Origin of the sequence: Halorubrum sp. C191 (genome assembly GCF_002727095.1) — an archaeon.
GTDB lineage: Archaea > Halobacteriota > Halobacteria > Halobacteriales > Haloferacaceae > Halorubrum > Halorubrum ezzemoulense.
On record NZ_NHNZ01000051.1, the window covers coordinates 1 to 180,182 of the forward strand.

The following is a 180,182-nucleotide window of genomic DNA, read 5'->3' on the forward strand; positions in this document are numbered from 1 at the left end:
CGGAGACGACGAGCGACGAGACCGTGCGCTGTCCGGAGTGTGGCAAGGATACCGACCCGACCGTCGACTTCTGTCAGTGGTGCGCCGAGCCGCTCGGCGACGACGCTACGTGAGTGGATGAAAGAAAAAAGACCGGGCCGCGACCGACCTCAGAAGAGGTAGAACAGCGGGAAGACGAACACCCAGACGATGTCCACGAAGTGCCAGTAGAGGCCGAAGTACTCGATCGGCCGCTCGTCGTCGAGGTAGTGACCCTGGTAGGCCCTGACGAACAGGAAGATGGCTACCACCAACCCGAGTAGCACGTGGATCCCGTGGAGCCCGGTCGTGACGTAGTAGATCGACGCCTGGATCGGGTCACCATGAGCGTTCGCCGAGATGGTGACGCCCTTGTCGAAGACCTCGTGGTTCCACTCCCACATCTTGATCGCCATGAAGACGAACCCGAGCAGGATGGTCGACCCCAGCGACGCTAGCAGGCCCTGCCGGCTCTTCCGGCGGGCCGCGACCAGCGCTAAGATTACGGTGAACGAGGACGTGAGCAGCACGAAGGTGTTGATCAGTCCGGGTAGCGGGTCGGTCAGCGGCTCCCACGTCATCCAGCCCGCGTTGTAGCGGATGAAGATGGCCGCAGACAGCAGCGCGCCGAAGACGAGAACGTCGGACGCCAGAAAGAACCACATTCCCAACTTGACCTTCTCGACGCCGTTGAACGGCCACCGCTCGGCGAACTCGGTCGGCGGGGCGTAGAAGTCCTCAGTGCCCCACTTCACGCCGGTGTAGATGAGCCCGCCGATCCCGGCTAGGATCGCGGTCGGGTAGAGCAGGTTGGAGATGATGACATCGCTCTGGAGCGCTGTCTCGCCAAGCTCGACGGTGACGGAGTTGGCGAAGCCGGAGAGGCCGAACAGCAGGACTCCAAGGGCGAGCGACAGCGCGAACGGCCAGATGCTCGCGTGACTCGGATGTTTGTCCCAGTGAGCATATCTCGAGATGTGCGACGAGTGGGTGTTACCGCCGTCCGTGGCGACATCGCCGTCGTCGTCCGTCTTCATCGCGGGACCACCGTCGGGCACGTAATCCTTCACGAACTCCAGTTTTCCGGAAGCGTACGACGGTCGGTTCGGCCAGTTCTCAAGCGGTGGCGGCGAGGAGATCGCCCACTCCGCGGTCCGCGAGTAGTCCCACGGGTTGGCGCCGGCCGACTCGCCGGAGACGTAGGACTTCCCTAGGTTGTAGAACATGATGAAGAATGAGAACCCGAGCACGAACGCCCCGATCGTCCCGAACTGGTGGTAGATCTGGAACTCGGGATTGTACTCGAACACCCGGCGTGGGGTCTCCCAAGCGAGGAACATCGAGAAGTAGACGGCGTTGAAGCCGAGGAAGAACGTGGCGAAGTGGAGCTTTCCGAGGAACTCGTCGTACATCTTCCCGGTCACCTTCGGGAACCAGTAGTAGATTGCGCCGACGAGCGCCGTCGCCCCGCCGAACATCACGTAGTGGAAGTGCGCGACCACCCAGTAGGTGCCGCGGAACTCGTAGTCGAGTACGATAGCGCCGAGGAAGACGCCAGTAATCCCACCGAGGATGAACAACAGTAGCGCGCCGAACGCGAACAGGAACGGCGTCGTGAACTGGATCCGCCCCTTAATCAGCGTGTAGATCAGCGAGAAGACAATCAGGTCGAAGGGAAGCGAGATACCGATTGTCGTCGCCATCATCAGCGTCTTGATCTCCAGGTTGATCGTCGTCAAGAACATGTGGTGCATCCACACGAGGAACGACTGAACGGCGATCAAGCAGATGGAGATGATGACCCACTTGCGACCGACGAGGCGTCGGCCGGAGAACGTCTGGAACAGCTCCAGCATGACCCCGAGCGCCGGGAAGAAGACGATATACACCTCCGGATGGCCGAAGAACCACCAGAGATGGCTCCACAGCAGGGCCCCGCCCTCAGTTGCGGAGAAGTAGACGCTCCCAAGCACCCGGTCGGAGCCGAGGATCAACAGCGCACCGAGCAGCGCCGCGAACGCGAACAGCATCATCCACACGGTCGCGAGGATCGACCACGAGAACAGCGGCATGTCCATAATTCCCATCCCCTCAGCGCGGGAGTGATGGATGGACGTGAGGAAGTTCACCGTCGACGCGGTGACGCCGATAATGAACATTGTGAGCGCGAGGATCGCGCCGGTCGACCCGATACCGGGCGTGTACATCGGCACGTTGAGCGGCGCGTACATCGTCCAACCTGCGGTCAGCGTACCGCCTTGGAAGAAGCTGATCCCGAGCAGCGCGCCAGAGAACAGGTACATCCAGTAAGACAGCGCGTTCAGCCGCGGGAATGCAAGGTCGTCCGCGCCGATCTGAAGCGGGACGAAGTAGTTCGCGAACCCGAACGCGAACGGCGAAAGGAACCAGAACACCATTATCAACCCGTGCGCGGTGACGGCCTCGTTGTACGCCAGCCCAGAGAGGATCTGGCTCGTCGGATCCCACAGCTGGAGGCGGATGAGCAGCGCCATCACGCCGCCGAACAGCAGGAAGAACAGCGCTGTGATCGTGTATAGGATACCGATGTCTTTGTGATTGGTCGTGACTAGCCAGCGCTTGACGGAGGTCGTCGGCGGTAGTTCGCTCATGCGCTCACCCCGCTCTGTGTCACAGCTCCGAGCCCGGAGGCCTCGATACTGGCGCTTTCGGAGCCGTTTCCGGTATTATCGTACCACTCTTCCCACTCGTCTTCCGGAATGACGGTTATCTGTCCTTCCATTGCGGAGTGACCCGGACCGCACAGTTCGAAGCACTCGACGGGGTACGTCGCCTCACCGCCTTGCGCTGCGACGTCCTCGGAGCTCACTGAGAACCAGTTCTCGTTGTAGTCCCCGGGAATAGCGTCGGTCTTTATCCGCAAATCCGACGAGCCGAAGTTGTGCCAGACATCCCTTGAGGTCACATTAATATCGATTCGCTGGTCAGCGGGCACGATCAGCTCACCCCGTTCCGTGTGTCCGTTCGGGTACTCGTACGCCCACCCGTACTGGTAGCCTTCGACCATGATCTCGATGTCGCCCTCGTCGCCGGTGTCCGGTCCGTCCTCGACGTAGAGGAGTAGCCCGTACGAGTACACGACGAGGCTGATGACGACGATCGCGCTCAACCCGAACGAGAGGAAGAGCTTCTTCGCTTTCGGACCGCCCTGTCCCGTGGGGAGCTCGCCGACGACCGGCGCGTCGAACTCTTCGTCCGACCGGTTCCCGTCGTCGCGGTACTTGTACACGTTCCACAGCGTGTACGCCACGACGATGGTGCCGACGAGGGTGCCGAGCGCGAGGAAGACGAAGAAGATCTCGTCGAAGACCTCCGCCTGTGCGCGCCAGTCACTCCCCTGTTGTAGGATAACTGGATCTATCATGTTCGTCTGTCTGCCCTTGTACCTCCCTTGGCGATGGTACACTTATCTCTTGTGTAGCGGGCCGGGCGATCGGACGAGAGAGGCAGCGATTCAGGCACCCGAGCGGAGCCGGAGCCGCTCCGCCGACGAACCCGGCGACGGTCGAGCGGGACGCGCAGCGAACGGCACGGGCGCACGTGTCGGAACGCCGGGAACTCGCGCGTCGAAGGGTATTTGTACGCGCGAACGGAGGCCCTAACAACGGATATCCATGACATCACTAACCCTCTTGAGTACGGGGCTGATGGGCCTCCTCGTCGTCGCCACCTTCGTCGCGGTCGCCGAGATCGGCGCGAAGCGAGCGGCGCCCGGTCGCGACGGCGACGGCGGTAGCTACGAGGCGATCGTCGAGACGCTCGGCGACATCGCCCGGACGCCAGTCGTGTGGGCGATCTCGTTCGTGGGCGTCACCGTCCTCTTCGGCGGCAGCATCATCCTCGGCGTCGGGAGCTTCGGTATCCCAGAGGGGCTCGCCGGCACCCTAGTGAACGTCGCGTACCTGATCGTCGGGCTGCTCCTCGTTGGCTTCGTCTTCCTCGGCGCGTACTTCGCGACGCGGAGCCGCGGACTCGGAAACGCGCACGGCGTCGCCGCCGGCACCCTCGCGACCGGCGCCGCGTTCCTCGTCCTCGTCACGGTCCAGCTTCTCGTCGGCGTCGTCGGCTGATCGACGGGAAACGCGTTCTCTCCCCGGCGAAACCCTTCGACCGTCAGCGCCCGCTCTCGGCGCCGGAACCGCGGAGCCCGTCGTCGAGCCCGAGCCCGACGCGCGAGCCGTACCGGTCCCACACGACGACGAGGGACGGCACGAGCAGGATCGAACAGAGGTAGGCGTAGAACACGCCCAGCGCGAGCAGGACGCCGAAGTCGCGAAGCAGGGGGATCACCGCGAGCCACAGGACGCCAAGCCCGGAGACCGTGGTGAGCATGCTGCCTGTGAGCGCGCCGCCGGTCCCGGCGATGGTGACGTCGAGCGCCTCGTCGATCGGGAGCCCCTCTTGATACTCGTCGACGAACCGGTGGACGAAGTGGACGGTGTAGTCCACCCCGAGCCCGATCGACACCGAGAGGATGGGGGCGTTGATCGGCGTCAGCGGGATGTCGAACAGCCGCATCGACCCGATGAGCAGCCCGACGGTGACGAGGACGGGAACGAGGTTCAGGAAGCCGTAGACGGCCTTCCCCTCCAAGTACGCGTACGACAGCGCCAAGAACAGCGCCGTGAGCCCGAAGGCGGCGAACAGGCTCCGGATCGCCGACTCGGTCAGCAGGTCGATCACGGCCTCGTTGACCACGAGGGAGCCGGTCGGCACCGCTTCGAGCGGCGTGCGCTCGGCGAGGTCGCGCACGTCGGCGACCGCCTCGGAGTCGTCGACGCCAGGTTTGATCGTGAAGTCGACGCGCGCGCTGCCGCGGTCGGCCGCCACGTATCCTCGGGCGCGGCTCTCCGCGGAGGAGTCCAAGAGCGCGTCGTACACCTCGTCGACGTTGCGGTCGGGCACGCCGTTCCCGAGGCGGTCGTTGCGCTCTACCAACGCCGCGAACTCGGGGTCACGCGACGCGCGGTCGTCGATCACGGTGACGACGCTCGTCGCCTGCGCGCGGCGCTCGTCGGTCGTCGCGAAGGTCTCCGGCGGGTTCCGCGCGGTCCGGTCGATCAGTTCCAGGGCGTCGTCGTCTCTCACCGACTGGTCGATGTACAGCGTCACCGACCCCACAAAGTCCTGTTCGAACTCCTCCTCGAACAGCGTCAGCACGTCGAGGAACGTGTAGTCGGTCGGCGCGAACGGCTCTGGCAGCTCCGCGTACGTCTCCAACCGGTCTTGATCCGGGAAGAAGGCCTCCTGCGAGAACTCCGTGTCCACGCCGGAGCCGTAGGCGCCGCCGGCGGCGCCGCCGAGGAGGAGGAGCACGACGACCGCGACCGGAGCGATCCGCGAGAGGTCGACGCCGACGCGGAGGACGCGCGCGATCCGCGAGCCGCCGGTGCCGAGCGCGCTCGTGCCGAACTCCGGGATCGGGAGCCCCTCGCGCCACCGGTCAGAGAACACCTTCGCGGCCGGGAGGAAGACGCCGAAGATGATCAGCGTGAATGTGATCCCGGCGGCCGCGACGATCCCGAAGTCGCGGTTGGGGTCGAACGGGCTCGCGACGTTGGAGACGAGCCCGAACACGGTGGTGATCGTCACCAGCAGGAAGGCGATGAGCAGCTGGTCGGTCGTGGTCCGCATCGACCGCTCGATCCCAGCCCCGGTCGCCCGCTCCTCGCGGTAGCGGTTGACGATGTGGATGCCGAAGTCGATCCCGACCGCGAGCAGGAGCGGAAACACCGTCACGAGCGAGTTGGAGAAGGGGATCCCGGCGTACCCCATGAACCCGAACGTCCACAGGAGCGACATGAGCAGTGCTGACAGCCCGATCGCCATGTCGAACGGGTCGCGGTACGAGAAGATCAGGAATCCGACGATCAGGATGAGCGCCGCCGGGAAGACGATGATCGCGGTGTCGGTCAACAGCGCGGTTATCTCGGACTGGAGGACGCCGTCGCCGAAGAGGATCGCGTTCTCGCCGGCGACGTTGCCCGGGACGGAGTCGACGACGTCGACGCTGCGGGTCTGGAGCTCCGTCACCCGCGCCGTCGTCGCCGACGCCGGAAGGTCGTACGTGATCCCCACGATCGCGGTGTCGGCCGCCTGCGCGGTGGGGTTGTAGTCGACGGACACCTGCGCCGCGATCGCGCCCGTCGCGTCGGCGTCGGCGATGGCGGCCCGCAGTTCGGCGGGCGTCGCCTCGGCCACGGCGTCGCGTCGCTCGGCAGCGCTCGCGGCGGTCGAGTCCAGCTGTCGGGCGACCGCGTCGGCGTGGCTCGACGTCGACGCGACCCGGAGCGTCGACCGCGACTCCAGCCGGTGTTGGGTCTCCAAGGTTCGTAGCAGCGCGTCGCGAGAGAGGACGTTGTCGTCGGAGACGATCACCTGCGCGGAGGTGGCGGAGCCGCCGATCGACGTCTCGAACTCCTCGTCGATGTCGTCGAGCGCCCGCTGTGCGGGGATGTCCTGCGTGAACTGGTCCGTGCCGGCGTTCGTCTCGATGCCGGTCAGACCGCCCGCGAACGCGGCGGTCACGAGGATGAAAACCGCGATGACCGCCAGCGGCCGCTCCGTGACGACGCGGTCGATCTCCTCGATCAGCCGGTCGACGGCGGTCACGGTCGCCCCGCTGTCCGACGTTCACTCGTCGGCGACGGAAGGCTGGCCGACGGGGAGCGAAGGCGGTGGCGCTCCGTCGCGCGAACGGTGGCGTGTCCCCTCATCGGATCACCGCCGTCGGTACCAGACGGCGCCGCCGGCCGCGGCGACGACGAGCAGGGCGGCGACGGCGATCAGGCCGACGGGGCGCCCGCCGTCGTCGACGGCGGCGGTCACCGTGACCGGGACCTGCGTGATGTCGGAGATGCGGTCGTTGCCCCGCTCGTCCTCGTACCGGAAGTCGAGCTCGATCGGGTGGTCCTCGACGCTCGCCCCCGAAGCGGCGGACACCTCGAACCAGGTCTCAGCGGACTCGCCGGGTTCGAGCTCGTCGACGAACGCCTCGTCGTTGACCGCCGTCAGCGGGCTGTCGGCGTAGAGTCCGGCGTTGATCGAGGAGAGCGTCTCCGGCCGCCGGTTCGTGATCGTGGCGTTGATTCGCCGGGTCTCGCCCGCCGTGACGGTGGCGTTCTCGACGGCCAGTTCGAACTCGGGCTGCCGGGGCGCCACCTCGACGCGGCGGGTCTTCTCGACCGAGAGCGTCGCGTCGCCGCTGTCGTACTCGGTGGTGAACCGGAACTGTCGGGGGCCGGGGTCGGCGCTCCCGCTCACGTCGGCGTCGAAGGTGAAGGTCGCCGACTCGCCGGCCGGGATCGTCGGGAGCGCGTACCGGCTCTCGCCGAGGCTCACGCGGTTACTCCCGGAGTCCGCGACGAGGACGGCGTTCTCGACGTCGAGCGGGCCCTCGTTCGTGATCGTGCCGGAGACCGTGCCGGAGTACCCGACTTCGAGCGTGCCGGAGACGTTGCGCAGCGCGAACGACTGCTCACGGATCGGAACGACGCCGGCGCGGGCGGCCGCCGCGGTCGCGTCGATTCCGTTCGGGTCGCGGTAGTCGACGGTCGAGGAGAGCGCGTAGGCGCCGCCGGGGAACGACTCCGCCACGGAGGAGTCGAACGTCACCGTCCGGTTCTCGCCGGGCGCCCAGTCGCCGACGAACGCCTGCCCGCCGCCCTGCCCGAGGGTGACGCCGGGCGCGGTCGTGGTGCCGGAGACGACCGCGTCGCGCGCGGTCTCGTCGCCGACGTTCGACAGCGTGACGGCCACGTCGCCGCTGCCGCCGACCTGCGCGTCGGTGTCGGTCTCGATGACCGCGAAGCGGGCGCCGTCGTCGACGACGATGGTCAGGTCGAAGTCCTCGATCCCGCGGCGGTCCTTGTGGTCGTTGAACTCGGGGATGATCTCGAAGGTGTACCGGTAGCGGGCCGTCGCCTCGACCTCGTACCGGCCGTCGGGCACGTCGTCGGGCACCGTCACGTCGAGCGGCACGGAGACCGGGCTCGCGGCGGTCCGAACGTCTCCGACCGGGATCTTGCCGTCCTCTACGTCGATCGGCACGCCGCCGTCGTCGATCTCGAGGGTGAGCCCGCGAGCGGTGGTGACGCGGGAGTCAAGCTGGTTGCCGATCGACATCTCGCCGGTGTTGACGATGTCGATCGTGAGGGTCGACTCGGCGCCGCTCGGAACCGTCCGCTGGGTGGCGAACAGTTCCAGCACGGGCGACCCGCGGACCTGTCTAGGGGTCGGATTCGACTCCGTCTGCGCGACGGTGCCGTCGGCGGTCGGACCGTCGACTCCCGACAACGCGGCGACGTCGCCGCCGGACGGCGCGCCCGCGCTCGGCGCCGCGGCGCCGGCGAGCGAGACGCCGACGAGCAGTGCGCTCGCCGCGACGACGGCGAGCGCGGCCGTCGCGAGCCGCGTCGGCCGGCTCATCGGTCACCTCCGCCGTCGCTTGGGGTGCGTTTGGTCGCGAACGGCGACCGGTCGTACCGCGGCGGAGCGTGACGAGTCATAGGTTCCTGTCAGTCGCCATCGACATAAGCGTGTTGAATGAACGTTCAATCAGGGCCGATATATAGTCGGCGCCAGTATCCAGAACATGGACGGACCGTTCGCGGAGCCGACGAACACGCGGGAAGCGATCCTCGGCGCGGCGTTCCGCGCGCTCCGGAAGCACGGGTACGCGAGCGTCACGATCCAGCGGATCGGCGACGAGTTCGACAAGAGCCCGTCGCTGGTGTACCACCACTACGACGGCAAAGACGACCTGCTCGTCGACCTCATGGGGTTCCTGCTCGACGAGTTCGAGGCCTCGATTTCCGACAGCGGCGACCCCCCGCCCGTCAGCGGCGGCGACTCGCAGCCGGTCGACGAGTCGGCTCCGAGCGCGAACAGCGACGGCGCCGAGGCGCCTCCGGAGCGCTCGGCCCGGGACGAGCTCGACATCTACCTCACGGCAGCGGTCGATCCCGCGTCCCTCGACGGCGCCTACGCACCGGACGCGCAGTTCGTCACGGTGATGACGGAGCTCCGCGCGCAGGCCGCGAACGACGAGGCGTACCGCGAGCACTTCGACCGCAGCGACCGGGTCTTCGGCGAGTACCTAGAGCGGCTCGTCCGCGAGGCCGCGGCCGAGACGGAGGCGCCCGACGGGCACGCAGCGGGAGCCAGCCCACCATCGGTACCTGTTGAGGAGGTCGTCGCGACCCTCCAGACGTTCGCGACCGGGGGGATGTTCCGCTGGACGACGACCAACGGGGGAGCCTGGGTCGACGACTCCCGCGCCGGGATCGACGGGTACCTCGAACGGGTCCTGCCGCTGGTGGAGACGGACGAAGCGGACTGAGTTCGCTCTCGGCGGCGACTGGCCTCGTTTCCGGCGGCTGCCGGGAGGAAGGGGACCGGTTCAGCGGTCGGTGACGCCGTCGGCGTCCATCCTGGAGACCTCCTCTTCGAGCCACTCGCGGAGCCACTTCACGCGTTTGATCCGCTGGTGGGCGATGCTCTCGGCGGTGTCGGAGACGACGCGGTCGGTATGGTCGTGCGCTCGCTGGAGCACCCGGTCGACCATCTTCGCGGAGTCCATGTGCGTGCGCGACTCGTACCCCATGCGCAACAGCATGAGGACCGCGCCGTTGGCGCCGACCTTGTCGAGCACGTCGGCCTCGATCAGACACCGGCTCTCGAGGGGCACGTCGTCGAGGTCGCCGGTGTACGAGTGGTCGACGACCGCCCCGCACACCTCCTCGATGAACGACTCGGGGTAGTTGCCGCGGCTCTGGAGGTACTCGCGGGTGACGCGCGCGCCGGCCTCCGCGTGGACGTCCTGCTCCGCCTCCAGCTTGGCGACGTCGTGAAAGACGGCCGCGACGCGGACCACGTCCACGTCGGCGCCCTCCGCCTCGGCGATCTCTGTCGCGAGGTCGACGACGTTGAGGATGTGGTTGAACCGGTACGACGCCGAGTGCCAGGGGTACCAGCGCATGCGCCCGCCGTCGTCCTCGCTCTCGACGCTGGCCGCGAGGTAGTCGCGGACGAAGCCTTTCATCTCCTCGAAATCCTCGTCGCTCACCTCCGTTTCCTTAATTTCGACGCCCACCGGGACCACCTCGGGCGAAAAGATCGTGATTCATTACCGTAGGCGAGGAGCGTTTCGGTCTTAGGCGTTACGACGGAGTCTTCGGGCGCGAGACGGCCGTCGCTAGCGGCCGCCTTCCGGCGATGCGGCGAGCGTTGACGCGACGCGAGACGCTTAACAGGGTCGCGGGCGCACCGACTGCTATGTTGAGTCCCTTCGGGAACGACGACCGCGCTCGGTTTCAGCGGGCCGCGGCGGTGAACGTCGCGGGCAACGCGGCGAAGATAGCCGTCGTGGGCGCGACGGGGCTCGCGTTCAACAGCGTGGCGCTGCTGGCCGACGCCGCACACTCCGTCGCCGACCTCGTCGCCAGCGCGGTCGTGTTCGTCTGGGGGGGATCGCGGTACGAGAGCGCGGACGAGACGCACCCGCACGGCCACCAGCGGATCGAGCCGCTGACGGCGCTGTTCGTCGGCGCGACGGTGGCGGTCCTCGGGCTGCTCCTGTTGCGCGAGTCCGTGCTCGGGTTCGTCGGCCCGGTGGAGGTGCGGGCGAGCCTCCTCCTCGTCGGGGCGCTGCTGTTCGCGATGGCGGACATGTACCTGCTGTATCGGTACACGGAACTGGTGAACGCCGACCTGGGCTCGACGGCGCTCGCCGCCCTCGCGGTCGACTGTCTCAACGACATCTACACCACGATCGCCGCCCTGGTCGGCGTGTTCGGCGTGTTCCTGAACGTGCCCGTTCTCGATCCCGTCGCCGGCGCGCTCGTCAGCCTCCTCGTCGTCTACCAGGGGATCGAGATCGGCCGCGAGAACGTCACGTACCTCGTCGGGGGCGCGCCGCCGCCGGGCGACCGCGAGCGCGTGGTCGCCGCCCTCCGCGACAACCCCGCCGTCGAGGGCGTCCACGACCTGACCGTGTTCTACGACGGAACCGACCTGGAGGTCGAGGTCCACGTCGAGGTCGACGGGGAGATGACGCTCCGAGAGGCCCACAGCGTGGAGACGGAGCTCGTCACGACCCTGCGCGGACTGGAGGACGTCGGCGACGTCCACGTCCACCTCGATCCGTCCGGCCTCGGCGAGTGGAAGGACGCGCCGGAGGCGCCCGACTCCGCGGCCGATCGCGGGGACGACGCCGGCCCGCGAGAGTGACCGTCGGCGGGGGTCCGAAACCGCCGGTGTCGTGCGGGTTTTGCCCCCTCGTCACGTACAGATCGGTATGCTTGGTCGCCGCTGGCTGGAGATGACGTGGCGGGACGGACTGTTCGCACACTGGCCCGTCGACCCGTCGACCGTCGCCGCGGCGCTGCCCGACGGGCTCTCGGTCGCGACTCACGACGGCGACGCGTACCTCGGCGTCGTCCCGTTCGTGATGGAGGACATCCGTCCGCGCGGGGTCCCGCGAGGGCTGTCGTTCCCCGAACTCAACCTCCGGACCTACGTCGAGGGGCCGAACGGTCCCGGCGTCTACTTCCACAGCCTCGACGCCGACGATCGTCTCGGCGTCGCGGTCGCCCGCGGGCTGTTCCGGCTCCCGTACTACCGCGCCGAGACCGACGTTCGGGGCACCGCGGCGAGCGGCGGCGCGGGGCAGGGAGGCGTCGACGCGGACGCGCGCGACGCCGTCCGCTTCGCGAGCCGTCGCGTCCACGAGGGCGTCCCGCACGCGCGGTTCGACGCGACCTACGCGCCGGCCGGCGAGGCGTTCACCCCGGATATCGGGTCGCTGCCGGCGTTTTTACTGGAGAACTACCGGTTCTACACCGCGGGAGAGAGCGGGCGGCTGTACGTGGGCAAGATCGAACACGACCCGTGGACGCTGCGGCCGGCCGAGGCGGATATCCGGGCGAACACGCTGTTCGCGGCGAACGGCTTCGAGGCCCCCGACGGCGACCCGATCCTCCACTACGCCGAGCCGATCGCGGTCACCGCCGACCGGATCAGGCGGGCCTGACGCCGAGCGGAGCGTCCGCGGCCGGAAGCGACCGCGACCAGCCGGCTACGGGAACAGCCCGCGGTACTCGTGGGCCTTCGCGGTGCGCTCCAAGGCGAGCGTGTAGGCGGCGGTCCGCAGGTCGGGGAGCTCCTTCGTGTCGTACTGTTCGACGGTCTTGTCGAAGGCGCTCCCGATGCGCCGCTCAAGCTCGGCGTTAACCGTCTCCAGCGGCCACGAGAACTCCTGCGCGTTCTGGACCCATTCCAGGTAGGAGACGATGACGCCGCCCGCGTTCGCGAGGATGTCCGGCACGACTTGGATGTCGCGCTCGGTGAGCGCCTTGTCGGCCGCGACGGTCGTCGGGCCGTTCGCCGCCTCGACGACCGCCGACGCACGGAGGTCGTCGACGTTGTCGGCGGTGATCACGCCCTCGACGGCGGCCGGGATGAGCACGTCGACGTCGAGCGTGAGCAGCTCCGCGTTGGTGATCTGGTCGGGGTCGTCCCAGCGGGAGTCGGCGGTGCTCGCGCCGCCGCGGATCTCGCCCGCGACATACTCCTCGACCAGTCCGCCGGCGTCGACGTGCGCGCCGAGCGCGGCCACGTCGAGCCCGTCGGGGTCGTAGGCCGCGCCCGACACGTCCGAGGTGGCGACCACGTTGGCGCCCCCCTCGTCGAGGAGTCGGGCCGCGTTCGACCCGACGTTCCCGAACCCCTGAATCGCGATCGTCGCGTCCGACAGGTCGCGGTCGAGGTACTCGAAGAGCCGCTCCGTGACGAGCGAGACGCCGCGACCGGTCGCCTCCACGCGACCCGGCGTTCCGCCGATCTCAAGCGGCTTCCCGGTGACGACCTGCGGGACGGAGTACCCCTCGTACATCGAGTAGGTGTCCATCATCCACGCCATCGTCTGCGGGTTCGTGTTCATGTCCGGCGCGGGCACGTCGATCTCGGGACCGATCATCCGACGGATCCCCTCGGTGTACCGCCGGGTGAGCCGTTCGAGGTCGCGTTCGGTGAGGTCTTTCGGTTCGCAGATCACGCCGCCTTTGGCGCCTCCGTACGGGAGGTCGACCAGGGCAGTCTTCCACGTCATCCACCCGGCGAGCGCCTCGACCTCTCGCTGCGTGACCGTCGGGTGGAACCGAACGCCGCCCTTGAACGGCCCGCGGGCGCTGTCGAACTGACAGCGGTACCCCTCGAACACCTCGACCTCCCCGGACTCCAGCTCCACCGGGAGCGTCACCTTCAGCGTGCGTTCCGGGTGCTTGAGCCGCTCGAACACCCCGTGGTCCACGTCTGCGTACTCCTCGGCGCGGTCCATCTGGGCGAGCATGTTCTCGAACGGATCGTCGGCCATGGCGACCACGACTCGATCGTTCGTGATATTGGTTTCGGCAAGTTTCTCCTTTGATAGATGATAACAATCACGGCAATCGACGCCCGCGGATCGGCGCTCGCACGTCGAAGCCTTCCGGCCACGTCCGACCGGACTTATACGTCGGGGGGAACAAGCCGCGGACATGACACACGGACACGCGACGGGGGACCGTCGATGACGGCACAGACGCTCCATCCCCGAGTCCAGGTCGTGTGGGTCCTCCGCGCGGTGCTGCTGTCTGCGCTCGTCACCGCTCCCTTCGTCGGCGGCGCGTACTTCGAGTACCTCCCGCGGTGGGCACCGGTCGCCGTCGGGGGGGTCGTCCTGACGCTCACCGTCGCCCACGCGCTGTTGCGGTACCGACGCTGGAGCTACGAGATCCGCGAGGACGCGATCTACCTCGACCGCGGGGTGGTCACGCAGGTCCGGACGACGGTGCCGCTGGTGCGGATCCAACACGTCGACTCCCGCCGCGGCCCGGTCGAACGGACGGTCGGGCTCGCCTCCTGCGTGGTGTACACCGCCGGATCGCGGGGCGCGGACGTGCGGATCCCGGGACTCACGCCGGACGGCGCGAGCGACCTCCGCGAGGAGTTGAAGCGGCTGGCGATCCGCGCCGACGGGGAGGACGCGGTGTGAAGCTGGCGCCGCAGTCGGTCCCGTACCGCGCGCTCCAGAAGGCGGCCGGGACCGCCGTCGCGCTGTTCGTGATCGTGAACAGCGGCGGCTTCGGGCTCCCGTTGGCGGTCGGCGGGGGCGCCGCCATCCTCCTCGTCACGTTCGCCTACGAGGTCGCGTACTACCGCCGGTTCGAGTACGTCCTCACCGAGGACACGCTCGACATTTCCTCCGGCGTCATCTCGCGACGCGAGCGAGAGATCCCGTACCGGCGGATCCAGAACGTCGACGTGAGCCGCGGCGTGATTCAGCGGGCGATCGGCGTCGCCGCGGTCGACTTAGAGACCGCCGGCGGCTCCAGCACCGAGGGGTCGATCCGCTTCGTCACGCCCGACGAGGCGACGCGGCTCCAGCGCGAAGTCCAGCGCCGGAAGTCCGGACGCGCCAGCCGAGACGACGACGCCGAGGCGTCGGGGACCGACGCCGACGCGGTCGACCCCGGTGGAGACGACGCGTTCGGCCCCGACGAGGAAGTGTTGTTCGCCATCTCGCCCGGCGAGCTCGCCATGGTCGGCGCGCTGTCGTTCGACGGGCGCCTGATCGGGCTGCTGGCGTTCCTCAGCTCCGGGTCGTTCCCGGTGCTGTCGAGCTTCCTGCCGGAGACCTCGGCCGCCGCGCTGACCGCGACCGCGATCGTCGGGGTCGCGGCCCTCTTCATCGCGTCGTGGCTCATCGGCGCGGGCGTCGCCTTCTCGAACTACTACGGGTTCCGGCTCTCGCGGGCCGGCGACGAGCTGCGCTACGAACGCGGGCTGTTCCGGCGATACAGCGGGTCGATCCCGACGGAGAAGATCCAGGCGCTGCGGATCACCGACAACCCCGCCAAGCGCGCGCTCGGCTACGCGAGCCTCTCTATCGAGACGGCGGGATACGCCCCCGGACAGGGGAGCGAGTCGGGCAACCAGTCCGCCGTCCCGATCGCCGCCACCGACCGCGTCTACCGGCTCGCACACGAGGTCGAGTCGTTCGGGACGCCGGAGTTCAACCGCCCGCCGAAGCGGATCCGCTGGCGGTACGTCATCCGGTACACGCTGATCGTCGGCGTCCTCACCGGGATCGCGTACGGCGTGAACTGGTACGTGTCGCCGTCGATCCCCTGGTACGGGGCGGCCGCCCTCCTCCTCGCCGTCCCGCCCGCGGCGCACCTGAAGTGGAAACACCGCGGCTACTGGGTCGGCGAGGACCACCTGCTCACGCGGAACGGGTTCTGGAGCCGGACCGTCGCCGTCGTCCCGTACTACCGGATCCAGAACGTGATCGACAGCCGGACCGTGTTCCAGCGCCGGTGGGGCGTGGCGACGATCGTCGCCGACACGGCGGGCACCGGTTCGCTGACCGGCAGCGACGCGGCCGCCGTCGACTTCGAGGTCGGCGAGGCCGAGGCGCTGAAGCAGACCCTCACCGAGCGCCTCGCGACCGCCGTCGCGGCCCGCCGAAGCGACGGGGCCGACTCCTTCGAATGGCTCGACGGCGACGACGGGGGAGAGGACGGAGTCGACGAGACGGACGGAAGCGTCGGGAGTCGCACAGAGGAGGGGAAGCCCGCCGAAGACGAGGAGCCCCCTGGAGGCGAGAAGCCCGCGGGAGACGAGAGGGGCGGCGTCGACGAGGGTGGCGTAGGGAGCGAGGACGCCGGCGACGAACCCGACGACGACGTGGTCGCCGACGCCGAGGCGGACGACGTTGCGAGCGAGGCGTCGTCCGAGGAGGACCTCGATATCCCCGAGGACGGCGTCGTCCGGCCCGACTTCTCGCCGAGCGATCGCGATTACTCGGAGCCCGCGGAGCGGATCGACACCGGAGAGTACGCGGTCGACCAGAACCCGTCGGACGCCGACGTGGCGCACGGGCCGGGATCCGGCGAGGAGCGCGAGGCAGACGGAGACGCGGCGGACGGCGATCGCGACATCGCGGACGGCGACCGCGACGGGGAGGGCGAGACTCCAGACGACCGCTGAGGGGCGTGGCCCGCGCGGCCCCGCCCGCTCACTCGTCGAGGAGCTGTTGTGCGATCGTGTTGCGGAGCACTTCGCTCGTTCCCTCGTATATCTCCGAGAGCTTGGCGTCGCGGTAGAACCGCTCCGCGGGGAAGTCCTTGGTGTAGCCGTAGCCGCCGTGGATCTGGATGCCCTCGTTGGCGACCTCCCGGGCGATCTCCGAGGCGTACAGCTTCGCCTGCGCGGCCTCCTTGATGTAGTCCTCGTCGCGCATCTTCAGGTCAGCCGCCTCGTGCATCAGCAGCTCCGCCGCGCGCGCCTTCGTGTCCATGTCGGCGAGCTTGTGCTGGATCGCCTGGAAGTCAGAAATGGGGCGGTCGAACTGTTCGCGCTGTTGGGCGTAGGATTTCGCCTCGTTAAGTGCCGCGCGCGCGATCCCGACCGACCGGGCCGCGATGGTGATGCGCCCGCCGTTGAGCGTCTTCAGCGCGTGGACGAACCCGTCGCCCTCCTCGCCGAGCAGCCGGTCCTCGGGGATCCACATGTCGTCGAACCGGAGCTCCGCGGTCGGACATCCCTTGTCGCCGAGCTTGTCCTCCGTCCCCTCGACGATGAACCCGTCGTCCTCCTCGGGGCGCACGACGAACGAGGAGATGCCGTTCCGGCCGGCGTCGGGGTCGGTCTTGGCGAACAGGGTGACCGTGTCAGCGACGGAGCCGTTCGAGATCCAGAGCTTGCCGCCGTTCACGACGTAGCCGTCGCCGTCGCGTTCCGCGGTGGTCGACATCGCCGGCACGTCGGAGCCGGCCTCCGCCTCCGAGAGGGCGAACGCGCCGATGTCCTCGGCGGTGTTTAACGCGGTGAGGTACTCCTGCTTCTGGGCCTCGTCGCCGAACTCGTAGAGCATGTTGCCGGCCAGCGAGGTGTGGGCGGCGACGACCGTCCCGAGCCCGCCGGAGCCGCGGGAGATCTCTTCGAGCCCGATCGCGTAGCTGTGGTAGTCGAGGCCCGCGCCCTCGTACTCCACCGGGAACGGCATGCCCATGAGACCGAGGTCGGCCATCTTCTCGACCAGGTCGGCGGGGAACTCATCGGTCTCGTCGATCTCGGCCGCGCGCGGAACGACCTCCTCGTCGACGAACTCCGCGACGGTGTCGCGTATCTGACGCTGCTCTTCGGTGAGCGTGAACTCCATACCCGAGCCTTTGGCCGGGCGGACTTAGCCGTTTCCACACGATTGTACACGGGTCGTCGGTTCGTCGGAGCTGACGGGAGTCGAGTCGTGCGATTTCGGCCGCCCGTCCCGCGGTCGACGCCCGGCGGACGTTCCACGAGGGTTTTTATGCGTTGTGCCGTAAATACCGGCAACTGAATGAGCGGACGAGAACACGGCCCCGGCGAGGCCGACCTCGAGTGGTGTCACGAGGCGGTCCAGGGGGTCTCGCGGACCTTCGCGCTGACTGTCGACGTGTTAGAGGAGCCGATGGCGTCGCAGATCTGCGTCGGCTACCTCCTCTGCCGCGTCGCCGACACGGTCGAGGACGCGGGTCATATCCCGCCGGACGCCCAGAGCGACGTGTTGCGGACGTACCGGCGATCGATCGATCCGGACGACGAGACGGACATCGCGGCGTTCCGCGCGTCGGTCGACGAGTGGCTGCCCGCGGAGCGCGACGACGACTGGACCGTCGTCGCCGAGGCGCCCACGATCGCTGCGACGTTCGAAGAGCTCGACCCGGAGGCCCAGGATGCCATCGTCCCGCCGGTGTTGGAGATGGTCGACGGGATGGCGATGTTCGTCGAGCGTCACGCGACCGAAGGCGGACTCCGCATCGACGACCGCGACGAGTTGGAACAGTACTGCTACTACGCGGCCGGCACCGTCGGCAACCTCATCACGAACCTGCTCACCCGCGGCGACCTCACCGAGGAGCGCGCGACGCGACTGCGGGAGACCGCCGAGGAGTTCGGCCTCCTCCTCCAGCTCGTCAACGTCTCGAAGGACGTCTACGACGACTACACCGAGGAGAACAACGTCTACCTCCCTGCCGAGTGGCTCGAGGCCGAGGGCGTCGAGCAGGAGCGCGTTGTCCACCCCGAGAACCGCGAGTCGTCCGCGCGGGTCGTCGGCCGGACCGCGGACTACGCCCGCTCGTTCCTCGACGACGCGCAGGCGTACCTGGAGACGATGCCGCTGTCGAACGGGAACACGATGGAGGCGTGGACGGTCCCGTACCTGCTCGCGGTCGGTACCCTCCGAGAGCTCGGGAGCCGCCCGGAAGACGCGCTCACCGAGACCGGCGTGAAGGTGTCCAGACAGGAGGTGTTCGCGGTGATGTCCGCGGCGAGCGACGTCGGCCGCGACTCGCTCGCGGAACTGCGCCAGACCATCGCCCGGACGCCGTTCCACCGCGCGGTCGGCTCGGCGGACTGAGCCGCCGCGCGTCGCCGCCGCTTTCGTTTTTCCCCGGCATCCCTCGTCGCTCACAGCCGCGACCGCGCCCGGGACACCGCGGGAACGCGCACGCCCGTCGTCTCCCCGAGCGCCTCGGCCGCGCTCAGCAGCCACTCCGCGCGCTCGACACGGGAGTCGAGGTCTCCCGGACCGATCCGGTACCGCTCGACCAGCTCCTCGACGGTCGCGCCCCCGATCCACTCGTCTAGGATGCGGGCGGTCTTCACCGACTCCAGCCACCCCTCGAAGTCGTCCGGGTCGGTCATGTCCGTCGTCAGCTGTGCGGCGTTGCTCCGGGCGAACTGGTAGATGTCGGCCCGCTCTGCGTTGCCGAGGTAGGTGTCCTGCATGTCCGGCGTGTCGCAGATCACCTCGAAGGCGGTGAGCGTCGTCGCCTCGGACAGGTCGGCCGCCGCGCGGAGGCCGGCGACGATCCGCTCGCCGGTCTCCGGGCGGACGTACTGCTTCGAGGTCGTCTCGCCGACCGCCGTCGCGACGAGGCGATAGTCCTCGACCCCGCCCGTCTCCCGCGCGACCATCTCGGCCGCAACGAGGTCGTCGACCGCGACGGCGACGGCGTCGGCGAGCCCGCCCGCCCCCGTCTCTCGCGCGTAGAACGTCCCCTCGAACACGTCGAGGATCTCCGACTCGGTCGCGGCGAACCCCGTCGCGACCGCCGCGAGCACGTGCGTCCGGAGCGCGCCCGGCTCGGCGAGCTGCGACTCGACGGCCTCGGGCTCGCCCTCGACGTAGCGCTCGCGAACCTCCCCTCGAGTGTCTGCGTCGGCGACGAGGACCGCCTCCCCGTGCGGGTCGAGGCCGGGCCGACCGGCGCGGCCGCACATCTGGTGGACCTCGAGCGTCGGGATCCACGCCATGCCGCCCTCCCCGTACCGGCGCTGGTCGCGGACGACGACGCGGCGCGCGGGCACGTTGACGCCGGCCGCCAACGTGGGCGTGGCGCAGATACAGGCCACGTCGCGCTCGCGAAACGCCGACTCGACGACGGCGCGGTGACCCGACCGGAGCCCGGCGTGGTGGAACGCGACGCCCGTCCGCAGGCAGTCGGCGAGCTGTCGGCCGGTGAGCGTGCCGTCCACGTCGGTCGCCTCCTCGGCCGCCGCGGCGGCCGCCTCGTCGATCCCCAACTCCGCGGCGAGGCCGTCCTCGGCGAGCCGCTCGGCGAGGTCGACCGCCTCGCGGCGAGAGCGGACGAAGGCGAGGCACTGGCCGCCGTCCGCGACCGCGTCGGCGACCAGCGCGGCCGTGACCTCGGTCGGATCGTTCTCGTCGTCAGCGTCCCCGTCGCCGTCGATTTCGGTCTCGTCGAGGTCGACCGAGAGGCTCGTGCCGTCGTCGAAGTCGACCTCGCCGCCGACGGCGACGCCGGTCCGGAGGTCGACCGGCCGCCACTCGGACTCGACGAGCGCGGCGTCGAGCCAGTCGGCGATCGCCTCGGGGTTGTCGACCGTCGCCGACAGCGCGACCGTCTGGAGGTCCGGATTCCGGCGTCGGAGCGTCGCCAGCGTCACTTCGAGGGTCGGTCCGCGCCCCGTCGCGCCGAGCAGGTGGACCTCGTCGACGACGACGCAGGCCAGCGCGTCGACCCACGAGGCGCCGTTGCGGATCGCCGAGTCGACCTTCTCGCTCGTGGCGACGACCACGTCGTTGCCGGCGAGCGCCTCGCCCGTCGCGTCGAAGTCGCCGGTGGAGATGCCGACGTCGACGCCGGGGAGCGCCGCGAACGTCTCGTACTTCTCGCGGGCGAGCGCGCGGAGCGGGCAGACGTAGAGCCCGGGGCCGTCGGCGGTCAGGAGCGCAAGTTGTGCGACGAGTGTCTTGCCCGAGGCGGTCGGCACCGCCGCGACGACATCGGCGCCGTCGCAGACGCCCGCGTCGACCGCCGCGCGCTGCGGCGGGTACAGTTCGCGCACGCCGCGCTCGGCGAAGTGGTCGACGACGCGTGACGAAAGCGGCAGGTCCCGGACGCGCATACGAACACGCCTTCGGCCGGATCGCTGATAAAGAGTCCGCGGCGCCCCCTCTCGAACCCGTTCGGTCGCCGACTACCCGTCGGCGTCGAAGTCTTGGAACAGCTTCTCGTAGTCCTCGTCGTCGGTCGCGACCGCGTCGCGCGACTCGTCGGCCCGCTCGCGGAGCTCGTCGATCCGACCGGTGAGCCGCTGGTACTCCTCGTTGTCCGCGAGGTCGCTGGCGCTCTTCTCGGACTCCAGCATCGCCTTCTTGGAGGTCAGCGAGAACAGCTCTTGGACCTCCGAGTCGTACTCGCCGCGCCGTAACAGCCCTTCGACGGTCTCTCGGAGCGTCTCGCTCGTGACGGGCTTGACGAGGTAGTCGTCGAACCCCATCTCGAGGATGTCGAAGTCTGGCTCGACGGCGGTGACCATCGCGACCCGACAGTCGATGCCCCGTTCGCGGACGGCCGTGAGGACCTCGTCGCCGGAGAGACCCGGCATGCGTCGGTCGAGGAGGATCGCGTCGACCTCGTCGTCGACCTCGTCGAGTTGGTCGAGCGCCTCGCGGCCGCCGTACGCGGTCCGGACGCGGTACTCGTCGCCGAGCCAAGCGGCGTACAGGTCGGCCAGATCGGGTTCGTCCTCGACCACGAGGACCAGCGGCGGTTGCTCACTCATGGATGACGGGAGCGAGGGGGTGTTCGCTCACACGTTTCGTCTCTCCGCTGGCTATATTAAAATACCTCTTCGAAGCGCCACGCTGATCGGTCGCCCGGCCGGACGCGATCGGACGAGACGCGACCGGAGTCGACGAGGCGCAGCGCGACGCGGTGGGGCGCGACCCGACAGGGACCGCGCTCGGTCGGCGGTCGGTTCCGGTTACTCGTCCGGGCTGTAGTTGGGCGCCTCGTCCGTGATCATCACGTCGTGCGGGTGGCTCTCGCTCTGGCCCGCGGTCGAGACGCGGACGAACTCCGCGCGCTCGTGGAGGTCGGGGACGGTCTCCGCGCCGACGTACCCCATCCCGGAGCGCATCCCGCCCGTGAGCTGGTGGAGCTCGGAGGCGAGGCTCCCCTTGTACGGGGTCGCCGCCTCGACGCCCTCGGGGACGAACTCCTCGTCTTCGTCCTCCTCTTTGAGGTAGCGGTCGCCGCCGCCGGACTTCATCGCGCCGACCGACCCCATCCCGCGGTACTGCTTGTACTTCTTCCCCTGCATCGTGATGACGCGGCCGGGGGCCTCGTCGGTGCCGGCGAAGTACGAGCCGAGCATCACGGCGTCCGCGCCCGCCGCGATCGCCTTGATCGCGTCGCCGGAGTACCGGATCCCGCCGTCGGCGATCACGGGCACGTCGTGCTCGGCGGCGACGTCCGCGACCTCCGCGACCGCGGTCATCTGGGGCATGCCCGCGCCGCTGACGACGCGCGTGGTACAGATAGAGCCCGGTCCGATGCCGACCTTCAGCCCGTCGGCGAAGTCGACCGCGGCCTCGGCGGCCTCGCGCGTGCCGACGTTGCCGACGACCACGTCGGCGTCGACGGTCGCTTTGATCGCCTCCGCCGAGTCGAGCACGTTGAGGTTGTGGGCGTGCGCGCAGTCGATGAAGATGACGTCTACGCCGGCCTGATCCGCCGCGACGGCGCGCTCCTCCTCGAAGGGGCCGACGGCGACCCCGGCGAGCAGGCGCCCCCGGTCGTCGCGGGCGGCGTCCTCGTGTTCGCGGCGCTGGAGGATCCCCTGCATCGTCACCAGCCCGACGAGCCGCTCGTCGCCGTCGACGATGGGGACGCGCTCGATCTTATGATCGTACATCAGTTCGAGCGCCTCGCGCGCATCGACGTCGTCCGGGGCGGTGATCACCTCGTCGGTCATCGCCTCGCGGACGGCGTCGTCCTCGCCGACTTCGAGGTAGGGCCGGATGTCGGTTCCGGAGATGATACCGAGGACCGTGTCGTCGTCGGCGACGACCGGCGCGCCGGAGACGCCCTGCCGCTCCATCACCTCGTCGGCCTCGCGGACGGTGTCGTCGGGCGAGACTGTGACGACGTTCTCGCGGCGGATGACGAGCTCGTGCGCGCGCTTGACGCGCTCGACCTCGGCGGCCGTCTCCTCGGCGGTCATGTTGCGGTGCAGGACGCCGAGGCCGCCTTCGCGGGCCATCGCGATCGCGAGGTCGCTCTCGGTGACGGTGTCCATCGCCGCCGACAGCACGGGGACGGTGAGTTCGACGTGCTTCGACACGCGCGTCGTCAGGTCCGCGTCGTCGGGCTCGACCCGACTCTCTTTCGGACGGAGGAGCACGTCGTCGAACGTCAGCGCTTCCGGGACATCGAGCTTCGCCGAGAATCGGCCAGAATCTGTCGCCATATAATCCGTCATGAACGGCCGATGAAAAGCGTTGCGAGACGGCACGGACGTGGTTGTTGCTCACATTCGAATACCTATTATATACATGATCATGGCTATCAATCGGCCGAGACGCGATCGGTTCGAGAACGATTGAGTCCGTTCGGCCCGTCGAAGCCGCTCTGCGTCCGGAGTGAGAGCCGGCGCCGAGAGATGATCGGAGAAGCCCCGAAAGCGGCGACGGTTCCTCGTCGGAGCCACGCGTTCACCGTGGATACGTCGTGTCATGCGGACGCGTCTCACACAACCTTTAACGCGACCGAAACACGTATATCTGGTATGGACTCCGACAGTCCCGTGAACGCGCGTATCGCCGGCCAGTCGAACGCCGACCTCGGCGTCCGCTTCACAGCCGGCAATCCGCGCAAACCCTTTACATGGGCTCGTCGGACCTCCCGCGGCGTGGACTCCGCGTGCTGGTCCCCGGACCACTGCGAGTCGCACGCGTCCCACCGCCACCCCGACGGTCAGGGCTATCGTCCCTAAATGAGCACGTCACGTCACCCGGTCGCCCTGCGATTAGAACAGCAGGTCGGGAGCGCGACGAAGTTGCTCGCGACCGTGATGGTCCTGCCGCTCATCGACGGCATCTTCCCCGCCCTCGTCGTCGCCGGCGTCCTCGGATCGGCCACCGGCGTCGTCGAGACCGGTATCCTGATCTTCGGCGGCTCCGCGACCGCTGCGGTGATCCTCGCGGAGATGGACGGGACCCGTCGGGAGATGGTCGCGTCCGTGCTACTGATCGGCGCGGTGATCATCCCGGTCGCCGCCGTCGAGGCGGCCCTCGCGCCAACTCTCCAGGAGCTGCTCAACCTGCCCGTCTTCGAGCGGTTCGCCGGGCTTGTCATCCTGACGATCGCCGCGAAGACCGCTAGCTCGGAAATCGGCGAATACCTGCCGAGCCCGGGCGTGATCATCGGACTCGGCCTCGTCGCGAGCTTCGAGCCGTCGGGGTTCGCCCTGCGGACTTCGACCGAGTACGTCGTCAACGGCACCGCGGCCGCCGCCGTGGGCGTGGCGTTCGCGCTGTCGATCGCGCTGCTGTCGCCGCACCTCCGCGGCCGCGTCGACATCGATCGGTTCCGGTTCGGCTCCGCGGTCGCGCTGGGCGTGCTCGCGCTGCCGATCCTGCTCGGCCCGTTCGACCTCATGCAGACGGAGGCGCCCGTCGCGCTCGCGGTGCTCGCGGTGACGACCCTGTTCGCGTACGACCCGAACTCGGAGGGAGAGGAGGGCGCCGCCGGGGACGACGAGGCGCCCGACGACGACGCGCCGGACGGTCGCGTCGACGGCGCGGACAAGTCGGACGCCGACCCCGCCGACGCCGACGAAGAGTCTGAGGAAGCGCCGAGCGAACCGCCGCTCGACGCGCCGCCTGAGGGGCCCTCCCCGATCGTCGACGACGACGTCGCCGTCCTCGCGAACGGCGGCGAGAGCCGGGACGCCGACGACGACGGGGCGGACCCGTTCACCGACGACGACTCCCGCGCGCCGTGGCTGTAAGCCCGGCGTAGCCGGCGACCGACATATCCGATTTCTGCCCCGGATCGCACGGCTCCGTGATCGCCCCGCGTGTCGCCGGGGTTTAGGTACTCGACCCCGAACGGACGGTATGTCGAACCGCGTCGTTCAGGGGCGGATGGTGACGCCCGAGAAGCTCGCAGAGCTGATCGAAGGAGAGTCCGTGCTGGAGGCCGAATCGATCGCGGACGCCGACCGCGACTGCCCGGAGTGCGGCGGGGACGTCATCTCGGTCGGGTACATGCCGAGCGTGACCGAGTTCGTCACCGGGTACAAGTGCCAAGACTGCGACTGGAGCGACGACGACCGAGAGTAACGCCGGTCGGATCGCCGCCGTGTCGCGCGCGTTCGCTCGCCGCCGCCGCGTCGTCGGATCGTCCGTGATCGAAACCCCTTTATCCGCGTTTCGGCAACGGTCGAATGCGAGATCACGCGGGGCTGTGGCCAAGCCAGGCATGGCGACTGACTCCAGAGGCTTGCGCCCGGGACGACACTCCAGACTGATATACCGAGCGGCCGACTGATCATCGGTCGCGTTGACGACCCTCTGGAGTTCCGAGGCGCACCGGAGATATCAGTCGATCGGGGGTTCAAATCCCTCCGGCCCCATACCCTTGCTTCAGAGGTCCCAGTCGGCGGACTACAGTAGCTCGCTGAGTCCGTGCTTGGGAGCCGGCGTATACACGATACATATAGGAGCAGATGTTGGCAATATAGCTCATGGACGATGTCACCGTTGTCGTTCCGGCCTACGACGAGGCGGGTCGGATAGGGCCGGTCGTTCGTGATCTCGTCGACGAGTATGCCGTGCTGGTCGTGGACGACGGCTCGACGGACGCCACGGCGGCGGAGGCCGAGGACGCGGGAGCGGACGTCGTTCGACAGCCGGAGAACGCGGGCTATATCCGCGCGCTGAAACGCGGGTTCCGAGAGGCGACGTCCGAGATCGTCGTCACGTTCGACGCCGACGGCGAACACCGTCCCGAAGACGTCGACCGTCTCGTTCGACCGGTCAGAGACGGCAAGTTGGATCTGGTTCTCGGTGCCAGATCGACCATTCCGCGCCCCTCGGAACGGCTACTCAACGAACTGGCGCGGTTGAAGATCGACGTGCGGGACTCGGGTACGGGGTTCCGCGCGCTCCGTCGCGAACTGGCCGTGTCGCTCGATCTCGACACGGCCTGTACCTGTGGGACGTTCGTGTTAGAGGCGGCCGCCAACGGGGCGAGGATCGGAGAGGTTCCCGCAGAGACGCGCTCGATTCAGAAACCGCGCGGGATCGCTTGGAAACACGGCAGACAGCTCTTCCACGTGCTGCGGTACCTGATGCTTGCCCCACGTCGGTCGTAGGCGCTGGACGCAGTCGCGATACGTATCGGGGACGTTGTGTCTGGATCCCTACGCGTCGACGAACGGGTTCGAGAGCTTCTCGCCCCCCCTTGTGGGCGCCGTGGTGCCTGTCCCCGACGGCGGATCGCGCTCACCGAGGCCGACGGGAGTGATCGGTCGAGACGGCTTCGACGGGTATCGACCGCGTCTCGCGAAGCGGCGGCAAAGTTCCGGTCAGCGGCGAGCCACGATCCGCCCGGCGAGCAAGCCGACGAGCGCGATCATGCCCGCCATCGCGAGGTAGATCGCCAGTCCGATCGCCTCGCCGTTCGCCCCGTTCAGGCCCGCCAGTCCTAGGAATACGACGGCGATGACGGCGTGAAGCGTGAACACGCCAGACGGGACGTTCGCGCCGAGATCGAATCCGAGGTCCATACCCTCGCTTCGGCCACCGTCGGAAAAAGTCGTCCGGTCGGTCGCGCGCCATCGACGCGCTCGCCGCTGACGGGGCCGCCACACTAAACCGACACCGACCCGAGGGCTAGCCCGATGACCGACGCCCGCTCCCGACGCGAGTGGCTCGCCGCGGTCGGCGCAGCGACGACCACCGCCGCGGCCGGCTGTGCCTCGCTCGACAACCCGCCCGTGGACGAGCCCCGCGAGGCCCCGGACGTAGACCCCGGCGCGGGGGACGCGACGCGACAGACGATACCTCCGGGCGTGGCGCAGTTCCGCGGCTCGCTGGAGCGGTGGGGGTACTACCCGGACGAGACGGTGCCCGACGCGGTCGAAGAGGCGTGGCGGATCCCGGCGGTCAACACCGGCGACCACAGCGCGGCGAAGGCGAGCGCGGTGCCGACCCCGGACGGCGGCGTCGTCCTCCCGGGCGACACGGGGGACCTCCTCGCGATAACGACCGACGGGGACGTTCGCTGGCGCGGCGAGACCGACGCGGGAGGGCGCGGGATCCACGGGACGCCCGCGGTCGCGGACGGTCACGCCTACGTAGGCGCGTACGACGGCGTCCTCTACGCGTTCGCGCTCGACTCCGGCGACCTGGAGTGGTCGACCGACCTCGGCGGCTCGATCGGGTCGAGCCCGCTGTACCTCGACGGGGAGCTGTACGTCTCGGTGGAGTTTCCAAACCCCGAAGGGCGGCTGTTCGCGGTCGACGCGGCGACGGGCGACGTGACGTGGGAGGAACCCGACCACCGTCCCACCGACCATCCCCACTCCTCGCCCGCGATCTCGCTCGCCGCCGGCCGGATGGTGTGCGGGTCGAACGACGGCTACTGCTACTGTTGGAGCTTCCCGGAGCTGGAGTTCCAGTGGCGCTTCGCGACCGACCCGCCCGCGTCCAACGACGGCGAGATCAAGGGCCCGATCGCGACGTACGACGGCGCCGCCTTCTTCGGCTCGTGGGACTTCAACGTGTACCGCGTGGACCTGGAGACGGGCGAGGAGGACTGGCGCTTCGAGACGGGCGACCTCTCGATGACGGGGCCCGCGATCGACCCCGAGCGCGACGTGGTGTACATGGGCAGTCACGACGACCACCTGTACGCGCTCGACGCAGCGACGGGGGACGTGGAGTGGCGCTTCCGGACCGGCCGCCCGCTCACCGGCTGCGCGACGGTCGCCGGCGACCGCGTGCTGACGGGGTCGAAGGACGGCACGCTCTACGCGCTGGAGGCCGACTCCGGTGACGAGGTGTGGCGCGTCGACCACGAGGGCTGGATCACCAGCGCCCCCCGCGTCGTCGACGGGGAGATTTACTACGCCGAGCGCGCGCCCGACCCGGAGGGGGGAGACACCGACGGCGGCGGGTACAAGCTCGTCGCCGCGGAGTGAGCGGCGTGGCTGCGGTGGAGGACCGCCGAGACCGCTCACGGCCGCGGTCGATCGGGTAGCTCGAACACCTCCTCGATTCGGGCGTCGAACTCTCGCGCGATCCGCCACGCGAGCTCCAGGGAGGGGTTGTACTCACCCTTCTCGACGTAGAGGACCGTCTGCCGGGTCACGTCGACGCGGTTGGCGAGTTCGGCCTGCGTCAACCCCGCTTCTTCGCGGAGCTCCCGGATACGCGTCTCGAACTCCACGGTCACGCCTCCACGCCCCGCCGTCGGACCCAAGCCCGCGTGCCGTGGGCGACGGAGGAGACGCAGATCGCGACGGCGGCCCACACCACCACGACGCGGGCCTGCGCGTAGGCGGTCGCCGCGACGCCGGCGAGTCCGCCCGTCGCCTCCAGAGCGGACCCGAGGAGGAAGACGGCGAGCGCGGCCCCGAACAGCAGCATCACGGCGCGGCTCGCGGCGGTCCGCGTGATCTCGCGGGTGCGCTCGTCGATCGGCGTGTGACCGACGCGGTCGGCGAGCGTCCGGCTGACCGGGAAGAACGCGACGAACAGCACCGCGCCGCCCGCGATGAGCGGGGCCGATTCGCGGGCCAGTCCGAGGTTGAGGGTCAGTACCGTCACGAGCATGTGAACGGCTCGTCCGATGCGGTATCGCGTCTGAGGTCGCATGGAGTGGTCACCTCTGGACGTAAATTCGATCTAACGTTATATATTTCTTACTCTGCTAACCGGCGCGAGACCCGTTCCTCGCGAGGATTGCGTCAAATATCGGGCAGCGGGCCGTCGGTAAGGAGATCACGAGCCCGCTATCGACGGCGGGGGCTGTCGTGGCCCAGCCCGCAAGGCAGGTCGTACTCGAAGGAACCAGCGGTGAGATGGAACCTGCGAACTCCCGAAGACGTGGACCTACCCCTCAGTGATGAAAGCCCACGAGTGTAGTCGTGGGAGAAGTCACAACACGTCGCCGATCCGGACCGGTTCGCCGTCGAGTTCCGGGTCCTCGGCGACGATCGTCAGGACCTCGTGGTCGGTGACGTCCCGGTACGACTTCCCGGTGGCCTCCTCGATCAGCGTCTTCTCCAGTTCGAACTCGGTCCCCTCGTAGACGACGTCGACCCCGCGGTCGGTGAACGTCAGTTCGGTACGCATGCGCTCAGATACTCGACGAGAGGGGATAAGCGGCACGAACACAGGGAGTCGGCGGTTTCGAGGTGTATCACGAGACCTGCCCGCGGCGGGTCGGCCGTGGGTCCGGGTCAGATCGCGTTACAGGCGGTGTCGTGGCCGGACTCGCAGAGTCGTTCGAGCGTCTCGCAGGCCTGTTCGTTCCCGTTCGCGCAGAGGCGGCGAGCGAGCGCGACCGTCGCGGCCGAAGTGGAATCGGCGCTCGCGTCCTCGCCGTCGCTATCTTCCGAGTCGGCGGCGGCGAGCCGATCGGGACCGCGCGTCCGTTTCCGGCGGTTGCTCCGCGTCGAACGGCTAGATCGGTTCGATAGTTTGTGCCTCCGTAGCATAGATTAACACACGCCGCGGAAACAGATAAATCCGAATCGGGTGTGCGAACTGTACGCACATGGGCCACGGCCGGTCGGCGCCGAGTCGCGTCGAAGCGTGACAGGAGAGGGGCAGTTCAGTCGTCGTCCTCGTCGCGCATCTCGGAGAGGCGGCCGACGAGGTCGTCGGTGTCGGCGTCGCCCTCGATGGAGACCTCACCGTCGTGGTCGTTCTCGTGGACGTTCACCGCGTCGTCCTCGTCGGTATCGACGTCCTGGTCCTTCTGTTCGCTCTCGTCGTACGATCCGAATCCCATACCTGTCCGTTTGGCGGCGCACTGAAAAGCACCGCGACCGCGATCCCGTGCGAGAGCGATTCACTCGCGTCCGACGTTCGTCCGACGCCCCGTACCGTTTATACGCGCGGGGCGACTGCTCCCGGTGTGTCGCTGCGAGGAGGCGGCCCGATAGAGGAGCTCGCGATCCCCTCGGGGACGACCGTCGAGGAGCACGACGTCGTCGTCGACGGCGACGTGCTCGTGGGCGGCCAGTCGACCGTCGAGCTCGGCGTCCGCGGCCGCAACGTCGCGATCGGCGAGCGCGTCAGCGTCGGCGACGACATCGAGGCCGAGGGAGACTGCCGGCTCGACACCTGGTGTTCCGTCGACGGCAACGTGTTGGTCGGCGAGGACGCGTACCTCGGCGAGCGGGTCACCGTCACCGGGCGCCTGATGGTGTCGGGCGACCTCGACATCGGTGACGACGTGACGATCGAGGAGGGGTTCGAGGCCAACGGCTGGATCGTCATCCGCAACCCGGTGCCGACGATCGTCTTCTACTTCATCGTCCTCTCGCAGCTGCTGCGCGTCGGCGAGACCGACGCGGCCGACGAACTTGCTGAGGCGCTCGCCGACGGCGACGACGTCCGCGACCCACTCTTGATCCCGCGGAGCGCCGAGATCGCCGACGACGCGTGGCGCGTGTCGACGCCGGCGACCGTGGGCGACGACTGCCGGCTCCACGGCAACCTCCGCGCGGCGTCGATCCGCGTCGGGGAGCGCAACGAGGTGTTCGGCTCGCTGCGCGCCCGCGAGGACATCACCGTGGGCGCGGAGACGGTCATTCACGGCGACGTGACGACCCGGGGCGGAACCGTGACCGTCGAGGCCGGCGCGCGCGTCCTCGGCGACGTCTCCGCCGGCGAACTCGTGGTGTACGACGGCGCGGAGATACAGGGCACGCTCCGGGCGCGCGGCGAGATGAAGTTGGTACAGCGGACGGGCCCCGAGACCGAGGCGGACGAAGTCGAGGAAGGGGGAGGAGCCGAAGCCGGAGGGTCAGACGGAGTCGACAGCGAGGAGCCGGACGGAGTCGGAGATGACGACGCCGATCCGGGCGACGGGACCGAGAACGAGACGACGGAGTCCGCGCGCGAGGATGACGCCCCCGAGACAGACGGCGAGTCCGACGCCGAGGGGACCGCAGCGGTGACCGCCGACGCCGGGGCGGCGACGGAGGGGGTCGAGTCAGAGAACGACTCCTGACCGGGAGAGAACGTCTTCGGCCAGTACCCGCCGATCCCAGAACAGCTGTATCGAAGCCTGAAGAGACACATTAACGCAGATGAGCCGCCAGTTCGGCGGACGTTTAACCCGATTTTAGCCGTTTTAATTTCACAAATTATCTGAACGGACACAAGGCACTTACAACGGCCGCCGAAACGGCCGAGTGCGACATGAGCCGATCACTGACGGCGACCCGCCGCGCGACGCTGGCGGGGCTGGGCGCGATCGTCGCATCGGGAAGCGTGACAAGCGTAGCCGCGGCCGCGGAGAGGGACTGGACCGTCGAGGCGACCGAGACGGACAGCACGCTTCACGACGTGGTGTCGGCGAACGCCGGTCGCTTCGCGGTCGGGGGCGGCGGCGTGCTCACCGCGCCCGCCGAGGAGGGTTGGCTGACGCTCCGCGACGGCGGCCCGACCGGAAACGGGAACAACCTCTACGGCGCGTCGGTCACCGACGACGGCGAGCGCGTCTGGTTCGTCGGCGCGAGCGGCGCCATCGGCGAGTACATCCCCGCGACGGACACGCTCGTTGACCGCTCCGCGCCGATGGACAACACGAACAACTACAACGACGTCGCGGTCACCGGCGCCGCCGGCGAGGCGAACGTGTACGTCGCCGGCGACTCGGGGAAGATCTACTACAGCTTCGAGAACGGCGCGACGGGGACGTGGGACTACGTCACGCCCGGGAGCGGCTCGGCGCTCCCCGCGATCGACTTCCACGCCCCCCGAAGCGGACACGCGATCGATACGAACGGGCGCGTGTTCGCCACCGACGACGGCGTCACGTGGAACGCGATCGGCATCGAGGACGCGAACGTGACGTTCTACGGCCTCGACAGCGACGCCCCCGACGACGTCGCCGTCTCCGGCGGCAACGGGACGCTCCTGACGTACGACGGCGCGAACTGGACGCCCGACGCCCTCGGCGACGCCGACCTCGTCGACGTCGAGACCGACGGCGAGGCCGGCTACGTCGTCGGCAGCGGCGGGGTGGTTCAGGAGTCGACCGCCGACGACCGGATCGTCCTCGACACGCCGACCGGCGAGAACCTGAACGCGGTCGACGTCGACGGCGACGCGGTCGTCGTCGGATCCAGCGGCACCGTCCTGCGTCGGTAACGGCCTCGGCGACGGCCACTCGATCGGTCCATACCCGCCGAGCTATCGGATCCCCCTCAGTCGCCGTCTCCGTCCGGGGCGGCGACGAACACTTCATCGTCGAGGGCCTCGCAGACCGCGTCTGCGAGCGCCCGGAGGTTCACGGTGTCCTCGCGGTTGTACGAGACGAGCGTCTCCAGCGCTTCCTCGTCGCCGCGCTCGTACTCACGCCAGAGGCGCACCGCGTCGCGGCCGGAGATGTCCGGGCGGTCGCGGTCGATCCCGAGTTCCTTCTCGATCGGTTTCAACCCGCCCGAGAGGCCGATCCGCTTGGCCGGGTACATCAGGTCGAGGTGGGGCGTGTCGATTTCGACGTCGAAGGATGTTTCGAGGAAGGGGACGTCGAAGCGCGCGCCGTTGAACGTCGCGAGCAGGCTCGCGTCCGCGAACTGCTCCCGGAGCCGGCGCGCGGTGAGGTCCTCGCCCGCGACGAGCGTCGTCGTCTCGCCGCCCTGATGGAAGCTGACCGTCGTCACGCGGTCGCGGCGCTCGTCGAGGCCGGTGGTCTCGATGTCGAAGAAGCAGGTCTCCTCGCGGAAGTTCTCGTAGAGCCGCCAGCGCTCGCCGGAGGGGAACTCGCGGTCGAAGTAGGCCGCGTCGCCGTCGTCGAGCCGCGTCAGCGCCTCCGCGATGAACGACTCGATCCGGTCCGCGGTCGTCGTCCCGACGCCCGCGACGTCGACCCCGGGGTCGAACGCCTCCCACGTGGTGACGCCCCGCCCCCAGAGGCGTCGTTCGGTCGTCTCGCCCACCCCCTCGACGGGGATGAAGCTGTTCTCGATGCGCATGTCCGTTCCGGCGCGACGCGTAGCTAAAAAGCCGACGGGAGCGGGCGGGCGGCCCCGACCGACGAAGAGCTAACACGGTCCGGGCCCGAGGGCCGTGCGTGATCGAGCGAGCGAACCGACGGGAGGGCGAGGCGCGAGCGCCGCGATGACACGGACAGACCCAGACGATGTCACGCTGATCGGGCATCGCGCCTGCGCCGACCAGTACCCGGAGAACACGGTCGGAGCGATCGAGCGCGCGTCACCGCGCGTCGACGCCGTCGAGCTCGACGTGCGACGGTGTGCGAGCGGCGAACTCGTCGTCGTCCACGACGCGGATCTCGGCCGACTGACCGACGCGTCCGGACCCGTCGCGGATGCCGACTGGAGCGAACTCCGCGAACTGACGGTCCTCGGCTCCGAGGAGTCGATCCCGCGGCTCGACGGCGCGCTCGACGCCGCGCCCGACGACCTCACCGTCAACGTCGAGGTCAAGGAGCCGGCCGTCGCGGGCGACGCGCTCGACGCGGCCCGGCGGGCGGCGAACGAAGTACTGTTCTCGTCGTTTCACCCTCGGGCGCTCGCGGCGCTGCGGGACCGCGACCCCGAGACTGCGCGCGCGCTGCTCGTCGCGGGCGGGGACGCCGAGCGCGCGGTCGAGGCGGCGACCGACCTCGGCTGCGTCGCGGTCCACCCCCCGATCGACGTCGCGACCGAGCCGGGGTTCGTCGATGCGGTACACGAGGCCGGGCTGCGGGTGAACGCGTGGACCGCGACAGACCGCGACGAGGTCGAGCGGCTCCTCGGAGCCGGCGTCGACGGGATCATCGCCGACCGGTGGGACCTGCTCCCGGAGCCGGGGCGGTCGTCGCGGGACTAAGTAGCTCCCGCTCCAACGCGACGATATGTGCGGCCGCTACACCCTCTTCACCCCCACCGCCGACCTCGAAGCGCGGTTCGACGCCGACTTCGGCGACCGTGAGCCGAGCTACAACTGCGCGCCCGGGCAGTCGCTACCGGTGATCGCGGACCGGGATCCCGGCAAGACGACCCGGATGGAGTGGGGGCTGACCCCGTCGTGGGCGGACGAGTCGTTCGACCTCATCAACGCCCGCGCGGAGACCGTGCGGGAGAAGCGGAGCTTCGCCGACGCCTTCGAGCGCCGGCGCTGTCTCGTCCCCGCCGACGGCTTCTACGAGTGGGTCGGCGGCGACCGCGGCGGCGGGAAGACCCCCTACCGCGTCGCGTTCGACGACGACCGCCCGTTCGCGATGGCGGGGATCTACGAGCGGTGGGAGCCGCCGACGCCGGAGACGACCCAAACGGGGCTCGGCGCGTTCGGCGGCGGGGGCGAGGGCGGCGAGACGGGCGACGAACCGGACGCGGTCGAGACGTTCTCGATCGTCACCACCGAGCCGAACGACCTCGTGGCTGACCTCCACCACCGGATGGCGGTGATACTCGACCCCGACGCGGGCGAGGAGGAGACGTGGCTCCACGGGGGCCCCGACGAGGCCGCAGCGCTGCTCGACCCGTACCCGAGCGACGACCTCACCGCGCACCCGGTGTCGACGCGGGTGAACTCGCCGAGCGTCGACGCGCCCGACCTGATCGAACCGGTGGCCAGCGACTGAACCGTACGCCAACGGCTGAGCCGGAGCGGTCCGGCTCGTCGGACCCGGCGCCCGCGACCGCTCAGGGCGCGACGAGGTCGACCACCGTCTCGTCGTCGACGACGACGTTGTACGCGCCCTCGTCCTCGTTCCAGAGGACGAGCCCGTTCTCGACGAAGACCACCGACCCGTAGTCGGCCTCGCGGAGGTCGCGGTTCAGCGCGGTCTCGCGGGTACAGACGAGGTAGTGGTCGGTCGCCTGCGAGCCGTCGCCGACGCGGTAGAGCGCGTTGTCCCCCTCGCTCAGGTCGTGGCTCAGCTTCACCGCAAGCAGGTTCACCCGGTCGGTGACATGGCGCTCGGACTCGGCCATGCGCGCGCACCGCTCCGCGCTCGCCTCGATGTCGACCCGTCGCCGCCCGTCGGGGCGGAGTATCGAGTAAGCGAACTGGACATCGACGTTGACGAACTCGCCCGGCTCGTCGGTCTCGCCGCGCGCCGTCGCCTCGTCGAGCCGGCGCTGGAAGGGCGGGACCGCGAGGTCCGGGGCCACGCCGAACGACCACCCCGGATCGCTCGGGACCGCGTCGGGCCACAGTCGGAGCGCCGGCGAGTACATTTCGGCGTCGCGTCCCGGTCCGGCGCCGTCCCCGTCGCCCGCGACGAGCGCGCGTTCGACCCGCCGGAGCCCGACCGCGGTGTTCCGGTCGGCGGGCGCGAACGCCACGAGGCTCCCGTCGGGCGCGAGCGCGTCGAGGGCGGCGTCGGCGACCGTGACCGGGTCGGCGAGCTCCGAGAGCACGTTACCGAATATCACGATGTCGAAGGGGTCGTCGGTCGCTGCGGCGGGCGATTCGCCCTCGTCGAGACCGAGGAACGCCTCGGCCGTCGCCTCGTGGAGCGTCGTCCGGAAGTTGCGGCCGGTCTCCTCCAAGAGCCGGTCGAGCACGTCGGTCGCGGCGCTCGGCTCGACGGCGTGGTACTCGACGATCGCGTCGTCGGGGAGGTAGTCGTGGAGGCCGAGCGCGGGGCCGCCCACGCCGGCTCCCACGTCGAGGACGCGGAGCGTCCGGTCGAGCAGGCCGTTCTCGGTGAGGTCGTCGAGGACGTGGCCGACCGTGGCGTAGTACGCGGGGAGGTGGTAGATCGCGTAGCCGAGCGCCGCGACGCGGTCGTACTCGACCTCGTTCTCGTAGAGGTAGTCCGTCTTCAGCTGGCGGACCCGCTCGCGGAGCTCGTCGCCGGACTCGCCGCGGTGCCAGTTGGCGCCGTACTCGCGGACGAGCAGGTCCTCAACCGCGAACGCGTACGCCTCCGGAAGCGCCTCCGGGGCCCAGCCCGGTGGGTCGACGGGCGACTCGTCGACGGGGACGAACGCCCCGTCTTCGCGCTCGCGGAGCCGGAGGTCGAACGCCTCCTCGCGGAGCGTCTCGCGGACGACCGCCGGGTGCGGCGTCCCCTCGATGTACTCGGCGATCTCCTCGGGGTCGATCGGTCTGACGTTGCGCAGGTAGTTCGCGTTGTTCCGGACCGCGGTTCTGTCGATCATGGTTTCTCGTCTGGTTCGCGTCGGCTCACTCCAGCCGGTCTCGCCCCTCGCGGTCGCCGCGGGCGCGCTCGTAGAGGGCGGCGAACGCCTCGTCGTCGGCCGCCGCGATCTCTGCCGCGGCGTCGGCCACCCCGTCCGCGCCGTCGAAGGCGCGCTGAATCTCCGCGTACACCGCGGGCGAGCCCTCGGTGACCGTGTCGGCGACCTCCTCCAGCGCGGCCGACACCGGCGTGTGGAACTCCTCGCGGACCGGGTCCGCGGCGAGCCGCCACGCGAGCACCGCGGCGTGCGCGCCCGCTTGGACCGTCTCCATCGCCGCATCGTGTTCGTCCGCGGTCGTCTCGAACACGTCGTTGCCCCCCGCCTGGACCGAGTCGGTGAGCCCGTCGACCGTCGGGCCGCCCTCGTCGACGACGACCGCGACGTTCCCCGGAACGCGCGGCGGGGCAAACAGCGGGTGGTAGCTCGCGCGTTCGAGGCCGGGGGCGTGCTCGCGCATCGCCGCGAGCGCGTCGGTCATCTCGCCGGAGACGTCGACGATCGCCCGCTCCGCGCGGGGCGCGTACGCCTCGACCGCCGCGGGGACCGCCGACATCGGCACCGCGAGGCAGACGGCGTCGTGGGCGGTGTCCCCGTCGGCGTCGACCGCTCTCGCGTCGCGGTCCGCGGCGGCGTCGGCCGCGACGGCCGGGTCGCGGTCGGCGAACGCGACGGTCGCGTCGACCGGCGCGGCGTCGGCCGAGACGGTGTCGGCGACCCAGCGACCGATCTCGCCGGCGCCGACCACGAGGAGGTCCATCGGTTACGCGAACGGAGGTGACGCGCCGGTTAAAAGGACTCGCCTCGAAGCGGGCGAGGGATCGGACGCGCCGGAGGCTTAGACGCGACGGAAGCTCGGACGCGACGGAGATTGGGGCGCGGTGGGATCCGACTCGGCAGGACTCCCGACGCGACGCTCCGGGCCGGGGGGGTCGGTCGGTCTCACCCCTCCGCGCCGAGTCGACCGATCACGCCCGCGCCGGGCGAGAGAGACCGGACCGCCGGGAGCAGCGCGAGCGCGATGGCCAGTTCCAGTCCGCCGACCGCGAGGAACGCGGGCGTGTACCCGAACGCGCCCGTGGCGCTCCCGCCGACGAGGAAACCGGCGAGGAAGCCGAGCGAGCCGAACACGTTGAACAACCCCATCGCCGCGCCCCGCACCTCCGGTTCGACGAGGTCGGTGACGAGGGCCATCGTCGCGGGGGCCATCAGGGCGCCGCAGACGCCGACGAGGACCATCAGCGCCGCGGCGATTGGGTACGCAGGCGCGACGCCGACGCCGACCGTTGCGACGCCGTACGCGAGCGACCCGGCCACCACGGGGAGGAAGCGGCCGATCCGGTCCGAGAGCGCGCCGAACGGCGACTGGAGGAGCGCGAACGGGACGAAGAAGAGCGCGAGGGTCGCGCCCGCGCCGGCCGCTGACAGCCTGAACGTCGCCGGGTCCTGGAAGTAGTAGACGCCGACCAAAGCGAAGAAGCCCGCCGTCAGTCGGTCGACGAAGCCGAACGCGAGCGGGACGAGGAGGCCGGGCGTCGTCCGGGCGCGGGCGAGCACGCCCCGGAAGCCGCCCCCGTCGGTCTCACTCGCCGAGTCGCTCGCCCCCGAGTCGCTCGCCTCCGAGTTGTTCGCGGCCGCGGTCCGCCTTCGGTCGTCAACCGTCGCCGCCAACAGCCCCGCCGCCGCCAGCACGACCGCCCCGGCGTACACCGGGTACAGCGCGCCGAGGCCAGCGAGCGAACCGCCGACGACGGAGCCGACCGCGGCACCGAGGCCGATGGCGAACCCGGCGGTCCCCATGTTCCGGCCGTTGCCGCCGCGAAGATCCATCAACAGCGTGATCGACAGCGAGAACGCGCCGATAGTGAGGGCGCCCCCGACGACCCTGACGAGGAGCGCGGCCCCGAAGCCGAGCCCGAGTCCCGGCAGCGACGCGAGCGCGACGTAGGAGGCCGCGCCGCCGAGCGCGCCGGTGACGATCAGCGGAACTCGCGTCCCGAGCGCGTCAGAGAGCGCGCCCCAGACGACCGCGAACGTCACGAACGCGCCGAACTCCGCGACGAGGAACCACATCCCGGCGTCGATGCCGGCCGGGGCGCCGAGCGCGACCACGAGGTCCGGCACGCCCGGGTAGAGGAGGACCTGCGAGATCAGCACCGCGAGGACGACCGCGCCGAGCCGGCGGCGGTCGGTCGCGTCGGCCGCGGCTCCGGCGGTGTCGATCTCGGCCGCGCGGTCGCCGCCGGCCGCGGTCGCGGCGGAGGAATCGCCGTCGCTCATCTGCGGGTACGACGGGACGAACGGGCAAAAGACCGACGCTCCGCAGAGTATCGGCCGGAGAATCCCCTCACGACTCGGGTCCGGTCGGGGCCGTCACGCGCCTCAGAGTTCGGCGTCGATCGCCGCGGCGACCGTCTCGGCGGCGTACCCGCCCTCTACCGGCTCGCCGTTCACGAAGATCGTCGGCGTCCCCTCGACGCCCATCGACGAGCCCTCCGACCTGTCGTCCTGCGTAGCCGCCTCGTACGTGGAGAACTCCGCGTCGGACAACACCGCACAAGGGTCCGCGCCGGCGGTCTCGGCGGCGGCCCCGAGCGCCTCGCCGCTGTAGTTCCCCTGCGACTCGTAGGCCGCCTTCGCGAACTCGAAAAACGCCTCGTCGTCGTGACGGATCCCGACCCCGCGGGCCGCGCTGGCGACCGGGACAGCCCACCGCTCGTTGACCGGGATCGGGAAATCCCAGTGCTCGTAGCGGACCCGTCCGGGGTCGACGTACTCCTCTCGGATCGTCGGGAAGTGGTCGAGGTTGTACGTCGCGCAGTGCCCGCAGGTGAAGTCCTCGAACGCCCGGACGACCACGTCCGCGTCCGGGTCCCCGAGCGTCGGCCGGTAGTCGAGGTTGGGGTCCGTCGGCTCAGAGAGCGAGCAATCGTACGACCCCGTGTCGAGGCTGAGTTCGCCGCCGTTTCCGTCGCCGCCTCCGCCGCCGAGACAGCCGGCGACACCGACGACGCCGGCCGTGGCCCCGGCCGCGAGCAGGGACCGCCGCGTACGTTCCATGCCTATCGCTGGGGTCGGTGCGTACTTAACCACTCCGCGACCGGACGGCGGCTCGGAGCGGAGACGCGGCGCGCGTCCGAACGTTTTTGCCGCCGCCTGTCGACGACCACGTATGAGCGACTGGGACCTCGACCTGCGGGACGCCGAGGAGAAGATGGACGAGGCGTTCGCGGCGGCCGGCGACGTCGTCCTCGGCGTGCTGGACGGCACGACCGACCCGGAGGAGTGGGTCCGCAGCGTCGACTACGGGAACACGCTGGTGCTGTCGATCGAGGGCGACCTCAACGAGCTCGCCGCCCCCTTCGCGCGCGACGTGAAGGAGATGGACGGCGAGCTGATGCACTTCCGCGGCTTCCTCGTGGTGACTCCTCCGGGCGTCAGCATCGACACGGACCGACTGGGCGACTCCGGCGGCGCCGAGGCGGAGACCGGCGAAGCGGACGACGCCGACGAAGCAGAGCCGAAAGGCGTCGAAGAGGTCTGAACGGTTTCTTTTCTCGTACGACCGCGGGAGAGGCGCCGGTTATCCCTCGCCGACCATCCGGTCCTCCTCGTCCCACTCGCGCTCGCGCAGTTCGTACTTCTGGATCTTGCCGGTCGCGGTGGTCGGGAGTTCGGCGACGAACTCCACCTCGCCCGGCGTCTTGTAGTCCGCGACGCGCTCGCGGACGAACGTCTTCAGCTCCTCGGGCGTCGCGCCCGCGTCGTCGGGGTCACCGCCCTCGGGGACGACGAAGGCCTTCGGGGTCTCGCCCCACCGCTCGTCGGGCGCGGGGATCACGGCCACGTCGGAGACGACGTCGTGCTCGAAGAGTGTGTCCTCCAGTTCGATCGAGGAGATGTTCTCCCCGCCGGAGATGATGATGTCCTTCTTGCGGTCCTGTATCGAGACGAACCCGTCCTCGTCGACGACGGCCAGATCGCCCATGTGGTAGTACCCCTCCAACCGCTCGGAGAACGCCTCATCGGTGGCCTCGGGCTTGTTCCAGTAGCGGTCCATCACTTGATTACCGCGGACGACGATCTCGCCGATCGTCTCGCCGTCCGCGGCCACGTCCTCACCGTTCTCGTCGACGACGCGTACGTCGGTGCCGAGGTAGCCGATCCCCTGCGTCTTCTTCACGGCGAAGCGGTCGTCCGAGTCCGCCTCGAAGTGGCGCTTCGCGTCGGAGGTGGTGATCAGCGGCCCCGTCTCGGTCGCGCCGTACACGTGTTTGAGATCCCAGCCGAACTCCTCCTCGACGGTGCGGATCGTCGCCTCCGGCGGCGCCGCGCCCGCGGTGGCGACCCGCACGTCGTTGTCGCCGGCCGTCGCGCCGCCGTGTTCGGCGTGGTGGTCGCCGAGCATGTTGAGGACGGTCGGCGCCGCACAGAAGTACGACACGTCCTCGCTCCGGATCCGGTCGAACGTCTCGGCGACGTCGACCCCGCGGGTACAGACGTGGCGAGCGCCGGCCCCGGTGATCGCGTAGATGTGGCCCCAGCCGTTGACGTGGAACATCGGTAGCGTCCAGAGGTACACGTCGTCGTCCGTTATTTCCTGATGGATGGAGATGAGGTACGCGTGGAGCGTCTCGGCCCGGTGGGTCCGACACACGCCCTTCGGGTCGCCGGTGGTGCCGGAGGTGTAGTTGATCGTGATCACGTCGTCCTCGTCCATTGCCGGCCGTTCGTAGGCGTCCGGGTCCGCGTCGTCGAGCGCCGCGTCGAACGACTCCCAGTCGCCTTCGACCGCGTCGGCGTCGTTCGTGAGGAACGTCTCCGTGGGCACCTCGTCGCGGATCGCCTCGACGTTCGGGGCGTACTCGGCGTCGGCGTAGATGGCGTCGACTCCGGCGTCGGAGAGCATGTACGAGAAGTCGTCCGGCGTAAGCCGGTAGTTCAGCGGGGCGTGGATCGCCCCGACCTGCATCGCGCCGTAGGCGGCCTCCAAGTGGTAGTGCGTGTTCGGGTCCAACACCGCGACCCGGTCGCCCTTCTCGATCCCGCGCGCCTGAAGCGCGGCGGAGAAGCGGTCGGCGCGGTCGCCGAGTTCGGCGTACGTGTACCGCGTCCCGTCGACCGCGAGGACGGCCTCCTCGTCGGCGTAGTGGCGTCGCGCCCGGTCCAGAAAGTCCGTCGTCAACAGCGGCTTGTACATCGTCTATCACTATCTATGATGTGTGAAATTGTTTGCGGCCGACGCAATGGAGGGGCGGTCCCGGGATCATTTTTACGCTCGGCCGCGGACCGTCGGGAAGTGATCGACGGGTCCGTCGGATCGGTGTTCAGCGATGGATATGCGGTTCTCGCGCTGCGAGTACGGATCAGGGTCATCGCGGCGCGAGCGGAGGACGGCGAAGCCGCGAGCGAGGAGTGATCGAACGTCCCCGCGGCACCGATTCGGGGGAACGCAAACGGCGCAGACGCGTGGACGAATCGCACACCGGCGGCGGGATCAGAACCCTTAACAGTCACACGCGATTGTGCTACGATAGCGGGATGGGATAGCCAGGAGATTCCGCCGGGCTCATAACCCGGAGATCGGTAGTTCAAATCTACCTCCCGCTACTTCTGGCCGACTGCCACTCTCCTAGTACCGGGTCCATTCCGGGCCGCCGCTTCGAACCCGGAAGCGATTTCCGTCGCGCTGTCGTTCCATCGCGTATGGATTACGAATCGAGCCTCGACCGCGCGATGGAGGAGGTGCCGGACCTCGGCGGCTCCGACGAGCGGCTGTCGGTACCCGACCCCGAAACGCAGAAGGACGGGGCGTTCACGCGACTGACGAACCTCTCCGCGATCGCCGACGCGCTGAGCCGCGACCCCGAACACGTCCACTCGAAGATACAGCAGGAGCTCGGGACGGCCGGGCAGTACGAGGACGGCCGCGCGCGCTACAGCGGGAACTTCCGCGAGCGCGACTTCCAGGCCGCGATCGACTCGTACATCGAGTCGTTCGTCACCTGCTCGGAGTGCGGCCTCCCCGACACGCGACTGGAGACCGAGAACCGGACGCCGATGCTCCGCTGTGAGGCCTGCGGGGCCTTCCGACCGGTGGCGAAGCAGAACACCTCCGACACCCAGCGGCAGGAGGACGCCGTCGAGTCGGGCAACACCTACGAACTCGAGATCGTCGGCACCGGCCGCAAGGGCGACGGGGTCGCCGAGCGCGGCGAGTACACCATCTTCGTCCCCGGCGCGCAGGAGGGCGAGACCGTGACCGCCTACATCAAGAACGTCTCCGGCAACCTCGCCTTCGCTCGCCGCGAGAGCTGAGCCGGCGCCGAAGACGCCCGTACTTCGCGTTCCGCTACCCGACTTTTTATGCGCGCGTTCGCACATCCCTGAGCCATGGCCACGCGACTTCCCGAGTCGGCCTTCGACGACCGGCTCGCCGCCGTCCGAGACCGGCTCGCCGACACCGACGCCGACGCCGCGACGTGGGTCGGCGCGACGGCAATAGAGTACCTCACCGGCTTCCACCACATCCAGACGGAGCGGCCGGTCGTCCTCGCGGTCACCGACGACCGCGTCGAGATAACCGTTCCGAGGCTGGAGGTCGAGCGCGTCGAGCCCAACCCGCGGATCGACGCCGTCCACCACTACTTCGACTATCCCGGTGGCGAGCCCGTCTCGGTCGCCGTCGAGATGCTGCGCGACCTCGGCGCCGAGACGATAGCCGCCGACGCCGACGGCCCGCCGGGCGTGATGGGGTACGAGGGGCCCGCGTTTTCCGACTCGGTCGACGTCAGGACCCAAGCGTGGGTCGACCGGATGCGCTGGGCGAAGTCCGACGCGGAGGTCGACCTGATTCGCGAGTCCGCGAAGTGGGCGAACCTCGGCCACCGCTACCTCGCCGACTTCTCCGGACCGGGCGCGCACCCGGCGACCGTCTCGCAGCGCGCGTCCACGGAGGCGTCGCGCGCTATGCTCGACGCGCTCGGCGACGCCTACAGCGTCCGCGTCCGCGGCGACGGGCCGGTCCACGCGGGCTACATCTCCGGCGAGGAGACCGCGCTCCCGCACGGGCACACCCCGAACGAGCGGCTCTCCGAGGGCGACGTGCTCGTTACGGGCGCGACCGCGAACGTCGACGGCTACCGCTCGGAGTTAGAACGGACGATGTTCGTCGGCGATTACACCGACGAACAGGAGCACTACTTCGAGCTCATGCTGGAAGCGCAGACGCTCGCGATCGACGCCTTGGGTCCCGGCGTGCCGGTCGCCGAGGTCGACGAGGTCGTCTGGGAGTACCTCGAGGAGCAGGGCGTGACGGACCTGGCGCAACACCACGTCGGCCACAACATCGGGCTCGGCGCCCACGAGCCGCCGTACATCGACCGCGGCTGGGGCGAGCGCTACGACGGCGACGACGCCGTGATGCGGCCCGGACACGTGTACACGATCGAGCCCGGGCTGTACACCGACGAGTACGGCTACCGACACTCCGACACGGTGGCGATCACCGAGTCGGGGACCGAGCGGCTCACGAACTTCCCGCGCGACATCGACTCGAACGTCGTCTGAGGGTCGTTCAAACGCCTTGGCCGGGGTGACCGGGCCCGCTCGAGACCGTCGGGCCGGGCGAGCCGAGACTCACTCGACCCGGTCGATCACCACTCGATGACCGGTGTCTGCGGCGTGGTTGCGGCCGTAGTCGTCCGCGTCTCCCGCGATTCCGATCAGCCGTTCGAAGTGGCACTCGCGACAGACGACGTGGTACAGTTCGCCGGGAGAGGGTGGTTCCATACGTTGACACACGTTCCCCGAAGACGTAGTTACGCGCTGCCTACTCGCATTGAACGCGCTGTTAGTCACCGGCTACCGGCGCGACTCGAACCGGTCGAGCGCGACATCCAGCATGTCCGGACTCACCGGCTGGTACTCCTCCCGCTCGTGATCGGGCAGGTACTCCCTGACCGCGTTCCACGAGTCGCGGGCGTACCGGGCGTCGAGGAGGACGCGGACGCCTCGCTCGTCCGGTCCGCGGATGACGCGGCCGACCGCCTGCCGCGCCTTTCTGACGGCGGGCACCGTCAGGGCCGTCTCGAAGCCGGACTCGAACCGGCGGTCGTAGGCGGTGATTACCGCCCGCGTCTGCGGTCGCGCCGTGTTGATGATCGGGACGCCGCAGACGACGGCCGCCGAGAGCCGGTCCCCGCGGTAGTCGACGCCCTCCGTGAGGGTGCCGCGGAGGCTCGTCACCAGCACCTTGCCGTCGCCGGCGAAGAAGTCGTCCTTCAGCGACTCCGTCTCTCGGTCGCCGGAGGACTCGTCTAAGAGGACAGGCTTGTCGAGCCGCGCCGAGAGCGACTCCGCCATCCACGTCGCCTCTGCGTAGCTCGGGGTGCCGACGAGGACGTTCCCGTCGCGGCGCGCGACCGCGGCCGTCGCGTCGAGGTGCGCGAGCCGCGTCGGGTTCTCCTCCCCCGGCGCGCCGCGGTTCTGGTGGGTGAACTTCGGCGCGTCGACCGCGAGGCTCGCGCGGTTCTCCTCGGGGAACGAGAGGCCGTACGTCCGCTCGATGACCGGGCGGCCGCGCTCGGCCAGGTGATCGAGTCCGGTCACCTCGCGGAAGAGGTCCATCGGCTCCAGCGTCGCGCTCATGAGGACGCCGCCGCCGAACTCGGCGAGCCGGTCGCCGATCGGTTCGCTCGGAAGGCAGTTGTGGAGCGCGAGGCGGGCGTTGTACGCGCGCCGCCACGAGTCCGGCGGCTCCGTCTCGTCGAACGTGCGTTCGAGCTCGATCGCGCGGAAGAAGTCGGTGTGTCCCTGGCGATACCAGGCGTTGAGGGTGCGGCCGACCCCGGGCGCGGCGCGCTGCTTGTCCTCGTCTTCGAGCGAGTCGAGGACGCGCTTGACGACCGCGCCGACCTGCTCGGCGCGCGCCCAGACGCGCTCGCCGTACCCCTCGCCGTCGGCCCACTCGGTGATCGCGTCTTCGCCCGGCTCCTCGGGGTCGCGGAGCGGGATCTCCTCGTCGTCGAGGTCGCGCATCGACGCCCGCCAGTCGGGGCGCTCGCGGTCGAGGTGCGCGGTCACGCGGCGGTCGAGCTCGCCGCGGAGGTCGGCGTAGAACTCTCGGACCGCCTCGATCTCCTCGACGGTCACGTCCGCGTCCTCCAGCTCGCCACGGACGAGGGCGGCGTCGTCCGACTCGGCGCCCGCGCTCTCGAACGAGAGGGGCTGAACGACGCGCGTGAGCTCGTTCTCGGCGTCGCGGAGGCTCGCGTCCGCGACGGCGTCGCTCACGAGGTCCCGGACGCGCGGTTCGAGCATGTGCGCCTCGTCGCAGACGACGAACGTCGAGTCGTCGAGGAGCGCGCCGGTGAACGTCCCCGTCGTCACCGGATCGAACGCGTGATAGTAGTTGCCGATGACGACCTCGACCTCGGGGACGAGCGCGCCCATGATCGAGTGCGGACACGAGCCGTGGCCCGCCGCGAGCCGGACGAGTTCGTCGGCGTCGACGTGGCCGAGCTCGGTCACGTCGAACGGGACCGCCTCGGCGGGCTCGCCGTCCTCCGGCAGGTCGTCGAGGAAGCCGGCGTAGAACGGGCAGAACTCCACGTCGTCGTACTCCTCCGTGTCGGGGCGATACGGCGTCGGCTCGCCGTCGACGGAGAGGTAGTCGGCGTCGGGCGCGCCCGAGTCGGCGGCGGCAGTCCCGCCGGCGGGTCCCGCCGACCCCGAGTCCATGAGTCCCACCTGCTGGCTCCGCGCCTCGCTCACGAGGTTCGCGGTCGTCGTCGCGCCGCCGTCGCCGACGAGGTTCCGGGTCCGCTCGCGGAGCCCCTCGCAGCGCTCGTACACGTTCTCGCGGTCGATCCCGCCCCGGTTCTCGCGGGCGTACGGACAGACGTCGGCCTTCCCGACGAGGGTGAGACCAGAGACGGGGTCGTAGTCGCTCGGCAGGTTCTCGTTCACCGCCCCCAGATCCGTCTCGAACTGGCGCAGCTGCTGTTTGACGCTGGTGAGGACGAAGACCCGCTCGAAGTCGGAGTCGGGGTCGCGGACGCGGTCGAGCCCGGCGGTGAGCGCGAGCATCGTCTTCCCCGTCCCGCAGGCGCCTTCGAGGGCGAGGAAACCGCCGTCCGCGGCGGCGTCGACGGCGGCGTCGATGCCGTCGGCCTGCTCGGGGTACGGTTCGGGATGGCCGAAGAGGTCGGCCCACGGGGGCGAGTCGGTCACGGAGGCGAGTTACGCACCATGCGATTTAAACGCTTCATCGCCGGACGCGGCCCGCGGTCGTCGTCGACGCGTCGCTGCCGGAAAGCGGACGCTCGGAAGGGGCTCGGCCTCACTCCACGATGTCGTGGAGGTCGGAGAGCCGGTCGATCTCCCACGTCGGCCAGACGTTCAGTTCCCAGTCGCGGCGGTGGGGACGGCGGATAAACGCGGAGTCGATCCCGGCGTTCTCGGCGGCGCGCACGTCGGACTCGTTGTCGCCGACGAACAGGGCGTTGTCCGCGTCGAGGTCGCCGAGCGCCTGCTCGATGTAGTGGGGGTTCGGCTTGCGGAGCTGGAGCGAGTGGATCGTCGGCTCGCGACCGTACGCGGCGCCGATCCGGTCGAACCCGTCGAAGTGATCGACGAGGAAGTCGACGGTTGCCTGCTGGTTCGACGAGACGATCCCCATCTGTACGTCGAGGTCCTGGAGCTCGTCGAGGTCGTCGTACGGCGTCTTGCGTCCCTGACGGGCCTCCTGCTGTTGGGCCCGCGACACCACGTCGTCGCGCGTCCGCCAGAACGACCCCGGGTCGAGGTCGTACGTCTGACAGACGGTGCCGACGCTACCGGGGGTCGCACCGATGGTCATCTGCTCTACGTCGTCCGGATCGGGCTCCTCGACGCCGCACTCCTCGAACGCGTTCCGGGTCGCATCCCGGAGCACGTCGAAGCGCGTGCGGCCCACGAGGACACCGTCGTTGTCGAACACGACGGTATCGTACGTCATAGCCCTCATTCACGGCCGGCAGGGATAAGGGTTTCAGTGGGCGTCTCGACGACGAGAATCGGCGGGGAGCCCGTCTCGACGCCCCTCGCGGCCGCGACCGACCGATTTTACCCGGCGCGGACCCACCGACGGGCCATGCGCGTCAGCGTCATCGGCGGGAGTACGATCGGTCCGGAGACGGCGGCGGTCGCGGAGGCCCTCGGCGAGCGGCTCGCCGAGCGGGGCCACGCCGTGGTCTGCGGGGGCCTCGGCGGCGTCATGGCGGCTGTCTGTCGCGGGGCCCGGGCGGCCGACGGCGAGACGATCGGGATCCTCCCGACCGACGACCGGAGAGACGCCAACCCCCACGTCACGACGCCGATCGCGACGGGGCTCGGCCACGCGCGTAACGCCCTCGTCGTCATGAACGGGGATGCCGCGGTCGCGGTCGACGGGGCGGGGGGCACGCTCTCCGAGATCGGGCTCGCACTCGCGCAGGGCCGTCCGGTGGCCGGAATCGACAGGCACGACGTGGACGGCGTCGAGGCCGTCGACTCGCCAACGGCGGCGGTCACGTACGTCGAGCGGGCCGCGGGTGCGGACTGAAGCCGGTCAGTCGTCGAACTCGACGCCGGTCACGTCGAACCTGGCACCGCCTCGCGCCCCCTCGGAGACGGTGACCTCCCACCCGTGGGCCCTGGCGACCTCGCTGACGATGTTCAGTCCGAAGCCGGTCCCGTTCGCGCCCGTCGTGTACCCCACCTCGAACACGCGGTCGCGCGCTTCCGGCGAGATGCCCGGGCCGTCGTCCGCCACGAAGAACCCCGCCGGCAGGACCGCGCCGGCGCGCGTCGTCGTGTACATCGGGGAGATGTCGCCGATAACGACGACCACGTCGTCGCCGCCGTGTTCCACGCTGTTCCGGAACAGGTTCTCCAACAGCCGCTTCAGCCGCCCGCTGTCGGCGAGGATACGCCGGTCGGTGTCGACGGTCAGCGTGGCGTCGCCGGTCGCGACGTTCGCCCAACACTCGTCGGCGAGGGCCGCCAGTTCGACCGGATCGAGGTCTTCCGGCCGCTCGCCCTGTTCCGCGAGCGTCAACAGGTCGGAGAGCAGTTCCAGCGTCCGGTCGACCGCTGACGCCGCGTCGTCGACGTGTTCGCCGCCGCCCTCCGCTTGCGCCATCGCGAGCCGACCCTGCGCGACGTTGAGCGGACTCCGCAGGTCGTGAGAGACGCCCTGAACGAACTCCTCGAACCGGTCGCGCTGCCGCTCCGCCTCCGCGACGGCGCGGGCGGACGCGACGGCGTTCGATATCCGGTGAACGAGGACGGGCGTCCGGTCCGAATCGGGACACGCCCTCGCGACGTCGGTGGCGCCCGCGTCGAACGCCGCGGACACGGCGGGCGCGTCGAGCGTCTGGTCGGGGCAAACCAGGATCGGAAGCTCCGGGTGCCGATCGCGGGCCGTCGAAACGAGGGAGAGGCCGGTCCGTTCCGCCGGGTCGCCGACCGTGACCAGACAATCGACGGGCGAGTCCTCGATTATCTCCGCGGCCGCGTCGGCCCCCGCGACCGGCTCGACGGCGAGGCGGTCGTCCGCGCGCTCAAGCGAGTCCTTCAGCTCCGCGGCTCGGTCGGGCGTTCCCGCGGCGAGGACGACGGTGATCGAACCGCTGGGTGTGGACATCACGGAGAACCTTACCCTCAACGCCCGTCCGCTCGGCAGATAAACGTTGTTCCGACGCGCGCCGGCAGGGCCGCTCCCATCGAATGTTGGTCGTTCGCCGCTCGGCGCTCGCCGAGCCGATCGCTCGCGAGGCCGGCCCCTTCGACGAACGCTCACCGATCGAGCGTGTCGGGCCGCGGAACGGCCTAATTAGATATAATTAAATTTTTGTCGGCGGAGCGGGAGATGTTTGCCAATGAGCGAGTACACCACGATTTCGCTGCGGAAGGAGTTCGTCGCGGACGTGGAGGAGTACATCGAAGACGAACCGTTCGGCTCCGTCAAGGAGTTCGTGAAACACGTCGTTGTTCAGGAGATGGAGTCGGACGACGGGGTCTCCGAGGCGGAGGCGAAGCAGATCGCACAGAAGCTCCGCGACCTCGGGTACATGGAATGAGCGGGAGCCACCGCGGACAGGGGGCGGTCCTCGACGGCCTCGACCGCGCCGACCTCGTCCTGCTCGCGATCCCGCTCGCGTTCTGCGCCGTGTACGCGGTCGGGTCGCTCCTCGCGCAGGGGAACGCGGTTCCCGTCGCTGGCGCGTCGCTCGCGGCCGGGGCCCTCGTGGTCGACGGGCTCTTTTTACATCCGCCGAACGAAGCGTGACGGCGATTCCGCTCCGAGGACGGTACCCAAAAAAATAGCGTCTCCTGCTTCCGTGCGCCGCCCTACCAGGTGTCGTGGAACGTGTCGAACTCGATCGAGTCGAGCGGCTTCTCCCCGATCGCGGCCTCGTACTCGCCCGGCGTCAGCATCGGCTTGTGGAACCGCGGGCCGTCGTCGGTCGTGATCCGCGGGCAGCCGGTGTTGACGAACGCGTCCATGTCGAAGTTCCGGAGGCGGTCCGGCGTCACCTCGTCCATCGTGATCAGGTAGGCGTTGTCGTTGTTGTCGACGATCTCCTGGGCCTTCTCCCAGCGGCCCTGCCCGATCTTCGTACAGAAGATGACGCCCCACTTCTCGGCGTCCATCGCCTTGTGGACCGCGGCGTAGCGCTGCTTGAGGAACTGGTCGTGTTCGGCGACCGAGACAGCGTTGTTGACCGGGTCCGCGATGACGACGCGCTTGTCCGGGTGCTCCATCGCCAGCCCGACCGGGTGGAACTTCCCGCCGCCGACGTACAGCACCTGCTCGGCGTCGATGTCCGCGGAGGCGTAGTTACAGCCGAGCACCTGCCCCTCCTTCGTGAGGCGGTCGTCGCCCCGGCGGGTGTGGACCTCGTAGCCGCGCTCCTCCAGCCAGTCCGTCATCTCTTCGAACCGGTTCATGTGCTGGGCGGTCGTTACGAGGCCCACGTCGGCGTCCTCTTCGGGGGACGCGAGTTCCTCCTCCAGCGCGTCCTCCATGATCGGGAACGGGTCGACGTTCGAGAACAGCGGGACGTAAACGATGCTGTCGGACTCCTTCATCGGCGTGTGGCCGAAGTGAACGAACACGTCCGTCCGCCGCATCAGGTACGTGTCGAGGTCGCAGGCCCCGTAGCAGGGCTGCCCCGAGAGCATGAACGTGACGTCGTCGGGTGCGACCTCGCGGAGGTCGTCCGCGACCTTCGGACCGCGGCGCTTGAGCCCCTCGGGGAACTGTAAGCCGACCTTCGAAGCGTCGCGCTCCTCGATGGCCTCCAAGATTCGGTCGAGCTCGTAGTCCCACTCGCGGTCGTGCTTGAGGGCCATCCCCGTCTTCGTCAGGTCGCCCTCGGTGGAGCCGCTCATGTCGACCGGATTGTGCGGCAGGACGGTTAAACGGCGCGTTCGACCCCGAGTTTCGTCCCAGACGTTCGCGATCGTCGGAATCCCTCGCCCCGCGCCGGGGTCGTCACGGCGTCTCGACGCGTCGCACTCGGCGTCCAAGTCGGCCGATCCTGAGACGACGAGCGGCCCGCCGAACCGACGCGCTGCCGCGGTCGACGGACCTAACAGCCGCCCTCGCTAACCCCGCACCGATGACCGAGATTCCGCTCGAACACGTTCACGTCGCCCCCGACGAGGAGTCCGGCGGCGAGCCCGCGCCCGCCGTCTTCGTCCTCCACGGGCGCGGCGCCGACGAGGAGGACCTCCTCCCGGTCGCGGCCGAACTGCCCGACGACCTCCACGTCGTCAGCCTTCGCGCTCCCGACCCGCTTCAGGGCGGGTACACGTGGTACGAACTGGACCTCTCGGCGGGCGGGCTGGAGTCCAGCCAACCAGACGCCGACGACTTCCGGCGGAGCCTCGACCTGATCGGTGAGAGCGTCGAGCGCGCGGTCGACGCCTACGGACTCGACGCCGACCGGCTCGGGCTGCTCGGGTTCAGTCAGGGCGCGATAACGAGCCTCTCGCTCCTCTTGGAGGACCCTGACCGCTACGCGTGGGTCGTCACCCTCCACGGGTACCTCGCGGAGTCGCACGCCGACCTCGACCCGGACGGGATCGAGGGGAAGCCGGTCTTCGTCGGCGCCGGCGCCGGCGACCGGGTGATTCCCGAGTCGCGGACGACCGCGGCCGTCGAACGGTTCGAAACTCTCGACGCCGATGTCGCGAGCGGGAGCTTCCCGGGCGGCCACGGCATCGGCCCGCAAGAGCTCGATGCCGTCGTCGAGTTCGTCGCGTCTCGGACGGCGTAGCGAACCCCAAACGTCGCCGCCGAGCCCCGGCTCCGGCAGGTTCAAACCGCTCGGCCACGATGTCAGAACATGAGCGTCGAACAGGTCTCCATCGAGGACCTCGGTCGAGAGCTCGGCGAACGCATCGCCGAAACCCCGGAGTACGAGCGCTTCGAGGAGACGAGGGCCGCGGTCCAGCGAGACGAGGAGGTACAAGCGGCGATCGACGAGTTCGAGCAGCTTCGCGCGGAGTTCATGCAGGCCCGCCAGACCGGGCAGGCGACGAACGCCGAACTTCAGCGCGTTCAGGAGGCGCAGGACGAGCTCCACTCGATGCCAGTGATGAGCGAGTACCTCGACGCACAAGACGAGCTGAACGAGACCCTCGAAGCGATCAACGAAGCCATCTCGGAGCCCCTCGCGGTCGACTTCGGCGGGGAAGCCGGCGGCTGCTGTCAGGACTGACTCGCGGACTACGCCCGTCGTTCCGGCGAGCCGAACGCCCGCACCCCCGGCGACCGGCCCGCTCCTTATGACGAATACCGACGCACCACCCCCGTGATAGCCGTCGCCGGCGGCAAGGGCGGAAGCGGAAAGACGACGACCACCCTCGGGCTCGCGCGCGCACTCTCGCGGCGCGGCGCGCGGACCATCGCGGCCGACGCCGACTGGGATCTGCCGAACCTCGCGCGGCTCGCGGCGGAGACCGCGACCGACGGCGGTCCGGCCGATCCCGATCTCCCTAGCGGTCCAGAGGACGAGACGACGGTCCGCGACGCGGTCCGCGGGACCGTTCCGGTCCGTCCCGACCGCTCCGAGCCGACCGTTCTCGCCGCCCCGGACGCGCCGCGATCGGTCGACGCGTTCGGAGCGCTCGCGGTGCTCGACGGCGCGACGCCCGACGGCGCGCCGGTGTTGCTCGACTGCCCGGCGGGCGCCTCGGCGGACGCGGCCGCGCCGCTTCGGGCCGCGGACCGCGCGCTGATCGCGACGCCGCTCCGCCGCGCCGCGCTCCGTGACGCCGCGAAGACGGCGGCGATCGCTCGCCGCCTCGACTGCCCGCCGGTCGGGGCGGTCGCCGTCGGCGAGGCGAGCGTACCGGACTCGGTTGCGACGCTGCTCGGCTGTCCCGTCCTCGGTGCGGTTCCCGACGGCGGAGCCGAGCCGCTGTCCGACCCCGCGGTCCGGAGCGCGTACGACGAACTCGCTCGTCGACTCGGCGAGACGGCGGCGGCGGACGGGTGGCAGATCGCGTGAGAATCACGGACGCGGCCGACTCCGGGGCGGCGGATTTCGGTGGCGAGACCGGTCGAGAGAGCCGCCACCGACAGACCCAAACCTCCACGGGCGGCAGCGATCATATGGAGACGCTTCCGACCGGGGTCTCGGTGCTGGACCGACAGTTCGGCGGGGGGTTCCCGAGCGGTAGCGTCGTCGTGTTGAAGGCGAACCCCGACAGCCAGTCCGAGCTCATCTTGGACCGGTTCGCCCGCGTTCGGAGGTGCCGCTACCTCACGACCGTCCGATCGGCCGGGGCGGTGGAGGCGGCGCTCAGCCGCGACGGGGACGGGGAGACGACGGTGGAGGCCACCGACGAGGTCGGCGACCTCGACGAGGCGGCGTCGCTCACGACCGATCTCCCGGAGGAGGGAACGCTGATCGTCGACTCCGTGGAGCCGCTGGAGCGCGGCGCGTCTCCGGCGGCGTACGCCGAGTTCCTCGACGGCGTGCGCGCTCGGGTCGACGACGCCGACGGCGTCGCGCTGCTCCACGCGCTCCGCGGCGGGGAGGACCCGCAGGCGCGCCGGATCACGGAACAGGTCGCGGACATCGTGTTCGACCTCCGGACGACGGTCACCGGGACCGAGATCGCGAACCGGCTCGTCGTCGCCAAGTTCCGCGGCGGCGCCGCCTTGGAGGAGCCGCTGAAGCTGAAACTAACCGACGAGGTCGCCGTCGACACGAGCCGCGACATCGCCTGACGCGGCCGATCGCTTGATTCGGCTACGACACGACGGACGCGAGAAGTGTCAGCGCGCCGACGACGGCCGAAGCGATCGCCCAGTTTCGCGCGGTGTCGAACGCTCCGTACGGCCCGCCCTTCCGCGAGAAGAGGTACGACGCGTACACGGCGAGCGGCGCCAGCGTCGGGAGCGTCGCAACCGAGACGACGGCGGTGAAGCTCGACAACAACGCGACCGCGACGGTCGTCGCGCCCGCGACCGCGGCGACGAGCGCGTCCTCGCGTGCCCGTTCGATCTCCATACCGGTGTGGGCGCGGCGTCGGGCAAAAGCGATCCGTTCGTCGGTCGACCTGACGCTGCGGGCTGAGCCACCGGAGTGAGTGGCGGCGTAGCGCGGCCGCTCGAGGCACCAGCGTCTCGAAGAAGCGAAACCCGGCAGCGACGGGGTCCGTTACTCCTCGTCGATCTCGTCGACGATCTCGTCGGCGTCGACGTCGACGTCCTCGAGCGCCTCCTCGATGTCGACATCGCCGGCGCCGGCGCCGCCCATGCCGCCCATCATGCCGCCGAGGCCACCCATGCCGCCGCCCTCGATGACCTCCTCGATCACGACGCGGTCGAGGTCGAGGCGGTCCATGAGGTCCTGCGCGATCTGCTGTTTCTGGAACATCCACTGCTGGTTCATCTGCATCGCCTGCGTCGCGGTGACGTAGAGGATGTCCTTCTCGACCTCCTCGGTCTCGACGGTCTCCTCGCCGTCCTCGTCCTCCGTGACGGTCTCCTCCTCCTCGGTCTCCGTCTCGATGCGGACCTCGGGCGCCTCCTGAAGGTACATCCCGAGCATGCCGGCGGCCTGCTCCTCGCGGTCGTCGATGGCTTCGAGGATCTCGTACTCGTACTCGAGGTCCTCGCCGGCGAGCGGGTGGTTAAAGTCGACGCGGGCGCGGCCGCCGATGATCGTCTCGAGGTGGCCCTGCTGATTGTCGATCTGGACCTGCGCGCCGGGGTAGCGGCTGTCCTCGGGGATCTTGTCGGCCTTGACGGTCTCGACCTCGTCGGGGTCGTACTCGCCGAAGGCGTCGTCGGCCGGGACGTCGACCGTTCCCTCGTCGCCGACGGCGCCGCCGATGAACGCCTCCTCGACGGAGGGGAACACGTGGCCGGCACCGAGCGCGATGATCCGGGGCTCGAAGTCGTACTCGTCGACGTCGATCTCGGCGTCCTCGGCCGTCTCCTTGTCGGTCGTGTCGATGACGCGGTCGTCGTCGGCCGTTCGGATCGTGTACGCGACGCGGACGAAGTCGCCGTCTTCGAGTCCGTCAGCGTCAGTCTCGGTCTCGGTCTCCTCGGCCTCGGCGGCCGCGTCCGCTTGCTCCTGATCGCTCATACCTGAAGGTCACCTGTTACACCCTTAAGAAGCACGGTTCGGCCCGAAGCCCGCCGACGAGCGGGCGACAGCGGCGATTCGGCGGCCGACGCGCCGGCCTACGGGTCGCGGCGGTTCGTCGCGGAGCACGGCGGCGTCCCGCGCTCCTTATGAGCGGTCCGACCGCAGTGCCGGGCATGTACGAGGTCGAGATCAAGGTACCGGCGGACCTGGACGCGACGCGAGAGCGCCTCCGCGAGGTCGGGGCCGAGCACGTCGCCGCCAAGCGACAGCGCGACACGTACTACGACGCGCCGCACCGCGAGTTCGCCGAAACGGACGAGGCGCTCCGGATCCGGCGCGAGATGCCGCTGTCGGACGGCGAGGGGTCGGCGTCCTCCGCCGACGACCCGGCGGCGACGATCACCTACAAGGGACCCCTCCTCGACGAGGCCTCGAAGACCCGCGCCGAACACGAGACGGGCGTCGACGACGGAGAGGCGCTCGCGGCGGCCCTCTCCGGGCTCGGCTTCGAGCCGGCCGCGACGGTGGAGAAGCGGCGCGAGTTCTGGGCGTACGACGGGTTCACCGTGACGCTCGACGCCGTCACCGGGCTCGACGAGTACGTCGAGATCGAACGCGCCGTCGAGTCCGAAGGCGAGGTCGACGCGGCGCGCGAGGCAGCGATCGAGGCGCTCGACCGGCTCGGCCTCGACGCCGACGACCAGGTTCGCACCTCCTACCTCGGGCTGCTGCTCGCCGGCGAGGACGACTGAGGCAGTCAGCCGTCCTCGTCCCCCGTCGGCCGCTTCTCGGAGAGGACCGTCCGCTCGAACTCGCAGACTAAGACGTCGTCGTCGCCGTCGACGATCTTGAACGCTTCCACGCGCATGGTGACGACGCCGCGCTCGCCGTCGCTCGTCTCGCGCTTGTCGGTGACCGTCGAGCGGGCGCGGATCGTGTCGCCGTGGAACACCGGGTTCGGGTGTTCGACGCCGTCGTACGAGAGGTTCGCGACGATGGTGCCGTCGGTCGTCTCCGGGATCGACATCCCGACCGCGAGCGACATCGTGTACAGTCCGTTCACCAGTCGCTCGCCGAACTCCGTCTCCGCGGCGAAGTCGGCGTCGAGGTGGAGCGGCTGCTGGTTCATCGTCATGTCGCAGAAGCGCTGGTTGTCGGCCTCGCTTATCGTCCGCCGCGTCGCGTGGTCGATCGTCTCGCCGACTTCGAACTCCTCGTAGTACAGTCCGGGCATGGGCCCCCGCTCGACCGGCGGCGTGAAATCGGTACCGCTCTCGGGGCGGCCGTCGGGTTTTATCTGCCCGCCCGCGCACCCCCGCACATGCCACGCCGAAGCCTGCTGTTCTCGCCCGGCGACAGCCCCGAACTCATGCGGAAGGCGCCGGGAACCGGCGCCGACGTGATCTGTTTCGACCTCGAGGACGCCGTCGCGCCCGGCCGGAAGGACGAGGCGAGGGCGGCGGTCCGCGAGGTGCTCGCGGACCCCGCCTTCGACCCGGACGCGGAGGTCTGCGTCCGACTCACCGCCGAGTCGCCCGCGGCCGACCTCGACGGAGTGATCGGTACCGACAGAGAGGGGGGCGGCGACGCGGTCACCCTCGACGCGGTGATGCTCCCGAAGGTCGAGGGCGCGGGTCGGGTCGAGCGCGTCGCCGAACTGTGCGCCGAGCGGGGCCGCGATCCCGCGGTGTTCTCGCTCGTCGAGACGGCGGCGGGCGTCCTCGCGGCGGAGGCGATCGCGGCGGCGGAGGCGACCGACGCGGTCGCGTTCGGCGCCGAAGACCTCGCCGCGGACGTGGGCGCGACCCGGACCGACGAGGGGACGGAGGTGCTGTACGCCCGCGAACACGTCGTCCTCGCCGCGAGCGCGGCCGGCGTCGACGCGCTCGACACGGTCTACACGGACTTCTCGGACGAGTCGGGGCTCCGGGAGGACGCCGCGTTCGCGCGCCGGCTCGGCTACGACGGGAAGCTGGCGATCCACCCGGCGCAGGTAGGCCCGATCACCGAGGCGTTCACCCCGGACCCGGACGACGTCGAGTGGGCCGCGGCGGTCCTCGACGCCCGCGACGAGGCGGAGGGGGAGGGACGCGCCGTCTTCCAGGTGGACGGCGAGATGATCGACGCGCCGCTGATCGCGCAGGCGGAGCGGATCCTCGACCGCGCGCCCGACGGGACCCGCTGAGTCGGATCGGTGGCCCGGCCGGCGTTCGGGTCGCGACCCGCCCGGCTGTCGCTGTGGACGGGGTCGACCAGCATCGCTCGATCGGCGTCGATGCGCGTCGTTCGGACGGTGTCGGCACGCACAATTTCCGTACCGGTCGCCACAGTTAACCACCGCCCACCGAGACTGATCGTATGACTACGGAGGCGAATCCGTTCGAGAGCCTGCGGGAGCAGGTAGACGACGCCGCGGCGGTCGTCGACGCCGACTCGGGCGTCATCGAGCGCCTGAAGAACCCGGAACGGGTGTTGGAGACGAACCTGACGTTCGAGCGCGACGACGGCTCGCTGGAGACGGTGCGCGCGTACCGCGCGCAGTTCAACGGCGACCGGGGGCCGTACAAGGGCGGGATCCGCTATCACCCGGGCGTCACCCGCGACGAGGTGAAGGCGCTGTCGGGCTGGATGGCGTACAAGTGCGCCGTCGTCGACGTCCCGTACGGCGGCGGGAAGGGCGGCATCGCGATCGATCCGGCGGACTACTCCGAGTCCGAGCTGGAGCGACTCACGCGGGCGTTCGCGACGGAACTCCGGCCGCTGATCGGCGAGGACCGCGACATCCCCGCGCCGGATGTCAACACCGGCCAGCGGGAGATGAACTGGATCAAAGACACCTACGAGACCCTCGAAAACACCACCGCCCCCGGCGTCATCACGGGGAAGGCGCTCGACTCCGGCGGCAGCGAGGGTCGCGTCGAGGCGACCGGTCGCTCCGTCGCGCTGTCGGCCCGCGAGGCGTTCGACTGGCTTGACCGCGACGTCGCGGACGCGACCGTCGCGGTTCAGGGGTACGGCAACGCCGGGTCGATCGCGGCGGCGCTGCTCGACGACCTCGGCGCCGACGTGGTCGCGGTCTCCGACTCCGCCGGCGGGATCCGCGACCCCGAAGGGCTCGACCCCCGCGACGTGAAGGCGCACAAGGCCGAGACCGGGTCGGTGACGGGCTACCCCGGCGCCGACGGCCTCACGAACGACGAGCTGCTCACGCTCGACGTCGACTGCCTCGTCCCGGCCGCGCTGGAGAACGCGGTCGACGCCGAGCTCGCGGCGGACGTCGGCGCCGACCTGATCGTCGAGGCGGCGAACGGTCCGCTCACGCCCGACGCCGACGACGTGCTCGCCGACCGCGACGTCAACGTCGTCCCCGACATCCTCGCGAACGCGGGAGGCGTCACCGTGTCGTACTTTGAGTGGGTCCAGAACCGACAGCGGTTCAGTTGGACCGAGGCGCGCGTCAACGAGGAACTGGAACGCGTGATCACGGAGGCGTTCGACACGCTGGTCGACACCTACGAGTCGAACGACGTCCGCAACCTCCGCACCGCGGCGTACGTCGTCGGTATCGGTCGGATCGTGGACGCGTACGATCAGGCCGGAAACTGGCCGTAACGGGACTCTTTCGCCGTTTCAAAGGGCGCTCTACTCCAGCGTCGCGTCGCGGACCTCGATGTGACCGCGGTCACCCTCCCAGACCGTGTCGTACGTCAGGTCGATGCGGCGGTCCATGTGCGGGCCGTCGACGACGTACGTCTCGAACTCGCCGCCCTCGCCGAGCGGGTGGACGCCGTACTCCTCGCGGAGCGCGAGCAGGTCGTCGAGCGCGTCCGCGTCGTACCGTCGTCCGAGCCATGATTCGTCGAGCCCGTACGCCGCCACTTGGATGATCCGGATCTCGAAGTCGGCGTCGAACATCGCCTCCGCGAGTTCGACCGGGTCCCGCTGCCACAGCGGGGCGAACAGGTCGATCCCGAGCCGGTCGCACATCCCCCGAATCCGGTCCGTCTGGAACTCGCTCTCGACGGCGCCGGCCGTGACGCCGGCGAGGTCGTCCGCGGCGGCGATCTCTCGGAGCGCCGCCTCCATCGGCTCCAGCTCCGCGTCGCCCTGCGCGCCGGCGTCGTCGACGTCTGCGGCGCCGAAGTCGTCCGGCGACACCTCGACGAGGTCGACGCCGACGCTCTCGGCCGCGAGTTCGGCGAGCTCGGTCGCCGGCGTGTGGTACATGTACGAGTCGCCGGCGGGGTGGACGGTCAGCAGCCGCGAGACGTCGAGCCCTTCCTCCAGCGCGCGGTACAGGGCCCACGAGGAGTCCTTGCCGCCGGAGAAGAGGCTCACCCAGTTGCTCATGACCGGGGGAGGGAGTCGCGCGGATAAAGAGTCGGCGGTCGGACGGCGAGGGAGCCGCGAATCGCACGCCGCACGCGGGACCGGCCGCGGCGAACGCGCCGCCTCAGTCGGAGATGAACTCGTTGTCGCGCCAGTTGACGCCGCCGTCGCCCTCGCCGGCGCCCTGCGGGCTCTCGACGACCTCGATGCTGGCGGGGCGGGGTTCACCTTCGACGATCCGGGTCGCCTCCAGTTCGCCGTCCTCCTCCGTGATCGCGGTGAGCGTCCCCTTCTCGGAGAGCGTCGCGATCTTGCGGAGCACGCGGAACATCGGGTACTGTAGCGCGGAGTTCTGGAGGACGGTCTCGCGGTCGCCCTTGAAGCAGGCGAACTCGACGAGCTCGGAGGGGATCTCCTCCTCCTCGTCGTCCATCCACTGGGGACCGCCGGCGCGGGGCGGCTCCTCCTCCCAGACGCGGGTCTCCGTGACCGACGCCTTCAGCTGCGCCGTGGGCGTGTACTTGCTGATCGACTCGTCGTCGGACAGGGCCTTGATGATGAGTGTGTTGTTTCGACGCGTGATGTCGATGTCGTCGATCTCCTCCGGCAGATCGGGGTCTTCGTCGAAGTACGTCTCTACGTCTTCGAGTGGCAGTTCGAGCGTCGAATGGAGTCGGAACACGCGGCCTGTCATTGTTTGTGGAATGCGGTGGGGTCGAACCGGTGGTCACGGCGGCGGCGGCAACGGCCGCACCTACCGTAGCTACGCACCGTAGGTTTATATGGACTGCCCTTCGAGGTGTCAGGATCCGCGTGCACGTCGCGCCCGGACCGGAGGATCAACGGCGGGGGCGACGGCTCACTCGGCGCCCAGTTCCGCGGCGAGCTCGCCGCGCTCGTCGAGTTCGCCGAGCACGTCGCTGCCGCCGACAAACTCGCCGTCGACGAACGTCTGCGGAATCGTCTCCCACCCGCTGTGAGACTCCAGCGCCTCGCGGTACTGCGGCAGCGCGGGCAACACGTCGACCGTCTCGAACTCCTCGACGTGCTGGGAGATCAGCTCGACGGCGCGCTGGGAGTAGCCACACTGGGGCATCAGACGGTTCCCCTTCATGAAGAGTACCACGTCGTTGTCGGCGAGGACCGTCTCGACTCGCTGTTCGATCTCTTCGGCGTCGGCGTCGGCTTCGGGACTGAACGTCATACGGCTCGATACGCGACGCCGAGGCAAATGGGTTCCGCACGGGCGGGCGACGTGACGGGCCGACCGCCGACCGGCTCGGCGCTTACTCCTCGCGGTCGACGCGCACCACGTCGACGAGCGAGTAGACCGGAACGCCGTCGATGTCGTCGTACCCCATCTTGTCGACGAGGACGACGCACGCGACCGGCTCGCCGCCCTGCTCGCGGATCGCGTCGATCGACTCCCGCATCGTCGTCCCGGAGGTGATGATGTCGTCGACGACGTAGCAGTCGCGGTTCCGGATCGCGGCGAAGTTCCGCGAGAAGCCGCCGCCGTGCTCGTCGATGTCGCCCTCATCCCACTGGTGTTTCGCGGGGGCGTACGTACCGAGGTCGGTGTCGAGCCGGTCGGCGACCGCGGTCGCGAGCGGCGCGCCCGCCTTCTCGATGCCGACGGTCAGGTCGACCGCCTCGCCCTGTTTGGCCAGCAGGTCCGCCATCGCGCTCGCCGCGAAGCCGAGGCGGGTCGAGTCGCGCCCGAGCGCCGACCAGTCGACGTGGATGTCGGCCGACGCCGCCGCGTCCGCGGCCGCCTCGTCCGTCTCGGCGCCGCCGCCGCGCTCGACCAGCCAGCTCGCCGTCTCGCGGGAGACGTTCAGTTCGTCCGCGATCTCTCCCTTCGAGAGCCCCCGCTCCGCGAGCTCGGCAGCGCTGTCGATGAGGTCGTCAACGTTCTTCATACGCGGCAAATTCGACCGCCGTTTTAATAGTCGTGTCGTCATCCGCGAACGCGGCCTCGAAGTCGTCGAGCCCGTGGACGCCGGTCACGAGATCATCGAGGAACCCGTCGGAGAGTCGCGAGAGCGACTCGACGGCCGACTCGAAGTGCCCGTACCCGGAGTTGACGCTGCCGACGAGCGCCTTGTTGTGGAGGACGAACTCCCGGTGGAGCCGGCCGCCGTCGATTTCGAACTCCCAGTCCCCCGGGACGCCGAGGAGCGCGCCGACGCCGTTGGGCGCGAGCGCCTCGATCGTCTCGAAGGCGTGGGGCGCGTAGCCGGTCGCCTCGAAGACGAGGTCCATCGGCTCGTACGCCTCGGGCACCTCTGGGATCGCGGTGTCGTTGGAGTTCACGTACGTCGCTCCGAGCGACTCGATGATCTCGATCGTCGGGTCGGGGCGCTCGCGCCGTCCGAGACAGTAGATCCGGTCGAACGACTCGTCGAGGGTCGCCACGGTCAGCAGGCCGAGCGACCCGTTCCCCAGCACGAGCGCCGACTCGGGCTCCCAGTGGAACGCCGACCGGCTGGCGTACGCGTGCTCGATCGCCTTCTCCGCGATCGAGACCGGTTCGACGAGGAAGCCCCAGTCGGCGAGCGCCGGGGGGATCTCGACGAGAAACTCGGCCGGGCTGGTGAAGTACTCCGCCATGAACCCGTGCGCCCCGACGATGCCCCGCTCGTGGTACTCGCCGTCCGGCGCCATGTCGGGCTCGCCGCGCGCGAAGTACTCGTTGGCGCCGTTCGGCGGGCGGCGGACCGTCGGGACGACGACATCGCCGACCTCGAACGGCGTGTCGTTCGGCTCCTCGATCACGCCGACGGCCTCGTGACCCAACACGAGGTGGTCCTCGCCCGCGGGCGCCCCGCCGTGTCCGCCGGCGATGACCTCGTGGTCGGTCCCGTCGACGCCGACCCGGAGCGTCCGAACCAGCGCCTCGCCGGGCGCGGGCTCCGGTCGCGGTCTTTCTGTCACGACCGGTTCGTCGGCTCCCTCGTAGACGGCAATCGCGTCCATACCACGACCCAAGCGGTCGGCCCTCAAAAGATTTCTTTTATTTCGAGTAAACACGTGTGGGGACTCCACCGTGGAGTTTTCACCCGGTCGGCCGTACTCGCTGGCGTGTGTACACTGACTCTGGCGTGGCGGACGTTCGGCGACGCCCCCGTCGCGCTCGCCGCCACCCGCGACGAGGCGCACGACCGCCCGAGCGAACCGCCGGCACTCCGAGAGGGCGACGGCGATAGCGGGCAGGGTGACGGCGGAGACGACGGCGAGGGGTTCGACGGCGGCGGCCGGTACGTGGCCCCGCGCGACGCCGAGGCCGGCGGTACGTGGATCGGCCTCTCCGAGGACGGTCTCGTCGTCGCCGTCACGAACCGCTGGCTCGACGCCGACCGCGAGGGCGACCGCTCCCGCGGGCTGCTCGTGCGCGACTGCCTGACGGCCGCCTCCGCGGAGGACGCGGTGCGGACCGTCGAGCGCGAACTCGACGAGCGCGCGTACGACGGCTTCAACCTCGTCCTCGCCGACGACCGCGCGGCGTTCCTCTTGGTGTACGACGGCGGCCTCGCCGTGACCCGGCTCGACCCGGGCGTCCACGTGATCGGCAACGTCGGCGGCGTGGTCAACGGGACGGAGCGGTTCGCGGTCCCCGAGCGACGCCGGGCGTTCGGCGAGGAGCGGGCCGACAGCACGAGGCAGATCGCGGCCGCGCTCGCCCCGGAGCCGGGGGAGTCGGGAGCGTCGTGGCTCGACCGCGCGAGCGCCGTCCTCGCGGACCACGAGTACGGCGCCTGCCTCCACGGCGACGGGTTCGGAACGCGCTCGTTCACCCGGATCCGGACCGGCGGCGACCCCGCCGTCGCGTACGCCGACGGACCGCCCTGCGAGACGCCGGCCGAGGCGGTGCCGCTCCCGGCCGACTTCGCGACGGGCCGGGCGTAGCGGGGCGGAGCGGAGCGTACCCCGGCCGCCGTGCGACTCGGTACCGAGACGGGCGGGACGTTTTTACCTCGGAGACGGACGTAGCGGTCATGCGGCTCCTCGTCTTCGGCGACCTCCACCTGAAGCCCGCGGCCGACGACTACGACCTCGCCGCGGTGTCGCCGCCGGCGGACGTCGACGCCGCGCTCGTCCTCGGCGACCTCACGCACCGCGCGGGCGACGACGATGCCGAGCTGGCCCGCCGGTTCATCGGGCGACTCGCGCCGGACGTGCCGGTCGTCTACGTCCCGGGGAACCACGACCCAGCGCCGATGCCGAGAGAAGTGGTCGACACCGCTCTCGGGGCCACCGCGGAGCACCTAAGCGCGCGGACGCTCGGGAACCTCACCGTGGTCGGGTGGGGCTGCGAGCGCCGGTCGCTCGCCCCGTCGCTCCCGCAGACCGACTTCGACGCGCTCGACCCGCGGACGGCCCCTCGCGAGGACCGGAGACACGCCGCCGACCGTCTCGCGGACGACCTGCTCGACGCGTGTCACCGCGTCGTCAGCGGAGCGGCGTCGACCGAGGAGGTCGCCGCGTCGCTGGGCATCGCGGACGAGGAGGCGGTCGCGTTCCACCGCGGAATGGCCGAAATCGAGACGACGTACGAGCGGCTTTCGGACCGCCTGCGGCGCCGTTCCGACGTGCTGCTCGCGACGCACGTGCCGCCGTTCGGTACGTCCTTCGATCGCCATCACGCGGTCGGTACGCGCGAGACGGACCGCGAGCACCTCCACACCGGGTCGATTGCGCTCGCCCTCGCGGTCCGAGACCACGACGTGTTCGCCGCGTTCAGCGGTCACTCGCACGCGTTCGGGTACGACCCCGGTGACGGCGACGGCGGTCGACCGCACCTGCTCAACCTCGGCTTCCGCGGCGTCGGCGTCGTGACTGTCGGCCCGGCGCGGGGAGAGTTCGCGTTCACGCGCTGGTGAGGCGGCGCTCGCGCGGGCTCGGGGCGGGCCGAGCGGAAGGCCAGTTTTAACCGATTCGGGAGGCGTGAGAGAGTATGAGCGCGTCTGAAATCGAGTCCGACCTGTCGGCGGACGAGCGCGCCGGTCTCGAACTCATCCGCGAGACCGGCGGCATCCACCAGAGCGACTTCTGGAAGGAACTCGATGTCTCGTCGCGGAAGGGGAGCCGCATCGCCGATGCGTTAGAGGAGTCGGGCCTGATCCAGCGGGAGGACACCGTCTACAACGGCCACAACACCTACTACCTGGAGCCCGCCCCGCGCGACCTCGACTTCTCGCTGCTTATGGCCGACGACATGCTCTCGCCGTTCATCGGCGAGGAGGAGGTCGACGCGCAGGCGGACGCCTTCTCGCAGTGGATGATGAACCTCGCGTACGAGGAGTACTGAGGCCGGCGGCGGGCGACTCTGCGCCGCCCCGCTTCGAATACGGTCCTGCCAGTTTCATCGACGTTCGCAGCCCACCGCTGCCCCGAGGGTTTTACTCGATCGGATCCGGATCGATCCCGTATGAACAGGGCCCTCCCGCTCGCACTCGGCGTCGGCGTCGTCCCCGCGCTCGGCGTGTACGCGCTGGTCTCGTCGGTCCCGACCGCGCTCGGAACCGCCGCCGTCTACGTCGGCGCGGCGTACTTCTACTTCGCGTTCGACATCTCGCTGCTCGCCGCCGCACCGCGGTTCGACGACCGCAGCGACAGGCTCGGGTACGGCGTCGGCCTCTTCGGACTGAGCGTCACCCCGATCCTGTTCGCGCAGTCCGCCGGCGGCGGCGACGCGACGGTGTTCGGCTTCGTGATCGCGTTCTTCGGCGCGGTCGCCTTCCTCACCCTCAGCGAACAGGCGCGCCGCCGTCGGGGCGGCGGAGAATGAGACCGCGGCGGCGCTCGACCGCGGTCAGAGGAACAGGACTCCGAACAGTGCGATCCCGACCGCCAGCGTCAGGATCAGCACGCTGCGGCCGATCCCGGACTTGATCTCGACGTCGCTGCCGACACGTCGGACGGCCGCCTGCGGGTCGGTGACCGTCCGGACGGTCGCCGTCGTGAGCCCGACGACGGCGCGGTCGACGGCGGCGTAAAGCTCCGTGACGCCGACCACGAGCCCGCGGGTGCCGTAGAACACGGCGGGGTTGTACAGCGAGTCGACGTCCGGGACCCGCCCCAGCTTCGAGAGCGGCTTCTTGGTGAGCGCGAAGCCGATCAGGCCGAGGACGGCGAGGGCGACGCCTTCGATCAGGTGGTCGACGGTGTACGTCTTGTACACCTTCTCGACGACGGCCTCGCTCGTCACGTCGAACGGGAGGATCCCGAACAGTCCCACGTCGGCCGGGACGACCGCCGCGAGCGGCGAGGTGGGAACGAGGACGCCGTAAGCGACGCAGAGCACCGCCACCGCGCCCATCGCGACGCTCTGCCCCCGGTTGGCGTCCCGCACGTCGCCGTCGTAGCTCCCGTGGAAGAACGCGTAGTAGCCGAACTTGATGAACGACATGAACGTCCCGATCCCGCCGAGCAGGAGCAGCCATTCGAGCGTATGGAAGTCGCCGATCGGGAGCGGGCCCTTCGGGAAGGTGTAGTGGCTCCCGGAGATGATGATCCCCTTGCTGACGAAGCCGTTGAACCCGGGGAACCCCGCGATCGACAGCGCGGCGATCGTGAACGCGCCGGCGGTGACCGGCATGTCGCGGGCCAGCCCGCCCAGCTTCTTCAGGCTCTCCTCGCCGGTCCGGTAGACGACGACGCCGGCCGTCATGAAGAGCAGCCCCTTGTAGAGGATGTGGTTGAACACGTGGGCGAACGCGCCGGCCTGCGACAGGGCCGACCCGATGCCGACGCCGGCGATCATGTAGCCGACCTGCGACTGGATGTGGTACGAGAGCAGCCGCCGCATGTCGTTCTGGAACAGCGCGAACGTCGCCCCGAACACGGCCATCCCGCCGCCCATGTAGGCGATCGCGACGTGCCCGTCGGGGAACGCCCGGTACATCCCGTAGACGCCCGTCTTGGTCGTGAACACGCAGAGGAAGACGCTGGCGGCGATGTGCGGGCGCGGATACGTGTCGGGGAGCCACGCGTGGAGGCCGATGAACCCGACGTTGACGCCGATGCCGACGGCGGCGAGCGCGGCCGGGAGCCCTGCCACGATCCCCGCCGTCTCGGGGCCGCCCGGCACCGTGGCGAACAGGAAGGTCCCCTTCGCGACGTAGTTACCGAGTATCGCCGCCATCAGCAGCGTCCCGCCGAGGCCGTGGAGCAGCGCGTACCGGAAGCCGGCCCGGACCGCCTCGCCGCGGTAGTGCCAGACGAGCAGCGTGCTGGTGACGGCCATCAGCTCCCAAAAGAACAGCAGCGTGAGCCAGTCGCCGGCGAACACCGCGCCGAAGCTCGTCGCGACGTAGGAGAACGCGAACGCGGTCTGAATGCTCTCGGCCTCGCTCGCGTACGAGTAGAGGACGGCGACGACGCCGATGATCCCGAATATCAGCCCCATGAGCCGCGAGAACTCGTCGACGTTGAGCAGGACGGCGTCGAAGCCGAGGAACGTGGCCTGGAGGTGCGCGCCCGCCGGGACGGTCCACGCCCAAGCCACCGCGACCCCGGACGCGGCGACGCCCAGCGCGTGCCCGACGCGGCGGGGCGTGAGGGCGATCAGCGCGGCGATGACGAGGAGGACCGGACCGGGCGGGAGGGCGGTGAGCGCGGCGGTCATCAGCCCATCACCCCCGGGAGCGAACCGACGACGGTCTCGATTATCCGGAGGAACACCGCCGTCCGCGGGACGACGCCGAGCAGGACCGAGAGGCTCGCGGCCGTCAGGATCGGCCCGAGCATGAACCACGTGCTCTCGGCGCCGCGCCAGCCACGAACGTCCCACCCGCCCGCCGGCGGGCCGCCGTGGTGGTCGTCGTGACCCTCGTGCGTCGCCGCCTCGTGGTCATCGCCGTGCGCTGCGGTCTCGTCAGCGCTCGCGTGCGTCGCCGCCTCGTGGCCGCCGTCGGCGCGGGGGCTCCCGCGGCCGCCGAGCGCCGCGGTCACGAGCGGCTTCTTGTCGTGCCCGTCCGGTGACTCGAAGTACGCCTGGTACACGATCGGCCAGAAGTACGCGATGTTGAGGACGCCGGACACCAGCAGCGCGCCGGCAAACATGAGGCCGCCGCCCTCCAGGGCGCCGATGACGATGTACCACTTGCTGACGAACCCGGCTATCAGCGGGATGCCGGCCATCCCCGCGGCTGCGACGGCGAACGCCGCCATCGTCAGCGGCATCCGGTCGCCGATGCCGGCCATGTCGCTGATGTCGTCCGTGTGGGTCTCGACGTGGATTGCGCCCGCACAGAAGAAGAGGGTGAGCTTCATGAACGCGTGCGCCGGGATGTGGAGCAGCCCGCCGACGAGCGCCTCGCCCTCCAGCAGCGCGAGCCCGAGGACGATGTACGACAGCTGGCTGATCGTCGAGTACGCCAGCCGCCGCTTGAGGTTGTCCTGCCGCAGTGCGATGACGCTCGCGGTCAGGAGCGTGATCGCGGCGACGACCGCGAGCGGCGCCGCCACGCCCAGCTCCGCCATCGTCTCCGTGCCGAACACGTCGAGCACGACGCGGGCGATGCCGAAGATGCCGCTCTTGACGACCGCGACCGCGTGGAGCAGCCCCGAGACCGGCGTCGGCGCGACCATCGCGTCGGGGAGCCACGAGTGGACCGGCATCAGCGCCGCCTTGACGCCGAACCCGCCGGCGAGGAGGCCGAACGCCACGCGCGCCAGCGTCGGGTCCGCGCCGGCGAGCGCCTCGATCCCGCCCGGCGTGAACGCCGTGGTGCCCGTCAGCACGTAGACGAGCGCGGTCCCGCCGAGCACGGCCACGCCGCCGCCGAAGGTGTACGTGAGGTACTTCCGGCCGGCCGCGCGGGCCTCGTCGGTCTCGTCGTGCGTGACCAGTGGGTACGTCGACACCGTCAGCAGCTCGTAGAAGACGAACAGCGTGACGAGGTTCGCCCCGAACGCGACCCCGACGGCCGAGGCGAGGCTCGCGGCGAACGAGGCGAAGTAGCGGGTCTGCGCGTGTTCGCTCAGTCCGCGCATGTACCCGATGGAGTAGAAGCTCGTGACGATCCACAGGAGGCTCGCGAGCAGCGCGAACAGGATCCCGAGGGGGTCCGCGCGGAGCACGAGCGAGATACCGTCGCCCAGCTCGCCGATCCGCGTGACGTAGGTGGTCCCCGAGAGGACGCCGGGGACCATGCTGGCGACGAGGGCGAACTTCGTCGCGGCGACGGTGAGGGTGACGCCCTCACGGACGTTCGGCCGCGATCGGAGCGAGAGGATGACGGGGATGGCCACGGCCGACACGAGCACGGCGAACAACGGTCGAAGGGAGGTGACGTCGGTCATTGGAGCATCAGCTCAAACACGGTCATGTCGATCAACTGGTCTATCACCGGGACGGCGGCCGCGAGTCCCACGGCGAGGACGGCGGCGACGACGACGGTCACGATCATGGCCGTCGAGACGCGCTCACCCCCGTCGGCGGCGACCGCCTCCGGCGCGATGGTTGCCTCGGCAAAGTAGAGTCGTTCGGCGAGCCGCGCGAAGTACGCCAGCGTCAGCAGCGTGCTCGCCAAGAGGACGGCGACCACCGGCCAGAACCCGGCGTTCACCGCGCCGAGGACGATGTACCACTTCCCCATGAACCCGACGGCCGGCGGAACGCCGACCATCGCGAGCGCCAGCAGCGTGAAGGCGCCGGTGGCGGCCGGCGCGCGACCGGCGATCCCGGCGTACCCGCCGACCGTCGTCGCGCCGGTCTTCCGCTCGATGATCCCGGTCGCGGCGAAGAGGCCGCCCTTCATCACCGCGTGCCCGACGAGGTGGACGGTCGCGCCGACGACCGCCAGCGGCGTCGCGATCGCGAATCCGGCGATCACGAGGCCGAACTGCGACACCGACGAGTACGCCAGCATGCGCTGAACGTCGGACTGCGCGACGGCGAGGGCGCTCCCGGCGACGATGCTGACGCAGGCGACGGCGACCAGCGCCTGGCGCGCGATCGGAACCGCCTCGAGGAAGTCGACCGTGAACACGGAGAACAACACGCGCGCCAGGGCGTACGCGGAGACCGTGGAGACGAGCGCCGAGATGAACGCGCTCACGCTGTCCGGCGAGTCCGCGTACGCGTCGGGTTGCCAGGTGTGGATCGGGAACAGCGCGACCTTCACTAAGAGTCCGGCGACGATCAGGCCGAACGCGGTTAAGACGAGCGTCGAGTCGTATCCCGCGGCGGCGAGTTTGTCGCTGAGGTCCGCCATGTTCAGCGTGCCAGTGGCGGCGAGCGCGTAGCCGACGCCGAGCAGGTACAGCGACGCGCCGATGGTTCCGATGATGAGGTATTTCAGGGCCGCGACGGCGGACCGGGCTCCGGGGCCGCTCGCGACCAGCCCGTACGCCGCGAGCCCGGTGATCTCAAGGAAGACGTACAGGTTGAACACGTCGCCGGTCACGGTCATCCCGGACAGGCCGGCGACGAGGAGCAGGAACTGCGAGTAGAACGAGTTCTCGTGGGGGCCCGCGTGACGTGCGTACGCGAGTACGCCGAGCGAGACCGCGCTGATGAGGGCGACGAGTAGGATCGTCAGTCCGTCGGCGACGAGTTCGATCCCGTAGGGGGCGACGAACCCGCCGACCGCGTACCGAACGACCCCGTCGGTCCAGACGGTCCACGCGAGCGCGCCGGCGAGCGCGGCGTGCCCGAGGGCCGTCGCCGTCGCGACCGCCCAGCCGACGCGGTCGTAGCGGAGACTGGCCAGCGGCGGGACCGCGGCGCCGAGGATCGGCAGGACGACCAACAGGACGATCAGGTGGTCAATCATGGTAGAGTTCCTCCAGGGTGTGCTCGTCGAGCGTGCCGTACTCGGAGTAGACGCGCACGACCAGTGCGAGCGCCACCGCGGTCAGGCTCACGCCGACGACGATGGCGGTCAGGATCAGCACGTGCGGCAGCGGGCTCACGTACGGGCCGGCGCCCTCGGTGACGACCGGGGGATTGCCGCCTGCGCGGTACGCGAGCGTGATGAAGAACAGGAAGATCCCGGTCTGGAACACGTTCATCCCGATCACCTTCTTCACGAGGTTCCTGGATTCGATCACGGTGTACAGCCCGATCCCGAGCAGCAGGACGACCGCGTAGTAGTTGTAGTGCGTCGTGAGTAAGTCGAGTGTCATGAGGAGTCCCCCTCGGCGACGCCGTCGAAGCCGGCCGCAAGCAGGAAGAATAGCCCGATCGCGACAGCGGCGACGATGGCGCCGATGCCGAGTTCGACGAGTTCGATTGCGTACTTGATCGCGTGGCCGAACAGCGCCTCGAACTCCGCGTACTGGAGGAACTGTCCGCCGAGCGCCATCGCGCCGAGACCGATCCCGACGAACGCGAACACGCCCCCGGAGGCCAGCGCGGAGACGACGCGGACGTCGAGCCACTGACGGGTCGAGTCGATGCCGTACGCGAAGGCGAGCATCATCACCACGGACCCGGCGATGACGCCGCCCTGGAACCCGCCGCCGGGCGAGTCGGCCCCGTGGAACATGATGAACAGCGCGAACGTGAGGATGAACGGGGCGACCAACCGGACGGTGGTCATGATGATCGTCGACTCGACGTACAGCCCGGGCCCCTCGTCGTCGCCCGCCGCCGGGTCCGCGTCGCCGGTGCTCATGCCACCACCTCGCGGCGCAGTACTGACAGCGTGACGACGACGGCGCTGAAGACGACCACGCCCTCGCCGAGCGTGTCGAAGCCGCGGTACGCGGCGAGGACGGCCGTCACGGCGTTTTTGACCTCGGTCTGGTCGTACGCGTTCTCGAGGTAGTACTGGGTCACCTCGCCGCCGACGACCGCCGAGTTCGGGTCGCCGATGGCCGGGAGCGCGGGGACCGTCGCGCCGACGAGCAGGACGAACCCGGCGACGAGCGCCGCCGTCTGCCACCCGATCGACTCGAACAGGCGGTCGACGTCCGGCGAGGCGGTGTTCGACAGCGCCAGCAGGAACAGCACGGTCATGATGCCGGCGCCGACGGCCGCCTCCGTGAGCCCGACGTCGGGCGCCTGAAGCACGAGCCAGAGCACCGAGACGCCGAGACTGTACGCCGCGAACGCCATCACCGCCGCCAGCGTGTCCTTCAGCAGGGCCGCGCCGACTGCGCAGCCGAGGACGAACACCAGCAGCACGGCTTCGATCAGCGAGGGCGTCATGGCTCGTCACCCTCCTCGGCGGTCCACGGTTCGATTCCCTGGTCCTGCGCCGCGCGGGCGACGGCGTGTGCTGCCGTCGGGTTCGTGATGAACATGAACAACAGGAGGAAGACGGACTTCGCCGTCGAGAGCCCCGACTGGAGCGCGAGCGCGGCGGCGGCGATCGCGAGGATCGCCCCCAACGTGTCGCTCTTCGAGGCGGCATGCGAACGGGTGTAGACGTCCGGCAGTCGGACGAGGCCGACCGCGGCGACGCCGCCGAAGAAGGCCCCGGCGAGCGCGAGGGCGACGATGCCCCACTCGGTCGGCGTCACAGCACACCCCCGCGCTCGACGTTGAACTTCGAGAACGCTATCGACAGCAGGAAGTTCAGCAGAGCGTACACGAGCGCCACGTCGAGGAACGTCGACTGCTGGAACGCCGCGGCCACGAGCGTGATGGCGATGACGGTGTTCGTCCCGGCGACGTTCACCGCGATGACGCGGTCGTGGGTCGTCGGCCCGTCGTACACCCGGTACAGCGCGACGACGGCGAAGAGGACGAAGGCCGCCGCGATGGCCAGCAGCGCGGTCTCGAACTCAACCATCTCGTCCCTCCCCGGCGTCGCCGCGTTCGCGCGGCGTCGGGATCCGGGCCGCCGCGCGGCCGTAGAAGACGAACCGAACCGCGCGCTCTAACCCGCCGTCGAAGAGGTCCGCGCGCGAGTCGGCGGTCAGCGAGTGGATGTCGAACGAGCGCTCGGAGACGTTGACGGTCAAGGTTCCGGGCGTGAGGGTGATGCTGTTCGCGAGCGTCGTCACCGCGCCGTCGCCCCAGACCGCGGCGCGGAGCTGAACGACCTCCGGGTCGATCGGCATGTCGGGGTGGAGGACGACGTACGCGACCTGGAGGTTCGCGACCGCGATCTCCTTGACCAGATACGGGGCGTACACCAGCAGTCGAGCCAGCCGGCGGAGCGTCACCCCGAGCGGCGCGGAGCGGTTCGCCACGACCGGCGCGAGGACGAGGGAGACGATCGACGCCGTCACGAAGCCGGTGAAGAAGTCGAGCGGCTTCCAGGCGCTCAGCGACATGTAAAACAGGTACGAGACGACGAAGACGGAGAGGTACTTCGACAGCGACGCCGCGCGGGCGAGCACCGCCCCCTCGGTCGGTCGGTCGACCGGCGCCGTCTCGACCGGCACGTCGCCGCGGGCCAGCTCCACCGACATCGGCTGGAGCATCGACGCGGTGCCGCCGGGCTTGTACTCCGGGTCGACGACGATCCGGTCGATACCCGCCGCGGCCGCGTACTCGAGGAGCGCGTCGGCGTAGTCGCCCGGGCTGAACAGGTACCGGTCGGTTCCGACGGTGTCGGTGACGACGGTGAGCCACCCGGGGGCATCGGCCGCATCGGCGGGCGCTTCGCCGTCGGCGTCCGCCTCGGACTCGCCCGCCGCGTCCGCCTCTCGGTCCTCCCGAGCGACGACCGTCCCCTCGGCCGTCTCCTCCTCGACCCAGAGGGCGACGCGTTCCAACTGTTCGCGGGCTGTGCCGAGCTCCGTCGGGGCGTCGGGGCTGACGGCCTGCGTCCGAGCCGCGAGGACCAAGTGAATCTCGACCGGCGCCGGGGCCGTCTCGGTCGCCAAGTCGACGACGTACGAGACAGTGTCTCGGAGGCTGTCCGAGTCGCCGACGGGAACGAGTATTCGGCGGGCGTCTGTGTCTGACATGTGTGAACTGTCTCTCACGTCTTCGTGCGAAAAACGCGAGACTATCCAGTGTGGCAAAACAATGGCAAAGTCAAAACTATTTCGTTATCCCACGGTTTCGCTCTCGGATCGCCCGAGGACGCCGGCGAGTTCGTCGGCGACGCGGGCGCCGAGCCCGTCCTTATCACCGACGAACTCGCGGGTGTCCCCTCGGCCGACGAGCAGCGCCCGCGTCGCCTCCTCGCCCATCACGCTCGCGTCGTTGGCGACCACGAACGAGAGCCCCACGCGGTCGCGGATGCGCTCCGCTTCCGCCACCATCGCCGCGTCGTCGCCCGACGTCTCGGCCTTGAAGCCGACGATCGGGAGGTCGGGATACGCCTCGCGCACCGAGTCGATGAGCTTCGGCGTCGGCCTGAGATCGACCGACAGCGGCGATCCGGACCGGATCTTCTCGTCGACGGCGTCGGCGGTGAAATCCGAGATGGCGGCCGCGGACACCAGCGCGTCCGCGGTCGCGGCGGTCCGCCGACAGGCGTCCATCATCTCGTCGGCGGTCTCGACGGCGACCACGTCGGCGTAGGGGACCTCAGGGCCGTCCTGAACGAGCGTCACGCGCGCACCGCGGACGTAGCACGCCCGCGCCAGGGCGCGGCCCGTCTTCCCCGACGCGCGGTTCGTCAGGATGCGGATCGGGTCGATCCGCTCCTTCGTCGCGCCCGCGGTGACGACGATATGCGCGTCCGAGAGGGTCTGGGGCGTCGTCGCGCGGGCGACCTCCGTGACGATGTCTTCCTCGGCGGCGATCTTCGCTTTCCCCTCCTCGATACGCGGGTCCGCGAAGCGGATCCCCCACGACTCCAAGCGGTCGAGGGCGTCGAGGACGCCCGGGTGGTCGTACATCGGCTCGTGCATCGCCGGGGCCATCACGACCGGTACGTCCGCGCCGAGCGCGGTCGTCGCACAGGTCGTCACGGGCGTGTCGTCGACGGCCGCGGCGATCTTCCCCGCGGTGTTGGCGGTCGCGGGCGCGAGCAGGAGCACGTCGGCCCACCCCTCCCGGCCGCATAACTCGACGTGTTCGACGCTGCCGGTGATCTCCGTGACGACCGGCTCGTCGGTCGCGAAGTCGACCGCCCACGGGTGGACGATGTTCGTCGCCGCCGGGGACATGACGGCGCGGACGCTCGCGCCGTGGCGGCGCAGTTCGTGCGCGAGTTCGACGACCTTCACCGCCGCGATGCTCCCCGAGACGCCGAGCGCGACGTTGACCCCGTCCAGCATTACCGAGACCGTTCCCCCCGCGACGGCTTATAAGATGCCGTTGCGGAGCGACCCGAGTGACCGATCGCGACGTGGTGTCCCGAGATTCATTCATAAACATGCGGTGCGGTGGCGCGTGCCTGCGAGCGGCCGCCCCCGGCGGCCGCGAGACAGGACGCGCGAGGGAGTCCGTGGTCCGGAGCGAAGCGGAGGACCACCGACAGGGCGAGAGCCCCGCTCTCGCTTACAACCGGACGTCGTCCGGTGACGAGGCTGGGGAGGCGTGAGGCGCGGTTGCTGTGCGGGCGGGGCTTTGGAGGAGTCCGCCACTGATCCGCGGTTAGCCATCTATAAATGAGCGAGTGAGCCTTCGGGAACGATCGCCTCGTGAGTGGACCCGAATTACTCTACATCGGTGTTGTAATACCCGAACAGGAAAACGACAAACCCGAATATCAGCCAGAATAGCAGGCTCGGATTCAAGAAAACGTCCGGTGAAAATTCCTCGGAGGATATAATCGTATACCAAATGGGGACGCTAATAATCAGACCGAGACTTCCGAGAAGCATAATTCTGACGTGCCCGTTCATTGTGTCAAATTCGGTTTCCGACTGCCAGTAATCCGATCTCGGGATAAACGAGCGGATCTGCGAGCGTCCTGAACTACGGGGATTAACCGCCCGCCATTTAAACCCCGAACGTCGCGCGCAGCATGTCCCGCGTCCCGGGGCCCAGTCCGACGGCCAGCACGGTAATCAACAACAGCAGCGTGTAGCGCGGCGACTCCGCCTTCATCTCGCCGTTGAATACCCAGACGACGAACGTCGCGGCCGCCAGCTTCACGAGGAGGAACGGCCACGCGTCGCCGGTGACGGCGAGGATCGAGTCGGGGAGCAGCCGCCCGGTCCAGTCGACGATGAGCGCGTTGACGACGTGTTTCGGGACGAGGTTCGCGGTGCCGGTCAGTGCGGGCATCCAGTTGAGCCCGATTACGTTCGCGACGCCGTCGACCGCGTGCCCCCAGATGATCACGACCCCCGCCGCGCCCGTCCCCTGTCGGATCGTCGGAATCCGGCGCGTCGCGAGCGCCCACGTGCCCGCGGTCGCGGCGGTCGCGACGGCGAGCGTCGGGACGAGCACCTGCGGGTAGAACGTGACGTAGCCGGTCGTGGCCGCGAGGTACGCGAGGTAGCCGACCGCGAGCGCGAGCCCCGCGGCGCCCGACCCGAACAGCGGGCGCGCGTAGTCGTCGACGGCGCCGCGCCGTTCGAGCCCGTACGCCGCGAGGACGCACGCCAGCGTGAACAGGAACACGGTGAAGTAGATGAACGGGCTGATCAACACCGCGCTCGCCGGGAACGGGATCAGCGGCTCGGCGCCGGCGGCGGTCGCCGCGACCCCCGCGTCCTCGACCGTCCGCATCGCCCCGCCGAACAGCATGAACGGGAACAGCGCGTAGAAGAACCGGAGCTCCGTCGCGATGTCGAGCCGGCGGAGGAGGAAGACGACGCCGACCAGCATCGCCAACAGGATCACGACGTAGCTCACCGTCGAGAGGGTGGTGTACCCCGGAGCGGCGACGACCTCGCCGGCACTCCGCGCCGACTGGCACGCCGCGCTGCTGCCGAGCAGCTCCGTGGTGCCGCCCGCCTCGCGGACGGCGCACTGCGCGCCCTCGCCGTCCGCGACCACCGGTCCCCAGAAGTAGCGCCAGAGGAACCGGTCGTAGACGACGCGCGGGAAGACGACCGACCCGATCGCCAAAAGCGCCGTGACCCCCCCGACGACTGCCGCCCACGCGCGCTCCGGGGACAGGTCGAGCCCGTCCGCGACAGCTGTGCTCATGGTCACCGTTCGGAGAGGTCCCGAGTTGAGCGTTCCGGTCCCGGACGGCCGGAGGCCGGCGCGAACGGGCGACCGGAGGCCGACACGACCGAGCGGTCCCGACGACTGTCCCCGCCCCGGGTCGAGTTATAACGGCGGTCCGGGCTGCTCGTAGTCGGTGCCGAGGATCACCATCGTCTGCGAGCGCGAGAATCCCTCGGTCTCCGCGATCCGCTCGAACATCAGCTCCCGGAGCCGGTCGGTGTCGGCCGCGACGACGCGGAGGATGACGTCCCACTCGCCGGTGGTGAGGTGTATCTCGCGCACGCCGTCGATTCCCCGGAGCCGTTCGAGCGCGTCCTCCTCGCGGCCCTGTTCGACTCGCAGGCCGACGAAGGCGCCGACGCCGTGACCGACCGCCTTCGGATCGATGTCGGCGTGATACCCGCGGATGACGCCCGCCTCTTCGAGGCGGCTGACCCGGTCGTGGACGGTGGCGCTAGACATGTCGATCCGGCGTGCGACCTCCGAGAACGGGGTCCGCGCGTCCTCCTGGAGGATCCGCAGGATCGCCCGGTCCGTCTCGTCGAGTTCCATACTCCCGCTAGGAGCGGCGGAGGCTTTTGCCTTCCGGCGAGGGTTGTGCCCGGACTACGCCCCGTCCCCGTCGGCGAACGACCCCTCGCGGATCGCCGCCTCGGCGGCGTCGAGGGCCGCGTCCGCGTCGAACTCGTCGGCGATCCGCTCCAGTTCGGCTGGCGTCGCGTCCGCGAGGTCGCGCGCGTGAGCGGCGACGTTCGGCACCGCGCGCAGCAGGTTGTCGATTATCGGCACGTCGGCGGTCTGCGGCGAGCGGCTTCCCGGATTGAGATCGATCACGATCTCCGTCTTTCCCATCGCGTCGAGCGCGGCGGCGCGGTCGCCGTCCTCCAGCGGGACCACGACGGCGTCGGCCGACTCGATCCCGTCGGCGTCGACGACGCCGCGGGCGTGGTCGAGCCCGGGGATCTCGCCGTCGCCGGCGAGCCCCTTCACCTCGTCGGCGCCGTGCTCCCGGAGGTGGTCAGCGATCCGCCGGACGCGCTCGTCGGTGTGGTTGAACAGGTTCACCTCCAAGTCCGCGTCGACCGCCTCCGCGAGGTCGACCGTCTCCGCCGGCGCGAGCGCCGCGACGTTCCCGTTCACCGAGATGACGGGCCGCTCCGCGAGCAGGAGCGTCGCGGCAGCGGCGCGCGCGGCCGCGTCGGCGCTCGGGAGCGTGCGCTCGCCGAGGAGGTAGTCGAACGCCTCGCCGCGCCCCTGCGCGATCAGCCCCTGCTTCGAGGTGATCCCTTGCTCGACGCCCGCCTCGATCCGGTGGCGCGTCACGAGCGACGCGTACCGCGGGTGGTCCTCGGGGATCTCCGTCTCCGTCATACGCGAGCGAGGCGACGCGCCGATTAAAGTGGACCGTTCGCGGCCGTCGCGTGCGGTCGGCGCGTCCACACGCACAACTGTTAACATAAACCACGGCGTAGCTCGGGACGGGATGGACCGCACTGGCAAGTACACTGTCGTCGACGCGTGCAACGACCACGGAGCGATCACGCTCCGCGAGTACCCGCGCAACGGGACGCTGTACGTCGTCGAGTACGACGACCCCGACGTGGAGGCCGAGCTGTCCGCGCTCGACGCCGGCTCGGTCGTCGAACTCGACCTCAGGCGGGCGGGCCGCCGGGGCAACGCGTGGTGCGCGGAGTCCGCGCGACCGGTCGAGACGGCGTAGCGAGCGACCGGTCGGGACGGCGCAGCGCAGTCGGTCCGACTCCCTCGGTTTTTCGCGTCAGGCGACGCCGATCCGCTCGCGGTACGTGCCGTGTTCCTCCTCGAACACCGCCATGATCTCGCCCATCGTCGCGTACGCCTTCACCGCCGCGACGATCTCGGGCATGGCGTTCTCCCCGGCCTCGACGGCGTCGCGGAGGTCGTCGAGCGCGCTCTCGACCGCGTCGTCGTCGCGTTCGGCCTTCACCGATTCGAGCCGATCGAGCTGTCGCTCGCGGGTGGTCTCGTCGACCTTCAGCAGGTCCGGCCGCGTGTCCTCGTCGATCTCGTAGGCGTTGACGCCGACGACCGTCTCGTCACCCTCGTCGACGCGCTCCTGGTACTCGTAGGCCGACTCCTGGATCTCGCGGTGGAAGTACCCCTGCTCGATCCCCCGGAGGACGCCGTCGCGTACGGAGCCGTCGCCCATCTCTTTGATCTCCTCGATGTACTCCATCGCTGCCGCCTCCGTCTCGTCGGTGAGCGACTCGACCGCGAACGAGCCCCCGAGCGGGTCGACGATGTCGGCCGCGCCGGACTCCTCGGCGATGATCTGCTGGGTCCGGAGCGCGACGCGGACCGCCTGCTCGGAGGGGAGCGCGAGCGCCTCGTCGAAGGAGTTGGTGTGGAGGCTCTGCGTGCCGCCCAGCACGCCCGCGAGCGCCTGGATCGTGACGCGCGCGACGTTGTTGAGCGGCTGTTGGGCCGTCAGCGACTGCCCGGCGGTCTGGGTGTGGAACTTCAGCTGTTTCGACGCCTCGGCCTCGGCGCCGTACCACTCATCCATCACCGTCGCGTAGATCCGGCGCGCCGCGCGGAACTTCGCGACCTCCTCGAAGAGGGAGTTGTGCGAGTTGAAAAAGAAGGAGAGCTGAGGGGCGAACTCGTCGACGTCGAGCCCGCGGTCGAGGCACGCCTCGACGTAGGCGAAGCCGTCGGCGAGGGTGAAGGCGAGCTCCTGGACCGCGGTCGACCCCGCCTCGCGGATGTGGTACCCCGACACCGAGATGGGTTTGAACTTCGGCGTCTCCGCGACGGCGAACTCGATCGTGTCCGTCACCAGCTCGAGCGACGGCGCCGGCGGGACCACCCACTCCTTCTGCGCGATGAACTCCTTGAGCATGTCGTTCTGGAGGGTCCCCCGGAGCTTCTCGCGCGGGACTCCGCGCTGGTCGGCGAGCGCGACGTACATCGCGTAGATTACCGGGGCGCTCGGGTTGATAGTAAACGAGGTGGACACCTCCGCGAGGTCGATGCCGTCGAACAGCACCTCCATGTCGCGGAGCGTGTCGACCGCGACGCCCTCCTTGCCCACCTCGCCGAGCGACATCTTGTCGTCGGAGTCGATCCCCATCAGCGAGGGCATGTCGAACGCGGTCGAGAGCCCGGTCTGCCCCTCGTCTATCAGGTAGTGGAACCGCTCGTTCGTCTCCTCCGCGGTGCCGAACCCCGCGAACTGCCGCATCGTCCACGTGCGCCCGCGGTACATCGTCGGGTAGACCCCGCGGGTGTACGGCGGCTCGCCCGGGAAGCCGAGGTCCTCCTCGTAGTCGAGGTCGGCGACGTCGTCGGGCGTGTAGATGCGGTCGACCTCGCGGTTCGACACGGTCGCGAACCGCTCGCTCCGCTCCCCGTGGCGGTCGAGCGTCGGGTCGAGCGTTTCCGCCTCCCACGACGCCTTCGCCTCGCGGATCTGGGAGAGCTCCTCGTCGTCGTACATACCGCCCGTTACCCGCCGGTCGCGTATAAATATTCATTATATTTTGGAAAGCGGCGGCGGTCCGAAGCGGGGGCGCCTCAGCGCCCGCCGATCAGCCGCTCCTGAAGCGAGCGCGAGGAGGGGCGTTCGGCGAGCAGCACCGACGTGTCGAGCCGCTGAATCGCCGCGGACGCGAGCGACCCGCGGACGACGCGCGAGAGGAGCCCACGCTCCGTGGCGCCGACGACCACGAGGTCGTACCCCTCGCCGATCCGCTCGATCGTCGCCCCGATGTCGGCCGTCTCGACCCGCAGGTCGACGTCCCCGAGTCCGTGGCCGTCAGCCCAGTCGGTGAGGAACTCGCGGCCCGACGCCGCCTCGCCCTCGTCGACGACGTGGAGCAGCGACACCTCCGCGCCGCTGACGTCCCGGAGCGCCAGCGCGACCTCGGCGGAGAGGTCCGAGGACGGACCCCCCGCGGTCGACACGAGGACCTCCCCGGCGTCGAGCCGCTGCCCGTCCAAGACGAGGAAGTCACAGGGGAGGTCGCGGGCAAGCTCGTCCAGGGACCCCTCGGCGCGCCCGCCGGCGAACCGCGCCCCGCCGTAGCCCATCACGACGGCGTCCGCGTCGTTCGTCCGCGCGGCGTCGAACACCTCCTCTATCCCGCGGTGCGAGAGGACCGTCTTCGTCTCGACCGGCGCGTCGAACGCCGCGGCGTCGTCGACGGCCGCGGCGAGCAGGTCCGCGGAGGACCGGTCGAGCCGCTCCCGGTTCGCGGCGGCCGTCTCCAGCGACGTCTGGTCCGGGACGGTGACGACGTGGACCGCGAGCAGGCGGCCGCCCCTATGCTCGGCCAGGGCGCCGGCGAGCGCGACGAGCGCGCCCTCCGTCCGCGGGTTCGAGAGCGCGACCATGACCGCCGGGCCGTCGTCGCTCGGCGTCATCGATCGGATCCCTCTCACCGCTCGGGCCGCCCGAGAGCACGCGGGCGACGACGACTCATTCGTCCGCCTCGGCGCGGGGGAGCGCGACCACCGGGACCGGTGCGTCGGTCACGAGTTCGGTCGATATGTCGCCCGAGAGGAGCTGTACGATCCGGTTCCCGCCGCGCGACCGGTAGGCGATCGCGCTCGCGTCCGTCTCGACGGCGGCGTCGAAGATCGCTTCGGCCACGTCCCGAGCGTACGCGGTGTGTTCGTCGGCGTCGGGGAACACCGTTCGGACCGCGGCGTACGACTCGGCCGCGAGCGCCTCCGACTGCTCGACGGGCGTCTTGTCCGGGACTCCTCCCCCTTTTTCGACGACGTGGAGCGCGGTCACGCGCCCGGTCTCGTACGGTTCGAGCGCCCGCGCCGTCGCCAGCGCGTCGTCCTCGTTCGCGACGGGGAGGAGCACGTGAGCGAGCAGGTCTTGGCCACCGGCGTCGTCGGGACTCGTCATACGAACACCACTCTCCCCGTCGGTTATGAAGATACGCTCTCGCCACCGGGTCGAGAGGGCGCCCTACCGTCCGTCGACCCCGGAGATGAACACCGCGAGCACCGGGACGATCTCCAGCCGGCCGATCCACATCAGGAACACCATCAGCAGCTTCGACGTGTCCGGGAAAAAGAGGTAGCTCCCGAACGGCCCGAGCCGGCCGAACCCCGGGCCGATGTTCCCGATCGTGGCGAGCGAGGCGCTGAACGACTCCAGCGCGGTGAGCTGCGTGCCGACTCGCGCGGCGTCCAGCGCGATAAACACCGCCGAGACGGCGAGCAACACCAAATAAAGGAGCGTGAACGCCATGATGCCACGGATCGCGTCCTCGTCGACGACGCTCCCGCTGAGCCGGACGGGCTGGACGACGTCTGGGTGTGCCGACGTGAACAGCTCGCGGCGGATCGCCTTCGCGACGATCAGCCACCGGACGATCTTGATCCCGCCGCCCGTCGAGCCGGCAGAGCCGCCGATGAACATCGTGAACAGCAGCAACACCTGCGCGTGCGTGTCCCACTGCGCGAAGTCCGAGGTGGCGAACCCGGTGGAGTTCAGCAGCGAGCCGATCTGGAACGCCGCCTGCCGGAGGGCGTTCTCCGTGACGCTCTCCGTGGCGCCCCCGATTTCCAAGACCGGCGCGGCGCCGCGGAACAGGAGGACGGCGAGCAGGGCGGTGACAACGGCGAGCGCACCGGCGTACGTCCGGAACTCCGCGTTCTCCAGCAGCGTGTCGACCTCGCCGCGAAGCACATGCCAGAACAGCGCGAAATTGACCCCGGCGACGACCATGAACGGGATCACGACCCACTGGACGGCCGCCGAGAAGTAGCCGATGCTCTCGGCCTGCGGCGAGAACCCCCCGGTCGGGAGGGTGGAGAACCCGTGCGCGACGGCGTTGTAGAGGTTCATGTTCGGCGCCATCCCGACGAGATGGAGCACGTACAGGAGGGCCGCGAGCAACACCGTGAAGCCGAAGTAGATCAGCCAGAGCGCGCGCGCCGTCTCCGCGATCTTCGGGGTGAGCTTCTGGAGTTCAGGGCCGGGCGCCTCCGAGTCCATCAGCTGTGCGCCGTTGACCGCGACCTCCGGGAGGATGGCGATCATCAGGACGATGATCCCCATCCCGCCCAGCCACTGCGTGAGCTGCCGCCACATGAGGAGCGCGTGGGAGTGCTGGTCGGTACTGATCTCGCCGAGGACGGTCGCGCCCGTGGTGGTGAACCCGCTCATCGATTCGAACAGGGCGTTGACGACCGACCCCGTTAGCGCGCCGACCGAGCCGGTCTGGAGCCCGACGGTCGACGCGGTGCCGTAGCCGGCGAGGAGGTACGGAACCGTACCGATAACCGCCGCCGCGAGCCACGCGAGCGAGACGAAAAGCAGCGCCTCGCGAGGGCCGAGATCCGGGTCGGGGTCGACCCGCTCGACCGCGAACCCGACGCCCGCGACGAGCGCCATGGAGACCAGAAATACCCAGATGTCTTCGCCGTACGCGAGCGCCACCACCAGAGGAACAAGCAGCGTGACGGCGAGGTACTTGATGCCGACGCCGAGAAGCCCGACACTCGCCTTCCAGTTGACGCCCCAAGACATGATACTCGAACGGTATGGCGGTCGCCCGTTCGCTGTATTAAACTGTCGAAGGGGGGACGACGGGAGAGCCGCCTTGACTCAGGAGGTCCAGAACGCCTTCGTGAACAACACGAGGACCGGGATGATCTCGATCCGGCCGATCCACATCAGGACGATCATCACGGCCCGCGTACTCAGCGGGAACGTCGCGAACGTCCCGTACGGGCCCGCGTCGCCGAACGCCGGGCCGATATTGAGGAACGTGGTCGCCGCGGCCCCGAGCGCCTCGAACTCGGTCACGCGCAGGTTCGCCCGCTCGGCGTCGACGACGATGACCACGGCGAGCAGGAAGAAGATCACGATGCTCAAGAGGAGGTACGCGTAGATGTCGCGGATCGCGCCCTCGTCGACCGGCTCCCCCGATATCCGGACCGGGCGAACGGACTCCGGGTGGATCGCGGTGAAGAGGTCCCGGCGGAACGACTTCAGCGCGACCAGCCACCGCAGCGACTTGATCGAGCAGGTGGTCGACCCGACCATCCCGCCGACGAACATCCCCATGAACAGCATGTGCTTCGCAGCGGGCGCCCACAGCACGTAGTCGGTGCTGGCGTACCCGGTCGTCGTCACGATGGACGCGACGTTGAACACTGCGTGGCGGATCGTCGCCTCGGCGCCGAAGGTGACGCTCGGATCGAGGAACAGCGCGCCCCCGACGATCGACGCGAACGTCGCCATCGCGCCGAGGTAGAAGTGAAACTCCTCGTTTCGCAGCAGGCGCATCGGCTCGCCGTTGATGGCGAAGTAGATGAGGACGAAACTGGTCGAGCCGATCACCATGAACGGGACGACCGCCCACTGGATCAGCGGGTGGAACGCGCCGACCGAGAGCGGCTCCGGCGAGAAGCCGGCGGTCGCGACGGACGTGAACGCGTGCGCGACCGCGTTGTACAGGTCCATCCGCGGGTCGACGGCGAGCCCGAGCAGGAAGTACACCGCGATCGCGAGGCCGGTGAGCCCGAAGTAGATCCCCCAGATGAGCTGTGCGGTCCGCGATATCTTCGGCGTGAGCTTGTTGACGTCTTGCGTCTGTGACTCCGACTCCATCAGCTGTGCCCCGCCGACGCCGATCTCGGAGAGCACCGCGGTCGCCAGGATCAGGATTCCGAGGCCGCCGAGCCATTGGATCACCTGCCGCCACATCATGACGGACCGCGAGTGGAGCGAGAAGTCGCGCAGCACCGTCGCGCCCGTCGTGGTGAGTCCGCTCATCGACTCGAACAGCGCGTTCACCGGGTGCGCGACCGTGCCGACGCCCGCGACGACGAAGGGGATCGCGCCGACGGCGGCGACGAGGAACCAGATCAGCGCCACCGCGAGGAACGCCTCCCGCGGGCCGAGGTCTCCCTCGGGGTCCCGTACCGACCGGAACGCCGCACCGATCGCGAGCGAGACGGCGATCGCCGCGAGGAACGGCACGGGCGACTCGCCGTAGTAGAGGGCTATCAGCAGCGGAAACGCGAGCGGAACCGGGAGGGCGGCGAGGACGTCGCCGGTGAGTCCCACGCTCGCCCGCCAGCCGACGCGGATCGTGGTACTCACGTGGAGGCGGTCACGCCATCGAGGCGATCTGTCCGACCGAGTCGGACTCCACGAGGAGTATCACGTGGTCACCGGCCTGAAGTACGGTGTCCCCGCGCGGGGTGACCAGCTGGTGGTTGCGCGTGATCGCGCCGATAACGAACCGCGCGTCGCTCTCCGCGACGATGTCCGATATCGGTCGTCCCGTGAGCCCGCACCCCTCGGTGAGTTCGAGTTCGAGGACCTCCGCCTGGTCGTTTTCCAACACCGCGATGTTCTCCGCGACGCTCTCGTAGGTGAACCGGGTGATCTCCTCGGCGGTGACCGTCCGGGGATTGATCGCGATGTCGATGCCGATCTCCTCGAAGACGGTGACGTAGTCGGGGCTGTCGACGACGGCGATCACGCGGTCGACGCCGAGGCGCTTGGCGAGCACGGAGATGAGCAGGTTCTTCTCGTCGGAGCCGAGCGCCGTGACGACGATATCGGCCTCGTCGACGTGTTCGCGGGAGAGGAACTCGGTGTCGGTGGGGTCGTGTTCCATCACGACGGTGTCCGGGAGGTTCTCGGCGAGCCACCGCGCGCGGTCGGCGTCGCGCTCGATCAGCCGCGGCGTGAAGTCCCGCTCCTCCAGCAGCCGGGCGGTCTGATACCCGATCTCGCTGCCGCCGACGACGACGATCTCGTCGGCGTCGTCCGGCGTCGCCTCGGGCGCGATGTCGGTCGCGAACGACTGAACGCTCTCGGGGCTTCCGACCACCACCGCGCGGTCGCCGACGACGATGTCCGTGTCGCCGCGGGGGATCGTCATCTCGCCGTCGCGGAACAGCCCGACGAAGGTGAGCGACTCGAACCGGTCGGCCTCCGAGACGGTCTGTCCAGCGACGGGGCTCCCCTCGCCGATCTCGAACTCCGCCATCTGGACGAGCCCGCCGGCGAACGGGTCGACGTCGATCGCCGCCGGGAGCCCGATGACGCGGACGATGTTCTCCGCGGTCAACAGGTCCGTACACACCATGAAGTCGACGCCGAACGCGCCCTCGCTGCCCTGCCAGGTGCGGAGGAACTCGGTGCTTTTCACGCGGGCGATGGTGAACCCGTCGCCGAACGTCTTCGCGGCCCCGCACGCGACGAGGTTCGTCTGGTCGTCGTCGGTACACGCGATGACCATGTCCGCGCGGTCGACGTCGGCGGCCGACTGGATCTCAGAGGACGTCCCGTCCCCGGCGATGGTGAGCACGTCAAGCTCGTACTTGAGCTGTTCCGCCCGGTCCGGATCGACGTCGACGACGACGACCTCGTGGTCCGACGCGAGACTCGCGGCGATGCTCGTCCCGACCTCGCCGGCCCCGATGACGACCACGTACATGGACCAACCCAGAGACCCGACCTTGAAGTTCGTTACTATCGGTGCTCGGGCGTACTCAGCGCGCCAGCGACGGGGAAGACGCCGCCAGACGGTTCGAGGCGCCGCCCTGCCGGGTGACGCCGCTCCACCGAGCGGGAGTTCTCCGCCGCGGCCGCCGCTTCAATCGTCTCCGCCGAACGACGAGGGATCCGTCCACTCGTTGCGTCCCGAGACGGTGCGCTGGGGGAACGGGATCGAGATGCCCGCCTCGTCGAAGCGCGCCTTGACGGCCTTCACGTAGTCGGCGCGCGCCTTCACGAAGTCCGCCCGCGAGGGGTCGTCGATCCAGATCCGCGACTGGAGGCCGACGTACGAGTCGGCCAGTTCGGTCAGCCGGACCGACGGCGCGGGGTCTTCGAGGATCGCGTCGCTCCTCTCGGCCTCCTCGACGATGATGTCCGTCGCCTTCTCCACGTCGTCCTCGTAGTCGATCCCGAAGACGAACTTCAGCCGCAGTGTCTTCTTCGCGACCGGGTTCTTCACCACGTCGCTCGTCAGCGCGTGGTTCGGCACCGTAAGCAGTTCGTTGTCGAAGGTGCGCACGCGGGTGACCCGGAAAGAGATGTCCTCGACGACCCCCGAGTTGCCGTTCCACTCGATCCAGTCGCCGATGCGGAACGGCTTGTCCGTGTAGATGAACACGCCCGCGACGAAGTTCTTGATCACGTCCTGGAGCGCGAAGCCGATCGCGAGCGTCGCCGCCGCCGCGATCGTCGCGAGCGAGCGCAGGAACCCTTGGTAGCCCGCCGCGCCGAACGCGACCGTGACGCCGGCGAACAGGACGAGGAACGCCACGATCTTCTGGAGCGGGCGCCGGGCGTGCTCGTCGAGCCCCTGTCGGTCGAACACCCGGCGGACGAGCGGCTTGACGGCCGCCTTGTACAGGACGTACGTCGCGGTGACGACGGCGAGGAAGATCGCGGCGTCGACGACAATGTCGGCCAGCGGACCGAGGTACGGCTCCAGCGTCCCCGCGACCGCGACGACTCCGGACGCGCCCGCGGGGGCGCCCATCAGTGGAGCACCGCCGTGTTGCCGCGCGTCTCGATCAGGTCGGCGCCGACCGCCTCGGCGAGCTCGTCGGCGAGTTCGTCGGTCGACGTGCCGCCGCGGGCCGCCCGAAGGAACTTCACCTTCACCAGCTTCCGGTCGTCGAGCTGGTCGGCAAGCTCGTCGACGACCGCGTCGACGCCGCTCTTCCCGACCCAGACGGTCACGTCGAGGTCGTGCGCCTCCTTCCGCAGTTCGTGGTCGCTCATACGCGGTCGAGTCGGCCGCGCGCATTGAAGCTTGAGGTTCGGTCGCGCCGGTCGCGTCGGAGCGGCGCGGCGCCCCGCGTCACCGTTCCCGCTCGGCTTCGCGTTCCGGAGCCGCGGCGCGGTTCCGCTCCGCCCACTCGGCGGCGTCCTCCGGCGTCTCGGTCTCCAGTAGGCGATCGAGCTTCCGCTCGAACTGCTCGTCGGTGAGGTCACCGTTCGCGTACCGGGTCCGCAGGCGTTCGAGAGCGTCCGTGGTGTCGCCGGCCGCCTCGCCGCGCTCCGCCGTCTCTCCGCGTTCGACGGGGGCCGACTCGGCCTCGGGCTCGACAGCGAGCGAGTCCTCCGCTTCCTCGTCGAACAACATCGAGACGACCGGAATGATCACGATGTACCCGAACAGCATGAACCCGAGCCACCAGTCGAACCCGGCTAGGAGGGCGCCGAGCCACGTGCCGGTGACCACCGTCGCGGCGATGCTGCTCGCGTTGCGGCGAAACCGCTCGCGGGGAGTGGCGGCGTCGCTCATTGGGAGGACGGTTTCCGTGCCGGTACAAAATCGTATCGGCACTCGGTCGGCCGACGGGCGCCTACTCCTCGACCTCGACCGTGATCTCGTCGCGCGCGACCGCCAGCCGGAACGTCGGCACGGTGCGGTAAACCACCTCGACGACGTTCTTGCGCTCCAGACTGCGGAGCGCCCGCCGCACCGCGTCCACCTCGGGATCGGCGTCGAACGCCTCGCGGAGCGCGTTGAGCACGCTCACGACGGACTGCGAGCGCTCGTCCGGTCCGGCGAGCACCTCGGTGACCTGCGACTCCAGCTCGGAGACGCGGATCGTCTCCGGGACCGCGCCGCGCGCGACCGCGTCGGGCTCGACCCCGGGCTCGACGTCGACGAGGTCGTTCGCCTCCGCCGTCGCGCGGATCAGGCTGTCGTCGTCGCGGTAGTAGTACTCCTTCAGGTGGTTCTCGAGGTAGCCGTGGACCTCGCTGCCGCTCTCCATCTCCCAGGCGTCCTGGAGCTCGCCGTTCTTCGTCGGCTGGAGGCGGACCACGTCCGCCAGTCGGTCCCGCTCCTCGTCCGTGAGGCTCATCTGTCTTCGACCGCGCTCGCGGCGCGGACGATGGTCTCCTCGCCGAACTTCGGCCCGACGAGCTGGAGCCCGACCGGGAGCCCGTCGGCCTCGCCGGCGGGGACCGAGATCGCTGGGAGGTTCGCGAGGTTGGCCGGCGTCGTGTTCGCGTCGGCGAGGTACATCCGCAGCGGGTCGTCGAGGCTCTCGCCTAGTTCGAAGGGGAGGACCGGCATGGTCGGCGAGGCGATGACATCTACCTCGTCGAACGCCGCCTCGAAGTCCTGCCGGACCCACGCGCGGGCGTCCTGCGCCTTCTCGTAGTACTTGTCGTGATACCCGGCCGAGAGCGCGTACGTGCCGAGGAGGATCCGGCGCTTGACCTCCGCCCCGAACCCCTCCTCGCGCGTCTCCGCGAACGACTCGTTCCAGTTGCCGTCGGCGCCGCTCCGGTGGCCGTACCGGACCCCGTCGAAGCGCGCGAGGTTCGAGGACGCCTCCGCCATCGCGATCACGTAGTACGCCTGGACCGCGTGCTCGACGGACGGCAGGGAGATGTCGGTCGTCTCCGCGCCCTGCGCTTCGAGGTCCGCGATCGCGGCCTCGACCGTCTCGACGACGCGCTCGTCGGCGCCCTCGAACAGCTCCGTGGGGACGCCGATCGTCAGCCCCGCCACGTCGCCGTCCGCGGCCGCGGCGTAGCTCGCGTCCGGGTCCGCGCCCTCGACCTCGCGCAGGTCGCGGGTCGTCCCGTCGTGGGGGTCGTCGCCGGCGATGACGTCGAGCGCTGCGGCGGCCTCTTCGACGGTGCCCGCGATCGGCCCGATCTGTTCGAGCGAGTTCGCGTACGCGATGAGCCCGTACCGGGAGACGAGCCCGTACGTCGGCTTGATCCCGACGACGCCGCAGAACGCGGCCGGACAGCGCACCGAGCCGCCGGTGTCGGAGCCGAGCGCGACGTCCGCCTCGCCCGCCGCGACCGCGGCCGCGGAGCCGCCCGAGGAGCCGCCCGGGACGCGGTCGGTGTCGACCGGGTTCCGGGTGGGGCCGAACGCCGAGGTCTCGGTCGTCGTCCCCATCCCGAACTCGTCCATGTTCGTCTTCCCGACGACCGTCGCGCCCGCGTCGGTCAGCCGGTCGACCACGGTCGCGGAGTAGGGCGGGACGTAGTCGGCGAGCATCTCCGAGCCGCAGGTCGTCCGGACCCCCTCGGTGGAGATGTTGTCCTTCACTGCCACGGTCGCGTCCGCAAGGGGACCGTCCGCGTCCGCGTCGCCCTCGATCCGCTCCTCCGTCACGAAGGCGTTGATGTCGGCCGCCATCTACGACACCTTCGGGCCGACGAAGAAGCCGTCTTCCGTCTCCTCGGCGTTCGCGAGCGCCTCCTCCTGCGAGAGGCCGTCGCGGACCTCGTCGGGGCGCATCACGTTGACGAGGTCCTCCTCGCGTTCGGTCTCGGGGACCTCGTCGAGCGCCTCGAAGTACTCTAAGATGTCGCCGAACTGCGCCGCGAACTCGTCGACCTCGTCGTCGGCGAGCCGGACGCGCGCCAGGTCGGCGACGTGACGGACCTCCTCGGCGTCGACGGCGGCCGCGGCGTCGTCGCCCCCGTCGGGGGACTCCCCCGCGTCATCCGTCGACTCGGACGTATCGCTCATACGAGCAGGTGTCCCGGACCGGGAGTAAGGGTTTCGGAACGTCGCATCGGACGCCCGCCGAGGCCCGCGATCACCGGACCTCGTCGACGAAGGCGAGCCAGCGCTCGTGGCCGTCCAGCGTCGCGGAGCGGTGCGCGTCGGCGAAGTCGGGGTGGCGGATCGTCTCCAATGCGTTCAGCGCCCGGTCGATCCCGACGACCTCGTCCGCGAGCCGTTCGGCGGTCTCACGGTCGAGCGGGGGGTCATCGGGGGTGTCGCCCGCGTTGGTTTCGGCGCCTTCGCCTCGCAGCCGGGCCATCCGACGCTCGCGCTCGGCGCGGAGCGTCGACTTCACCGACGACACCTTGCGCTCGACCTCCGGCGGGACCGTGTCGACGGCGCGCGTCTCCACGATGAACTCGGAGAGGTCGACCGCGGTGCCGTCGATGGTGACCTCGTCCGGGACCGACGCGCCGACCGTCGCGCTCTGGCTGGTGACCCGGTCGAGTATCGCCTCTCGCTCGGCCTCGTCCATGCGGTCCCGTTGCGGGGCGCCGGGAAAATGTGCTGCGGTGACGGAGCGACCGTCACTCGCCGTCCGATTCGTCCGCCCGGATCGTCACGACGGGCGCGTCCGCCAGCCGTACGACTTTCTCTGTGACGCTCCCCAGCAGGTAGCGCTCGACGCCGGTGCGGCCGTGGGTCCCCATCACGATGAGGTCGGCGTCGTGGTCGTCGGCGTACTGGAGGATCGCCGAGTGAGGGGTCCCCATCTCGACGGCCGTCGTCATGTCGATGTCGTCCGGTGACTCCGCCGCGGCCCCGACGAGCTCTCTCGCGTGAGCGGTGAGCTCGGCCTCGACCTCGTCGGCGTCGACGTCCTCGTGTCTGCCGATGTAGCCCGTCTCCGGCGAGACCCCGCTCATCGCCTGGCTGTCTTCGTGGACGAACGCCCCGCTTACGCCGAGGCCGCCCTCGCGGGTGTCGACGACGTGGACCACGTGGACCGTCGCGTCGAACGCCGACGCGAGTTCGCTCACGTGTGCCGCCGCCGCTTCCGAGCCGGCGCTTCCGTCCGTCGGGAACAGTATGTTGTCGTACATCGTACCACCGAGTTGAAACTTCGCGGAGCAGCGGTAAAAACGCACCGCAGATTCGCGCTACTGGGGGATGCGGCCGCTCAGCTGGAGAATTCAGCGACGACGCACTGACGAAAAGCGAGGCGATGCGTCGACCGGGAGGGCTCCCGAGAGCGCGGCGGTGTGCCGGCCGCGACGCGCCGGTCCGGAGACCGTCCCCCGCTACAGCAGGTCGTTCGAGACGAGGCGGTCGACCGCCTCGCGCAGGCGCTCTTCGCTCGCGGCGTAGGAGATGCGCGCGTAGCCCGGGGCGTTGAACGCGCTCCCGGGGACGCAGGCGACCGCGGCCTCCTCGATCGCCGCCTCGCACCACGCCTGATCGTCGTCGTCGACGGGGATCATCATGTAGAACGCGCCGTCGCCGACGTCGACGTCGACGCCGTGCTCGTCGAACAGGTCGACGAGGAGGTCGCGGCGGTCGGCGAAGGCGTCGCGCATCTCCTCGACTGCCGCCTCGGTGTTCTCTAAGGCCTCGATCCCGGCGCGCTGGACGAAGTTCGTCGCGCAGGAGACGGAGTGGGAGTGGAGCTTGCCCGCCTCGCCGACGAACTCGTCGGTGGCGTGGAGGTAGCCGAGCCGCCAGCCGGTCATCGAGTACGCCTTCGAGAAGCCGTTGATCGTCACCGTGCGGTCGGCCATCCCGTCGAGGCTCGCGAGCGAGACGTGCTCGGCGTCGTAGACGATGCGCTCGTATATCTCGTCGGAGATGACCGCAACGTCGTGCTCGACGGCGAGGTCGCGAACGCCCTCCATCGCGGCCTCGGAGAACACCGCGCCGGTGGGATTGGACGGGGAGTTGACGACGAGGAGTTCGGTGTCGTCGGAGACCGTCTCGGCGAGCTCGTCGAGCGCGGGCTCCAGCTGGAACCCGTGCGGCGCGAGGTCGACCCGAGAGAGGTCGCCGCCGGCGAGCTTCGCCATCGCCTCGTAGGAGACCCACGCGGGGTCGAGGAGCACGACCTCATCGCCCTCGTCGATCAGCGTCTGGAACGTCTCGTAGAGCGCCTGCTTGCCGCCGGGGGTGACGATCACCTCGTCCGCGTCGGCGTCGATCCCGGTGCCGCGGAGCTTCGCCGCGATCGCCTCCTTGAGTTCGGGCACGCCGTTCGAGGAGGTGTATCCCGTGTGGCCTGCGTCGAGCGCGTCCTTGCCCGCTTCGACGACGTTCTCCGGGGTGTCGAAGTCGGGCTCGCCGACCGAGAGGTCGACGATGTCGGCTCCTTCGGCCTCCTTCTCCGCCGCGAGGTTCGATATCGCCAGCGTCGCGCTGGGCTCTACGCGTCCGATCCGCTCCGAGAAGTCGTATGCGTCGCTCATGTGTCGTGTGTAGTCGGCTCGTGGGTGTCAGTCGAGTTCCTCGGCGAGGTCGATCGCCGCCGCGGCCGCGTCCGCGCCCTTGTCGATCCGCTCGCGCGCCTCCGCGCCGGACATCCCGGGGCCGCTCACGCCGAAGGTGACCGGCGTGTCCCGGTCGAGGCTCACGTCGGTGAGCTTCTCGGCGGTCGCGGTCGCGATGACCCGGTCGTGGTCGGTGTCGCCGGTGACGATGGCGCCGACGACCGCGACCGCGTCGACGTCCTCGCGGCGCGCGAGGCGGTCGGCGGCCAGCGGGCTGTCGTACGCGCCCGGCACGCTCAGTTCGTCGACGACGACGGCGTCGCGGTCGGCCGCCGCCTCGCGGGCGGCCTCGGCCATCGGCTCCGTGACGGAGTCGTTGAACCGCGCCACCACCAGTCCCAGCGAGACCATACCGGGACTGGAGCGGGCGACGGCAAAGGTCTACCGTTCGACCGCAGGGTTGCCGGGCGAACGCGTTCGGCGACGGGGGCGGTCGGAGCCCGACCGCCGGACACGAGGTCACGCGCGTGAGGCGATCGGGTCCCGTCCCGCCCACAGGACGTAGAACCCGTACAGCAGCAGCGACAGGAACCCGACCAGAAGCGAGACGGCGAGGAGGAGCCCGATCGGAGGGGGAAGCGAAACGATCGGTCCCTGTTCGAGTCCGATCACGGCTCGGAGGCCGAACCAGAGGACGAACGCCGGGAGGACGTACCGTTTGGCGCGGTTGGTCCCGGTCACTCGTTCGGCAACCACGATGACGCAGATCCCGACCAGCGGGATGAGCATGGATAGAGCGTTTTCGCCACCACCGAACCACTCGATCATCTGGGGAACATCTCCGCTCGGAGAACTTGGTGCCTCGGTTCGCTGATTCCTCGGACGGGGTCCGGCACATCGTGACCGCGATTCGAGTTAGCTGTGGATCGCCAGCCGGCACACCCGCCGCACGCCGCGGGTCATTAATACGTCTGCGACGCCAACGGGATCCCATGACAGAGACCGAGACGGCGACGGTCGGCGGCGGCTGCTTCTGGTGCGTCGAGGCGGCGTTCAAGCAGCTCGACGGGATCGAAAGCGTCACCTCCGGCTACGCCGGCGGCCACGCGGACGACCCGACCTACCGCGAGGTGTGTACCGGCAACACCGGCCACGCGGAGGTCGTCCAGGTCGAGTACGACGCCGACGCCCTCTCCTACGAGGACATCCTCGAAGTGTTCTTCACGGTCCACGACCCGACGCAACTGAACCGACAGGGCCCGGACGTTGGGAGCCAGTACCGCTCGATCGTGCTCTCTCACGACGACGAGCAGCGGCGGCTCGCGGAGGAGTACGTGGCGGCCCTCGACGAGGAGGGCGGCTACGACGACGAGGTCGTGACCGAGGTCGAACCGCTGGAGACGTTCTACCGCGCCGAGGAGAAACACCAGGACTACTTCGAGAAGAACCCGGCCGACGCCTACTGTACGATGCACGCGCAGCCGAAGGTTGAGAAGGTCCGCGAGCGGTTCCGCGAGAAGGTCAAAGCGTAGGGACCGGTAGGGAACGCCTCCGAGGCCTCATTCATCCGTTGATAAATAGCCGGCTCCGTTGAAATCCTTAATCATTGATAGGATCGGCGTGCGAGATACAGGAGATACATTCAGCAGCAAGTCCGGTAACTGTATTCGCCAGTAGCGCATAGAAATGGCAATGAGCCAGCAGGATCGCGCTGTCACACCCGTTATCTCGACTATTCTTGTGGTGGCAATTGTCGTTATTTTAGCGGCGACAGTCTCTGTGGCCTTCTTGGGGATTACAGAGAATCTTACTGAACCCGCTCCGATTGTCGGAGATACAACTGGTGAACTCATTCCTGGAGGTGGGGAGAATGAGCAAGTTGTCCAGATTACACACGTTGCTGGTGACAGTATTGCTGTTGAGGAGATTGAGATTATTGTTCGAGTATCTGGCTCTGGTAGTGAGTTTCCCAAGGAGGCACGATTAGTCAACCTCCCTAGTGATGGACCCTTTCCACGCTCGATCGACAACGATGATATACAGGGAGATAATTTGGTTGATTCAACAGGTGGACAGTTTACTTCCGAATACAATGGAGATCAAATAATAGTCGTTGACGATTCAAATATATGGTCTCCAAGTGACACGATCCAATTCCGATTAAATAGTGGAGATGAGGGGGTTGATTTTAGCGATGGTGACGCTGACGAACTTGAGGTTGTTATCGTACACAAGCCCTCAAATGCGATTATTTCGGAGCATACGTTCAGGCCATAGATGCTGAATACGCGCTCTGTATTCAGTACGACTCCAAGAACGTATCCCCTGCTGAGGATTTCAACAGACCCAAACGGTCGTTTGCGAATCGGTGGAGAACACCACCGAAGCCCCAGTCGCGAGGCCGCAGTACGCTCGTTGCGCTCCTCGCTCGCTCCGCTCGCTGCGGTGCTTACGTCGCCTACTGCGGCCTCGCGACTGCCCCTTCGAGTCCCATCCGACCGCGACCGCACCGCACCTCACGGCTCCCCAGCCTCGTCACCGGACGATGTCCGGTTGTAAGCGAGAGCGGTGCTCTCGCCCTGTCGGTGGTCCTCCGCTTCGCTTCGGACCACCGACTCCTCGCGCGTGCTCCTCGCAGCCGCCTTCGGCGGCCGCTCGCAGGCACGCGCCACCGCGGATACCTATTAAAATGCCTCCCGAAACCTCACACCCCGGTCACTCGTCTTATGGCCCCTCTCGCCACAACCTATTCCCTCCCGCCATTCGAATCACGTCTCGATGAAGATCGGTCTCATCTCGGACGTTCACGCGAACCTCCCCGCGCTGGAGACGGTCCTCGACGACATGCCGACGGTCGACCGCATCTACTGCGCGGGCGACGTGGTCGGCTACAACCCGTGGCCCGCCGACTGCGTCGAGCGCGTGCGCGATGTCGCGGCCGCGACAGTGCGCGGGAACCACGACCGCACCGTCGAGACCCCCGAGCGCTACCGCGCCAACCGGATGGCGGAGGCGGGGCTCGAACGCGCGAAGGCGTCGCTGTCGGCCGACCAGCGCGACTGGATCGGTGATCTCCCGCGCACGGAGACGTTCGGGGGCGACCGGTACCTGCTCGCCCACTCCCACCCCGCCGCCGAGCGCGAGGACGCCTACGTCTACCCGGACGACTTCCCGACCCTCGACCGGCACATGGGGGAGTACGACGGGATCGTCCTCGGCCACACCCACGTTCAGGGGGTCCGCGAGGTGGCCGGCGGCTTCGTCTGTAACCCGGGCAGCGTCGGCCAGCCCCGCGACGGCGACCCGCGGGCGGGCTACGCGGTCCTCGACACGACGGCCGACGGGGCCGACGCGGTCGAGACGCATCGCGTGGAGTACGACATCGACCGCGTCGCCGAGGCGGTCCGCGAGGCCGACCTGCCGGACCTGACCGCCGAGCGCCTCTACGAGGGGGAGTGAGTCAGGCGCCGTCGGCGGGATCGCCGGCGGCCTCCCCGCCCACGCCGCGATCGTCGCTCCCGACCTTCACGTCCAACCGCTCGTAGAGGAACGCCCACGAGTCGGTCTGCTCGTCGACGACCATCGAGGCGGGCTTGCCGACGCCGTGGCCCGTCTCTGACTTAGTCCGCAGGAGGAAGGGGCCGCCCTCGGCCTCGTGCTGGAGCCGCGCGGTCATCTTCCGGGCGTGCGAGGGGTGGACGCGCGTGTCGCTCGCGGCCGTGGTGAAGTAGACGGGCGGGTAGGTCGCGTCGGGATCGACGTTGTGGTACGGCGAATACTCCTTGAGATACTCGAACGCCTCCGGGTCCTCGGGGTGACCGTACTCCGTCGTCCACGACTCGCCGAGCAGGAACCGGTGGAACCGGAGCATGTCCAGCAGCGGGACCGCGCACTGCGCGGCCGCCCACAGATCCGGGCGCTGGGTGACCACCGCGCCGACCGAGAGCCCTCCGTTCGACCCGCCGGCGACCGCGAGGTGGTCCGCGTCGGTGAGCCCCGACTCGCAGAGCGCCTCGCCCGCCGCGACGAAGTCGTCGAAGGTGTGCTGTTTGTCTTCCAGCATGCCGGCCTCGTGCCAGGGCTCGCCGTACTCGTAGCCGCCGCGGGCGCACACCGCCGCGAACGCGCCGCCGTCGGCGAGGAACGGGAGCCGGAACCGGCCGAACGAGGGCGTGATGCTGTTGCGGAATCCGCCGTAGCCGTACAGCACGGTCGGACGGGGACCCTCAACGTTCACTTCCTCGCGGTAGCAGACGAACACCGGCACCTCGGCGCCGTCCGTCGAGTCGACGAACCGCTGTTCGACGACGAGGTCGTCGGGAACGGGGAGGTCCACCGAGTCGACCTCCGCCGACGCGAGTTCGGGCGCGTCGCCGCCCTCGCCGACCCCGTCGCCTTCGCCCGGCGATTCGTCGGCGAGGTCGAGTTTCCGAACCGCCGGCGGGCGGTCGAAGCCGGTCAGGCCGAAGAACGCCTCGGGCGCGTCGCGGTTCCCGGAGACCCACGTGACAGAGCAGTACGACGGCAGCGAGACGTCTCGGAGGTGCGTCCCGTCGCGGTCGTGGACAGAGAGCCGCGAGTGGGCGTCCCGCTGGCGGTGGACGAGGAGGCGCTCCGGGGTCGGCACGACCGACTGGAGGATCCCCTCGCCGCCGGGGAGGACCTCACGGCACTCCTCGAACGAGAGGTCCCCCTCGCGGAAGCGGTCGACGGAGCAGGCGAGCAGCCGTCGCCGGGGTGCGCCGTGGTCCGTCGAGACGAACGCCGTTCCGTCGTGGAACCGGACGGAGGTCTCGGCGTCGGTGTCGGTCAGGACCGGCCGGAGGTCGCCGTCGACTCGGACGTACCACTCGGTGCCGCCCACCATCTCGGAGAAAGCGACCGCGAGCAGTCCCGAGTCCGGGTCAACGGTCACGCGCGGCCAGACGTGCTGGTCGTCGTGTTCGAGGAGGACCGACTCCGCGTCGGGGCCGTCCGCGAACCGGAACCGGCGGATCTCCTTGTCCATCTGCGCGCCGTCGGCCGCGCCGCCGGTGGCGACGTAGACGAGCCCCTCGTCGTCGGCCGTCCACGCGAGGCTCCCGGCGTTGACGCGGCCGCGGTCGGGGAGGGACGCGATCTGCTCGACGCCCGGGCCGTATCCCTCGGCCTCCGGAGACTCAACTCCGGAGTCGCTCGGATCGGGGACCGACAGGACGCGCACGTCGTAGTTCTCGTCGCCCCCGTCGGTGACGCCGACCGCGACACGCTCGCCGTCGTGGGAGGGGACGTACCACGCCATCGACCGGGGCGGGCGGTCGCCGTCGCGGTTCGCCGCCCACGCGTTCGGGTCGACGAGGACGCGGTCGGTGCCGTCCGGCGCGTCGCGGACGACGAGCCGAGCGTGGTCCGCGCCGGGCTCGCGGACCGTTGCGAAGTACCGGCCCTCGCGAACGCTGATCGGACCGTAGTCGGCCACCTCGACGAGGTCCGCGAAGCGCGGGCGGAGGCGGTCGCGGAGGGCGTCGTCGAGCGCGGCGTCGACGTGGTCGTTCTGGGCGTCGGCCCACTCGCTGACCGCCGCGTCGTCGCCTTCGAGCCACCGGTACGGGTCGTCGACGTCGATCCCGTGGAGCGTCTCCGTGACGACCTCGCGTCTGGTCTCCGGCGGGGACGGCGCCGGAGCGGACTGTCGTGACATACGTTCGCCTGTGGCCGGTGACGCAAAACGGCTGGGGTCGCGGCGGCCGCGCCCGCCGGTTGGCTCACTTCGGGGTCAGCGAGGCGACCGGGCTCAGCGAGGCGACTCCGCCCAACGAAGCGACCCCGCCCACGATCGCGGAGTCACGGCCACAGTCCGGCGACGAACAGGAGGTTTCGGGCGGCGACCGCCAGCGAGAGCGCGCCGACGCCGCCGCACATCAGCGTCGCGACGAACCGCCGCGTCCCGCCGGCGACCGCGACCGGAACGCCGATGACCGCCATCCCGACGGCCTTCGTGAGGAGCATCCCGCCGAGGAGGCCGAACCGGGAGATGAACAGGCGGCCGACCGGCGACCCCTCGACGTACTCGCTCCCGGTGAGCGCGACGTACGTCGTTCCGACGTCGGCGGCCGCCCCGACGATCAGGAGGCCGACGGCGATGGCGAGGCGAGAGGGCACTGACTGGCCAGACGCGGTACGACCTCATAAACGTCCGGACCGCCTTCCCCTCGTCCCGCCTCGGAGTCCTGCGGTCTGACGGCGTCGCTCCGGGCGGCGGCGGGACGCACACTTCGAGTAGCGCGGGACGGTCGCGCCAGCGGTGGCTGGTCGCGGGGCGCGCACACCACGGCGCCATTTAAACCGGCGGAGCGCGTATCACGGGTAATGAGTTCGTCCGACGACGAGTACGAGATCGCGGTGGTCGGCGGCGGGCCGGCGGGGCTGACGACCGCGCTGTACGGTGCCCGCCTGGGGCACGAGACGGTGCTGATCGACCGCGGCGGCGGCCGCGCCGCGATGATGGCCGACACCCACAACGTGATCGGCGTCACAGAGGAAGTGTCCGGGAACGAGCTGCTCGCCACCGGGCGCGAGCAGGTACAGTCGTACGGCGGCACCTTCGAGCGCGGCTTCGTCACCGACGTCGAGCGCACCGACGACGATCGGTTCCGCCTGTCCACGAACGACAGCGAGATCCTCGCGGACCGCGTCGTCCTCGCGACGGGCTTCTCCGACGAGCGCCCGGAGCCGCCGCTCCCGCGGAACGCGAAGGGGCTCCACTGGTGTCTCCACTGTGACGCCTACATGTTCGTCGACGAGCCGGTGTACGTGATGGGTCACGGCGAGGCCGCCGCGCACGTCGCGATGATCATGCTGAACATGACCGACGACGTGGACCTCCTGACGCGCGGCGCGGAGCCGACGTGGAGCGATGAGACCGCGGCGCAGCTGGAGGCGCACCCGGTCGAGGTCGTTCACGACGACATCTCGGGCGTCGAGAACGATCCCGACTCCGGCTGGCTCGAAGCGATGGAGTTCGAGGACGGCACCCGCCGCGAGTACCGGGGTGGGTTCCCGATGTACGGCTCCGACTACAACACCGCGCTCGCCGAGGCGCTCGGCTGCGACCTGACCGACGGCGGCGAGATCGACGTCGACGACCACGGCCGCACCAGCGAGGACGGGGTCTTCGCGGTGGGCGACATCACGCCCGGCCACAATCAGGTGCCCGTCGCGATGGGGCAGGGGGCGAAGGCCGGTATCGCGGTCCATAAGGAGCTCCGCGAATTCCCGCGGTCGACGGAGGATATCGCGCAGGACGGTCCGGTCGACGAGGACGAGGTGCCCGCCATCCCGCCGCACCTCATGGCGACCGCCGTCGCCCACGAGGGGCACGCGGGCGGGCCGCGAGACGAGGCGACCGCCGAGGCCGGCGCGGAGCAGCCCGCGGCAGACGACGACTGAGGCGCCGCGAGGTCGCGACTCCGTCCGCTCGACGCGACCCGTCTCGGACGACGGCGAGGACGAGCCCGCGTCGACACGGCGACCTCTCTGATTCCCGGCCCCGGCCCCGAGGCAGAGGCCGTCGACGGTGACGCGGCGCTAACCCGTCTCTCGCCGACGGCACCTCGACCGCGGACCGCGTCAGTCCCGTCGATCGAGGACGGCTCGCACGAACGCGCCCTTCTCGGCGGTGTACCGCTGTCGGTTCTCGGGATACCGTGCCGCGAGCCGTCGTTTCAACGAGGCGTACCGCTCGGCGAGTTCCGGATCGCTCCGAAGCGCGTCCCTGAACGCGATCTTCTCGTGGTGGAACGCGCTTCCGACTTCGGCGATCGACAGATAGCACGTACGATTCTCTGGCGGTCCCTTCGCGAGGAACACCCGCCCGTCCACCTCATCGGGGCGCCGTTCGTAGCCGTGCGTTTCGAGCGCTGGGACGAGGTCGCTCGCGGTCGTCGATTCGTCGACTACGGCGAGCACGTCGAGTATCGGCTTGGCCGGCATCCCCTCGACCGCGGTACTGCCGATGTGTTCGAACTGACGGACGCGATCACCGACTGCGCTCCGTAACCGAGCCACCTCCGCGTCGTACGCGTCGCTCCACGACTCCCGATACGGCACGACTTCGACGGTCCCCCGTGCGAGTCCGACCACACTCGGGCCTCGTCCTCGCAGTATAAATCCTTTACAGCGTTCTCTTACCTCGTTCGGGGGCTCGCTGAGCGGAACGAATCGACCGTTAAGCGACGAAGTGATTCAGAAAATGTGCCAGCCGGGACTCCCGCGAGCGAGCGGGGGTACGGCCGGCGCACGACCGAAGGGAGTGCGCCGGCCGGGATTTGAACCGAAATCGGACGTGCTCGCTCACTCCGTTCGCTGCGCGCGACTGATAGGGTTCAAACCCGGCGGCGATTTCTCTCACTTCGTTCGAGAAATGCGCCGGCCGGGATTTGAACCCGGGCCATGAGCTTGGAAGGCTCAGGTCCTACCACTAGACCACCGGCGCTCGCGTCGGTCGATGACGCATCTACACGTAGGCGGAACGACTTTCATAAGCGTTCCGTGTTCTGACGGGGCTCGAACGCGATTCCCGGCGCCGATCCGGGTATGTATACTTAAAGAGCCACGATACTGCGGACGTGTCCCAGCGCTCTAGAACGCTTTTCAGCCGCTTAGAACCCTGTACGGTACATATGTGTGTACCAACCCAACGTACATCCGTGAGGTGACACCGATGTCATACCAATCGAGCAATCCGCTGGTCGGCGAGGTCGAGTTCGCCCTAGAGGGACCGTGGGCGACCTACTGGATCGCGTTCCTGCGCGTCGTGACCGGGTGGTGGTTCTTCCACGCCGGGGTCACCAAGATCATCGAGAACGGGTTCGCGTTCACCTACGGGCCGTCGTACATGAAGGGCATGACCGGCACCGCGCTGGGCGGCATCCCCGTCTGGATGGGGAACAACCTCGCGTGGCTCATCGAGCCCGGCGTGCCGCTGTTCGAGACGCTCATCGGCCTCGCGCTGATCGCGGGGGCGTTCACCCGGTTGGCCGCGTTCGGCGGGGTCATCTTCATGGTCCTGTTCTGGGTCGGGAACGCCGGCTTCGGTCACGGCGTCGTCAACAGCGACCTGATGGGCCTGTTCCTGTTCATGACCGTGATCGTGCTCGCGGCCGGTCGGTACTACGGGCTCGACGCGCTCCTCGAACAGACGGCGCTCGTCAAGCAGAACCCCAAGCTGCGGTACCTGCTCGGTTAAGAGGTGATTCACTATGACAGACACCATTGACAAGGCGGCACGGGCGTTGAGCGCGGGACTGATGCTGTTCGGCATCGTGGTCCTCGGACTAGTCGAGACGTTCACCGGCAAACCGTTCGCCCCGGCCCCGATAACCAACGAGGCGGGCGAGGTGACCGCGATGCCGCTGATCAGCCCGGAGATCCGGACCGGCTTCGTGCTGGCCGGCCTCGTGGTGCTCGGGCTGTACGCGGCCTACCGGTTCGTGGCGCCGCTCCCCGAGGACCGGGGCGTCAGCCACGAGACGATGGCTGACTGAGAAGCGAGGCACCCGGCCGCGACGTCACCGGTAGTGCTCGTCGCCGCGGGCGACGACGACCACTTTCCTTCGTTCTAACGTTCGCTGAGAGCCGTCTCCGGCTACGCCGAGTCGTCGGCGTGCGGCTCGCCTGGCTCTCCAGTTCCGTGAACGGTGCCGCCGTCGGTGCTGGCGGGGGCGGCGTCGGACGGCTCCTCGTCCGCGCCGAACGTGAACGCCGTCTCGCCCGATCTGCCGGCGGCGGGTTCGCCGACCGAATCGCCGTCCGCGCCCCCGACAACGTCGTCCCCGGCCTCGGCGTCGACCTCGAAGCCCTCTGTCATCTCCCGCAGGTCGCTGGCGCGCTCGTGGAGGTCGTGCGCCTGTTCGGACACCTCGCCGAGCGTGGCGGCCTGCTCCTCGGCGGCGGAGGCGACGGTGGTCGCCTCGGCGGTGGTCTGTTCGCTCACGCCCGCGAGGTCGTCGACCGCGCCGGTCACCTCGTTGACCGACTGCGCCTGCGCGTCCATCGCGCCGGAGATCTCCTGAACGCCGTCGTCGGCCTCGCTCACGCGGTCGGCGACCTCGGCGAGCGCGTCCTCCGCGTCCTCCACGACGTCGACCCCGTCGTCGACGCCCTCGCGGATCGCGGCCATCTCGTCGACGCTCTCGTCGGTACGCTCGCGGAGGCTCTCGATCAGCGACTCCACCTCCGCGGCGGACGCCTGGGTCTCCTCGGCGAGCGACTTGACCTCCTCGGCCACGACCGCGAAGCCGGAGCCGGCCTCGCCCGCGCGGGCGGCCTCGATCGAGGCGTTGAGCGCGAGCAGGTTCGTCTGGTCGGCGATCTCCGAGATCGTCTCGACGATGGCGTCGACCTCCGCCATCTCGGCCTCGAGCCGCTCGACCGTCTCCGCGGCGGACTCCGAGCGGGACTCGATCGCGTGGAGCTCGTCGACGGCGTCGGCGGCCGCCTCGCGCCCCTCCTCGGTGAGCGCGTCGGCCTGCCGGGAGGTGGTCGCGACCTCGTCCGCGGAGGCGGCGACCTCCTCGACGGTCGCCGACATGTCCTCCATCTCGCCGGCGACCTCGGCCAGCTGACGGCTCTGCCGCTCCGCCCCGGCCGATATCTCGTCGACCGCGTCGCTCGTCTCCCGGCCGGCGGCGGCGGCCTCGTCGGTGCCGTCGGTGACCGCGTCGCTCCGGTCGGCCACTTCGACCGCGAACGCGTCGACCTCCGCGATCGCGGCCTCCAGCTCGTCCATCGCGTCGTTGAACTCCGCGGCGATCGCGCGGAGCGCCTCGGGGTCGTCCGGCTCTGCGTCGAGCCGAGCCGTGAGGTCGCCGTCGGCGCAGGAGGCCAATGTCTCGCCGAAGTCGCCCGCCCGCGACTCCAGGCGGTCGGCGAACGCCTCGCTCTCCGCCTTCGCCGCCTCGGCACGCTCGCGCTGCGTCTCCGCCGACTCGATCTGCTCGCGCAGGGAGTCGCGCATGGTCGCGAACGACCCGGCGAGGTCGCCGAACTCGTCGCGCCGCGCCGTGTCGAAGTCGACGTCGAGGTCGCCGTCGGCCAGCGCCGACGCCCGGGCCCGGAGCTGGTTCAGCTCGACGACGGTCCCCCGGCCGAGCGTCACGCCGATGAGCCCGAGCCCGACGACCGCGACGCCGACGATGAGGAGCAGGTTCCGCCCGATCATCCCCGAGAGCGCGTACGCCTCTGAGAGGGGGACGTGGACCGCGACGTACCAGGCCTCGGTTGGAACCGGGGCGTAGGCGACGAAGTACCGCTCGCCGTCGGCGAGTTCGAGCGTCGCCGACGGGACGGACCCGATCGGGTTCTGTCGGTCGAAGAGCTGCGACCGGACCGGTTCGTCGTACCGCTCGCCCGCGACGCCGTCGCGATCGCTCGCGCCGATCTCGCCGTCGGTCTCGACGATCGAGGTGAACGTGCCGTCCGTCGGTTGCCGGAAGTCGCCGACGAGCGAGCCGAGCGAGACCTCCATGACCACGTATTTTCGTTTCGGCGTCCCGGCCACGTAGGCGACCCGGCGCTCGCCGTCGACCTCGTACGTCGCCGTCGTGGTGACGGTGTCGCCGAGCAGGAGCCCGTCGTCGAACCACTGCTGGCTCGTGAGCGTCTCCGCTCGGTCACCGTTCCCGCCCGCCTCGTCGGTCGACGCGAGTACCGCGCCGTCCTCGGGGTCGATGTAGTGGAACGCAAGCACGCCGTCGCTCGCCCGAGACAGATGCGAGGAGAGATACGCCGCGACGGCGGCCGAGTCCTCGCTGTAGATGTCGTTGTCAGCGGCCTCCGCGACGGTCCCGCGCCGGTCGGCGGTCCAGCTGCCGGCTTCGGTGGCGCTCAGCTCCGCGACGGCCGTGTAGTCGCTCTGGGCGCTCGACTCGAGCTGCTCGGTCGTCTCCGCGTACGTGACGGCCCCGACGGCGCCGATCGCGAGGACAACGACGACGAGGGCGACGAGGAACTTCGCGAGGTAACTCCGGGCCACCGCGTCGGGCGCGACCCGACGCAGGACCCGTTCGAGGAAGGTGTCGGCCATTACCAGCAGGCGGTCGGCAGGGACCCTTTAATCCACCCCCGTCGATATTGTCTGTGATAATCAGGGGCGTTCCGGCTCGACTTCCGCGTAACAGTTCCCGCTGGATAGCTCCGTTCGACGCGTTTCGAGAGCGCTCTCGCCGAGATCCGTCTCGAACTCCGCGGGCGAGTAGATGTGATAGTACCGAGGCACCGTCTCGCCGCCCGGCAGCGTCCAGTCGACGGTCGTGTCGAACCCCTCGTCGCGGTCGAACCGGTCGTGGGCCGTGCTCCACGCGCTGACGAGCGCGACGCCGCCGGGCGCGAGGACGCGCGCCAGCTCGTTCAGGCTCTCGACGCGGGCGCTCCGCGGCGAGAGGTGGTGGAGCGTGGCGACGTAGACGGCGAGGTCGACCGCGCCGTCGCGGACCGGGAGCGCCGTCGCGTCGCCGTGGACGAACGCGGTCGCGTCGGCGAACCCCCGGTCGCGGGCGCGGGCCGTCGCCTCGGCGAGCAGCCCGCGGCTGAGGTCGAGGCCGACCGCGGTCTCGGTGCGCGCCGCGAGCGCCTCCGTGTGGCGGCCGTTGCCGCAGCCGACGTCGAGCGCGAGCCCCCCCGACCGACCCTCTAAGAACGACTCCACCTCGGGCCACGCGTACTGCCGCGTCTTCGAGAAGTGGGTCGCGATGCGGTCGTACGTCGACTGCGGATCGCCGGTCGGCTGCGGGTCCATACCGGCTTCTCGGCCGCGACGGGGATATGTCGACCGGACGCCTCACACCGCCCCGATCGCGGCGAACGCGACGAGCGTGAGCGCGAGCAACACCACGACGTGTTTCACGCCGTCGCGGACCGACCCCTCTCCGAGCTGTCCGGCGACGAGCCCGGAGCAGACCGCCTGGATCGACGCGGCGTGGAAGAACAGCTGCTTGTAGACCGCCACGTCGATGTCGCCGATCCCGTCCGTGATCCCGCCGGGTCCGCCGGAGACCCCGCTCCCGGTGTCGGGGAGTCCGCCGCCCGTCCCCGGGACGCCCGCCGCCTCGATGGCCGGGATGAACGACACCGACAGCGCCGCGATGATCCCGAGGAAGACGAGGAAGGAGATGTAGATGACAATGAGATATGTTAACATCACTTGTCGGCGTTCGCGCCGGAGCGCCCACGTCGCGCGCGATTCGTCGGCCGCGATCCGGAGGACGGGACCCACGTCCCCGCTCGCCTGAATCGCGTTGGTGACGAGCGCGACCGCCCGGGAGGTCATCGGCGACCGGACCCGTCGCTCCAGCCGGCGCAGCGCCGTGGAGACGTCCGCCCCCCAGTCGATGTCTCGGCGCGTCCGGCGGAGGTCCTCCGTCAGGGCTTCCAGGTTCGAGTCGGCGACGCGGCGGACGCTGCCGACCACGTCGGTGCCCGCCTCGTTGACGCTGGCGAGCCGGTCGAGGAAGTCCGGCACCGCGGACTCGACGCGGCGGACGCGGCGCTTGCCGAACTCGTAGGCGACCGCGTACGCCGCGAGGACGAGGGCGGTCGCGACGACGAGCGGGCCGTCGACCTGGTCGATCATCTCCATGGGCGTCCCGAGCGTGACCGGGAACGCGAAGACGAGCAGCCCGACGACCGCGGCCGGGACGACGGCGAGGAGCACCGTTCGCGGCGAGGCGAGCACCGTCTCGACCGGCGACGCGACCAGCCGCCGCACGCTCCGGAGGCGGTCGTACACGCGGAGCCGCTCCCGGCTCGCCGCCCAGCGGTCCGCTCCGGTACCGCCCGCGCCGGCGCCGTCCGCCCCGGAACCGCCCGCGCCGCTCTCGGCGGCCGCTCCCCCGTCGAACCGCGGCGAGTCGCCCCGGTCGCCGGGCTCGTCCGTGGCGTGGCGCACGCCCGTGACCGAGGGGGTGTCCGGGTCCGCGAGCGACGACTCCGCGACGGTCTCGGTGCCGCCGACGCCCTGCGTCACGCTGTCGACGTAGACGACGAAGCCGAAGGTGGCGAGCGGCACGCCGAGGTAGACGACGACGCGGAGGAGCGGGAGGGTGTCCTGTAAGACGAGCCCGATGACGACGAGGATGGTGATGAAAAACAGCGGGCCCGCGACCAGCGCCGTCACGTACGCCTCGGCGAACGTCGAGAGCAGTTCGAGGTACTGCTCCTGTTTCGCCTCCGCCTCCGCCTGATAGCGCTCGTACTGGTCGTTGAGGAACTCCGACACCGACTGCCCGGTGCCGAGGACGGACGCGAGGTTCTCCGAGAAGTCGGCCAGGTCGTCGCTCGGCGTCCGCCGGGAGATGCGCTGGAGCGCGGTGAGCGCGTCGGTTCCGAAGGCGTTCATGTCGCGGACCGCGACCGACAGCTCGGCGGCGGCCTCGCCGTACACCTCCTCGTTCTCCGCGAGCGTGTCCATCACCCGGGGAAACGCCATCCCGGAGCGCGAGAGCGCGTACATGAACGCGACCGTCCGCGGCAGCGTGGCGTCGATCTCCGCCGCCCGCGCGGCGGCGCGCTGGTCGAGCAACTGCCACCGAGCGAGGTAGGCGCCGAGCGCGAGGCCGGAGCCGACCGTCGCGGAGACGACCGCGAGCAGGACGAACAGCCGACCGAGCCCGAGGTCGGCGAGCCGCGCGACGACCGCGACGAACTCGACCGACGCCGGGAGCGCCGCGCGGATCGCGGCCTCGCCGACGTCGAGCGCGGCGAGCAGCGCGCCGGCCGCGTACACGCCGATGACGCTGCCGGCGACCCCGAGGACCGCGGCGTACAACAGGGTCCGCGAGGCGTACACGCGGTGCGTCGTGCCGGCGACGTGGGCCGCGCGCATTCGGTCGCGCTGAGCCTGCCGCCGCGCCTCGTTCTCGCCGACGTAGTCGCCGAACGCCGACAGGGCGACGCGGGTGACGAACAGGTCGGCCCGGTCGTCGACGAGCGGCAGCGCGAGCGCGAGACAGACCGCGACCGCGGCGACGAGGGGGAGGTACTCGATCATCGGTCCGTGGCGTCGGATCCCGCGTCTCCGGCGCGCGCGCCGTCGCCGTCGGAGGCGTCGGGGCCGCGGTCGGTGCCGCCGCCCGGCGAGGCGTCTTCGGCCGCGAACTCGTCGGGGTCGACGCCGTCGGCCGCGGCGGCGCGCTCGTCGAGCTTCTCCATCACGCGGTCGGCGTCGGCGTAGTACTCGTTGACGAGGGCGGTGAACGTGCGGTAGTCGTCGATGCCGAGCGCGGAGAGGAGTTCGAGGAATCGCTCGCGGCGCCGGACCTCGCGGAGCAGCTCCGACCGGGACCAGCCGCGCTCGTCGGCGATCTCCTCCAGCAGCGACGAGTCGTTGCGCCGGAACGTGTCGGAGTCCGGCCGCCACTCGAACGCCGAGGAGTAGTCGAGCTCCCCGGTGCGCTGGTCGATACCGCCGATCTCGCCGATCGTCTTCGCGCGGCGGACGCGCTCGTCGTCGGCGCGGGTGAGCGTCTGGACCGACAGCATGTCGAGCGACTGAACCATCGCGCGCGGCACGTTGATCGGCTCGTTCTCCAGCCGGTTGATCACGGTCTCGATCGAGTCGGCGTGCATCGTCGAGAACGTGGTGTGACCGGTGTTCATCGCCTGGAAGAGCGTGATCGCCTCCTCGCCGCGCACCTCGCCGACGACGATGTACTCGGGGCGGTGGCGCAGCGCCGACCGCAGAAGGTCGTACATGTCGATGTCGGTCCCCTCGTACCGGCGCTCGCGGGTGACCGCCGAGAGCCAGTTGTCGTGGTACAGCGAGAGCTCGCGGGTGTCCTCGATGGTGAGCACCTTCGCCCGCGGCGGGACGAACATCGACACCGCGTTCATCGAGGTGGTCTTCCCGGACGCGGTGCCGCCCGCGAAGATGAGGCTCTTGTTGTGCTCGATACAGAGCCAGAAGTACGCCATCTGCTCGACGGAGAACGTGCCGTACTCCACGAGGTCGACGGGGGTGAACGGGTCCTCGGCGTACTGGCGGATCGTGAACGCCGAGCCGCGCGGGGTCACCTCCTCGCCGAGCGCCAGCTCCGCGCGTGAGCCGTCGGGGAGCGTCGTCTCGACGATGGGGTCGCCGACCGAGACGTGGCGGCCGGACTGCTGCGCGAGCCGGATCACGTAGCTGTCGAGCGCCTCCTGTCCGAAGGAGACGTTCGTCTCGATGTCGGTGTACTCGTCGTGGTAGACGAAGATCGGGAGGTCGTAGCCGTCACAGGAGACGTCCTCGATGTGGCGGTCGTTCAGCAGGGGGTCGACCTTCCCGAAGCCGCGGAAGTCGCGGTAGAGGTAGTACACCAGCGCGTGGAACGTGTCCATCTCGGCCTCGACGCCGTACCCCTCCAGCAGCGTCTCGAGTTCGGTCCTGAGCGTCTCCTCGTCGGTCTTGCCGCTCCCCTCGCGGTAGAGGAGGGGGTCGCGGATGTCGTCGACGACGCGGTCGAGGAGCTCGCGCTCGAACGCGTCGAGCTCGGGCTCGACCGCGTAGTAGCGGTGTTCGCTCTCGGCGTCGTCGTAGGTGATCACGACGTACGCGTACGGCGCGTTCACCCAGTACCGGTCGACTTCGGTCTCGTCTTCCGGAACGACGAACGACGCGAGCGGGCCGTCCTCGCCCGGGCGGAACGGCCGGACATCGAGCGTCGACCCCTGAAGCAGCTCCCACGTCCGGGAGAGCCGCCGCTGGAGGGCCTCGATCCGGTCGCCGAGGTCGCTCTCGCCGGCCTCGCTCGCCATGGATACGGTGCCCTAGAGGCGGGGGGAAGTTAAACTACCCCCGACGATTATCAGGACCGACATCGAGGTCCGCCGCCGCGGTCCCGACCGAGTGCCGATCCGGTCCCGGCGCGGCGCGGACGCCCGAGCATCGTCGGTTCCGCGCCGCCGCTCCGCCCGTTACGTTGATACGGCCGGACCGCAAAGCATCCGATAGGAAATGCGGCGTGACTACTTCGAGTTGACCGTCGAGGGCGTCGGAAACGACGCCGGCTCCCAGTCGCCCCCGCTGGTGCGGATCGACTTCCACGGTCCGGAGGATCTCCTCCGCGAGCGACTCTCGGGGGGCGAAAGCGAGGACATCATCGTCGAGACGGACGACGACCTGCTCGCGGCCGACCAGATCGACGTCGCCTTCCGGCTCCGCGAGCCGCTGGACGAGGCGGACGAGCCGGAGGGCGTCGTCGGCGTCACCAACCGATACACGGGCGACTTCATCCTCGAACTCAACGAGACGGCGACGGACGTACTCCCGTTCATCCACGCCGCGCGCGACGCGACCGACGACGGCGACGCGCGGTACCGCGTCGAGATCGACGTCGACGGCGAGCGCCTCGTCGCCTACGACAAGGACACCTTCCTCGTGTACGACCAGGAGGGGAACCTGCTCCGCAGCGAGAGCCTGATTCCCTCCGGCGTCGAGCTGTAACCGGTTTTTCGGACTCAGAGGCTGACGCTGTCGGGAACGAACCGGACCGCGTCGCCCGGTCGGAGGTCGAACGCGCCGTCGCCCCGGCCGTCGTTCACGTCACACTCCGCGTAGCCGTGGCTCCCGACCGTGACGAGGCGCTCGCCGGGGTCGACGGCGCCGAACGTCTCCGCGACCGGCGTGAGGTCGCCGTTCACGCGGACCCAGTCCCGGCCGCGGACAAGCTCGCCGGGGACGTTGGTGATCACGTTGCCGAACCGGTCGATCGCGAGCACTTCGCCGTCAACGGCGACCACGTCGCCGGTGTCGGCCTCGTCGTCGGTACCGTCCTCGCTGTCGGTGCCGTCCTCGGCGTCGGTGTCCTTCTCGGCCTCGCCCGCGTCGCGTTCGACCGACGGCTCGGGAAAGCGGACGTCCACGGGGTCGTTCGCGGGCGCGAGGTCGTCGATCCCCGCGAGCGCTTCGGCGACCGCGTCGACCGCGGGCTCCCCGTCCGACGCCGTCAGTTCGTCGTCGAGCGCCGTCCGGACGCGGGCCGCGGTCGGCGCGAACACGTCGCGGCCGTGGAACGTCTCGCTCGCGGGGTCGTCGACCGCGATGGACCAGACCTCGACATCCGACTCGCCGGCCGCCAGCGCGCGGGCCGGCGGCATCGCGAGCCCGTTGTCGGGCGCGACGATGACGTGCGCGCCGGCCCGGACGACGAGGGCGTCCCGGTCGGTGCCGACGCCAGGGTCGACGACGGCGCAGTGGACCGCCGGCGGGAACTCCGGGAGGACGAACCGGAGCCAGAACGCGGCGGCCCGGGGGTCCCCGCGCGGCAGATCGTGCGCAACATCGATCAGCTCGGCGTCAGTGTGCCGGCGAATCACTCCCTTCATCGCGGCGGGGTACGGCGACCCAAAGTCCGAGGTGAGCGTGATCATACCGGAACCCGCGTGCGGCGCGGGGTTAAATGGAACGGGCGTCGTCGTCGCCGGTCTCCGTATCTGTCCACGAGCAGGCGGCCGGAGCGTCGGAGTCGGCGCCGAGGCTTCGAAGCGATCGGCGGTCGGTCCGCGATCGGCGGTCCGAGGCGGTCAGCCCTCTTTACACGGATCGCCGCGCTACAGGTCGGACGGCTCGCCGCCGTTCGAGTCCGTCTCCGCGATCCGGCGGATGCGCTCGACGCCGTCGACTTCGCGGATCACGTCGACGACGGGGTCGGGGACGAGGTCGGCCCACTCCCGGCCGCGGATCATGCGCTCGCGGAGTTCGGTCCCCTCCAGCACGTCGCGGCGGAACATCGGCGACTGGCGCACCTCGACGCCCGCCTCCTCGAACAGGCGGACCACGAGCGGGTTGTTCGAGTAGGCCACGTCGAAGCGCGGGGTCATGCTCTGGACGTGGCTCACCCACACGGAGTTCCGGTCGAGGTCCTCGATCGGGACGACGTAGGTGGTGGCGTCGAGCTCCTCGACCGCCTTCGTCACCATCATCACGCGCTCGCCGGCGGTGAATGGGTTCCGCGTGGTGTGAGAGTCGCCGGCGGAGCCGATCCCCAAGACGAGCTCGTCGACCTCCGCCGCGATCTCTTCCACCATGTGCCGGTGGCCGTGGTGGAACGGCTGATACCGGCCGATGTAGAACCCCCGCATGAGTCTACGTACCGTCGGCGTCATTTATAAACCCCGTGGGAACGCTCGCGGGGCGTGATCGGTCGATATACGGCTTGAAAGCGGTGTTTACTGCCCCCGGGGCTACCCCTCCGGGGGGAGAAAGTATATCAGTAACCGACCCGTCCTTTTCGATAGCGACACCCGATTCTATGAGCAACGAGAAGGACACGAACGACCCGACGGCCGACGACCCCGACGAACCGCCCCACGGCGGCGTCGACGACTCGAGTCCGGCGGGGAACGGCGAGGACGCCACGCCCGGCGACCCCGAGCCCGACGACGGCCCGGCGAACGAGTCCGGCGTCGACGAGGACCCGGCCGCGGACTCCGACGACGACCCCTGGGACGACGGGGTCATCGTGGACGACGACGGGTTCGACGAGGGTCGGAACGGCGACGCCGCCGATCCGGCCGACGACGGCGGGATCGACGAGCTCGGCAGCACCGTCGAGGTCGAGGGCGCCGAGATCGAAGAGGACCCCGACGAGGACGACCTCCTCGGCGGGCTCAAGATAGACACGACGGCCGAACTGGAGATCCCGGACCGGCTCGTCGACCAGGTCATCGGGCAGGAACACGCCCGCGACGTGATCATCAAGGCGGCGAAGCAGCGGCGCCACGTGATGATGATCGGCTCCCCCGGGACGGGGAAGTCGATGCTCGCGAAGGCGATGTCCGAGCTCCTCCCCAAAGAGGAGCTTCAGGACGTGCTGGTGTACCACAACCCCGAGGACGGCAACAAGCCGAAGGTCCGGACGGTGCCGGCCGGTAAGGGCGACCAGATCGTCGAGGCGCACCGCGAGGAGGCGCGCAAGCGCAACCAGATGCGGTCGCTCCTGATGTGGATCATCATCGCCGTCGTACTGGGCTACGCGCTCATCATCGTCGGCCAGATCCTCGTCGGCATCATCGCGGCCGGCGTGGTGTACCTCGTCTTCCGCTACCTCAACCGCGGTTCGGATGCGATGATCCCGAACCTGCTGGTGAACAACGGCGACACGAAGACCGCGCCGTTCCGCGACGCGACCGGCGCGCACGCCGGCGCGCTGCTCGGCGACGTGCGACACGACCCGTTCCAGTCCGGCGGGATGGAGACGCCCAGCCACGACCGCGTCGAGGCGGGCGCCATCCACAAGGCGAACAAGGGTGTGCTGTTCATCGACGAGATCAACACGCTCGACATCCGCAGCCAGCAGCACCTCATGACGGCGATCCAGGAGGGAGAGTTCTCGATCACGGGCCAGTCCGAGCGCTCCTCGGGCGCGATGGTCCAGACCGAGCCCGTCCCGACCGACTTCGTCATGATCGCGGCCGGGAACCTCGACGCGATGGAGAACATGCACCCGGCGCTGCGCTCCCGGATCAAGGGGTACGGTTACGAGGTGTACATGGAGGACACCATCGAGGACACCCCGGAGATGCGCCGGAAGTACGTCCGGTTCATCGCCCAAGAGGTCGCGAAGGACGGCCGCCTGCCCGAGTTCTCGGCGGAGGCCGTCGAGGAGATCATCCTCGAGGCCAAGCGCCGTTCCGGCCGCAAGGGCCACCTCACGCTGAAGATGCGGAACCTCGGCGGGATGGTCCGCGTCGCGGGCGACATCGCCCGGGGCGAGGACGCCGAGATGACCACCCGCGAACACGTCCTTCAGGCGAAGGGGCGCTCGCGCTCCATCGAGCAGCAGCTCGCCGACGACTACATCGAGCGCCGCAAGGACTACGAGCTCCAGGTCTCCGACGGCTACGTCGCCGGCCGCGTCAACGGCCTCGCGGTGATGGGCGAAGACTCCGGGATCATGCTCCCGGTGATGGCCGAGGTGACGCCGACCCAGGGCGGCGGGCAGGTGATCGCCACCGGCCAGCTCAAGGAGATGGCCGAGGAGTCGGTCCAGAACGTCTCGGCGATCATTAAGAAGTTCTCCGACGAGAACATCTCGGAGAAGGACATCCACATCCAGTTCATCCAGACGGGGCAGCAGGGGGTCGACGGCGACTCCGCGTCCATCACGGTCGCGACCGCTGTCATCTCCGCGCTGGAGAACGTCGGCGTGGACCAGAGCCTCGCGATGACCGGCTCGCTGTCGGTCCGCGGCGACGTGCTCCCCGTCGGCGGGGTCACCCACAAGATCGAGGCGGCCGCGAAGGCCGGCTGCGACCGGGTGATCATCCCCGCAGCCAACGAGCAGGACGTGATGATCGAAGACGAGTACGAGGAGATGATCGAGGTCATCCCGGTCTCGCACATCAGCGAGGTCCTCGACATCGCCCTCGAGGGCGAGGCCGAGAAGGATTCGCTCGTCTCCCGGCTGAAGTCGATTACGGGCTCCGCGCTGAAGGACGGCAACGTCTCCGGCCCGTCCAACCCGAGCCCGCAGTAGGCGGCTCCGCGCCCCGCGGTCCAATTTCTTCTGTCCTCGCTTTCGTTCCGGCGAGCCGCCGCACCGCGGTCTTCGCCCGCGATTCGAGTGCCGCCCGCCGAGTCCGGTCTCGGTCGCTTATCGAGCGAGGTTGTCTCCGCCGCCCGTTTTTTGTAGAATATACACAATATCGATGCGCCAAACAAACGATCCACCGACGGGGACAAGACGTATTTCGCGGCGATCGATACGATTTCAACCCCGGCTATAGCCACATGAGCGCGTTTCGGTCGATATCTCGGAGGGGACGCCGACCACTCCGAGTGAATCAGCGGGCGGAATTAATAAGTTAGTATAGCACATACTACGCAATACAGATGTCAGGGATCGCGATCGTCGGCGGGGGACCGACCGGACTGAACGCCGCCATCTACACCGCTCGGGCGGACAGGCGAACGCTCGTGTTCGACGACGGGGGCGGGACCACCCGTGACGTGGACACGATGGAGAACGTCTACGGGTTCCCGGACGGGGTCACGGGCCCGGAGCTCGTCGATCTGGGGCGAGAGCACGCGCGGAAGTACGGCGCCGAGATCGTCGAGGAGGAGGTCGTTCGGATCGAGCCGGACGGCGACCGCTACCGCGTCGAGACGACCGTCGACGAGTACGTCGTCGACGGGGTTATCATCGCGACGGGCGCGGACTACGAACGGCCGGCCATCGCGGGCGTCGAGGCGTACGAGGGCCACGGCGTCTCCTACTGCGTCGAATGCGACGCGTACTTTTACCGCGACAGCCCCGTCGCTGTCGTCGGCGACGACAACTACGCCGCGACCGAGGCGTTGATGCTGCTCGACTACACCGACGACGTCCGGATCCTCACCAACGGGTCGGCGTTCGAGGCGGACGACGGCTTGCGGGACCGGGTCGCCGACGCGGGGATCCCGGTGGTCACCGACGACCTCGATCGGCTCGCCGGCGAGGAGGTCCTCGAAGCCGTCGTCACCCGAGAGGGCGACGAGATCCCGGTCGACGGGCTGTTCGTCGCGCTGGGCACCGCCGGCGGCACCGACCTCGCGGAGATGCTCGGCGTCCCCGTCGAGGGAGACGACATCGTCACCGACGAGGCGCAGTCGACGCCGGTGGACCGGGTGTACGCCGCGGGCGACGTTACCGGCGGCCACCAACAGATCGCGACCTCCGTCGGAGAGGGAGCCCGAGCGGCCATCAATCTGCTCGAGGAGCTCCGCGGGGCGGACTACATCGATTACAAGAAGCTGGACTCGCAGCCGGCCTGACCGGTCCGACCGCTGACGCGCGCGAAGCGCGAAAGCGGCGCGCGGGTCCGGGCTCGCGGGTCCAGAGCGGTTTATATAAGACTCCATAATGTGCCGTGCCGCACAACACGCCCGTCGTTTTAGGTAGGCCTAAATGGTGGTCGCGCTGGCCGACATCCCGTCGGGCGAGTGGGTGGAACTGGTCGACGTGCCGGACGGCGAGCGCCGCGCTCGGTTACTGCGACTCGGCCTGCTGGACGGCCGCGTCGAGTGTCGCCGCCGGATCCGCAACGGTCCGGTCGTCGTCAGGCGTCGCGGGACGGAGGTGGCGCTCGGCCGGTCGCTGGCCCGGGAGATAACCGTCGAGCGAGCGGCCCCCGACGACGCACCGCGATGACCGCGAGCGGGGACGCGGACCGCGGGCCCACATCCGGCGACGCCGAGGCGTCCGCGGCGCTGGTCGGCGCGCCCAACGCGGGCAAGAGCGTGCTGTTCGGACGGCTCACGGCCGAGTACGCCGACGTCTCGAACTACCCCGGCACCACGGTCGAAACGACCGCGGCGACCCTCGGGTCGACCCGCCTGATCGATACGCCCGGGGTCCACGGGATATCGTCGTTCTCTGAGGAGGAGCGGGCCACGAGGGCGGTCGTCTTGGAGGCGGACGCGGTCGTGAACGTTGTCGACGCCACGCGGCTCGACCGTGACCTGTTCGTGACGCTACAGCTGTTGGACATGGGCGTGCCGACCGTCGTCGCGCTGAACATGATGGACGAGGTCGAGGCCGACGGCGTCGAGATCGACGTCGGCGCGCTGGAGGCGACCCTCGGCGTCCCCGTCGTCCCGACCGTCGCCGTCACCGGCGCCGGCGTCGACGAGTTGCGCGATCGGCTCCCGGAAGCGACCGCCCCCGAGTCGACGCCCGTCGACGCGTACTACGACGCGCTCCCCGACGGGATCGAGGCCGGGCGGGCGGAGAAGACACTCCTCGTCGAGGGCGACGAACCGACGGCTCGCCGCGTCGGTGCCGGCGGCCTCGCGGCCGACGGGGGCGACGCGCCGCTCGCCGGCCTCGGAGAGCGGGAGGCGGTGTATCGCGAGCGCCGGACGCGCGTCCGGTCGGTCGTCGAGGCGGTCGAACGGGGTCCCGCTCCCGGACGGAGTCGCGGGGGACGGCTCGGAGACCTGTTGCTGCGGCCGGTGACGGGGATCCCGATCGCGCTCGCGCTCCTCCTCGCGGTGTTCTACGTCATGGGGGTGCTCGTCGCGCAGCGCGTCGTCGGCTACGCGGAGACCGTGGTCTTCGGGCGATACTACACGCCGGCGGTCGAGGCGGCCGTCGCGGATCTGCTCCCGGCGCGCGGGTGGGCCGCGCCCGTCGAGTTCCTGCTCGTCAACGATAACCTAGGGCTGCTGACGGTCACCGTTCGGTACACCCTCGGGGTCCTGCTCCCGCTCGTGGTCGCGTTCTACCTCGTGATCGGGACGCTCGAAGACGCCGGCGTCCTGCCGCGACTCGCCGTGGTGACGGACAGAGGGCTCGACAGGATCGGGCTCAACGGCCGCGCGGTCGTCCCGCTGATCGTCGGCGTGGGATGCGTGACGATGGCGGTCGTCTCCACCCGAATGGTCGGGTCGCGCCGGGAGCGGCTCATCACGACGGCGCTGCTGGGCCTCGCGATCCCCTGCTCGGCGCAGATCGGCGTCGTCGCGGGGTTGCTCGCGGAACTCGGGGTCGTCTGGTGGGGCGGCTACGTGGCGGTGCTACTCGGGGTCCTCGGGGCCGCCGGCGTCGTTCTCGACCGGACGCTCCCCGGCCGACAGGACGCGCTGATCGAGCAGCTCCCGCGGCTACGCCTCCCCCGCCCGACGAACGTCGCCCGGAAGACGGCGAACCGGACCGCCGCGTTCCTCGGGGAGGCGGCCCCGCTGTTCGGGGTCACCGCGGCGGCGGTGTCGACGCTCGAGTACCTCGGCGCGCTCGACGCGATAGTCGGCGCGCTCCGGCCGCTGACCGCGGCGCTGGGCTTACCCGCGTCGTTCGGCGAGGTGCTCGTGTTGGGACTGATCCGCCGCGACTTCGCCGCCGCAGGGATGACGGGCCTGACGCTGTCGGCGTCACAGACCTTCGTCGGACTGGTCGTCGTCACCCTGTTCGTCCCGTGTATCCTCACGATGGCGATGATCCTCAGGGAGCGCGACGCGCGGAGCGCGCTCCTCGTGTGGGTTGGCTCTTGGGTCACGGCGTTCGCCGTCGGCGGCGGCGTCGCGGCCGCCTTGGAGGTGATCGCGTGATCTGTCCCCGCTGCGAGTACGAGTTCGATCCGGCGAACGGGCTCTCGTGTCCGCGCTGCGGCGCGCCCGCGTCATGTTCGGGCGTCTCCTGCGCCGAGTGCGGCGCGTGTTCGTCGCCCTTCGAGCGACTCCGCCGACGGCTCGCGGAGCGACTCGCAGGCGAGCCCCGTCGCGACCAGGACTCCTCCGGGGACGACCCCGCGAGCGAGTCCTGACGAACGCCGGTGCGAGACGGCGCGGGTCGCGGTCGGGCGCTCTGAGAAGCCCCCGTCGCTCGCGCCGGACGCTCGGCCGGGCCGTCGCGGAGCGGGCGTCCGGGTCAGCCGACCGACTCCCAGTTCCGGTACAGCGCCACGCCGAACGCGAGGACGATCCCGCCGACCCCGACCTGCCGGCCGACCGTCCCGAAGTCGCCGTCGAGGCCGGCGACGACCGCTCTGACGGTCATCACCACCGTGACGAGCGCGACGAGCGCCAGCACGGCGTGCCGTGTTTCCATGCGTGAACGCAGTCGCCTCGCCACCCAAAACGATGGCTTGGCGCAGGACAACGTCGGACCAGCGGGCGAGCCGCCGCGTCGCCGCCGAGAGGGCGGCGGCGGGCGCTCCGCGGCCGGTTGTCCTGTGCCAACTCCGGGGTTATGGACGAGGAATGCGCAGTGTTACGCGAGGAGACCGCCGCGTCGCGCGCCGGAGTGAACTTTCCAACCCGGACCCACCACGACATGATCGATCCAGTACTCGCAAGCCGATTCCAGTTCGCCCTGACGACGATCGTCCACATCATCTTCCCGGTGATGAGCATGGGACTGGCCCCGTTCCTGATATACTTCACCTGGAAGGACGTGCGGGGCGGCGACCCGGTGTACGAACAGCTGCGTCGCTTCTGGACGAAGATATTCGCCGTCTCGTTCGTCGTCGGGACGGTCACCGGGATCGTCTTAGAGTTCGAGTTCGGGACCAACTTCGCGGCGTTCTCGACGACCGCCGGCGAGCTGTTCGGCGGCCCGCTCGCCGTCGAGGGGATGATGGCGTTCATGCTGGAGGCGACGTTCCTCGGCGTCTTCGTGTTCGGTCGCGAGCGCGTCTCCGACCGGTTGTACCTGGTGTCCAGCCTCGCCGTCGGCGTCGGCACGTGGCTGTCCGCCGTCTGGATCCTCATCGCGAACTCGTGGATGCAGATGCCGCGCGGCTACGAGCTCGTGACCGAGAACGGGCAGGAGGTGGTCCACCTCGTCGACCCGCTCGCGGCGTACCTGACCCCCCGGTTCGGCTACATGTACGTCCACATGCAAAACGCCGCCGTCGAGTCGGTGGCGCTGTTCATGGCGGGCGTCTCCGCGTACTTCGTCTACCGACACCACGTCTGGGGACACCAGACGGAGAACATCGCCTTCTGGCAGAAGACGCTCAAGATCGCGCTGGTCGCGCTGCTGATCACGGCCCCGCTACAGGTGCTTCAGGGCGACCTGTACGCGCGGCACGTCTACGAGACGCAGCCGCAGAAGTTCGCCGCCATGGAGGCGGTCTGGGACACCGAGGCGTACGTCCCGGAGTACATCTTCGCGATCCCGACGGACCTGAGCCAGTTCACGGACCCCCGCGCGAAGGAGCTGTTCGGTCTCGGCATCCCGGGCGGGGCGTCGTGGCTCGCCAGCGGGGGCGACGCGACCGCGGAGATCCGCGGACTGAACACGTTCGAGACGGAGGCGCCGCCGGTCGCCGTCGTGTTCTGGTCGTTCCGCGCGATGGTCGGGATGGGCTTCTGGTTCATCCTGCTCGCGTTCTGGGGCGGCTACCGGTGGTACACGGGCGAGCTGTTCGAGGACGGGCTGCTCCACAAGGCGCTGATGGCGTCCAGCCTGCTCGGCATCGTCGCGGTCGAGCTCGGGTGGGTCGTCACCGAGGTCGGCCGTCAGCCCTGGGTGATCCAGGGCGTGTTGAAGACGAGCGAGGGGGTCTCTCCCGGTCTCACCGGGACGGAAGCGATGGTCACGCTCGCCGGGTTCGTCGGCGTCTACGCCGGCATCCTCGCGCTGTACACGTACGTCGTCGCGCGGGTGATCCGTGATGGGCCCCCGAGCGTGCGCGAGCTGCGGTCCGCGGCCGAGCGCGACGCCGCGCCGGGGGAGGTGCCCGGCGATGACTAGCGCCGTCGACGCGCTCGCGGCGGGCCCGGTGCTCGGTCTGCCGCTCCCGGAGCTGTGGTTCGCGCTCGTGTTCGCGATCCTCGGAACGTTCCTGTTCCTCGACGGCTTCGACTTCGGCGCCGGCGCTATCTTCGCGACGCTTCGCGAAGACGAGGCGCGCGAGGCGGTGCTGTCGGCGATCGGGCCGTTCTGGGACGGGAACGAGGTGTGGCTCGTCGTCTTCGGCGGCGCGCTGTTCGCCGCCTTCCCGTCGGTGTACGCGGGGCTGTTCAGCAGACACTATCTGTTGATGTTCGGCATCCTCGGCGCCCTCATCCTCCGGGGACTGGCGCCGGAGATGTACGAACAGCGCCACGACGCGCGGTGGCAGCGGTGGTGGGGGCGGTCGTTCGTCGCCGGCAGCGTCCTCGCGCCGTTCCTCCTCGGCGCGTTCGCGGGGAACTGGCTCGCCGGGAGCCCCCGGTCGCTCACGCTCGTCGGCGTCGTCACCGGGATCGCCGTCACGGCGCTGACCGTCGTTTCCGGCGCCGCGTTCCTCCGCTTGAAGGCCCGAGACGCGCTCCCCGAGACGGTGACTGAGATCGGCGTCGGGGCCGTCGCGGCGTACCTCTTCGCGGTCGTCGCGACCCTCGGCGCCCTGGCGACTCGGCTCCCCGCCGGCGTCGACGCGCTGCTATCGCCCTCGGTGCTCGCGCTGGTCACCGCCTCCGTCGGGCTCGGCGTCGGCTACGGCGTCGCGCTTCGACGCGGGGCGGACCTCGCCGCGCTCGCGGCGGCCGCGGGACTGACGTACGGGCTGACCGCGGTCGTCGCGGTCCTCATGTACCCGCGCATCGACCCGGCGACCGGGGCGACGGTCGGGGAGGCCGTCGTCTCGACGCTGCCGCTGAACCTCATGTCGATCGGCGCGGCCCTGCTGTTACCGCTGGTCGCCGTGTACTTCGCCGTCCTGTACTCGGCGTTCAGCGGCCCGATCACGGCCGAGGAGGCGTACTGAGATGAGCGACGGCTCGGAGGCGCACGCGCCGACCCGGCGGTCGTCGGTCGGAACGCTGCTGCTCTCGCGCGTGTTCATCACGTGGGCGGAGCTCCTCGTCGTCGGGTTCGGCGGGGCGGTCGCGGGCGGCGCCGCGTCCGGCCCGCCGCAGCTCGTCGTCTACTTCGCGACGGTCCTCGCCGCGGTCGCCGTGTTCATGTTCAACGTCGACCGGCTCGTCGCCGCCCGCATGCGAGAGGCGACGTGACCGGAGTGCGCCGCGCCGAGCGTCAGTCCGACCGACGGCTCGACCGCCTGAACGGACCGACGCCGTGGCGCTTGGCGACGATGCCGAACAGCAGCGCGGCGCTGGGGAGGAAGAGCAGCGCGCCCAGCGCGGTGACGGTGTCGTCGTGGGTCAGTCCGAGAGCGAATCCCCCGATCCCGGCGGCGAGCGCGAGGAGGGCCGGGATGAGGAGACGGCTCCGGAGCGCGGTCGGCGTCTCGCGACCCGAGGGTGAAAGCTCCATACGAGACAACGTAAGTGCGTCGGGCCCATATCACACGCGTTGTCGAGGGACAACTTCCCGCCGGGACGCGGCCCGACGCCGGCGAGGTCACCGTCACCGCCGCGAACCGAGACCGCACGACCGGACCAGTCACCGCCAGATGTACGACTTCAGCTTCGAGATAACGTACGAGCCCGGCGCCGACGAGTACGTCGACCTGTTCATCGACCGCGGCTCCCTCCAGTCGGAGGCGACCTACTCGTGTCTGGACCCCACGGAGCTGTGGAAGCTCGAGTCGGTGACCGGCGACGCGGCCGACCTCGACGCCGTGGACGAGCTGCTCTTAGACGAGTCGGTCGACCGCGAGTCGATCAGCGGCCGGGCGTGTCGCTCGGCCCGCGCGACGAGCCTGTTGACCGAAGAGCAGCGGCGGCGGGTGGCGTACACGTACGTCTCTGACGTGGACTACTGCGAGTCCGTCCCGCTCATCACGGCGAAGTACGTCGACGGGGGCGTCCTCTTCGAGCAGACGCTGTCCGGCGACACGGTCCGCTGGCGCGTGCTGGTCCAGGACGACTCGAAGATCGGAATGTTGTACGACACGCTGTCCGCGAAGCTCGGCGACGGGCTGTCGTTCTCCTTCGAACACCTGACCGAGGTCGACCACTGGGAGAGCGAGCTGCTCTCCCGGCCCGACGTGCCGGCCGAGCAGCGCGAGACCCTGTTGCTCGCCGTCGAACGCGGGTACTTCGAGACGCCGCGAGACGTGACGCTCGACGAGCTCGCGGCGGAGCTCGACGAGCCGCGCTCGACGGTGTCGTACCGGCTTCGACGCGCGACCGCGGAGCTGGCGAAACGGTTCGCCGACCAACAGTCATGACCGCAGAAACCCCACCCGACGACGATCAGCGGAAGCCCACAAGCGCGTCGCTAGCGGGGCGGTACCCGACGGACGTGCTCGTCAGCCCCGACTGGGTCGACGCCCGCCTCGACCGGTTCGACGCCGCCGACCCCGACCTGCGCCTGCTCGAGGTCGACGTCAACGCCTCGTTCTACGAGGAGGGGCACGCGCCCGGCGCCGTCGGCGTCGACTGGCGCACCGAACTCCGGTCGACGGAGGTACACGACATCCTCTCTCCGGAAGAGATGACCGCCTTCCTCGAATCGAGCGGGATCACCGAGGAGACGACCGTCGTCATCTACGGCGACAACCGGAACTGGTTCGCGGCCCACCTGTACTGGCAGCTCACCTACTACGGCCACCCGGACGTCCGGATCATGGACGGCGGCCGAGAGTACTGGACGGAACACGACTACCCGACCACGACGGACCCGGTCGACCCGCCAGCCGTAGCGTACGGCGACGCGCCCGACGCGCCGGCCAGACCGGCGGTGCGGGCCGCGCGCACGGACGTGCGGGCGGCGCTCGACACGGACACGAAGTTCGTCGACGTGCGCCTGCCCGAGGAGTTCCGGGGGGAGATCACGAAGCCCCCCGGCAGCAACGAGGGCGCGATGCGGGGCGGCCACATCCCCGGGGCGACGAACGTGTTCTGGGCGGAGAACGTCCGGCCCAACGGCCTGTTCAAGTCGCCCGAGGAGCTGGCGGCCGTGTACGAGTCTCGGGGGATCACCCCCGAGGACGACATCATCGTCTACTGCCGGATCGGGGAGCGGTCGTCGGTGACGTGGTTCGTCCTCGAGGAGTTGCTCGGCTACGAACACGTGCGGCACTACGACGGCTCCTGGACCGAGTGGGGGAACATGATCGGCGTCCCGATCGAAGTGGGCGAGCCCGACGGCGGCTAGCTACTCCCGACGACGACGGCCCGCTGTTGTCTCGGCGGCGGCTGGGTACTGCCTTCGAATCGGGGCTAGCCGCCGCTCTCGGCCGTCGAGACCGGTCGTTGTCCTGCGCCAAACGGTTACATTAGCCGCTGTGCGCGCAAACGTCGGTAATGAGCGGTTCTCACGCCGAGCGGAGGGCGAAGCGCACAGGAGGCCGGGGCGGAGACCGGCGAAGCGAACCCGCATCGCCGGTCGGTGGCGATGAGTGACGCCGGGTCGAAGCGGGGCGAGTCCGGCTCCGTCCGGCGGCTCCTCGACGCGCTGAGCGAGGAAACGAACCGGACGATCCTGTCGGAGCTCGACGAACCAACCTCGGTCGCCGAGCTCGTCGAGGAGTGCGACATCCCGATGTCGACGGTGTACCGGCGCTTGGACACGCTCGAGGACATGGACCTGGTGACGGAACACGTCGCGGTCGACACCGAGAGGGGTCGGTATCGGCTGTACGAGCGCAACGTGCGCCGCGTCACGATCACCGTCGACGAGGACGGGCGGCTCGGGACCCGAGTCGAGCGCCCGGCCGGGAACCCCGACGAGACGGTGACGTGGCGGCCGGACGGCGAGTGACGGTCGGGCTGGTAGTGCCGGGCGGGCAGAGAGACGATCGGGCGGGGAGGGACGGCCGAACAGCGAGTGCCGGTCGGGCGAAGAGTGATAGCCGCTCGGGACGCCGTCACCCCCGCCCTCTTTTATTCCGCGAGCGTGTACGGCGGACGATGAGCGGGAAACCGACGGTCGGCGAGTACATGACCCGGGAGGTGGAGACGGTCAGCCCGGACGAGACGGTGGCAACCGTCGCGCGCCGCATGGCCGACAGCGACGGGCACAACGGGTTCCCCGTCACGCAGGGCCGCACCGTCGAGGGGTTCGTCGCGGCGGGGGACCTGCTGCTCGCCGAGGACGACGCACCCGTGTTCACGGTGATGACGGAGGACCTGATCGTCGCGCACCCCGATATGAAGGTGACCGACGCCGCCCGCGTGATCTTGCGCTCGGGGATCCAGCGGCTCCCGGTCGTCGACGACGCGGACAACCTCGTCGGGATCATCTCGAACACGGACGTGGTCCGCTCGCAGATCGAGCGCGCGACGCCCGGCAAGGTCGGGAAGCTGATGCGCACCCTCTCGCAGATCCACGGCGTCGACCTCGACGAGGAGCGCCGCGAGGTGGCGATCGCGGACCTGACGCCGACGCAGGCCCGCGTGTACGCCGACGAGCTGGAGGGCCGGCAGTACGAACTCGAACACGGGCTCGCGGAGCCGCTCGTCGTCATCGACAACGACGGGACGCTCTACCTCGCCGACGGGCATCACCGGGCCATGGCCGCCCGTGAAGCGGGCATCGAGTCGATGGACGCGTACGTGATCGTGCCGCGAACGCCGGTCGACCTGGGGATGGCGAAGACCGCCGAGAAGGAGGGCCTCCGCGTCGTCGACGACATCGAGATCGTCGACTACGCGCGCCACCCCCTCGTGGAGACGACGAAGCGGCTTCAGTGAGGTGCCGACCCGGATGTCTTCGGGTTCCCCGCTCCGAGGGCGTTCGCGGTCCCGTCCGGCGATAGATTGATATAGCTGCTGTCGGGACGAGTGGCACATGACAACGGGGAACACATTGGTCGAGCTCGACGAGGTGACGAAGCGGTTCGGCGACCTCACCGCGGTCGGCGGCATCGACTTCTCCGTTCGAAAGGGCGAGTTCTTCACGCTCGTCGGCCCGTCGGGCTGCGGGAAGACGACGACGCTCCGGATGATCTGCGGCTTCGAGCACCCGACCGAGGGCGAGGTCCGGATCGACGGTCGGTCGATGGGATCGGTTCCCCCGGAGGCGCGCGACACGAACCTCGTGTTCCAACAGCTCTCGCTTTTCCCGCACATGAGCGTGGGAGAGAACGTGGGCTACGGGCTCGCAAAGGCGGGCGTCGACGCCGGCGAGCGGTCGGAGCGCGTCTCTGAGTACCTCGGGCTCGTCGACCTCGACGGGTTCGAGGACCGCAACCCGACAGAGCTCTCGGGCGGCCAACAGCAGCGCGTCGCGCTCGCCCGGGCGCTGGTCAACGAGCCAGCGGTGCTGCTGCTCGACGAGCCGCTCTCCAGCCTCGACCGGAAGCTCCGGAAGCAGATGCAGGTCGAACTCCGCCGGATCCACAAGCAGACGCAGGGCGGCTTCTTCTACGTGACCCACGACCAGGAGGTCGCGATGACGCTCAGCGACCGGATCGCTGTGATGAACGACGGCCACATCGAGCAGATCGGTCCGCCGGAGGAGATCTACCGCGAGCCCGCCTCGGAGTTCGTCGCGGACTTCATCGGCGACACGAACCTCATCGACGCGCGGACCGCGGAGCGGGACGGAACGACCGTCGCGGAGATCGGCGGCGAGGGCGGGTTCGGCGTGCCGGCCCCGAACCGGACCGGTGAGGTCACCGTCTCGATCCGCCCGGAGGACTTCACCATCGCGAACGGGGACGGCGCCCTACACGGCACCGTCGTCGAGCGGTACTTCCAGGGCGACCAGACGAACTACCTCGTCGACCCCCACGGGGACGTGGGCGAGCTTCAGGTGGTGATCCAGGGCCGCGAGTCGGCGGTCGACACCGGCGCCGACGTCGGGCTCGACGTGGTCGACGGCGCGCCAACGGTGTTTTGATCTGGCCACTCACACCGTCGATTCCCCGCTTCAGTGTGAACGCAGGTCGACGAGGCGGGGGAGAAACCGGGTCCGCTCGCCCGGGGCCTCACCCCTCCTCTTCCGTGACCGTGCCGGCGACGTAACCGGTCACGTTGCCGACGTTCATCGCGACCGCCAGCGCGATCGCGATCCCGAAGACGATGAGCGCGGAGACGGCGTTGAGCTCCGGCGCGTCGAGCTGTCGGATCCGGCTGAACATCCAGATCGTCAGCACGTCCGTGTTGGGCCCGGTGAGGAACAGCGCGCGGATGTAGTCCTCGAACGACCGGATCCACGCGAACAGGAACCCCGCTCCGACGGCCGGGGCAATCACCGGGAGCGTCACGTCCCGGAACACGGTCAGCGGGTCCGCGCCGAGGTCTCGGGCCGCCTCCTCTAGCGACTCGTCGAAGGTGTACAGCCGGGCGGAGACGATGAGGAGCACGAACGGGAGGCCGTACAGCGAGTGGGCCAGCACCACCGTGGCGAACCCCGGTAGGATACCGAGGAGGTTCTGGAAGTAGATCCGGAGGGCCACGCCGAGGATGATGCCGGGGATCACCATCGGGATGATCCCGAAGGTCCGGTACACCTCTCGGAGGCGGAACCGGTAGCGGGTCAGCGCGAAGCTGGCCAGCACGCCGAGCACCGTCGCGACCGATGCCGCCACCGTCGCGATGGTGAAACTGCCCGCGAGCGAGGCGCGCATTGAGTCGCTACGGAGCGCCAGCCGAAAGTTGTCGAGCGTCAGGCCCTCGAACGGGAAGATCGTCACGGCGTTCTCCGCGAACGCGAGGAAGATGATGATCGCGAGCGGCACCCACAAAAAGAGGAGCAACAGGCCGGAGACGACGTACAGCGAGGTGCCGAGGAGCCGTTCGACCGTCTGGTGCCCGACAAGCCGCTCGGTCGCCCCCGCCGTCTCTGTCGACTCGGACATCTCGGTCGCCATCTCAGGCACCCCCCAGTTCCTCGATGCTCACGTACCGGAACGCGAGGATCATCGCGCCCACGATCGAGACGAGCACGAACATCGACGCCGCGCTTGCGTACCCGATCGAGTAGGTCCCGGCAACCCGGCTCTCGATGAGCATGCCGATCATCTGGACCTTGCCCTGCCCGAGGAACGTCGGCGTAATGAACGCGCCGACGCTCGGGACGAAGACGAAGAGGCTCCCGCCGATGATCCCCGGAAGCGTGAGCGGGATCACGTGGTCGCGGAGCACCTCGACCCGCGACGCGCCAAGGTCGCGGGCGGCCTCGATGATCGAGAAGTCGAGGCCGTCGAGGCTCGCGTACAGCGTCAGAAGCATGTACGGGAAGTACGCGTGGGTGAGCCCGACGATGATCGCCGGGACACCGTAGTTGAATATCCCGAGCGGGGCGTCGATCAGCCCCCAGCTCATGAGCGTGCTGTTGATCACGCCGCCCGGACCGAACATCAGGACCCACGAGTACGCCCGGACGAGGTACATCGTGAAGAACGGCAGGAGGACGAAGAAGATGACGACTTTGAACAGCCGCCCGCCGCTCCGTGCCAGCAGGTACGCCAGCGGGAACGCGAGCGTGAGACACAAAAGCGTCGTCACGGTGGCGATGACGTACGAGAGCCACAGCGCCGTGACGAACGGGGTGTTCCAGATCGCGCCGCCGCCGTCGAACAGGGAGCGGTAGTTGTTCAGCGTCGGCTCGTAGACGATCTGGTACGTCAACGAGCTGACCTCGAAGAAGCTCACGGCGACCATGAACGCCAGCGGCGCGACGAGCAGGGTGAGTATCCACGCTGCGCTGGGACCGACCGTGACGCCGAGCCGACTGCGTGGTCCGCTCAGCAGCCTCACCGCCCTCGCCCGCGCGCTCTCGTCCGGCTCGTCTGCGGCCATCTATGCCGCCTTGACCTCTTCCCACGCGGAGACGTACGCCTCCTCGACGTCCGAGTCGATGTCCTTGAGCGAGTACATCCCCTCGAGGCGCGAGGGGTCGATCCGCCCGTACAGCTCGTTCTGCTCCTCGGTCAGCTCGTCGGCCACGTTGGGGTTCGTGCTGGGCGAGAAGCCGGCCTCCGCGAGCGCCGCGCCGTTCTGGGGCGTGATGAACTCGTTGATGACCTCCCAGGCGGTCTCCTGGTTGTCGGAGGCGGCGGAGACGACCGCGGTCTCGTACCACGCCAGCGCGCCCTCTCTCGGGGCGACGAACTCGACCCAGTCGTCGCCCTCGCTGCGCATCTGGACGGTCTCGTTCCGCCCGCTGTGCCCGACGAGGAAGTTGCCCTGGCGGAACTCCTGGATGAACGTCGGGTCGGGGGCGATGTACCCCTGGAGCCGCGGCTTCTGCTCGATGAGCAGTTCCTGGATCTCCGTGAGCTGCTCTTCGGTAAACGTCATCCGCGCCCCGGACATGGCGTCGTCCATGCCGAGGTACAGCGCCGCGGCCGGGATCGACTTCGCCGCCTCGTCGTACATGATGATCTCGCCGTCGAGGTCGGCGTCGACGTAATCCGGCTCGAACAAGATGTCGTAGCTCGGCTCGTGGTCCGGCACGCTCCGGGAGTCGTAGGAGTAGCCGTACCAGCCGAAGCGGATCGGCACGCCATACGCGTTCCCGCTCTCCGTGAACTGGTCGTCGACAAACGACTGGAACCGGTCGTACATCGAGCCGAAGTTGTTCACCACGTCGTTGTTCACCGGCGCGACGAGGTCGGCGTCCATGAACCGCGGGACGAGGTTGTTGTTCGGAACGGCGATGTCGAACTGCTCGTCCTGGCCCGCGCTCCACTGCGAGAACATCTCCGTCGACGACGTCGAGGGCGTGATGTTCAGCTCCACCCCGTCGAGCGTGGACTCGATGTTCTCCTGCATCTCGGCGTACTCCTCCCACGTGATGATGTTGATCGTGGTCGTGCCGCCGCCGCCCATGCTCCCGCCGTCGCCGCCGTCGCCGCCGCTACATCCGGCGAGGGCCGCCACGCCGGCGGCGCCCGCGCCGGCGATGTAGGCCCGCCGACTCACGCGCCGGCCGGTCGAGGTCGATCCGTTGCTTGTGCTGTGAGACCTGTTGTCACGCTCTGACGTCATGTTCCGATGACATATATCGGCAGTTAATAAGTGTTACGCCGTTAACCCCTCGCTAACCCGCGATTTTGCTGTTTCGAACCGGTCGATCAGAGGTCGAGCCGGGTCCGAACGGAGTCTTCTCTCGGACTCGCCGGGGGCGCGGGAGACTCGTCCGTAGGCTTTTGTAAGTTGATGTAGACGTTCCGCGCATGGGATCACGGATTCGACGCGCACTCTCACGGGCGACGCTCGCCGCGGTCGGCGCGGCCGTCGGCGCCGCGGTCGGCGGACTGATCAGTAGACAGGCGGCGTCCAGCGGCGGCGCGCTCGGCGCGCTCGCGGGCGCGACGCTCGCCGACTTCCGGTCAGACTCGGAGGGTGTCTTCGGCGCGCTCCGCCCCGACGAGGACGACGAGGCCGACGCGGCGGCGTGAGCGAGGCCCTGTGGCGCGGTCCGTAGGGCGAGCGGCCGCGGGTCGCATCGGGAACGTCTATACCGTCGGGGCGAGTAGCCGCCGGCAATGAGCGATACCGACGCCGGACCGGACGCGAGCGCGGCGTCCGACGGCGCGGAGGGCTGGTTCGAAGCGCTACCGTCGGGCGCGACCGAAGATACCGATACCGAGAGCGACGCCGCGGCGAGAGCCGCGGCGCGGGTGCGCGAGGGGACGGCCGCGTCGCCCGCCGACTGGCCCGTACGCGCCGTCGAGTCCGGGTTCGCGGCCGGCGCCGACGAGTACTACGACCGGCTCAAGGCCGCGGCGACGCGCGCGACCCGCGAGGCGGTCCGCGAGCGGGAGCGCGCCGACGACGCGCAGCTGATCCACGCGGTCCGGGCCATGGACGACGTCGAGCGCACCGCGAACGAGCTCGCCGAGCGCGCCGTCGAGTGGGCGGGGAGCCTCTTCGACGAGGTCGAGCCGGGGATCGAGGGAGCGCGAGCGGTCGCAGCGCGCGAACCCGAGAGCGAAGTCGAGCGGCGGGCCGTCTCGCTCGCGGCGCGCGCCGCCGAACTCGACGACGAGCGGGCCGAGCTCGCGGAGACGATCGGTCGGACTGCGCCCGCCGTCGCCCCAAACCTCTCCGAGATGGCCGGCCCGGAGCTGGCCGCGCGGCTGATCGCGCTCGCCGGGGGGTTAGAGTCGCTCGCGAAGAAGCCGTCCGGCACGGTCCAGGTCCTCGGCGCCGAGGACGCGCTGTTCGCGCACCTCTCGGGGCGGGCGCCGTCCCCGAAGCACGGGATCATCTACACGCACGAGTACGTCCGCGGCACCCGACCGGCTGACCGCGGCTCGGCCGCGCGGGCACTCGCCGGGAAGCTGACGCTCGCGGCGCGCGCCGACCACTACGCCGGAGAGCGGCGGTCGCAGCTCCACGCCGACCTCCGCGAGCGGATGGCGACGATCCGAGCGCGGGCGGACACCGACGAGCCGGATGCCGCGGAGGCCGAGGATGAGTGAGCCGACCCTCCCCGACGGCGTCGAACGGCGTGAGATAGCCGGCGAGGAGCGGTTGGCGACCCGCGGCGAGCCGGTGTACGGCGAGCCGACCGCCGACGGCTGGCGCGCGTGGGACCCAGAACGGTCGAAGCTCGGGGGGATGCTCGAACTCGGGCTGGAGACCGGCCTGACTGGCGGCGAGACCGTCCTCTACCTCGGCGCCGCGAGCGGCACCACGGTGAGCCACGTCGCCGACTTCGCGGGCCCCACCTACGCGGTCGAGTTCGCGCCGCGCCCGGCGCGGGACCTGCTCGACGCCGCCGCGCCGCGCGACCGACTGTTCCCGCTGCTCAAGGACGCGCGGAAGCCGGAGACGTACGCGCACGTCGTCGAGCGCGACGTCGACGCCGTCGTTCAGGACGTGGCCACGCGCGGGCAGGCCGAGGTGGCCGCCCGCAACGCTCGGTTCCTCGCCGACGAGGGGCGGCTGCTGCTCGCGATCAAGGCGCGCAGCGAGGACGTGACTGCGGCGCCGGAGGCGGTGTTCGAGGGGGCGCTCGACCGGCTCCGGGAGGCGTACGAGATCGTCGAGACGCGGCGGCTCGACCGGTTCCACGAGGACCACCTCGGCGTCGTGGCGACGCCGAAGTGATCAGTCGTCCGGCTCGAAGACGTCCTCGATCCGGCAGTCGAAGTGATCCGCGAGCGCGAACGCCAGCTCCAGCGACGGGTCGTAGCGCTCGCGTTCGATCGCGTTGATCGTCTGGCGGGTGACCCCGACGGCGGCGGCGAGGTCGGCCTGGCTCTCGTCGGTCTCGGTGCGTTTGTCAGGGATGTCGTTTCTCATGTGCGCCGCTTGTAGTAGAGGTGGGACGCGCCGAACACGACGAAGACCCCGAAGAGGGTCCAGGTCGCGCCGTAGAACTCGCCCGGGAGCGTGACGAGGCCGCTCTCCTGTAATGCGAGTCCGCCGGGCGTCCCGAGGACGAAGACGTATGCGAAGACGTTCATCGTTGTCTGGCTGGCCTTGCGGCTGATGGTGCCGTCGCGCTCGTCGTACAGTCCGACGGGGCTGAACCGCTGGACGAGCCCCATGCCGAGGCCGCCGGCCCAATACAGGGCCACGCCGAGGACGAAGCGGTCGACCGCAATACCGATCCACAGGGCGAGGATACCGGCGCCGAGCAGACCGTACGCGACGCGTTTGTAGCGTTTCCGTGAGGAGGGCCGGGTCGTCGCGGAGGTCGTGTGTTCGCTCATGGGTGGAGGTAAAGCGAGCGGGCGTCGGTGTAAAGCTCGCTTTACAGTAAAGGAGACTTTACGTTAGAAAATAAATCTGTCGCTGGCGATCAGTCCGCAGACATTCCACGACAGCGACGTCAGGAGTGCTTTTTGAGGGGTCACCACGACGGCGGCGAGAAGCCGGCGTCTTCGAGGATCGGCTTCCACCGCTTTTGAACCGAGAGCCGCGAGACGTCCATCGCGTCGGCGACGGCGGACTGCGAGCGCTCCTCGCCGCGGATCAGACTGGCGGCGTAGAGGCTGGCGGCGGCCGCGACGCGCTTCCCCCGGTCGTCGTCGGGCGCTCGCGAGAGGAAGAGGTCGACCGCGGTCGAGCGCGTCTCCGCGTCCAAATCGAGCGAGTCGCACGCCTTCTCGACCAGTTCGATCCACGCTTCGTTGTCGATTCGGTCGCTCGCCCGGTACACGCCCCGGGGTAGTCGAGCGAGGAACATAAACGGCCGCGGTCGCCGCACCGGTGCTGGCGCCGCTCCGCGGAGCCGACGGCGATCGCGTGCCCCGGACCGGGGGCGGCCACTCCCGAGCGCGGCCGCCGCCCTGAAGTTGCCCGCACACGTAGCGCGCGTATGTCGACGCAGACGTGGGACGAGATGCGGGTCCGAGCGCTCCACGACGACCTCGTGGCGCTGTACGAGCCGGTCGACCGAGTCGCCGAACACGGCGCGGACCCCACCGCCGAGCCGGGCGAGGGCGTCCGCCAGCTGGTGACGACGATCCTCTCGCAGAACGTCGCCGACGAGAACACGCGGCGCGCGTCGGAGGCGCTGTTCGACCGGTACGACGACTTCGCGGCGATCGAGGCCGCCGACCACGAGGAGCTGCGGGAAACGATCCGCGTCGCGGGCCTCCCGGACCAGAAGGCCGCGCGCATCCAGCGCGCGCTGACCGCGATCCGCGAGGAGACAGGCGGGGCGTACTCGCTGGCGTTCCTCGACGCGCTGCCGACCGAGGAGGCGAAGGCGTGGCTCACCGAGATCAAGGGCGTCGGGCCGAAGACCGCCAGCGTCGTGTTGAACTTCCACTTCGGGAAGCCGACGATGGCGGTCGACACCCACGTCGAGCGCGTCTCGAAGCGGTTCGGGCTCGTCCCGGAGTCGGCGTCGAACGAGCGCGCCCACGACGTGTTGGACGAACGCGTTCCCGACGAGCTGATCTACCCGCTCCACGTCCTCCTGATCCGGCACGGCCGGGCACACTGCTCGGCCCGCAACGCCGACTGCGACAACCCCGTCTGCGAGGCGTACTGCGACTGCGAGTTCTGCGAGTGAGGCCGCGGTCCGCCCCGCCGTCGCTTGGCCGCGTCGCGTCGGTAGCCGCGTCGACGCGATAGCTGGCCCCCGCGGCGTCCCGCGGACGCGGGACGCTGCCCGCGGTGCGCGAGACAAACCATTAGCGGCTCCCGGACGAAGCGTGTGTATGACACGCACGACCGTCGTCGCGGGAGTCGGTCCGGGGCTGGGATCCTCCGTGGCCCGCCGGTTCGCCGCCGACGGCGACGATGTCGCGCTGTTCGCTAGGTCGAGCGACTACCTCTCGTCGACCGCCGACGAGATTCAGGCGGAGACGCCCGGCAGTACCCTCCCGGTCGAGACGGACATCGCCGACCCGACGGCGGTCGCATCGGCATTCGAAACCGTTCGAGACGCCTTCTCGCCGGTCGACCGCTTGGTGTTCACCAGCGGGTCCCCGTCCGCCGGCGGCGGGATCGTAGACGTGGATCCGGCCGGGTTCCGCGACGTGATCGACACGCGTCTGCGCGGCGCGTTCCGGTGCCTTCGCGAGGCGGTCGACGACATGGTCGACGAAGGCGGTGGAACCGTCGTCGTGACCAGCTCCGGCCAGTCTCGGCGCCCGTCCGAGGACGTCGCCTACGCGGCGGCGCGCCACGGGACCCGCGGGCTCGTTCGCTCTCTCGCCGCCGACCCGCGGCTCGGAGAGGCCGACGTACAGGCGGTTCACCTGATCGTCGACGGCTGGATCGACAAGCCGTCGCTCCGCGATCGGTATCCGGACCACGACCGTTGGATGGACCCCGACCAGATCGCCGAGCGAATCCACGATATTGCGACGACGCCGGGGACGGTTCACGCGAACGAGATCGACCTGCGACACCCGCGGGACGAGCCGTCGTTCTGACCGGTCGCCGTCTTCCCGCGGCGGTCGCATCTCTCGAACCCGTAACGACAGGTATTTTTGACGTAGCCGGTCTACGAGTTACCGCGCGCGGGTTGCCGAGCCAGGCCAAAGGCGTAGCGCTTAGGACGCTATCCCGTAGGGGTCCGCCGGTTCGAATCCGGTCCCGCGCATTCGTCTCCGAGCACTTCGCGAGGAGACGTATCGCTCCGAAAATTCGAAGCAGGGAACGAAGAGAAGCGGAGTGACTGAGGTTCGAATCCGGTCCCGCGCATTCGTCTCCGAGCACTCCGCGAGGAGAGCAGTCCGACGTAGTTTTACTTGATACCGAGCGAAGCGGCGGCGCTCACCACACGCTTCCCCGATACAAGAACTGGAGGTGGTCGGCCGTCTCGGGCGGGACCCCCATCTCAACGAACATTTCTCGGAAGGCGGCGCGGACGGCGTCTTCCTCGAACGTCCGGGTTGCGCGCGTCTGCGCGTCGACCGCCACGCCGCCGTGGTAGTCGACGTGAACGCGGTAGGTGTAGCCGTCGACCTCGCGCGTCACGGTCGCGCGGGAGAGGACGAACTCGGCGCTGCCGAGCCGCTCGTCGCCAGCGTGATAGACGCGCTCGTGCCAGCCCGACCCGGGCGTGGAGGTCGCATTGACGGTCGTCGCGCGCGCCGTCAGGTCGTCGTAGGCGGCCCGGAAGGCGACCGGCTCGTCGACCTCGACGCTCGGCGTGCTCGCGCCGGGCTCGGTCGGGTCGCCCGTGCTGACCGCCGTTTCGATCTCCTCGACGTACGCCGCGGCGGTCGCCTCGTCCATCTCGAACAGCAGCGCGAGCCGGTCGACGAGCCACTCCTCGGGCGGCAGGTCGTCGACGGTGAGGTCGCCGTCGGCGTCGTCCGGGAACAGCGTCACGACGGTGATCCCCTCCTCGGCGTGGAACGTCGCCCACAGTTGGGCCGCCGACGCGTGGTCGTACGTGACTCTGAACGCCTCGTACTCCGGGCCGAGGTCGGCGTCGAGGTCATCGATCCCGGTCGGGTGGAACCCGCTCGATCCGACGCGTTCGACCGCGTAGCCGGCCGCGTCGGCTCGCTCCAGCGTATCCTCGTAAGCGAGGTCGGGGACGGTCACGCCGTCCGAGGTGTACGACGCCACGTCGGACCCGACCAGCACCCCGACGAAGACCGCGTACGCGGCGGCGACCGCGACGACGGTCCCGACGACGGCGACGGCGACCGGTCGCAATTTATTCACACTACTGATACGTTCCGCGAGGAGATAGCTGTACCGTCGTTTCCGGTGAACCGCTATCGCCGTTTACAACGGTCCGCCGCCGCTCACAGCGGGCCGTCGTCGACGAATCGCGCCGGGATCAGCTGACGGAGGAGCCGCGACGGGCCCGCGGAGAGCCCGCTAACGAGGAGGAAGCCGGTGAAGATGACGCCGAATCCGACGAGCGACCGCACCGAGAGCGTCTCGCCGAGCAGCGCCCAGCCACCCACCGCGGAGACGACGGGGACGAAGTAGAACAGGAGGTTCGCGCGCGTCGCGTCGGTCTCGTCGATCAGCGCGAAGTACGCGAGGTACGCGATCGCCCCGGAGAAGACGCCGACGTACAGCAGCGCCGCGATCGCGACGGGCGGCACCGACAGCCCGGAGACGGACTCCCCGGCGCCGATGCTTAGCGCGTGCGAGAGGGCGGCCGCCAGAGGGACTCCCCAGACGGTGCGGGCAGTGCTTGACAGCGTCGCGTCGGCCCGGCGGATCAGCACGGCGCCGAGCGCGCTCGTCACGGCGGCCGCGAAGAGCAGCGGGACGCCGAGGCCGCCGGCGAGCAGCGCCGAAGGGTCGGGATCGGCGACGAGGGCGACGCCGAACAGTCCGAGGCCCATCCCGACGAACCCGCGGACTGAGAGGCCGTCCTCGCCGAGCAGGACCGCGGCGAACACCGGCGTCAGGATCGGATTCAGGCTGAAGACGACGGCGGCCACGCCGCTCGTCACGTACTGTTGTCCGACGAACAGCAGGGCGTTCGTCAGCCCGATGACAAGCACGCCCGTCGCGACGATACCGGCGACGTCGCCGACGGTTCGGGGGCGCAGTTCCGCCCGCGAGAGTCGCGTCGCTGCGAACGCCGCGAGGACGACTGCGCCGATGTCGAACCGGACGGCGACGAAGAACAGCGGCGGGAGGTGTGCCAACCTGGCCTTCGCCGCGACGAAGGTGCCACCGAAGAGGAGGGCCGAGACGAAGAGCAGGGCGCCGGTGCGTCTGGTGAACACGTTACTGCGACACCCGCGTTAAATTGTCGAACGAACGATCGGATTGGAACGAGCTTCTCGGCACAAACAGATGTAACAGTCGGAGACCTATAACGAAATCCGGAAAATATTCCACGACGGGAAACGCGCAACACGTCGTGCCGATCGCTCACGGCGTGAAACCTCAACGGTGAGCGAAGCCGGTTTATTCCGGTGGACGCTTGATCGCGTATGGAGGCCCCGCTCGAGGAGATCGAGTTCCTCGCCCGCTCGACGAACCGCGTCGAGGTGTTACAGCTGTTGGCGTCGGCGCCGCAGACGCGGGCGGACCTCGCGACCGCCACGGGGGCGTCGCAAGCGACCCTCGGTCGGATCCTCGAGGACTTCGCCGACCGGTCGTGGGTCAGCCGCGACGGTGAAGAGTACGTCGCCACCGCGACCGGGGAGTTGGTGGCCGAGGGCGTCGAAGAGCTCGTCGCCCTCCTCGAGACGGAGGCCAAACTGCGGGACGTGGTGGCGTACCTGCCGACGGCCGAACTTGGGTTCGACCTCCGCCGTCTCGCCGACGCGACCGTGACCGTTCCGACGCGGACGCGACCGAGCGCGCCGCTCCAGCGCGTCCTCGACGCGATGGCGGGGGCGACGACGCTGCGCGCGTTCTCACACACGCTCAACGAACAGAGCCTCGCGACGGCCCGGGACCGGGTGGCCGCGGGCGAGCAGACGTTCGAGGCGGTGCTCTCGGCCGGCGCCATCGAGGCGCTCGCGGCAGACGACGTCCTCTGGAGGCGGCTTCGAACGCTGGCGGAGAGCGACGACGCGGAGATCCGCGTCCGTCGCGAGGAGGTCCCCGTCGCGGTCACCGTCGCCGATGACACCGTGTACCTGCTCGTCCGCGACGACGGGGGCATCCTCCGGGCGTCCCTCCACACCGACGATCCGGCGGTGCGCGAGTGGGCGGACCAGGCTTTCTCGGGGTACTGGAAGGCGTCCGACCCCTTCGACCCGACGGCGTTCGAGGAGTGAGTCCACGGATCCGGACGGCCGCGGCCCCGTCGCGGTTTGGGAGACGGGTCACGCGTCGACACCGTCGGTCCGACCCGGCAAAACCCACTTGTCCGCGGTACGCGTACCAGCGGTAATGGCCCCTCACGACGCGGAGTTGGCGATCGAGACGTGGCGGTTCCGGGACCGAGCGCTGCCGCGCGTGCCGCCGTCGGGGTGGGGGACGACCGACCGCCTCCGCGAGGCGGTGTGTCGCGCCGTGGCGTGTTCGGTCGACGGCGTCGAGCGCGTCGAACCGTTCTCGGGACCGGCGACCGAGCGCGAGCGCTTCGACGCGACCGTGACCGCGGACTCGATAGACCACGACCTCGTGCGCCTCGTGACGCCGGCGTCGGAGAGCGACGGAGAACAGAAGGAGTTCAGCGAATCGACGGAGCAGTTCGACCTGGACGAGGCCCTCGACCGGCTCTGACGGCCTCGGTGCGGTCGCTACTCGTCGTCCGGCGACGACACCCGCACGACCTGCTTGCCGATGTTGTCGCCGGAGAACAGTCCGAGGAACGCGTCCGGGGCGTTCCCCAGCCCGTCCACGACGCTCTCGCGGTGTTCGAGGTCGCCGCTCGCGACCCAGCGGGCGAGTCGCTCGCTCGCCTCGCCGAACCGCGTCGCGAAGTCGCCGACGAGCAGGCCCTCGACCTTCGCTCGCACCGGGATCAGCTGCGGGAGCTTCCGTGGTCCGGTCGGGACCGACTCGTCGTTGTAATGGGCGATCTGCCCGCAGACCGCGACCCGCGCGTCGATGTTCAGTCTCGTGAACACCGCGTCGGTGATCGGTCCGCCGACGTTGTCGAAGTAGACGTCGACCCCGTCGGGCGCAGCCTCGTCGAGCGCGGCGCGGTAGTCGTCCGTCGTCTTATAGTTGATCGCGGCGTCGAAGCCCAAGTCGTCGGTGAGCCACGCGGTCTTCTCGTTGCTGCCGGCGAACCCGACCACGCGGCAGCCGTTGCGCTTCGCGATCTGTCCGACGACCGAGCCGACCGCGCCCGCCGCGCCGGAGACGACGACCGTGTCGCCGGGCTTCGGCTCGCCGACTTCGAGGAGGCCGAAGTAGGCGGTCCGCCCGGGCATGCCGAGGACGCCGAGGTACGCCTCGGGGTCGGCGATCGCCGGGTCGACCGGGGCAACGTCGTCGGCGTCGAGCGTCGCGTAGTCGGCCCAGCGCCCCTCGCCCGTCACGAGGTCGCCCGCCTCGTACGCGTCGCTCTCGCTCTCGACCACCTCGCCGACGACGCCGCCTCTGAGCGCGTCGCCCACGTCCCACGGCTCGGCATACGACTCGGCGTCGCGCATCCGGCCGCGCATGTACGGGTCGACCGAGAGGTACCGGACGCGGACGAGCAGTTCGCCCGGTGCGGGCGAGGGAACGTCCGTCTCGCGCAGTTCGAAGCTGTCCTGATCGGGCTCGCCGGTCGGCCGCTCGGCGAGAAGCCACTCGCGGTTGGTGTTCGTCACGGCTCCCATTGGGGTATCGGACCGAATAGGGTTTGGACCCCAGCAGCCGTCGTGGGGATCCGGAAGCCGTCGGAGGCGCGGCGATTGGCGGTCCGGTGATGTAGTGGTCCGGGGGTGTAGCGGTCCAGCGGTCCGGAGAGGGGCCGGCTACCCGTCGCCCAGCGGGATCCGCAGGCGGCCGTCGGGCAGTTCGCCGCCGAGCCCCTCGACCGCGGTCCCGAACGCCGCGGAGCGCTCGGCGACCGTCTCTCGGACCCACTCGGCGACCTCGTCGTCCGCCAGCGCCGCGACCTCGTCGGCGATTTTGGTCGGGACGACGTCGAGGGCGACGAGGTCCCCGTCGCGGACGACGAGTTCGAAGAGCGCGCTCCGCTTGTTGTACACCCCCTCCCGGTCGCGGTAGCTGACGTAGTCGTCGACGAAGTCGCCGGCGTCGTAGACGATCGGAGACCCATCGTGTACCTCGACGCCCTGGAGGACGTGCGCGCTGTGGCCGTGGACGACGTCGACGCCGAGTTCGACGAGCCAGCGCCCGAACCGCTCGTGGACCGCGCGCGGTTCGGTCTCCCAGTTCGCGCCCCAGTGGAGCGAGGCGACGACGAGGTCCGGGTCCGCCTCGGCGACGCGGTCGAGTGCGTCGCCGACGAGGGCGCGCGTCTCGCGCACGCCGGGGTCGAGCCGCGCGAACGCCGTACCCGGGTCGGCGTCGGTCGCCGCGAACGCCGCGGACTGGTCGGTGAGGCCGAACGCGGCCACGGTGAGGTCGCCCGCCTCGAACGTCGCTGGGGCGAGCGCCCCGGCGGCGTTTTCGCCGGCGCCCGCACGGGCGATTCCGGCGTCGGCGAGGTGCCGCCGAGTGTCGCGGAGGGCCGGCTCCCGGTAGTCGAGGACGTGGTTGTTGGCGAGCGAGACGAACGACACCCCCGCCGCCTCCAGCGCGGGCACCGCGAACGACGGCGGCGACCGGAAGTAGTACGTCTTGTCCGGCCAGCGGCCGCCGCGGTCGGAGACGCAACACTCCAAGTTGCCGACGAACGCGTCGAGGTCGCGGAGTCGCGGGAGCGTCGACCCCCAAACCGCCGTCGGATCGTCGGCATCCGCCCAGCGGTTGGCGACGCTCCGTCCGAGCATCAGGTCGCCGACGAGGCCGATTCGGGCGGCGGTTCCGTTTCCGGCGTCGCCGTCGGTGCCGCCCGCGTCGGCTCCGCCGCGGTCGTCAGCGTTCGCGGGCGAGGAGCCCCCCGCACAGCCGGCGACCGCGCTGATTCCGGCGACGCCGGAGGCGAGGACCGTCCGACGGGTGACCATCGTCCGGGGTCTCGGAGAGCGGCGACTTCAACGCTCCGGACGGGGCAGAAGGAGGGGAGAGGGGCGTCGTCGGGAGCGCGTCACGCGACGGCGACGCCGTTGCGCGTGAGGTAGTCGCTCGCGGCCTTGATTTCGACCGGGCTGCCGATGATCCGGTACCGTTCCGCCGTCTCGACGACGGTGACCGTGAACCGGTCTTCGAGGCACTCCCGGTGGCCGTCGAGCGCGTGGCGCGGGAGGACGATCTGCGTACTGTCGCGGAGGCTCGACGGATCTGGCATTCGGCGTGCCGAGTGATTATTCGTCGTCGATATAACCGTGTCGAAGTATCGGCGCGCCAACCACTCGTTCGGCGGCGACGCCCCCGTTCGCGGACCGCTGTCGGGGGATTCGATTCGCGGCGGCGACCCGACGACGGCCCGGCGATCCGAAGGAACACCTTTAACGAGCCGAGCGGCCGAGAGACGGGTAATGGGACTGGAGGAGGAAATCGAAGACCTCCGCGAGGAGATCGCCAACACGCCCTACAACAAGGCCACGGAGGCCCACATCGGGCGCCTGAAGGCGAAGCTCGCGGAGAAAAAGGAGAAGCTGGAGAACCAGTCCTCCGCCGGCGGCGGCCACGGCTACGCGGTCGAGAAGCACGGTGACGCCACGGTGGCCTTGGTCGGGTTCCCGAGCGTCGGCAAGTCGACCCTCATCAACGCCCTCACCAACGCCGACAGCGAGGTCGGCTCCTACGAGTTCACGACCCTCGACGTCAATCCGGGCATGCTGCAGTACCGCGGCGCGAACATCCAGATCCTCGACGTGCCGGGGCTGATCGAGGGCGCGGCGGGCGGCCGCGGCGGCGGGAAGGAGGTCCTCTCGGTCGTCCGGACCGCGGACCTGGTCGTGTTCATGCTCTCGGTCTTCGAGATCGAGCAGTACGACCGCCTGCGCGAGGAGCTGTACGCGACGAACATCCGCCTCGACACCGACCCGCCGAACATCAACATCCGGAAGACCCACAAGGACGGGCTCGGCGTGACGATGAGCGACGACGTGAGCCTCGACGAGGAGACGATCAAGCAGGTCCTCCGCGAGTACGGCTACGTCAACGCGAAGGTCACCATCCCCCACGACCTCACGATCGACGAGCTCGTCGACGCCGTGATGGACAACCGCGAGTACCTCCCCTCGATGGTCACCGTCAACAAGGCGGACCTCATCGAAAAGAGCTACCTGCCGACCGTGAAGGAGGAACTCCGCGACCGCGACCTCGACCCCGACGACGTGCTCTTCATCTCGGCCGAGAAGGAGCTCGGCCTCGACGGGCTCAAAGAGCGGCTCTGGGAGGAACTCGGGGTTATTCGGATTTATATGGACAAGCCGGGGCGCGGCGTGGACTACGAGGAGCCGCTCATCCTCTTCGAGGGCGACACCGTCGGCGACGCCTGTACGAAGCTGGGCGGCGAACTCGACGAGCGGTTCAAGTTCGCGCGCGTCTCGGGCGAGAGCGCCAAGCACGACGACCAGCAGGTCGGGAAGAGCCACGAGCTGGCGGACGAGGACGTGCTGCGGATAGTCGCGCGGAAGTAGATTTTCGACCTGACGGCGGCAGTAAAGCCGCTTGAAATTCCACCCTTCGTGAGACGCGGCCAGCGAGTCGACGGGGACTGCCGCCAAAGCCCCAGCCGCGTCGGCCGGCCGCCGCTTCGCTCCGGCCGCCCGACACCAGCGAGGGACCGTCGGTCCCTCTGGCAGCCGGCGCGTAGCGCCGGCGACCTCGCACGCGCTCCTCGCGCCCCATTGGCGCTCGGAGGCGCGCGCCACCGCACCATCGGACCGGCTCATATTCGATACGTCTCCGCGCCCGACCGAAAGGCGCTTTTCGCGGGGCCGCGACCGTCGGGTATGCTCACGGTCGCGCTCGCGGGCAAGCCGAACGCCGGCAAGTCCACCTTCTACACCGCCGCCACGATGGCCGACGTCGACGTCGCGAACTATCCGTTCACGACCATCGACGCCAACCGCGGGGTGACCCACGTCCGGACGCGCTGCCCGTGTCTCGACCGCGACGAGCGCTGCGAGAACGAGAACTGTCGCGACGGGAAGCGCTACGTCCCGATCGAACTGCTCGACGTGGCGGGACTGGTCCCCGGCGCGCACGAGGGGAAGGGCCTCGGCAACCAGTTCCTCGACGAACTGACGAACGCGGACGTCGTCCTGAACGTTGTCGACGCCTCGGGGGCCACGAACGCCGAAGGCGAACCGGTCGAGGTCGGGAGCCACGACCCCCTCGACGACGTGGACTTCGTCGAGGAGGAGATGGACCTGTGGCTCGCCGGCATCGTCGACCGCAACTGGGAGAGCGTCGAGCGGAAGTCGCGCTCGCCGGACTTCGACCTCGAAGCCGCGCTCTCGGACATGCTCACCGGCTTCGGCGCGACCGAGCGGGACGTGACCGCGGTGCTGCGCGGCTTGGAGTACCCCGACGATCCGAAGGCGTGGACCGACGACGACCGCGAGGCGCTCGCGCGGGCGGTCCGCCGGCGCACCAAGCCCATCGTCGTCGTCGCGAACAAGGTCGACGCGGCCCCCGACGACGCGGTCGAGCGGATCCGCGAGGGGACGGACAAGCCCGTGGTCCCGGCGACCACCGACGGAGAACTGGCACTGCGCCGCGCCGCCGACGCCGGCGTCGTCGACTACGACCCGGGCGACGGGTCGTTCGAGATCGTCGGCGACGTCTCCGACGACCAGCGCGCCGGCCTCGACGCCCTCCGCGAGTCGATGACGGCCCACGACGGAACGGGCGTTCAGTCGGCGCTGAACGCGGCCGTCTACGACCTGCTCGACCGGATCACGGCCTACCCAGTCCAGGACGCCGGCAAGTGGACGGACGGCACGGGCAACGTCCTCCCGGACGCGTTCCTCCTGCCCGCGGGGTCGACCCCGCGGGACCTCGCGTACGCGGTCCACTCGGACATCGGCGAAGGGTACCTCCACGCGGTCGACGCGCGCGCTTCGCGCCGGATCGGCGAGGACCACGAGCTGACCGAAGGCGACGTGGTGAAGATCGTCTCGACCGCCGGACCCTAATCGGGACCGCGGCGGGCGTCGATGGGCGCATCGCCCCCTCGCTTCACTCCACCGACCGCGCGTACGTCACCTGCTTGGGCTCGAAGCCCGCGTCCCGGTAGAAGCGCCGCGCGCCGTCGTTGCCCCACTCGCAGGAGACGGTGAGGTAGTCGCGGTCCGCCTCGCGGGCCAACTCCTCGACCCGCTCGACGACCGCGGTGCCGTACCCCTCGTTCCGGTGTTCCGCGTCGATTTCGAGGTTCACGATATCGAGGTACCGGCCCCGCTCTCGGGCGGGCCGGGTGCCCGTTTCGAGGGTGGTGAACCCGACCGTCTCGCCGTCGACGGCGACGAGGTAGTCGGTCACCGACGGGTCGTCGAGGTGCGCGCGGAAGCCGTCGTCCGCGACCGCCCCGGCGTCCTCGTGGCGTATCTCGTTCAGCGACGAGTACGCCTCCATCGCCGTCGCGAGGTCGTACCACCTGTCGGCGAGCGCGCCGAGGTCACCCTCGTCGGCTTCGACGAGTTCCATGTCGGCTCGGCGTGGCGAGGAGTCTTCAGCCTTGGCTCCGCGTGCGACGGCGTCGCGTGCCTTGGTCCCCGTCGCCCGCCGCCGTGCGACCGACAGGCACATCCGGATCGCCCGAGACGGACGGGTAGAGAGCGGCCATGCTCGGGCTCGAACACGACTTCCGGATCGTCGACACCCGCGCGACCCTCGACCCCGACGAGTCGTCGGTCGCCACCCACGGGCGGGACATCTCGCCGGAGCGACTGGAACGGGAAATGCTCCAGGCCGGGATCGTCCGCGCGGTCGCGAGCCCCGGCCAGCGCGCCGCCGGGCGGAGCTACCTCCGCGCGAACAACGCGGTCGCGCGCCTGTCGATCGACCGCCCGTTCGTCGCGTTCGCCCGGCTCAACGGCCCCCGCGACCCGGGGACCGGGCCCGTGTCGGCGGTCCGGAACCTCCGCGCCGAGCGCGGCGACCACCACGCCCGGCCGGACGACGTCGAGCAGTACTCCTACGACGACCGCTTCCACGGCTTCACGCTGGCCCCCCACGTCGACGGGCTGCCGAACGAGGACGTGCTGACGCGGCTGGAGGACGCCGACCTCCCACTCTTCGTCTACGCCGGCCGGAAATTCCCGCCCGAGGCGGTCGAGACGGAGCTGCTGGACTACGACCTGCCGGTCGTGCTGGGGAGCTTCGGCGGCTACCCGCTGGACGCCGACCTGATGAACGAGACGCTGGACCTGCTCGACGAGTACGACCGGGTGTACGTCGACACGAGCGCCGTGCGCTACCGAGAGGTGCTCGAACGCGGCGTGTTGGAACACCCCGACCGCGTCCTCTTCGGCTCTGGGGCGCCCGACGTCCACCCGAACGTCGGCGTGATGGAGGTGCTCACGCTCGACGTCTCCGAGGACCTGATGCGTCGCGTGCTGGCGAAGAACCCCGCCCGGCTCGTCCCGGCGCTCGCCGAGGGCGCCGACGTCTGAGGCGGGAGTCCCGGGCTCCGCCTTCGCCGCCGAAGCGACGGCCACTTGTCGCGCCGCGGCCGACCGGCGAGCATGAGCGACGCAGACGCCCCGAGCGAGCCCGCCGCGGGCGACGCCCTCGACGACGGCGAGCGCGACGTCGACGACACCCGCGTCGAAGTCGTCCGCGCGACGGGCCACGAGCACGTCTCCGCCGAGCACGCGAGCACGTTCGAACTCACGACCGACGACTGGCTCACCCCGGCGGGGGACTGTATCGTCGGCGTCGAGGCCGACCGGACCCCCCGAGACTTTTCGGCCGAGTTCCGCGAGGCGTGTCGGGACGCGGACGCGACGATCGAGGCGACGCTCGTCGTCGACGCGGGCGACGAGACGTTCGAGCAGACGATCACCGGCCGAGGCGACCCGGACCTCGCGCTGCTCGACGACCGCTCGATGGTCGGTCGGACGAGCGACTACACGGACGACGAGCGGACGATCCTCGTCGACGGCGACGGCGCCGCCGCCGACCTCGACCGCGACCTCGTCGCCACGCTGGCCGACGGGGCCGACCTCACGCTGCGGCTCGAAGTCGAGCCCGCCGAGTGACGCGGCCGGCCACGCCGTCGTCCACGAATGGCTAAATCGGGAGCTCGGCGTCCGCCCCGACCACGCGGTCGGGCTCGGCGGGCGCGCGCCAGTCGGTCGTCCGCTCCAGTAGCTGTACCACCATCCGGCCCGTCACGCCCCAGACGGTGTAGCCGCCGACGTGGAAGTAGTGGACGCGGTGGTCGCCGTACTCCGGGTGGTCGACGCGGCGTTCCGACTCGTAGTTCGCGGGGTCGGTGAGCGCGTCGACCGGGAGGACCGCCACCTCCGCGACCTCCGACTCATCCGGGACGTACTCGCGGTCGGGTGCGACGCCGACGAACGGCCGGACCGCGTACTGCGACGAGGTGCGCGTGTCGTCGAGCCGGCCGATCACGTCGACCTCCGACGACCGCATCCCGACCTCCTCGTCGGCCTCGCGCAGCGCGGTGTCCGTCAGCGTCCGGTCGATCGGCTCGCGGCCGCCCCCGGGGAAGCTCATCTGTCCGGGGTGCTCGCCGAGGTGCGCGGCGCGCTTGGTGAACAGCAGGTGGGCGTCGCCGTCGCGCGCGATCACCGGCGCCAACACGGCCGCCTCGCGCCGCCCGGCGAGCGACTGCGGCGCGTGGCGGCGCACCCCCGACAGGTCCATGGGCGACGTAGGCGACGCGAGGCGGTTAACGTTTCCCCGGATTCCATCTGTGCGGGACGTGACCGGGGTACACGTTCGGGGCGGACGCGGCGCTGCGGTCGGGTTCGGACCTTTTAAGCCCGCGACACCCGCTTTCGAGAGTAATGAGCGACGACGACCAAGAGCTCGGGATCACCGAGTCCAAGACGCACAACACGGGCGAGTGGTACGCCGAGGTCGTACGAAAGGCCGGCCTCGCCGACTACGGGCCGGAGGGGATGAGCGGCTTCATCGTCACCCGTCCGCGGGCGTACGCGGTCTGGGAGCGGCTCCAGGGGTTCCTCGACGCGAAGTTCAAGGACACCGGCGTCCAGAACGCCTACTTCCCGATGTTCATCCCCGAGTCGTACCTCGAACGGGAGAAGGACATCGTCGAGGGGTTCGATCCCGAGGTGGCGTGGGTCGACGAGGCGGGCAACAAGGAGCTCGAGGAGCGGCTCGCGGTCCGGCCCACCTCCGAATCGATCATCACGCCGTACATCAGCCAGTGGGTGCGGAGCCACCGCGACCTCCCGCTGCGCGTGAACCAGTGGTGCTCGGTCGTGCGCTGGGAGGCGACAGAGACGAAGCCCTTCTTCCGGACGAAGGAGTTCCTGTGGCAGGAGGGCCACACGGCGCACGCGACCCGCGAGGACGCGTGGGCGGAGACGATGACCCGGCTCGACCAGTACGAGTCCGTCTACGACGACCTGCTGGCGATGCCCGTCCTGAAGGGGCAGAAGCCGGACCACGACAAGTTCCCCGGCGCGGACACGACGACGACCGTCGAGGCGCTGATGCCCGACGGGAAGTCGGTCCAGGCGGGCACCTCCCACCACCTCGGGCAGTCGTTCGCCGAGGCGTTCGACATCACCTACTCGGACGAGGACGAGGAGGAGCGCGTCGCCCACACCACCTCGTGGGGGCTCTCGTGGCGCGCGCTGGGCGCGCTGATCATGACCCACTCCGACGAGCAGGGGCTCGTCTTGCCTCACACGGTCGCGCCCACGCAGGTCGTCGTCGTCCCCATCTGGCAGGAGGACACGAAAGAAGACGTCCTCGACTACGCCGAGGGCGTGGCCGACGACCTCGACGATGCCGGGATCCGGGTCGAGCTCGACGACCGCGACGAGCGCAACCCCGGGTTCAAGTTCAACGAACACGAGCTTAACGGGATCCCTCTCCGGATCGAGATCGGTCCCCACGAGGTCGACGACGAGGAGCTCACGCTGGTCCACCGGCCCGACGGCGAGAGCGTCGAGGTCGACCGCGAGGCCGTCGCCGAGACCGTCCGCGACCAGTTCGACGAGATATACGCCAAGCTGTACGCGACCGCGGAGGAGACCCTCGACGACGGCGTGCGCGAGGCCGACGACCGCGCCGAGATCCTCGGCACGCTCGGCCAGCACGGCGGCTACGTGAAGGCGCCGTGGTGCGGCGACGAGGCCTGCGAGGAGCCGATCAAGGAACCGATGGCCGCCGAGATCGTGATGGTCCCGTTCGACGACGAGGACCCCCTCGCCGACGGGGACCACGAGGAGACGTGCGCGATGTGCGACGACGCCGCCGAGCGGACGGCGTACTTCGCGAAGACGTACTGAGTCGCGACGGCGCGTCCTCCGCGGAGGCGACCCGCAGTTGTCACTCGTTTTTCAGGAATCGAGCCGTCCCGGTCTCGTCGGGCGATTAATCCGCGTTGATCCGGCTTAACGGAGTTCCGGATATATACGATCGGAGGGCATAAACGCCGGTAATGAACCGCTGGATTGCGAGTCTCGTCGTCGCGGCCGTCGCCGCGGCCCTGATCGTCGGAGCCGCCGCCGCCGCGCCGGCGGGCATGGTGACCGCACAGACCGACCCGGAGAACGGGAGCGGTGGGGACTCGGGCGCCGAGAGCGCGAGCGGCGTGAACGCGACGGGCGACCTCAGTCCCGGCGAGCGGCTCGCCGGCGTCGTCGGCGTTCAGGGCGCGGAGATCGAGGGCGAGGTCGAATCGCGAGCGTTCGAGGTCGCGCTCCGGGAGTCCGAGACCAACGAGAGCCGCGCCGCCGTCGTCGCGGAGCGGCTGAACCGGACCGCGGAGCGCCTCGCGGAGCTGGAACAGCGACAGGACGAGCTCCGCGAGCGCCGCGAGGCCGGGGAGCTGAGTCAGGGCGCGTACGCCGCGCGGATGGCGACGACGATCGCGCGGATCGAGACGCTCTCGCGGGGGCTGAACCGGAGCGCGAGCGCGGCCGCCGAACTCCCCGCCGCCGTCCGGAACGAGACGGGCGTCGACAACGAGCGGCTGGCGACGCTGCGCGAGCGCGCGAACGAACTCAGCGGCCCCGAGGTCGCCGCCATCGCCCGCGGCGTGGCGGGCAAAGACGTCGGCGGACCGGTCGCCCCCGGGCGGCGCGGCCCGCCGGGCAACGGGACCGCACGCGGCCCGCCCGTCGACGCCGGCTCACCCGGGATGGGGCGGCCCGGAGGAGATTCGGGAAATCGATCGGCCGGGCCGCCGGGAGCGAGCTCGGGGAACGGATCGATGGGAACGCCCGGGGCCGGTTCGGGAAAGGGTCCGGGCGGTGAGCCCGGTAACGGGTCCGTCGGACCGCCGGCGTCGGGGAGCGCGAACGGGACCGGAGCCGTCGCCGCGGACGGCCCGAACCGGTCCGACCCCCCGGGATCCGGCACCGCGACCGGCGGCGGAGCCGGCAACGCGTCGACCGGCGGTCCGACTGACCCGGGGAGCGAACCTGGGGGTGAAAGCGGGCCGAGCGATGACGCCTCCGACGGAAACGGTTCAAGCGACGACGCCTCTGACGGAGGCAGTTCGAGCGGCGCCTCCGACGGAAACGGTCCGAGCGGCGGCCCCGACGGAAACAGTTCGAGCGGCGGCGCGGGCGCCCCGCCGACGACCGTCGGCAGTCCGTCTCGCCTCGATGCGTGAAGTCGGTGGCGCCGTGAACCCGCACACACCCGCCGCCCCGCTGGCGGCGGCACCGCGTAGCCGTTCCGCATGGGAAGGAATTTACCGGCTCTCCGTGTGGCGTAGGACGTGAAGCGAGCGCCGGTCCTCCTCGCCGTCGTCGCACTCCTCGGGGCCGTCGGTCTCGCCCTCGCCGCCGGCGGCGCGGGCGCGGTCCCGTTCGAGGGCGGCTTCGCACAGATGGACGTCGAACCGGACGACGTGTCGATGGCGGTCGCCGTCCAACCGGACGGCGACGCGCAATGGACCGTCGAGTACCGGATCCGGCTCGGCACCGACGAGGAGGAGCGGGCGTTCGAGCAGCTTCGCGCCGACGTGGAGAACGACACGGACGCGTACACGGCCCGGTTCCGCGACCGGATGGCCTCGACCGCGGCGACCGCCGAGTCGGCGACAGGGCGCAACATGACCGTGTCGAACGCGACCGTCACCGCCGAGCGGCGCGAACTCCCGCAGGCGTACGGCGTGTTGACCTACCGGTTCGAGTGGACGAACTTCGCCGCCGTCGACGGCGACCGGCTGCGCGTCGGCGACGCAGTCGACGGGCTGTTCCTCGACGGCTCCTCGTCGCTTATCGTCTCGTGGCCGGACGGGTATCGCCTCGGAGAGACGACGCCGGAGCCGAGCGAGGTCCGGGAGGGGTCCGTCGTCTGGAACGGTCCGGTCGACTTCTCGGCCGGCCAACCGCGGATCGCGGTCGCACCCGCCGGGCCGCTCTCGGGGGTGCCGACCGCCGGGCTCGTCGCTCTCTTCGCCGTGCTCGTCGTCGCCGGAACAACCGCCTATCGGCGGCGCAACGCCGGGGACGACGGCGGAGAGGGAGTCGTCGCGACCGACACGGCGGTCGGAAGCGAGACCGCCGGGAGCGAGACTGCCGCGAGTGACGAGACTGCCGCGAGTGACGGGGCTGCCGCAAGCGACGAGTCGGGACTCGGCGGAGACGGCGACGCGGACACCTCCGGTGAGAGCGACGACGAGGCGGACGCGGCGCCGACCGTCGACAGCGACCTGTTGAGCAACGAGGAGCAGGTGCTTCGCCTCATCGAGTCACAGGGCGGTCGGATGAAACAGAAGCAGGTGGCCGAGGAGCTGGACTGGACCGCCGCGAAGACGAGTCAGGTGGTGACGGGGCTCCGCGACGAGGGCGACCTCGACGGCTTCCGGCTGGGGCGGGAGAACGTCCTCTCGCTGCCGGAGTTCGAGCCGGACGGGGATGCGAGCGGCGAGGACGCGGAGAGCGAGGTTGGCGACGACGCCGGGGGAAGCGACGCCGACGGAGGCGACGGGAACGACGCCGCCGGGAGCGACTGATCGGATCGACGACGGGCCGAGACCAGGCGGTGACAGATCCGGCTACAGATCCCGGGAACGGCCGATATGACACAGTTCACCGCCACACTCGCACTCGCCCGGCGAGTCCGTTCGCCGACCGCATTTGAAACACTCGTACACTTCTTCGCCGTGATGCTCGTATTCTGGTCGCATATCTGCGCATACGGCTCCATGGTACATAGACCCACACCTAATATTCTTTTGATAATATAAATCTGATATCGCACAGCGGTGACGGAACGATCAGAAAGAGGCCGATCACGGAGGACGACGGCGCGCACGGCCGCGGCTCTCGGTCGGAAGACGATTCGGTAGAAGAGCCGGAGGAGGGATTTGAACCCTCGACCTATTCCTTACGAAGGAATCGCTCTGCCAGCTGAGCTACCCCGGCGCTCATCACACAATTCCCGGACGGAAAAATAAGGGTTCCGAAACGGGGACGCAACGGGGACGCGGCAGGAGCCGAGCCGCGCGCTGGAAGTGGCGCGCGCCCGATACGAATAAGACGAACGTCACAATCGTTCCCATATTACATCTATAAACACACAGGAAACCAGAACACAATACAATTGTATAAGGAAAAAGACTAAATACTCGTTCGGACTTCAATTTGAATGTGCTGACACCGTCCGCGTGCCGAGACGGCGGGGATCGAATCCCTCGGCGGTGCGTGCCCGGTCGGAGCCCGTACCGGGCGGCAAGGGTCTCGTCGGTCGTCTCCCCAACCGCGACTCGGCGCGGCCGTCATCCCCAGTAGCGTTCCGCCGCGGCTACCGTGTGAAACGCGTCACCGACGCGCCAAGCGCAAAATCGCCTCTGGTCCGCCGACCGTCGCCGCGGCCGCTTGTCATGTGACGGGCCCCGGCCGCTCCGCCCCGACCCCCCTCGGGGCGGCGCGGCGTTTTCGCTGTCTCGACGACGGATCGCGAGCGGCGCCGCCGCTCTCCGTCCCGTTCGACGCTACGCGAACAGCCGCCGCGCGCGGCGCACCGCGGCGGAAAGGCCGCCGTATCCGGCGCCGACGACCCCCGCGAGGCGCACCTCGGCGGGCGCGACGCCGAGGCGGTGTGAGACCGGACCGGGGCGCGCGTCGGCGCCCGCGATCGCGACCGTTCGTCCGCGGACCCTGACCTCGGCGGTGAGGTCCCCCAGTCGCAGTTCCCTGACCGCGAGGTCCGAGGCAGCGTCGCCCGGGAGGCGGCGGGCGACGCGGAGGGCGTCACCGACGCTCTCTACTTCGAGGAACAGGCGCCGCTCGGTAGCGTGGACCGACACATCGACCCCGTCGACGGAGAGCGTCAGGTCGTCGGTCTCGACTGCGAGGGCGGCGTGAGACTCAGTCCCGCTCACGGGTCGTGACGCGGACGCCGCCGTCGACGCGCCACTCGGCGTGTTCGACGTCGTCTCCCGTCCCGCTCGGCACCTCGACGGTCATGTCCTCGAACTGGTAGTGTATCTCGGCGTTTCGACCGGTCAAGCGGTCGTAGAGCCCCATCGCCAGCTCCGGCCACGTGGTCGTCTCGTCGATTCGCTCTTCGGGGTCTGCGGCGTCGCTCATACGAAGACATGTTAGATAGTTACACTCATAAGTATATTCCCTGACGTGTCTGCCTCGGTTCGTCGGGCGCGCGGAGCGGCCGGATCAGTCGGCGTCGCGCGTCAGGCGAGCGTCGAGACAGACGTTGTGCTCGTGGGGGGCGTACGACCGGACGACCCGCTCGGTCTCGACGGTGACCGCGTAGTCGTCGCCCGCGGCCGCCTCGATCGCGCGCCGCCCCGGGCCGAAGGGGTCGTCCTCGTGTTGGATGTCGTAGTAGTGGATCACGCAGTCGTCGCCGGCGAGCGCGACGGCGGTGTCCAAGAACTCGTCCGCGGAGTGGGGGAGGTTCATCACGAGGCGTTCGGCGGTGTCCGCGTGGGAGTCGGCGAGGTCGCGCACGTCGCCGCTGATCGCGGTCACCCGGTCGGTGACCCCGTTGCGCGCGGCGTTCTCGCGGAGGTACTCGACCGCGCGCTCGTTGAGATCGCAGGCGACCACGTCGGCGCCGCGGGACGCCATAGGTACCGCGTACGGGCCCACGCCGGCGAACATGTCGATCGCCGACTCTCCGGGGTCGACCTGCTCGGCCACGCGGTGACGCTCGGTCGCGAGCCGCGGGGAGAAGTACACCGCGGCGACGTCGAGCGCGAACTCGTGGCCGTACTCGCGGTGGACCGTCTCCGTGTCGTCGCCGACCAGCACGTCCCAAGAGCGGACCCGCAACTCGCCCACGATCGGCGACGCGCGGTTGAGGACCGTCTCGCAGGGCACGTCGGAGGCCGCGACGGCGTCGGCGATCTCGCGGGCGCGCTCGTCGTCGTCCTCGTCGACGATGACGATGTCACCGAGCCGCTCGATAGAGGGCTCGTATCCCAGGATGTCGGCGGGCGTCGTGGGGCGGTCCCGTCGCTCGGCGTCGCGCTCGACGATCCGGTCGGCGAACGCAGCGGGCACTAGTTCGCGGTCCGCGACGGGGATGTAGATCGTCTCGCCGTCGACGGCGATCTGGTGGTCGCCGTCGAGGGCGTCGACGTCGGCGAGCCGGCTCCGGACGGTCTCGCCGCGCTCGCGGGCGACGGCGACGCAGGGGACGCTCATCGTCGGAGGGACGCGGTCGAGCGAATAAACGGTGACGCTTCGCGAGCCGGACGGCGGGGACCCGAGCGGCCGGAGTCACTCCGCCGGCTCGGCACCGCTCGCGGCCGCGACGGCGTCGAGCAGCTCCCCGTCGTCGACGTCGTCGGCGACGGGGACGACGCGGTCCGCGGCCGCCGCGACCTCGGCGTTCGGGCCGTTCGCTGTCGGGGCGACGTCGCCGTCCGCCGCGACCACGAGCGTCGCGTCGGCGTCGGCCGCGAGGTCGCGCGCCGCAGCGAGCGCCTCCGGGGAAGGGTCCTCGAATGGGGGCGCCGTCACCGCTGTCGCGCCCGCGTCCGCGGCGGCGCCGGCGGCCGCGTCTCCCTCGGGGACTACGCCGACGGAGGGCTCGTGGCCCGCGGCGGCCAGCCGGGCGACGACGCGCGCGCCCGACCGCCCCGAGCCGATCACGTGGACGCTGCGCGGCTCGGCGTCGCTCTCCGGGAACGCAGTGACCGCGGGCGTCCCGGTGGCCGGGTTACGACCGACGAACGCCTCGGCGTCGAAGGCCGCGCCGACGGCGGACGCCGATAGCACCGACTCGGGCGGCCCGGCGGCCTGAACCCCGCCGTTCGCGATGACGACCACCTCGTCGCAGTAGCGGGCCGCGGCGTCGAGGTCGTGGATCGCGGCGATCGCTCCCCGGTCGCCGCCGTCGACGAACTCGCGGACCAGTTCGAGCGTCTCGACCGCGTGGTGTACGTCGAGGCTGGCGGTCGGCTCGTCGAGGAGGAGGAGCGGCGCCGCCTGCGCCAGCGCCCGCGCGAGCAGCACGCGCTGGCGCTCGCCGCCCGAGACCTCGGTGATCGACCGGTCGGCGAAGCGCTCGACATCGGCGGCCGCCATCGCGGCGTCGACCGCGGCGTCGTCCTCGGTCCCGTGCGCGTCGAAGCGCCCGAGGTGGGGCGTCCGACCCATCTCGACGACGTGGCGCACCCGGAAGTCGAACGAGAGGTTCGTCGTCTGCGGGACGCTCGCGACGCGCCGACCGACCTCACGGGCCGACAGCGACGACGCCGGGTCGCCGCCGAGGCGCACGGTCCCGGCGTCCGGCTCGACCGCGCCGGTCACCGCGCGCAGCACGGTGGTCTTCCCGGCGCCGTTGGGCCCGACGAGGCCGACGAGCGAGCCGGGCTCGACCCGGAGGTCGACGCCGGAGACGACGTCGAGGTCGCCGAACGAGACGGCCACGTCCGCGGCCGACAGCAGCGGCGCGTCGCCGAACGAGAGCGCCGTGTCGGGGAGGGCCTCGGAACCGTCGCCGCCGCCCGCGGCCGACGCGGCGGAGTCGGCCGCGCCCGTCGTCTCGGCGTCGACGGTGGGATCCGCACTCACAGCTCCGTCACCTCCCGGGTCACGAGCAGGTAGACGAAGAATGGCGCGCCGACCGCGGCGGTGATGATCCCGACCGGGTACTCCGCGGCCGCGGAGCGCGCGACGGTGTCGGCCGCGACGAGGAACGTGCCGCCCGCGAGTGCCGCGGTCGGGAGCAGCGTCCGGTGGTCGGGCCCGACGACGAGCCGGAGCATGTGGGGGACGATGAGACCGACGAACCCGATCACGCCGGCGAACGCGACCCCGGCGGCCGTGACGAGCGCCGAGGCAGCGAGCAACACCCGCTTCGTGCGCTCAACCGCGATCCCCAGCCCCCGTGCCTCCTCCTCGCCGAGCAGGAGGACGTTGAGGTCACGGGCGTACGCGAGCAGCAGGAGGAACAGCGGCGGCACGACGGCGGCGGTGACGGCCACCTCGCTCCACGCCGCGCCCGAGAGGTGGCCCATCAGCCACGCGACGATCTGCCGGAGCGACTCCCCCGCTTGGAGCTGGAGGTAGGAGACGACCGCGCCGAGGAACGTCTGGACCGCGACGCCGGCGAGCAGGAGGGTGGCGACGGGAGTCCGGCCGTTCCGGGTCGCGATGGCGTACACGCCGAAGGCGGCGACCAGCGCGCCGACGAACGCGAAGAGGCTCGTCCCCGCGCCCCGCGAGAGCGCGACCTCGACGGGGCCGACGAGCGGGAGCGCGACGGTCGCGGAGAGCGCGGCGGGGAAGACGATGAACGCCACCGCGCCGACCGCCGCGCCCGACGAGACGCCGATGATCGACGGGTCGGCCATCGGGTTTCGGAAGAACCCCTGCATCACCGTGCCGGCGGCCGCGAGCGCGAAGCCGACGAGCGCGGCGAGCAGGATCCGCGGGAGCCGCACGCCCACGACGATCCGCTGGTGGACGGAGTCGACGGGGAACGCGAACGGCGACGCGAACGCGAGGTCGACGCCGGGGAGCGTGAGGGGACCGACGCCGGGGACCGGCAACGGGCCGACACCGCTCGCGCTCGCTTCGATTCCGGAGGGCACCGCGAGCGCGTTCAACACCGACTTCACCACCGTCTCAGGCGGGATACGGACGGGACCGATCGCGGCGCTGACGACGACGACGACTGCCAGCAGCGCGGCTATCGCCGCCGACCACGCCGCCGAGCGAGCCCAGGGTCGCATGCGTTCTCCAACACAACTTGTAGTAGATAAATACTTATTGGACGAGTCCGGTCCTCAATTCGATGTGAAATAGCTTCGCAATTGCGATGGCCGCGTTGGTGGCGACCGCCCTGATCGGCGGCGTCGCCGGGACCGCCGCGGGCGCACAGCCGACAATAGCGACGGACAGACCGAGCGCGAGCGCGCAGTTGACCGGGGGCGCGCAACCGGCTGCGGGCGCGCAATCGGCTGCGGGCACACAGCCGGCGGTCGGGTCCGCGGCCGGGGCGGGGGCCGCCCCCGCACAGACCGACGGCGCCTGCGGCTTCCCGCTCAATGCGACCGACGCGACCGGGACCACGATAACGCTGGAGGAGCGTCCCGAGCGGATCACGACGCTCAACCCGTCGGCCGCGCAGACGCTGTGGGAGCTCGGCGAACAGGACCGCGTCGTCGGCGTGAGCCGGTTCGCGCTCTACCTCGACGGCGCCGAGGAGCGTGCGAACGTCTCGGCCGAGTTCGGCGCGAGCGTCGAGCGCGTCGTCGACACCGAGCCCGACCTCGTGCTGGCGCCGAACTCCTCGGCCGCCGACGTGGGGCCGCTCCGCGAGCAGGGGCTCAAAGTGTACCACTTCCCGGCCGCGACCTCGATCGACGACATCGCCGAGAAGACGGAGACGATCGGTCGGCTCGTCGGCGCGTGCGACGCCGCGAGCGAGACGAACGAGGAGATGTACGACGCGGTCGACGCCGCGGAGAACCGGACCGCCGGCGTCGACCGCCCGGCCGCGCTCTACCCGCTCGGCGGCGGCTACGTCGCCGCGAACAACACCTTCATCGACGCGATCATGAACGTCGGGGGCGCCGACAACGTCGCCGCGGAGTACGAGGCGTACCCGCAGCTCTCCGACGAGGTGATCCTCCAGACGGACCCCGAGCTAATCCTGGTCACCGACCCCGAGGCCGCGATCTTGGCGGAGGAGCCGTACGCCAGCACGACCGCTGGCGTCGAGGAGAACTACGTCGTGATGAACGTGGACTACCTCAACCAGCCCGCGCCGCGCAGCGTGATCCGGTCGACGACGACGCTGTCGAACGCGGTGGTCGAGCTACAGGAGGAGGGCAGCGAGTCGACGGACGGCACCGAGAGCGGCGAGTCGTCGGACGACGGCTCCTCCGACGGCGACTCGTCCGGGAGCGATGATACGTCGGACGGCGGCGACTCCTCGACCGACGGCATGAACGGAAACGAGACGGACGCGGGCGGCAGCGACGGCGACACGGGCGCGGAGGTCCCCGGATTTGGTGTCGTCGCGGCCGCGATCGCGCTGCTCGCCACTGGCCTGCTCGCGCGGCGCGATTGAATCGAATCGGTCGCTGACCGCCGGTTCCGTTTCTAAATCCCTTGTCCCATCAGGTGGCTGCGGAGGACGTCGGGCGTCTTCAGCCCGGCGTCGCTGTTGAGGAGCACGACGGTCTCGTCGCCGTCGAAGAAGCCCTCCTCGGCGAGCGCCCACGCGCCGGCGGGGGCCGCGCCGCCCGTCGCGCCCATCTCGACGACCTCGTTCTGCGCCACGGCGACCGCGCTCGCGAGGATGTCGTCGTCGTCGACGCCGACCGCGGTCCCGCCGCTCTCGGTGACCGCCTCGACTGCCGCGGCGCCGCCCGCGGGGTCCGGAATCTCCAGTTCGCCGCAGATTGTGTCGGGCGTCGACCACGGTTCGGGCTCGTCGAGGCCGCGCTCGACGGCGGCCGCGATCGGCGCGCAGCCGGACGCCTGCGCGGCGACGACCTTCGGGGTGTCATCGACCGCGCCGATCCGGGCCAGCTCGGCGAACCCCTTGTTGACGCCGGCAACGACCTCGCCGGATCCGGTCGGGACGACGACCACGTCGGGGGTGTCACCGAGGTCGGCGACGAGCTCGAACGCGATCGTCTTCGCGCCCTCGTGGCGGTACGGCGTGGCGAACTCGCCGAGGTCGGTGTAGTCGGTCGCGAGCTGCTCGTCGACCGCGTCGGCCGCGTCGGGGAAGCGCCCGCCGACGACACGCATCTCGCCGCCGTGGACGTTCGTCATCGACTTGTTCGAGAAGGCGCACCGCGAGGGGACGAACGCGTACGACCGCAGGTCCGCCTGGCCCGCGTACGCCGCCATCGATTGCCCGGCGTTCCCCGGGCTCGCGCAGACGAGCGGCTCCACGTCGCCGCCGGCGGCGGCCCGGGCCGCCACCGCGGTCGTCGCGAGCGAGAGGCCGCGGTCGAGGACGGTCCCCGTCGGGTTGCGCCCCTCGTCTTTGACGTACACCGCGTCGACGTCGAGCTCGTCCGCGAGCCGGTCGGTGGCCACGAGCGGCGTCCCGCCCTCCCCCGCGGTGAGCGCGCCGTCGGCCGGGAACGGGAGCAGGGCGTCGAAGCGCCAGTGGCCGCGCGCGGTCGCGGGCGCGGTCCGCGCGTCGCCGCTCGCGCCGCGGGCCGCCGGGTCGAAGAGGTCGTCGGGGTCGACGGCGTCGTAGTCGTAGACCGGGTCGAGTCCGCGCGCCCGCTCGTCGTCGTCGATGGCCGCCGCGTCGGCGGTCTCGTGGACGCGTCCCGACGCCCGACTCTCCAGCCCGCGAAACGCCGGCGTGGTCTCGAAGTCTGCCATACCGAACCTTGCGGCGGCGGCGACTAATCGCTTCGCACTCGGGTGCGGATGACCGTCTCGACGAGACCCCGAACCGCGGTGGCGCGAGGCGCTGTGCGGTCGCCGTCGGGCGGGGCTTCGGAGTGGACTGTGTCGATCAGCGATTTATCAGAAGCAACGCGGCCGAGCGGCTGTGGCTTCGCCAATCGAATCGCCTCGACCCGCCGCCGCTTATAAACCCGCGACCCGATACAGCACATATGAACGGAAACGCCACGGTCGTCGGCGGCGGGCTCGCGGGGCTCGTCGCGGCGACCCGACTCGCGGAGGCGGGCGCGGACGTGACGCTGTACGAGCGACGCCCCGAGGTCGGCGGGCGCGTGCGGACGGAGACGGTCGACGGGTTCACCGTCGACCGCGGCTTCCAAGTCCTCTTCTCGAGCTACCCCGCCGTCGAGCGCGAACTGGGCGCCGACGGGCTCGACGACCTCGACCTCCGGACGTTCGCGCCCGGTGCGACGATCTGCCGGCCGGGCTCGCGCTCGACGCTCGGCGACCCCCTCCGCGACCCGCTGTCCGCGATTCCCTCGCTTTTGAACGACGAGGTCTCCTTCTCCGACAAGCTCCGGACGCTCGCGCTGCGGTACGACCTCGGAAACCGCGACGAGGGCGAGTTCTTCGCCGGGCGCGACGCCCCGATCCGCGAGTACCTCCGCGACTGGGGGTTCGCCGACGACTACGTCGAGAACTTCGTCGAGCCGTTCTACGGCGGGATCACCTTAGACCGGAGCCTCTCGACCTCGAAGCACGTTTTCGAGTACACGTTCCGCGCGATGGGCCGTGGGTCGATCGGCGTCCCCGCCGAGGGGATGGCCGCGCTCCCCGCCGCGCTCGCCGACCGCGCCCGCGAGGCGGGCGTCGATATCGAGACCGGCGGGGACGTGGAGGCGGTCCGGATCGCCGGAGGGGGCCGGATTCCCTTCCGAACCGGAGCCGCCGACGCGGACGGTGCGACCGTGGAACTCGCGGACGGTACGACGCGCGAGACGGACGCGGTCGTCGTCGCGACCTCGCCGCCGGAGGCCCGGCGGCTCACCGGCGTCAAGTCGGTCCCGACCGAGGGCGTGCCGAACGTGACCGGGTGGTTCGCGCTCCCCGCGGGCGAGTCGTTCGAGACGGGCGGCCGGATCCTCCTCAACGCAGCCGACGAGTCGCCGAACGCGGTGGTCCCGATGTCGGAGGTCGCGCCCGAGTACGCGCCCGGCGACCGCGCGCTCCTCGCGGCGACGTTCCTCGGGCAGGAGTCGCTCGACCGCGACGAGCGCGACCTCCGCGACGACGTTCGGGACGCGCTGGACGCGTGGTTCCCCGACCGCGACTTTGGCGGCTTGGAAACCCTCGACGTCCATCGGATCCGGTTCGCGCAGTTCGCGCAGCCGCCGGGTGTCCACGCCGACCTCCCGAAGCCGGACGACCCCGAGGGCCCGGTCGTCCTCGCCGGCGACTACACGGAGTGGTCGTCGATCCAAGGCGCCCTAGAGAGCGGCCGGAAGGCGGCGAACGCGGCGGGCGGGCACCTGTAGCCGGCCCGGTCGCCTCGCGGCCCCCTCACTCCTCTCGCAGGAACGCCTCCTCGCCGCGTTCCGCGACGGCCGCGAGCAGGTCGTCGCGCTGACGGCGGGTCTCGGGCGAGAGCCCGGCGAACGCGTGGTCGAACATCGCGGCGGGGTCGGCCTCAACCGACTCCGCCGCGTCGATCGCTGCGGCGACGACGTCGTCCGCCTCCTCGCGGATCGCCGCGACGCCATCGTCGTCGATGCGATCCGTCTCACGGAGGAACGTCTCCATGCGGTCGAGCGGGTCGAGCGCGCGCCACGGGTCAACGTCGTCGGCGTCGCGATAGGCCGTCGGGTCGTCGGCGGTCGTGTGGGCGCCGAACCGGTACTCGACGAACTCGATGAGGACCGGACGCGGGTCGTCCGCGGTGCCGTTGCCGCCCACCTCGTCGCCGCCGTCGCCGTCACCGCCGCGTCGGGCACGCTCGGCAGCCTCCCGCGTGACCGCGTAGCTGGCGAGCGGGTCCATGCCGTCGGCGCGGACGCCGTCGAAACCGTACGCGGTCGCCTTCCCGGCGAAGGTGTCGCTCGCGGTCTGTTTCCCCCTCGGGACCGAGATTGCCCACCCGTTGTTGTGACAGCAGAATACCGTCGGCGTGTCGAAGACGCCGGCGAAGTTCATCGCCTCGTGGAAGTCGCCCTCGCTGGTCGCGCCGTCGCCGAAGTGGCAGGCGACGACGCGGTCCTCGTCGCGGTGGGCGAACGCCCACGCGGCCCCGACCGCGTGCGGGAGGTGGGCCGCGATGCCGATGTTCAGTGGGAAGACATTGCCGTCGGCGATCGCTTCCGTCCCGGCCTCGTGGCCCATCCAGTAGGGGAGGTACTCGGAGAGGAGGTCGCGGACGACGGCCGCGCCGTGCTCCCGGTACTGGTAGCTTATCAGGTCGCGGTCCGCGAGCGCGTGCGTCGACCCGACGGCCGACCCCTCTTGGCCCGCGCAGGGCGCGTACGTCCCGATCCGGCCCTGTCGCTGGAGGCTGACGGCGCGCTCGTCGAACCGACGCGTGACGACCAGATCGCGGTAGATAGCGCGAAACCGCTCGTCCGAGAGGTCCGGCACCGTCGCGTCGGGCAGGGGACTCCCGTCCGGCCCGAGCACGCGATAGACGTCTTCGTCGGCGAGCGGATCGGTCGCGCCGTCGCCGGCGTCGTCGACGCCGTTCTCGTCCATGCGCAACGAGTGTGTGCCGCAGTCACAAGGAGTTAGCGGTCGCGGCGGCCGCCGACGCCCGCCGGCTCCGTCGCCGGAGGTACGTGATCGGGAGCCCGACGAGGACGCCGGCGACGGCGACCGCGCCGAGTACGAACCCGACCAGCAGCCGCACGGGCCCGGCGGCGAGCATCTCGAGTCCCCAGATGACCACGAACCACGCCGTCCAGAGCGCGCCGGTGAGGAGCGCGGTGAGCAGCCCGAAGGCGGCCCCACGGAGATACGTGGGCGCGTCCGGCCGCTCGACGAGGGCCCACCAGACGAGCGTCCCGACGACGAGCGCCGGGGTCGCGAGGAGCGGCATCCCGGCCGCGGGCGGGAGACCGACCACGTCGGCGAACAGGCCGAGCACGTCGGCGAGCAGCGACGCAGTGAGGGCGGCGCAGCCGAGCGCGTACACGCCGGCGTAGAGCGACCACCACCGAGCGGCGGTGAAGCGGGAATCGGCGGGGAGGGCAGTTTTCATGTCGTATTTCCCCGGGCGCCGGGCTAAATGTCTTCCCGTTGTCCGGTCGCCGGTCACCGGACCGTGGTCGTCACCTCGAACGGGTACGCCCCGCTTTCGCTCGGGGCCTGTCCCGAGACGTCCCACGGGACGAAGAACAGGCCGCGGGCCGCGACGCGGTCCGGCTGTCGGAGCCGGTTTCAGGGCGTGATCACGGCACGGCCGTCGATCTCGCGGTGTTCGAGCTTCTCGGCGACCGCGTTGATCTCGCCGAGGTCGTACCGGCTGGTGTGGAGGTCGACATCTCCCTGCTCGACGAGCGCGACGAGCTCCTGAAGCTCCGCGTACCGCCCGACGATGTTGCCGACGAAGGAGAACTCGCCGTTCACCAGCGCCTGCGACGGCTCGTGGACGTGCCCGCCGTAGCCGATGACGTGGTGGTCGCCGCCGCCGGCGGTGATGTCCGGCGCGTAGGCGGTCGTCACGTCCTCGCCGACGAAGTCGAGCACCTGCGCGGCGCCCGTGCCGTCGGTGATCCCCGCTATCTCGGCCGCCACCTCGGCCTCGCTCGGGTTCACCAGGTGGTCCGCGCCGTAACTGTTCGCCAGGTTCAGCGCCGACTCCTTCAGGTCGACGGCGGTGATCTTTGCCGCGCTCATCGCGTTCAGGCACTGGAGCCCGATGTGACCGAGCCCGCCGACGCCGATGACGACGGCGTGGTCGCCGGGGTTCAGCTCCGCGACCGCCTTCTTGGCCGCGTGGTACGCGGTGATGCCGGCGTCCGCGTGCGGCGCGATATCGATCGGTTCGACCCCGCTCGGCAGCGGGATGACCGCTCGTTCGCTGGTGTGGAGATACTCGGCGAAGCCGCCGTCGTGAGTCAGCCCGTTGAACGCGCTGTTCTCGCAGTGCATCGTCTCGCCGAGCCGGCAGGGGCGACAGGTCCCGCAGGTCTGTACCGGGTGGCAGATCACCGGGTCGCCGGCGGAGACGATCTCGACGTCCTCGCCCGTTTCGACGACCGTCCCCGCGTTCTCGTGGCCCAGCGTCAGCGGCAGTTCCTGCGGGACGTACTCGGCCCACATCCCCTCGATGATGTGGTTGTCCGTCTGGCACCAGCCCGCGCCCTCGACCTCGACGACGACGTCGTCCGGCCCCGTCGCCGTCGGCCGGTCGACCTCGTCGATGGTGAGCCCCTCGCGCATGTCGTCGGTGTACTCGTGGAGTCTGGCTGCTTCCATGTGGGAACGGTTCGCACCGCGTAAATCATAAACGTTCGTTATAGTCTCTCGCCCGACGAGAGAGCGAGGAGATCCACGTCGCCGGCGGTGGGGTTCACCCGTGACACCCTCGGCGAGGCGCTCCCGTGTTTGTCCGGTGCTGTACGCACGGCGGGGCAGAAGCGCTCACAACAGCCGGCGGAACTCGCCGAGCGGCGGGAACCGGAGGGCCTCTCCCGCGTCGCCCGCATCCGCACCGCGGCCCGAGCCCTCCGACGGGGAGTCGACCACGACCGGCGCGAGGCGGTCCGCGTCAGTCACGAGCGGGGAGTCGAACGCGTCGGTCCGCATGTCGTTGACCGCCACGCCCGGCGCGAGGCGGGTGAACGCGGGCAACACGAGGAGGTCGCCCCCGCGGTACGTTCCGGGGCCGCGGAGGAAGCAGGGCCGGCGGTCGCCCTCGATCTCGATCGTCGGGTGGACGTGGCCGATCACGTAGCGGTCGGCGTCGGTCGAGGGCGACTCGTGCCCGTGACAGACGACCGTTCTCGCGACGTGCGTGGCGTCGGCGTCCCGGTCGCCGCTCTCGCTCAGAACGAGCTCCTCGCGGGCCCGCCCGTCCCAGCGGCTCGGCAGGGCGGTGTCGTGGTTGCCGGCGACGAGTTCGAGGGCGGCGCCGCGCGTCTCGCATGCGTCGCGGAGGGCGTTCAGTGTGCCGAGGGTCCTGTCCGTGACTCGGTCGAAGGTGTGGACCACGTCGCCGGCGACGGCCACGGTTCCGGGATCGAACCGGTCGAGGAGGGTTCCGAGCCGGTCGGTGAGGTCCGCGCGCTCGCCGAGCGGGAGCGAGACGGCGGACGCCTCGCCGCGGCCAACGTGGAGGTCGGCGACGACGAGGGCGTCGGCTCCCGGGAGGTAGACAGCGCGGTCCGCGAACGTCGGCCCCGACTCGTGAGCGCGGTCGCTCACCGCCCGTACCCGGACGAGCGCTCGCGGCGACGGCCCGCGTCGCGGTCCGCGTCGCCGCCGCCCGGGCTCGGTCCGCCGTCCGCGTGGTTGCGGGCGGTCGCGTACGCCTCGCGGACACGGCGGAACGACTCCTCGTCACCGCCCTGGTCCGGGTGCGTCTCCTTGACGCGCTCGCGGTACGCGCCCTTCACCGCGTCGACGTCGGCGTCGCGGTCGAGGCCGAGCTCGTCGAACGCGTCGCCGACGGGGTCCGCGCGGCCGGCGCGGCCGCGAGCGGTCGAGCGCCCGGCGGCCCGGTCGGCGCCGAATCGCCCGCCGAAGCCGCCGGCGCCGGACCGGCCGCCGTCCGAACCGGACGAGTCGTCGGTCGCCCAGTCGGGCTCGTCCACGTCGAACGGGAGCCGGCGACCGAGCCCGCGGCCGGGCATCTCGTGTTCACAGAGGACGGTGTAGACGCCTTCGCCCTCCAGCCGGAAGTAGTCGTGCGCGTCGAAGGTGATCGCGACCCCGCGGTCCGGGAGGTAGAAGGGGACCGACACGCCGTCGAACGCGCGGTCCTCGTCAAAGCGCTCGCCGGCGGCGTTCAGGTACGTCCGGATCTCGCGGCGGCGGCGGTCGTCGCCGGCGGCGCCGCGGCCGCCGGTCGACGCGGCGGGTGCCGGGACGAACCGGTCCCCGAGGTAGAACGCGAAGGCGACCACGGCGGTGGCGACCCCGCCGAGACCGACTCCCCAGAGGACCCACCGCGGCACCAGGCTCGTGAACTCGGCGAACACACCCGCCGTAGCGGCTCCGCGGTAATCAACCTCCCGCCGCCGGTCGGCGGCGACGCTCGGCGGTGACAGTCGGCGGCGGATCGCGAGGAGAAACGCGGTGAGGCGGTCGACCGACTCAGAGCATCCCTTTCGCGTCGAGCCCGTCGATGATGTCGTCGACGAGCGACTCGGCGTCGTCGTAGGGGAACTCCTGTTCGCTGCCGAGCTTCGCCGCCATCTCCATCGCGGTGAAGCTCACGTCGCCGGCCTCGAACTTCGTCGCCGGACCGTCCGGGAGGGCCGGGACGAGGTCCATCTGGTTCTCGACGGGGAAGTCTGCGCCGCCGAAGGCGTCCATGAACTGTTCGCGAAGTTCCGCTTTCACGTCGCTCATACACACGACATCCCGAGAGCGACCGCAAAAGGGTTGCGGAACAACGATAAACGTATTTAGGGTTGTCGGATGCGCGCTCGCCGACGCGGCGGGGTCGACCGGTGGAGCGGTCCCGAAGGCCGACGGTCGTGCCGGATCCTGCGGACCTTTGTCGCTGGCGCGTCAGGTGGGCGCATGGCGCGCGAGTTCGACTTCGACTTCGACCTGCTCCGAGAGCTGACCGAGGCCCGCGGCGTCCCGGGCTACGAGGACGACGTGCGCGACATCGTCCGCCGCGAGTTCGCCGACAGCGCCGACCGCGTCCGGACCGACGCGATGGGAAACGTCGTCGGGACGATCGAAGGCGACTCGGATTACTCGGTCGCGGTCGCGGCCCACATGGACGAGATCGGCTTCATGGTCCGGCACGTCACCGACGAGGGGTTCGTCCAAGTCGACCCCCTCGGCGGGTTCGACGCCCGCGTCCTGCGCGCACAGCGCGTCACCGTCCACGGCGACGAGGACCTGACGGGCGTCATCGGCTCCGTCCCGCCGCACACGCTCACGGAGGAGCAGCGGGAGAAGGACGACGAGGTGAAGGACGTGTTCATCGACCTCGGTCGCGACGCGGAGGCGGTCGAGGAGTCGGTGAGCGTCGGCGACCTCGTCACCCTCGACCAGACCACGACGCGTATGGGCGACCGAGTCACCGGGAAGGCGCTCGACGACCGGATCTGCGTGTTCGCGATGCTGGAGGCCGCCCGCCGGATCGACGACCCGGCCGTGACGATCCACTTCGCGGCGACCGTCCAGGAGGAGGTCGGGCTCCGGGGTGCGAAGGCGCTCGGCGTCGACATTGACCCGGACCTCGCCGTCGCTCTCGACGTCACCGTCGCCAACGACGTGCCGCAGGTGGGCGACCCGGCCGACGCCGTCACCGACCTCGGCGAGGGGACAGCGGTGAAGCTGAAAGACTCCTCGGTGATCGCCAGCCCGAAGGTCCACAGCCGACTCACGGAGGTCGCCGAGGACGAGGGGATCGACCACCAGCACGAGGTGTTGCCCGCGGGCGGCACCGACACCGCGGGGTTCCAGAACACGGCGGGCGCGAAGCCCGTGGGCGCGATATCGATCCCGACGCGGTACCTCCACACCGTCACCGAGACGGCCGACGGCGGCGACGTGGAGGCGACGGTCGACCTGCTGACGGCCTTCTTGGAGTCCGAGACGGGCGATCACGACTACACGCTCTGAGGCGAAGTTAGTCGTCGCCGGGCGCGGCCGGACCCGGATCTCGGGCCGCGCGGTGCGCCCCGCGCGCCTGCCACGCGAACCCGGTGGTCGCGAACGCGATGAAGCCGGCCGCGAGCAGGAACCCGGTCTCGGTGGTCGTCCAGTCCATCGTGGTCCCGACGAGCACCGGCCCGACGACCTGTCCGACCTTCCACGAGACGGAACGGAGGCTCATCGCGCTCGCGACGGAGTCGTACGCCTCGCCCTCGTCGACGAACAGCGACATGCTCGCCGGCAGCCGGATCGAGTCGGCGACCCCGAGCAGCGAGTAGGCGGCGAACAGCGCGAAGAAGGCCCCGCCGAGCGTCTGGGAGTCGCCGAGGTACGAGACGGTGACCGGCGCGACGGTCCCGTCGAAGTACGCCGCGAGGGGGATGATCGCCGTGCCGACCCCGTACAGGAGCGCGCCGACCGCGACGAACAGGTAGGTGCGGTCGTAGCGGTCGGTGAGGTCCCCGACGAACCCCTGCGTGAGCGCCTTCGTCGCCTTCCCGCCCGCCATGATCCAGCCGATGGCGAACGCGGAGATGCCGAACGTCGTCCGGGCGTAGATCGGGAGGAAGATGATCACCGCCATCTTGCCGACGCTGAACGTGAACCGGAAGAAGACGAGCGCGCGCAGCATCGGGAGGCCGAGCAGCGACCGGAACGTCTCGACCCCGCCGGCGTCCTCGGGGTCCTTCCGGCCGCCGGGGTTGTCGCGCAGGAACGCGAACACCAGCACGAACGCGGCGAGCGTGACGGCGGTCAACACGACGTACGTCTCGGAGAAGCCGTAGGCGTACAGGAGGTAGCCGCCGACCAGGTCGCCCGCGAGCGACGAGAAAGAGGCGAACTGGTTGTACGAGCCGAGCCAGCGACCCTGCTCGTCGTCAGGGCTGATCTCGCCGATCACCGTCGCGCCCGTGATCCAGAGGACGCTCGCGCCGAGCCCCTGGACCATCCGCACGAGGATGATGTGAACGGAGCTGTCAACCAGCGCGAAGCCGACGAAGACGCCGACGTTGATTAGGAAGCCGCCGAGCAGCCACCGCTTCGCGTTGCCGGTGTCCACCCACCGGCCCAAGGGGAGGACGATGACGAGCTGGACGACGGCGAACGCGGTGCCGAACAGCCCCTCGATGAACCCCGTGGTCCCGAACAGGTCGGCGTACAGCGCGAGGGCGATGAGGATCGTCGAGTACGCCTGACTGCGGGCGAACGCGGTCCCGGCGAGCGCCGCGAACTCGCGGTCTCCGAGCAGCCGTACCGAGTTGCCGAACTGCGCCACGGTGGTCTCCGTCCGGAGATAACGAGACTGGGAGAGAAAAGCGGCGCAGATCCGGCGGTCCGCGTGGGGTTATCGTTTCAAAATTTCGATACGAAAGGCGGGCGCGGCCGGTGTCCTCTCCGCCGGGACGCCCGTCCGACCCGATCGGCATCGCGGGCCGCACACGGTACAACGACAGGGTCGCGCGGTGCCGACCCGGGGCGCGCAGGTTCTCAGACTGTAACAACGTCCGGTTGCTTAATACGAAAGCGTAGATGAATTCGACTACATTCGTATGCGTCGTCGACAGTACGTGCGGGCGCTCGGTCTCGGCGGTGTCGCCTCGCTGGCGGGCTGTGCGGAGCAGACCGAGGAGCCCGCCGCCCGCCGCGGCTCGGTGACGCTCGCCACCGCCACCACGGCGTACGACAGCGGGCTGCTCCCCGTGCTGAACCGCGGGTACGCAGACCGGTTCGGAGCGTCCGTGGAAGCGGTCGTGCGCGGGACCGGCGCGTCGCTCCGCACCGCCCGCGACGGGGACTGCGACGTGGTGCTCGTCCACGCCCGGCCGCTCGAGGACGAGTTCATCGCCGAGGGGCACGGGATCAACCGGCGCAGGGTGATGGTCAACGACTTCCTGCTCGTCGGCCCGCCCGACGACCCGGCGGGTGCCGCCGGAAGCGACCCGCTGGCGGCGTTTCGGGCGATCGCCGAGACGGAGGCGACGTTCCTGTCGCGGGGCGACCGGTCGGGGACGCACATCCGCGAGCTCCGGATCTGGGACGAGGCGGGGCTCAGTCCCGGTGGCGAGTGGTACCGCGAGACCGGTCAAGGGATGGGCGAGACGCTGACCACCGCCCGGCAGTCGGGCGCGTACACCCTCGTCGACCGCGGCACTTTCCTCGCCGTCGGCGACGACGGCGTCCTGGCGCGGCACGTCGAGTCCGGAATCGACGACCCGCCGCCGCTGCTGCGGAACGAGTACGCCGTCATCCCGGTCAACCCCGCTCGGCACGACGTGGCGTACGCGCGGGCCATGTCCTACGTCGGCTACCTCACCGGCCCCGGACAGTCGCGGATCGAGGAGTTCCGGGTCGACGGGGAGCGGGCGTTCCGTCGGTTCGCCCGCTCGCCCGACCCCGAGTTCGAGCAGTACGTCCCGAGCGACTGGGAGGGGTGACCCCTAATCGTGCCGGAAGCAGCGCGACCCGGTGAACGCCATCGCCATGTCGCGCTCGTCGGCGGCGGCGATCACGTCCTCGTCGTTGACGGAGCCGCCGGGCTGGATGACGGCCTCGATGCCCGCGTCGGCCGCCTCCTCGACCGCGTCCGGGAACGGGAAGAACGCGTCCGAGGCCATCACGGCGCCATCGGCGGACTTCCCCTCCGCGTCCTTCTCGGCCTTCATCGCCGCGAGCGTCACGGCGTCGACCCGGGACACCTGCCCCATGCCGACGCCCACCGTCTCGGTGCCCGTCGCGAAAAGGATCCCGTTCGATTTCACGTGTTTCAGCGTCTTCCAGGCGAACAGCATCGTCTCGACCTGCTCGTCGGTCGGCTCGCGCTCGGTGACGACCTCCAGGTCGGCGGCGGTCGGCGACTGCCGGTCGCGCTCCTGGACGAGGCGGCCGCCGACGACCGGCTTCTCCGTGAACCGCTCCGAGAAGCGGTCGTCGCCCGCGCCGAGCGGACCCACGTCGAGGACGCGGAGGTTCTTCTTCTCCCGGAGCACGTCGAGCGCGCTGTCGGTGTAGCCGGGCGCGACAACGACCTCCTTGAACGAGTCGGCGACCGCCGTGGCGGTGTCGGCGTCGCACTCGCGGTTCAGCGCGACGATGCCGCCGAACGCGGACTTCGCGTCCGTGCGAAGCGCGCGATCGTACGCGTCCGCGAGGTCCGACCCGACCGCGCAGCCCGCGGGGTTGGTGTGTTTGATCACCGCGGCCGCGGGCTCGTCGAACTCCTTGACGAGGTTCAGCGCGGCGTCGGCGTCGTTGTAGTTGTTGTACCCCATTCCCTTCGCGCCGGGGTTCAGCTGGGCGGCGTCGACGACGCTCGCCTCCTCGCAGCCGTCGTCGACGTACAGCGCGGCGTCCTGGTGGGGGTTCTCGCCGTACCGCAGCGTGGCGGTGCGCTCCTCGGAGACGAAGCGTCGCTCCGGGAAGTCGCCGCCCACGTCGCCCGCGACCGTGACGCGCTCCGGGCTCCCCTCGTCGTCCCGCTCGACGGTCACGCGGTCCTCGGCGAACCAGCGGACCGCCCGCGGGTACGCCGCGAACTCGGCCTCGCGGAGGACGCGCGCCTTCAGCGAGTCGGCGTCGTCGTCCTCGTACACCGGGATCGGTTCCTGGGTGACGACCGGCCCGGCGTCGACTTCCTCGGTGACGACGTGGACCGTACAGCCGGTCGTCCGGACGCCCGCGTCCAACACCTGCTCGTGGGCGTCGGTGCCGGGGAACGACGGTAGCAGCGAGGGGTGGACGTTCAGCGTCGTCGGGACGGCGTCGAGGAACTCGTCGGTGAGCACGCGCATGTAGCCGTCCAGGCAGACGAGGTCGACGTCGTAGTCGGAGAGGCGCTCGACGACCCGACGCTCGTGCGACTCGCGCGATTCGCCTTCCTCGCGCTCGACGACCTCGGTCGGAATCCGGCGCTCGGTCGCGGCCTCCAGCACCGGCGCCTGCTCGCGGTTCGTCAGGACGACCGACAGCTCCGCGCCGCCGGGCGCGGCGTCGGCGATGTGTCTGAGGTTCCGTCCCCGGTTGCTCGCGAGTCCCGCGATCTTCATACGCGAACGTCCGACCGATGGGGTATATCGATTGCGGTCCGCGCCGCTGTTGTATCCACATCTGCGGATCGGAACGGGCGTCTCGTGCGACCCGACGGCGGTTCGGATCCACGTCCGTGCGTCACCCTATCGACACGCTTTTGCTGGCGCCGCGGGCAGTCGCGGACATGACCGACAACTCCGAACCGACGGCGGACGACGCCATCGCGGGGCTGTCCCGGGCGGACCCGCTCGCGGCCGTCTCGCCGCTCGACGGCCGCTACGCAGACCGGACGGCGCCGCTGTCCCCGTACGCGAGCGAGGCCGCGCTGATGCGCGCCCGGACCCGCGTCGAGGTCGAGTACCTGCTCGGGCTGGGCGCGCTCGACGCGACGCCGATCCCCTTCGACGAGGCGACCGCGGCGGCGCTCCGCGAGGTGTACGAGGCGTTCGACGCCGAGGACGCGCGGCTGGTCAAGGCCCTCGAGACCGAGGGGGCCGCGGGGTACGACGCGACCAACCACGACGTGAAGGCGGTCGAGTACTTCCTCCGCGTCCGGCTGGCGGACATCGCGGAAGGCCCCGACGCGCCGCTCGACGACGCGGAGTCGCTGTACCCGTGGATCCACTTCGGGCTCACCAGCGAGGACGTGAACAACCTCGCGCAGCGCCTCCTGCTCAAGCCCGCGGTGAGCGAGGTGATCGTCCCCGCGGTCCGCGAGGTTCGCGACGCCTTAGTCGAGCTGGCACACGAGTACCGCGACGCGCCGATGCTGGCGCGCACCCACGGCCAGCCGGCGACGCCGACCACGTTCGGCAAGGAGATGGCGGTGTACGCCGCGCGGCTCGGCCGCGCGCTCGGCCGGATCGTCGTCGCGAACGAGGACCTCTCCGGGAAGCTCGCGGGCGCCTCGGGCACCTACGCGGCCCACCGCGCCGCCTACCCCGAGGTGGACTGGCGGGCGTTCTCCGCGTCGTTCGTGCGCGGCCTCGACCTCGAACACACCGCGCTCGCGACGCAGGTGAACCCCTGCGACGACCTCGCTGCGCTGTTCGACGCGCTGCGGGGCGTCAACAACGTCCTCCTCGATCTGGACCTCGACGCGTGGCTCTACGTCTCCGACCGATACCTCGGGCAGGAGGCCGTCGAGGGCGAGACGGGGTCGTCGACGATGCCTCACAAGGTGAACCCGATCGACTTCGAGAACAGCGAGGGGAACCTCTCGGTGGCGAACTCGGACCTGACGTTCCTCGCCGACTACGTGACGAGCTCGCGGCTTCAGCGCGACCTCTCCGACTCGACGGTCAAACGCAACGTCGGCGCCGCGCTGGCACACTGCCTGATCGGCTACTCGAAGGCCGCGGACGGGCTCGCGACGGTCGTCCCGAACGAGACCGTCATGCGCGAGGAGCTCGACGCGACCCCCGAGGTGATCGGCGAGGCCGTCCAGACGATCCTGCGCCGCGAGGGCGACACCGAGGCCTACGAGCGCGTGAAGGCGCTCTCGCGCGGCCGGTCGGTGACGCTCGACGACTTCCGGGAGCTGTTCGCGGACCTCGACGTCGACGACGAGGTCCGCGCGGAACTGGCGGCGCTGACGCCCGCCGGCTACACCGGGCTCGCCGACGAGCTCGTCGACGGGGTCGGCGACGCGGGCGGGTCGACGAACGAGTAGCGACGCTTCAGCGCTTGCGAACGTCGATCTCTCGCATCGCGATCCCCTCGTGGTCGACGAGGCGGCGATACTCCGCGGCGAGGGCTGTCGCGTCGATCGCTGTCGGTCCGGCGTCGGGACGGACGGGGGAGCCGATCCGGACGTACGTGACGGACACGTCGTCGAGGGCCGCGTCCAGCGAGAGCGCGAGCCCCCGGGCGGCCGGCGCGACCGCTCCCCACTCGACTTGCGCCGTCACGGGCGGCTCCGCGAACGTCGTCCCGCTGAAGAGAACGGTCCCCTCGGTCTCGCGGAGGTCCGGCAGCGCCGCGCGGACGCACGCCATCGACCCGGCGACGCGCACGTCGAAGAGTTCGCGGAGCCGGTCAGCGCTCGCGTCGTCGACCGGGTTCCCGCCGCCGCCCGACGCGTTCAAGACGAGCACCTCCGCGGGACCGAGCTCGTCGCGAACGCGTTCGAGCGCCGCCTCAACGGCAGCGTCGTCGGTCACGTCGGTCGGGATCGCGACGGCGTCCCCGCCGAGGTCCGCAGCGAGCGTGCGCACGTACTCCTCGGAGCGCGCCAGCAGCGCGACCGCGAACCCGTCGTCGTGGAAGCGCCGCGCGACGGCGGCCCCGATTGTCGGGCCGACGCCCGCGATCACGGCGACTCGCGTCATACCTGATCGGGGCGGCCGGCAATCATATACGTTGGGTTGCGGCGGGTGAGGGCACAAGGCGTTTACCGCTCGCTCGCGGATCCGGGCCCGATGCCCTCCGAAACCGACGACGAGACGTACTCGATATTCGGCGACGACGAACTGATCGAGAACGAGGCCGATGACGAGCGCGAAAACCGGCGAAACGACTCCGGCGGCCGCGGCGACGGGTCCGGGCCCGACGACCGCCGCGACTCGCTCGGCGGGAGCGGCGAGGACGGCTGCCCGAAGTGCGGCGGCACAGAGACGGAGACCGACGAGATCGCCACCAGCGGGACGGGACTCACCAAGATGTTCGACGTCCAGAACCGGAGCTTCGTGGTCGTCTCCTGTGCGAACTGCGGCTACTCCGAGCTGTACAAGGGCCAGTCGTCGGGCAACGCGATCGACTTCTTCCTCGGGTAGGCCGCGGGGTGACGACGGACGGCCCGAACCCCCGCCGAGCGATCGACTTTTCTCGGGAGCGCAACCAGCCGCGGTATGGTCTCCGTCCGACCGCTCGCGTCCCTCCCGGTCGTCGCCGCCCCCGCCCGGTACCCGTACGCCCGGCGGTTCGGCGAGGTGAACGGTGACCCGGTGCTCTGGACGATCGACGCCGCGCCCGAGGCCGCCCTCGCGACCGCGCTCGGGATCGTCGGCCTGCTCGCGGTCTCCACCTGACGAACCTGATCGCGGACGGCGCCCGGCTGGTGGCCGTCGCGCTGCTCGGCGTCGAGGCCGGGACGGACGCCGGCGCCGCGAGCGACGGCGACCGCGTCACGGTCGACCGGGGAACGGAGACGCGCGGCGCCGCCGACCGCGAGCGCGATGTCCCGGTGCGCGACGCCAGGGAACAGGCCGACGCGGGCGAGACCGCCGACGCGGGAGCGAACAGCGAGGCGGACGGGCCGGACGCCGACGACTTCGAGTTCGGCGATGACCTCGCCGATCCGCACGCGGGCGATACGGGAGGCGACGCCGACGGCCGTCGGGACGGGCGCGACTGACCCGCCCGGAGCGCTTATTCGCCTCCGAGCGTCAGGACGGACATGGCTCCGACGCTCGTGAGCGCGGCCGTGGGGGCGCTGCTCGCGGCCGCGCTGCTGGGCGACGCGTTCGATCGGCGCGCGGTCGCGGTCGTCGTCGCCGCCGCGGTCCTCCCCGGCCTCGACGCCGCCGCGAGCCTCGCCGTCCCCGGCGCGACGAACGCCCTCCTCCACGCCGTCTGGACGCCGCTTCTCGCCGGCGGATTGCTCTACTGGGACGGGGAACTGCGCTCGGCGTCGGCCCTCCGCGAGCAGGGCGGCCCCCGAGCGGTTCGGGTCGCGTGGGTCGCGCTCGCGTCGTTCGTCGTCGCCGGAGTCGGCGCGGCGCTGTTCGCGGGCGAGGGCGCGGCGCTCCTCTACCCGCTGGAGGACGCGCGCTACCTCGTCCGCGGTCGATTGGTGTTCTCGACTCAGGAGGGGGTCGTCCAGACGTTCCTGACCCCGGGCGCGACGGGGGCGGGGATCCTGCCGATCGAGCGCGTCGGCGGGGCGGTCGCCGACCCGGTCTCCTCGTGGATCAACCCCGACGGGCGACCGGGGTTCGATCCGGGTGCCGACCGCGAGTTCCGGTTCGTCGAGGCGGGGTGGCAGTTAGTCGTCGTCGCCGCCGCGGCCGCGACGCTCGCCGTCCGGTTCCGGTTCCGCGGCGAAGGCGCGGGGGTGAGCCGCTGAATGCCCTCGACAGTCGTCCACGCCGGGTTCGCGCTGCTGCTCGCGGCGGGACTGCTCGGGGCCTACTACGACCGGCGTGCGCTCGCGGTCCTGCTCGTCGTACTTGTCCTGCCGGAGGCGGACAGCTTCCTCGGGCCGATCATGCCCGGCGCGCACCGCACGGTCGGGCACAACTTCGTCTTCCCCGCGGTCGTGGCGCTGGCGCTGTACGTCGACACGCGGGTCCGGGAGCGGTCGTGGCTCCGGAACCGGCTCTCGCCGCGGTGGATCGCGGTCGCGTGGGTCGCGCTGTGCGTCCACGCGTTCGCGCACGTCGCGATCGACTGGACCCACCTCGACGGGGTGAACGCGTTTTGGCCGCTCCGCGACCGGTTCTTCCAGCTGGACGGCAAGGCGGTCTACTCGACGGCCGACGGGTTTGTCCAGACGTTCGTCGACGTGCGGGTCGACCCCGAAAGCGGGTCGCGGACCGTCGACGCGGGCGCGGGCGGCACCAGCGAGTCCGTCCACGTCAACAACCCAGTCCAGCCGCGCGACCCGGACGTCGACGTCGAGGAGCCTGTCGACCGGCGCTTCCCGATCGCGAACAGCGGGTGGCGGCTCTACCTGATCGGGCTCGGGCTGTTCGCGCTCGTCGCCCGGCGGTTCCAAGGCGACGGCGTCGCGGACGACGCCTGACGGCCCCCCGAGATCCGGGGGACTGCGGCGCCCCTAACATGGTATGACCGCAGGGTAAACGGTCCCGGACGCGTAGCGAGACGTAATGACACCCCAACCGGACGCGGACCTATTGGAGGCGACCGAGCCGCTGGCCGGGGAGTCGATCGCCGTCGTCGGCGCCGGCTTCGGCGGGCTCTCGACGGCCTCGTACCTCGCCGACGCCGGGGCGGATGTGACGGTGTTCGAGCGCAACGAGCACCCCGGCGGGTACGCCGGGCGGATCGAGCGCGACGGGTTCCGTATCGACACCGGCCCGTCGTGGTACCTCATGCCGGAGGTGTTCGACCGGTTCTTCGAACACTTCGGGCGATCGACGGACGACTACTACGACCTGGTCGAGCTCGACCCGCTGTACGAGGTGATCTGGAAGGACGGCGACCGCGCGTCGATGCCGGCCGACCGCGAGGGACAGAAGGCGCTGTTCGAGTCGTACGAGTCCGGCGCGGGCGACGTGCTCGACGACTACCTCGCCGACGCCGCGGAGGCGTACGAGCTCGGGATGGACCGGTTCGTCTACCCGAGCCGGTCGCGGCTGCGCGACATGGTCGACGCCGACGTGCTCCGGTCCGGGCGGGCGCTGCCGAAGCTCCGCGAGATGGACGACTACGTCGGCGACTACTTCGACAGCGAGAAGCTCCGCCAGATCGCGGAGTACAAGCTGGTGTTCCTCGGGGGGTCGCCGTACAACACGCCCGCGATCTACACGCTGATGAGCCACGTCGACATGAACCTCGGCGTCTACCATCCGACCGGCGGGATCGCGAGCGTCGTCGACGCGATGGCCGACCTCGCGCGCGACCTCGGGGTCACGATCCGGACGAACGAGCCGGTGACCGCGATCGAGCCGTCGGTGCCGGCGGCGACGCCGACGTTCACCGTGGAGACGGAGCGACGCGCGATGGGCGAGTCCACCGCGGCGGCGCGGTCGGCGCGCTTCGACCGCGTCGTGGCGAACGCGCCGCCGCCGCACGTCGAGCGCGACCTCCTCCCGAGCGGGACGGTCGACCGCGAGTCGTACTGGGAGTCGCGGACGTACGCGCCTTCCGCGTACCTCTCGTACATCGGCGTCGAGGGGGACGTTGACCTCGACCACCACACGCTGGTGTTCCCGACCGACTGGCGGCCGCACTTCGACGACATCTTCGACGAGCCGGCGTGGCCCGACGACCCCGCATACTACGTCCACGTCCCGTCGAAGACGGACCCCGAGGCGGCGCCCGACGGGCACGAGGCCGTCTTCCTGCTCGTCCCGCTGGCGGCCGGGTTGGAGGACGACCCCGAGACGCGCGAGCGGTTCCGCGACCTGGTGTTCGACGACCTCGCCGAACACGCCGGCGTCGACTTCCGCGAGCGGATCGTCTTCGAGGAGACCGCCTGCGTCTCCGACTTCCGGCAGCGGTTCAACGCACCCCGTGGCACGGCGCTGGCGCTGTCGCACACCCTCGAACAGACGGGGCCGCTCCGCCCCGCCCACCGCGCCCCCGGCGTCGACGGCCTCTACTACGTCGGCGCGTACACCAACCCCGGCATCGGGATGCCGATGTGCCTGCTCAGCGGCGAACACGCCGCCGAGGCGGTCGTCGAGGACGCGACCGGCGGGGGCGTGCTCCCGTCCGTCGTCCCCACGTCGACGCTGCGGTGAGGGGCGCGTTCGGGGGCGATTTTACTCGACGCCCGCGTCCGGCCCGTCGATCGGCTCCGGCTCTTGGACCGCGACCCAGTGCGTGACGGTCCCCGCGTCCCCGAACAGCGGCCGCAGCGTGACGCGGTTCGCGAAGGGAGTACCGTCCCGGCGACGGTTGCGGAGTTCGACGGTGACCGCGGACCACGTCGACAGCGCCTCGCGGAAGTCCGCGCGGGGGTCGGCGGCGGCGTCCGGATCCTGAAACAGCCGGGGGTTCCGACCGCGGAGCTCGTCGAGCCCGTAGCCGGTCCACTCGCGGAACCAGCGGTTGACGTAGACGATCGGCGTGTCGCGGTACGCCGAGCCGGTGAGCGTGAGGCCGAGGGGGAGGTCGTCGAGCGCGCGGACGCGGTCGACGAACAGCGCCTCGCGCTCCCGCTCGGCGGGGGCGTCCGAGTGCGTCGGGAGCGTCACGCCGTCGAGGTCGTACTCGTCGGTCAGCGCAGAGAGGCGTGTCCGGAAGGCCCCGCGGTCGGCGTCGATCGCCGCGAGCACGTCGCTTCGAAGCGTCACGTGTGCGGTTAGGCGCGGACGGACAAGCGCGTGTCGTTCCGTGAGATGGGGAGCACGGAACCGACCGGACGCCGGTCGCGACCGCCGAGCGGGGCGGGTGAGTGGAACGAACGTTATGTGCGTCCGGGTCGGAGGCTGTGATCACTGATGCGTGAGACCACCGCCGTCCTCGCGGTCGCGCTGCTCGTCGCGCTCGCCGGCTGCGGCGGGCTCGGCGGGGAGCTGGCCGGCCCCCCCGGAGACCCGTCACCGTCGATCGAGTCCGTCTCCGCCCCGGAGTCGCTCGGCCACGACGAGCGGGCGACGGTCGCGGCGACCGCGCGGTGGGAGGGGCTCGCGGGCGACGGCGGATCCGCGGGCGAGGGGGGTTCGGCCGCGGGACTCGACCCGGTTCGGGTGACGGTCCGGGTCGGTGACGCGACGTTGGTCGCCGAGAACCGGTCCGTCCCGGCGAACGGGACGCTGACGGTGACGGCCGGCGTCGACGGCGCGGCGCTCGACCCGGGCGAGTACGACCTGACGGTGACCGTCGGCGGGGCGACGGCGACCCGCTCGATTGTCGTCGGAGAGGCCCGCGCGGCGACGTTCGCGGTCTCCGCGATCGACGCCCCCGACAGCGTCGAGTACGGCGGAGACCTCTCGGTGGCGGCGACGGTGAGGAACGTCGGCGACCGGGCCGGGACCCAGACGGTCCGGATCCGGTACGGCGCGGGAGCGAGCGCGAACCGGACGGTCGCGCTCGACGGCGGCGCGGAGCGCCGAGTGTCTGTCACGTTCGCGGACGTGCGACGCGACGGCGGCGCCCACCCGCTGGTCGTGACCACCGCGAACCGGACGCGGGAGCGCGCGGTCGCGCTGTCGCACCCGAGCCCGTACGGGGAGACGACGCTCGGCCTCTACGTCGACGACGCGGCGGTCGACCGGAACGTCTCCGGCGTCGCGGTGGCCGCGACGGGGTACTGGGAGCGGAACGACGAGCGCTACCTCGGCTATCCCGTCGCCTACGAGCGGGTGAGCGACGAGTCGCGGGCGGACGTCGTTCTCCGGTTCGACCGCGTGGAGCGCTGCGGCGTCGAGGGCAACGACACGCGGTACTTCGGCTGCGCGGACCTGCTCGTCGACGAGCCGCGGACGCCGATGACCGCGACCGTCGATCCCCGGGTCTCCGACGCGGACATGAACGCGACGATCATCCACGAGCTCGGCCACGTTCAGGGGCTCGAACACGGCGAGGAGCCGGCCGGGCTGATGAACGCGACGAGCACGCTCGCGACGCATCGGCCCTTGAAAATCCACTTGCGCGACGACGACGGCGCGGTCACGGGGCCCGTCGAGGACGAGGTGGCCGCGGCGCTCGACTACTTCGCGGGCCGCGAGGATATCGTCGGAAGCGACCGGTTCGCGTGGGAGTTCGTTGACAGCGCGCGCGACGCCCACGTCCAGATCACCTACGACGAGCGCGGGGAGGTCTGTATCACGGACGGAGGCGGCTCCTGTACGGTCGACGGCGAGTACTACGGGCAACAGGACGTGCGGCTGGAGGAGCTAGACGAGGAGGTCGTCGCGTGGCACGTCGGGTGGTCGTCCGCGCCGGCCCTGCTGGAGGAGGTGCCGCCGGAGCTTTCTCGCGAGACGGACCGGCGGGAGCGGGAGGCGTGGCCGGAGTAGGGCCGGGCGAGCGAGTGTGCTCTCGACGCGGGGATCGAGGAGACCGACCGCCTCATCGACTAGATCCTCTGCGACTGCTACGACCTGACGAACGAGGAGAGCAGGGCCGTGGAGGCGGCGGTCGCGGAGTAGGGACGGGAACCGGTGATAACGTCTTTTCACCCCGTTTCCGTACCGGAGCGCGCGGCACGGCTCACGACGAGATACATCGGGGCGGAGCGATCCTCGAACGCGACCGACGCGGCCGCCGATCCCGACGGCCAGCGGTCCGAGTCCGCGACCTATCCCGGGCTCCTGACCGCGCGGACCGCGGGCGGCACCTGCCACCTCGCGCCGGGGTACCACGGCGAGGCGACGACGCTGCCGGACCGTGCGCTCGGCCCCGTCAACGGCGTGGTCGTCGAGGAGGCGGGAACGCGCTACGAGAGCCTGCTGCTCGACGACCGCCGGCGGCAGGCGCAGTACGGCGCGCTCTTGGACGCGAACCTCGACGGCGACCGCGTGCCCGCCTTCGCCGTCGACGTTCCGCCCGAGGGCGGTCGGAAAGGGTACGGGGAGGGCGTCGACGCGGTCACCGAACTCGTGACGGGGACGGCGGCGTTGGCGGCGCTCGGCGTCGTCGGCGTCGCGCTCGGCGCGGCGGTCGCGGCGCTCCTCTGGCTCCCGCTCGCGATGGCGGTGTGCCTCCACGTCCGTCCGCCGAGCGCGGTGCGGCGGCCCGACCGAATCGGCGCGTGCTGCCGCGGGGTCGTCGCCCGCGGCCAACTGCTGAAGCCTACTCGCTGGCGGCGGGCCAAAGAGGCCCGCGAGCCGGACATCGACGCGCCCGAACCGGACGCCTCGTGGTTCAAGCGATGAGCGACCTGCCGCGAAACTTCTCCGTCCGGGAGACCGTCGCCGTCCTCACGGCTTTCAATTAATCCGATTGCTTTCTGTAGTCCCCGTTATCCGTGTGCCGAGAGTAATTAGCAAAGGTCCGAACAGACCGAACAGAACCGTGGGAATTGCGATAAGAGCTTCAAGCCAGTGAGCGTCTGTCATAATCCTACCTAATCTCTCAATGAATGTCGGATCTTGGCCGGAAACGTACCAAGCGAGGATCCCGAACACGAGGAGATACGACTTGAAGACAACAGATTGGAAACGAAGGCCGAGGATCCCACCAGTAGTTCCGAGTACGAGCAGCACAATAGGTGTGAGAAGCCAGTGTATACTTCCCGCAATGGATGATGCTTCACTCAAAATGTAGAAATAACCATAGCCAGCAGCGAGCGGAGCTATCAGGTGCTTAATTACAACGAAGAAGAAAAACGGTAAAATTGTGTATACACGAGACAAGTAGTTATTCACTATATCCTGTTGGTCGTTCTGAGTTGTATCCCGTGTGATGTCGTGCTTGTGTTGACTATTATGACAGTTAACGCAGAGCGTCTGAAGATTATCTAACGAATCAGAACCACCCTCAGATCGTGGCGTAAGGTGATGCGCGTGGAGTTCAGTATCTCCGGAGGACCCACCCCGGGCACCACATTGTTGGCAGGTATAATTGTCACGTGAATAAACTTTTCTGCGCCTCCCGTCCCAATCATCAGGGTAGCTCGAAGCCGCCATATAGCGGTTTTATCTTTCTGATCCGCCGTATGAATATTATTCAAACTTGCTGATATTTAGAATGGCAAATCAGGAGAAGTCACCGCTCGTTACAGGTCTACGTCGCTCGCAGCGTTTCTCGCGGGGCAAAAATACGGACTCGCGGGGGTCCCGCGAGCGAGCACAGCGAGCGAGTGGGACCACACGAGGGAATGACTAAGCGAACGAAGTGAGGAAAAGGATGGACTCGCGGGGATTTGAACCCCGGGCCTTCCCCGTGCCAGGGGGATGATCTACCACTGATCTACGAGCCCTCGAACGCATTCGTTCGTTCCGCGGTGAATATCTTAAGGGCTTCGAATCGCGGACCGACCGGACCGCGCGCCGCCCACGCTCAGATCCGGTTGGAGTCGACGTACACGTCGAGGTCCACGTCGCGTCGCGATCCCTCCAAGTCGCGGACGGCGCGCTCGACGACGCGCTCGGCCTCGCTTCGGATCAGCGGGATCGCCTTCTTCAACACCCAGTCGAACGAGACGAGCCGCGGCAGGTCGAGTGCGTCCGGGCTGGCGGAGCCGGGGTCGAACTCGACTTCGAGCGCGACCTCGCAGGGCGCGTCGTCAGTCTCCTCGGCGGCCGCTTCGCCCCCGTCGGTCGACGTCGGCGTCACCCGCCAGCAGCCACCGGCGTCGATGTCCTTCGTTATCTCCCAGTCGATCCGCTCGGGCGGCTCGACGCCGGTCACCTCGGAGCGGGCGGTGTAGGAGATCTTCCACCACGCGAACGTGAGCGCGTACCGGGTGCCGGGGCCGCCGTCGCCGGTAACCGTTTCGACCTCTCGGAGGTACTCGGAGTAGTTCGCGTACTGCGGGAAGTCGAGCAGGAACGCGTACACGTCTTCGGGGTCGGCGTACACCTCCGTGCTCACGACGAGTTTGTCCACGTACGTGGGTTCGCGTGACGCTTATTAAACGGTCCGGCGACCGAACTCGACCGACGGCTCTGGGGTGATTCCCGTCACAGTCGCGGCCGATTGCGGAGTGACGGCGAACACCGTCGAAGCCCCAGCCGCGAGGACTCGCGCGGCTCGCTGTGCGCTTCAGTCGCTCGCTTCGCTCGCTCCTCCCAGTGCTTGCGTCGCCGTGCTTCGTCCTCGCGGCTGCCCCCTCGAGCCCCGCCCCGCACGGCACCGCTCCACACACCTCCCCGGCCTCGTCGCGCTCCTCGCGCCCCCCTCGGGCGCTCGGAGGCGCGCG

The 180,182-nt window shown here is 69.9% G+C and carries 187 protein-coding genes, 6 tRNA genes and 1 pseudogene; 83 read left to right on the plus strand and 111 right to left on the minus strand.

The features are described from left to right. Positions 1-149: 149 nt before the first annotated feature. A complete protein-coding gene (locus Z052_RS03885; protein WP_094519550.1) occupies positions 150-2,648 on the minus strand; it encodes a cbb3-type cytochrome c oxidase subunit I in 2,499 nt (832 codons plus the stop codon). Beyond that, positions 2,645-3,421, minus strand: coding sequence for a cytochrome c oxidase subunit II (coxB, locus tag Z052_RS03890; RefSeq protein WP_094519551.1), 777 nt, complete (start codon positions 3,419-3,421; stop codon positions 2,645-2,647). Before coxB ends, Z052_RS03885 begins: the two co-directional genes overlap by 4 nt. A 283-nt stretch (positions 3,422-3,704) precedes the next feature. On the opposite strand from coxB, the gene Z052_RS03895 reads away from it, so the two are divergent. After that, the gene (locus Z052_RS03895; RefSeq protein WP_086215967.1) at positions 3,705-4,127 is read left to right on the plus strand and encodes a hypothetical protein; all 423 of its coding nucleotides are present in this window, start codon (positions 3,705-3,707) and stop codon (positions 4,125-4,127) included. A 43-nt stretch (positions 4,128-4,170) separates the two neighbouring features. Here the strand turns inward: Z052_RS03895 and Z052_RS03900 are convergent, their stop codons facing one another. Next, positions 4,171-6,669 carry an RND family transporter gene (locus Z052_RS03900; RefSeq protein ID WP_086215966.1) on the minus strand — a complete coding sequence of 833 codons (2,499 nt, stop codon included), beginning with the start codon at positions 6,667-6,669 and terminating at the stop codon, positions 4,171-4,173. Between the two features lie 108 nt (positions 6,670-6,777). Then, positions 6,778-8,484 carry a COG1361 S-layer family protein gene (locus Z052_RS03905; protein WP_094519552.1) on the minus strand — a complete coding sequence of 569 codons (1,707 nt, stop codon included), beginning with the start codon at positions 8,482-8,484 and terminating at the stop codon, positions 6,778-6,780. Between the two features lie 166 nt (positions 8,485-8,650). On the opposite strand from Z052_RS03905, the gene Z052_RS03910 reads away from it, so the two are divergent. Next, the gene (locus Z052_RS03910) at positions 8,651-9,397 is read left to right on the plus strand and encodes a TetR/AcrR family transcriptional regulator (protein WP_049929925.1); all 747 of its coding nucleotides are present in this window, start codon (positions 8,651-8,653) and stop codon (positions 9,395-9,397) included. Positions 9,398-9,457: 60 nt separating this feature from the next. Here Z052_RS03910 and Z052_RS03915 read toward each other — a convergent pair whose 3' ends face one another. After that, the gene (locus Z052_RS03915) at positions 9,458-10,159 is read right to left on the minus strand and encodes an HD domain-containing protein (protein WP_086215963.1); all 702 of its coding nucleotides are present in this window, start codon (positions 10,157-10,159) and stop codon (positions 9,458-9,460) included. Positions 10,160-10,332: 173 nt separating this feature from the next. Between Z052_RS03915 and Z052_RS03920 the strand changes: the two genes are divergently transcribed. Further along, the gene (locus Z052_RS03920; RefSeq protein WP_049929928.1) at positions 10,333-11,286 is read left to right on the plus strand and encodes a cation diffusion facilitator family transporter; all 954 of its coding nucleotides are present in this window, start codon (positions 10,333-10,335) and stop codon (positions 11,284-11,286) included. 67 nt (positions 11,287-11,353) lie between these two features. Further along, positions 11,354-12,088 carry a YqjF family protein gene (locus tag Z052_RS03925; RefSeq protein ID WP_049929930.1) on the plus strand — a complete coding sequence of 245 codons (735 nt, stop codon included), beginning with the start codon at positions 11,354-11,356 and terminating at the stop codon, positions 12,086-12,088. A gap of 45 nt (positions 12,089-12,133) precedes the next feature. On the opposite strand, the gene Z052_RS03930 is transcribed toward Z052_RS03925, so the two are convergent. Further along, positions 12,134-13,429 (minus strand): Glu/Leu/Phe/Val dehydrogenase, encoded by a 1,296-nt coding sequence (locus Z052_RS03930; RefSeq protein ID WP_049929931.1) that lies wholly within the window; start codon positions 13,427-13,429, stop codon positions 12,134-12,136. 195 nt (positions 13,430-13,624) lie between these two features. Here Z052_RS03930 and Z052_RS03935 point away from each other — a divergent pair, with 195 nt between their 5' ends. Together Z052_RS03935 and Z052_RS03940 are read left to right on the plus strand one after the other, a co-directional pair. Continuing rightward, positions 13,625-14,089, plus strand: coding sequence for a PH domain-containing protein (locus Z052_RS03935; protein ID WP_049929933.1), 465 nt, complete (start codon positions 13,625-13,627; stop codon positions 14,087-14,089). Then, positions 14,086-16,086 (plus strand): PH domain-containing protein, encoded by a 2,001-nt coding sequence (locus Z052_RS03940; protein WP_094583092.1) that lies wholly within the window; start codon positions 14,086-14,088, stop codon positions 16,084-16,086. The genes Z052_RS03935 and Z052_RS03940 overlap by 4 nt, the downstream gene beginning before the upstream one ends. A 28-nt stretch (positions 16,087-16,114) precedes the next feature. On the opposite strand, the gene Z052_RS03945 is transcribed toward Z052_RS03940, so the two are convergent. Beyond that, positions 16,115-17,260 (minus strand): acyl-CoA dehydrogenase, encoded by a 1,146-nt coding sequence (locus tag Z052_RS03945; protein WP_049929935.1) that lies wholly within the window; start codon positions 17,258-17,260, stop codon positions 16,115-16,117. 177 nt (positions 17,261-17,437) lie between these two features. Between Z052_RS03945 and Z052_RS03950 the strand changes: the two genes are divergently transcribed. Next, entirely contained in the window at positions 17,438-18,499 is a 1,062-nt protein-coding gene (locus tag Z052_RS03950) for a phytoene/squalene synthase family protein (protein WP_094519554.1), read from the plus strand. A 50-nt stretch (positions 18,500-18,549) separates the two neighbouring features. On the opposite strand, the gene Z052_RS03955 is transcribed toward Z052_RS03950, so the two are convergent. The 3 genes from Z052_RS03955 to guaB all read right to left on the minus strand — a co-directional run bounded on the left by Z052_RS03955 (position 18,550) and on the right by guaB (position 22,863). Beyond that, positions 18,550-20,514, minus strand: coding sequence for a DEAD/DEAH box helicase (locus Z052_RS03955; RefSeq protein WP_089307794.1), 1,965 nt, complete (start codon positions 20,512-20,514; stop codon positions 18,550-18,552). 72 nt (positions 20,515-20,586) lie between these two features. Then, positions 20,587-21,174, minus strand: coding sequence for a HalX domain-containing protein (locus Z052_RS03960; RefSeq protein WP_049929939.1), 588 nt, complete (start codon positions 21,172-21,174; stop codon positions 20,587-20,589). 201 nt (positions 21,175-21,375) lie between these two features. Next, entirely contained in the window at positions 21,376-22,863 is a 1,488-nt protein-coding gene (gene guaB, locus Z052_RS03965; RefSeq protein ID WP_089307795.1) for an IMP dehydrogenase, read from the minus strand. 525 nt (positions 22,864-23,388) lie between these two features. Between guaB and Z052_RS03975 the strand changes: the two genes are divergently transcribed. From Z052_RS03975 to Z052_RS03985, 4 genes are all read left to right on the plus strand, one after another. Next, positions 23,389-24,405: a DUF5794 domain-containing protein gene (locus Z052_RS03975; RefSeq protein ID WP_089307796.1), complete on the plus strand. Its 1,017-nt coding sequence runs from the start codon at positions 23,389-23,391 to the stop codon at positions 24,403-24,405. Positions 24,406-24,514: 109 nt separating this feature from the next. Continuing rightward, positions 24,515-24,739, plus strand: coding sequence for a DUF5795 family protein (locus Z052_RS03980; RefSeq protein ID WP_049929945.1), 225 nt, complete (start codon positions 24,515-24,517; stop codon positions 24,737-24,739). A gap of 118 nt (positions 24,740-24,857) precedes the next feature. Beyond that, positions 24,858-25,032, plus strand: a tRNA-Trp gene (locus Z052_RS20135). A 111-nt stretch (positions 25,033-25,143) separates the two neighbouring features. Further along, complete coding sequence (locus Z052_RS03985; RefSeq protein WP_049929946.1) at positions 25,144-25,773, plus strand: glycosyltransferase family 2 protein; 630 nt, start codon at positions 25,144-25,146, stop codon at positions 25,771-25,773. Positions 25,774-25,986: 213 nt separating this feature from the next. Here the strand turns inward: Z052_RS03985 and Z052_RS03990 are convergent, their stop codons facing one another. Beyond that, on the minus strand, positions 25,987-26,187 hold the full coding sequence (locus Z052_RS03990) for a hypothetical protein (RefSeq protein WP_049929948.1): 201 nt from the start codon (positions 26,185-26,187) through the stop codon (positions 25,987-25,989). A gap of 114 nt (positions 26,188-26,301) precedes the next feature. Between Z052_RS03990 and Z052_RS03995 the strand changes: the two genes are divergently transcribed. After that, positions 26,302-27,603 (plus strand): PQQ-binding-like beta-propeller repeat protein, encoded by a 1,302-nt coding sequence (locus tag Z052_RS03995; RefSeq protein ID WP_094519555.1) that lies wholly within the window; start codon positions 26,302-26,304, stop codon positions 27,601-27,603. Positions 27,604-27,638: 35 nt separating this feature from the next. Here the strand turns inward: Z052_RS03995 and Z052_RS04000 are convergent, their stop codons facing one another. The 5 genes from Z052_RS04000 to Z052_RS04025 all read right to left on the minus strand — a co-directional run bounded on the left by Z052_RS04000 (position 27,639) and on the right by Z052_RS04025 (position 29,420). Further along, entirely contained in the window at positions 27,639-27,851 is a 213-nt protein-coding gene (locus Z052_RS04000; protein WP_099288864.1) for a helix-turn-helix transcriptional regulator, read from the minus strand. 2 nt (positions 27,852-27,853) lie between these two features. Continuing rightward, a complete protein-coding gene (locus Z052_RS04005) occupies positions 27,854-28,237 on the minus strand; it encodes a hypothetical protein (RefSeq protein WP_086215319.1) in 384 nt (127 codons plus the stop codon). A 324-nt stretch (positions 28,238-28,561) separates the two neighbouring features. Further along, positions 28,562-28,759 (minus strand): DUF5800 family protein, encoded by a 198-nt coding sequence (locus Z052_RS04015; protein ID WP_086215320.1) that lies wholly within the window; start codon positions 28,757-28,759, stop codon positions 28,562-28,564. A gap of 107 nt (positions 28,760-28,866) precedes the next feature. Then, positions 28,867-29,124: a hypothetical protein gene (locus Z052_RS04020; RefSeq protein ID WP_099288853.1), complete on the minus strand. Its 258-nt coding sequence runs from the start codon at positions 29,122-29,124 to the stop codon at positions 28,867-28,869. A gap of 116 nt (positions 29,125-29,240) precedes the next feature. Continuing rightward, positions 29,241-29,420: a DUF5786 family protein gene (locus Z052_RS04025; RefSeq protein WP_049929958.1), complete on the minus strand. Its 180-nt coding sequence runs from the start codon at positions 29,418-29,420 to the stop codon at positions 29,241-29,243. Between the two features lie 126 nt (positions 29,421-29,546). Between Z052_RS04025 and Z052_RS04030 the strand changes: the two genes are divergently transcribed. Beyond that, a complete protein-coding gene (locus tag Z052_RS04030; protein WP_094519556.1) occupies positions 29,547-30,647 on the plus strand; it encodes a polymer-forming cytoskeletal protein in 1,101 nt (366 codons plus the stop codon). 263 nt (positions 30,648-30,910) lie between these two features. After that, on the plus strand, positions 30,911-31,792 hold the full coding sequence (locus tag Z052_RS04035) for a hypothetical protein (protein WP_176454922.1): 882 nt from the start codon (positions 30,911-30,913) through the stop codon (positions 31,790-31,792). A 56-nt stretch (positions 31,793-31,848) separates the two neighbouring features. Here the strand turns inward: Z052_RS04035 and Z052_RS04040 are convergent, their stop codons facing one another. Beyond that, the gene (locus tag Z052_RS04040) at positions 31,849-32,619 is read right to left on the minus strand and encodes a ribonuclease H-like domain-containing protein (RefSeq protein WP_049929962.1); all 771 of its coding nucleotides are present in this window, start codon (positions 32,617-32,619) and stop codon (positions 31,849-31,851) included. 145 nt (positions 32,620-32,764) lie between these two features. On the opposite strand from Z052_RS04040, the gene Z052_RS04045 reads away from it, so the two are divergent. Next, positions 32,765-33,478: a glycerophosphodiester phosphodiesterase gene (locus Z052_RS04045; protein WP_089308091.1), complete on the plus strand. Its 714-nt coding sequence runs from the start codon at positions 32,765-32,767 to the stop codon at positions 33,476-33,478. Between the two features lie 25 nt (positions 33,479-33,503). Then, the gene (locus Z052_RS04050) at positions 33,504-34,232 is read left to right on the plus strand and encodes an SOS response-associated peptidase (RefSeq protein WP_094519558.1); all 729 of its coding nucleotides are present in this window, start codon (positions 33,504-33,506) and stop codon (positions 34,230-34,232) included. A 61-nt stretch (positions 34,233-34,293) separates the two neighbouring features. Here the strand turns inward: Z052_RS04050 and Z052_RS04055 are convergent, their stop codons facing one another. The 4 genes from Z052_RS04055 to Z052_RS04070 form a co-directional block, all read right to left on the minus strand. After that, positions 34,294-35,760: a small ribosomal subunit Rsm22 family protein gene (locus Z052_RS04055; protein WP_094519559.1), complete on the minus strand. Its 1,467-nt coding sequence runs from the start codon at positions 35,758-35,760 to the stop codon at positions 34,294-34,296. A gap of 25 nt (positions 35,761-35,785) precedes the next feature. Then, positions 35,786-36,559: a prephenate dehydrogenase gene (locus tag Z052_RS04060; protein WP_049929967.1), complete on the minus strand. Its 774-nt coding sequence runs from the start codon at positions 36,557-36,559 to the stop codon at positions 35,786-35,788. A gap of 182 nt (positions 36,560-36,741) precedes the next feature. Next, a complete protein-coding gene (locus Z052_RS04065) occupies positions 36,742-38,079 on the minus strand; it encodes an MFS transporter (protein ID WP_241897893.1) in 1,338 nt (445 codons plus the stop codon). A gap of 102 nt (positions 38,080-38,181) precedes the next feature. Beyond that, positions 38,182-38,859: a thioredoxin domain-containing protein gene (locus Z052_RS04070; RefSeq protein WP_089307803.1), complete on the minus strand. Its 678-nt coding sequence runs from the start codon at positions 38,857-38,859 to the stop codon at positions 38,182-38,184. Positions 38,860-38,971: 112 nt separating this feature from the next. Here Z052_RS04070 and Z052_RS04075 point away from each other — a divergent pair, with 112 nt between their 5' ends. Further along, complete coding sequence (locus Z052_RS04075; RefSeq protein WP_049929972.1) at positions 38,972-39,343, plus strand: DUF5779 family protein; 372 nt, start codon at positions 38,972-38,974, stop codon at positions 39,341-39,343. 39 nt (positions 39,344-39,382) lie between these two features. Here the strand turns inward: Z052_RS04075 and Z052_RS04080 are convergent, their stop codons facing one another. Further along, positions 39,383-40,999, minus strand: coding sequence for a long-chain-fatty-acid--CoA ligase (locus Z052_RS04080; protein WP_089307804.1), 1,617 nt, complete (start codon positions 40,997-40,999; stop codon positions 39,383-39,385). 335 nt (positions 41,000-41,334) lie between these two features. Between Z052_RS04080 and Z052_RS04085 the strand changes: the two genes are divergently transcribed. The 3 genes from Z052_RS04085 to Z052_RS04095 all read left to right on the plus strand — a co-directional run bounded on the left by Z052_RS04085 (position 41,335) and on the right by Z052_RS04095 (position 43,368). Continuing rightward, positions 41,335-41,409 (plus strand) — tRNA-Met (locus tag Z052_RS04085). Positions 41,410-41,505: 96 nt separating this feature from the next. Beyond that, positions 41,506-42,117: a translation initiation factor IF-2 subunit beta gene (locus Z052_RS04090; protein WP_049929975.1), complete on the plus strand. Its 612-nt coding sequence runs from the start codon at positions 41,506-41,508 to the stop codon at positions 42,115-42,117. A gap of 75 nt (positions 42,118-42,192) precedes the next feature. Further along, a complete protein-coding gene (locus tag Z052_RS04095) occupies positions 42,193-43,368 on the plus strand; it encodes a Xaa-Pro peptidase family protein (RefSeq protein WP_099288854.1) in 1,176 nt (391 codons plus the stop codon). 69 nt (positions 43,369-43,437) lie between these two features. Here Z052_RS04095 and Z052_RS20410 read toward each other — a convergent pair whose 3' ends face one another. The 3 genes from Z052_RS20410 to Z052_RS04105 all read right to left on the minus strand — a co-directional run bounded on the left by Z052_RS20410 (position 43,438) and on the right by Z052_RS04105 (position 46,798). Continuing rightward, positions 43,438-43,590: a hypothetical protein gene (locus Z052_RS20410; protein WP_176455095.1), complete on the minus strand. Its 153-nt coding sequence runs from the start codon at positions 43,588-43,590 to the stop codon at positions 43,438-43,440. Between the two features lie 72 nt (positions 43,591-43,662). Beyond that, on the minus strand, positions 43,663-46,032 hold the full coding sequence (locus Z052_RS04100) for an ATP-dependent DNA helicase (RefSeq protein ID WP_094520955.1): 2,370 nt from the start codon (positions 46,030-46,032) through the stop codon (positions 43,663-43,665). Positions 46,033-46,141: 109 nt separating this feature from the next. Beyond that, positions 46,142-46,798, minus strand: coding sequence for an HAD family hydrolase (locus tag Z052_RS04105; protein WP_049929980.1), 657 nt, complete (start codon positions 46,796-46,798; stop codon positions 46,142-46,144). A gap of 135 nt (positions 46,799-46,933) precedes the next feature. On the opposite strand from Z052_RS04105, the gene Z052_RS04110 reads away from it, so the two are divergent. Beyond that, complete coding sequence (locus Z052_RS04110) at positions 46,934-47,383, plus strand: TIGR00725 family protein (protein ID WP_094520956.1); 450 nt, start codon at positions 46,934-46,936, stop codon at positions 47,381-47,383. 6 nt (positions 47,384-47,389) lie between these two features. Here the strand turns inward: Z052_RS04110 and Z052_RS04115 are convergent, their stop codons facing one another. Further along, entirely contained in the window at positions 47,390-48,466 is a 1,077-nt protein-coding gene (locus tag Z052_RS04115; RefSeq protein WP_089307808.1) for a HAMP domain-containing sensor histidine kinase, read from the minus strand. Positions 48,467-48,701: 235 nt separating this feature from the next. Here Z052_RS04115 and Z052_RS04120 point away from each other — a divergent pair, with 235 nt between their 5' ends. After that, a complete protein-coding gene (locus Z052_RS04120; protein ID WP_049929984.1) occupies positions 48,702-48,902 on the plus strand; it encodes a hypothetical protein in 201 nt (66 codons plus the stop codon). After that, a complete protein-coding gene (locus Z052_RS04125; protein WP_086215336.1) occupies positions 48,899-49,111 on the plus strand; it encodes a hypothetical protein in 213 nt (70 codons plus the stop codon). Before Z052_RS04120 ends, Z052_RS04125 begins: the two co-directional genes overlap by 4 nt. A 62-nt stretch (positions 49,112-49,173) precedes the next feature. Here the strand turns inward: Z052_RS04125 and dph2 are convergent, their stop codons facing one another. Next, positions 49,174-50,217, minus strand: coding sequence for a diphthamide biosynthesis enzyme Dph2 (dph2, locus tag Z052_RS04130; RefSeq protein ID WP_086215337.1), 1,044 nt, complete (start codon positions 50,215-50,217; stop codon positions 49,174-49,176). 230 nt (positions 50,218-50,447) lie between these two features. On the opposite strand from dph2, the gene Z052_RS04135 reads away from it, so the two are divergent. The 4 genes from Z052_RS04135 to Z052_RS04150 all read left to right on the plus strand — a co-directional run bounded on the left by Z052_RS04135 (position 50,448) and on the right by Z052_RS04150 (position 53,068). Further along, positions 50,448-51,107, plus strand: a complete 660-nt coding sequence (locus Z052_RS04135; protein WP_094520954.1) for an alpha/beta hydrolase — start codon at positions 50,448-50,450, stop codon at positions 51,105-51,107. Between the two features lie 69 nt (positions 51,108-51,176). Continuing rightward, positions 51,177-51,551 carry a YlbF family regulator gene (locus Z052_RS04140; RefSeq protein WP_049929990.1) on the plus strand — a complete coding sequence of 125 codons (375 nt, stop codon included), beginning with the start codon at positions 51,177-51,179 and terminating at the stop codon, positions 51,549-51,551. 93 nt (positions 51,552-51,644) lie between these two features. After that, positions 51,645-52,343: a P-loop NTPase gene (locus Z052_RS04145; protein ID WP_094520953.1), complete on the plus strand. Its 699-nt coding sequence runs from the start codon at positions 51,645-51,647 to the stop codon at positions 52,341-52,343. A 104-nt stretch (positions 52,344-52,447) separates the two neighbouring features. Next, on the plus strand, positions 52,448-53,068 hold the full coding sequence (locus Z052_RS04150) for a transcriptional regulator (protein WP_086215340.1): 621 nt from the start codon (positions 52,448-52,450) through the stop codon (positions 53,066-53,068). Positions 53,069-53,090: 22 nt separating this feature from the next. Here the strand turns inward: Z052_RS04150 and Z052_RS04155 are convergent, their stop codons facing one another. Further along, positions 53,091-53,351: a hypothetical protein gene (locus Z052_RS04155; protein ID WP_049929993.1), complete on the minus strand. Its 261-nt coding sequence runs from the start codon at positions 53,349-53,351 to the stop codon at positions 53,091-53,093. A gap of 150 nt (positions 53,352-53,501) precedes the next feature. After that, entirely contained in the window at positions 53,502-54,437 is a 936-nt protein-coding gene (locus tag Z052_RS04160) for a peptidylprolyl isomerase (RefSeq protein ID WP_049929994.1), read from the minus strand. Between the two features lie 176 nt (positions 54,438-54,613). Between Z052_RS04160 and cyaB the strand changes: the two genes are divergently transcribed. Beyond that, on the plus strand, positions 54,614-55,192 hold the full coding sequence (gene cyaB / locus Z052_RS04165; RefSeq protein ID WP_089307811.1) for a class IV adenylate cyclase: 579 nt from the start codon (positions 54,614-54,616) through the stop codon (positions 55,190-55,192). Between the two features lie 5 nt (positions 55,193-55,197). Here cyaB and Z052_RS04170 read toward each other — a convergent pair whose 3' ends face one another. After that, positions 55,198-55,674, minus strand: coding sequence for a MaoC family dehydratase (locus tag Z052_RS04170; RefSeq protein WP_094520952.1), 477 nt, complete (start codon positions 55,672-55,674; stop codon positions 55,198-55,200). 87 nt (positions 55,675-55,761) lie between these two features. On the opposite strand from Z052_RS04170, the gene Z052_RS04175 reads away from it, so the two are divergent. Both Z052_RS04175 and Z052_RS04180 read left to right on the plus strand, forming a co-directional pair. Beyond that, positions 55,762-56,625 carry a CoA ester lyase gene (locus Z052_RS04175; protein WP_049929997.1) on the plus strand — a complete coding sequence of 288 codons (864 nt, stop codon included), beginning with the start codon at positions 55,762-55,764 and terminating at the stop codon, positions 56,623-56,625. Positions 56,626-56,798: 173 nt separating this feature from the next. Beyond that, positions 56,799-58,052: a Glu/Leu/Phe/Val dehydrogenase gene (locus Z052_RS04180; RefSeq protein ID WP_089307814.1), complete on the plus strand. Its 1,254-nt coding sequence runs from the start codon at positions 56,799-56,801 to the stop codon at positions 58,050-58,052. A gap of 30 nt (positions 58,053-58,082) precedes the next feature. On the opposite strand, the gene Z052_RS04185 is transcribed toward Z052_RS04180, so the two are convergent. The 5 genes from Z052_RS04185 to Z052_RS04205 all read right to left on the minus strand — a co-directional run bounded on the left by Z052_RS04185 (position 58,083) and on the right by Z052_RS04205 (position 61,748). Continuing rightward, positions 58,083-58,790: a diphthine--ammonia ligase gene (locus Z052_RS04185; protein ID WP_094520950.1), complete on the minus strand. Its 708-nt coding sequence runs from the start codon at positions 58,788-58,790 to the stop codon at positions 58,083-58,085. Between the two features lie 103 nt (positions 58,791-58,893). Further along, complete coding sequence (locus tag Z052_RS04190; protein ID WP_049930001.1) at positions 58,894-59,463, minus strand: hypothetical protein; 570 nt, start codon at positions 59,461-59,463, stop codon at positions 58,894-58,896. 165 nt (positions 59,464-59,628) lie between these two features. Further along, positions 59,629-59,973, minus strand: coding sequence for a glutaredoxin (locus Z052_RS04195; RefSeq protein WP_049930003.1), 345 nt, complete (start codon positions 59,971-59,973; stop codon positions 59,629-59,631). A gap of 82 nt (positions 59,974-60,055) precedes the next feature. Then, entirely contained in the window at positions 60,056-60,691 is a 636-nt protein-coding gene (gfcR, locus tag Z052_RS04200; RefSeq protein ID WP_049930004.1) for a transcriptional regulator GfcR, read from the minus strand. Continuing rightward, positions 60,678-61,748: a glucose 1-dehydrogenase gene (locus Z052_RS04205; RefSeq protein WP_094520949.1), complete on the minus strand. Its 1,071-nt coding sequence runs from the start codon at positions 61,746-61,748 to the stop codon at positions 60,678-60,680. The genes gfcR and Z052_RS04205 overlap by 14 nt, the downstream gene beginning before the upstream one ends. 105 nt (positions 61,749-61,853) lie before the next feature. Here Z052_RS04205 and Z052_RS04210 point away from each other — a divergent pair, with 105 nt between their 5' ends. The 4 genes from Z052_RS04210 (at position 61,854) to Z052_RS04225 (ending at position 64,560) form a co-directional block, all read left to right on the plus strand. Next, positions 61,854-62,678, plus strand: coding sequence for an NRDE family protein (locus tag Z052_RS04210; RefSeq protein WP_094520948.1), 825 nt, complete (start codon positions 61,854-61,856; stop codon positions 62,676-62,678). Between the two features lie 89 nt (positions 62,679-62,767). Continuing rightward, positions 62,768-63,652, plus strand: a complete 885-nt coding sequence (locus Z052_RS04215; RefSeq protein WP_089307817.1) for a metallophosphoesterase — start codon at positions 62,768-62,770, stop codon at positions 63,650-63,652. A 74-nt stretch (positions 63,653-63,726) separates the two neighbouring features. Further along, positions 63,727-64,080 carry a MarR family transcriptional regulator gene (locus Z052_RS04220; protein ID WP_049930010.1) on the plus strand — a complete coding sequence of 118 codons (354 nt, stop codon included), beginning with the start codon at positions 63,727-63,729 and terminating at the stop codon, positions 64,078-64,080. A 120-nt stretch (positions 64,081-64,200) separates the two neighbouring features. Further along, on the plus strand, positions 64,201-64,560 hold the full coding sequence (locus Z052_RS04225) for a hypothetical protein (RefSeq protein ID WP_049930011.1): 360 nt from the start codon (positions 64,201-64,203) through the stop codon (positions 64,558-64,560). A gap of 24 nt (positions 64,561-64,584) precedes the next feature. Here the strand turns inward: Z052_RS04225 and Z052_RS04230 are convergent, their stop codons facing one another. The 13 genes from Z052_RS04230 to Z052_RS04300 form a co-directional block, all read right to left on the minus strand. After that, the gene (locus Z052_RS04230) at positions 64,585-66,399 is read right to left on the minus strand and encodes a Na(+)/H(+) antiporter subunit D (protein WP_094520947.1); all 1,815 of its coding nucleotides are present in this window, start codon (positions 66,397-66,399) and stop codon (positions 64,585-64,587) included. Next, positions 66,399-68,078, minus strand: a complete 1,680-nt coding sequence (locus tag Z052_RS04235) for a cation:proton antiporter (RefSeq protein ID WP_094520946.1) — start codon at positions 68,076-68,078, stop codon at positions 66,399-66,401. Before Z052_RS04235 ends, Z052_RS04230 begins: the two co-directional genes overlap by 1 nt. Beyond that, positions 68,075-69,553, minus strand: a complete 1,479-nt coding sequence (locus tag Z052_RS04240; protein ID WP_099288855.1) for a monovalent cation/H+ antiporter subunit D family protein — start codon at positions 69,551-69,553, stop codon at positions 68,075-68,077. Before Z052_RS04240 ends, Z052_RS04235 begins: the two co-directional genes overlap by 4 nt. Then, a complete protein-coding gene (locus Z052_RS04245; protein WP_049930017.1) occupies positions 69,546-69,905 on the minus strand; it encodes a cation:proton antiporter subunit C in 360 nt (119 codons plus the stop codon). Before Z052_RS04245 ends, Z052_RS04240 begins: the two co-directional genes overlap by 8 nt. Further along, on the minus strand, positions 69,902-70,396 hold the full coding sequence (locus Z052_RS04250) for an MnhB domain-containing protein (protein WP_049930018.1): 495 nt from the start codon (positions 70,394-70,396) through the stop codon (positions 69,902-69,904). The genes Z052_RS04245 and Z052_RS04250 overlap by 4 nt, the downstream gene beginning before the upstream one ends. Continuing rightward, positions 70,393-70,932, minus strand: coding sequence for a DUF4040 domain-containing protein (locus Z052_RS04255; RefSeq protein WP_094520944.1), 540 nt, complete (start codon positions 70,930-70,932; stop codon positions 70,393-70,395). Before Z052_RS04255 ends, Z052_RS04250 begins: the two co-directional genes overlap by 4 nt. Next, complete coding sequence (gene mnhG, locus Z052_RS04260) at positions 70,929-71,246, minus strand: monovalent cation/H(+) antiporter subunit G (protein ID WP_094520943.1); 318 nt, start codon at positions 71,244-71,246, stop codon at positions 70,929-70,931. The genes Z052_RS04255 and mnhG overlap by 4 nt, the downstream gene beginning before the upstream one ends. After that, positions 71,243-71,518 carry a cation:proton antiporter gene (locus Z052_RS04265; protein ID WP_049930024.1) on the minus strand — a complete coding sequence of 92 codons (276 nt, stop codon included), beginning with the start codon at positions 71,516-71,518 and terminating at the stop codon, positions 71,243-71,245. Before Z052_RS04265 ends, mnhG begins: the two co-directional genes overlap by 4 nt. Beyond that, positions 71,511-72,644: a monovalent cation/H+ antiporter subunit E gene (locus Z052_RS04270; protein ID WP_049930026.1), complete on the minus strand. Its 1,134-nt coding sequence runs from the start codon at positions 72,642-72,644 to the stop codon at positions 71,511-71,513. The genes Z052_RS04265 and Z052_RS04270 overlap by 8 nt, the downstream gene beginning before the upstream one ends. 84 nt (positions 72,645-72,728) lie before the next feature. Continuing rightward, on the minus strand, positions 72,729-73,907 hold the full coding sequence (gene coaBC, locus Z052_RS04275) for a bifunctional phosphopantothenoylcysteine decarboxylase/phosphopantothenate--cysteine ligase CoaBC (protein ID WP_049930028.1): 1,179 nt from the start codon (positions 73,905-73,907) through the stop codon (positions 72,729-72,731). Positions 73,908-74,574: 667 nt separating this feature from the next. After that, a complete protein-coding gene (locus Z052_RS04290; protein WP_049930034.1) occupies positions 74,575-75,732 on the minus strand; it encodes a DUF63 family protein in 1,158 nt (385 codons plus the stop codon). Between the two features lie 126 nt (positions 75,733-75,858). Next, positions 75,859-76,308 carry an Lrp/AsnC family transcriptional regulator gene (locus Z052_RS04295; protein ID WP_006113217.1) on the minus strand — a complete coding sequence of 150 codons (450 nt, stop codon included), beginning with the start codon at positions 76,306-76,308 and terminating at the stop codon, positions 75,859-75,861. 54 nt (positions 76,309-76,362) lie between these two features. Continuing rightward, positions 76,363-77,127, minus strand: a complete 765-nt coding sequence (locus tag Z052_RS04300) for a phosphopantothenate/pantothenate synthetase (RefSeq protein WP_094520942.1) — start codon at positions 77,125-77,127, stop codon at positions 76,363-76,365. A 112-nt stretch (positions 77,128-77,239) separates the two neighbouring features. On the opposite strand from Z052_RS04300, the gene Z052_RS04305 reads away from it, so the two are divergent. Then, complete coding sequence (locus Z052_RS04305) at positions 77,240-77,476, plus strand: hypothetical protein (RefSeq protein ID WP_049930038.1); 237 nt, start codon at positions 77,240-77,242, stop codon at positions 77,474-77,476. 57 nt (positions 77,477-77,533) lie between these two features. On the opposite strand, the gene Z052_RS04310 is transcribed toward Z052_RS04305, so the two are convergent. The 17 genes from Z052_RS04310 to Z052_RS04390 all read right to left on the minus strand — a co-directional run bounded on the left by Z052_RS04310 (position 77,534) and on the right by Z052_RS04390 (position 92,530). After that, a complete protein-coding gene (locus Z052_RS04310) occupies positions 77,534-79,234 on the minus strand; it encodes a methylmalonyl-CoA mutase (RefSeq protein ID WP_094495029.1) in 1,701 nt (566 codons plus the stop codon). A 77-nt stretch (positions 79,235-79,311) separates the two neighbouring features. Beyond that, a complete protein-coding gene (locus Z052_RS04315; RefSeq protein ID WP_099288856.1) occupies positions 79,312-80,160 on the minus strand; it encodes a universal stress protein in 849 nt (282 codons plus the stop codon). A 55-nt stretch (positions 80,161-80,215) separates the two neighbouring features. Next, positions 80,216-80,656, minus strand: a complete 441-nt coding sequence (locus Z052_RS04320; protein ID WP_094520941.1) for a universal stress protein — start codon at positions 80,654-80,656, stop codon at positions 80,216-80,218. Positions 80,657-80,719: 63 nt separating this feature from the next. Then, positions 80,720-82,288 (minus strand): TrkH family potassium uptake protein, encoded by a 1,569-nt coding sequence (locus Z052_RS04325; protein ID WP_094520940.1) that lies wholly within the window; start codon positions 82,286-82,288, stop codon positions 80,720-80,722. Positions 82,289-82,366: 78 nt separating this feature from the next. Continuing rightward, entirely contained in the window at positions 82,367-83,869 is a 1,503-nt protein-coding gene (locus Z052_RS04330; protein WP_049930048.1) for a TrkH family potassium uptake protein, read from the minus strand. 10 nt (positions 83,870-83,879) lie between these two features. Continuing rightward, positions 83,880-85,217 carry a Trk system potassium transporter TrkA gene (gene trkA, locus Z052_RS04335; protein WP_094520939.1) on the minus strand — a complete coding sequence of 446 codons (1,338 nt, stop codon included), beginning with the start codon at positions 85,215-85,217 and terminating at the stop codon, positions 83,880-83,882. A 159-nt stretch (positions 85,218-85,376) separates the two neighbouring features. Then, positions 85,377-86,270 (minus strand): mechanosensitive ion channel family protein, encoded by an 894-nt coding sequence (locus tag Z052_RS04340; protein WP_049930051.1) that lies wholly within the window; start codon positions 86,268-86,270, stop codon positions 85,377-85,379. Continuing rightward, positions 86,270-86,515: a YhbY family RNA-binding protein gene (locus tag Z052_RS04345; protein ID WP_049930052.1), complete on the minus strand. Its 246-nt coding sequence runs from the start codon at positions 86,513-86,515 to the stop codon at positions 86,270-86,272. The genes Z052_RS04340 and Z052_RS04345 overlap by 1 nt, the downstream gene beginning before the upstream one ends. A gap of 79 nt (positions 86,516-86,594) precedes the next feature. Then, positions 86,595-87,041, minus strand: coding sequence for an SHOCT domain-containing protein (locus tag Z052_RS04350; protein ID WP_049930053.1), 447 nt, complete (start codon positions 87,039-87,041; stop codon positions 86,595-86,597). A gap of 61 nt (positions 87,042-87,102) precedes the next feature. Further along, positions 87,103-87,609, minus strand: coding sequence for a DUF5797 family protein (locus Z052_RS04355; protein ID WP_094520938.1), 507 nt, complete (start codon positions 87,607-87,609; stop codon positions 87,103-87,105). After that, positions 87,606-88,910 carry an Asp-tRNA(Asn)/Glu-tRNA(Gln) amidotransferase subunit GatA gene (gene gatA, locus Z052_RS04360; protein WP_049930055.1) on the minus strand — a complete coding sequence of 435 codons (1,305 nt, stop codon included), beginning with the start codon at positions 88,908-88,910 and terminating at the stop codon, positions 87,606-87,608. The genes Z052_RS04355 and gatA overlap by 4 nt, the downstream gene beginning before the upstream one ends. Then, positions 88,911-89,246, minus strand: a complete 336-nt coding sequence (gene gatC / locus Z052_RS04365; protein ID WP_086216470.1) for an Asp-tRNA(Asn)/Glu-tRNA(Gln) amidotransferase subunit GatC — start codon at positions 89,244-89,246, stop codon at positions 88,911-88,913. A 70-nt stretch (positions 89,247-89,316) separates the two neighbouring features. Then, complete coding sequence (locus Z052_RS04370) at positions 89,317-89,760, minus strand: DUF5788 family protein (RefSeq protein ID WP_049930057.1); 444 nt, start codon at positions 89,758-89,760, stop codon at positions 89,317-89,319. 52 nt (positions 89,761-89,812) lie between these two features. Beyond that, complete coding sequence (locus tag Z052_RS04375) at positions 89,813-90,328, minus strand: universal stress protein (RefSeq protein WP_094520937.1); 516 nt, start codon at positions 90,326-90,328, stop codon at positions 89,813-89,815. Between the two features lie 198 nt (positions 90,329-90,526). Next, positions 90,527-91,681 carry a pyridoxal phosphate-dependent aminotransferase gene (locus Z052_RS04380; protein ID WP_049930061.1) on the minus strand — a complete coding sequence of 385 codons (1,155 nt, stop codon included), beginning with the start codon at positions 91,679-91,681 and terminating at the stop codon, positions 90,527-90,529. 27 nt (positions 91,682-91,708) lie between these two features. Then, entirely contained in the window at positions 91,709-92,113 is a 405-nt protein-coding gene (ribH, locus tag Z052_RS04385; protein WP_049930063.1) for a 6,7-dimethyl-8-ribityllumazine synthase, read from the minus strand. Between the two features lie 108 nt (positions 92,114-92,221). Further along, complete coding sequence (locus Z052_RS04390) at positions 92,222-92,530, minus strand: hypothetical protein (RefSeq protein ID WP_049930064.1); 309 nt, start codon at positions 92,528-92,530, stop codon at positions 92,222-92,224. Between the two features lie 164 nt (positions 92,531-92,694). Here Z052_RS04390 and msrA point away from each other — a divergent pair, with 164 nt between their 5' ends. The 3 genes from msrA (at position 92,695) to Z052_RS04405 (ending at position 95,161) form a co-directional block, all read left to right on the plus strand. Beyond that, positions 92,695-93,234 (plus strand): peptide-methionine (S)-S-oxide reductase MsrA, encoded by a 540-nt coding sequence (msrA, locus tag Z052_RS04395; RefSeq protein ID WP_049930066.1) that lies wholly within the window; start codon positions 92,695-92,697, stop codon positions 93,232-93,234. Positions 93,235-93,394: 160 nt separating this feature from the next. Next, positions 93,395-93,979 carry a type IV pilin gene (locus Z052_RS04400; protein WP_094520936.1) on the plus strand — a complete coding sequence of 195 codons (585 nt, stop codon included), beginning with the start codon at positions 93,395-93,397 and terminating at the stop codon, positions 93,977-93,979. A gap of 501 nt (positions 93,980-94,480) precedes the next feature. After that, a complete protein-coding gene (locus Z052_RS04405; RefSeq protein WP_094520935.1) occupies positions 94,481-95,161 on the plus strand; it encodes a metallophosphoesterase in 681 nt (226 codons plus the stop codon). A gap of 1 nt (position 95,162) precedes the next feature. On the opposite strand, the gene Z052_RS04410 is transcribed toward Z052_RS04405, so the two are convergent. Then, positions 95,163-97,382, minus strand: a complete 2,220-nt coding sequence (locus Z052_RS04410) for a prolyl oligopeptidase family protein (RefSeq protein ID WP_099288857.1) — start codon at positions 97,380-97,382, stop codon at positions 95,163-95,165. Positions 97,383-97,525: 143 nt separating this feature from the next. Continuing rightward, positions 97,526-97,843, minus strand: coding sequence for a hypothetical protein (locus Z052_RS04415; RefSeq protein WP_049933489.1), 318 nt, complete (start codon positions 97,841-97,843; stop codon positions 97,526-97,528). Positions 97,844-98,050: 207 nt separating this feature from the next. On the opposite strand from Z052_RS04415, the gene Z052_RS04420 reads away from it, so the two are divergent. Next, a complete protein-coding gene (locus Z052_RS04420; protein ID WP_094520933.1) occupies positions 98,051-99,130 on the plus strand; it encodes an NAD(P)/FAD-dependent oxidoreductase in 1,080 nt (359 codons plus the stop codon). A gap of 180 nt (positions 99,131-99,310) precedes the next feature. Here Z052_RS04420 and Z052_RS04425 read toward each other — a convergent pair whose 3' ends face one another. Further along, positions 99,311-99,823, minus strand: a complete 513-nt coding sequence (locus Z052_RS04425) for a GrpB family protein (protein ID WP_094520932.1) — start codon at positions 99,821-99,823, stop codon at positions 99,311-99,313. A gap of 281 nt (positions 99,824-100,104) precedes the next feature. Further along, positions 100,105-100,175, minus strand: a tRNA-Gly gene (locus Z052_RS04430). 228 nt (positions 100,176-100,403) lie between these two features. Between Z052_RS04430 and Z052_RS04435 the strand changes: the two genes are divergently transcribed. Together Z052_RS04435 and Z052_RS04440 are read left to right on the plus strand one after the other, a co-directional pair. Further along, positions 100,404-100,928, plus strand: coding sequence for a DoxX family protein (locus tag Z052_RS04435; RefSeq protein WP_049932775.1), 525 nt, complete (start codon positions 100,404-100,406; stop codon positions 100,926-100,928). Positions 100,929-100,941: 13 nt separating this feature from the next. Then, on the plus strand, positions 100,942-101,226 hold the full coding sequence (locus tag Z052_RS04440) for a hypothetical protein (RefSeq protein WP_049897570.1): 285 nt from the start codon (positions 100,942-100,944) through the stop codon (positions 101,224-101,226). 101 nt (positions 101,227-101,327) lie between these two features. Here the strand turns inward: Z052_RS04440 and Z052_RS04445 are convergent, their stop codons facing one another. From Z052_RS04445 to Z052_RS04460, 4 genes are read right to left on the minus strand one after another with little or no spacing between them, the layout of a single operon-like run. Beyond that, entirely contained in the window at positions 101,328-103,766 is a 2,439-nt protein-coding gene (locus Z052_RS04445; RefSeq protein ID WP_094520931.1) for a methyl-accepting chemotaxis protein, read from the minus strand. Between the two features lie 60 nt (positions 103,767-103,826). Further along, on the minus strand, positions 103,827-104,477 hold the full coding sequence (locus Z052_RS04450) for a class I SAM-dependent methyltransferase (RefSeq protein ID WP_049932778.1): 651 nt from the start codon (positions 104,475-104,477) through the stop codon (positions 103,827-103,829). Between the two features lie 42 nt (positions 104,478-104,519). Then, the gene (locus Z052_RS04455) at positions 104,520-106,727 is read right to left on the minus strand and encodes a type II secretion system F family protein (RefSeq protein ID WP_094520930.1); all 2,208 of its coding nucleotides are present in this window, start codon (positions 106,725-106,727) and stop codon (positions 104,520-104,522) included. Further along, positions 106,724-108,472 carry a type II/IV secretion system ATPase subunit gene (locus tag Z052_RS04460; protein ID WP_086219173.1) on the minus strand — a complete coding sequence of 583 codons (1,749 nt, stop codon included), beginning with the start codon at positions 108,470-108,472 and terminating at the stop codon, positions 106,724-106,726. Before Z052_RS04460 ends, Z052_RS04455 begins: the two co-directional genes overlap by 4 nt. A gap of 199 nt (positions 108,473-108,671) precedes the next feature. Between Z052_RS04460 and Z052_RS04465 the strand changes: the two genes are divergently transcribed. Continuing rightward, positions 108,672-109,160, plus strand: a complete 489-nt coding sequence (locus Z052_RS04465) for a DUF5793 family protein (protein WP_049932784.1) — start codon at positions 108,672-108,674, stop codon at positions 109,158-109,160. A 14-nt stretch (positions 109,161-109,174) separates the two neighbouring features. Here Z052_RS04465 and Z052_RS04470 read toward each other — a convergent pair whose 3' ends face one another. Next, a complete protein-coding gene (locus Z052_RS04470) occupies positions 109,175-110,086 on the minus strand; it encodes an S-adenosyl-l-methionine hydroxide adenosyltransferase family protein (RefSeq protein WP_094520929.1) in 912 nt (303 codons plus the stop codon). Positions 110,087-110,266: 180 nt separating this feature from the next. Continuing rightward, positions 110,267-110,797, minus strand: a complete 531-nt coding sequence (locus tag Z052_RS04475; RefSeq protein ID WP_086216397.1) for a nicotinamide-nucleotide adenylyltransferase — start codon at positions 110,795-110,797, stop codon at positions 110,267-110,269. Positions 110,798-110,967: 170 nt separating this feature from the next. Between Z052_RS04475 and lonB the strand changes: the two genes are divergently transcribed. The 5 genes from lonB to Z052_RS04500 all read left to right on the plus strand — a co-directional run bounded on the left by lonB (position 110,968) and on the right by Z052_RS04500 (position 116,959). Then, positions 110,968-113,193 carry an ATP-dependent protease LonB gene (gene lonB, locus Z052_RS04480; RefSeq protein WP_049932787.1) on the plus strand — a complete coding sequence of 742 codons (2,226 nt, stop codon included), beginning with the start codon at positions 110,968-110,970 and terminating at the stop codon, positions 113,191-113,193. Positions 113,194-113,549: 356 nt separating this feature from the next. After that, positions 113,550-114,470, plus strand: a complete 921-nt coding sequence (locus Z052_RS04485; RefSeq protein WP_094520928.1) for an NAD(P)/FAD-dependent oxidoreductase — start codon at positions 113,550-113,552, stop codon at positions 114,468-114,470. Positions 114,471-114,603: 133 nt separating this feature from the next. Continuing rightward, positions 114,604-114,846, plus strand: coding sequence for a FeoA domain-containing protein (locus Z052_RS04490; RefSeq protein ID WP_094520927.1), 243 nt, complete (start codon positions 114,604-114,606; stop codon positions 114,844-114,846). After that, a complete protein-coding gene (gene feoB, locus Z052_RS04495) occupies positions 114,843-116,744 on the plus strand; it encodes a ferrous iron transport protein B (protein ID WP_094579906.1) in 1,902 nt (633 codons plus the stop codon). Before Z052_RS04490 ends, feoB begins: the two co-directional genes overlap by 4 nt. Further along, positions 116,741-116,959: a hypothetical protein gene (locus tag Z052_RS04500; RefSeq protein ID WP_049932794.1), complete on the plus strand. Its 219-nt coding sequence runs from the start codon at positions 116,741-116,743 to the stop codon at positions 116,957-116,959. Before feoB ends, Z052_RS04500 begins: the two co-directional genes overlap by 4 nt. 104 nt (positions 116,960-117,063) lie before the next feature. Here Z052_RS04500 and Z052_RS04505 read toward each other — a convergent pair whose 3' ends face one another. Further along, a complete protein-coding gene (locus Z052_RS04505) occupies positions 117,064-117,243 on the minus strand; it encodes a hypothetical protein (protein WP_049932795.1) in 180 nt (59 codons plus the stop codon). A gap of 225 nt (positions 117,244-117,468) precedes the next feature. Here Z052_RS04505 and Z052_RS04510 point away from each other — a divergent pair, with 225 nt between their 5' ends. Genes Z052_RS04510 through Z052_RS04520 form a run of 3 tightly spaced genes read left to right on the plus strand, consistent with a single transcriptional unit; the run spans position 117,469 to position 120,137 of the window. After that, positions 117,469-118,893 carry a cytochrome ubiquinol oxidase subunit I gene (locus tag Z052_RS04510; RefSeq protein ID WP_094552753.1) on the plus strand — a complete coding sequence of 475 codons (1,425 nt, stop codon included), beginning with the start codon at positions 117,469-117,471 and terminating at the stop codon, positions 118,891-118,893. Then, a complete protein-coding gene (locus tag Z052_RS04515) occupies positions 118,886-119,890 on the plus strand; it encodes a cytochrome d ubiquinol oxidase subunit II (RefSeq protein WP_094519499.1) in 1,005 nt (334 codons plus the stop codon). Before Z052_RS04510 ends, Z052_RS04515 begins: the two co-directional genes overlap by 8 nt. Before the next feature lies 1 nt (position 119,891). Further along, positions 119,892-120,137 carry a hypothetical protein gene (locus Z052_RS04520; RefSeq protein ID WP_086219167.1) on the plus strand — a complete coding sequence of 82 codons (246 nt, stop codon included), beginning with the start codon at positions 119,892-119,894 and terminating at the stop codon, positions 120,135-120,137. Between the two features lie 22 nt (positions 120,138-120,159). Here Z052_RS04520 and Z052_RS04525 read toward each other — a convergent pair whose 3' ends face one another. After that, the gene (locus Z052_RS04525; RefSeq protein ID WP_049932799.1) at positions 120,160-120,399 is read right to left on the minus strand and encodes a hypothetical protein; all 240 of its coding nucleotides are present in this window, start codon (positions 120,397-120,399) and stop codon (positions 120,160-120,162) included. Between the two features lie 139 nt (positions 120,400-120,538). Between Z052_RS04525 and Z052_RS04530 the strand changes: the two genes are divergently transcribed. From Z052_RS04530 to Z052_RS04550, 5 genes are all read left to right on the plus strand, one after another. Continuing rightward, positions 120,539-121,258, plus strand: a complete 720-nt coding sequence (locus tag Z052_RS04530; protein WP_049932800.1) for a helix-turn-helix domain-containing protein — start codon at positions 120,539-120,541, stop codon at positions 121,256-121,258. Continuing rightward, positions 121,255-122,187, plus strand: a complete 933-nt coding sequence (locus Z052_RS04535; protein ID WP_094495049.1) for a sulfurtransferase — start codon at positions 121,255-121,257, stop codon at positions 122,185-122,187. The genes Z052_RS04530 and Z052_RS04535 overlap by 4 nt, the downstream gene beginning before the upstream one ends. A gap of 240 nt (positions 122,188-122,427) precedes the next feature. After that, the gene (locus Z052_RS04540; RefSeq protein ID WP_094519500.1) at positions 122,428-122,793 is read left to right on the plus strand and encodes a helix-turn-helix domain-containing protein; all 366 of its coding nucleotides are present in this window, start codon (positions 122,428-122,430) and stop codon (positions 122,791-122,793) included. 149 nt (positions 122,794-122,942) lie between these two features. Then, the gene (locus tag Z052_RS04545; RefSeq protein ID WP_049932802.1) at positions 122,943-123,725 is read left to right on the plus strand and encodes a CBS domain-containing protein; all 783 of its coding nucleotides are present in this window, start codon (positions 122,943-122,945) and stop codon (positions 123,723-123,725) included. Positions 123,726-123,822: 97 nt separating this feature from the next. Then, complete coding sequence (locus tag Z052_RS04550; RefSeq protein WP_089307842.1) at positions 123,823-124,875, plus strand: ABC transporter ATP-binding protein; 1,053 nt, start codon at positions 123,823-123,825, stop codon at positions 124,873-124,875. Positions 124,876-124,963: 88 nt separating this feature from the next. Here Z052_RS04550 and Z052_RS04555 read toward each other — a convergent pair whose 3' ends face one another. The 3 genes from Z052_RS04555 to Z052_RS04565 are packed head-to-tail and all read right to left on the minus strand — an operon-like array spanning position 124,964 to position 127,970. After that, positions 124,964-125,848 carry an ABC transporter permease gene (locus Z052_RS04555; RefSeq protein ID WP_089307843.1) on the minus strand — a complete coding sequence of 295 codons (885 nt, stop codon included), beginning with the start codon at positions 125,846-125,848 and terminating at the stop codon, positions 124,964-124,966. A gap of 1 nt (position 125,849) precedes the next feature. Continuing rightward, positions 125,850-126,779, minus strand: a complete 930-nt coding sequence (locus tag Z052_RS04560) for an ABC transporter permease (RefSeq protein ID WP_049932805.1) — start codon at positions 126,777-126,779, stop codon at positions 125,850-125,852. After that, the gene (locus tag Z052_RS04565; RefSeq protein WP_094519501.1) at positions 126,780-127,970 is read right to left on the minus strand and encodes a PotD/PotF family extracellular solute-binding protein; all 1,191 of its coding nucleotides are present in this window, start codon (positions 127,968-127,970) and stop codon (positions 126,780-126,782) included. It lies immediately after the preceding gene. Between the two features lie 188 nt (positions 127,971-128,158). Between Z052_RS04565 and Z052_RS04570 the strand changes: the two genes are divergently transcribed. The 3 genes from Z052_RS04570 (at position 128,159) to Z052_RS04580 (ending at position 130,040) form a co-directional block, all read left to right on the plus strand. Beyond that, entirely contained in the window at positions 128,159-128,383 is a 225-nt protein-coding gene (locus Z052_RS04570) for a glycine zipper domain-containing protein (protein ID WP_089307845.1), read from the plus strand. A gap of 87 nt (positions 128,384-128,470) precedes the next feature. Beyond that, positions 128,471-129,409 carry an NOP5/NOP56 family protein gene (locus tag Z052_RS04575; protein WP_094519502.1) on the plus strand — a complete coding sequence of 313 codons (939 nt, stop codon included), beginning with the start codon at positions 128,471-128,473 and terminating at the stop codon, positions 129,407-129,409. Continuing rightward, a complete protein-coding gene (locus Z052_RS04580; RefSeq protein ID WP_094495115.1) occupies positions 129,402-130,040 on the plus strand; it encodes a fibrillarin-like rRNA/tRNA 2'-O-methyltransferase in 639 nt (212 codons plus the stop codon). Before Z052_RS04575 ends, Z052_RS04580 begins: the two co-directional genes overlap by 8 nt. Here the strand turns inward: Z052_RS04580 and Z052_RS04585 are convergent, their stop codons facing one another. The 3 genes from Z052_RS04585 to Z052_RS04595 all read right to left on the minus strand — a co-directional run bounded on the left by Z052_RS04585 (position 130,041) and on the right by Z052_RS04595 (position 131,097). After that, complete coding sequence (locus Z052_RS04585; protein ID WP_086217005.1) at positions 130,041-130,235, minus strand: helix-turn-helix transcriptional regulator; 195 nt, start codon at positions 130,233-130,235, stop codon at positions 130,041-130,043. Then, entirely contained in the window at positions 130,232-130,648 is a 417-nt protein-coding gene (locus Z052_RS04590; RefSeq protein ID WP_094519503.1) for a DUF2178 domain-containing protein, read from the minus strand. Before Z052_RS04590 ends, Z052_RS04585 begins: the two co-directional genes overlap by 4 nt. A 140-nt stretch (positions 130,649-130,788) precedes the next feature. Beyond that, complete coding sequence (locus tag Z052_RS04595; RefSeq protein ID WP_094520425.1) at positions 130,789-131,097, minus strand: cyclin; 309 nt, start codon at positions 131,095-131,097, stop codon at positions 130,789-130,791. A 159-nt stretch (positions 131,098-131,256) separates the two neighbouring features. Here Z052_RS04595 and nth point away from each other — a divergent pair, with 159 nt between their 5' ends. From nth to Z052_RS04610, 3 genes are all read left to right on the plus strand, one after another. Further along, a complete protein-coding gene (gene nth / locus Z052_RS04600) occupies positions 131,257-131,958 on the plus strand; it encodes an endonuclease III (RefSeq protein WP_049932813.1) in 702 nt (233 codons plus the stop codon). Positions 131,959-132,106: 148 nt separating this feature from the next. Next, the gene (locus Z052_RS04605) at positions 132,107-132,826 is read left to right on the plus strand and encodes an SDR family NAD(P)-dependent oxidoreductase (RefSeq protein ID WP_099288858.1); all 720 of its coding nucleotides are present in this window, start codon (positions 132,107-132,109) and stop codon (positions 132,824-132,826) included. Positions 132,827-132,911: 85 nt separating this feature from the next. Then, a tRNA-Leu gene (locus Z052_RS04610) sits at positions 132,912-132,996 on the plus strand. Between the two features lie 173 nt (positions 132,997-133,169). On the opposite strand, the gene Z052_RS04615 is transcribed toward Z052_RS04610, so the two are convergent. Continuing rightward, positions 133,170-134,072, minus strand: a complete 903-nt coding sequence (locus Z052_RS04615; protein WP_094520423.1) for a hypothetical protein — start codon at positions 134,070-134,072, stop codon at positions 133,170-133,172. An 83-nt stretch (positions 134,073-134,155) separates the two neighbouring features. After that, the gene (locus Z052_RS04620) at positions 134,156-135,100 is read right to left on the minus strand and encodes a DMT family transporter (RefSeq protein WP_099288859.1); all 945 of its coding nucleotides are present in this window, start codon (positions 135,098-135,100) and stop codon (positions 134,156-134,158) included. 210 nt (positions 135,101-135,310) lie between these two features. Between Z052_RS04620 and Z052_RS04625 the strand changes: the two genes are divergently transcribed. Then, positions 135,311-136,105, plus strand: coding sequence for a winged helix-turn-helix domain-containing protein (locus Z052_RS04625; RefSeq protein ID WP_086216633.1), 795 nt, complete (start codon positions 135,311-135,313; stop codon positions 136,103-136,105). A gap of 115 nt (positions 136,106-136,220) precedes the next feature. After that, the gene (locus Z052_RS04630) at positions 136,221-136,556 is read left to right on the plus strand and encodes a hypothetical protein (protein ID WP_049932818.1); all 336 of its coding nucleotides are present in this window, start codon (positions 136,221-136,223) and stop codon (positions 136,554-136,556) included. A gap of 17 nt (positions 136,557-136,573) precedes the next feature. Here the strand turns inward: Z052_RS04630 and Z052_RS04635 are convergent, their stop codons facing one another. The 3 genes from Z052_RS04635 to Z052_RS04645 all read right to left on the minus strand — a co-directional run bounded on the left by Z052_RS04635 (position 136,574) and on the right by Z052_RS04645 (position 139,185). Continuing rightward, positions 136,574-137,596 (minus strand): NADP-dependent oxidoreductase, encoded by a 1,023-nt coding sequence (locus tag Z052_RS04635; protein ID WP_086219158.1) that lies wholly within the window; start codon positions 137,594-137,596, stop codon positions 136,574-136,576. 147 nt (positions 137,597-137,743) lie between these two features. Further along, positions 137,744-138,904, minus strand: coding sequence for a CapA family protein (locus Z052_RS04640; RefSeq protein WP_094520421.1), 1,161 nt, complete (start codon positions 138,902-138,904; stop codon positions 137,744-137,746). Positions 138,905-138,984: 80 nt separating this feature from the next. Then, complete coding sequence (locus Z052_RS04645; RefSeq protein WP_049932821.1) at positions 138,985-139,185, minus strand: hypothetical protein; 201 nt, start codon at positions 139,183-139,185, stop codon at positions 138,985-138,987. A gap of 190 nt (positions 139,186-139,375) precedes the next feature. Here Z052_RS04645 and Z052_RS04650 point away from each other — a divergent pair, with 190 nt between their 5' ends. Beyond that, positions 139,376-140,485 carry a GTP-binding protein gene (locus tag Z052_RS04650; RefSeq protein WP_049932822.1) on the plus strand — a complete coding sequence of 370 codons (1,110 nt, stop codon included), beginning with the start codon at positions 139,376-139,378 and terminating at the stop codon, positions 140,483-140,485. 315 nt (positions 140,486-140,800) lie between these two features. Then, positions 140,801-141,988: a redox-regulated ATPase YchF gene (locus Z052_RS04655; RefSeq protein WP_094520420.1), complete on the plus strand. Its 1,188-nt coding sequence runs from the start codon at positions 140,801-140,803 to the stop codon at positions 141,986-141,988. 43 nt (positions 141,989-142,031) lie between these two features. Here Z052_RS04655 and Z052_RS04660 read toward each other — a convergent pair whose 3' ends face one another. Then, positions 142,032-142,499 (minus strand): GNAT family N-acetyltransferase, encoded by a 468-nt coding sequence (locus tag Z052_RS04660; RefSeq protein WP_089307856.1) that lies wholly within the window; start codon positions 142,497-142,499, stop codon positions 142,032-142,034. A 137-nt stretch (positions 142,500-142,636) separates the two neighbouring features. On the opposite strand from Z052_RS04660, the gene Z052_RS04665 reads away from it, so the two are divergent. After that, positions 142,637-143,467 (plus strand): amidohydrolase family protein, encoded by an 831-nt coding sequence (locus Z052_RS04665; protein WP_094520419.1) that lies wholly within the window; start codon positions 142,637-142,639, stop codon positions 143,465-143,467. Positions 143,468-143,539: 72 nt separating this feature from the next. Further along, positions 143,540-144,055, plus strand: a complete 516-nt coding sequence (locus Z052_RS04670; RefSeq protein WP_094520418.1) for a DUF371 domain-containing protein — start codon at positions 143,540-143,542, stop codon at positions 144,053-144,055. A 31-nt stretch (positions 144,056-144,086) separates the two neighbouring features. On the opposite strand, the gene Z052_RS04675 is transcribed toward Z052_RS04670, so the two are convergent. After that, positions 144,087-144,686 (minus strand): CoA pyrophosphatase, encoded by a 600-nt coding sequence (locus tag Z052_RS04675; protein WP_049932827.1) that lies wholly within the window; start codon positions 144,684-144,686, stop codon positions 144,087-144,089. 143 nt (positions 144,687-144,829) lie between these two features. On the opposite strand from Z052_RS04675, the gene proS reads away from it, so the two are divergent. From proS to Z052_RS04690, 3 genes are all read left to right on the plus strand, one after another. Further along, complete coding sequence (gene proS, locus Z052_RS04680; protein WP_086216640.1) at positions 144,830-146,305, plus strand: proline--tRNA ligase; 1,476 nt, start codon at positions 144,830-144,832, stop codon at positions 146,303-146,305. A 152-nt stretch (positions 146,306-146,457) separates the two neighbouring features. Continuing rightward, positions 146,458-147,636: a hypothetical protein gene (locus Z052_RS04685; RefSeq protein WP_099288860.1), complete on the plus strand. Its 1,179-nt coding sequence runs from the start codon at positions 146,458-146,460 to the stop codon at positions 147,634-147,636. A 108-nt stretch (positions 147,637-147,744) separates the two neighbouring features. Beyond that, positions 147,745-148,986 carry a hypothetical protein gene (locus Z052_RS04690; protein ID WP_094520416.1) on the plus strand — a complete coding sequence of 414 codons (1,242 nt, stop codon included), beginning with the start codon at positions 147,745-147,747 and terminating at the stop codon, positions 148,984-148,986. Between the two features lie 339 nt (positions 148,987-149,325). Here Z052_RS04690 and Z052_RS04695 read toward each other — a convergent pair. From Z052_RS04695 to btuC, 6 genes are all read right to left on the minus strand, one after another. Beyond that, positions 149,326-149,398: transfer RNA gene (locus tag Z052_RS04695), tRNA-Thr, on the minus strand. Between the two features lie 569 nt (positions 149,399-149,967). Continuing rightward, positions 149,968-150,357 carry a peptide ABC transporter ATP-binding protein gene (locus Z052_RS04700; RefSeq protein ID WP_086216236.1) on the minus strand — a complete coding sequence of 130 codons (390 nt, stop codon included), beginning with the start codon at positions 150,355-150,357 and terminating at the stop codon, positions 149,968-149,970. Next, positions 150,344-150,565 carry a hypothetical protein gene (locus Z052_RS04705; protein ID WP_049932832.1) on the minus strand — a complete coding sequence of 74 codons (222 nt, stop codon included), beginning with the start codon at positions 150,563-150,565 and terminating at the stop codon, positions 150,344-150,346. Before Z052_RS04705 ends, Z052_RS04700 begins: the two co-directional genes overlap by 14 nt. Before the next feature lie 84 nt (positions 150,566-150,649). After that, positions 150,650-151,645, minus strand: coding sequence for a class I SAM-dependent methyltransferase family protein (locus Z052_RS04710; protein WP_094520415.1), 996 nt, complete (start codon positions 151,643-151,645; stop codon positions 150,650-150,652). Positions 151,646-151,720: 75 nt separating this feature from the next. Then, positions 151,721-152,893, minus strand: a complete 1,173-nt coding sequence (locus tag Z052_RS04715) for an ATP-binding cassette domain-containing protein (protein WP_394338379.1) — start codon at positions 152,891-152,893, stop codon at positions 151,721-151,723. A 122-nt stretch (positions 152,894-153,015) separates the two neighbouring features. Beyond that, a complete protein-coding gene (gene btuC / locus Z052_RS04720; protein ID WP_049932834.1) occupies positions 153,016-154,182 on the minus strand; it encodes a vitamin B12 ABC transporter permease BtuC in 1,167 nt (388 codons plus the stop codon). 86 nt (positions 154,183-154,268) lie between these two features. Here btuC and Z052_RS04725 point away from each other — a divergent pair, with 86 nt between their 5' ends. After that, complete coding sequence (locus Z052_RS04725) at positions 154,269-155,525, plus strand: PGF-CTERM-anchored ABC transporter substrate-binding protein (RefSeq protein ID WP_241897894.1); 1,257 nt, start codon at positions 154,269-154,271, stop codon at positions 155,523-155,525. 32 nt (positions 155,526-155,557) lie between these two features. On the opposite strand, the gene Z052_RS04730 is transcribed toward Z052_RS04725, so the two are convergent. Next, a complete protein-coding gene (locus tag Z052_RS04730) occupies positions 155,558-156,805 on the minus strand; it encodes a pyridoxal-phosphate dependent enzyme (protein ID WP_094520413.1) in 1,248 nt (415 codons plus the stop codon). A gap of 239 nt (positions 156,806-157,044) precedes the next feature. Between Z052_RS04730 and Z052_RS04735 the strand changes: the two genes are divergently transcribed. Then, positions 157,045-158,367: an NAD(P)/FAD-dependent oxidoreductase gene (locus Z052_RS04735; protein ID WP_099288861.1), complete on the plus strand. Its 1,323-nt coding sequence runs from the start codon at positions 157,045-157,047 to the stop codon at positions 158,365-158,367. Positions 158,368-158,392: 25 nt separating this feature from the next. Here Z052_RS04735 and Z052_RS04740 read toward each other — a convergent pair whose 3' ends face one another. The 6 genes from Z052_RS04740 to Z052_RS04765 all read right to left on the minus strand — a co-directional run bounded on the left by Z052_RS04740 (position 158,393) and on the right by Z052_RS04765 (position 163,393). Further along, positions 158,393-159,571, minus strand: a complete 1,179-nt coding sequence (locus Z052_RS04740; RefSeq protein WP_094520412.1) for a thiamine pyrophosphate-dependent enzyme — start codon at positions 159,569-159,571, stop codon at positions 158,393-158,395. A gap of 22 nt (positions 159,572-159,593) precedes the next feature. Continuing rightward, complete coding sequence (locus Z052_RS04745) at positions 159,594-160,076, minus strand: hypothetical protein (RefSeq protein ID WP_086221011.1); 483 nt, start codon at positions 160,074-160,076, stop codon at positions 159,594-159,596. Positions 160,077-160,255: 179 nt separating this feature from the next. Next, positions 160,256-161,296 (minus strand): NAD(P)-dependent alcohol dehydrogenase, encoded by a 1,041-nt coding sequence (locus tag Z052_RS04750; RefSeq protein WP_094520411.1) that lies wholly within the window; start codon positions 161,294-161,296, stop codon positions 160,256-160,258. 165 nt (positions 161,297-161,461) lie between these two features. After that, positions 161,462-162,244, minus strand: coding sequence for a metallophosphoesterase (locus tag Z052_RS04755; RefSeq protein WP_094520410.1), 783 nt, complete (start codon positions 162,242-162,244; stop codon positions 161,462-161,464). Further along, positions 162,241-163,020: a J domain-containing protein gene (locus Z052_RS04760; protein ID WP_049931074.1), complete on the minus strand. Its 780-nt coding sequence runs from the start codon at positions 163,018-163,020 to the stop codon at positions 162,241-162,243. Before Z052_RS04760 ends, Z052_RS04755 begins: the two co-directional genes overlap by 4 nt. A 115-nt stretch (positions 163,021-163,135) precedes the next feature. After that, entirely contained in the window at positions 163,136-163,393 is a 258-nt protein-coding gene (locus tag Z052_RS04765; RefSeq protein WP_049931076.1) for an MTH865 family protein, read from the minus strand. 174 nt (positions 163,394-163,567) lie between these two features. Here Z052_RS04765 and Z052_RS04770 point away from each other — a divergent pair, with 174 nt between their 5' ends. Next, positions 163,568-164,626, plus strand: coding sequence for a M42 family metallopeptidase (locus Z052_RS04770; protein ID WP_089307866.1), 1,059 nt, complete (start codon positions 163,568-163,570; stop codon positions 164,624-164,626). Between the two features lie 7 nt (positions 164,627-164,633). On the opposite strand, the gene Z052_RS04775 is transcribed toward Z052_RS04770, so the two are convergent. Then, positions 164,634-165,935 carry an MFS transporter gene (locus tag Z052_RS04775; protein ID WP_049931080.1) on the minus strand — a complete coding sequence of 434 codons (1,302 nt, stop codon included), beginning with the start codon at positions 165,933-165,935 and terminating at the stop codon, positions 164,634-164,636. A 274-nt stretch (positions 165,936-166,209) separates the two neighbouring features. Between Z052_RS04775 and Z052_RS04780 the strand changes: the two genes are divergently transcribed. Then, complete coding sequence (locus tag Z052_RS04780; RefSeq protein WP_094520409.1) at positions 166,210-167,094, plus strand: substrate-binding domain-containing protein; 885 nt, start codon at positions 166,210-166,212, stop codon at positions 167,092-167,094. A gap of 3 nt (positions 167,095-167,097) precedes the next feature. On the opposite strand, the gene purH is transcribed toward Z052_RS04780, so the two are convergent. After that, positions 167,098-168,702: a bifunctional phosphoribosylaminoimidazolecarboxamide formyltransferase/IMP cyclohydrolase gene (gene purH / locus Z052_RS04785; RefSeq protein ID WP_049931084.1), complete on the minus strand. Its 1,605-nt coding sequence runs from the start codon at positions 168,700-168,702 to the stop codon at positions 167,098-167,100. 167 nt (positions 168,703-168,869) lie between these two features. Here purH and purB point away from each other — a divergent pair, with 167 nt between their 5' ends. Beyond that, on the plus strand, positions 168,870-170,357 hold the full coding sequence (gene purB, locus Z052_RS04790) for an adenylosuccinate lyase (protein ID WP_094520408.1): 1,488 nt from the start codon (positions 168,870-168,872) through the stop codon (positions 170,355-170,357). Between the two features lie 7 nt (positions 170,358-170,364). Here the strand turns inward: purB and Z052_RS04795 are convergent, their stop codons facing one another. Continuing rightward, positions 170,365-171,015, minus strand: coding sequence for an SDR family oxidoreductase (locus Z052_RS04795; RefSeq protein WP_094520407.1), 651 nt, complete (start codon positions 171,013-171,015; stop codon positions 170,365-170,367). A 90-nt stretch (positions 171,016-171,105) separates the two neighbouring features. Between Z052_RS04795 and Z052_RS04800 the strand changes: the two genes are divergently transcribed. The 6 genes from Z052_RS04800 to Z052_RS04825 all read left to right on the plus strand — a co-directional run bounded on the left by Z052_RS04800 (position 171,106) and on the right by Z052_RS04825 (position 175,113). Next, positions 171,106-171,459: a zinc ribbon domain-containing protein gene (locus tag Z052_RS04800; RefSeq protein WP_049931089.1), complete on the plus strand. Its 354-nt coding sequence runs from the start codon at positions 171,106-171,108 to the stop codon at positions 171,457-171,459. A 75-nt stretch (positions 171,460-171,534) separates the two neighbouring features. Continuing rightward, positions 171,535-171,714 (plus strand): hypothetical protein, encoded by a 180-nt coding sequence (locus tag Z052_RS04805; protein WP_049931091.1) that lies wholly within the window; start codon positions 171,535-171,537, stop codon positions 171,712-171,714. A 29-nt stretch (positions 171,715-171,743) separates the two neighbouring features. Continuing rightward, positions 171,744-172,040 (plus strand): hypothetical protein, encoded by a 297-nt coding sequence (locus Z052_RS04810; protein ID WP_089307868.1) that lies wholly within the window; start codon positions 171,744-171,746, stop codon positions 172,038-172,040. Between the two features lie 42 nt (positions 172,041-172,082). After that, a complete protein-coding gene (locus Z052_RS04815; protein WP_094520406.1) occupies positions 172,083-172,751 on the plus strand; it encodes a hypothetical protein in 669 nt (222 codons plus the stop codon). Then, positions 172,752-173,429: a metal-dependent hydrolase gene (locus Z052_RS04820; protein WP_094520405.1), complete on the plus strand. Its 678-nt coding sequence runs from the start codon at positions 172,752-172,754 to the stop codon at positions 173,427-173,429. Positions 173,430-173,514: 85 nt separating this feature from the next. Continuing rightward, the gene (locus Z052_RS04825) at positions 173,515-175,113 is read left to right on the plus strand and encodes an NAD(P)/FAD-dependent oxidoreductase (protein WP_049931097.1); all 1,599 of its coding nucleotides are present in this window, start codon (positions 173,515-173,517) and stop codon (positions 175,111-175,113) included. Between the two features lie 21 nt (positions 175,114-175,134). Here Z052_RS04825 and Z052_RS04830 read toward each other — a convergent pair whose 3' ends face one another. Then, positions 175,135-175,668 (minus strand): PAS domain-containing protein, encoded by a 534-nt coding sequence (locus Z052_RS04830; RefSeq protein ID WP_099288862.1) that lies wholly within the window; start codon positions 175,666-175,668, stop codon positions 175,135-175,137. Between the two features lie 147 nt (positions 175,669-175,815). Here Z052_RS04830 and Z052_RS04835 point away from each other — a divergent pair, with 147 nt between their 5' ends. Next, positions 175,816-177,336, plus strand: coding sequence for a matrixin family metalloprotease (locus Z052_RS04835; protein WP_099288863.1), 1,521 nt, complete (start codon positions 175,816-175,818; stop codon positions 177,334-177,336). A gap of 144 nt (positions 177,337-177,480) precedes the next feature. Further along, positions 177,481-178,194 (plus strand): hypothetical protein, encoded by a 714-nt coding sequence (locus Z052_RS04840; RefSeq protein WP_094520403.1) that lies wholly within the window; start codon positions 177,481-177,483, stop codon positions 178,192-178,194. 54 nt (positions 178,195-178,248) lie between these two features. On the opposite strand, the gene Z052_RS20880 is transcribed toward Z052_RS04840, so the two are convergent. From Z052_RS20880 to Z052_RS04855, 4 genes and pseudogenes are all read right to left on the minus strand, one after another. Then, positions 178,249-178,686 carry a hypothetical protein gene (locus tag Z052_RS20880; RefSeq protein WP_241897896.1) on the minus strand — a complete coding sequence of 146 codons (438 nt, stop codon included), beginning with the start codon at positions 178,684-178,686 and terminating at the stop codon, positions 178,249-178,251. 33 nt (positions 178,687-178,719) lie between these two features. Continuing rightward, a pseudogene (locus Z052_RS20885) lies at positions 178,720-178,947 on the minus strand (HNH endonuclease); the annotation flags it as partial. A gap of 221 nt (positions 178,948-179,168) precedes the next feature. After that, positions 179,169-179,240 (minus strand) — tRNA-Ala (locus Z052_RS04850). An 80-nt stretch (positions 179,241-179,320) separates the two neighbouring features. Continuing rightward, positions 179,321-179,869, minus strand: a complete 549-nt coding sequence (locus Z052_RS04855) for an SRPBCC family protein (RefSeq protein WP_094520401.1) — start codon at positions 179,867-179,869, stop codon at positions 179,321-179,323. Positions 179,870-180,182 lie beyond the last annotated feature (313 nt).

What these genes read in the sequence shown, in the direction of transcription:
- Z052_RS03885 (WP_094519550.1), bottom strand. Translation starts at nt 2,648, where the DNA reads ATGAGCGAACTACCGCCGACGACCTCCGTCAAGCGCTGGCTAGTCACG.
- coxB (WP_094519551.1), bottom strand. Translation starts at nt 3,421, where the DNA reads ATGATAGATCCAGTTATCCTACAACAGGGGAGTGACTGGCGCGCACAG.
- Z052_RS03895 (WP_086215967.1), top strand. Translation starts at nt 3,705, where the DNA reads ATGGGCCTCCTCGTCGTCGCCACCTTCGTCGCGGTCGCCGAGATCGGC.
- Z052_RS03905 (WP_094519552.1), bottom strand. Translation starts at nt 8,484, where the DNA reads ATGAGCCGGCCGACGCGGCTCGCGACGGCCGCGCTCGCCGTCGTCGCG.
- Z052_RS03910 (WP_049929925.1), top strand. Translation starts at nt 8,651, where the DNA reads ATGGACGGACCGTTCGCGGAGCCGACGAACACGCGGGAAGCGATCCTC.
- Z052_RS03920 (WP_049929928.1), top strand. Translation starts at nt 10,333, where the DNA reads ATGTTGAGTCCCTTCGGGAACGACGACCGCGCTCGGTTTCAGCGGGCC.
- Z052_RS03925 (WP_049929930.1), top strand. Translation starts at nt 11,354, where the DNA reads ATGCTTGGTCGCCGCTGGCTGGAGATGACGTGGCGGGACGGACTGTTC.
- Z052_RS03930 (WP_049929931.1), bottom strand. Translation starts at nt 13,429, where the DNA reads ATGGCCGACGATCCGTTCGAGAACATGCTCGCCCAGATGGACCGCGCC.
- Z052_RS03935 (WP_049929933.1), top strand. Translation starts at nt 13,625, where the DNA reads ATGACGGCACAGACGCTCCATCCCCGAGTCCAGGTCGTGTGGGTCCTC.
- Z052_RS03945 (WP_049929935.1), bottom strand. Translation starts at nt 17,260, where the DNA reads ATGGAGTTCACGCTCACCGAAGAGCAGCGTCAGATACGCGACACCGTC.
- Z052_RS03950 (WP_094519554.1), top strand. Translation starts at nt 17,438, where the DNA reads ATGAGCGGACGAGAACACGGCCCCGGCGAGGCCGACCTCGAGTGGTGT.
- Z052_RS03955 (WP_089307794.1), bottom strand. Translation starts at nt 20,514, where the DNA reads ATGCGCGTCCGGGACCTGCCGCTTTCGTCACGCGTCGTCGACCACTTC.
- Z052_RS03960 (WP_049929939.1), bottom strand. Translation starts at nt 21,174, where the DNA reads ATGAGTGAGCAACCGCCGCTGGTCCTCGTGGTCGAGGACGAACCCGAT.
- guaB (WP_089307795.1), bottom strand. Translation starts at nt 22,863, where the DNA reads ATGGCGACAGATTCTGGCCGATTCTCGGCGAAGCTCGATGTCCCGGAA.
- Z052_RS03975 (WP_089307796.1), top strand. Translation starts at nt 23,389, where the DNA reads ATGAGCACGTCACGTCACCCGGTCGCCCTGCGATTAGAACAGCAGGTC.
- Z052_RS03980 (WP_049929945.1), top strand. Translation starts at nt 24,515, where the DNA reads ATGTCGAACCGCGTCGTTCAGGGGCGGATGGTGACGCCCGAGAAGCTC.
- Z052_RS03985 (WP_049929946.1), top strand. Translation starts at nt 25,144, where the DNA reads ATGGACGATGTCACCGTTGTCGTTCCGGCCTACGACGAGGCGGGTCGG.
- Z052_RS03990 (WP_049929948.1), bottom strand. Translation starts at nt 26,187, where the DNA reads ATGGACCTCGGATTCGATCTCGGCGCGAACGTCCCGTCTGGCGTGTTC.
- Z052_RS03995 (WP_094519555.1), top strand. Translation starts at nt 26,302, where the DNA reads ATGACCGACGCCCGCTCCCGACGCGAGTGGCTCGCCGCGGTCGGCGCA.
- Z052_RS04005 (WP_086215319.1), bottom strand. Translation starts at nt 28,237, where the DNA reads ATGCTCGTGACGGTACTGACCCTCAACCTCGGACTGGCCCGCGAATCG.
- Z052_RS04015 (WP_086215320.1), bottom strand. Translation starts at nt 28,759, where the DNA reads ATGCGTACCGAACTGACGTTCACCGACCGCGGGGTCGACGTCGTCTAC.
- Z052_RS04020 (WP_099288853.1), bottom strand. Translation starts at nt 29,124, where the DNA reads ATGCTACGGAGGCACAAACTATCGAACCGATCTAGCCGTTCGACGCGG.
- Z052_RS04025 (WP_049929958.1), bottom strand. Translation starts at nt 29,420, where the DNA reads ATGGGATTCGGATCGTACGACGAGAGCGAACAGAAGGACCAGGACGTC.
- Z052_RS04040 (WP_049929962.1), bottom strand. Translation starts at nt 32,619, where the DNA reads ATGCGCATCGAGAACAGCTTCATCCCCGTCGAGGGGGTGGGCGAGACG.
- Z052_RS04045 (WP_089308091.1), top strand. Translation starts at nt 32,765, where the DNA reads ATGACACGGACAGACCCAGACGATGTCACGCTGATCGGGCATCGCGCC.
- Z052_RS04050 (WP_094519558.1), top strand. Translation starts at nt 33,504, where the DNA reads ATGTGCGGCCGCTACACCCTCTTCACCCCCACCGCCGACCTCGAAGCG.
- Z052_RS04055 (WP_094519559.1), bottom strand. Translation starts at nt 35,760, where the DNA reads ATGATCGACAGAACCGCGGTCCGGAACAACGCGAACTACCTGCGCAAC.
- Z052_RS04060 (WP_049929967.1), bottom strand. Translation starts at nt 36,559, where the DNA reads ATGGACCTCCTCGTGGTCGGCGCCGGCGAGATCGGTCGCTGGGTCGCC.
- Z052_RS04065 (WP_241897893.1), bottom strand. Translation starts at nt 38,079, where the DNA reads ATGAGCGACGGCGATTCCTCCGCCGCGACCGCGGCCGGCGGCGACCGC.
- Z052_RS04070 (WP_089307803.1), bottom strand. Translation starts at nt 38,859, where the DNA reads ATGGAACGTACGCGGCGGTCCCTGCTCGCGGCCGGGGCCACGGCCGGC.
- Z052_RS04075 (WP_049929972.1), top strand. Translation starts at nt 38,972, where the DNA reads ATGAGCGACTGGGACCTCGACCTGCGGGACGCCGAGGAGAAGATGGAC.
- Z052_RS04080 (WP_089307804.1), bottom strand. Translation starts at nt 40,999, where the DNA reads ATGTACAAGCCGCTGTTGACGACGGACTTTCTGGACCGGGCGCGACGC.
- Z052_RS04090 (WP_049929975.1), top strand. Translation starts at nt 41,506, where the DNA reads ATGGATTACGAATCGAGCCTCGACCGCGCGATGGAGGAGGTGCCGGAC.
- Z052_RS04095 (WP_099288854.1), top strand. Translation starts at nt 42,193, where the DNA reads ATGGCCACGCGACTTCCCGAGTCGGCCTTCGACGACCGGCTCGCCGCC.
- Z052_RS20410 (WP_176455095.1), bottom strand. Translation starts at nt 43,590, where the DNA reads ATGGAACCACCCTCTCCCGGCGAACTGTACCACGTCGTCTGTCGCGAG.
- Z052_RS04105 (WP_049929980.1), bottom strand. Translation starts at nt 46,798, where the DNA reads ATGACGTACGATACCGTCGTGTTCGACAACGACGGTGTCCTCGTGGGC.
- Z052_RS04110 (WP_094520956.1), top strand. Translation starts at nt 46,934, where the DNA reads ATGCGCGTCAGCGTCATCGGCGGGAGTACGATCGGTCCGGAGACGGCG.
- Z052_RS04115 (WP_089307808.1), bottom strand. Translation starts at nt 48,466, where the DNA reads ATGTCCACACCCAGCGGTTCGATCACCGTCGTCCTCGCCGCGGGAACG.
- Z052_RS04120 (WP_049929984.1), top strand. Translation starts at nt 48,702, where the DNA reads ATGAGCGAGTACACCACGATTTCGCTGCGGAAGGAGTTCGTCGCGGAC.
- Z052_RS04125 (WP_086215336.1), top strand. Translation starts at nt 48,899, where the DNA reads ATGAGCGGGAGCCACCGCGGACAGGGGGCGGTCCTCGACGGCCTCGAC.
- dph2 (WP_086215337.1), bottom strand. Translation starts at nt 50,217, where the DNA reads ATGAGCGGCTCCACCGAGGGCGACCTGACGAAGACGGGGATGGCCCTC.
- Z052_RS04135 (WP_094520954.1), top strand. Translation starts at nt 50,448, where the DNA reads ATGACCGAGATTCCGCTCGAACACGTTCACGTCGCCCCCGACGAGGAG.
- Z052_RS04140 (WP_049929990.1), top strand. Translation starts at nt 51,177, where the DNA reads ATGAGCGTCGAACAGGTCTCCATCGAGGACCTCGGTCGAGAGCTCGGC.
- Z052_RS04150 (WP_086215340.1), top strand. Translation starts at nt 52,448, where the DNA reads ATGGAGACGCTTCCGACCGGGGTCTCGGTGCTGGACCGACAGTTCGGC.
- Z052_RS04155 (WP_049929993.1), bottom strand. Translation starts at nt 53,351, where the DNA reads ATGGAGATCGAACGGGCACGCGAGGACGCGCTCGTCGCCGCGGTCGCG.
- Z052_RS04160 (WP_049929994.1), bottom strand. Translation starts at nt 54,437, where the DNA reads ATGAGCGATCAGGAGCAAGCGGACGCGGCCGCCGAGGCCGAGGAGACC.
- cyaB (WP_089307811.1), top strand. Translation starts at nt 54,614, where the DNA reads ATGTACGAGGTCGAGATCAAGGTACCGGCGGACCTGGACGCGACGCGA.
- Z052_RS04170 (WP_094520952.1), bottom strand. Translation starts at nt 55,674, where the DNA reads ATGCCCGGACTGTACTACGAGGAGTTCGAAGTCGGCGAGACGATCGAC.
- Z052_RS04175 (WP_049929997.1), top strand. Translation starts at nt 55,762, where the DNA reads ATGCCACGCCGAAGCCTGCTGTTCTCGCCCGGCGACAGCCCCGAACTC.
- Z052_RS04180 (WP_089307814.1), top strand. Translation starts at nt 56,799, where the DNA reads ATGACTACGGAGGCGAATCCGTTCGAGAGCCTGCGGGAGCAGGTAGAC.
- Z052_RS04185 (WP_094520950.1), bottom strand. Translation starts at nt 58,790, where the DNA reads ATGAGCAACTGGGTGAGCCTCTTCTCCGGCGGCAAGGACTCCTCGTGG.
- Z052_RS04190 (WP_049930001.1), bottom strand. Translation starts at nt 59,463, where the DNA reads ATGACAGGCCGCGTGTTCCGACTCCATTCGACGCTCGAACTGCCACTC.
- Z052_RS04195 (WP_049930003.1), bottom strand. Translation starts at nt 59,973, where the DNA reads ATGACGTTCAGTCCCGAAGCCGACGCCGACGCCGAAGAGATCGAACAG.
- gfcR (WP_049930004.1), bottom strand. Translation starts at nt 60,691, where the DNA reads ATGAAGAACGTTGACGACCTCATCGACAGCGCTGCCGAGCTCGCGGAG.
- Z052_RS04205 (WP_094520949.1), bottom strand. Translation starts at nt 61,748, where the DNA reads ATGGACGCGATTGCCGTCTACGAGGGAGCCGACGAACCGGTCGTGACA.
- Z052_RS04215 (WP_089307817.1), top strand. Translation starts at nt 62,768, where the DNA reads ATGCGGCTCCTCGTCTTCGGCGACCTCCACCTGAAGCCCGCGGCCGAC.
- Z052_RS04220 (WP_049930010.1), top strand. Translation starts at nt 63,727, where the DNA reads ATGAGCGCGTCTGAAATCGAGTCCGACCTGTCGGCGGACGAGCGCGCC.
- Z052_RS04225 (WP_049930011.1), top strand. Translation starts at nt 64,201, where the DNA reads ATGAACAGGGCCCTCCCGCTCGCACTCGGCGTCGGCGTCGTCCCCGCG.
- Z052_RS04230 (WP_094520947.1), bottom strand. Translation starts at nt 66,399, where the DNA reads ATGACCGCCGCGCTCACCGCCCTCCCGCCCGGTCCGGTCCTCCTCGTC.
- Z052_RS04235 (WP_094520946.1), bottom strand. Translation starts at nt 68,078, where the DNA reads ATGACCGACGTCACCTCCCTTCGACCGTTGTTCGCCGTGCTCGTGTCG.
- Z052_RS04240 (WP_099288855.1), bottom strand. Translation starts at nt 69,553, where the DNA reads ATGATTGACCACCTGATCGTCCTGTTGGTCGTCCTGCCGATCCTCGGC.
- Z052_RS04245 (WP_049930017.1), bottom strand. Translation starts at nt 69,905, where the DNA reads ATGACACTCGACTTACTCACGACGCACTACAACTACTACGCGGTCGTC.
- Z052_RS04250 (WP_049930018.1), bottom strand. Translation starts at nt 70,396, where the DNA reads ATGAGCACCGGCGACGCGGACCCGGCGGCGGGCGACGACGAGGGGCCC.
- Z052_RS04255 (WP_094520944.1), bottom strand. Translation starts at nt 70,932, where the DNA reads ATGACGCCCTCGCTGATCGAAGCCGTGCTGCTGGTGTTCGTCCTCGGC.
- Z052_RS04265 (WP_049930024.1), bottom strand. Translation starts at nt 71,518, where the DNA reads ATGGTTGAGTTCGAGACCGCGCTGCTGGCCATCGCGGCGGCCTTCGTC.
- Z052_RS04270 (WP_049930026.1), bottom strand. Translation starts at nt 72,644, where the DNA reads ATGTCAGACACAGACGCCCGCCGAATACTCGTTCCCGTCGGCGACTCG.
- coaBC (WP_049930028.1), bottom strand. Translation starts at nt 73,907, where the DNA reads ATGCTGGACGGGGTCAACGTCGCGCTCGGCGTCTCGGGGAGCATCGCG.
- Z052_RS04290 (WP_049930034.1), bottom strand. Translation starts at nt 75,732, where the DNA reads ATGAGCACAGCTGTCGCGGACGGGCTCGACCTGTCCCCGGAGCGCGCG.
- Z052_RS04295 (WP_006113217.1), bottom strand. Translation starts at nt 76,308, where the DNA reads ATGGAACTCGACGAGACGGACCGGGCGATCCTGCGGATCCTCCAGGAG.
- Z052_RS04300 (WP_094520942.1), bottom strand. Translation starts at nt 77,127, where the DNA reads ATGACGGAGACGGAGATCCCCGAGGACCACCCGCGGTACGCGTCGCTC.
- Z052_RS04305 (WP_049930038.1), top strand. Translation starts at nt 77,240, where the DNA reads ATGGACCGCACTGGCAAGTACACTGTCGTCGACGCGTGCAACGACCAC.
- Z052_RS04310 (WP_094495029.1), bottom strand. Translation starts at nt 79,234, where the DNA reads ATGTACGACGACGAGGAGCTCTCCCAGATCCGCGAGGCGAAGGCGTCG.
- Z052_RS04315 (WP_099288856.1), bottom strand. Translation starts at nt 80,160, where the DNA reads ATGACGCCGAGCGACGACGGCCCGGCGGTCATGGTCGCGCTCTCGAAC.
- Z052_RS04320 (WP_094520941.1), bottom strand. Translation starts at nt 80,656, where the DNA reads ATGACGAGTCCCGACGACGCCGGTGGCCAAGACCTGCTCGCTCACGTG.
- Z052_RS04325 (WP_094520940.1), bottom strand. Translation starts at nt 82,288, where the DNA reads ATGTCTTGGGGCGTCAACTGGAAGGCGAGTGTCGGGCTTCTCGGCGTC.
- trkA (WP_094520939.1), bottom strand. Translation starts at nt 85,217, where the DNA reads ATGTACGTGGTCGTCATCGGGGCCGGCGAGGTCGGGACGAGCATCGCC.
- Z052_RS04340 (WP_049930051.1), bottom strand. Translation starts at nt 86,270, where the DNA reads ATGGGCGCCCCCGCGGGCGCGTCCGGAGTCGTCGCGGTCGCGGGGACG.
- Z052_RS04345 (WP_049930052.1), bottom strand. Translation starts at nt 86,515, where the DNA reads ATGAGCGACCACGAACTGCGGAAGGAGGCGCACGACCTCGACGTGACC.
- Z052_RS04350 (WP_049930053.1), bottom strand. Translation starts at nt 87,041, where the DNA reads ATGAGCGACGCCGCCACTCCCCGCGAGCGGTTTCGCCGCAACGCGAGC.
- Z052_RS04355 (WP_094520938.1), bottom strand. Translation starts at nt 87,609, where the DNA reads ATGAGCCTCACGGACGAGGAGCGGGACCGACTGGCGGACGTGGTCCGC.
- gatA (WP_049930055.1), bottom strand. Translation starts at nt 88,910, where the DNA reads ATGGCGGCCGACATCAACGCCTTCGTGACGGAGGAGCGGATCGAGGGC.
- gatC (WP_086216470.1), bottom strand. Translation starts at nt 89,246, where the DNA reads ATGAGCGATACGTCCGAGTCGACGGATGACGCGGGGGAGTCCCCCGAC.
- Z052_RS04370 (WP_049930057.1), bottom strand. Translation starts at nt 89,760, where the DNA reads ATGGACGAGGCCGAGCGAGAGGCGATACTCGACCGGGTCACCAGCCAG.
- Z052_RS04375 (WP_094520937.1), bottom strand. Translation starts at nt 90,328, where the DNA reads ATGTACGACAACATACTGTTCCCGACGGACGGAAGCGCCGGCTCGGAA.
- Z052_RS04380 (WP_049930061.1), bottom strand. Translation starts at nt 91,681, where the DNA reads ATGAGCGACGCATACGACTTCTCGGAGCGGATCGGACGCGTAGAGCCC.
- ribH (WP_049930063.1), bottom strand. Translation starts at nt 92,113, where the DNA reads ATGGTCTCGCTGGGACTGGTGGTGGCGCGGTTCAACGACTCCGTCACG.
- Z052_RS04390 (WP_049930064.1), bottom strand. Translation starts at nt 92,530, where the DNA reads ATGATCGAGTGGTTCGGTGGTGGCGAAAACGCTCTATCCATGCTCATC.
- msrA (WP_049930066.1), top strand. Translation starts at nt 92,695, where the DNA reads ATGACAGAGACCGAGACGGCGACGGTCGGCGGCGGCTGCTTCTGGTGC.
- Z052_RS04400 (WP_094520936.1), top strand. Translation starts at nt 93,395, where the DNA reads ATGAGCCAGCAGGATCGCGCTGTCACACCCGTTATCTCGACTATTCTT.
- Z052_RS04405 (WP_094520935.1), top strand. Translation starts at nt 94,481, where the DNA reads ATGAAGATCGGTCTCATCTCGGACGTTCACGCGAACCTCCCCGCGCTG.
- Z052_RS04410 (WP_099288857.1), bottom strand. Translation starts at nt 97,382, where the DNA reads ATGTCACGACAGTCCGCTCCGGCGCCGTCCCCGCCGGAGACCAGACGC.
- Z052_RS04420 (WP_094520933.1), top strand. Translation starts at nt 98,051, where the DNA reads ATGAGTTCGTCCGACGACGAGTACGAGATCGCGGTGGTCGGCGGCGGG.
- Z052_RS04435 (WP_049932775.1), top strand. Translation starts at nt 100,404, where the DNA reads ATGTCATACCAATCGAGCAATCCGCTGGTCGGCGAGGTCGAGTTCGCC.
- Z052_RS04440 (WP_049897570.1), top strand. Translation starts at nt 100,942, where the DNA reads ATGACAGACACCATTGACAAGGCGGCACGGGCGTTGAGCGCGGGACTG.
- Z052_RS04445 (WP_094520931.1), bottom strand. Translation starts at nt 103,766, where the DNA reads ATGGCCGACACCTTCCTCGAACGGGTCCTGCGTCGGGTCGCGCCCGAC.
- Z052_RS04450 (WP_049932778.1), bottom strand. Translation starts at nt 104,477, where the DNA reads ATGGACCCGCAGCCGACCGGCGATCCGCAGTCGACGTACGACCGCATC.
- Z052_RS04455 (WP_094520930.1), bottom strand. Translation starts at nt 106,727, where the DNA reads ATGATCGAGTACCTCCCCCTCGTCGCCGCGGTCGCGGTCTGTCTCGCG.
- Z052_RS04460 (WP_086219173.1), bottom strand. Translation starts at nt 108,472, where the DNA reads ATGGCGAGCGAGGCCGGCGAGAGCGACCTCGGCGACCGGATCGAGGCC.
- Z052_RS04465 (WP_049932784.1), top strand. Translation starts at nt 108,672, where the DNA reads ATGCGGCGTGACTACTTCGAGTTGACCGTCGAGGGCGTCGGAAACGAC.
- Z052_RS04470 (WP_094520929.1), bottom strand. Translation starts at nt 110,086, where the DNA reads ATGATCACGCTCACCTCGGACTTTGGGTCGCCGTACCCCGCCGCGATG.
- Z052_RS04475 (WP_086216397.1), bottom strand. Translation starts at nt 110,797, where the DNA reads ATGCGGGGGTTCTACATCGGCCGGTATCAGCCGTTCCACCACGGCCAC.
- lonB (WP_049932787.1), top strand. Translation starts at nt 110,968, where the DNA reads ATGAGCAACGAGAAGGACACGAACGACCCGACGGCCGACGACCCCGAC.
- Z052_RS04485 (WP_094520928.1), top strand. Translation starts at nt 113,550, where the DNA reads ATGTCAGGGATCGCGATCGTCGGCGGGGGACCGACCGGACTGAACGCC.
- Z052_RS04490 (WP_094520927.1), top strand. Translation starts at nt 114,604, where the DNA reads ATGGTGGTCGCGCTGGCCGACATCCCGTCGGGCGAGTGGGTGGAACTG.
- feoB (WP_094579906.1), top strand. Translation starts at nt 114,843, where the DNA reads ATGACCGCGAGCGGGGACGCGGACCGCGGGCCCACATCCGGCGACGCC.
- Z052_RS04505 (WP_049932795.1), bottom strand. Translation starts at nt 117,243, where the DNA reads ATGGAAACACGGCACGCCGTGCTGGCGCTCGTCGCGCTCGTCACGGTG.
- Z052_RS04510 (WP_094552753.1), top strand. Translation starts at nt 117,469, where the DNA reads ATGATCGATCCAGTACTCGCAAGCCGATTCCAGTTCGCCCTGACGACG.
- Z052_RS04515 (WP_094519499.1), top strand. Translation starts at nt 118,886, where the DNA reads ATGACTAGCGCCGTCGACGCGCTCGCGGCGGGCCCGGTGCTCGGTCTG.
- Z052_RS04520 (WP_086219167.1), top strand. Translation starts at nt 119,892, where the DNA reads ATGAGCGACGGCTCGGAGGCGCACGCGCCGACCCGGCGGTCGTCGGTC.
- Z052_RS04525 (WP_049932799.1), bottom strand. Translation starts at nt 120,399, where the DNA reads ATGGAGCTTTCACCCTCGGGTCGCGAGACGCCGACCGCGCTCCGGAGC.
- Z052_RS04530 (WP_049932800.1), top strand. Translation starts at nt 120,539, where the DNA reads ATGTACGACTTCAGCTTCGAGATAACGTACGAGCCCGGCGCCGACGAG.
- Z052_RS04535 (WP_094495049.1), top strand. Translation starts at nt 121,255, where the DNA reads ATGACCGCAGAAACCCCACCCGACGACGATCAGCGGAAGCCCACAAGC.
- Z052_RS04540 (WP_094519500.1), top strand. Translation starts at nt 122,428, where the DNA reads ATGAGTGACGCCGGGTCGAAGCGGGGCGAGTCCGGCTCCGTCCGGCGG.
- Z052_RS04545 (WP_049932802.1), top strand. Translation starts at nt 122,943, where the DNA reads ATGAGCGGGAAACCGACGGTCGGCGAGTACATGACCCGGGAGGTGGAG.
- Z052_RS04550 (WP_089307842.1), top strand. Translation starts at nt 123,823, where the DNA reads ATGACAACGGGGAACACATTGGTCGAGCTCGACGAGGTGACGAAGCGG.
- Z052_RS04555 (WP_089307843.1), bottom strand. Translation starts at nt 125,848, where the DNA reads ATGGCGACCGAGATGTCCGAGTCGACAGAGACGGCGGGGGCGACCGAG.
- Z052_RS04560 (WP_049932805.1), bottom strand. Translation starts at nt 126,779, where the DNA reads ATGGCCGCAGACGAGCCGGACGAGAGCGCGCGGGCGAGGGCGGTGAGG.
- Z052_RS04565 (WP_094519501.1), bottom strand. Translation starts at nt 127,970, where the DNA reads ATGACGTCAGAGCGTGACAACAGGTCTCACAGCACAAGCAACGGATCG.
- Z052_RS04570 (WP_089307845.1), top strand. Translation starts at nt 128,159, where the DNA reads ATGGGATCACGGATTCGACGCGCACTCTCACGGGCGACGCTCGCCGCG.
- Z052_RS04575 (WP_094519502.1), top strand. Translation starts at nt 128,471, where the DNA reads ATGAGCGATACCGACGCCGGACCGGACGCGAGCGCGGCGTCCGACGGC.
- Z052_RS04580 (WP_094495115.1), top strand. Translation starts at nt 129,402, where the DNA reads ATGAGTGAGCCGACCCTCCCCGACGGCGTCGAACGGCGTGAGATAGCC.
- Z052_RS04585 (WP_086217005.1), bottom strand. Translation starts at nt 130,235, where the DNA reads ATGAGAAACGACATCCCTGACAAACGCACCGAGACCGACGAGAGCCAG.
- Z052_RS04590 (WP_094519503.1), bottom strand. Translation starts at nt 130,648, where the DNA reads ATGAGCGAACACACGACCTCCGCGACGACCCGGCCCTCCTCACGGAAA.
- nth (WP_049932813.1), top strand. Translation starts at nt 131,257, where the DNA reads ATGTCGACGCAGACGTGGGACGAGATGCGGGTCCGAGCGCTCCACGAC.
- Z052_RS04605 (WP_099288858.1), top strand. Translation starts at nt 132,107, where the DNA reads ATGACACGCACGACCGTCGTCGCGGGAGTCGGTCCGGGGCTGGGATCC.
- Z052_RS04625 (WP_086216633.1), top strand. Translation starts at nt 135,311, where the DNA reads ATGGAGGCCCCGCTCGAGGAGATCGAGTTCCTCGCCCGCTCGACGAAC.
- Z052_RS04630 (WP_049932818.1), top strand. Translation starts at nt 136,221, where the DNA reads ATGGCCCCTCACGACGCGGAGTTGGCGATCGAGACGTGGCGGTTCCGG.
- Z052_RS04640 (WP_094520421.1), bottom strand. Translation starts at nt 138,904, where the DNA reads ATGGTCACCCGTCGGACGGTCCTCGCCTCCGGCGTCGCCGGAATCAGC.
- Z052_RS04645 (WP_049932821.1), bottom strand. Translation starts at nt 139,185, where the DNA reads ATGCCAGATCCGTCGAGCCTCCGCGACAGTACGCAGATCGTCCTCCCG.
- Z052_RS04650 (WP_049932822.1), top strand. Translation starts at nt 139,376, where the DNA reads ATGGGACTGGAGGAGGAAATCGAAGACCTCCGCGAGGAGATCGCCAAC.
- Z052_RS04655 (WP_094520420.1), top strand. Translation starts at nt 140,801, where the DNA reads ATGCTCACGGTCGCGCTCGCGGGCAAGCCGAACGCCGGCAAGTCCACC.
- Z052_RS04660 (WP_089307856.1), bottom strand. Translation starts at nt 142,499, where the DNA reads ATGGAACTCGTCGAAGCCGACGAGGGTGACCTCGGCGCGCTCGCCGAC.
- Z052_RS04665 (WP_094520419.1), top strand. Translation starts at nt 142,637, where the DNA reads ATGCTCGGGCTCGAACACGACTTCCGGATCGTCGACACCCGCGCGACC.
- Z052_RS04670 (WP_094520418.1), top strand. Translation starts at nt 143,540, where the DNA reads ATGAGCGACGCAGACGCCCCGAGCGAGCCCGCCGCGGGCGACGCCCTC.
- Z052_RS04675 (WP_049932827.1), bottom strand. Translation starts at nt 144,686, where the DNA reads ATGGACCTGTCGGGGGTGCGCCGCCACGCGCCGCAGTCGCTCGCCGGG.
- proS (WP_086216640.1), top strand. Translation starts at nt 144,830, where the DNA reads ATGAGCGACGACGACCAAGAGCTCGGGATCACCGAGTCCAAGACGCAC.
- Z052_RS04685 (WP_099288860.1), top strand. Translation starts at nt 146,458, where the DNA reads ATGAACCGCTGGATTGCGAGTCTCGTCGTCGCGGCCGTCGCCGCGGCC.
- Z052_RS04705 (WP_049932832.1), bottom strand. Translation starts at nt 150,565, where the DNA reads ATGAGCGACGCCGCAGACCCCGAAGAGCGAATCGACGAGACGACCACG.
- Z052_RS04710 (WP_094520415.1), bottom strand. Translation starts at nt 151,645, where the DNA reads ATGAGCGTCCCCTGCGTCGCCGTCGCCCGCGAGCGCGGCGAGACCGTC.
- btuC (WP_049932834.1), bottom strand. Translation starts at nt 154,182, where the DNA reads ATGCGACCCTGGGCTCGCTCGGCGGCGTGGTCGGCGGCGATAGCCGCG.
- Z052_RS04725 (WP_241897894.1), top strand. Translation starts at nt 154,269, where the DNA reads ATGGCCGCGTTGGTGGCGACCGCCCTGATCGGCGGCGTCGCCGGGACC.
- Z052_RS04730 (WP_094520413.1), bottom strand. Translation starts at nt 156,805, where the DNA reads ATGGCAGACTTCGAGACCACGCCGGCGTTTCGCGGGCTGGAGAGTCGG.
- Z052_RS04735 (WP_099288861.1), top strand. Translation starts at nt 157,045, where the DNA reads ATGAACGGAAACGCCACGGTCGTCGGCGGCGGGCTCGCGGGGCTCGTC.
- Z052_RS04740 (WP_094520412.1), bottom strand. Translation starts at nt 159,571, where the DNA reads ATGGACGAGAACGGCGTCGACGACGCCGGCGACGGCGCGACCGATCCG.
- Z052_RS04745 (WP_086221011.1), bottom strand. Translation starts at nt 160,076, where the DNA reads ATGAAAACTGCCCTCCCCGCCGATTCCCGCTTCACCGCCGCTCGGTGG.
- Z052_RS04750 (WP_094520411.1), bottom strand. Translation starts at nt 161,296, where the DNA reads ATGGAAGCAGCCAGACTCCACGAGTACACCGACGACATGCGCGAGGGG.
- Z052_RS04765 (WP_049931076.1), bottom strand. Translation starts at nt 163,393, where the DNA reads ATGAGCGACGTGAAAGCGGAACTTCGCGAACAGTTCATGGACGCCTTC.
- Z052_RS04770 (WP_089307866.1), top strand. Translation starts at nt 163,568, where the DNA reads ATGGCGCGCGAGTTCGACTTCGACTTCGACCTGCTCCGAGAGCTGACC.
- Z052_RS04780 (WP_094520409.1), top strand. Translation starts at nt 166,210, where the DNA reads ATGCGTCGTCGACAGTACGTGCGGGCGCTCGGTCTCGGCGGTGTCGCC.
- purH (WP_049931084.1), bottom strand. Translation starts at nt 168,702, where the DNA reads ATGAAGATCGCGGGACTCGCGAGCAACCGGGGACGGAACCTCAGACAC.
- purB (WP_094520408.1), top strand. Translation starts at nt 168,870, where the DNA reads ATGACCGACAACTCCGAACCGACGGCGGACGACGCCATCGCGGGGCTG.
- Z052_RS04795 (WP_094520407.1), bottom strand. Translation starts at nt 171,015, where the DNA reads ATGACGCGAGTCGCCGTGATCGCGGGCGTCGGCCCGACAATCGGGGCC.
- Z052_RS04800 (WP_049931089.1), top strand. Translation starts at nt 171,106, where the DNA reads ATGCCCTCCGAAACCGACGACGAGACGTACTCGATATTCGGCGACGAC.
- Z052_RS04805 (WP_049931091.1), top strand. Translation starts at nt 171,535, where the DNA reads ATGGTCTCCGTCCGACCGCTCGCGTCCCTCCCGGTCGTCGCCGCCCCC.
- Z052_RS04815 (WP_094520406.1), top strand. Translation starts at nt 172,083, where the DNA reads ATGGCTCCGACGCTCGTGAGCGCGGCCGTGGGGGCGCTGCTCGCGGCC.
- Z052_RS04820 (WP_094520405.1), top strand. Translation starts at nt 172,752, where the DNA reads ATGCCCTCGACAGTCGTCCACGCCGGGTTCGCGCTGCTGCTCGCGGCG.
- Z052_RS04825 (WP_049931097.1), top strand. Translation starts at nt 173,515, where the DNA reads ATGACACCCCAACCGGACGCGGACCTATTGGAGGCGACCGAGCCGCTG.
- Z052_RS04835 (WP_099288863.1), top strand. Translation starts at nt 175,816, where the DNA reads ATGCGTGAGACCACCGCCGTCCTCGCGGTCGCGCTGCTCGTCGCGCTC.